Here is a 230,686-nt window from a genome sequence, read left to right as displayed (position 1 = left end):
TGATCACCCCACCACCCGCGACGATCAGCGGCCGCTCGGCGGAGTTGAGCATGCCCAGCGCCTTCTCCGCCTGGGCCCGAGTCGCGGCCGGCCGTAGTACCGGCAGCGGCTCGTACGTGTCGATGTCGAACTCGATCTCCGCCAACTGCACGTCGATCGGCAGGTCGACGAGCACCGGCCCCGGCCGCCCCTCGCGCATCAACCAGAACGCGCGCTGGAACGTCCCCGGCACCTGCGCTGCCTCCATCACTGTCACCGCCCACTTGGCGACAGGGGCCGCGATCGAGGCGATGTCGACCGCCTGGAAGTCTTCCTTGTGCAGCTTGGCCACCGGCGCCTGCCCGGTGATGCACAGGATCGGGATGGAGTCGGCCGAAGCGGAGTACAGGCCGGTGATCATGTCGGTGCCGGCCGGCCCCGACGTACCGATGCAGATGCCGATGTTCCCGAAGGCGGCCCGCGTGTACCCCTCAGCCATGTGCGAGGCAGCCTCGACATGACGCGCCAGGACGTGCTTCACCCCGCCATGCTTCTTCAGAGCGCTGTAGAACGGGTTGATCGCGGCACCGGGCAAACCGAATGCCTGCGTCGCGCCCTCCTTCTCCAGAATCAGTACGGCGGCATCGACCGCGCGCATGCGAGCCATCAGGCCACGCCCTTCCCTGACAGCCGCTCCACGCCACGCAGCAGCGCGGAGTGATCCAGCCCGCCGTCACCGTTAGCCCGAGCCGACGCGACCAACTGAGCCACCAAAGCCCCGAGCGGTACGACGACTCCCGCCTCGCGAGCCGCCGCCGTCACGATGCCCATGTCCTTGTGATGCAGATCGATCCGGAACCCCGGCTGGAAGGAGCGCGACAACATGTTCTCCTTCTTCTGCTGCAGCACCGCCGACCCCGCGAGCCCGCCCCCGAGCACCTCCAGCGCAGCCTTCGTGTCCACGCCGTACGCCTCCAGGAAGACGAGCGCCTCGGACACCGCCTGGATGTTGGCGGCGACGATCAACTGATTGGCAGCCTTGACCGTCTGCCCTGAACCGCTCGGACCGACATGCACAACGGTCTTGCCCACGGCATCGAACAGCGGCTTGGCAAGAGCGAAGTCATCCGCCTCACCGCCGACCATGATCGAGAGCGCGGCATTCCGGGCACCGGCCTCGCCGCCCGACACAGGAGCGTCGAGCATCCGGAACCCCACGGCTCGCGCCTGCTCGGCGAGCTGCTGGGTGACGTCCGGCCGGATGCTGGAGAAGTCGATGATCAGCGTGCCGGTCTCGGCCAGCTGGAAGACGCCCTCCTCGCCGGTCAGCACCTGCTCGACGTCGGGCGAGTCCGGCACCATCACGCAGACCACGTCGGCACCCTTGACCGCGTCGGCCAGCGACTCGGCCGCCCGCCCGCCGGCCTCGACCAGCGCGACAGCCCGCTCGGGGCTCCGATCGAACCCGGCCACCACGTGCCCAGCGTTCGCCAGATGGACAGCCATCGGGTTGCCCATGATGCCGAGCCCGATGAAAGCAATGTTCGTCATCTCTGTCTCCTAAGAAGCTTGGCCGCGGCGCGAGCGCGGCAGCCAGCTGAAGCTGTCGTTGGTGGAAGTGGCCGGCTTGTACTCGAGCGAGACCCACCCGCCATAGCCGTTGGTCTCAAGCGCGGCGAGCTGAGCCGCCAGCGGAAGCGTGCCGGTACCGGGCTCGTTGCGCCCAGGAGCATCCGCGATCTGTACATGCGCGATCCGGTCGGTGTGCTCGGCGATCACCCGATCGACGTCGTCACCGTTGACCGCGAGGTGGTACAGATCCGCAAGCAACCCCAGATTCTGTACTCCGTACGCCGCCCGCACCCGATCGATGACGGCGAGCACGTCGGCGGCCGTCCGCAGCGGATACCGCTCAGCCCCACTGACCGGCTCAACCAGCACCGTCGCGTCGATCCGGCCCGCAGCCCGAGCCGCCAGCGCAAGGTTCTCGACCGCAAGCTCATCCTGCTCAAGAGCGGTATGACTGTCGATGCGATTCCCATAGAGGGCGTTGAACGCCCGGCAGCCGAGCTGTTCTCCGATACCGACCGTGACGTCGATGTTGTCCCGGAACTCCCCCGACCGCTTGGGCCAGGACACCAGCCCGCGATCGCCGCCAGGCATGTCCCCGGCGAAGAAGTTGAGCCCGACCAGCTGCACCCCGGCATCCCGGATCGCCGTCACGAACGCATCGACATCGGCATCGGCCGGTACCGCCTCAGCGAACGGCCACCAGAACTCGACCGCCCCGAACCCCGCCTCCCGAGCGGCCGCCGGGCGCTCCAGCAGCGGCAGCTCGGTGAACAGGATCGAGCAGTTCACGGCATGACGCAGCGTGTGGCTCATGGAGTCCCTCTCTCATTTTCCGCATTGTGGAAATTTGCTTCTGCGATGTGAAATGACCATAGGATGCCGATGACGAGCCCGTCAAGCGCCGGCCGGAAAGCCCGAAGAGGCCTGATCGATGTCCCCACGGGCCTTCTCCTGAAAAAGCACTCCTTTCGCGCGCGCGTGCCCGCGTTGTACGTTCCTCCAAAGACCTGAAGGAGATGCAGATGCTGCTCTCGGAGCTGTTCGAGCCACCGGAACTGCGGCTCCGGCTGCTGCACGCGGCCCGCGGCGCCTACGACCGCCCGATCGGCCGGATCATCACCACCGACCTGCTCGAGCCCGGCACCTACCTCAACGGCGGCGAACTCGTCCTCACCGGCCTCGTCTGGCGCCGCACCCCCAAGGACAGCGAGACCTTCGTAGCGTCGGTGGCCGAGCGAGGCGCGACCACGATCCTCGCCGGCGCGGCACTCCTCGGCGAGGTCCCCGACGACCTGCTCGAGGCATGCCGCCGCCACCAGGTCACGCTCGTCGAGGTCCCCACCGAGATCGCTTTCGCCGACGTCACCGAGTACGTCGCGGCCGCCGGCTCAGCCGGTACCGGCGCCAGGCTCTCTGCCAGCCTCGTCCGCCAGCGCCAACTGCTCTCGGCGATCGCCTCCGGCCGCAGCCTCGACGAGCTGACCGCCCGGATCTCCACCGAGATCGGCCACGACTGCCGCGTCATCACCTCCACCGGCCGGCACGTCGTACCGGGCCCCGGACCGCTCGACGAGGACACGCTCAACGCGATCACCAGGCGCTTCCTGACGGCGGATCGCACGCCCGCGGTCGCCGATGCGGCCGGTACGTCGTACAGCCTGTTCCCCATCGGATCCGGCCTCGGCAACCGCCTCACCGCCTGGCTGCTCGTCGTCGACGGCGACCACACGCAATGGGCTCGCGCCCACGTCGAAGCGGTCCAGGAGCTGTGCGCCATCGCCGCTCTCGACCGGGTACGCCGCGACGAGGGCCGGCTCGCACTACGCCCGCTGGTCGAGGACGCGCTGAGCCTGGTCGAGTCGGGCGGCCCCCAAGCCGAGGTCGCAACTCGCCTGCGCCAGGCGGGCGTACAGGTCGATCGCCCGATGGCCGTCGCCGTGGCCGAGCTCAGGGACGACGGTCCGGTCGAGATCGCGCACTCGCTCATCGAGGACGTCGCTCTCACCGTCGGCCCGGCCGTCGTGGCAGCCGGGCGAGACGGCTTGCTGGTCGCGTTGCTGCCATGGTCTCCCGAGCTTCCTGACCTGCTCCGCAACGCCTTTGGCCGCCTCGATCCCGGGCTGTCGAGGGCGAGGCTCGCGGTTGGTGTCAGCGGCGAGACGACCGTCGACGCGCTGACCGGAGCACTGGAGGAGGCGCGCTTCGCGCAACGGGCGGCCCTGTCCGGGCGTACCAGGGTCTCGCTCGTCACCTCTGACGAGGTCGCCTCGCACGTACTGCTGCTCGCGACCGTGCCCGACGACGTCCGGCGCACCTACGCGCACCGCGTCCTGGGCCCAGTGCTCGAGCACGATCGCCGGACCCGCGCCGATCTGCTCGCCACGCTGACGGAGTTCCTCGCCTGGTCGGGCTCCTGGTCGCGGACCGCCGAGTCCCTGCACCTGCACGTCAACACCGTTCGGTACCGGATCGAACGCGTCGAGCAACTGACCGGTCGCGATCTGTCGAACTTCGAGGACCGGGTCGACGTGTTCCTCGCCCTCAAATCGCTCTGATTGGAGGATCCTCCAAAAGCAGCCGAGTCGAAACCGGGCAAGTTCAGAGGTTTATCGGGTGCAATCGGCCGCCGCCCAGGCCCAAGCTGTCGTGCAGGTCAGATCCGCCGCGACCCCTTGGAAGGTGCCGAAAATGAAGGCAGCAACGCGACCGAGCCGCGCGAACCGTCATCCCGTCGACGAAGTCCTGTCGCCGGGCAAGCTCGCCGTCTACGGCACCCAGCACGTGCTGGCCTTCTACGCCGGCGCGGTGATCGTCCCGATCCTGCTGGCGAACTCGATCGGCCTGACCACGGCGCAGCTCGTGCACCTGATCAACGCCGACCTGTTCACCTGCGGCATCGCCTCGATCATCCAGTCGGTCGGCTTCTGGAAGGTGGGCGTCCGGCTGCCGCTGCTGCAGGGCGTGACCTTCACGGCCGTCTCGCCGATGATCGCGATCGGACTCGCGGCCGGCGGCGGTACGAACGGCCTGCTGGTCATCTACGGCGCGGTCCTGGTCGCCGGGTTGGCCACCTTCTTCATCGCACCGTTCTTCAGCAAGCTGATCCGGTACTTCCCTCCCGTCGTCACCGGCTCCGTGATCACGATCATCGGGCTGGCCCTGCTCCCAGTGGCCGCCGGCGACGCGACGGGCGGCGCGGGACCGACCTCGGACCCGACCAGCGGCAAGAACCTGGCGTACGCACTCGGCACTCTCGCACTGATCGTGCTCATCCAGCGGGTCTTCAAGGGCTTCATGGCCACCGTCGCCGTACTGGTCGGCCTCGTCGTCGGCACTCTGGTCGCCTGGAGCTTCGGTGACGCGCACTTCGGCGCGGTCGGCGACGCTGCCTGGGTCGGCGTCACCCAGCCCTTCTACTTCGGCTGGCCCAAGTTCTCGATCGCCGCGATCATCTCGATGGTCGTCGTCATGCTGATCACCGCGGTGGAGACCACCGGCGACGTGTTCGCGACCGGCGAGATCGTGCAGAAGCGGATCAGCCGCGACGACATCGCCCGGGCCCTGCGCGCCGACGGCCTGGCCACCACCATCGGCGGCGTCTTCAACTCCTTCCCCTATACCTGCTTCGCGGAGAACGTCGGGCTGGTCCGGCTGACCCGGGTGAAGAGCCGCTGGGTGGTCGCCTCGGCCGGCGGCATCATGATCCTGCTCGGCCTGATCCCCAAGGCGGGCGCCATCGTGGCCGGCATCCCGCATCCCGTACTGGGCGGCGCGGCCCTGGCGATGTTCGCCACCGTCGCGGTCGTCGGTTTCCAGACGCTGGCCAAGGTCGACTTCCACGACCACCGCAACGTCGTGATCGTGGCGACCAGCGTCGGGCTGGCGATGTACGTGACCGCGCAGCCGCAGATCTCCCAGGCGGTACCGGGCTGGGCCGAGATCATCTTCGGCAGCGGCATCACGCTCGGCAGCCTGACCGCGATCGGGCTGAACCTGCTCTTCCACCACGTCGGCAAGGACTTCGGCCCCGCGGTGGCCGGTCAGCCGAACCGTACCGGTCTGATCCGGCTGGATCAGGTCAACAAGATGAGCCGCGACGAGTTCGTCCAGACCTTCTCCGGGCTGTTCCAGGGACCGACCTGGATGGTCGAGCGGGCCTGGGAGATGCGGCCGTTCACCGACACCCACGCGTTGCGGCGGTCGTTCCAGGAGGCGCTCTTCTCCGGCTCGCCCGAGGAGCAGCGCGAGCTGATCGGGTCGTACCCGCAGCTCGGCTCGCAGTTCGTCGCCGATGGGTTGAGCGGGGAGGCGTCGCTTCGGGATCAGGCCACTCGCGGTCTGACCTTCTTGCCGGAGCCTGATCGGGACGAGCTGGCGGCGATCACCGCGGAGTACAAGGAGCGCTTCGGCTTCCCGCTCGTCATCTCGGTCAGGGACGCGGAGTCGTTCGACCGGATCGTGGAGCAGGGCCGGGTACGGCTCGGCAACTGCGAGAACCAGGAACACGCCGCCGCGCTGCTGGAGATCGCCAAGATCGCTGGGTACCGGTTCGACGACTTCCTGCAGGACGCGAACCCCATCCACAGTGCAAGGACCCGTTGGAGCCGGCCATGACGACGATCAAGGTGAACGGCCGGGACGCCGGTCTCGACGGCGTACCCGTCCACACCACCGTGCTGGACTGGCTCCGTGACCGCGGGCTGACCGGCGCCAAGGAAGGCTGCGCCGAGGGCGAGTGCGGGGCCTGCTCCGTACTGGTCGCCCGGCCTGGCATCGACAGCCCCACCGAGTGGACCGCCGTCAACGCCTGCCTGCTGCCCGCCGCATCCCTGGACGGCCAGGAGATCATCACCTCTGAAGGTCTGGGTCGGAGCACTGCGTTGCACCCCGTCCAACAGGAGATGGCCGTCCGCGGCGGCTCCCAATGCGGCTTCTGTACTCCGGGCTTCGTGTGCAGCATGGCCGCCGAGTACTACCGCCCCGACCGTACTCCCTCCGCCGACGGCAGCTGCGAGCACGAACACGGCCCCAACGGCTTCGACCTCCACGCGTTGAGCGGCAACCTCTGCCGCTGCACCGGCTACCGCCCCATCCGAGACGCCGCCTACGCCCTCGGTGAGCCCGCCGCCGACGACACCCTCGCAGCCCGCCGCCTATCCCCACCCCCGCCCCCAGTAGCCACCCAAATCACCACCAACGAAGCCGAATTCATCCGCCCAACCACCCTGCCCCAGGTCCTCGAAATCCTCGCCGAATCCCCCGAAGCCCAACTCGTAGCCGGCTCCACCGACACCGGCGTCGAAGTAAACCTCCGAGGCCTCCGCCCCCCACTCGTAGTCGCCATCGACCGCCTACCCGAACTCCGCGAGTTCGACTTCGAGGCGGGCGAGGTGCGGATTGGGGCGGCGTTGACGTTGAGTGAGGTCGAGCGGTTACTTGCTGGGCGGGTGCCGTTGCTGGGGCAGATGTTTCCGCAGTTTGCGTCTCGGTTGATTCGTAACGGGGCGACCATCGGGGGGAACCTCGGGACTGGGTCGCCGATCGGGGATACACCGCCGGCCCTCCTCGCGCTTGACGCGTCGCTCGTCTTGGCGTCGAGCCGGGGTGAGCGCGTCGTGGCCTTGGCCGACTACTTCACGGGGTATCGGCAGACGGTGAAGGCGACGGATGAGTTGATTCGTAGTGTGGTGATTCCGTTGCCGTTGGCATCTATGACGGCGTTTCACAAGATCGCCAAGCGGCGATTCGACGACATCTCGAGCGTGGCTGTCGGGTACGCCGTCGAGGTTGTCGACGGGGTTGTGAGGCAGGTTCGGATCGGGCTTGGTGGGGTGGCTGCTACTCCGTTGCGGGCGCGGGCGACCGAGGACGCGTTGATCGGCCGGCCGTGGACCGAGCGGACCGTCGGTGAAGCGGCTGCAGTACTGGCCGGGGAGGGAACGCCGATGGACGATCACCGGGCCAGTTCGGCGTACCGGTCGGCAATGCTCGGGCAGTCGCTGCTCCGGTTCTTCGCTCAACACCTCGCAGCGGAAGGAGTCAGCGCATGAGCTCGCTGTCGCTTCGTCCCGAGAACTCGATCGTCGGCCTGCCGTTGCCGCATGAGAGCGCGGCGTTGCATGTGACCGGCGAGGCGCTCTACACCGACGACCTGGTGATCCGCACCCACGACGTACTGCACGCGTGGCCGGTTCAGTCGCCGCATGCTCATGCGCGGATCCTCGACCTGCGGGTGAAGCCGGCGTACGACGTACCGGGAGTTGTCCGGGTTCTGACCGCTGAGGATGTGCCCGGGATCAACGACGCCGGGGTCAAGCACGATGAGCCGCTGTTCCCGTCCGAGGCGATGTTCCACGGGCACGCGATCTGCTGGGTGCTCGGCGAGACGCTGGAGGCCGCCCGGCTCGGAGCTTTGGCGGTCGAGGTCGAGTACGAGGAACTGCCTTCGCTGGTGACCGTCCGCGAGGCGATTGCCGCAGGCAACTTCCAGGGCATCGGGCGGCATCTGGAGAGCGGTGATGTCGAGGCCGCGCTGGCGTCGGCTCCGCATGTCTTCGAGGGTGAGTTCGAGTTCGCCGGTCAGGAGCACTTCTACCTGGAGACCAACTCGGCGCTGGCGCTCATCGACGAGGGCGGCCAGATCTTCGTCCAGAGCAGCACGCAGCACCCGTCGGAGACACAGGAGATCGTCGCCCACGTGCTCGGCGTGGCCAACCACGCGGTGACCGTTCAGTGCCTGCGGATGGGCGGCGGCTTCGGTGGCAAGGAAATGCAGCCGCACGGGTTCGCCGCCATCGCGGCACTCGGCGCGACGCTGACCGGCCGCCCGGTACGGCTGCGGCTCAACCGCACCCAGGACGTCACGATGACCGGCAAGCGCCACGGCTTCCACAGCTCATGGCGGGTCGGCTTCGACAACGAGGGTCACCTGGTCGCGCTGGATGCAACCCTGACGGCCGACGGCGGCTGGAGCCTCGATCTGTCCGAGCCGGTGCTCGCCCGCGCGATGTGCCACATCGACAACGGGTACTCGATCCCGAACGTCCGCGTCGACGGCCGGATCGCCAAGACGAACAAGACGTCGCAGACCGCCTTCCGGGGATTCGGCGGGCCGCAAGGCATGCTCGTCCTCGAAGACATCCTCGGCCGGTGCGCGCCGCTGCTCGGGTACGACGCGATGGAGCTGCGGCGGCGAAACTTCTACCACTCAGGCGACAGCACGCCGTACGGGATGCCGGTCCGCCATGCCGAGCGCCTGGAAGCTTGCTGGAGTGAGGTCCTCACGGAGGGCGATATCGAGCGGCGCAAGGTGGAGATCGAGGAGTTCAACGCGACCCACCCGCACCTCAAGCGGGCGATCGCGATGACGCCGGTGAAGTTCGGCATCTCGTTCAACCTGACTGCGTTCAACCAGGCGGGCGCGTTGGTGCACGTCTACAAGGACGGCTCGGTGCTGATCAACCACGGCGGCACGGAGATGGGCCAGGGCCTGCACACCAAGATGCTGCAGGTGGCGGCGACGTCGCTGGGCATCCCGCTGTCGCGGGTACGGCTGGCGCCGACGCGGACCGACAAGGTGCCCAACACCTCGGCGACGGCGGCGAGCTCGGGCGCTGACCTCAACGGGGCCGCGATCAAGAACGCCTGCGAGCAGATCCGTACGCGCCTCGAACAAGTTGCCGGGGGCAAGCTCGGGATCGGCGCGCATGACGTGCGGTTCGTCGACGGTGTCGTCCGCGGGCTGACCTTCGACGGTCCGACGCTGACCTGGGAAGAGGTCGTCAATGCGGCGTACTTCCAGCGGGTGCAGTTGTGGGTGGCCGGCTTCTACCGGACCGAGGGTCTGCACTGGGACGCCAACGCGATGCGGGGGGAGCCGTTCAAGTACTTCGCGTACGGCGTCGCCGCGTCCGAGGTGGAGGTCGACGGCTTCACCGGCGCGTACACGTTGCGACGGGTGGACATCGTCCACGACGTGGGCGACAGCCTCAGCCCGCTGATCGACATCGGGCAGATCGAGGGCGGATTCGTCCAAGGCGCCGGCTGGCTGACGCTGGAGGATCTCCGCTGGGACGAGAGCACCGGCCCGAACCGCGGCCGCCTCGCCACCCAGGCGGCAAGCACCTACAAACTCCCAAGCTTCTCCGAGATGCCCGAGGTCTTCAACGTCCGCCTCCTGGAGAAGGCCCACGAAGACGGCGCAGTCTACGGCTCCAAAGCCGTCGGCGAGCCCCCGCTGATGCTCGCCTTCTCAGTCCGAGAAGCCCTCCGCCAAGCAGCCGCAGCCTTCGGCCCGGCGGGAACGAGTGTGGATCTGGCCTGCCCAGCGACGCCCGAGGCGGTCTATTGGGCGCTGGACAAGGCTCGGCAGGAGCGTGATTGAGATGGAGTGGATGCGGGCTGTTCAAGCTCTGCGGGAGCAGCGGCGGGCGGGCGTACTGGTCACCGTCATCTCCGTTCGTGGGCACTCGCCTCGGGATGCGGGGGCCAAGATGGTCGTCTCCGCGGATGATGTCTGGGCGACTGTTGGTGGCGGCAACCTTGAGGCGGTCGCGGTCGAGCGAGCGCGGGTACTGCTGGCTGAGGGGCGGGGCGAACCCGAAGTACTGGAGTTTTCGTTGTCGGACAAGGCGCCGTTCCAGCAGGCGGTGCAGTGTTGTGGTGGTGAGGTGAAGTTGCTGCTGGAGCCGTTGCCGGTGGTTCCGTCGGTGGCGATCTTCGGGGTCGGTCATGTCGGGCTCGAGCTGGCCCGCATCCTCGCCCGGCACGACCTCGAACTGCATCTGATCGACTCGCGCCCAGACCAGCTCGTACCGTCGCGGCTCGCCGTCCTGGACGACGCCGTGGCAGGCGTGCACGTGCACCACGTACCGGTCCTGCCGGAACTCGTCGTCGGCGAGCTGCCCCCGGGCACGCACGCGCTGGTGATGACGCACGACCACGCCGAGGACGCCGCCCTCTGCGATGCCGCGCTGCGCAACGGGCAGCTGGCGACGATCGGCCTGATCGGATCGAGCGCCAAATGGGCGCGATTCCGCCGCAAGCTCGCCGACGACGGCCTTCCGGCCGAGGCGATCGACTCGATCACCACGCCGATCGGGCTGTCCGACCTGCCCGGCAAGGAGCCGGCCGTGATCGCGGTCAGCGTGGCCGCCTGGCTGCTCCAACTGTTCGTTGCCGAGCGCAACTCCGCGCCGGTTCACCGTGAGGCAGAAGCATGACGCTCTTCAGAGGCACGTTCCTCGACACCCCGGACAACCCGTTCACCGGCGGCTCGTTGCGAGTCGCCACCGACGCCGCGCTGCTCGTCGAAGACGGCCTGATCACCGCCCGCGGGAGCTACGCGGAACTGCGCGACGCCCACCCGGCCGAGCGCGTCGTCGACCTGACCGGCGGGCTCGTACTGCCCGGCTTCGTCGACACGCACGTGCACTTCCCGCAGATCCGCGCGGTCGGCGGCATGGGGATGCCGCTGCTCGAATGGCTCGACCGCTACGCGCTGCCCGAGGAAGCCCGGATGGCCGACGCCGCCTATGCCTCCAGCGTCGCCGACGAGTTCGTCCGCGGCCTCGCGGCAGCCGGTACGACGAGCGCGCTGGTCTTCGGCGCGCACTTCGCCTCCGCCGTCGACACCCTCTTCACCGCCGCCTCCCGAGTCGGCCTGCGGATCACCAGCGGCCTGGTCGTGAGCGACCGCATCATCCGCGCGGATCTGCTCACCACCCCGGAACGCGCCTACACCGAGTCGCTCGCACTGGCCGCCCGCTGGCACGGCGTCGGCCGCAACCGGTACGCCGTGACGCCACGGTTCTCGCTCTCCTGCACCGACGACCTGCTCGCGACCTGCCACACGATCCTGGAGGAGATCCCGGGCGCCCTCTTCACCTCACACCTCAACGAGAACGAGGCGGAGATCGCGACCGTGGCCGAACTCTTCGGCGGCAGCGACTACGTCAGTACGTACGACAAGCACGGCCTGGTCGACCACCGCAGCGTGCTCGCACACAACGTCCACCCGACCGACGTCGAGCTCAAGCTGCTCGGCGACAGCGGGGCGACGGTCGCGCACTGCCCGACGAGCAACGCGGTGCTGGGGAGTGGGCTCTTCCCGCTGACGCGGCACCTCGATCACGGGGTACGGGTCGCGCTCGGGTCGGATGTCGGCGCTGGTACCGGGTTCTCGTTGCTGAAGGAGGGCCTGCAGGCGTACTTCTGCCAGCAACTGATGGGCGACCGCGGCCTGGCTCTCAACTCCGCGCACTTGTTGCACCTGGCAACGACTGCCGGGGCTACGGCGCTGGGACTGGAAGAGGTCGGCGAGCTGAGCGTCGGCAAGCGCTTCGACGCCCAGTTGCTGCGGCCGGCCGACGGCTCGCCGCTGGCGATCGGGCTGGAGCATGCCGAGGACTACGAAGACGCGCTGGCCCGGGCGTTCACGCTCGGTACGCCGGCCGACGTCCGCGCCGTCTGGATCGACGGCCAACTGGTCAACGACGTGGAGGTCGGATGAACCTGCAGGACTTCAACTCCGCTCGCGTCGACGAGTTGCGACCGCTGCTCGCCGCCTGCTGCGACGTCCCGCGCTGGGTCGACCGCATCCTCGCCGACCGCCCGTACGCCGATCTCGCCGCCCTCACCAAGGTCGCGGACGAAGCGTCGCGATCCCTCACCTCCGACGAGGTCGCACAGGCGTTGGCTGCCCACCCCCGAATCGGCGACCGCGCCGAAGGCTCGAGCACCGAAGCAGCCTGGTCCCGCAAGGAACAGTCCGGCGTCGGCGACGACCCCGCTGTCCGCGAGGCGCTAGCGGCCGGCAACCGCGCCTACGAGGAACGCTTCAACCGAGTCTTCCTCATCTGCGCCACCGGCCTGTCAGCCACCGAGCTGCTCACCGCCCTGAACCACCGCCTGACGAACGACGACACCACCGAAGCCTCGGTAGTACAAGAAGAACTCCGCAAAATAGCCAACCTCCGCCTAACAAAGGCGATCACATGACCACCCTCTCCACCCACATCCTCGACACCGCCCTAGGCAAGCCGGCCCAAGGCGTCCCAGTCACCCTGTCCCGCCTGACCGCACGCAACTCCTCCCGGTCCGAGGCGGACCCCGCTCAGCCCACGCCACACGAGCCCGAGGCGGACCCGGCTCAGCCCACCCCGCCCCAGCCCGAGCCGGACCCCGGTCAGCCCACCCCACCCCAGCCCGAGCCGGTGCGGCCCCCCGACACGCCTTCCCTTCCGAGCGCGGACACGACCGCGGACTTGTCCGCGGTCGGAAGTAGCACCACCGACGCCGATGGCCGCATCAGCGCATTCACCTCCGGTGAGCTGGAGCCTGGCACCTACCAACTGCGCTTCGACACGGCTGCCTATGCGGCAGCCACCAAGCAGGACATCTTTTTTCCTGAGGTCGTGGTGACCTTTCTGATTTCCGATGAGCGGCATTACCACGTTCCGTTGCTGCTCAGTCCGTTCGCCTTTTCCACCTATCGAGGGAGCTGATCCGATGGCGATCCACCTGGGAGCCAATCAGTACGGCAAGGCCGAGAGCCGGGTCGTCCGCATCTACCGCGACACGCCCCGGCACCAGATCCGCGACCTCAACGTCTCGTCCGCGTTGCGCGGCCGGTTCGAGAACGCGCACACAACCGGCGACCAGTCCGACGTACTGCCGACCGACAGCCAGAAGAACACCGCCTTCGCGTTCGCCAAGGAGAAGGGCGTCGACTCGATCGAGGAGTTCGCCCTCACCCTCGCCGACCACTTCCTGACCGCCTCGGCCGCGGCCGACGGCGCCCGGGTCGAGATCGAGGAGTACAACTGGGAACGCATCCCCGTCGACGGCGCCGGCCACGACCACTCCTTCGTCCGCAGCGGCGCCGGCATCCGTACTACCGTCGTCAACCTCGACGGCCGCGGCGACGACCGCAAAGCGCACGTCGTCTCGGGCATCCGCGACCTGACGGTCCTGAAGTCGACCGGCTCCGAGTTCCACGGCTTCCTCAAGGACAAGTACACGACGCTGAAGGAGACCGACGACCGCATCCTCGCCACCTCCCTGGTCGCCCGCTGGCGCTACGACCACACGGACGTCGACTGGGACAAGTCGTACGACGAGATCAAGAGCCTGCTGCTGGAGAAGTTCGCGACCATCCACAGCCTCGCGCTGCAACAGACCCTGTACGGGATGGGCGAGGCGGTCCTCGAGCGCCACCCCGAGGTCGCGGAGATCAAGTTCTCGGCCCCCAACAAGCACCACTTCCTGGTCGACCTGAGCCCGTTCGAGGTGGAGAACCCTGGTGAGGTCTTCATCGCGGCGGACCGTCCGTACGGGCTGATCGAGGCATCGGTCGTCCGTGACGACGCAACCGACGCGGGGTCGGCCTGGCACGCCGTACCGGGCTTCTGTTGATCGTCATCGACGGCGCAGCCGTGGTCACCCTCGACCGGGAACGCCGCGAGCTGACCACCGGCCACGTCGTTGCTGACGGCAACCGGATCGTCGCGGTCGGGGCCGGGCCGGCACCGGCGTACGAGGGCGCACGAGTGGTCGACGGACGCGGGTGTCTGGTGACGCCCGGGTTCGTCAACACCCACCAGCACCTGTACCAATGGGTGACGCGTGGACTCGCAGCCGACTCGACTCTCTTCGGCTGGCTCAACACCTTGTATCCCGTCTGGGCAGGTATCGACGAGCAGTCGGTGCATGTGGCAGCCCAGGGCGCGCTGGCCCAACTGGCGCGCACCGGGTGCACGACCGCGTCGGATCATCACTACGTTTTCCCCCGGCGCGGCGGTGATCTCCTGGAAGCGGAGATCACCGCGGCAGCCAAGGTGGGGCTCAGGTTCCACCCCGCGCGCGGCTCGATGGATCTCAGCCAGAAGGACGGCGGGTTGCCGCCCGACTCGGTGGTCGAGGACCGCGAGGAGATCCTGCTCGCGACCGAGGCCGCGATCGACCGCTGGCACGGCTCTTCGCCGGATTCGATGCTGCAGGTGGTCGTCGCGCCTTGCTCGCCGTTCAGTGTGACCGGCGACCTGATGCGGGAGTCGGCCGAACTGGCCCGTCGCAAGGGCGTCCGGCTGCACACGCATCTGGCCGAGACGACCGACGAGGCCGAGTGGTGTGACGAGCGGTTCGGCTGTACGCCGTCGGAGTATGCGGCTGAGTTGGGCTGGACTGGCTCTGATGTGTGGTTCGCGCATGGCATTCATTTCGACGACGCGGAGATCAAGAGGCTGGGGGCAACGGCCACCGGAATCGCGCACTGCCCCAGCTCCAACGCTCGCCTCGGCGCTGGGATCGCCCGCGTCGCCGACCTGCGAGCGGCCGGCTGTCCGGTCGGGCTCGGGGTGGATGGTGCTGCCAGCAACGAAGCGGGCAGTCTGCTGGAGGAGTTGCGCAATGCGCTGCTGTTCGCCCGCGCACGTGGTGGGCCGCAGGCTCTCGACGTACGGACGGCTTTGGAGCTGGCGACGCTGGATGGCGCGCGGATTCTCGGCCGGGAGGACGACATCGGCTCCTTGGAGGTCGGGAAGCTGGCCGACCTCGCCGTCTGGCGACTCGACACTCTCACCCACGCCGGCATCGACGACCCGGTGGCCGCGCTGGTCCTGGGCGCTCCCCCACCACTGGAGCTGCTCCTGGTCAACGGCCGACCCGTCGTAGAGCAGGACACCGTCGTCACCATCGACGAACCGACCCTGGCAGAGCAGGTGGCCAGGACCCAGAAGGCCCTTCTCGCGCGAGCTACCTAGAGCCGCGAGCCACTGAAAGCACTGAGAGGCGAACCTGTGGACGAAGCACTTCTTGCCGAGCTGGACCGACGGCTGGCCGACGCCGACGCCGCGCTGACGACGCTCTACCCGGGCGATCGCGGAGTTCGGCAACCGATCCATACGGTGTACGTGCCTGCCGATCGCTTCACATCCGGCACCGTCGGCGAGTGGGCGGAGCAAGCTCGGGCCGTGCTGGGTGAACATGGCCGGTCGGCGGAGGAACTGGCTACCGTGCTCGACCTGCCTGCCGGTCACGCCGTCGAGGTCTTCGACCGCGTCCACGCCAAGCTGGAGCGAGAGCCGATCGAGGACCTGCGCATCGACTTCGAGGACGGCTACGGGAACCGCCCGGACGAGCAGGAGGACAAGGCCGCTGTCAGTGCGGGCCAGGCATTGGCCGAGCTGATCAACGCCGGGGCGGCGCCGCCGTATCACGGGCTTCGGATCAAGTCGCTCGAAGCGCCCAGCCGCCGGCGCGGGGTCCAGACGCTGACGCTGTTCGTGAGCGAGCTGGCCGAGGCCGGCGCGCTGACCGTCGGGTTCGTGATCACCCTCGCCAAAGTCACCTCGGTCGACCAGATCTCGGCGATGGTTGTCGTGCTGGACGCCGTCGAGCAGACGAACGGGGTGGCTTCGGGTTCGCTGAAGTTCGAGATCCAGGTGGAGACACCGCAGGCGATTCTCGGGTCGGATGGCGCGACGCCGCTGCCCGCGATGATCCGGGCGGGTGCGGGCCGGGTGACTGGTCTGCACTACGGCACCTATGACTACTCGGCCTCGCTGGGCATCGCAGCGGCGTACCAGAGCATGGAGCATCCGGTCGCCGACCATGCGAAGGACGTCATGCAGTTGGCTGCGGCAGGTACCGGCGTCTTCGTCTGCGACGGCTCGACCAATGTGCTGCCCATCGGTTCCCGTGAGCAGGTCCATGCCGCCTGGCGTCTCCACCAGCGCCTGGTCCGCCGATCGTTGGAACGCGGCATCTATCAAGGCTGGGACATGCACCCCGCGCAACTACCCAGCCGCTACGTCGCTACCTACTTGTTCTACCGCGAGGGCCTAGCCACAGCTGCCGCCCGACTTCGCGCCTATGTCGAAGGAGGTGACTCCGGCTACCTGGACGAGCCTGCGACCGCCGCCGCGCTGGCCGGCTTCGTACTGCGTGGCCTGGAGTGCGGCGCGCTCGACACCGCCGAGCTCGACAAGCTGATCGGCGTCGACACGGCCGGCCTGGCGAGGCTCGCCCGCCGCCCGCTCCGCTCCTGAGTCCTCGGCACTTCCGGCATTTGTGGTTAAACTTCCATGATCCGGAAGTACCGAGAGAGCGGAGGCCGCTGTGGCGGACGAGCAGAGCGGAACCCCCGTGGCGGAGCCGGCGGGATCGGCCGTGGCGGAGCCGGCGGGATCGGCCGACGCGCAGCCGGCAGGATCGGCCGACGCGCAGCCGGCGGGATCGGCCGAGGCGCAGCCGGCAGGATCGGCCGACGCGCAGCCGGAGGGCGCCAGCACCAAGAGCCGTACCGGGAGCGTGCAGTCGATCGAGCGTGCTTTCGCCCTGCTCGAGATGATGGCCGACGCGGGTGGCATGGTCCCGCTGTCCCAGCTCGCCACCACCTCCGGTCTCCCGCTGCCCACGATCCACCGCCTGGTCCGCACCCTGGTCGACCTCGGGTACGTCCGGCAGGAGCCGTCCCGTCAGTACGTCCTCGGCCCCCGGCTGATCCGTCTCGGCGAGGCGTCCTCGCACATGCTCAGCGTTTGGGCGCGCCCGCATCTGGCGCAACTGGTCGACCAGGTCGGCGAGTCGGCGAACATGGCGATGCTCGACGGGGATCAGATCGTGTACCTGGCCCAGGTACAGTCCCGCCACTCCATGCGCATGTTCACCGAGGTCGGCCGCCGCGTCCTCCCCCACTGCACAGCCGTCGGCAAAGCCATCCTCTCCAAGCTCCCCGAGCCGGAGGTCCGCGACCTCCTGCACCGCACCGGCATGCCCCAACACACCTCGACCACCATCACCGACCCCGACGAGTTCATCGCCCAACTCCACAAGGCCGATTCAGACGGCTACGCCCTGGACGAAGGCGAACAGGAACAAGGCGTCCGCTGCGTCGCCGTACAGGTCCCCGACGCCCCGTCCCGCCTGGCCCTGTCCCTCTCCGGCCCCGCCGGCCGAATGACCGAAGACCTCCTCCACCAAGCAGTCCCCCTCCTAACCCAAGCCGCCAAGGCCTTCTCCGACGACCTCCGATAAGTACCCCCACGCAGCCTCGCCGCTCGCACCTCCGATAAGTACTCCCACGCTGCCTCGCCGCTCGTTCCTCCGATAAGTACTCCCACGCTGCCTCGCCGCTCGTTCCTCGCTCACCACTCGTCGCTCCCACCCACCCCTGGGTAAGCGCTCTTCCGTCGCGCGAAGGCGAGAGTAGGCACCCACGCTCCTGCGGCCACCGTCTGGCGGAGCGCCGAAGGTCGAGTGCTCCGCCGTCGACTGGAGTTCCCCACCAGGCGTTCGCATCAGGCGTTTCCACCAGGCGTTCCCATCAGACTTTCCGCCCGGGCTTGCACTCCAGCGTCACGCCGTCTGCGACTCCGGAGGTACTCGGGATGCATGAAGGTCTGGAAAATCCCACCGCGGCGGCCCTGACCCCGAACCTGGCTGTGGTTGTGCCGTCGCAAACTCACAGCTTCCGACTGCCATCCAGGATCCCGATCCACTCTGTGACCGTCACAAGAGTCGGCACCCATCACCGCCTACTGAACGGCTGGGAACGCAGCCTCGGAGCAGCAGCTCAGAACGGTGGTTGTTCGCCGCCGGTGACCGTGGGTGCTGGTGGGGGTTTGCGGACAGGGCCGGGCGTTGCGGGTGGGGTGGTGTAGCGATGACCCGTGGGAGTGGTGAGCGTAGTGGAGCCGTCGGGGTGGTTGGTAGCAACCCAACCCCAGCTGGGGGTGTCCTTGATGATGTGGTGCAGTTCGCAGTAGTTGCGCAGGTCGGCCAGCCGGGTAATCCCGGTCTGGGCGAACGGTGCGCCGTGGTCGCGATCGCATTCGCGGGCGGCTCGGTTGCAGTTCACCCAGTCGCAGGTGGGATGGGCCGCAAGCAAGGTCTCCGAGACGAGCATCCCCGGGTCATGGCGCGTTGTCGATGCCTCCAGTACGGCCCCGTTCGCTGGGTCGGTCAGGATGCGTCGCCAGGTGCCGTCAGCGGCGATGCGTCGCGCCATTTCGGCTGGTATCGGGCCGTACCCGGTCAGCTCGCAAGGTTCGTCGTCCATGCCGAGCAGCGTGGTGATGGGAGTAAGGACCTCGATGTGAGGCCGGCGTCGGTGCTGGTCGGGCAGTCGCCGCCCGAGCCAGTCGAGTCCGTTCCACAGCATGAAGCCGAACAGGTCCGCGACCACATCGGCCCGCCGCTGATCGGCCGTTCGACGAGGAACTGGCCGCTGACCCGCCGCACCATCCGCAGTCCCATCATCCGTCGATGCAACGTCCGTCGTCGCTCCGCTGTTGGTGGTGCTCGGCGTGCTGGAATCTGTCGTTGGGCCGGACTTGCCGGCGCGTCGTTTGGCAAGGTCGGCCATCGCCTGGATGACGATCCACATCTGCTGGATCTTGTCGGCACTGTCGACGATCCACAGGCCGGCCATGCCATCGTCCAAGGGAACGATCCGGACCTCACGCTTCTCCTTCGCCTCACGGTGCCGGTCGGCTGCGTTCTTGGCGTTGTACTTGGCGACCTGACGGTTCAACGACCGCTGCAGGTTGGCGTGTGACTGGATCGGTGCCCGCTTCAGCACCGCATCCTCGACGGCCCGGGTCTTCGCGTCATCCAGCTGCTCGGTCGCCTTGCTGATCGAGATCGCCTTCGACAGGCTGATCGCACCGCAACGCAACGCGGAATGCGTGTTGGACAGCACACTGGTCAGCCGCAGGGCAGTGTCGACGTGTTTGCCTACGGTCTGCGGTGACAACTTCAAGGCGCAGGCGATCTCCGCCTCCCACGACCGCTCCGGATCGATCGGACGGCCATGCACGTCGATCTCACCGGCGTCCGGCAGTTCGGCAGCCTGGGCTTTGCGCTGCCGATAGAAAGCGGCCATCGCCGAGATCCGGATCGATTCACTCCACGCGGTCTGCCGCGCGGATGCCTTCATCAGTTCGATCAAAGCGATCGGGGACAACGACTGAGGGCGAACCTGCGCCAGCGCGGCGGCCAACTCGGCGCCGGGCGGAAGGAACACCCAAGCAGGGGCGTTCTCTGCCAGTAGACGTCGCTCGGCCTCATCCTGCTCGAAGCCGGCCCACAGCTGCCACTCAAGTGCGTCGACCGCCGACAGTGGGGGGAGCTCGTCGTAGTAGTCCGCCTCATCGAGAAACCTCGGCCCGGCAGGACTTTCCGGGTCCTCCGGCGCACAGATCACCCCGGACTCCAGCAGCAGGTCGAGTTCGTCCGCGAACGACTGCCCGCCGTACTCCCGATCGACCACGCCACTGTTCATGCAGTCACATTAGAACACCCGTTCGAATGAAGTCAAAACGTCGAATCATGGCTGGTGTCATGTCTCAAGACATAGGTGACAGTTCTGGATCAGGACATCGGTGACACTTCCGGGGCGCTTGGTGGACACTTCGGCACGGCCTGCAGGAGCATGTCCTTCCGGATCTGCCGAACTGGGGACGTTGCCCATCCATCAACGGCGTGTGGCCGCCCGCGTACAAACGAGTTCGCCGCCGAACTGCCCGGACTGCTCAATGATCCGGAAGCCGTGGCGCTCCAGTTCGAGGCGCAGGGCCTCGGCCGTCAGGTGACGGCGGTTCGGGATGTACCAGGAGCTGCCGAATCGGACCGAATCGGTGACCTGGGTTGGTACTGGGGCCCAGACGATGCCGGTCCTCGGGTCATAGTGGTCGTCGTCGTAGACGCGGCCGGGTTCATACATCGCGGTGCTGATCAGATACCGGCCATCAGGTTGGAGCCGACGGTGCACGCCCGCCAGGACGTTGCCGCGGTCGACGTCTGTGACTATGGACTGGAGGCAGAAGATGTCGATCACATAGTCGAAGCGGTCGTCGGCATCCGGCCACTTGCAGATGTCTTGCACGGCGAATCGGATCTCCAGGCCGCGCGCCTCGGCGAACTGGCGGGCTACCGCGATGGCGTCCGGCACAAGGTCAACAGCGTCGACCTGGAAGCCGCACTGAGCAAGGAAGCAGGCGGCCGCGCCTGTGCCGCAGCCGTACTCAAGCACTCGACGACCGTGGGCCTGCTCGCCGGTCGGCAGCACGCGATCCAGGAAATCACGGGCCTGGAAGTCCTCGTATGCCACGCCTGTATCGCCTGTGTGCAGGGCGTTCCATAGGTTCAGGCCTTCGCGACGAAGGCGCTCGTACGCGGCCATATGTTCCGCTTCGTAGTATCGACCGGACATCCAGGCAGTGTATGACCGGACGCCGGCCACCACGCCCTAAGCAGTCGACGCCGCCAAGCGAGCGCGTCCGGTCGGCCCGAGCACATGCCTTGGTTGGCCATCAGTGTCACCGATGTGTTGAGACATCACATCGAATCATGGCTAGCATCTCGCAGGACATCACACGATGGATCACGGCACGCGGGTCAGCCAGTCCTCGGTGCCGAACTTGGTGGTGACCCGGCGTTGGGCCTCGGCGACTGTTTCGGCGTCGATGGCTGCGTCGGTGAGGCCGTAGCGGTTGGCGAAGGTGCCGACCAGGCGGTTGATCACCTCGGTGCGTTCGAGGCCGGTCTGGCTGCGCAGGGGGTCGACTCGTTTGTTGGCGCTCTTGGTGCCCTTGTCGGACATCTTCTCGCGGCCGATCCGCAGTACTTCGAGCATCTTCGCGGCGTCCATGTCGTAGGCCATCGTCACGTGATGCAGCACCGCGCCGCCGGCGAACCGCTTCTGCGCGGCGCCCGCGATCTTGCCGGCCGGCGAGGTGATGTCGTTGATCGGCTGGTACGTCGCAGCGATGCCGAGCTCGTTCAGCGCGCCGACCACCCAGTCGTCGAGGAAGGCGTACGAGTCGACGAAGGACAGCCCGGAAACCAGCGACTCGGGGACGTAGAGCGAGTACGTGATCGTGTTGCCCGGTTCCACGAACATCGCGCCGCCGCCGCTGATCCGGCGTACCACCGTCACGTCGTGTTTGGCCGCGCCGGCCAGATCGACCTCGTTGGCCAGCGACTGGAAGCTCCCGATGATGACCGCGTTGGAGGCCCACTCCCAGATCCGCAACGTCGGCGGCCGCTGACCCGACCCGACCTGCTCGGCCAGTACTTCATCCAGCGCCATCTGCAGCGCCGGCTCCCGCGGTACGTCGTGCACGAACTCCCACGCATGATCCGTCCACGCAGTAGCCCCCGTCAGCGCCCGCCGCACGGCCACCGCAACCGCCTCCGGCGAAAACCCCAGCATCTCGACGCCATCGCCCAGCACCCCACGAACCCGAGCCGCGATCTGAGCCACCGGCATCTCGACCGGCACGCCGGTCAGCGCCCCGTTGATCCGCTCCAGCGCGTCATCCGGCTCCAGGAAGAAGTCCCCGCTGATCCGCCCTCGTCGCACCACCTCGTCGACGACATCCAGATCAGCTACAACCAACTTCCCACCAGGCACCTTGTATTCACCATGCACACCACTACCCAACCACCCAAGCCCGGAGGATGTTCCTCAAGACCCCCACCGCAAGCGATCATCAGCCATGCGCGACCGCCTGCACGCTCTGCCCGTCTGGTTGTTCCTCCTGCTCAACTGGGTGAGCGTGACGGTCCTCCTGTTCATCGCGCTGACGATCCAGTTCGCCGTCCGTCCGGTCGACCTCGATCCGTCGGCGACCTGGAAGCTGCTGATCGCCGCCGTGTCCGGTCTGCTCATCGCCGCTCCCCTGACCTGGTCGCTCAAACAGCGCTGGCGTCTGCAGGACCGGGCGATGGGTGACGCTCCGGTCGACGTTCGCCGCGCGGCCGCCAAGGCAGCGTGGAAGGGTCCGGTCCCCGCTGATCCCGAGGTCCGGGCGGCCGCGCTCCGGCTCGCTGAGGAGCACCTGGCCAAGACGCGCAAAGCACGTGTCCTGGTCTTCGTCGGCGTCGGCCTGGTTCTGATCTCCGCCGTCGCGAGCGCCGTCACCGGATCCCCTTGGCGGCTGCTCTTCGTCGCCCTCTACGTCCCGTTGCTGGTCACCGTGCTCCGTGCCCCCGGTCGCCTTCGCAGACGCATCGCCCAGCTGTCCGAACCGGAGTAGGTGTATCAGCGGGGCGGTGCCGAAGGCTCTCGAAGGGAGGTGATCACACCCCGAGACGAGGGCGGCACAGATGTCGGAACTGAGCGTGGACGTGGAACTGCTGGCCATCGGCGCCGGGCCGTCGAACCTGGGGCTCGCGGTGGCGCTCGAAGAGCTGGCGCCGGAGCTGGCGCGGAGCAGTCTGCTGATCGATCGGAACTCGGAGATCGCATGGCAGCAGGGGATGTTGATGCCGTGGGCCACCAGCCAGGTGTCGTTCCTGAAGGATCTGGTGACGCAGCGGGATCCGACCAGCAAGTTCTCGTTCCTGAACCATCTGTTCGAGACCGGGCGGATGGACGACTTCGTCAACATGAGCACCTTCACGCCGTACCGGGTCGAGTTCACCGAGTACCTGCGCTGGGTCGCCGCGTCGCTGGAGAAGGTGAAGATCGAGCTCGGCCGTGAGGTCATCTCCATGCGGGCCAGGAAGGACGAGACCGGGTCGGTGACAGGCTGGGTCACCACGCTGGCTGACGGCAGCACGATCAACAGCCGGTACCTCGTGTACGGCGGCAGTCGCGAGGCCAACATCCCACCGGTGCTCGCCGATCTGCCGCCCAACCGGGTCGTGCACAGTACGGAGTACCGGCAGCGAGTTGCCCAGTTCGATGGTGAGCTGCCCTACCGCGTCGCCGTCGTCGGCAGCTCACAGAGCGCCGCGGAGATGTTCCGCGCCCTGCGCGACGACCTGCCCGACAGTGACGTCGCCTGGCTGATGCGGTCGATCGGGCTGAGCTCCGACGCGTCCAGCAAGTTCACCAACGAGCTGTACTACCCCGGCTTCGTCGACGAGTTCTACGACGCCCGGCCGGCCGCGCGCGAGCAGATCCTGCAGGAGATGTACCGGACCAACTACTCCGTCGTCACTCCCCCGATGCTCGAGCACCTGTACGCCGACCTCTACCTCGACCGCTTCAACGGCCGCAATGAAAGACGCCTGATCCCTATGGTCGACATCACGGCCGCCCGCGAGACCGGCGACGAGCTGGTACTGGAGTTGACCGACCGCCGCACCGGCGTGGTCACCGAGCTGCACCGCGACGTCGTCTTCCTCGGCACCGGCTTCGACACCCGGATGCCGCGGCTGGTCCGCGAGCTGGCGGGCAGTCTCGACCTCGACCGGATCGACGTCACCCGGCGGTACCAGCTGGAGCTCGGCGTACCGAGTGCCGCGGCCTGCTACCTGCAAGGCGTCAACGAGCAGACCCACGGCATCTCCGACACCCTGCTCAGCGTGCTGGCCCAGCGGGCCGAGGAGATCTGCCGCGACATCATCGCCCACCGCGAGCGGATCCCCGCCGCTGTATCAGGCGAGGAGGCAGCAGCGCTCTAACGGGTGGCAGAACGGCGACCCCGAGGAGATCCCGGATGGCAATGGTCGAACTGGAACGGACCGCACTCGACGACGTGGCCCGGGCCCGGGAGCAGGCCTTCGCCGGCCTGCAGGCAGCGATGCCACCGGCCATCCTGGCCGAGGCGTTGCGGTGCACCGTCAAGCTGCAGGCCGAGCTGCCACACCGCGAGGAGCTGGAGAAGAACCTCGTCATGGTGGCGTTCGGCGGCGGCAAGGACAGCTCGTACACGCTGGCCTTCGTCCGCGCGATGCAGCTGATCCTGTACCGCGTCCACGGCCGGACGTTCCGGATGCGGGTCGCCACCAACCGGCACGCGGGCATGCCGCGACCCGTGATGGAGAACATCGACCGCGAGTACGTGGCCCTGCGGCTGTTCGACGACCCGGACTGCGAGCTGCTGCTGGTCGACGGCGACGAGGTGTCGGAGTTCTACGTCGACTCGCCGCAACGCGAGCATGTGATCCGGCGCAACCGGCTGGACATCCTGATGACCGGCCACCGCACCTTCGCCGACGGCCGGCCGACGTTCTGCAACTCCTGCAACCTCAGCGTCTTCAACGCGTTCGGAGTGGCCGCGGCGTACGGCGACGGCGCCGACATCATCATCACCGGCGACTCGCCGCGCGAGCAGCGCCAGTACACCGCCTGGGTCGGCCGGCTGGCCCGCCAGATCCGGGCGACCGACCCCGGCACGATCCGCGAGCACGCCAGTACCGAGAACGGCTTCGGCAAGGTGCTCGGCCAGCTCGACGACATCGCCGGCGCCTACTTCACCGACATCCTCGGCCCCGACGCGACCACCGCGATCGCCGAGCGGCAGGTCAGCACCGCCGTCCCGGACCGGTTGAAGTTCTTCTCGATCTACGACGAGACCGACTACGCGGCCGGCGACCACTTCGAGCTGCTGACCGGCTTCCTCGGCTTCCAGTTCGACGACCTGGCGTTCAGCTTCACCGAGTCCGACTGCGCGAACCCGGCCCTGATGGCGCATCTGCGCGGGATCAAGGCCGAGCACCTGTTCCAGCGCTCGTACGACGAGGGGATGGCCGAGTACGTCCAGTTCGCCCTCGGCCTGATGCGCAAGAAGGACATCCCGGCCGGCCTGATCGAGACGATGCGGGCCAGGTACGACTCCCCGGACGCGCTGAAGCGGATGCGGCTACTGGCCGAGGAGTACGCGCTGGAGACCTTCGCTCTCACCGAGAGCCACCTGGTCTGCATGACCTATTCCCCCTTCGCCGGGCAGGGCGCCGGGCTCCAACAGTTCATCGAGCGCGAGCACCCCGAGCTGGCCGACCGGGTCGCGGACATGCACAGCCTGCTGGCCGGCGTGACCAACGACGTCGAGCTGGCCGCCGAGCTCGAGCGGATCAGCGGACTCGAACCGAGCCAGTTGCGGGTGCTCTACAGCCGGTCCGTGCAGACCCCCGGCGGCGGCGGCGCCCCGGTGATCGACCTGATCCTGCAGGGCGATCCGCACAAGGCGGTCATCGAGACCAAGCACTCCGAGAACGGTCCGAACACCTTCGAGCAGATTTCGGGACGTTAACCCATGGTCGTACACATCTCCCGGCTGGATCGGGACAATCTCGTGCACGAGTACAGCGTCGACACCCAGCGGCTGATGCCGTGGGCGGTGCTGAACGCGCCGTTCGAGGTCTCGTACGCCGTCTGCCGGGCGAACACGGTCTCCAAGCTGCACACCCACCACGAGCAGGAGATCTTCGTCGCCGTCTCCGGCGAGGTCGAGGTCGAGTGCGGTGGCGAGCGGCAGCCCTTCCGGGCCGGTGACGTCTGCTACTTCACGCCGGGCCAGCTGCACCGGGTGCACAACCACAACGACGAGGACTTCGTCTTCACCAGCATCTGGTGGGACCCGGAGATGTCGCACCGGTTCCTGGCCGAGTACGCGGGCTCGGAGACCGAACGGCTCGCTGCAGAGGCCCGCGAGAAGGAAGCAGAGAACGCGGCGACCGCCGCGGCGATCGAGAACTCAGAGCGCGAAGGAGTCACCGCGTGACCGGCGTACTGCCCAAGGACGACGACCGTCCCGTCCTGGTCCTCGGCCCGAACCCCACCCCCAACGGCGGCATGCATCTCGGCCACATCGCCGGTCCGTACCTGGCCGGTGACGTGTATGCCCGCTACCAGCGAGCCCGCGGCCGCAACGTCATCTTCACCACCGAGACCGACGACAGCCAGACCTACGTGGTCGCATCGGCCGCCCGCGAGGGGATCACGTCGGAGGCGCTCTGCAAGCGCTCGACGGTCCAGATCCAGGAAGCGCTGCAGGCGATCGGTATCTCGTACGACGGCTTCGGCCCGTTCGACTCGATGTACAAGGCAACGGTCCTGCAATACTTCAAGGCGCTGCACGACGCGGGAGTCTTCAAGGTCAAGACGGTCCGGCTGCCGTACCTGGAGCGGACCGGCGAGTTCATGGTCGAGGGCCTGATCGAGGGCGACTGCCCGGTCTGCCTGAGCAGCAGTCGCGGGGGCCTGTGCGAGACCTGTTGCCACCCGAACAACTTCGACCAGTTGCTCAACCCGCACTCCACGATCAACCCCGACGACAAGCTGACCTACCGCGAAGCCACCATCATGGTGCTGCCGCTGGAGGAGTATCGCGACCGGCTGACGAAGTACCACGAATCGCTGGCCACCCACCGCCGCCCGCACGTGCGGCAGATGATCGCCGAGCTGCTGGCGCGCCCGTTGCAGGACGTGCCGATCACGTTCCCGCTCAACTGGGGCATCGACGCGCAGTTCCCCGAGGTACCCGGCCAGGTCCTGAACGCCTGGCTCGAGCTCATCCCGGCCGGCATGTTCACCACGTCGTACGCCGCGAGCAAGCTCGGCCGCGACACCGTGCCCGGTGAGCTGTGGCGCAAGGCGGAGAACCTGCGGATCGTGCACTTCCTCGGCTTCGACAACGCGTACTACTTCTGCCTGCCGCACATCGCGATGCTGATGGCGCACGGCGACAAGTACGTCTGGCCGGAATCGATCATCAACAACGAGTTCTACGAGTTGGAGAGCTCGAAGTTCTCGACCAGCAAGCGGCACGTGCTGACGCCGCAGGAGCTGCTGAAGGAGGTACCGCGGGATGTCGCCCGGTTGTACCTGGCGCTGACGGCCCCGGAGTACCAGCGGTCGACCTTCAGCCGGGCGGGGCTGGACAAGATGGCCGAGGACCGGCTGATCGGTCCCTGGAACCAGTTGGCCGGAACGCTCGCGAAGGCGGTCGCCAACGCCGGCGACGACAGCATCCGGCTGCCGGTCACCCCCGGCGGACGCGGTCGAATCGTCCTGATGCTGGAGCGGTTCGACCTGTTCTACGAGATGCCGACGTTCAACCTGAACCGGGCGGCAGACACCGTCCTGACCCAGCTCGACCGCCTGCGCGGCCGCGCGGCAGCCCTCGACGGCATCGGCCTGGACGAGCAGCCGGAAGCCTGGGGCGACCTGTTCGCCGAGGTCAAAGCCCTGCTGGCGTTGGCTTCCCCACTCCTGATCGACCTTGTCACCGCAGCGGAAGAAGCAGGCGTCTTTGACGGTAATTTGAATGCTCTGTTGGCCAAAGGAGCTTTCGAGGCTGCGGATATCAAACCGTTCGCCCCGCCGCTCCTCTCGGCTGAGCCGGCCGGCGCGCTCGCCGGAGGTGGGTGATCCCGGATGCGGATCACGGTGGTCGGTGGTGGCGTGATCGGGCTGCTCACCGCGATCGAGTGCGTCCGCGCGTCCGGCGCCCACCAGGTGGATCTGGTGGACGCCGGTCCGATCCCGTCACCGCTGGCCACCTCGAACGACCGGCTCCGGGTGACCCGCGCGCTGCACCGGGGCGACCCGGTGCTGACGGCTGCGGCCGCGGGCGCGCATTCCGCCTGGCTGGATGTCGAGCGGCTGCTCGGCACGCGGTTCTATCACCCGACCGGTGCCCTCACGGCGATGCCGGCTGAGCAGGCCAACCTCGAACTGGCCGAGCTCACCGCGGACGGCGCGAAGGCCTGGGCGTTGTCACCGAAGGACCTGGCCAACTGGTATCCGCGCGTCAACTTCCCCCTCGGCAGCGCCGCAGTGCTGGAGGCGACAGCCGGCGTCCTGCTGGCCGACCATGCGTTGGTCGCGATGGCCCGGTGGCTTGCTGAGCATCCCCGGGCGCGGCTGCTCCCCCACCGCCAGGTCGTCGCGGTGTCCGAGGTCGAGGGCGACGGTGTTGTCCGGTTCGCCGACGGCGCGACGCAGTCGTCGGATCGGGTGGTCATCGCGGCCGGGCCGTGGTCGCGCGAACTGCTGGCCGGCTCGGTCGGGCCGGACCTTACGTTGTACCGGCAGAGCGTGCTCTCCTACCGGCCGCCGACCTGTCGCCGGAACTGGGCCGAGATGCCAGTCGTGTTGGGACTCGGGCCGAACCGCGATGCCTGGTTCATGCCGACGGTGGCGCAGTCGGAGGCGCCGATGCGGTTGAGCGCGGCGAGCGCGTGCCGGCCGGTGGACGAGATGACCGACCGCGGTACGCCGGACCAGTGGCGTCATCACCTCATCGACCTCTTCAGCCAGCTGATCGACGGTTTCGACCCGGCCGGCGTGGTCGGCGCCAACGACGGCTATTACCTGGCCGAGCGCACCCAGGGCGGGCCGCTGCTGGCTGCGTACGGATCAAACACTGTCTGGGCCTTTGCCGCGTGCGGCGGGATGTCCTTCAAGTTCGCACCCCAGATCGCCCGGGCCATCGCCGATCGCGCGGTGGGTGACTCGCCCCGCGCGACCGGTCTCGAGTCGATCGACAGGCCGCGACAACTCGCCGCGGTCGGTGAGGAGTTGACGCTGTGAAGCTGCTCGCTCTGGAGGCCGTGCAGAACGCCGGCTACTACCAGTCCCGTTATCACCAGGTCGAGGAGTTCGGCGGCACGCTGTTCGTGCTCAACGGCCTGGGTGAGGAAGGCTATTGGGCCGCCGACCGGTACCGGATAGCCGGCTCCAAGCACATCGACGACATCATCAAGGCGGCCCAGGAATGGCATGCCGTCGAAGGGTTCGACGGCGTGCTCACCTTCTCCGAGTCCGGTGTGCTCACGGTCGCCGCGGTGGCCGAGGCGCTCGGGCTGCCGAGCGTCGGTCTCGACGCGGCCCGGATCAGCCGGAACAAACTGCTGATGCGGCAGGCTCAGGAGCGCGGCGGAGCGCCGGTACCGAAGTACCGGCTGGTGCCTGACGTCGACGCGGCGCTGAAAGCGGCCGAGGAGTTCGGCTATCCGATCATCCTCAAGCCGACTTTGGGTGCCGCCAGCAACTTCGTCTTCAAGGTGGACAGCGCGGACGAGCTGCGGACCCGGTTCCCGCAGGCGCTGGAGGGGATGGCCGGCATGTCGTGGTTCCGGATGGAACCCGACGGGCTCGACCTCGGGCCGTACGGGCTGCTGGTCGAGTCGTTCCTGGACGGCCGGGAGATGCAGATCGAGGCGCTCGCCTGGGATGGGGAGGTCTATCTCGGCTCGATCGTCGACCGGATCACGATCGAGGGCAACACCTTCGACGACGACGCCCATCAGGCGCCGACCACGCTCGACGCGGACCAGCTGGCCGCCGTTCACGAGGTCGTCAGCAAGGCCGCCCGCGCGCAGGGACTGAAGCGGAGCGTGATGCATGCCGAAGTCCGTTTCCACCAAGGCAAACCGCACATGCTCGAGATCGCCGTACGGCCCGGAGGTGGCGGGCTGGACTACTTCGCCCGGCTGAGCACTGGGTACTGCCCGATCCGCGCGACGATGGCGGTCGCGGCCGGGGTGAAGCCCGAGGTCCAGCACTACCACCCGACCGGCGTCCACCTGGCCGGCACCTGCTTGATCAGCGCGCCCGGCCGGATCGAGCAGATCACGGTGCCGCCCGCGGTGGCCGAGTCGGACCGGGTGTTCTTCCTCAAGATCACCGCCAAGCCGGGCGACATCGTGCGGCGCCCTCCGGACGGCAACAACATCCTCGGCTTCCTCTGCACCAGCGGCGCGACGTTCGACGAGGCGATCGCGACGGCGTACGAGTTCGCCGCGCAGATCGACGTACGGCTCGCACTGCCGGCAACGGCCTAAGAGATCCACACGAAAGGTGACCTGATGTCCACAACGTTGACCACGCAGGATTCCGGCCAGCCGTCCGAGGCGGGCCGGCCAGTCAAGGGTGGCATCGTCACCTGGGCCTGCAACCCCGGCTTCCCGCCGGCCGCGATCTTCCCGTTCACGCCGCGGGAGCGGATCGGGATCCGGAACCTGTACGAGTTCCAGATCCTGATGTTCCGGCCGCTGTACTGGCTGGGCAAGGACGGCGCGGCCGGCGTCGACTACGACCGCAGCCTGGCGTATCCGCCGGAGTGGAGCGACGACGGCCTGAGTGTGACCGTCACGCTGAAGGACTGGCAGTGGTCCAACGGCGAGCCGATCTGCGCCGACAACGTGATGTTCTGGGTGAACATGATGGCAGTCAAGGGCGACCGGCTCGGGTACTACGTGCCCGGCTACTTCCCCGACAACCTGTCGTCGTACGAGAAGATCGCCGAGGACAAGGTCCGGTTCACCTTCAACGAGGTCTACTCCAAGACCTGGGTCGAGATGAACCAGCTGACCCTGATCACCCCGATGCCGAAGGCCTGGGACCGGACCGCGGACGGCCCGGCGCGGGCGTCGTTCGACAAGGACGACATCCCGGCCGTCTACGCCTACCTGGTCTCGGAGAACGGCGACTGGACCGAGGAGGCCAACCTGCACCGCGGCGGCTGGGCCGACAGCCCGGTCTGGAGCGTCGTCAGCGGCCCGTGGAAGCTGAAGAGCTACGACCTCGACGGCCTCGTCACCTTCGTCCCGAACGAGAACTACTCCGGCCCGAACAAGCCCCAGCTGGCCGAGTTCCGCCAGGTGCAGAACGACACCGACGAGCTGATGTACCAGCGGTTGCTGGCCGGGCCGGACGCCGAGGACGGCATCCACATCGGCTACCTGCCGCCCGGGATGGAGATCACGGACGGCAGCCCTGACCCGCTGGCGGACAAGTACCGGGTGGTGCCGCAGGACGTCTTCGTACTCCGGTACATGCCCTTCAACTTCGACAACGACTCCGACACCGCGGCGATCTACAAGCACGCGTACGTCCGGCAGGCGCTGCAGATGTGCCTGGACCAGGACCGGATCATCGCCGAGGTCTTCAACGGCAACGCCTACCGGATGGACGGGCCGATCCCGCCCTCGCCGCCGAACCCGCACGTCTCCCCCAAGCAGCGCAACAACCCGATGCCGTTCGATCCAGCGGCGGCCGACGAACTGCTCCGCGCGCACGGCTGGGACACCAGCACGATGCCGGCCGGCTGCGTCCAGCCCGGCGAGGTCGCCGGGTGCGCCGGTGAGGGCATCGAGATCGGCGCCCATCTGTCCTTCACGATCCGGTACGTCGAAGGCAAGGACGCGCTGCTCAAGCTGCTGCAGATCTTCAAGGAGGACGCCGCCAAGGCCGGTATCGAGCTCAAGCTGGAGCCCGTCTACGGCTCGGTGATGGTGGCCGAGGACCACGCGCCGAACCAGCCGGCCAAGCGGCTGTGGGAGATCAACACCTGGAACGGCGGCTGGTCGTTCTACGGTCACCTGACCGGCGAGATGCTGTTCGCCACCGGCGGCGGCAGCAACTTCGGCGACTACTCCGACCCGACCGCCGACAAGCTGATCGACGCGACCGTGCACAGCGACGACCCGGAGGCGATGTACGCCTACCAGGACTACATCGCCGAGCAGGTGCCGACGATCTGGTCGCCGGGCTTCCCGAACCGGATGTTCGAGGTCGCGAAAAACCTGCGCGGGGTGGAGCCCTGCAACCCGTACGGCCTGATCAACCCCGAGGACTGGTACTACGTCGAGGACTGATCCGGAAGCCAACGAAAGCCGCCCCAGCCGAAGCTGGGGCGGCTTTCTCTTTGTCTTCGGTCTAGTGCTTCAGTGCTTCAGCGGGGTGGTTGCCGCCGGCAAGTGGTGCATACCGCGCAGCAGCGTGCTCGGCTCCCACTCCAGGAACTTCGGGTCGGCGGTCATCCGCAGGTCCGGGAAGCGCTCCAGCAACCGGGTCAGCGCGATGTTCGTCTGCATCTTGGCCAGCGGCTGGCCGATGCAGAAGTGCGGGCCGTGACCGAACCCCAGGACGCCCTTCGGCTTGCGGTCCAGGTCCAGCTTGTCCGGGTTCTCGTACTGCTCCTCGTCGCGGTGCGCCGACAGGATCGACAGTGCCATGATGCTGTTCTTCGGCACCACCGTGTCACCGATCTCGATGTCCTCCAGCGAGAACCGGAAGGTGGCCACCCCGACGCCGCCGTCGTAGCGCATCAGCTCGTCGATCGCCTGCGACATGATCCCCAGGTCGCCGCGCAGCCGGGCCATCGCGTCCGGGTTGGTGAGCAGGCTCAGGATCGCGTTCGACAGCGTGTGCTGCGAGGTGATGTGGCCGGCCACGGTGTACAGGAAGATCATCGCGACGAGCTCGTCGTCGGTCAGCCGGTCGCCGTCCGGGTTGCCCTCGATCATCGCGCTGACCATGTCGTCGCCGGGGTTCTTGCGCTTCATCTCGATGATCGACTGGCCGTACTCCTGGACGTTCTTCGACGCCTGCTCGACCACCTCCGGCGGATGCCCCGCGCCGACCAGCTCGACCGCCCACTGCTGGAACCGCTCGCGGTCCTCGAACGGGATGCCGAGCACGTCGCAGATGATCACGATCGGCAGCGGCTGGGCGAACTCGGTCACCAGGTCGACGTCGTCGCGACCCTCGAGCTTGTCCAGGTACTGCCCGACCAGCTCCTCGATCCGGTCGCGGAAGTTCTCCATCCGCTTCAGCGTGAAGGCCTTGCTGACCAGGGCCCGCAGCCGGGTGTGCCGGGGCGCGTCGGTGTTCAGCATGTGCTGGGACAGCTCGTCGTCGAAGCCGACGTCGGGCTTGTCGGTCTCGACGTAGGTGCCGGTGTGCCGGGCGAACATCTCGTTCATCCGGGTCCCGTCCTTGCTCACCCGGGGGTCCTGCAGCAGCGTCCGCACGTCGGCGTACCTGGTGACGAGCCAGACGTCGGCGCCGTGCGGGAAGACCACGTGGTGCACGCGGCCCGCCTTGCGGTACGGCTCGAGAATCTCGTACGGCCTCTGCATGAAGTCGTCCGGGATCCGGTCGAGGTCCCGGTGGATTTCGATGGTCATATTGGTCCGATCCTCCTGCCAGCGGGGCATGACGACGCGGGGGCACACGCGGTCCGCGATGTGTCGCCGTCACCCCACCAGAGGCAGCCCGGAGCGGGCGTTGATACACGTGTTTTAGTTGCCTGCAAACCCTGTCGGAGCGGCGTTTCGCGCGGTAGCGTGCGGGACCAAATGTCCGCAGGCAGACCCGCCCGGACAACTCGCCTGCCCGGAACCAAGGGGTGAAGTAACCGATGAGTGAAGAAGTCGACCGCGATCCGGCACCGGCCGAACAACCCGGCACCGGGCTCGGTGCGATCGCGACCTGGCGGCAGACATCGCTGACGTCCAAGGCGCTGCTGTTCGGCGTGTTCGTCAACCGGCTGGGCGCCTTCCTGCAGATCTTCCTGGTGCTGTTCATGACGCACAAGGGCTTCTCGGCCGGTGAGGCCGGCTTCGCGCTGGGCGTCTACGGCGCCGGCCACGTGCTCGGCTCGTTCGTCGGTGGCTGGCTCACCGACCGGCTGAGCGCGCGAGCCGCGACCTTGATCAGCATGCTCGGCTCGGCGGCGCTGATCGTCTCGATCCTGTACATCAAGCCGTACTGGCTGATCCTGGTCGCGATCCTCGTGGTCAGCACGGTCAGCATGCTGAACCGGCCCGCCGCGCAGGCGATGCTGGCCGAGCTGACCAAGCCCGGCCAGCTCGTCATGACGATGGCGATGTACCGGCTGGCGATCAACCTCGGTACCGCGGTCACGCCGATCGTCGGCGTTGCGCTGGTCTCGGTCTCGTACAACCTGCTGTTCTGGGCCGAGGCGTTCGCCGCGGTGCTCTACAGCGCGATCGCGTGGAAGTTCCTGCCTGGCAAGCCGAGTGCGGCCGAGGCGGCGGAGAAGGCGGCGGCGAAGGCGGCGGAGAAGAAGCAGGGCTACCGGGCTGTGCTGGCCGACTGGCGCTACGACTTCTACTTGGCGGCCGTGTTCCTCGTGACCATCGTCTACTGCCAGTACCTCGCGGTACTTCCGCTGGCGATCGTGGACGACGGCATGAGCCTGTGGTGGTACAGCCTGGTGGTCTCGGCGAACGCGGTCGTTGTCGCGGTGTGCGAAGTACCCGCGACGAAGTACGTGCAGACCTGGCCACTACGAATCACCGCCATCGCCGGCTTCGGCCTGGTAGCGGTCGGCTATGGCATGTACGCGATCGCCCTGATCCCAGCCCTGCTGATCGTCGGCACCATCATCTGGACGGCCTCCGAGATCATCGGAGCCCCCACCACCTTCGCCTACCCCGGCATGGTCGCTCCCCCACACCTGATGGGCCGCTACTCCGGCGCCATGCTCACAGTCTTCGGCCTAGGCAATGCAATCGGCCCCGCAGTAGGCGTGTGGGCCTGGTCCCACCTAGGCCAGTCCTTCTGGCTCTGGGCCGCCGCCGTAGCAGTCCTCTCCGCAGTCTGCGCCCGCATAGGCATGCGTAGACCCGACGGCGAGCCGTCGGAGATCCCCGCCCCCACCCCCACCACAGACCCAAGCACCGAGCCCGCCACCTAACAACAAACTGCTCGGCGGCCCGCTGCGCGGGCCGCCGAGCAGCAAAAGCAGAAGCACGCGCAGAGCGCCGTGCGTGGTGGGCGCTCCCGGCTCGCGCAGCGAGCCGACGAGCGCAGGAACAGCGGGAGCACCCCGAGCGCGATCCGCTCGACAGCTACCAACAACAACCCCGCCGCGGCCCGCAAGGGCCGCGGCGGGGTTGTTGTTGGTGTTACTTGACGGGGAGTGCCGTGCCGGGTTCTACGTCTGAGTCTTCCGGCAGTACGTGCATGCCGGTGCCGACGGAAGCGCCGGCCTTCAGGCGGATTACCTCTAGGTCGGACTCGACGGTGGCGGCTCGGGCGAAGACTCCGCCGAAGCCGTTGACGACGGTGAAGACGCCCCAGTTCACCAACCAGGGAACAGGATCGCCCTCAGGCATCGGGAAGTACTCCACCACCGGCCGGATCCGCCGCTGAACGACCCAGGACCCGCCGACGGCCGACCGCACCCGCTCCTCCCACTCCTCCGCGCTGGTCTCCGCGCGCCAGCCCAGCAGCACCCCATCGCCGCCATGCAGCTGCGTCGGCTTGAGCACCAGGTCGTCCTGGTGCGAGAGCACGTAGTCGATCAGGTCGACCCGGGTACCGTCCTCGAGCGTGACCTGCTCGGCGCGAACCGCCCGGGTCCAGGGCAGGATCCGGTCCAGGCTGGCCAGCGTCTCGGCGTCGAAGTGCTTGCGGTTCGCCTCGTCGGACAGCATCGCCAGCGCGCTCTTGCTGGCGAACATCTCCGAGTCCAGCGGCGTGAAGATCTTCACCTCACCGCGGGCCGCCGCGTCCAGGATCGGCTCGGCCAGTGCCAGCGACTCCGGGTCCTCGAGGTCCTCCAGCATGAACAGCCGCTGGATGATGTCGAGCTTCACGTCCCCCAGCCAGACCCCGCCGTCGCGGACCTCGAGCTGCCCGATGTGACCGAAGACGGTGTCGATCCCCATCTCGGTCAGCCGGCCGGAGAAGTGCTGCATGTACGGCTCGAGCGTCTCGTAGCTGCTCGGCCAGTCGACGGTCGCCATCTTCGGCCGCGACCCGGGCGCGAACCCGCTCTCCACCAGCATGTCGTTGACCTGCTCGCGCATCGTGTCGACGAACGTCAGCCGGTGCTTCTGGGCGAACTCCAGCATCACCGGCTGGTCCAGCAACGCGGTCGCCATGTCGGAGTGGTCGATGCCACCGAGCGCGCTGCCCATGTTGAACTCGAGCAGCTTGAACCCGTCCTCGGACAGGTACAGGTCGCCACGACTCTGCTTGGTGACGGTCGTGCCGCGGCTGCGCAGCACGGCCGAGACCTGCGCCTCGCTCAGTCCGACGGCCCGGCCGAACGCACCGAAGTCACCGCCGTACAGCTTGTCGGGCAGGCTGACCAGGGCGGCGTGCATGGTCAGCATGTCGTGGGCCAGCTGCTCGGTCTCCTCGGCGCCGAGGAACAGCGGGCGGGACAGGTACCGGCCGCCGTAGAAGGACTGCAGACCGACGGACTCGGGCTGGGTGCTGGTGAGTTCGCCGGCCGAGATCCCCCGTCGCTTGACCTCGTCGAGATACAGGGCGGTGAGTTCAGCTCGGCTCAAGCCGGTAACCATATGTCGGACCTCCGAGTGGGCTGGGCGGAGCAGAGCCGCTCCTACTCGCAAGAGACCTCGACCAGCCCGCGGAAATACACCTATGGGGGGAGGTATCTGAAGGTGCCCCCGGCATCCTCTGGTGGGCATGGAAACCACTGCCCGGCAGGCTACAGCCCGCCACTACCTGATGTGCCCGCCGACCCACTTCGATGTCACCTACTCCATCAACCCGTGGATGGATCCCGGCAAGCCGACCGACCAGTCGATCGCCATGGACCAGTGGCAGCGGATCCACGACCAGCTGATCGACCTCGGCCACACCGTCGACGTGATCCCGCCGCTCGAGGGCCTGCCCGACATGGTCTTCGCCGCGAACGGCGCCACCGTGTACGGCGACCGCGCGCTGGTGGCCCGGTTCCGGTTCCCCGAACGGGACGCGGAGTCGGCGGGCTACCTCGACTGGTTCGCCGCCAAAGGACTGAAGATCCGCCAGGCTGCGCTGGAGAACGAGGGCGAGGGCGACTACCTGGCCGCCGGACCGTGGATCCTGGCGGGCAACGGCTTCCGTACCGACCGCCGCAGCCACGTCGAGACCGAGGAGTACTTCGGTCGCCCGGTGATCGGCCTGACCCTGGTGAACGACAAGTTCTACCACCTGGACACGGCGCTGTCGGCGCTCGACGACCGCACGATCATGTACTACCCGGCCGCCTTCACCCCCGGCAGCCAGGGCATCCTGCGCGAGCTCTTCCCGGACGCGATCATCGCGGACGGCGATGACGCCGAGGCATTCGGGCTCAACGCGGTCTCCGACGGCAAGCACGTCCTCATGCCCGAGGGCGCCGCGAACCTGGTCGCCCAACTGCGCGCTGCTGGCTTCGAGTCCTTCGGCATGGACGTCTCCGAACTGCTGCGGGCCGGCGGCGGCGTGAAGTGCTGCATCCTCGAACTGCACAACCAGGTCTAGTAGTGATCGACTACGACGGCAGGAGGTTCCGCGATGTCGCGCACGCCGAGGGCGATGGCCCGTCGGCTGTGTACCGGCAGCGCGGTGACCTCCTGTGGGGCGAGTTCAGCGGCGGCAAGGTCCGGCGTGGGTCGCTGACCGGGGTGTGCCGACCGGACGGCTCGATCGAGTTCACCTACACGATGGCGCTGGCCGACGGGACCGTACTGGCAGGGCACTGCGAGAGCACGCCCGAGATGCTGCCGGACGGCCGGATCCGGCTGCACGAGCGCTGGGAGCGGTACGGACCGCAGGCGGCCAGCGGTGTCTCCCAACTGGACGAGATCGCCTCATCCTGAGCAGGCCCGTGTATCAGGGCCTGACCGACCAATGCTCTGGTTGTCATGGATCATGTCGCCGCCGTCCCGGCCGGCAGAGCCGCCCGGAACGGCGACCTCACCGTGCTGCTGACCAGCGTCTCGTCGGACTCGCACACCTGGAACCTGGTGTTCCTGCAGCTCGTCCTCGAAGAGCTGGGCCACCAGGTGCACAACCTCGGCGCCTGTGTGCCGGACGACCTGCTGATCGCCGAGGCGGAGCGCCTCCGCCCCGACCTGATCGTGGTCAGCACCGTCAACGGGCACGGCTTCCATGACGGGCTGCGGGTGATCACCCAGCTCCGCGACCGGCCGGGCCTGAGCCAGGTACCGGCGGTGATCGGCGGCAAGCTGGGCATCGACGGCCCGGGCTCCGACGGCTCCCGCGCCAAGCTGATGTCCGCGGGGTTCGACGCGGTCTTCGACGACGGGACCGGGCTGACCGCCTTCCAGTCGTTCGTCCGGCAGCTGACCACCGGCGTCGCTTCGTGAGCCTCCCCTCCACCGGCTCGTTCGGTGACTTCGTCGCGGGCGCGCACCAGACCGGCCGGCTCGTCGTGCAGCCCCGGATGGGGGTCAGCGACGCGGCCTCGATGCGCTTCGGGCTGCAGCTCACCAAGGCCGCGGCCGCAACCACGGTCGGTACGATCACGCTCGACAGCTACACCCGGGTGGGCGACCACGACAGCGCCAGCGCGGCGCTGGCGGCCGGCATCGAGCTGAACGGCTACCCGATCGTCGCGCAGGACGTGGCCACCACCCGAGCCGTCCTGGACGGTGTGGTCGGCGCCGACTTCCCGGTTCAGGTCCGGCACGGCTCACCGTTGCCCAAGGCAATCATTCGGTCGCTGGCCGGGGCCGGTCTGCATGCCACCGAGGGCGGGCCGGTCTCGTACTGCCTCCCCTACAGCCGGGTGCCGCTGGCCGAGTCGATCCCGAACTGGGCCGGCAGTTGCGAGTTGCTGGCCCAGGTACGGGAGACCGGCGTCGAGCCGCATCTGGAAAGCTTCGGCGGCTGCATGATGGGCCAGCTCTGCCCGCCCGGCCTGCTCGTCGCGCTGAGCGTGCTCGAGTGCATGTTCTTCCGCCAGCACGGCATTTGCAGCGTCTCGCTGAGCTACGCCCAGCAGACGGATCCGGACCAGGACGCCGAAGCCATCCTGGCGATGCGCCGGCTGGCCGCGCAGTGGTTGCCGGACATCGACTGGCACGTCGTCATCTACACCTACATGGGCGTCTATCCGCGCACGCCCGAGGGCGCCTCGCGGCTGCTCGAAGAGGCCGCGCGGCTGGCGGTCCGTACCTCGTCGGCCCGGCTGATCGTCAAGACCGTTGCCGAGGGCTACCGAATCCCCACTTTCGCCGAGAACGTCGACGCGCTGGAGACCGCCGCGGCCGCCGCGGCGCGCTGCACCAGGATCATCGGCGACATCGACGACACCGGTATCCACGCCGAGGCGAGCGCGTTGATCGACGCCGTGGTCAACCTCGACCCGGACCTCGGTACCGCGCTCGAACTCGCCTTCCGTCGCGGCTACCTCGACGTCCCGTACTGCCTGCACCCGGACAACGCCGGCAAGGCCCGCAGCTATCTCGACGACACCGGCCGGCTGCAGTGGTCGGCGGTCGGCTCGATGCCGATCCGCGACTCGGTCCGGCGGACCGGCGCCGGCAAGCTGACCGCGATGGGACTGCTCGCGACGCTGTCGTACATCGAGCGGAAGTTCGACAGCGCGAGTCTCGAGCAGGAGTACCAGGCCGCGCCCGCGGCCGAGCAGCTGCCGGACTCCAAACCACCGCCCCGTGACGAACTGACAGGGAGCAACCTATGACCGAGACCCGGATCCCACCCGCGCAGGCCGCGGCCGCACTGCCGCCGAGTCCCCGTGAGCACCTGACCTCACCGGTCACCCGGGCAGTGCTCGTGATCCAGAACAAGATGCTGTCCGCGAGCCGCGAGTTCCTCACCGGCCGTGGATTCATGGAACTCCTGCCGCCGATCATCGGACCGGTCACCGACCCCGGCGCCCGTGGCGCCAAGCAGGTCGACGTGGACTACTACGGTCACCGGTACAAGCTGATGACGAGCGCGATCCTCTACAAGCAGGCCGCGCTGACGTCGTTCGACAAGATCTTCTTCATCGCGCCGAACGTCCGGCTGGAGCCGCTGGAGACGACGTCGACCAGCCGGCACCTGGCCGAGTTCCACCAGATCGACTGTGAGATGGCGAACGCCGGGCGCGACGACGCGCTCGAGCTGGCCGAGGGCCTGGTCCGGTACGTCGTCGAGCGGGTGCTCAGCGACCTGCCCAGCGAGCTGCACACGCTTGGCCGCGACGCCGGCGCGCTGGCCGAAGTACTGACCGGGCACTTCGGCCGTCGTACGCACTCGCAGGCCGTTGCCGATCTGCACGCCATCGACCACGACCAAAGCCCGGACGCGGAGATCGACTGGGTCGGTGAGGCCAAGCTGTCGCAGCAGGTGGACCGGCCGTTCTTCGTCACCGACTACCCCAAGGGGTCGCGTGGCTTCTACGACAAGGAGAGCAGGGACCAGCCCGGCATGCTGCGCAACTTCGACCTGATCGCGGCCGAGGGGTACGGCGAGCTGTGCAGCGGTTCTGAGCGCGAGCAGGACTATGCGACCATCGTCGCCCGGATGCGGGAGACGGCCGAGAACCCGGCGAAGTACGCGTGGTACCTGCAGCTGCTCAAGGAAGGCGTTCCGCCGAGCGCGGGCTTCGGGCTGGGACTGGAACGCTTCACCCGCTACGTGGCCGGCCTCGGCTCGGTCTGGCAGGCGAGCGCGTTCCCGAAGGTGCCAGGTATCCCGTCCCCGTGACCGCCTCGCCGTGCCCATGCGCCTCGGTGGCCGGTTTCCGGCGAAGATGTCCCGCATGACGGAAGCAACCACCGAGCCGAGCGGCACGCTCAGCCTGGGCCAGGGCACGGCCTTGTACGTCGGGGCCGTGCTGGCCACCGGTGTGATCGCACTGCCGGCCCTGGCCGCCGAGGTGGCCGGTCCGGCGTCGTTGCTGGCCTGGCTCGGCCTGGCGATCGTCTCCGCTCCCCTGGCGGCGACGTTTGCCGCGCTGGGTGCGCGGTACCCGGACTCCGGTGGCGTTGCGACCTACGCGCGGCTGGCGTTCGGCGACAAGGCAGCCGCTGTGGTCGGCTGGTGCTTCTATTTGTCTGTACCTGTGGGAGGACCGGCCGCTGCGCTGTGGGCCGGTGGCTATGTCGAGGCAGGCATCGGTGGTGGTGAGAAGACAGTACTGATCACCATGCTCGTCCTGATCCTGGCTGTACCGGCCACCAACGCCTTCGGGATCCAGGTGACCGGCCGGGTGCAGATCGCCCTGGCCGCGCTGCTCGCCGTCTTCCTGGTTCTGGCGGTCGCGCTCTCGTTGCCCCACGCGGACCTGGCCAACCTGCAGCCGTTCGCACCGCATGGCTGGAAGGCGATCGGCCCAGCAGCCGCACTGCTCGTCTGGAGCTTCGTCGGCTGGGAAGCGGTCACCCACCTGACCGCCGAGTTCCGTCGGCCGGACCGCGACGTACCGCGGGCCACCGCAATCGCAGTGGTGGTCGTCGGCGTGCTCTACCTCAGCGTCGCCTTCGCCACCATCACAGTGCTCGGCCCCGGCGCGGCAGACACCGATGCGCCGCTGGGCGATCTGCTGGCGATCGGCCTGGGCGGCAACTCCCGCATCCTGGCTGCCTGTGCCGCGCTACTGCTCAGCTTCGGCGCCATGAACGCGTACTACGCGGGCGCGTCCAAACTCGGTGCCGCCCTGGCCCGCGACGGCTCATTGCCCAAGTGGCTGACCCAGGGCAGCGCTGCCGGCGAGATCCCACGCCGCAGCCTCACTCTGCTCGGTGGCATGTCCACAGTGACGGCCTTGATCGTCGTCGCAGCGGGAATCACGCCGTCGTCGCTGGTGCTGCTCACCACTGGCCTGTTCGTGACTGTGTACGCCGTGGGTGTCGCGGCAGCCGTCAAGCTGCTGCCACGGGGCAGCAAGGGTCGCCTTGCTGCCCTCGTCGCACAAGGTGCCGTCGTAGTCCTGCTGCTGATGGCTGGGCCCTACTTGCTCTGGGCCTTGATCGTCACTGTCGCCGCACTGAGCTACCGGTGGCTGACCCGCGCTCAGCGACGTCCGTAGAGAGCACGCATTCCGAGGACGTCGCCGCGGCCGAGCGTGCGCATGTGCCCGGTGCAACGCCGTACGCCGGGGTACATCGTCAGGTTGAGATCCTCGGGGGCGCTGAGGTTGACCAGCCCGTACACGTGGCCCATCTCGTGCGTCAGTACCGATTCCACGTCGTAGCGCCAGCGGTCGTACTCCGGCGGCTGCTCAGGTTTGCACTTGGGGTCGTTGACCGGGTCGTAGGTCCAGTTGTAGTCGGCGCTGTTCATCCTGATGTCGGCCTCGACGGCACGGGTCACGCCGTGCCGGGTTTCGGACCAGGTACAGGTCCACGCCAGGGTCGCCTCCAGGAAGCCGCCGGGCAGGTCTCCTTCGTCGATGACACTGTGGTGATCGCGCTGGCCGCAGGTCGTCGCGCCGTCGGCGTACACGAAGTTGCCTTGTCTGCTGGTGTGTCCGAGCAGGGCGCCGGCCGCCCGGGTCTTTCCGTTCAGGCCGCAGGTGTTGTGCCCGTCGGTGAGGTTCGCCAGCGATCGGCGGACCGCCGCGTCGAAGTCGCGCTGGCGGTTGGTGGCCAGCTTGGTGCCCCACGTCGTACGGAACAACCAGGGCGAGCGCCACTTGTAGTCGCGGAGCACGTACGTGTCCCGGTCGCAGGCACCGGGCTGTCCGGCGAGGTCTGGGAACTGGCTGGCCGGCTCGTGCTTGGCGGGAGCCGGGCCGGTGCTCACCCGCCCCTGCTCGTCGGTGGTCAGGGTGTAGGTGCGGGCGCCGGAGGGGAACAGCAGGTCCATCGTGACGCTGTCCCCTGGCTGCGGGACGGTCAGCGCAACGCCGTCGCCGGCATCGATGAGTCTGCCGACGGCTCCGCAGTCGACTGCGGAGCGCGCGGCGAGGGCGGTGGAGTGCAGGACGCCTTCCGGCAACCGGCAGGGATTCGTGGCGGCGGCAGCGCCGCCGACGGGCAACGTACTGACGCCCATGGTGAAGGCGACCAGCAGAGTGGTCAGACGTGCGGACTTCATGATTTGTGCCCCCCGGCCCATTGAGAGTGAACCGCTTACACACAAAGTGAGGGGGCTGCCCGGCGCGGCTGATACGTATTTTCGCCTCACTGTCACCGCCTCTGTCGGAGCAAGAGACCGCTGCGATCCGATTGAGGTGGCCATCCTGCACGCCGAGACGTTCCCCGAGGCAGCAGTCCGAAGCCGGGCCAAGACCGGTGCTGCCGACGCGTTCCCGCCCGCGGACCAGTACGGGCACGCGTTGTTCGGCGCCGAGACCGGCGGGCCGGAGCCGTCCTGCCCGATCGACCGGCACCGGCTCGTACCACCGGTCTTCGTCCCGCAGCGGTTCGCCAAGCTCGTCGAACTGACCCGCGAACCCGTCTACCGCGACGTCGTGCTCGAGACCACGATCGGCGGATTCCGGTCCATGCTGCCCTTGTACGTCTCGGCGTTTGGCTCGACCGAGGCGGCGAGCATCGCACTCGGCATCTCCGCCAGCCGGCAGGCCGGGCGGCTCGGCATCCCGATGGTCGTCGGCGAGAACGTGATGCCGATGAACAGCTACGGCCGGCTGGAAGAGGATGCCGAACGCTCGCTGCTCGGCCGGATCAGCGCGTACCAGGCCGAGGCGCTCGACGGGTACGGCGGTGTCGTCGTCCAGCAGAGCACCGAGGACGCGGACGCCGAGGTGTGGAACCTGGTCTACAGCGACCCGAACGCCTTGTCGCTGTTGGAGTCAGGCCGACTGGCATTCGAACTCAAGGTCGGTCAGGGCGCGAAGCCGGGCCTGGGCGGGATGACGCTGATGGGCGCCGAGGCGGCCGAGCGGCTGGCCGATGCCTATCTCCTCGACCCTGTCGTCGGCAACGGTCAGGTCCTGCGCAGCAGCAGTCCGGGCAGTTTCACCGCGGAGATCCTGAAGCAGCAGATCCGGCTGATGCGCAACAACTACCCGCGAGCGCGGATCTGGGTGAAGCTCCCGCCCGCCCGAGATGTCGCCGCCGCTGCCCGGGTGGCCTGGGAGGCCGGGGCCGACGCGGTGACGGTCGACGGCGCCGAGGGCGGCACCGGCTGGGCACCGCGCGCTTTCCTCGACCAGGTCGGACTCCCCCTCGGCGAGTGCCTCCGCCGGATCGGCGACGAGCGGGCCGGTCGCGAGCAACCCGGCCTCGAGCTGGCCGGCGCGACCCCGACCTGTCTGCTCGTGTCCGGCCGGATGTGGGAAGGCGCGCGGGTCGCCAAGTCGCTTGCCCTCGGCGCCAACGCGGCCGGCCTGGGCCGGGCCGCGTTGATCGCCGTCGACACCGACCCGGACAACGGCCTGGTCAACCTGGTCGAGTGTCTGGCGCTCGAACTGCAGTTGATCGTGAGCGCCCTCGGCAAATACCACGTGGAGGCACTCGACCGAGAGGACGTCTGGAATCCAGCTGCTGGGTACTAGGCCAGGTGGCGGTTCCGGCGGAGCATGTCGGGGACTTCCCGGCGGGCGTGTGAGACGGTCTGCCGGCTGCGGACGAGGTCCACCAGTTCCGCGGTCGGCTCGACTCCGAGCTCGGTGGCCAGGCTCTTGCGGAAGAACTCCAGCCGCCGGATCGCCTCCACCACGTTGTCCTCGGCCAGGTGCACCTCGATCAGCACCCTGGTCGCGCTCTCCCGCAACGGCTCCAGCCGTACCGCTGCCATCGCCGCCTCGATCGCTTCGGCGTACCGGCCGTCGCAGGTCAGCGCCTGGGCGGTCAGCTCGAGAGCGTGCAACTGCAACTGGCGCAGCCGCTCTCGTCCGAGCAGCACCCAGTCGTCGTACCAGCCCGGGAGCAGCTCCCCCATCGTGGCCAGCGTCGGCAGCAACCCCTGGTCGGCGCCGCACTCGCCGTCGTTGATCACCCGGCGGATGGCGGTGACCAGCGTGCTGACGTCTACATCAAGCGATTCATCCAATCGCAGCGTCTCGTCGCCGGTGACCAGCGGATGCTCGCTCAACTGGCGCAACCGCCACAGAGCAGTCCGCAGGCAGGCCTGCGCCTTCGAGTCGGACACCTCCGGCCAGAGCGTGCCAGCCACCTCCGCACGGCTGGACCGGCCGCGGAGCGCGACGTACGCGACCACCCGCCGCGCGCTCAGCGGAATGGACAGCGTCTGCTGGTCCACCACCGCCCGGAAACCGTCCAGCAGCCGGAGTTTGGGTGCCTCCGGATTTTCTTCGGGTGCGAAATCCGGTCTCGGATCGACTAGACCGGATTCATTCGTCGGATGTCCCCCCACAGGCATGAATTCCCACTTCCTGTGATTACTGGGCGACGCTCCGTTACGGCGAAGACTTTCGCCGGATCCGTCTCCCGATATGGGCATCGGCGACCTCCTCATCAGTGACCCCTGCGTTACCTGCGGTGAAGTCTGAATCCTCAGCTAAATGAGTACAAGGCATTGGCCCGGCAGATATCAGACATTTCCCCGGCAGTTCCCGGACGAACCCCCGAACCGGCGCCGGGACCGGTCCCCGGACAGGTCTCTGTATCACCCGTGGCGCCCGGTCCCCTCTCGTTGGGTAGTGCTCAGCCCGGGAGGCAAACGCGTGGACGACGACAACACCGACGGTGTCGTGCTGCAGTTCGGCAGCGGATTCCAGCCCTACCGCCAGTACCTGCTGGAGGGCGCGGCGAAACGCCGGCCGCTGTGGCTGATCGACGACGAACCGGTCGGCTGGCAACAGCCCTATCTGGCCGGCAGCAGCGTCGTCGTTCCCTTGCAGGGATCCGGTCTGGTCCTCGATCACGACGCCTTGCTCGCTGCCGCCGAGACAGTCGCGAGGACCCATCGCGTGCGCGGCGTCTTCACCTACGACGAACCGTCGGTCATCATCACCGCCTTGGTGGCCGACAGACTCGGCCTCACCGGCCTGACACCCGCCGGCGCCGAAGGATGCCGCAACAAGGTCAAGAGCCGAGAAGCGCTCACTGCTGCCGGGCTGCCACAGCCTCGATTCGCGGTGGTGACGACGGCGGAGGCCGCCGCTACCGCGGCCGCGGAGATCGGGTACCCGGTGGTGGTCAAGCCGCGCGGTATGGCGGCCAGCATCGGCGTCGCCCTGGTGAACGGCCCGGACGACATCGCCGCAGCCTTCGAGCGGGCCGACGACTCCAGCCGGAGCGGACCGGTCGCGTACCACGGTGGCGCCCTGATCGAAGAGCTCGTCGACGGCCCGGAGATCAGCGTCGACGGCGCCGTGGTCGACGGCGCCTACACGCCCTTCTGCATCGCGCACAAGCAGCTCGGACCGCCGCCGTACTTCGAGGAGATCGGCCACATCGTCGACGGCAACGACCCGCTGCTGACCGATCCCGAACTGCGCGAACTGCTCCGGTCCGCCCACGCGGCACTCGGCGTCCCGTACGGGATCACCCACACCGAGATCCGGTTCAGCTCCCGCGGCCCGACGATCATCGAGGTGAACGGGCGACTCGGCGGCGACCTGATCCCGTACCTGGGAAAGCTTGCCACCGGCATCGACCCGGGCGCGGTACTGGTCGATGTCGCCGAAGGCGTTCAGCCCGATCTGGCGATGGATCACCGCATCTGCGTGGGGATCCGCTTCTGCTACCCGCCCGAGGACGCCCGCGTCGTGGAGATCACGGTTCCGGAGCCGGGCGTAGTACCGGGCCTGATCCAGGCACACCCGATGGTGCCCGCCGGAGCGACCGTACGGCTGCCGCCGCGCGCGCACATCGGCCGGCACGCGTACGTCATCTGTACCGCCGACGACCCCGAGACCTGCGCCGACCGGCTGACCGCCGCGGCGGAGCTGGTCGAGCTGAAGTACGAAGCGCTGAACGAGACCGAGTTCTCCGGCCGGCCATGGTGAGCCGAGTCCCGAGCCACAACCACTGGGAGCCCGCATGACAAACCGTGAGGTCGAGTTACTCGCAGTCGGTGGAGGGCCGGCGAACCTGGCCCTGGCCGTCGCGATCGAGGAGCTCGGGATCGACGGCCTGGCAGAGAACTCGCTGGTGATCGAGCGCGGCCACACGGTCGAGTGGCAGCGCGGCCTGCTGCTGCCGTGGACGAAGAGCCAGGTGGCCTTCGCCAAGGACCTGGTGACGCTGCGGAACCCACGCAGCAAGTTCACCTTCCTCAACTACCTGCGCAGCGTCGGCCGGCTCGACGACTTCATCAACATGGGCAGCTTCACGCCGTACCGGGTGGAGATCTCCGGCTACCTCAGCTGGGTGGCGCAGTCGCTGCAGAAGGTGAAGTTCGAGCTCGGCTGCGAGTGCACGTCGATCGCGCCGGTCCGCGACGCCGCCGGAGCGTTGACGGGCTGGCTGACGAAGCTCGCCGACGGCAGCACGATCTCCAGCCGGTACCTCGTGATCGGCGCCGGCCGCGACGCGTACGTGCCACCGGTTCTGGCCGGCCTGCCCGCGGATCGGCTGGTGCACAGTACGCAGTACCGGTACCGGATCGCGGAACTGGCCAAGGACAAGCCACATCGCGTCGCCGTCATCGGCGCGGCGCAGAGCGCGGCCGAGATGTTCCGCGCGCTGCAGAACGATCTGCCGGCCGGCGACCTGAGCTGGGTGATGCGGTCGATCGGGCTGCGCGCGTACGACACCAACAAGTTCATCAACGAGCTGTACTACCCGTCGTTCATCGACAAGGTCTGGGACGCCCGGCCGGAGGGCCGCGAGCAGATCCTGCGCGAGATGCATCTGACGAACTACTCCGGCGTCGAGACCGACCTGCTGCAGGACCTCTACACCGGGATGTACCTGGACAAGCTGCACGGTGTCGACCGGCGCCGCCTGATCACGATGACCGACATCACCGGCGCCCGCGAGGAAGGCGACGAGGTCGTCCTCGAGCTGACCGACCGGCGCAGCGACAAGGTCACCGAGCTGCGGCTCGACTACGTCTTCCTCGGCACCGGCTTCGTCCGCGAGATGCCGGCGATGGTTCGCGATCTCAGCGCGGCGATCGGGCTGGACCAGATCGAGGTCACCCGGAAGTACCGGCTCAAGCTGGACGAGCCGTCGGAGGCCGCCTGCTACCTGCAGGGCGTGAACGAGGCGACGCACGGGATCGCCGATTCGCTGCTCAGCGTGCTCGGCAACCGGGCCGGCGACATCGCCGACGACCTGCTCGCCCGCCGGGCCGGGAAGACCAACGGGACGCGTCGGAGCGTGGCCGAACTGACCGCGGTACCGCTGTCCGCCGACGGCGCGCTGCACAGCTGACCGCTGACACCTACACCTGAACAGAGAGGCCGCCATGTCCGCAACAGACAGTTCCCTGCTGCCCAGACCCAGCCGCGGACTGGCGGTCGCCGGCGGTCTCGTCGGCGGCGCCGTTGTCCTGCTGGGCATCGCGTACGCCGCCGGCTGGCTCGATCCGGACCACCATGCGGCCGCGGCCGGTCCGGTCGCGCCGGCCGCGGTCTCCCCGGCCCAGCTGATGTGGCGGCTGCTGATCGCGGTCGCCGTCGTCTGCGCGCTGGCGACCGTGTTCGGCAAGCTGGCCAAGCTGATCGGCCAGCCACCGGTGGTCGGCGAGATCATCGCGGGGCTGATCCTCGGGCCTTCGGTGATCGGATCACTGGCGCCCGGGCTGTTCACCGCGATCGTGCCGGCCGAAGTACTGCCGAACCTGAATCTGCTCGCCCAGGCCGGGCTGGCGATCTTCATGTTCACCGTCGGCGCCGAGTTCGGCCGGGACAAGCTCGGACGGGATCGAGGGGCGATCGCCGGTGCCAGCCTCGCCATCATGGCTGTACCGTTCGCGCTCGGCGTGATCGCGGCGCTGCCGCTCTACTCGACGCTGGCCGGCCCGTCCGTCGGCCGGCTGCCGTTCGCCATCTTCATCGGTGTCGCCCTGGCCATCACCGCCTTCCCGGTGCTGGCGCGGATCGTGCAGGACTTCGGCCTGGTCGGCACCCGGTTGGGCTCGCTGGCCATGCTGTGCGCGGCGGTGGCCGACGTACTGGCCTGGTGCGCGCTCGCAATCGTGCTCGCCATGATCAAGTCATCCGACCTCACGACGGCCCTGGTCGCTCTCGTCCTGACCATCCTGGTCGGCGCCGGGTGCGTGTTCGTCCTCAAGCCCGTACTGCGCTGGCTCGCTGACCGGTACGCCGCTGCGCTTCCCACCCCGATCCTGGTGCTGGCCGTCCTCACGCTGATCCTCGGCCTGGCCGCGGCGACCGACGCGATCGGTGTCCACGCGATCTTCGGCGGCTTCCTGGCCGGCCTGGTGGTACCGAAGGAGATCCTGCCGGTGAAGCAGGTGTCCGAGCAGATCTGCGGGCTGAACCGGGCGCTGCTGGTGCCGGTCTTCTTCGCCTCGATCGGCCTGAAGACCGACGTCAACGCGGCGATCTCGCATCCGCAGGTGCTCGCGGCCGGCGCGCTGCTGCTGGTCGTCGCGGTGGCCGGGAAGTTCCTCGGTGCCACGCCGGTGGCACGCGCCGGTGGCCTGCCGGTCAGGTCGGCGATCGGGCTCGGCGTCCTGATGAATGCCAGAGGCATCACCGAGATCGTCGTCCTGTCCGCCGGGCTCAGCGCCGGGCTGATCAACCAGGGCGCTTTCACGGTGATGGTGATGATGGCGCTGATCACCACGATGATGGCGCTGCCACTGCTCCGGCTGCTCGGATCGTCACTTCGTGAACCCAGTGCGACCGGGTTATCACCCATTGCTGATGCGTATGCCAACGGTGACGCCAAGAGCGTCGTTCCGTGACGCCGTCACTACGCCTGCGTGACGGGGCCGGTGATCGAATAGTCACCGAAGGCAGCACTGACGACGGCCGCTGGGGGCGCGTGAGGCACAGGTCGCTTCAAAGGTATTGCCGAGTGTGAGGTTTCGATCAGCCCACAGTTCCCTGCGGGCTGCCTGCTGACGTCCGCCAGCGTCGGCAGGACACACCTGTGCCTTTTTGCTCCCGCCGCCGTTCGCTCATTCTGCGTGAATCAGCGAAAGGACGTGGAACGTGTCGACGATCTCGCCACGCAAAACTGAACGGACGCCCGAGGGAAATCGCCACCACACCGATTCCGGACCTTCGTTGGAGGTCCTCCTCGGCCGGGCCCTGGACTCCGATTGGTCGGCGTGGAAGGAGCTGGAGGGCCGCTACGCCCACCTGCTCACCCACGCCGCCCGCGGCGTCGGCCTCAGCCACAGCGACGCAGCGGATGTCGCCCAACTCACCTGGCTTCGCCTGTGGCAGCACGGACGCCAGATTCGCGACCCCGAGTGCCTGCCGGCCTGGCTGGCCGCGACGGCCCGGCGCGAGGGACTGCGACTGGCGATCAGCCGGAAGCGGTACCTGCTGTACGCCGACCCGACCGCGGAGCACAGCGACGGGCAGCGGACCGCGGTCCTCGACGTCTACCCGGTCGACGGGGAGTACGAGCCTTCCACCGAGCAGGCTCTGCGCCGGCTGCCCGGTCGGTACCAGCGGCTGATCCGCCTGCTGATGTCGGACAGCTGCCCGTCGTACACCGAGATCGCGGAGATGCTGAACCTGCCGATCGGCAGCATCGGCCCGATGCGGATGCGAGCCCTGCAGATGCTCCGCCGGACGCCGGAACTGGCAGGTGCGATGGCTCACTGAGCCAGGCGGCGTGGTCGACGTTCTGTGCTGAAGTCATTGCATTCAGTGGCCGGTCGACTGCATCCTTGGGGCGCCCCGATCGATTGTGAGGAGATCGATGAGAATCCGCCCCAGCTCCGCCCTGCTCGCCACGCTGTCTTCCTTCGTCCTGACCGCCGCGGCCGCCGGTGGTGCCATCGCGGCGATCCCGCCCGAAGCACCATCGGCCGCCGGTCCGGCCGCGGCCTCCGGTCCGGCCGTCGCCCCGTCGGCCGCCCTGTTGGCCGCTCCGTTGGCGACCGACACCGACGGCGACTCGTTGCCCGACGCCTGGGAGACGAACGGGTACGACGCCAACGGTGACGGTGTGATCGACGTGAACCTGCCCGCGATGGGCGCGACGGCGAACAAGAAGGACCTGTTCGTCGAGATGGACTACATGAGCGGCCGGCTCGCGACAACGACCGCGTTCGACCGGATCAAGGCGGTCTTCGCCGCGGCGCCGGTCAGCAACCCCGACGGCAGCACCGGCATCCGCATCCACCTGGACGGCGGGCCGGCTGCTGGTACGGCGTACAACCTCGGCGGCGGTAACCAGGTGCCGTACGACAGCAACCTGCAGCCCGCCGAGTCGCAGACCGACGCGATCAAGAACGCCAACTTCGCCCCGGCCCGCAAGGCCGTCTTCCACTACATGCTCTGGGCCGACGACTACGACAACAGCTGCAGCAGCGGCAACGCGTTCGCCATCCCGAACGACACCTTCATCGTCACGATGGGCCCGAAGTGCAACTGGACCGTCACCGAGAACCGCAACGTGGGCACCTTCATCCACGAGCTCGGTCACGACCTCGGTCTGACTCACGGCGGTACCGACCACGTGAACTACAAGCCGAACTACCTCAGCGTGATGAACTACTTCTTCCAGTTCGACGGCGTCCCCCGCACCAGCGGCGCCAACTGGTTCAGCTACTCGAACTTCGCCCCACCCGCCCTGAACGAGAACAGCCTGAAGGAGTCCGTCGGCCTCAACACCGCCGCCGCCTCGACCTGGAAGACCTACTGGAAGTGCCCCAACGGCAGTACCCGCACCTCCGGCGCCGGCAACGCGGCCATCGACTGGAACTGCGACGGCGACACCGCCGACACCGCCGCCACCTCCATCAACGGCGACTCCAGCCGCACCACCCTCACCGCCCAGAACAACTGGTCCAACATCCGCTTCGGCGGCGGCGACGTAGGCGGCGGCAGCCCCCAGTCCAAAACCCCCGCCACCGAACTCCGCGAACTGACCCAACAGGAATACAACACCTTCAAATCCACCACCCGCTGACAACTCCCCACGCCTGCCGCCCCGCTCGCTCCTCGGTCGCTCACTCAGCGCCAGGCTCCCACCCACCCATAACGCCGGCTCCTACGTCGCCGGCTTGAGCGACCGCCCGAGCGCAACCCGTGTGGGTCGAGCCACCCCTCGACCCACACGGCAAGCCCACCCATCTCGGGACAACCCGAAGTCCGCCGACCTGGCTGAGCAACTACCCCGTGCCGGCAACGCCCCGGCCGCCCCGGCCCTCGCCGGCGATCCGGGTATTGCCGCTGCCGCCTCACCGGACCGGGCTGCCGTCATGTGGGCTTCAGCCCCCTCAGGGCACCCGCAGCAGCGCGGCACCCACCGGCTTACCGGTCTTGTCGACGGGGGTGACCGAGGTGATCTTCAGGTCGTGGCCGGGGATGGTCAGGGCGAAGAAGCGGGTGGTGTCCGTCGCTGGGGTGGCGACTGCCGGGGCGATGTAGGTCTTGCCACCGGCCTGCACCTTCACTGCGCGCGCGTCGATCGGCGCCGCGCCGAACAGCATGGTGGCGTCGGCCTTCAGGAAGAGCTGGTTGACCGCGTATCTGCCGGATCGGCCGAAGCAGTAGTGCGGGTACCTGCTGACCGGCCCTTGGTCGGCGACCAGGCAGCCTTGCCTGGAGTAGACCAGGAGGTCCCAGCTCTCGTTCGCGACCCGTCCCTTGGCGATGTAGTACTGCTTGTGGGGCGGGTAGGGGTTGACACCCGGCAGCATGGTGAGGACCTCGTCCGACCACGGTGCCGGCAGCACGCGGTGGTGATCCGTGCTCTCCGGTGGCGTCGTTTGGCTGGGCTTCGAGGGCTGGAGGGTGGGCTTGGAGGGCGAGGAAGCCACGCCCGGCCGATCTGTTGCTGACTGCAACGATCTGACGGCCGGGACGGCGAGTACGGCCGCGGCGGTCGCCGTCGCGCACGCGATCACCGCCAGGCCGGTACGCCGGCGACGCCGCTGCCCGATCGACTGCCGCACCTGCAGCACCGGGTCGGCCGGTTCCGGCCGGTCGTCGGTCAGTACGGCGAACCTGTCCTTCAGTTGATCGGTCATGCGATCCCTCTTCCGGCCGTCGCTGCCAGCTCCTCGGTGGTGAACTCGATGTCCCGGCGAAGCGTCTCGAGCCCGCGCCGGACGTGTTGCTTGACGCTGCCGACCGAGCAGCCGAGCAGTTCGGCGACGCTGCGTTCAGGCAGGTCCTCGAAGTACCGCAGATAGACCGCGGCACGCTGCCGCGGACTCAACCGAGCCATCGCCAACCGAAGCGCGATCCGGTCATCCACCTGCCCTGTCACCGGATCGACGGCCGTCTCCGGCATCTGCTCAGTAGGCCGCTCCCCCGACCACCGCCGCCGCGCCCCGGACAGGAACACGGTCGTCACGATCCGGCGCAGATACCCCTCCGGACTCTCCCCTCGCACCTTCCGCCAGTGAAACCACAGCTTGGTGAACGCCTCTTGCGCGAGATCCTCCGCCTTCTGGTGGTCCAGGGTGAGCGCATAAGCCAGCCGCGCGGTAGCAGTCCAGCGAGCCCGAACAAAAGCGTCGAAATCATCGCCCTGCGGGTCGGTACTTCTCATCGGCATCGCCTCCTCCCCCTAGAACGCCCCACCAACCCTCCCAGGGTGACACCCCACCAGAGTTGGTTGCCGGAGAGATCAGCGCCCGGTGAAGTAGGAAGCAACAACTGATTCGTCGACGTCGTCGAGGTGAGAGGGCGACCACCGGGGGTTGCGGTCCTTGTCGATCAGTTGGGCTCGCACTCCTTCGAGGAAGTCGTGTGAGCCGTGGAATCGCAACGCGAGCCGGTACTCCTGATCCAGCGCCTCCCGCAGCGATGGCAGATCCGCCGCCTCTCGCAGCGCCCGCAGCGTCACCTTCACCGAAGTAGGTGACTTCGAGGCCAGTACTTCGGCAGTAGACCGAGCCGCCGCAACCTCAGAACCCATCAACCGGGCCAGGATCTTCACCACGTCATCGCCCTCGTACGCCGCATCGATCCACTCGCGATCCGCAAGCAACCCAGAAGCCGGAGCCTCCGAAGCCACCGCAGCCAAGGCCTCCGCAGGCGCAATGGAAGCAAGCGAAGTGATCAACGCCGGAAGCCGATCACTCAACACGTACCAATCGGCCAACCCCACAGCGATCGCGTCGCCCGCCCGCACCGACCCAGCGGTCAGCGCCAGATGCGTGCCCAGCTCCCCCGGCGCGCGCGACAACAGATAGGTGCCGCCGACATCGGGAAAGAACCCGATCCCCGTCTCCGGCATCCCGATCTTCGACCGCTCGGTGACGACCCGTACCCCGGCATGCGCCGACAGCCCGATCCCGCCCCCGAGCACGATCCCGTCCATGATCGCAACGAACGGCTTCGGGTACTCCGCGATCGTCGCGTCCAGCCGGTACTCCGCCGCCCAGAACTCCGCCGAGGCCGTACCACCGGCGAGCCCGTCCTGGTAGATCGAGACGATGTCCCCACCCGCGCACAACCCGCGCTCGCCACTACCGGTGAGCACAACGGTCTGTACCGACGGATCGGAAGCCCACGAATCCAGCGCCGCCTGGATCAGCGTCACCATCTCATGGGTCAAGGCATTGATCGCCTTCGGCCGGTTGAGCACGATGTGCCCCGCCCGGCCGGCCCGGCTGATCAGCACAGTGGGCTCGGTCACACAGCCTCCCAGATACTAGGAAGCCCGACTATATCTCCGGCGGATGAGAAGCACGGCGCCGACAACCACCAGGACAAGCAGGAGCAGAACAACCCACGGAATGGTCCAGGCATGCGTGGTGCTCTGGACAGCAGCGAAGGTCGCTGTCGAGCCGGCCGCATCCGTCACCAGCGGGAGCAACTCGACAGCTCCGGTCAGCCGTCCGGCCGGCGTTACGCCTTTGACCGGCACGGACACCTTCCAGCTCTCGCCAGGCAGCAACTGTGGCGAGTCGGCGATGGCACCCGACTGCGATTTCAGCTGACCGAACGGACCCGAGACGGAGGCCGTCTGGCGGGCCGCGGCGATCGTGTTGCCGGTGTTGTGGATCTCGTAGGCGACGGTCGCGTCGCCGTTGCCCGCGTACCGCACCTTCAGATCCTCGACCGACAAGCTCGGTTCGAGTGCTCCGCTGACCCGCAACCGGATCCGGATGGCGAGCCGTCGCTCCACGTCGTTCTGGGTCAGCGAGGTGATGACGCCGCCGAGGTGGTCGCCCGGTCGCGCATCGGCTGGTACGGCGATCTTGAACGGCACCTGTACCGACTTGCCCGGCAAGACCCTTACCTGCTTGCGATCCGCGTGCACCCAGGTACCGAGGTCCTTCGAGTCCGGGCCACGAAGATCCAGCTCACCGCTCGAGGTCGTGAACGCGTCACCCGCGGAGACCGCGAGCTCGAGCGGCGCTTTGCCGCGGTTGACCACAACAAAGGCGTCCTGTACCTGACCACCCGCGGCCACTGTATAGCTGTAGTTCGCGCGGTTGGAGCCATAGCTGTTGGCTGCGGTCTTCACCTGCCAGGGCGCGCTGTCGTCCGCCGCAGCGGTGCCCGCTCCCAGGACAACGGCACCGACAGCGAGCAGCAAGACGCCGGGCAAACGCAACATGTGTCTCTCTCCCAAAGGGTGGAAGGGGTGGGCGCCCCCGAGGAGCGCCCACCCCCGAGGATCAGCTCACCGAGGTGAGGGTGACCTTCTCCTGACCGTCCTGCGTGGTGGTCTTGCTCTCGGTCCAGTTCACGCCGTCGGCCGCCGCGGCGCGGACGCCACGGTCGTTGTACGGGTAGTACCGGACCCGGTCGATCACGGAGCCGACCGGCTGGGCCGGGCTGGCGCCGCTGTTCGGACCGCACCAGGCGACGCGGCCGAGCTCGACCGCGGCGTTCGGAGCGGCACAGGTACCGCTTCGGATCTCCTCGACCGTGAGCTTGTCCTCGCGCACGTCGACCTTCACGTACGTCCGGACGTGCTCCTGGTTCTCGACCGAGTTGGCCCAGTGGTTCTTCGGGTTCAACGGGTCGGGACCGTAGTTCGGGTCCTTGGTCGTGTCGGGTGCCGTCAGGTCGTAGTACTTCGAACCCGACGCCGAGTTCGCCGTCACGTAGATGACGCCGCCCGGACCCTGCTCCACCTTGGTCGCGCCCGGCTGCTCGGCCGGGTTGGCCTTCTTGCCGTTCTTGATCACGTAGCTGCGCGAGTAGCTGTGGTCGTGACCCTGCAGCACCAGGTCGACGCCGAGGTTCGAGAAGGCCGTCGGGAAGTCCAGCCGGCGCAACTGGTTGTCGGTGTCGTTGGCGTGATCGGCCGGCGAGTAGATCGAGTGGTGGTACACGAGCACCGTGTACTTCGCACTCGCGCCCTGCGCCTGGATCACCTTGCTGACGTAGTCGATGTGCGCCGCGTCGGCATTGTTGGCGTAGGCGTTGCTGTTCAGGTCGATGAACAGCACGTCCTTGTACTTGTACCAGTAGTCGCCGCCCGACTCGGACTTGGCGTCACCGCGGTAGAACGGCGCCGAACGGTCGGTGTTCGGAGTCCAGAAGTGCTGCTCGTACGCCTTGCCGCCGACGTCGTGGTTGCCGATGGTGGCCGCCCACGGGTACTGCCGCAGCTTGTCGGAACCCAGGAAGGCGTCCCACTGCGGCTCGTTGTTGGCGCTCTCGACCTGGTCGCCACCGGAGACCAGGAGCTCGGCGCTCGGGTTGGCCGTCAGCGCGACGTTGAGCGTGTCCGCCCAGCCGGCACCGTCGCGCGCGACGTCCCCGGACGACCCGATCTGCGGGTCGCCGAAGAACAGGAAGTCGAAGGCGCCGTTGAACGCGTGCGTCTTGAACGTGTACGCCGGCGACCAGCTCGCGCCGTTGCCGACGTGGTACGTGTACGACGTGTTCTGCCGCAGCCCGTCGAGCGTCGCGTGCCCGTTGAAGCCTCCGTTCACGGTGTTGGCCGCGACGGTGGCCGGGAAGCTGGTGGAGTTCGCCGGGAACTTCCCCTTGACGATCTTCGCCGTCTCGGCGAGCTCGACGACCTGCGCCGCGTCGGTCGTGGCGTACCAGCTCACGACGCGTTGAGCCTCGGAGGAACCGACTCCGAGGATGATTCTGGTGGGCGCCGGGGCGTCGGCGGCCTGCGCCGTGCCCAGGCCGCCACCGAACGCCGCCGAGGCGCCGATGGCTGCCACTGCCGCCCATTTGATGAGCTTCATCGATTGTCCATCCATTGACGGGGATGTTGAAAGTGCGCTCTGAGCGTCTTCCTGGCCGGTGGAATTCAGGTGAACAGGGGTTCACCACTCCACTGCCCGCCACGCAACAGTCGAGGGCGCGTCACATCCCGGTCACTCGCTGTACGAACCAGAACAGCCCGGCCGCCGCGACGCCCGCCGCGATCGTGCCGGTCGCCCAGAGCGCGGCGACCGGCCGGCGGTGCCGCAGCAGGGCGAGCAGCGGGAAGGTGAGCGCGATGAGGCTCAGCTGGACGGCCTCGATGCCGATGTTGAAGACGAGCAACGACCAGAGCAGTTGCCATGACCAGGCCTCGTCGATGCCCAGCGCGCCGGCGAAACCGAGTCCGTGCACGAGCCCGAAACAGAACACGACACCCAGCCGGGTCCAGCCCGCCCGGTCGAGGCTGAGATGGCTGCGGGCGTTCGTCTCGATGTCGGTGGCGGTCCGGCCGCGACGCCAGAGCCGCCACAGGTGCCAGCCCGCGACGACCGCGATCGACAACGCGATGACCGGCTCGACGAAGGACGCGGTCACGTGGACGAGGCCGAGCGCGGCCAGTACGAAGGTCACCGAGTGGGCGATCGTGAAGGTCGTCGCGGCGAGCACGATCTCGCGCAACCGGCGGGATCCGGCGATCAGCGCCAGCAGGAACAGGATGTGGTCGAGCCCGGTCAGCAGGTGCTCGGCACCGAGCCGGAAGAACTCCCAGAACCGTTGCCCTGTTGACTGTTGGGTCGACAGCACCGGGTGCTGGTCGTCGAGGGCGCTGCTGCCCTTCTTCAGGTCGAGGTGGTAGGTGACGATGGTTTTGGTGCCCTTGACGTAGCCCTCGACGTCGGGGAACAGTCCGCTGCGGATCTCGTGGGCGGCGGCTTGCGGGCAGTGGAAGTCGAGGACCAGAGAGACGTACGGGACGCCTTCGCGTTCCTCCAGGGTGAAGTCGCCGTCGCGTTGCGCGGTACAGGCCTGGCCGTCGGCGGCGACCGTGAAGCGTTTGGTCACATAGCTCACGACCGCGTCGGCGTGCTTCGTCAGCGCGGTGGCCTGTTGCGCCGGATCGCCGGATTCGAATGCAGCGGTACCGTCCTTGAAGAGCAGGTCGTCCTTGCCGGCGTCGGCGGCGGAGACGACCAGCAGGTCGTACTCGAGTCCGAGCTGAGCACGCACCTGCTCCCTGGCGGGCGACGTGAGGTCGGCGTACACGGTCGAACTGAAGCCGTGCGCCTGCGCCGCCGGCGCGGTCCCCAGAACTACGACCACGACGGCCGCGGCCATGGCGAGGACCTTCTTGATACCTGACATGGAGCGCACGCTCCACCTGGTGAGTGAACGATCGGCGGCCCGCAGACGAACAAGTGCCGACCACCAGAAGTATCGGCGAACCATGAGGTAGAAAGGGCTGATCCCCTGCTGACGAAGGACGATTCCGTGCGCCTGTTCCAAGCCGTTGGTACGACGGCCGCGATCGCCGTACTGGCCACTGGCTGTGCATCGGCCGACGACTGGTCGCAACCGCGCGCCGTCGCGCCGACCCCGATCGGCGCGCTCGGCGCCGGCTTCGTGCCCAGCGCGAAACCGTCGCCGGAGGCAACGATCACCCCGCGACCCGGTTCGTGGGACGGCGTCCATCCACCGAAGGACTACCGTGTCGTCCTGCTCACCGCCGGTGATGATCCGCAGACGAAGACGCTGGTGACGGCGGTCGAGGAGTGGGCCAAGCAGGAGGACGCCAGCCTGAAGACGGTGAAGGCGTCCGGCAACTACATCGCGCGGATCGGCGAGGCGCTGGACCTTCATCCGGACCTGATCGTCGCCGCCGGCAACAACCTCGTCGACCCGCTGGCGATGGTCACTCCCAACCACTTGGAGCAGCAGTTCCTCGTGGTCGGCGCCGAGCTGGCCGAGCCCACCGGCAACGTCACCGCCGCCGACTGGACCGGCGCTTCGTTCCGCGGCGAAGGCCTGGGTGCCTCCTCCACCTACAACCCCAGCACCTTCACTCCCGCCCGCGCCGCGGCCGCCATCCGGGCCGGTGTCGCCAGCGTCCTGTCCGGGTGGACCGGAATCGTGCTCTGGCTCAGCTAGAGGTGCTTACTGCTTGCCGCTTGACTCCGAAGAGCATCGAGACTCCGGGGAGTACCGACAGGAGCCAGGCCAGTAGGGCGGAGAGCAGGAACGCAGCCGGCATCAGTACGGCGTACTTGGTCGGGATGCCTGCGTTCCAGCCGACGACGTAGTACGCGATGACCAGGATCACCGGTTGGTGGATCAGGAAGAACGGCATCGCGGCCCGCGCGAGTGGTACCGGCAGCGGCCGTTGAAACGCGGGCAGCCGCAGGCCGAATCCCAGCGCGGCGACGAGCCAGCCCCAGACGGCGAAGGTGATCAGCGTGAAGTACCAGACGTACGGCCAGGAGTAGGCCGGGTTCTCCCACCAGGCATCGAGGAAGTCCATGATTCCGGTGATGAGGCCGACGAGGAACGCCCCGAGGCCCAGCGCCAGCCCGTGGACGGCGTTGCGTCGTACGGCCGCGATCAGCCGATCGTCGGACAGCACCAGAAAGCCGACGACGAAGAAGTCGAAGAAGAAGACGAACTCACCCCAGCCGTGGTCGGGACCGGGAGCGGCCTGGAAGAGCAAGTGCACCGGCACGAGCGGCACCGCGAGCAGCAGGATCCTCCCCGGCCGCTCGGAGCGCACGGCGATCCAGTCGACCAGCCGCCGGCCCTGGGGACCTCGCAGCCAGAGGAAGATCGGCAACCCGAGCAGAGCGAACTGCAGCAGGTAGACGAGGAACCAGAGGTGGTACGTGTCGCGCAACCAGAGCGGCGGATCACCACGCAGGTCGCTGAAGAACGTTTTCACGTCCCCCAGGAAAGAGTCATGGGAGCGGCCCTTGTGGTGCTCCTCGATGAAGTACTGCGGTGGAGACAACAGCATGTACGCAACGACCAGCGGTACCAGCAACCGGAGCAGCCGCTCCCGCAGGAAGCCCGTCGCGGTTCGCCATCGCAACGCCAGCCACACGGCCGCCCCCGAGATCATGAAGAAGAACGCCAGCCCCCACAGCCCGAGGAACGCGATCGCGACCGAGATCCCCTCGCTGGTCTGGGCGTTCTTCACATGCCAGTCACCGTCGTCGAACGGCCGCAACGTGTGGAACACGAACACCCCGGCCACGGCCAGCACCCGAAGCCAGTCCAGGAACCACAACCGCCCCTCGTCAACCATCCCGCAAGGATCGTGCCTACCACCCCACCCGCGCCACCTCCCGTAGGATGACGGGCCATGGCGACCAACGCGGAGCGCAGTGCGTCGCGGCGGCGGGAGATCCTGGCGGCGGCATCGGCGATGTTCGCCACCAAGGGGTTTCACAAGTCTTCGCTGCAAGAGGTCGCGGCGGCGGCGGGGATCACGCCGGCCGGGTTGCTGCATCACTTCGGCAGCAAGGACCAGTTGCTGACCGAGTTGCTCGCGCATCGCGACGCGTCGGAGATCGCCGAGGTCAACGATCCCGAGCGGCCGCACGGTACGGCGTTCCTCGAGCACCTCGCGGACACCGCCGATCGCAACAGCGATCGGCGGGGGCTGACCCAGCTGTACGTCGTACTGTCCGCCGACGGGGTGACCGACGAGCACCCGGCGCAGGACTATTTCCGGTCCCGGTACGACGGGTTGCGGTCGATGATTGCCGACGAGATCCGGCTGGCCCAGGCCGCCGGTGACGTGGCGGGCGACCGGGACCCGCAAGAGCTCGCGACGCTGATCATCGCGGTGATGGACGGGCTGCAGATCCAGTGGCTGTACAACCCCGAAGCGGTCGACATGGGCGGCCTCGTCCGCAAGCTGATCGGCGTACTGACTTAGCCCATCGATGGCACGAACTCTTGACGGCAGCGAAAAACCTACCGAACATTCAGTAGGTAAATCCCGGCTCGCCCCACCGAGGAGTTCAGATGAGGCTTCGCGCCGCCCCGCTCGCGTTGTTCGCCCTTCTCCTGCCGCTCGCGCCCGCCTCCGCGGCGCCGACCGATGGCTGGGGTCGCTGCACGCCGGCCCTGGCCGACGGCACTCAGACGATCCAGGTGCGCTTCGGGGATACGGCGTACCCGGTCCGGGTTCATCTGCCACCGACCACGAGAAGGTCGCCGCTGCCGATCGTGCTGAACCTGCACTTCAGCAACGGGAACGCCGACCAGCAGGCGGCGTACTCCGGGCTCGAACCGGTCGGCGACCGGGAAGGCTTCGTCACCGTCGAGCCCAACGGCAACCTCCCCGCGGCGACGCCCAACCCGAATCAGATCTGGTTCTGGAACGTCCCCGGCGTCCCCACCACCGCCGGCGCCTATCCCCCACCGGATGCGCGCGACGACATCGCCTACCTGACCAAGGTCATCGACGAGGTCACTCGTCTCGCCTGTGGCGACTCCACCCGCGTGTACATCGCCGGTCACTCCGGTGGCGCCCGGATGGCATCCGCCTATGCCTGCGCCCGACCGGACAAGATCGCCGCGCTCGCGGCCAGCGCCGGACTCCGCGCCGGCCGCCCGTCACCCATGGACCCGATGTTCCCGGAAGTACAGACCTGTACTCCGAACCGCGCTGTCCCCGTCATCACCTTCCACGGCGACGCCGACACCACGAATCCGTACCAGGGCAGGCCGACCGATCTGCGCTGGGGCTACTCGACCCCCATGGCCGTCCAGTCCTGGGCGCAGCTCGACCACTGCACGACCGGGCCGACCGTCGTCCTGGTCTCCCCACATGTGAACCGCCTGACGTACGACAGGTGCGCCGGCGGCGCCCAGGTGGTTCTCTACAAGGTTGCCGGAGGCACCCATAGCTGGCCCGGCAGCGCTGCCGACTCGGGCGCAACCAAGGAGATCGACGCCTCAAGTCTGATCTGGCAGTTCTTCCAAGCTCATCGACGACTCGTCCCGCCAGTGGGCTCCTGAGTTCACTCCCGGGAGCCGGTCTGAGCCAGGGCCGGCTTTCGGAGCAGTAGGGCGATGGGCAGGATTGTGGTGGTCATGGCGAGCAGGGTGGCTCCGCCGAGCACTGCGGTCCAGCCCAGTGCTGGTACGTACGGTAGGGCACCGCCGGTTACTGCGCGGACGATCGTGGTCAGGGTGACGGCTGCGATTGCTCCGCCGATCACGAGGGCGACTCCGAGGAGAGCTGCTTGCTCGGCGTTGACCATCCGCTTGACCTGGCGGGTCGTGACGCCGGTCAGGCGCAGGACTGCCACCTCGCGGCGGCGGGCCAGGGCTGCCATCACCATGGTGTTCGCGGCGGCCAGGGCGGCGTACCCGATCATCACGCCGATCAGCAGTTTGTTGAGCCAGGCGCTGATCGCGAGGTCCTTCGCGGTCTGCACGGTGAGCTCGCTGACCGGGATGAGGGTTGCGCCGGGGAGCTGTGCCAGTGTGGTGGGTTTGCTTCCCGACGTACGGATCAGTACTTCGTCGGGCGCCTGGCCGAGGGTCGCGCGGTCGAGGACGAAGTCGCCGAAGCCTAGGCCGCGTGAGTAGATCGCGGTGATCTTCAGCTGCTTCGGTGTGCCGTCGGCGAGCCAGATGTCGATGGTGTCGCCGAGCTTCCAGTTCTGCGAGTCGGCCCGGACTTGTGAGACCGCGACAGTGCCGGGAGTCAGTTCGCCTTCCTTGAGCTGGAGATCGGTTGTCTTGAGGGCACTGGTGAGGTCCATCGCCTGGGCTGGAACGACTTCAGCATCCTGGAAGACCTTCACGATGACCGAGGTACGACGTACGCCTGTCGCTGCTTCGACTCCGGGGATCTTGCTCAGGCGCTCCGCTGCATCGTCCGGCAGTCCCTTGGGCGAGACCACGGCGTACTGGGCGAGGGTGCCGGCCTGTACCTGCTGGACGGTCTGCCGTTCGAGGTTGTCCTGGAGGAACCAGACGGAGCCACCGAAGCCGACTGAGAGGACCAGTGCGGTCAGTACGGTCGCCATGCCTCGCGCGTTCGTCGCCAGGTTTCTGGTGGCCAGGTAGCCGCTGTTGCCCCAGACCGCACTCAGTACGGGGCTGAGTAGCCGCGCTGCGGTGCCGTTGATCCAGGGCGCGAGCAGAGCGACCGCGAGTACCAGGAGGTACAGCATGCTGATCGCACCGCCGAGCGCGGCTTGACCGCCGCCCATCACTGCGAAGGCGCTGGACGAGAGGGCTCCGACTAGCGCCGCGAGGCCGAAGCCGAGGCGCACCTTGCCGCTGCGGGTCGGCTCGACCGCTGCGTCGGCCAGTGCCTCGGCGGGACGGATTGCCGAGATCCTCCTTGCGGCGAGGAGAGCTGCGACCACGGCGAGCGCGACGATGAGCAGCGCGGCCGCCGGCGCGGCCAGAACCCCCATAGCCATGGGGAAATCGGCCGGTACGAAGCCCTTGCTGATCAGCTGGTCGCCCATCCATCGGCTTGCCAGCAGTCCGGTGGGGATGCCGATCAGCGAGCCGATGGCGCCGAGGATCGCGGCTTCGCCCATCAGCATCCGGCGGAGTTGCCACGGCGTCGCACCAGTTGCCCTCAGCAACGCCAGCTCACGCCGACGGCCGCGGATCGAGAGGCCGACCGTACCGGCGACCACGAAGACGATGAGCATCACAACGTAGCCACCAAACGCAGCGCCGACCTGGATCAACAGATCGCGGGCCGCCGCAAGGTCAGGCCGCTCGACAGTTCCTTTGTCATCACCGCCGTAAGCCTTCGCCGACTCCACCGCCGCAAGCTTCTCCACCGCCGCCTTGACCGCAGCTCGATCCGCCCCGTTCTCCTCTGTAATCGCGATGACCTCAACCCGGGAGGGCTTGGCCTTGTCTTTGATCGCTGGATCTGCGACTACCTTGGCGACTCCGGGGACCTGGCGGAGCTGGTTGACCAGGCTTGCGGGCATGGTGCCGGGGGCGGGGAGGCGGGTTGTGGTGGTGTAGGTGTCGCCGCCGAATTCCTTGCCGGTGAAGGTGATGTCGCGTTTGGCGACGACGAGGTCAGCAGACCCGTAGAGCTGGGGTTTCGGTTGATAGCGGAGGCCGGACTCGACCAGTGCGCCCGTGCCGGTCATCACCATCACACCGGCGGCCAGGGCGATCAGGGTCGCGAGGACCGTACCCGGGCGATGGCGGAGCAGACGCGCTGCGAGCCCGATCATCGCCGTACCGCCGTGTCAGACATGATGCGACCGTCGGCGAGGACCAGCACGCGATCGGCGTACGAGGCAGCAGGCTGATCATGCGTGACCATGATGATCGTCTGACCACGCTCGTCGACGATCGACCTCAACAAGCCGAGGACATCGGCGGCGGTGTGACTGTCGAGAGCTCCCGTCGGCTCGTCCGCGAAGACCACCGTCGGCCGCATCGCCAGGGCCCGGGCGATGGCGACCCGCTGCTGCTGCCCACCCGACAACTCAGCGGGCCGATGCCGCAGCCGTTCCTTCATGCCGACCCGCTCAACGACCTCGGCCAGCCACTCGCGATCCACCTGTACTCCGGACAGCCGCAGCGGAAGCATGATGTTCTCCTCCACGGTCAAAGCGCCTACCAGATTGAGGTTCTGGAACACGAACCCGATCTCGCTCCTGCGCAACCGAGTGAGCTTGGCCTCCGACAGCCGGGACAACTCCTGGTCGCCGACCCAGACCCGTCCGGACGTCGGCCGGTCCAACCCGGCGGCGGTCTGCAGCAGGGTGCTCTTGCCGGATCCGGAAGGACCCATCACGGCGGTGAACGTGCCGCGGGCGAAGCTGGCGTCGACGTTGTCGAGGGCGGCGACCCGTTGGTCGCCGGCGACGTAGATCCGGGTGAGCTGCTCCACCCGCACAGCCGCCGCCGTACCGTCGGCCGGGACCGCTCGTCGGTGCACTGCGAGTTCAGTTTCGGTGATCACTGAGGTCATACCCGCAACGCTAGGCAGCCCGTAACGTCGGCGACATCCCATCCACTGGCGGTTCGGAGGTAGAGCTGACACCACCTACGTCGACCTCTGGACACGCCGACCCTCAACGTGCTCCTATTTGGCCTGCAAGGATTTCCATCGTTGTAGACCGCCCCCTCGTCGAGATCGGAGTCCGATCGTGCGGATGAGAACAGCCGGTACCGTCCCCCGTGCCCTCGCCGTCGTCCTGGCCGCGTGTGTCGTGGCCGCAGGATTGATCGCGCGACCCGCCGTCGCCAGCAACAACACCGGCAACAACGCCGTCGACAGCACCGTCAGCAATGCCGTCAGCAGTGCCGCGCGGCAGACCGTCGTCGCCGGCGACGCCCGCTTTCAAGTGCTCTCCCCCACGCTGATCCGGACGGAGTATGCCGGCGACGGCCAGTTCCAGGACTCCCCAACCTTCAACGCCGTAGGTCGCAGCAACTTCGCCCCAGTCCCTTTCACCTCATCGGTGTCAGGCGGTGTGCTCACCATCCGCACAAGCGCGGCAACGCTGACCTACAAGCTCGCCTCGGGCCCGTTCGACGCAAGCAACCTGACTCTCCGGATCAACGCGGGAAACGCAGTGGGCGCCTCGGTTGTCGCGGCGCCTTGGCGGCGGTTGAGCTGTGCTGTTGGGGCGTTGTGTGAGGGTGAGGATCTGATCGCCGACGGCCTTGGGGTCGCCAGCGATCATCGGGGGTACACCGGTGCGGGATTCCTTGCTGGGTTTGAGACCACGGGGGCACAGGCGACAGCGGATGTGGTTGTCCCCGAGGCGGGGAGCTACACCTTGAGCGCCCGCTATGCCAACGGGACCGGTGGTGACGGGCGGCACGAGACGCGGACGCTCAGCGTGTCGGTCGACGGTGGGCCGGCCCAGGCCGTGTCGTTCGCTCCGACCGATGGCTGGGACTCCTGGAGTCTGGCGTCCGCGCCGCTCGCCCTCGGTGCCGGGCACCACGTCCTGCGGGTCATCCGGACCGCGACCGACTCGGGCAACCTCAACGTCGACAGCTTCGCGGTGCTCAGGGCCGGTGCGCCCTATCCGCCAGCGAGCGCCCGCGCGTACGGCGACTGCGCCTTCGGGGTCAGCTGCGAAGCCGAAGGCGGTCTCCCATCCGGGTCAGCGGTCGTGGCGAGCGACCACCCCGGGTATGCCGGACGCGGGTTCATCGCCGAGCTCAACACCGGCTCGACCCTCACCCAGCGAGTCGTCAGCGTTCCGGCGGATGGCACCTACCAATTGCACCTCCGCTATGCCAACGGCACCGGCGGCGACGGCCGGCACGAGACCCGGACCGCCACCATCACGACCGGCGGCGTGACCCGCACGATCTCCCTCCCAATGACGACCGATTGGAATGCCTGGGGCACCGCGTCGATCCCGGTCGAGCTCAAAGCAGGCACGAACGAGGTCGTCCTCGGCTGCCCGGAGCCGACCAGCTGCCACATCAACCTCGACACCGTCGCGGTCGCACCCACCGGTGTACCCGCTCCGCAACCGCACCTCGCGCTCGGTGGATACCGGCGCGGCCTCGACGGCGTCAACGGCGACAACGGTTCACCAACCATCACCGAAGGGTTGCTGCACCGAGACGGCTGGTACCTCCTCGACGACACGACCTCGGCGCTCTACGACGCGCCTGCTCGCCGGGTCACGCAGCGGCCGGCCCATGGCAGCGCGGCGTACCAGGATGGTTATGTCTTCGGGTTCGGCCATGACTACAAGGCCGGACTCGGGGACCTCAAGACCCTGACCGGACCGGCCGAGCTGCTGCCGCGCTGGGCGTACGGCGTCTGGTACTCGGAGTACTTCGACCGCACCGCGGCCGACTACCGCGACACCATCCTGCCCGCCTTCCGCGCCAATGGCGTCCCGCTCGACGTGCTGGTCACCGACACCGACTTCAAGGCGCCGGACACCTGGAACGGCTGGCAGTTCGACACCACGAAGTTCCCCGATCCTGCCGGGTTCTTCGCCTGGTCGAAGTCACAAGGCCTGCACAACAACCTCAACATCCATCCGAGCATCATGGGCAACGACCCACAGTTCGCTCAGGCGCAAGCCACCGCCAAGGGCAAGCTGACCAAGTCCGGCTGCGGCACCGACTGCTATGTCTTCGACTGGGGCGACCCGGATCAGCTCAAGGCCTATCTCGACCTGCACGCCGGCATGATGCAGCAGGGCAACGACTTCTGGTGGCTCGACTGGTGCTGCGACAGCTCCCGCTCCAGCCTGCCCGGCGTCACCCCGGACGCCTGGATCAACCAGCAGTACGCCGACCTGGCCGCGCCCGCGATCGGTCGCGGGTTCGTGATCTCGCGGGCCTACGGATCCTTGCAAGCCGGTGGCTACGGCGGTCCGACGGCGTTGGCGACCGGTCCGTGGGCGGACAAGCGCAGCACCTTGCACTTCACCGGCGACACCTCGTCGACCTGGGGCACGCTGCGGATGGAGGTCGGGGCGACCCCGGCTGAGTCGGTGGCGACCGGTATGTCGGCGATCAGCCACGACATCGGCGGCCACAACGACGGCAACGGGCTGCCGGGCAGCGAGCTCTACACCGTCGGCGGTCAACAACACAGGACGACGAAGCTGCCCGACGACATGTATGCACGGTGGGTTCAGCTCGGCACGTTCCAGCCGATCGACCGGCTGCACAGCAACCACAGTGACCGGTTGCCGTGGCAGTACGGGACAGCGGCGGCTGAGTCGGCGAAGCGGTTCCTCAACCTGCGGGAGAACCTGGTGCCTTACACCTACACGCTTGCCCGGGAGGCGGCGACTACCGGCGTACCGGTGGTTCGGCCGGCCTATTTGGAGTATCCGGAGGAAGCGGCGGCCTACGCTACGGCCGGCAGCGAGTACTTGTACGGGCCGGACGTACTGGTGGCTCCGGTGACGACGCCAGGGACGCAGACCAGTACCAGTGTGTGGTTCCCGCCAGGCCAGTGGACGGACTACTTCACCGGCAAGACCTACGCCGGTGGAACGACCCAGGCGGTCACCACTGATCTCGGGACCATGCCGGTGTTCGTGAAGTCCGGCGGAATCGTGACGACCCGCACGGAAAACGTGACCAACGACGTCCAGAACCCCTTGGACAAGGTGACGGCAACCATCGCGACCGGCGCCTCGGGCACGTTCTCCCTCTACGAGGACGATGGTTCGACCACCGATCAGGCGCTGAGCGCGACGACCGAGCTCACCTACCAGGAGACTCCAGGCCGGCATGAACTGACGATCGAGCCCACCCACGGCCGGTATCCCGGCCAGGTGACCGAACGGGAATGGACGGTAAAGCTGCTCGGCGTGCCCACGGCGCCGCCCCGGATCAGCCTCAACGGCCACCGCCTCGACACCCAGAACTGGTCTTGGGACGGCACCACCCGAACCCTCACCGTCAAAGCACCCTCTCAACGAATCAGGACACCACTGAGGATCTCGTACTGAAAGCAACCGGATGGGCGGGTCGCAGTTGGCCTCGACATCGCGAGGACGGGCTGGCCTCGCCCTGTGCGCGGGTAGGCTCCGGTGATGCTTCGCCCTGGTTGGGTGGGTGGCACCGGAGCCGGTGGAGTACGGGAGATGGGGGACGTCTTGGCGAAATCTCGCGTGCGTCTGGGGATTCTCGGGCCGTTGCGGGTGCAGGTGGATGGCGAGACGGTGGCGGCGAAGCGGCCGGCTGTTCGCAATCTGCTGGGCGCCTTGCTGCTGCATACCGGCGAAGCTCCCAGTGCCGCGCGGGTGACGGAGCTCGGCTGGGGGCCGGCCGGCTGCTCAAGCGGGTCGTTGCACACGACCGTGTCGCGGCTCAGGGACTGGCTCAAGGAAGAGTGCGGCCCGGCGGCGACCGTCAGCTGGGACGGGAACGGGTACCGGCTCGAGCTCCCGGACTCGGACGATGACTTCGCGGAGTACCAGCAGCTCGTCCTGGCGCCGCGAGCGAACGACCCGACCGAGCGCGCCGCCGAGCTGCATCGTGCGCTCGAGCTGTGGCGTGGGCCGCTCTTCGTCGACGGCCCGGAGTGGATCCGCACCGACCCGCTGGTACGCCGATGGGAGGAGTCGCGGATCAGCCTGGCGCTCGAACTCGCCGACGCGGCGCTGGCGGCCGGCAAGCCCGAGTTCGCCCTCGATCAGCTGGAACAACTGGCCTCCGAGCTGCCGTACGACGAGCGAGTCCACGCCCGGCTGCTGACCATCCTGCTCGCCTGCGGCCGACGAGCCGAGGCCCTGCGCCGGTACGACGAAGTCCGCCGTCGACTGTCCGAGGAGCTCGGAGTCAGCCCCAGCGCGGCCCTCACGGAAGTCCACGCCGAGTTGCTCCGTGAGCCGCGCTCGGCCAGGGCGCCGTTCCACGACCCGCCGAAGTCCGGCCAGCTGGTGATCGGCAGTCACGAAGCGATCGTCGCCCTGCCCGAGGTCCGCGCGCTGCTCGCCGGGATGCGGCTCCACCACCCGGACCTCACCATCAAGGTTCGCCACCTCGACTTCGTCGAACAGGTGACCGCGCTGCCGCAGGGCCAGGTCGATGTCATCGTCGCCTACCTCCCCGTTCCACCTGGCGTCCCGGTCCAGGCCATCGGCACCGGAACCCGTGCTGTTGCCGTCAGCAACACCCACGAGCTGGCGACCCGCGACCAGCTCCGGATCGCGGACCTCAAGGGGCACAAGGTGGTTAGCCTGTCCCCCAGCGTCCACCAGGAGTACCGCGACTTCTGGGCCGTCGATCCGCGCCCCGACGGCAGCCGTGTCGACTTCACCGACGACGAGGTCACCAACCTCGAAGAGCTCTTCTCGGCCGTTGCCCTGGGCCCCAACATCACCGTCGTCCCGGCCGCTTGCCGCGACTTCTACCCGCGCCCTGACATCGCCTACATCGACGTCGTGGACATGGCGCCCATCACCGTCGCCCTGGCCTGGCTCCCAGGTCCCTTCCGCCCAGCCCTCGATGCCCTGATCACCGAAGCCGCCCGCCTCCGACCGATCGGGACGTAGCCGGCGGACGCGCCGAGAACCTGGTACGCGAGGTGGCCCGCAAGGCCGCAGGCCGCGGCCGCAACCGCCAGCACTGCGCCGGCCACGAGCACCCGCCCGGCTGGCGAATGCCACGTCGCTGGTCGGCACGTTCTGTCCGCCCATGACGACGACGGCGCTGTAAAGCGGCTAGGTCGCGGTCCGGGGACGGCGCCACTCGTGGCGGGCGGCCAGGCCGAAGCAGAGTGCGGCGACGCTGAGCACCACCACGATCGCCCACTCCACGGCGCCGTTCCCGCCGTCCGGGTCCCAGCCGGTGAGGAGTTCGATCCATTCGCGGCTGATCAGCGTGACCACCGCCAGCACCAGCGCCGCGACCGAGAAGCCGGACTGCAGCCAGAAGCGAGTACGTACCGCGGGCAACGAAGACATCTGGCAGATCTCCTTCGACGAAGACAAGGACGAGGAGCAAGAGGACGAAGACGGGCTGGGGGTCGCGGGCGGGGGTCGGGGACGGGGTCGGGGTCGGGGGCGTGGTCGGGGACGGGGTCGGGGGTCGGGGACGGGGACGGGGACGGGGTCGGGGACGGGGTCGGGGGTCGGGGGTCGGGGACGGGGATCGGGGACGGGGATCGGGGACGAGCGCGGACAGGTTTACGCGACTGCCTCGGGTGGGTCGGACAGGCCGAGGATGTTCAGCAGTACTGCGACCATGCCGGCGGCCGTGGTGGTGCCCTCGGCGAGCAGGTTCACCACCGAACCCTGACCGTTTCCACGGACGATCACCGCCCCGCGGACGACCCCGTTGGCATTCGGATCGAAGCGAACCGTCACCGACGTCGCATCCCCAGGCGCGATCACCAGCGGCAACGCCGGCAACCCCGGCAGCGAGAATCGGTTGCTCCCGGCAACATCAAGCTGCACGGTGTCGACGGTCAGCGGCGCACTGCCCAGATTGCGGATCTCCAGCGGCAGGTCCCCCGGCGCCCCGGTCCGTACCAGACCGAACTCCAGGAACGCCCGGACGCTCAACCGCGGCCGCCCAGCAGCGATCCCGAATCCCGTTGCCCGCACCGTGATCGCACCGTGCTCGGGATCATCGGAGCGAACGATCAACTCCGTCCCGCGATCCCCCGCCGCCCCCGGCGTGAACGAGACCTCCACGGCCCGATGCTCACCGCTCGCGAGCGCTAGCGGGAAGTTCAGCGGCCCGGCAGGCACGGCCTGCACCGCGAAATCGCCGGCCACACCGAAGATCTCGGACACCGTCACCCCGGCACTGCCGATGCTGTGCAGGACGATCCGCCGCCGGGTCGTCGTCGCAACCTGCTGTTCACCGAAGCCCAGATCGGCCTCGACCAGAAGACTCGGCCCAGCCGGTACTTCGAACTCCCACGCGCTACGTCCATACGTACCGACTCGAATCACCTGCGGCCGGACCGCGGGATCGACTGTGTTGTCCAGTTCCAACGCCTGGCACGACACGTTCGGAAGATTCGGCCCGACCCGTTCCCAGACCGAGCCGGCGCCAAGGCGCAAGACGCCGATGTCGGAGGCAACCAACAACCTCGAAGGCCCGCCGGTCACCCGCTCCCAGCCCAGACCCATCACCGGAATGTCGGGCAGATTGCCCAGCGGCGCGTTGAAGACTCCACCGACCTCCTGCCACGGCGCGACCCCGCCAACGGTGATCCCGCCGGCCGTGGTCAGGAACACGTGCCGCGTACGCCGCTCCGTCGCCGTCTCGCTGTATCCGGCAACCACCACAGCCACCGTCGTCCCAGCCGCGACGGCTGGATCCGAACGGATCGCGGCGATCGGTCCCCGGGCGCCGATGTTGTTGACGTAGTTGTTCGCTGCCCCCAGGAACGAGTTGCCACCGTTGTTGCTGAAGCGCACGGTCCCCGCCCTGAACGGCACCCTGCTCCCGGCGATGCCGACCCAGAGTTGGTTGGCCGCCGGCGCATGCAGCGCGGAGATCGGATCATTGAAGGTGGCCACGCTGACAAAAGTGATGCCACCGTTCGTACTGCGGAACAACTGGTTGTCGAACGAGACGAAGACCGTTGTAGAGACCGCGCCCGCCACCGGCACCAAGGCAACTCGCTGCCGGTTCGTACCGCCCAGAGGCAACCCGCGACCGATCGTCTGCCCGCTGGCTCGCGGCACCGCCCCGGACACGCCGTTTCCAGCAACTCCGACCAACTCGAAGCTGTTCGCATCCAGCACCCGGATCGCCTGCCCAGCAACGTTGGCGGCCAGGTTGCCGGTCACTCCGGTGACCGTCACGTTGTCCCCGGAGACGAAGCCATGCCCTTGCGCCGTAACCACGATCGGGTTCGTGTTCTCGGCCCGGAACACCGGAACCGTGCCGGCCACCGCCGGTCCCCGCAGCCGGCCGGTTCCCGCCACGTACGCAGGCTGGGCCGACCCGTCCGAGCCGTTCAGCGACAGCCGGGTCGGCGAGACCACCGTCACCACCCAGCTCGGGGTGGCGACGGAGTTGTTCGCGGCGACGTTTCCGGCGACACCGTCGATCCGCACCTTCTGCCCGGTCGCGCAGCCGTGCGGGACGGCCGTCTCGATCTCGATCGGCGCCGCGAGCGTGGCCGCCGTGACGTTCAGCTCGGCCAGGTACCGGTCGCCGGCCACCTGCGGACCGGCGCCGAACGCCGCCACCACGGTCCCGTTCTTCCCGTTCAGGGTGAACTCGCGCGGGTTCAGCACGGTGACCACGTTGCCGCCGTTGGCGATCCCGCCGCCACCGGTGACGTTGGAGATGAACACGCCGTCGCCGGTCCGGAACGAGTGCCCCGAGGTGACCACCCGGACCGGATTCTCGTTGTGGATCGAGACGATCTGGTGCCGGGCGGGGATCGGGAAACCGCTGTCGAGGAACGTCCGGCCGCCGTTGGTCGACCGGATGAAACGGCCGCCGTCGAAGCCGTAGACGATGTCGGGGTTGAACGAGTCCACCGCGACGTCCCCGCCGTCACCGTCGATGCCGGCGGTCCAGGCGCCGATCGCGTCGCCGCGCCGGTGCCCCGCCGTACCGGTGTCCTGCATGCCGGCGAAGACGACTTCGTTGGTACCAGCCCCGCGGCCGATGTCCATTCCGCGCAGCAGCGAGGTGGCGAGGCCTTCGTTGAGCTGGTCGAACGTCATCGTGCCACCGATTCCGTTGACCGCGCCGACGCTGCCGGTCCGGTTGATCCCGCCGTCCGTGCCCAGGTACACGGGAGTGGGCGACACCGGCGTGACCCCGGACCAGTCCCAACGGGTCGGTGGTGCGAAGACGAGTTCGTGGTGATCCCAGTGCGCGAGCGTCGTGCTCGGCGAGCTGCCGAAGCCGGCGATCGCATCCATTCCGCCCCGGGTGGCCGGCGTGACCGCTGGGAAGGTGCCGCCGCCGTCGGTCGAGCGCCACAGCTGCTGGAACCCTGCATAGACGACCTGCGGATGCTGCGGATCGACCCCGAGCGTCAGGTTGTAGACGATGTTCGCCAGGCCGTCGGCAGCGGCGCGCGCGTTCAACGCCGGACGCGGCGCCCAGGTCGCGCCGAAGTCGTCGCTGCGGAACAGCCCGACGAAGGTGCTGGAGCCGATGAACTCGCTGTCCTGTACGGAGGCGTACAAGGTTCGCGTCCGCGGCAGCAGCGACTGCGCGAACACGACTCGGCCGAAACCCAGTCCGGGGGCCACACCGCCCCCATGCGCGAGCAGGTTGTCGGACTGCATCAGCTCGCCGGTCGAGGTGATGGTCAGCCGGAAGAGCCCGCGATCGGGGTTGGTCGAGGCGGTGCGGAAGGTCCGGCCGCCACTGGCGAAGTACACCGTGTTGAACGCGTCCGCCGGTCCGATGACGGTCGCGCCCACTCCCCCGTACGCCGCATTGAGCGCAAGACCCGCGATCCGGAAGTGATCGTTGTCGACCCTGATCGCGCGACCGGAGTTGTTGGGCGCGTTGATGCCCGGCAACCCCAAAACAGTGACCAGATCGCCGTCAAACCCATGGCCGACGACGGTGAGGTTGATCCCTCCCCCGCCGTTCGCCGCCGCGGTGATCGGAGCGGCGGGCGCGTGCTGCGGCCCGTCGACGATGCCGGTCGCGGCGACATACGCGCCGTTGCCGCGGGAGCCGACCAAGGAGAACGTGTCCGGCGTGAGCACCCGGATCGACCAGGACCGGTTGGCCGCGGTGTTGCCCTGTACGCCGCTTACAGCAACGATGTCGCCCGTGATGAAGCCGTGCGCTGCCGACGTGATCACGATCGGGTTGGGCGCGGCCGGATTGCTCGCGCCCGTCACCGGCTTCGTCGACGGATGGGACGGACCCCAGGCGAACCCGCTCGTGGCACCGCCACCGGCGCCGTGGGACGTGCGCAGGGTGAACTTGTCGTCGTCGACCCGGTCGATCAGCCAACTGCCGTTGGCCTGCTGATTCGGCGCGACCCCACCGACGATCACCCGATCGCCGGTGGCGAACCCGTGCCGCACCGCCGTCACCTCGATCGGATCGGCGTTGCTCGCCCCGGTCACCCGAGTGGTCCGGTACCAGCCCTGGTCGACCTCCAACGCGGAGATCACGCCGAGCCGGATCGGCCTGCCGTCGTCGTACGCCGGATGGTTGGCCCCGAAGTTCCGGCCACCGTCGGCCGAGTAGTACAGCCCGGCCTGCGACGCGACGAGCAGCGTGCCACCGGTCGGGCAGACCATCCGGATGATGCCCCGGTCACTCAGGAACGGTGGCTGTCGAGCGTCAAACAGCGTCGCGCCGGCCCCGCCGTACGCCGCGTTCATGGTGGCGCCGGGGATCCGCAGGGTGTTGGCGTCGATCCGGGTCGAGTCGCCCTCGCCGACCGCTCCGACCACCCCCGGAAGCCCTACGGCGGCGACGCGATCCCCGGTCGAGTAGCCGTGACCCGCGACCGTCACCCGGACCCCGCCGCCGTTGTTGACCGCGGCGGTGATCGCTTGCGGCGGCCGGCCCGCCGGCGACGTGAGCCGCGACCAGGTGACCCCGCCGTCGACCGACTTGAACAGGCCGGCTGACTTCGGCAGGCCGCCGGCGCCTTCGAACAGGTTGCCCGTACCGACGTACAGGATGTTCGGGTCGACCGGATCCAAGGCGATCGCACCGATGGCCATCGCCGACAGCTGGTCGGTGAGCGGCGACCAGCTCACGCCGTCGTCCCGCGACTTCCAGACTCCGCCGTTGCCGGTGGCGATGTAGATGACCTTGTCGGGGCCCGGTCGCGGATCGATCGCGATGTCGACGACCTCGCCGCTGTCCGGCCCGGTACCGAGGAAGATCTGCTCGTTCCCGACCAGCAGCGGCGCCGGGCCGACCTGCTTCCACCGGCCCGGTCCGGCGTAGTTCAGCGCGCCGACGTCACGGACCGCGTACCGCCAGCGCCGGTTGTCGATCCGCCCGCGCCGGTCGGACTGCAGCGCTTGCAGGGCTTCCGGTTTGCGTTCGGACTCGCCTTCGTTGGCGTCGTTCTCGAACCGTGGCTCGCTCACGATTCCTCCTCGGGGGTGAGCTTGAGCCAGCCCTCCTGCCCCTCGGACGGGTCCGGCGGGATCCGCGCGTCCGAGGTCGAGTTCACGATCGGGTCCTCGGCCCAGGTGGTGGCGTCGGCTCGGTGGTTCCAGGTCCAGGTACCGCGGATGTCGGCCGCGATCGGCATCCTGATCAGCTTCGGATCGACGAGTACCGGGCCGAACCGGAACACCGGTGCCAGCCGGGACAGGCCGGGCGCGACCCAGGAACGCCGCATGCCGATCTCCTTGCGGGGCAGGAAACCGGTGGTCGCGTGGACGACACTGTGTGGCTCCATCAGCAACGTCAGCCAGACGTCTTGCTGCGGTTGGACCCACAGCACCCCGCTCGTGTCGACGTACGGATGGTCGACCGGCGTCGACCCCGGCTGAGCGATGACGCCGAGGTCAGTTGCGAAGTCGGTGTAGTAGTCGGACGTACTGGAGGCCTGACCGTTGAAGCCCTGGTGTGGCCCGACCGGCCGGGCGAAGTCGGCGGCGGCCGGGTCGGAGACGTGCAGGGTGCGGTAGTCGTCTCCGACGAAGTACCCGAGCAGACCGTCCTGCCAGTGCGCGAGCGCCCCGACCCGGACCGGGACGCGGATGCCACGGACCAGGTCCGGCGCGACCGGCTCGTCGACCTCGACCCGGATCAGCGCCCGGAGGACGGCGATCGGATGGCCGACCAGCAACGCGAGATGCTCCTCACCGATGTGGCCGAACGGATCGACGGACCACAGCGACGAGTCGACGATCCGCAGCAGCGACGAGAGGGCCGTATCCACCGCCGGGGCATCCGGCGTCGCGTCGACCACGCCCCAGTCGAGCAGTCCCTGGGCGATCCCGGCGAGATGCCGGTTGCCGATGGTGCCGGACGGCGCGGAGCCGAGGTTGGTCGGCTGGCCCGGCGAGTCCTCCCAGACGATCCCGGCGCCCACCCCGGTACCTGCCTCGACATCGAGCCGCCCGCCGTCGAAGCGGACCGCGCCCAAGCCGACGCCGTCGGCAGCGTGGAACTGGAGATCGCCGTCGAGGTGATTGGGCAGTACGAACCCGCACACTGGGCTGGTCGCATCGTTCGCCTCAACCACATCGTCGGTGGCCGAGACGAACCGGAACCACAGCCGGCTCGGAGCAGTGAACCGTGGCGCCAGCTCGACCAGGTCCGGCCGATCCGCGACGGTCAGCGGCTCGGTCCGCATGATCAGCTCGGGTTTGGCGGGCTCGGTGGCACTGGACCCGGCCAGATCGAGCACCTGACCGAAGCAGTCGACCAGCCGGAGCCGCTTGACCTTCAGGAACCCCGACCGCACTGGCCAGAAGTCAGCGGGCACCACCCCGTCGGCAGGCTTCGCGACGCCGTCGGCCACGAACCCTGATCGCAGGATCGAGTTGAACCGGTCCATCGCCCCGACCAGGACGTCCATCTTCTCCAGCTCATCGGCGATGTGGTCCAGATCTGCGTCGTCCGCTGCCCGCTGCGTCTGCAGCGAGGCCATCGTGCTGATCTGGCTCACCATCTCCAGAGCCGCCTGCGAGTGGAAGGCATGCGTGGTCTTCGGCGTCAGCGAGATCGAGCCCGCACTCTGCTGCGCCTGCTCCAGCACATCCCGGACGGTCGACGCGGCGACCTGAGCCGCACCGCCACCGAGGAGGGCACGGCCCCGCAACGTCCGTACACCGCTCTGAGTCCCGTCCGGCAGGCTGTCCGGCACCGCGTCGAAGTCGATCTCCTCCAACTGCCAGTCGGCGAACTCGGGCGAGCTGTAGAGCTCCACTTCCCAGTCCAGATGCAGTGGCACCCAAGGAATCCTGGGCAACGCGACAGCCATTGCCGCCGGCAACGTTCCGGCGAATCCGCTCAACGAGAGCAGCGGTCCAATGTCCCGCCGGTCATCGCGCGCGACCTGCCAGACGGTTTGCTCGACGGCGAACACCTCGGCCGCCTGATCCAGCGCCGCCGCGTCGAATCTGGCGTTACCGCCGAACCGGGACCGCACGGCTACCGGTGCGCTGCCGGGGTCGAGCAGCGCCAGCTCGCGAACGAGGTCGTCGCATTCGACCGGCACGCCGCCATGGTCGACCCTCCGATCGAGAAGATCCTCGCCACGGACCGCCGCGCCCGGCAAGTTGACCAACCGCCGCGGCGCGAGGCCGGTCACCGTGTGCCCGCTGAGCCGGCAGACCAGCTTCTGCGTCTCGGCGTACATGCCGTCGAAGCCGTGCTTGAACGCGCGGCCGCCACCCTCAATCAGGAACACCGGGTCGGCCGGCACGAAGAACCGCGGCAGCGCTCGCTTGGCATCGATCGTCTGGGTTACCGGCTCGGCATTGGGCGCCGACGGAACCCTGACGGTGACCTCCTCGACGGACTTGATCGCCTGCAGCACCTTGTCCATCGCGCCGATCCCGAGCTTGGGCGAGCCGTGAGCAATCGGAGTCGTCCCGGTGCTGGCGACCAGCACGCCGTCGAAATGCGTCTTGCTCAGCAACTTGCCGGGTCTGCGACCGCCACCCGATCTGCCACGGAAGACGCCGGGATCGGTCTTCGACGGATCCGGTACCACCGAACTCGGCTGGACGGATGCGGTCTGCGTCACCGGCTCCGTGACCACCCCACCAGGCAGCCCGGCGAACCCGCTGGCATGCAACCGGCTGTCGATCCGGGCAGCGCTGTCGGGCATGTCCAATTCGTCCGTACCACCGAGCAGTACCGCCTCGAGGATCCGGGCCTCGTCCGCGTTGCCCTGGTTGGCCGCCAGCCGCGCAGCCAGCGCTTCGGTCAGTGTGTTCCCGATGGTGACCGTGACCGCGTTGGCGTCCGGCGGACCACCGACCACGCCACCGAGCAGGCCTTCCGGAGCAACCGGCAAGCCTGCGTCGGGCCAGCCCAGTCCGACGACCGCGCCGTGGTAGAGGGTCAGCTGCGGCCACGACACTGCTTGCGCCAGCCACTTGCCAAGCGCTGGGATCCCCGCGCTGGTCAGCTGTGTGGAGGTCTCACCGAAGGCGCCGTCGGCCACGATCTTCTTGCCGACGGCCGGGTCGGACTGAACCGCGAACCGGCTCTCCCGCGCCACCAGTCCCACGGTGCCGGCCGCCTTGACCCGGTTCTGCGCGTAGACGAACGCCGTCTCGATGTCGGCCGGGTTGACCTCCCAGCCGAGCCCGTCCAGCCGGGTCTCGAACTGGGTCGGCGACCTCAGGTTCTCGCCGATCGGATCGTCGACCATCCGGCTGTGCCAGCCACACACCAGATAGGCCAGCGGCCCCCGGACATCGCCTTGCTTTCCGAGCCCGCCCAGCTGGCTCAGGTCGTCGTAGAAGCCGAGTCGGCCCTCGACGTTGTCGAAGTACGCCGACCAAGCGGTGTCGCCGTGTCCGAGAGCGGTCAGCGGCTCCTGCCCAGGCACAGTGGTGGACTCCGGGTCGACCGGCTCGGTCCACTCGTCGAGCGGTACGACGGTCGGCGTCTCGTCACCCGCTTCGATCACCCAGCCGCTGACGGCACGCCGCGTCCCTTCCTTGCCCGACGACAGTCGGATCACCAGCCAGCGGTCCGGTACGGCGGGAAAAGCCACGTCGCCGCTGGCCGCAGTACCGCTGCCCCGGGTGAGCGCATCGGGCAAGGCCCAGTGCAGGTAGACGCCCGGCTTCCGCGGTTCGCGTTCGGCGAACGGCTCGGCCAGCAACTCGTACGCGAGTCTGTCGCTCCCGGTCTCCGGCACCTCCATCGCGACCTTGGCCCAGGTCCCTTCCTCCTTGCGGACCACCAGCGCGTCCAGCTGGATGGGTACCAGTACCCGCGGCGTGCGCGGCACCTTCGGGTTCCAGCTGGCGATCATGCCCGGCGTCATGCCATGCGCCAGCGACAGCGAGATCAGCTTCGGATCGATGGCCATCACAACACCCCCAGGACCGTCTTCACGCTGCTCAGCACGAGCGGCTGCTGCACCGTGAAGGTGACGTTCACGAACGCGAGATCGTGGCCCGGTACGCCGGTGTCGGCGAAGTCCTCGGTACCTTCGAAGTGCTGCCGCCACGGCGGATCGAGCACCGAGATCGCGAACGACCCCGAGCCCTCCTGGACCACCGACGTCGGGTTGGCCGCATGCGCGCCGATCAACGCCTCTCGCAGCGCGGCGACCCGGATCACGTCCGAGTGCCGCTTCCGGGTCGGCACCGTCACCTGGACGGCCCGCCCGTTCTTCACGATCTGCTGGCCGTGCCCGTCCCGCAACGGCACCTTGAGCTGCGACCCGACGTGCCGCACCCCGAACTGCACCCCGTGGTGCGGCTCTTCGAGGATCACCATCTTCGGCTCGGTCTCGAACAGCGCGATCATCAGGGACGGCGCCAGCAACTCGAGCCGGAGCAGCTTCAGCTGGTGCCCGACAGCGTTGGCCGAGGACGTCTCGAACGGCTCGGCGATGGTGACGTCGTAGCCGCGGACGTCCATGTGCGGCCACTGCTTGACCGCGCTGGACCGCAGCAGGAAGCCGGTGATCAGCTTGGCCCCTCGCTGGTCGGCGTCGCTGACGGCTTTGGCGTCGTAGAAGTCCTTGCCCCGCTGGAGACTCCGGACCATCCGCTCGCTCTGGTCGAGCAGTTGGTGCAGGGCGCTGCCGCGCGCTTGGTAGTGCGCCTCTTCGCGCGACCCGATCTGGCCGACCGCGAGCCCGCCGTCGACCAGCCGGTCGGTCCAGGAGCGGTCGACGTAGAAGAACCGGATCGACTCCGGCGGCAGCATCCGGTCGTCTGGGATCAGGTACTCGAACGGCACCCCGACCAGCAACCGGAGATGAGCCAGGAACGACTCCATGTACGGCGGAAGGTCGCCGTCGGGTTGCAGGACCGACGTCTGCGCCGGGTCCTTGAGCCGGGTGAACAACGCCTCGCGGGCGGTGGTGGCCGGAAGTCTCATTGAACGCCTCCAGGCTCCTGCAGGTTGGCGAACGCCCGCTGCCGCAGCTCGGCCAGCGCCGCCAGCCCCGCTTGGTCGGACAGCACTTGATCGAGGTTGGTGGTCGGGGCTGCCCTGCCGCCGTCGACCAGGACCGACTGGGTGAGCGCGACATCGGCGCCGAGCAGCCGTACGGCGTCGTCAATCGTTTTCAGCGCGAACGCCTTGGCCACTCGTTCGGGTTGCAGCAGCGGGCTGGCCAGCAGCGCGTCGACGCCGAACGGATCGGTCGGTGGCGCGATGCCCTTGGTCACCTTCTCCAGTACGTCGACCGAGTACCGCAACGCGACCGGATCCAGCGGGTTCTCGATCAGGCTCAGCCGCATCGCCACCCGCAGCAGATCGATCGCGGACTGCCGGGCGCTGGATCGGAACGACCCGCGGCGCCAGCGCATCAGCTCCTGCGCGAGCCGGGCATCTGCCGCGGCCAGCAGACGACCGACTTCGAAGGCGGCGGCGTACGAAATGTTCTCCGCGCCGGTCTCCGCGACGACCCGGCGTGCCTGGTCGGCGCTGTGGTACGGCCCGAGCGCGTCGCGGGTGAGCGGTTGCGCTACGAGCGGGCCGCGGTACCAGCTTTGCTCGGGTGCTCCGAGCCGGTCGGTGACGTCGATCTTGATGTGCCCGGTGTCGGTGACCTCGAGCTTGGTGGCCGGCTCGACGTCGCCGATCATGCCGACGTCCAGCCCCTGCATCAACTGGCGGAAGGTGCCATCGCCTTCACAGGTGAAGGTCCAGCTGTACAGGAGTACCAGCTGCGCCTTGGGATACAGCACCGCGGTGATGCCGGCATTGACGTTGGCGTTGACGCTGACACCGGCGGTGGCCGTGACGCTCCCGATGGCCGTGGCATTCCCGGTGGCCGTGATGTTCGCGGTGCCGGCGAAGGTGTTGCCGACCACCAGTTCCTGGGCGGGGAACTTCGCGAACTTGTCGGCCTCGGACGCGATCACGCTGGTTCCGAGCGAACTCTTGCTCAAGGCAAAGGTTTCGGAGATCTCGGCGACGGCGGCGTTCTGGAAGATGTCGGAGCCGGTGTCGGCGTAGTCGGTGACCGGGAGCAGGTCGGTCCGCTCCTCGACCGAGACCAGGCAGCACACGTAGTCCGCGCCCGACCGCGGCACCCGGTTGCTCATCACGACGGCGAAGTAGCCGTCCGAGTCCCCCGCCGCCAGCTCGCGATCATCGACGTTGACCTGGCGCACATGGGTGAGCAGTTGCAGCTCCTCGGGCATCGGCAGGATCTCTTTGAGGAACTGCTGGTCGGCCTCGACGGCATCGCAGCGGATACCGCTGGGCTGGCCGAGCCGGACGAACACGTCATGCGGGACCACGTCGGTCAGGGCGAGGTTGCGCCGGATCGTGCACTCGGACTGCTCGAACATGACGAGTGCCAGGAACGGGTACGGCGTCTCGTCGGCTCCCACCGTGTAGGCGTCGCCGAGCGGTCGTTCCCAGGGCAGCGTGCGACGGCCGAGGGCGACATGTGGCAGCGCGGAGTCGAAGGGGCCATGACCGTTGCGGGGCGGGAAGACCCCGGCGACCTCGTTCGGCGCCAGGGCGAACCGCGGGCCCTCGACGTCGAAGAAGAAGTCCTGGCCGGGCAGCGGTTGCCCGGTACCGTCGATGGCGACCTCGGTCCCCACCCGCATCCGGTACTCGCCGGCGGTCAGTGGCGGCCGGATGTAGTCGAAGAGGATCATCTCGCCGACGCGCGGATCAACCATTGCTCAACCTCACAGAGACGCTCCCGTCCACGGTCAGTTGCTCGGGCCCGACCACCTCGGTCAAGGTCGAGCCGTTGAGAGTCGTCGCCCAGTTGGCCGCCGTCCCGGTGCCACCGACTACTCCGGACAAGACGATCGGTTGCGTCGCGCCTGGTGGCGTGAGCAGTCCGACGGTGACGGAGACGCGATCGGTGTCGCCGGCATCGGAGCGGCGGCGTACGTCGTACAGGAAGAGGGTTCGGCTGCCGGCCGTGACTTGGATCGGCGGGCCGGCAACTCGCACCTGCTCGGTGTTCAGGATCACCGACTCGGGGCCGAGCCGGGTGGCGTCGGGGTTGTCGATCAGTACGCCGATCACGGAGACGACCGGTCCGAAGTCGGTCTGGACGACCTCCTGCGCCAGCAACGCGCGCGAGACGGTGATCATCCCGGTCGCGGCCGCGTGCCCACGGATGGCGGCCCCGATCGGCTTCGACAACGAGACGACGGCTCCCCTGGCCAGCAAGGTCGTCGGCCCCACCTGAACCAACTCCGCCCCAAGCTGCCACCCGAGAACCGGCAGCGCGCTCGAGGTCGCCACGGCGGCTGTGATGGCACTCGTTCCGCGAACAGGCGTGCCGTCCGCGTTCTTGGCCAGACCGGCGCCCAGCCGGCCGAGAGCGGTGACCGCGACCATCGCGCAGCCGCTGGCGACCTTGAACTGCAACTGGTCCTCTGCTGCCTCCTGGTCGACCAGCACAGTGCCCGCTGTGCTCAACTCGGTGACCCGGACGGCGGAGTTGCCGGCGATGTCGAGGTACCAGTCCTGCGCCGGCGGTACCTCCCACACCTGGGTGGCGCCGGCGCGGACGGTCACGCCTTCTTTGCGGACCTGCTCGGCGAGTACGGCCATCGAGGCCGCGACTGCGCGACCGGTCGGTGCGCCGAGGTCCGGTGTGCGGAGGGTGCGGGCGGAGCGAGCGGCGCGGGTCGGTTGGGGGGTGCCGGCGAGGTTCTTGGTGAGCAACGCGAAGCCGGGTGCGTCGTACGAGGTGATCAAGTCGTTGCGCACATCGACCACGGGCAGCTCGGCCGCGCCGAGACGTGTGAGCGGAATGGTGCTTCGGGCAACTGTTTGCTGGCCGGCCACGACTGCTTGGCGCTGCACCATCGACCGAAGCCGCGGCCTGGCCAGGAAGACCGGCTTCACGTCGCCTACCCGGATCGGTGGCGGAGCAAGGCCGGCGCCCTGGTCTTCCAACGTGAATCCCTCGGACAGCGCCGACAGCGTCGGCGGCGCGGACCGCCGCGTGACCAGCACGTTCAGCGCCACCGGTCCATAGCCGTTCTGCCGCAGGCCGCTGTCCTTGCGGAGGTCCTGGAACTCGACGGCACCGCCCGCGGCCACGGAACCGACGATCGTGCCCAAGCCGGTGAGCAGCGTCCCCGTGTTCACCCCGTTGGCGACCTGTGCCAGCTCCAGCCAGGCCGCGCCGGCCTGGAGTACCGCGGTGATGTGACCCGGGTTCCGCCGGGCGAAGGGCAGCGGCCGGAAGTTGCTGGCATCGACCAGCTTGCCGATCGGAATGACGTCGCTCGCGTTCTGCAGCCCGGCGACACCTTCCAGAACGATGCCGGTCAACGCAGGCAGTGTGTTGGAGGCGGCGGGCGGCTTCAGGTCCGGGAAGTAGTGGTATGTCGCTTCGGAGAACTGCCCGATGATCGGCGTCAGCCGGAACAGCCGCTCGTCGATCTCCAGCGAGTCGTCGGCCGGGTTCTGGCTGCGCGGGATCAGATCGACGAAGCTCGAAGAGTTCTCCGGCTTCTTCGCCAGCACGACCCGGTGCAGCGCCGTGATCTTGTCGGAGCTCTTGTACATCGGGGCCAGGTCGAAGTCGTAGGTCGCGGCCAGATCGGCGTACCGGCCGAAGATGACGGCGGGCATCTGGTTCTCGGCGACGTCGTTGTTCAGTTGGAGGGCGAAGCCGCGAGCAGCCATCCGGGTCTCGGTCCGGAACGACCATTCGGCCGCCAACCGCCACGGCTGTTCCGCGGTACCGGGTGCCACGGCCGCGCCGGCCGGCTCGGCGGGCAGCAAACCGGTCGACACCTGTGCGCTGACCGACGCGCTGTTCGGATCGCCGGAACGTACGTAGGTGTTGACGAATTCGTCCCAGTGCTTGGCCGGCGGCAGCGCTTGGGCGTCGTCGCCGAACGGCACGGTCACCGAGGTGACGCCGAGATCGGCGGTCACCGTACCGTGGAACGGCGGCCCTTCCAGATGCAGCTTGGCGCCGACGGAGACGCTGATCTCGATCGTGCAGCAGGCGAAGAAGCAGATCCGGATCCGCAGCCGGGCGCCGACCGAGATCCCGACGTCGACGATGTAGTGGAACGGGTCCCACGAGATCAGGATGTCGGTGTAGGCGCTGAACCAGACCTGGATCCAGTCCGGTCCGTAGGTGGCCTCCATCCGGACCCCGGTCATCACCGCGGTGTTGGTCAGCGCGAAGTACGACTCGCCCTTGATGTGCACGACGCCGAGGAAGTCCCAGCGGAAGCCGACCCGTGGCACCACCGGGTACTCCGGCAGCGGTTTGAAGGCCGGGTGGTAGCCGCCGACGGTGAGCAGGAACTGCGACTTGCGGAACCACATGAAGAACGCGAAACCGCCGGTCAGCTGGCAGTCCGGGGTGATCAGCCAGGAGTTGTCGGTGAGCTGGGCCTGGACCGAGAACAGGCCTTCCGAGGTGGAGAAGCGGGCCTTCAGCGCGAGCTCGATGCTGACGATGGCGAACTCGTCGGACGGCAACGCCATCCGGGCGACGCCGATCAGGCCGATGTCCACGCCGGAGTCCAGCGCCACGTAGAGCACGGCGGTGATGTTGACGAGCTCGAACGACGTACCGCGGATGCCCGCTGCCAGCCACAGCGCACCGCGGGCGGGAGGCGTCTGCTGGCGGAACTCGAACAGCGCCTGCATCGGGTTGTTGGCCAGCGCCTCGGGCCGGTCGAGCGCCTTGACCAGCATGAAGTTCGGGATCTGGTTCATGTCCTCCGGCACGATCAGCCGGCGGTTGTAGCCGAGGCCGATGGCGAGGCCGGTCAGGTTGATCAGCGGGGGCAGGCCGATCGGTACGAACACGCCGCCGTAGATCGCGAACGAGGTGTACTCGTCGGCGCCGCTGCCGACCACGCTGTACGAGCCGATCACGACCGCGCCGATGGTGCCGATCTTGATCAGCAGCATCCCGTCGTACTCGATCGGCGGCCCGTCGAACTTCACCAACCCACCGGCGATCGAGATGGCCGGGCCGCTGTAGCCGATGGCCAGCCCCTTCAGGTCCAGCGACCACTGGGTCGGGTCGGTCACGTGGGCATAGGGAATGGTGACGGTGAGGTCGTCGACCTCGGCGCTGAGCCCGGCGATCGTGACGCCGCCGTCGATCGCCAGCGAGATGGCGGTGTTGGTCACGCCGAGGCCGATCTCGGCGATGTAGATCGGGCCGAAGCCGGCATGGATCGGGATCCAGAAGATGCCGGCCTGCCCGCCGACCAGGACCCGGAGCGGGCCGCCGGCGTTCTCCGGGTGGTCCCAGTACCAGACGTCGAGGTCGGCGCTCGGATTGACCGATTGGCTGTCGCCGCTGGTACCACCGGACGACAACAAGTTGGAGGCGACCGGGTTGGACCCGCCGCCGGCGTCGAGCGCGGCACCGATGGGCAGGCCGAAGCCGCCCAGTTCGAGGCCTGCCCCGCCGTGCAGGATCTGGAAGCCGGCAGCCGTTTCGAGATCGAGGAAGAGCAGCGCCCGGACCGATCCCAACCGGAGGAAGCTCTCCGCCACCAGCGCCGTGCCGTCGCCCTTGGCCAGGCCGATGCCGACCCCGTGCAGGCGCAACCCGAAGTCGAAGTCGACCGAATCGCCGCCGATGTCGACGAGCAGAATCTCGAGGCCTTCCGCCGCGGCCGCTCCCCAGGCCGAGGGCGCGCCGAAGAGGATCTGCAACTCAAGCTCACCGAGACCGATCGCCTGGTAGCCGGTCAGACCGAGGCCCACTCGACCGGAGTGCCCGACCAGACTGAGGTTCAGTGTTCCGATCGGAAGGTCCAACTGGCCGGCCGCGCCCGCGACGAATCCGGCGAGCATCTCGAAGACGTTCGGCAGCGTCTCGACCACTTCACCGCTCGCCAGGATGCCGGCGTCGGTCAGCGCGGTCTCCTGCGTGGGTCCGTCGGTCCAGAGTTTGCGAGTCAGTACATCCGTTAGCGCGCTCACCGCGACCCGGATCACGAGTGGCAAAGCGGCGCCGACGAGGATCGTCTCGGCGGCCGCTGGGCTTGTCGTCAGCGCGAAGTCGGGCGCGAGCTGGACCACCAGCGGGCCGTCGAGGCTTCCGCTGCTGAGCGGCAGGAACCGTACCCGGAAGCTCAGTGGCGGGCCGCTGACGACGTCGATCGCCAGCCGGGGCACGACGGTGACGCCGAGGTCGCTGAGATCGAGTCCGATCGAGCTGCCGACGGTCACACCGGTGTCGTCGACAAGGACGTTCGCGGTCAGCGCCAGCGGCGCATCGGCCGGTACGAGATCAACGAGCGCGACTGCGACCGTCGGGCCGTTGTCGCTCCATCCCGCACTGATCTGGATCCTGCCGCTGCCGGCCGTCAACTCATGGGTCCACCGAACCAGCCCGTTGACGCTCTGCAGGGACAGAGCCGGGATCAGGTTGAGCAGGTCGGCGACCGCGGCGGCGATCCCGGCGCGACGCGTGCTGTCTATGCTGGTGAACCATGCGCCGTCGAGCATCGCGGTGAATTCGGCGGTATGAGCGGAGAAGTGACCGGCCGCGTCGTACACGCCCAGATGCGTGGCCGCTTGCAGGGTGTGGACGAGCCACGGGTCGCGCGGCTCGGGGAAACTGGTGAGCGCCTCGTCGAGGACAGCGGGGAGCAAGGCTCCGGCGGCGCCACGGAGAGCACCCAGACCGCTGAAGGTCGGCAGCAAGGTGATCGGGGGGACGCCTTGGGGCGTGACCACCAGCGTCACCCCATCGGGGCCGACGCCGAACGTGATGGCGACGTGTGGCCAGGATCCGCTGAGCGGCGTACTGATGGTGACCGTGCCGCCTGGCGCGACATGGCGGGTGGCGTCGATGTCGAGGGTGAGGCCGACGGCCAGTACGCCCTCGATCGGTGTCGTCGTACCGATCGCGATCCGGGCTGACTGCGGGGCCGCCCCTGGCCCAGCGGTGACCGTGACGCCCGCCGGCAACTGGAGGCCGAGGCCGGTGGGCAGACCGATGGCACTGTTCAGGGTGGTGAGCAGACCGGAGAGCTTGGCCGGGTCGAGACCGCCATCGAGTGCGCCGAGAGCACCGGCCAGGAACTCACCTGGCGTCTGGAGCAACTGCAGAAGCTGACCGATCTTCAAGCCAGGCACGAGTTCGGCGAGGACGTTGCCTAGTACTCCGCTCACCAGTACCTGAGGCAGCGCAGTGTCGAGCTTGGCAGCGAGGTCGCCGATCAACGGGGTTGGGAGGAGGGTGAGGTCGGTGACGAAGGGGGCGGCGTCGAGCTGGATCGTTCCGTCGACGGTTCGGTAGGTCAGGGCTACCGGGCCGAGGTGGACGACCAGCTCGGCGGTGGGCTGGAACGCGGGCAGCAGGAGATCGATGTCGGCGCTGACGCTGATCAACGGTGGCTCGACCACACCGAGGGCAGTGCCCGTCTCAATCCCGGTACGCCAGGTGCCATCGGCCTGGCGTCGGATGAACAGCGCGTACGGTGAACCCGGTGGCGCCCAGACGTACGCCAGTTCCTGCGTACTGACCGGGGTGAACGAGAGGTCGCCGACCAGCCCGGCCCAACCGTCCGGCCGTGCCAATGCTGCCGGTATCCGCGCTCGGAGGTAGCCGACGGGGTCGGTCCGCAGCGCCGCGAAGCCGTCGCCGGACAGGCCGGTGATCCCCTGCGCGTCGGTACTGACCAAGTCGAGTGCGCCGAGGGCTGCCGCGAGGGTGGAGACCGGGAGACTCGCACTGTCGGTGCTCGCCAGCGCGGCGTCGAAGGCCGCGCCGATCAGACTGGCCGTGCGCGGATCGGTCAGGTCTGCGGTCGGTACCGTCACACCACGCCAGGCTGCCTGATCCAGCCGCGCGTCCAAGATCGCCTGGATGCCAGCGCCGCCGGTGCCGGATCCGGTTGCGGTCAGGCTGATGAGTAGGCGGCGGAGGCGGCCGTCTACGGCGCTCGGTCCCGCTTGCCCGACGATCCAACCGCCGCTGCGGAACAGGTCCAGCTCGACCCTGAGTAACTGTGCCGGTCGCGGCGCCGCCGGCGGTGAATCGCCGAGCGGGATCTGACCGAGGCCGAAACGCACCCGCGCCTCGGCCTGCGGCGAACCGGCGGGCGGGTTTCCGATCGACAGCGGCATCGCCATTCCGTAGGCCAGGTGACTCGGGGCTGGCCTTGCCTGACCGCTGAGTTGTTGAAGGTAGGCGCTCAGTCCGGTCTGCAAGAAGGTGAAGACGTCGTCGGAACAGACGCCGGCGATCGTCATCACCGGGATGTCGCCCAGGTCGTACGGCGCGGTCAGGGTGAAGGAGGACGCTGGATACGGATCGGGCGTGGCCAGCGCGCCGGGCGCGATCGGTGGCTCGTAGCCCTCCAGACCTTGTTTCAGATGATCGAGCGCGTCGCGCAGCGGCGACGCCTGGAGTCCGGCTCGAACGCTGGTGGCCAGCCGGATCGCATCGCCGACAGCGGGGTCGGCGAGGAAGGCGAGTGGGGTGCCGAGGTGCGGCGTACCGACGGTGATGACGCCTTGCACCCTGGTCGGGTGGTCCGCGGCGAAGCGTCGCGCGGCCAGGCCCGCGTACGAATGCGCGACCACAATCACCGGTCCGGGGTGGAGAACCTCAAGCCGGTCAGCGATGTGGGCGATCTGATCGGCGAGGTAGGCGACATCGCCTCGGCGATCGTCGGCCAGGTCGGCCGTGTAATAGTCGGCGACCGCGGTCACGCTGTCCAGCGCAATCGTGCGCGGGTCGATGCCGGCCGTCCGGAGGGCGAAGTGCGCGTTGGGATCAGTGGGACCTTGCAGAGCCGGGGCGGCCAGCAGGTCGGCCCAGCTCCCGGCGTTGCCGAAGGCCGGTCCGATCAGCAGGACCGTTCGCGGGCCGGCGCCGTGCAGGGCCTCGACCTGGTTCAGGATGGCGGCGATCGCGTCCGGGTGCCGCGGGAGTTCGAGGTGGGCCGCGTCGACCTCGGCGCCTTGGACCCAGCCGAAGATGTCGGGGCTTTGCGCGTCGCGCGGTACGACGCCATCGCCGGCGTTGAGTTGGACCTGCAGCGATCGGAGTTGAGCGGCGATGTCTCGTACGGTCAGGCCTTTGACCAGGGAACTGATCGAGGGGTCGAACCAACCGAGCTGAACGAACACCTCGGCCAGGCCGGCGAAGTCGGTCGCCGCATCGACGCGGTTGCGCATGCCGGTCAGCCAGTCGATCGGCGGTCCTGCTGGTTCGAGCCAAAGTTCCAGGTCCGGTCCGATGTCGTCGCCGTCGGCATCCTTGGTCCCGCCCGGCCACGGCACTCGCCACGGGTCGCCGAACGTCCCGCCGCCGATCAGGAACGACGGCAACTGCGGATCGAGCTCCGTCGACAGCCCACCAACAAGCTCGTCGAAAGCGCCGGTGCCCAGCGATGCGAGGTACTGCAACAGCAGAGCGGCACTGAGCTCGCCGTCGGCGCCGACGTGAGTCACCAACCGGCCGAGCCAACTGCGGACGGCACCCAATGGGTCCTGGAAGAGCAGACCAGGTTGGGCCGGATCGACCAGACTCGGGATCTCGGCGTCCAAGCCGGGAAGGCGGTGATGAAGTCCGAGCAACGCAGTCGCCAGGTCTGCCTGCGGACCGGCGATGCTTGCGAGCATCGAGAGCAGCAGGCGGAAGACGTTCTCCAGGTCGGTGACGGTCAGCCCGAGCGCCGCGGCCGTCGCCGGCAGGTTGGTCAGATCGAAGGGCGCGGCGGGCGGAAGCTGTACGGCGGCGAGCGTGATGCTCTCTCCGTCGGCGGTGAGCGTCAGGCCATGGGCGTGAATGTCCCAACCGAAAGGCTGTCCCGGCTGCCAGCCCGCGGCCAGCGTGAGGTCGTCGAGGCTGATCGCGATCGGGCCGGCGGCGGCATCGAGCGCCGGACTGAGCACAAGCGACAACCGCTGCGCGCCGATGAACGAGACAGTTGCCGAGCCGGTCGTCGGCAGATCGAACGTCAGTACTTCGCTGGTCAACGCCAGCGTCGAGCCGGCCGGCTCAGCGGCCAGCCGCAGTCCGATCCGCAACTGCTCGGTGGTCGGTGTGTCCGGATGGGGTTGGTGCCAGGCGGCCAACTGCAGGGTGGCGCCGTCCGCGATCGCGATCTCGACGGTCCAGGGCTGTGCGGCGGTGCCTGATCCGGAGACGGCGTCGGGCAGGCCGATCACCTGGGCGATCTCGCGCAGGATCAGGTTCCATCGGTCGGCATCGCCGAGCACGGCTCGGTGGTAGTTCTCGATCGCTCGGGCGGGGTCGACGACCAGCTTGGCCAGGTCAAGTTGGTGCGGCCACGCGGCGACTGGATTGCCGGGGTTCGCTGGGTCCTCAGGCGGTACGAGGCCTGCGATCGCTGCTAGCCGGCGACCGACGTCGGTGCCCAGCGCAGAGTTGATGGCGGCGACGACGGCATTGGCGGCGGCCGCTTCCACGCTGTCGACATTCGTCAGGTCCAGTACCGGGTACGGCGTACCGGCGAGCCGGTTGTCGAGGAGTTGGAGGACGGGCTTGAGGGTGGAACCGTCCCAGCCGATCCCGGCCTCGACGGTGCCGACGCGGACTTGGGGGTTGTCGACGAGAGGGGTGTTCGATGCGCCGGTCAGTCGGAACAATGCTCGCGCTTCGGGGAGTACGCGCGCGTGGCTCGTGCCGGACAGCGGTACGTCTGCGATCACGCAGCTTGCGTCGGCGCTGACCGTCGGACCGACGTTGGCACTCACTTCGACGCCGAACCCGAAGCGGGCGAAACCGTCGGCTGCCGGGTCGCCTGCGCGGGCGACTGTTCCGTACAGCTCACCGAGGCCGGCGAGGTCGAGCAGGCTGATGCGCCACGGGTGGACCAGGGTGCCGGTACCGGAGAAGGCGGACGTCGTACCGAGGAGTCCGGCGAGATGCTCGAGCCACTCCCCTGCGGGCAAGGCTGCCAGCCAGTTCTGTACGGCGGCCGGGCCGTCGGCCAGCTCGGCGAAGGGGAACGCCGGGATGCCGCTGCCGTCGGCCAGCCCGAACAGGCCGAGGAGGTGGTCCGCCAGCATGGTCAGCGTCGGGTCCGGGCCGACCTCCGCGAGCACGACCTTCAGCAGGGCGGCGAGCAGATCCGGCGCCTCCCGGCCGAGCTCGTCGACGTCGAGAACCTTGTCGATCGGTGGTTCGCCGTTGAGGCTGAGGCCTTCGAGCACGATCTCGAGGCCGAAGCTCGGATGAGTCGGGTCCGGCACGATGCTGCACCGGGCGACGATGGCGGCCAGCCCGATCGGTTGGGCCGGCGGGGTGAAGGCGGTCTCGATCCGGACCTCGGCGGTGATCGGGTGGGCGGCCGTGCCGATCACCAGGTCGAGCGTCGAACCACCCGAAAGGATGTCCGCCTGGACCCGCAGCCGGCCGGGTACAGGTGAGGTACTGCTGTGGAACTCGCCGCCGACACCGAGGAGCAGGCTCGAGCCGGTGTCGTTCAGCGTCAGGTAGAGGTTGCCACCGGTGAGGTCGCCCAGGAGTGGATGCCATTTCTCTGCGGCCGGGCGACCGGGCTGCTGGACCGGTACCAGCGCCAGGTCGCAGAACCGCGCAAGTGCGGCCCGTTGGTCGGCGTTCTGGACGATCCCCTGCAGCCGGGTGAGCGGCGCCGAAAACCACCCGACATCCAGGTCGCCACTGCCATCGACAAGCCCGATCGCCTGCGCCAGCAACCCGAGCTCATCCGACCCCCCGAGATCGAAACTCATCCCTCATCCCCCTCCGGTACTTCGGTCGGCCGCGCGCGATGGTGCTGCTCGGCCAACTCCCGCACCGAAACCTCTTGCCGCGCCCCGAACAGGAATCGATCCGGCCCGATCTCGACAGAGGCCGGCGCCAGCCCATGGCTGTCCGCATGACTCACCAGCAGCCGAACCAGCGCCGCCCAGATCACGTCGCGAAACAACGTCCCCCACCGCGCCGCGATCGCCGGATGCCCCAACGCCCCTTCGTCGGTGGCGGCAACCAGCGACGCCGGATCCTGACGCCCACCGAACACGAACCGCACGATCAACGGCGCAACGCCGAACTCCGCCGACTCCGTATCAACGGCCACCACGATCGTGTTCTGCAATGCCCGCAACTGCAGCTTCCCCACATGCAGCACGATCTGCGACCCGCGATCACTCCAGACCACCGCGGACGCGCCCGCATTGCGCGACCCCGTCAACGCGTTCTGAAGCGCCGCCGTCACCACATCCACGCGCAGCTCATCACGCCGCGCATCAGCCCCCGCCGCGAAAACATCGCTCATCGCCGGCCCATCCGTCGAATTCCCGGCACCCCGAAAACGACCGCCGGCCCCGCAACACGACGGCCCTGCCCCCTCGCGAACTACTCCCCTGCCCCGAGATTCCCCTACCCCCGAGAGTCCTCCCTCCACCCCACCCCGTCAATCCGCCGGCCCCACCGAAATCGGCCAGGAGCGGAAAAAAGCAAGTCGGATCATCCATGTCAGCGAGCCAAAGTCTCATTTTCGCCGGAGCCGCGCGTCCGTACTGTCGGACTGCCGGCGCACCCATTGGTCGCCTGCCGCCTCACTGACCGAGGGGAAAGACATGCAGATCTCCCACAAAACAAGGCGTTTGACGAAACGGGTGCTGGCGCTGGCTGCCGCGCTGTCGCTCTGTCTGCCGTTGCTCACCGCGAGCCCCGCACTCGCTCTCGTCACTCACACGCTGACCTCGCCGGACGGGCTGACCAACATCACCGTCACCGACCAGGCCGGCGGCGGGCTGACGTACAGCGTCGTGTCGGGCAGCACGAGCATCTTCGGTGACTCGCCGCTCGGCATCACGACCAGCACCGTCGACTTCACGTCAGGACTCACGTACACCGGCGAATCTCGTTCGATCATCAACGAGACCTATTCGCTGCCCGCGGGGACCAAGCCGAGCTACCTCAACGACGGCCGGCAGCTGACGCTGACCTACACGAAGAGCGGCGCGACGATGCAGCTGGTCGTTCGCGCGTACAACGACGGCATCGCCTTCCGGTATGTGCTTCCGGGCAGTGGCGCCATCTCGATCACCGGCGAGACGACCGGGTTCCGGCTGCCGGCCACGACTGGTGGGTGGGCGGCACCGTGGAACTCCAACTACGAGCAGGACTACATCTACCGCAACGCGGCGGGGCTCAACTCGGGCGTCGATCTGACCATGCCGGCGCTGGCCTCGATCAACAACAACGCCTACTTCACGTTGATCAGCGAAGCCAACGGCTACAACTCGAACGCGAGCTACGCACCCGGCATGCTCGAGGGCGACGGTCTCGGCACCGGGCTGCTGAAGCTGTCCCGCACGCCCGACCAAGGTTTCCCGATGTCGAGCACCTATCCGTTCCAGACCCCGTGGCGGGTGGCGGTCATCGCGCCGAACCTCGACGTCCTCTACAACTCCGACCTCGTGCAGAACCTCAACCCGCCGGCCGCGACCACGCCGACCTGGGTAAAGCCGGGGCGTGCCGCCTGGTCCTGGTACTCCGACGAGGACAGCGCCTCCGATCTCACCAAGCAGAAGCAGATGGTCGACTTCGCGGCCGAGATGGGCTTCGAGTACGTCACGGTCGACTGCTGCTACACCCCGGCCGTCGACCTGCCCGCGATCTCCGCGTACGCCGCCCAGAAGGGCGTCAAGGTCTTCGCCTGGGTAACAGCCGACGCCGGCCAGACACCCGCGCAGGCGACCCAGTTGGTTGCCGACCACAAGGCCTACGGAGTGGCTGGTCTCAAGGTCGACTTCTTCCTGAGCGACTCGCAGGCGGTACAGAAGTGGTACCAGTCGATCGGCGACGCCGCCGGCGCGAACCAGATGATGCTCGACCTCCACGGCAGCACGAAACCCGGCGGCGAGAACCGTACCTGGCCCTGGGTCCTGACGTCCGAGGCAGTGGCCGGCACCGAGCACTACAAGTACCCGCCGCCCACGACAGCGGCCGCCGACGTCACGTATCCGTTCACGCGCGGCCCGATCGGCCCGATGGACTACACGCCGGCGATCATCTCGCAGAACGCCTCGGTCCTGACGCAGGGCCACACGCTCGCGCAAGCGATCGTCTACAACACCGGCATGATCAACTACGCCGACTCAGCGGCGGCGTACGAGCAGTGGCCTGGGCGTCACCTGATGCGGGCCATCCCGACCACGTGGGACCAGACGAAGGTCGTCGAAGGCTTCCCGGGTGACCACATCACACTCGCCCGGCGGTCCGGGTCCGACTGGTTCGTTGCCGGTATGACCTCGCCGGCTCGTACGGCGACCGTGCCGTTGTCGTTCCTCGGAGCGGGCACCTACACGGCAACCATCTTCTCCGACAACGCGTCCGGCCGGGTCCAGGTCAGCACGCAGTCGGTGACCAGTGCAACGACCCTGTCGCTGCCGATGATCGCGACCGGCGGTGTGGCGGTACAGATCTCGCAGACGCCGCTCGCCCAGATCGGCAGTGCCGACACCCGGTACGAAGCGGAGTCGGCAACCAATACCCGGGCCGGGTCTGCCTCGGTCGACGCCTGCAAGGGGTGCTCGACGGGGTCGAAGGTCGGCAACGTCGGGTCGGGCGGCTCGGTGCAGTTCAACGGCGTCACGGCATCGACGGCCGGTACGCACCGGATGACGTTCACCTACACCTCGGCCGATCCGCGATCGGTGCGGATCACGGTGAACGGCACGGTACTGAGCACCGAGAGCCTGCCCGATTCGGGCGGCTGGGAGTTCGTCAACAAGTGGTCGGTCGACGTCCCGCTCGTCGCGGGCTCGAACACGATCAAGTTCGACAACCCGAGCGCGTTCGCCCCGGACATCGACGCGCTGACCATCGAGCGGGCGACCGAGGCCGAAGCGGCAGGCAACACGCTCGCCGGCGGCGCGGCAACGGCCGCCTGCGCCGGCTGCTCGGGCGGCACATTCGTGAAGTCGCTCAGCGGTAGCGGCACGCTCGACGTCAACGGCGTGACGGCGTCGTCCGCGGGCAACCACACCGTGCGGCTCGACTACGCGAGCGCGACCGCGCAGACCGTCCAGATTCAGGTCAACGGCGGCACGGCCGTCACCGTCACACTGCCCGCGACCGGGTCCGCGACGGCCATGGCGACCAAGACGCTCGGCCTGACCCTCACCACGGGCTCGAACGTCATCAGGGTGAAGAGCGCCTCCTCGGCGGCGGTCGGCATCGACCGGCTCAGCGTCGTGCGCTGATCCGTCGAATCGTCCATGTCTTAGCGCCGAACAACCATGTTCGCGGGTGCCGCCGGTCACTAGGGTGGCGCTCGTGATCAACAAGCTGAGTGGGGAAATGATCGTCGGCAACGGTACCGTCACGGCGGCGCTGGCAGTCGGCGGATCATCCATCAGCCTGACACTGACGCGATCGGGGCAACCACTCGCAGTAGTTGCTCTAGGCATCAGCGTCGACGGCGCCGACCTCGGCTCGGGGTCGGCGCTCGTCGGTACAGCGGAGTTCCCGGTGGTCGAGGAGTGGTTCGCTGTCGCCGGCAAGGCACGCGGCGATCACCTCGCCGACCACCGGGAGCTGCGGGTCGACCTGCATCACCCGGAGACCGAGCGCGATTGGACGATCCGCATCCGGGTCAGTCCGGACGGAGTCGCCGTACGATATGCGATCCCCGATCTGCAGGGCCTCGCCAACGTCACGTCGGACCACACCAGCGTCGAGCTCGACCTGTTCACCCGAGCCTGGGTCCTCGACTACCAGACCTGGTACGAAACACCGCGGGTCGGTGTCAGCCTCTCGGACCTCGCCCCCGGCGCGTACGGGCTCCCGTTCCTCGCCCGGTCGGGCGACGACTACCTGCTGGTGACGGAGTCCGGTATCGACGGGCGGTACTCCGGCGCCCACGCGGCGATCTCGGGTACGACGCTCGGCTTCGAGATCGCCGACTCCGATGTCGAGGTCGCCCGCGGCGACGTCACCCCGTGGCGGGTGTTCATCATCGGCTCGCTCGCGGACGTCGTGGAGTCCCTGTTCGTCGACGAGCTGGCTTCCCCGGTACGACCGGAGCTCGCCGCCGCTGACTGGATCAGGCCCGGCCGTGCCGCCTGGTCGTGGTGGTCCGACTTCTACTCCGGCGCGCAGCTCGAGCAGCAGAAGCGATTCGTGGACGCCGCGGCCGAACTGTCCTGGGAGCACCTGCTGATCGACTGCGGCTGGGAGGAGACCTGGGTCCCCCAGGTCGTCGCTTATGCGAGCCGCCGCGGCATCCAGGTGCACCTGTGGACCGTGTGGCACGACCTCGACGGGCCGGACAAGCTCGGCAGGCTGGCGCTGTGGCGGTCGTGGGGTGTGGCCGGCATCAAGGTCGACTTCATGGAGTCGGAGTCGAAGGACCGGTACCGCTGGTACGACTCCGTGCTGCAGGAGACCGCGCGCCTGGGGTTGATGGTGAACTTCCACGGCTCGGTGATTCCGCGTGGCTGGGCCCGGACCTGGCCGCAGGTGGTCGGGTACGAGGCCGTTCGCGGTTCGGAGTACTACGTGTTCTACAACGACACTCCGTTGACGGCTGAGCACAATGTCATCCTGCCGTTCACCCGGAACGTCGTCGGGGCGATGGACTACACGCCGGTGGCGTTCTCGGCCGCCGATCGGGTCACCAGCGATGGTCACGAGCTGGCGCTGAGCGTGGTGTTCGAGTGTGGGATCACGCACTTCGCCGATGATGTCGCCGCCTATGCCGAGCGACCGCTCGCCGCTCGTTTCCTCGCCGAGCTGGCGCCGGTGTGGGACGAGACCGTGCTGCTTGCGGGCACGCCTGACACCGAGGCTGTGATCGCGCGCCGGTACGGCGATCGCTGGTTCATCGGCTGCATCGCCGCCGGCGGCCGGCGCGTGGTGTCTGTCGATCTGGACCGGCTTGGCCTGACGCATCCGGTCGCCTGGATCGTCGAGGACACCGCCGGGCTCAGCGAGCGTACGGTGTCAGGTCATTCTTTTGAGGTATCGCTCGCTGACAACGGCGGCTTCGTGGCGATCGTCTCCGATGGCGAGCTCTTCCGATCGACTCCTCGCGCCGTGGTCGACGCACCAGCCGTCGAGCCCGCGCTCGCCGTCCTCGGCGATGACAACACCGCCGTCGTCACCACTGATGGCCGGGTGCGAGTGCCGCCTGGCTGGAGTGCCGAGCCGGCCGGCGACGGGCGCTGGCGGATCCAGGCTCCGAGCGACATGGCACCGGGCACTCAGGGCGTTGTCACCGTCGAGTCCACCTCGATGCCTCCGGCAATCGCCCATACCCGGGTGGTTGCTCCGCTCGTGGCCGGCGTACACCGCGTCTCGGCCCTGCCCATGCTGGCTTTTCGGAACGAAAGCGGCCCGGTCGAGCGCGACCTGAGCAACGGCGGCGGCAATCCGGCCGACGGATCGCCGATGCTGATCGCCGGAGCGCACTTCGCCGACGGCCTCGGGGTGTCGACGCCGTCGGCGGTCGACCTGTACTTCGGCGGGCACGCCGGCCGGTTCACCGCCAGCGTCGGGATCGACGACGAGACCCCGCAGACGCGCACCGTCGCCGTGGTGAGCGGCGACGGCCGGGAGCTGAGTTCCGTCGTACTGGAAGCGGGAAACACCGCCGTGGACCTCGACGTCGAGGTCTCCGGCGTTCGCGTTGTCACCTTGTCCACCCGAGAGGTCGCCGCCGGCGACCCTCCAGCCCACGTGGACTGGGCCTCGGCCCGCTTCATCGTGACGAAAGGAAACAGATGAACAGGAAGTCGTTGCTGTCGATCGCGGTCCTGGCGGCGCTGCTCGCCGGTTGTTCGAGCGGCGGCGGTGAGAAGTCGTCGAGCTCCGACGGGCCGGTGACCATCACCTACGGGATCTGGGCCGGCACCCAGACGCCTGCCATGCAAGAGATCGCCGCTGCCTTCACCAAGAAGAATCCGAACATCACGGTGAAGATCCAGGAGCGGCCGTACCCCGAGTTCTGGTCCACTCTGCAGACCGGCGCCGCGGGCGGGACCGCGCCGGATGCCTTCTGGATGCTTGCCCAGCAGATCAGGCCGTACGCGGCAGGAAACCAGCTGCTCGACATCACGGACACCGTCAAGCAGGAGAACGTTGACCTTGGCAACTACCCCAAGGCAGTGCTCGACCTGTACGACCAGGGCGACGGCAAGCTCTACGGTCTGCCGAAGGACGTCGACACGAACGCCGTCTGGTACAACAAGGCTCTGTTCGACAAGGCCGGCGTCGCCTATCCCAAGGCGGACTGGACCTGGGCCGACTTCCGCGAGACGGCGAAGAAGCTGACCGACCCGGCCGGCGGGACCTGGGGTGTGGCCGCGCCGCTCGACTACCAGGGCGGGTACTACAACTCGATCTTCCAGGCCGGCGGCAAGGTGATCTCCGACGACGGCAAGACCGCTGCCATCGACAGCCCCGAAGCCCAGGCGGGCATCAAGTTCTGGACCGACCTGCAAGCCGACAAGTCGTCACCGACGCTGCAGCAACTGTCCGACACCGAGGGCGAGACGATGTTCGAGCAGGGCAAGGTCGCGATGTACGTCTCGGGCGCCTACTGGGCACTCAAGCTCTATGACAACAAGGCGATCCGGGCCAAGGTCGACGTCGCGCCGCTGCCGACGGGCGTGAAGCAGGCCACCGTGACCAGCGGGATCGAGAACGTCGGATACGCCGGCACCAAGCACCCTGAGGAGACGAAGAAGTTCCTGCTCTTCGCCAGTGGCGAGGAGGCGGCGAACATCCAGGCGAAGTCGGGTGCGGTGCTGCCTGCGTACAAGGGCACTGAGAAGACCTGGATGAGCGCGATGCCCGAGTTCAAGAACCTGCAGACGTTCATCGACGCCAAGGCGTACTCGGTACCGCTGCCCGTGCAGGGCAACGCTGCTGAGTGGCAGGGGCTGCAGGCGAAGTACCTGACGCCCGCGTGGGACGGGAAGATGTCGGTCGCCGAAGCGACCGCGCAGTACGCCGACGCCATCGACAAAGTACTGGCCGAGAACGGATGAGAAAGCGTATTGACTGGGCGGCCTTCGCCATGATCGCTCCGGCGTTCATCGGCCTGGCCGCCCTGTACCTCTGGCCGTTCGCCGCGACCTTCCTGAAGAGCTTCCGGAAGGTCCCGGTCTTCGGTCCGAGCCAGTTCAACGGCGTCGACAACTACCACAAGCTGCTCTCCGACGCCGATTTCTGGAGCGCGCTCGGCAACTCGGCGAAGTACACCGTCATCGTGTTGCTGGGCATTCCGCTGGCGGTCGTCTTCGCGGCCCTGATCCAGCAGGTGTCCCGCGGCCGGGGAATCTACCGGGTGCTGTTCTTCCTGCCGGTGGTGACGCTGCCGGTCGCGGTGGGAATGGTCTGGCGCTTCATTCTGAACGGCGATTTCGGGCTGCTGAACTACGTGTTGTCGCTGGTCGGCATCCCGGGCGAGTACTGGGTTGCCGATGACCGGTTCGCCGTTTACGCGTTCGCCGTGGTCGGGATCTGGATGGGTCTCGGCGTGAACCTGATCATCCTCGGCGCCGGACTGCAGAACATTCCGGCGGACCTCTACGAAGCGTCGGCGCTCGACGGCGCGAACCGGGTCCGGCAGTTCTTCTCCATCACGCTGCCGCTGCTCAGTCCGAGCATCTTCTTCGTGACCATTCTGACGACGATCTCGGCGCTGCAGATGTTCGACCTGGTCTTCATCATGCTGGGCAGCATCAACAACACCGCGCTGAGTGGCTCGAAGACCATCGTGTACCTGTTCTACGAGGCGGCCTTCGTGCAGTTCAAGCAGGGCTATGCCGCGGCGATCGCGATCGTGCTGCTGGTGATCATCATGATCGTGACCGCGATTCAGTTCAGTCTCCAGAAGAAGTGGGTCGTCTATGACTAGCCGTCGCGGACAGTGGCGTCTGCACGTCGTCCTGATCACCGCCGTCGTTCTCATGGTCGTTCCGTTCGTCTGGGAGATCCTGACCTCTTTCAAGACCAGCAACGAGGTCGCCTCGCTGCCGCCGACGCTGTTCCCGTCGACTCCGACGGACAAGGGCTATCGCAGCTTCTTCCACGTCACGCCGTTCTGGGCGCAGTTCTCCGTCTCGGTGATCTCGCTGGTCCTGCGCGTCGTCGGCCAGGTGTTCGTGGCCGCCCTGGCCGGGTACGCCTTCGCGCGGCTGAACTTCCCCGGGCGCAGGACCCTGTTCGCGTGTTTCATGCTGATGCTGATGGTTCCCAGTCAGCTGTTCCTGCTCGGCCAGTTCGACATCATGAAGGGGCTGGGGCTGCTCGACACGGTGCCGGCGCTGGCCATCCCCGGCATCTTCTCGGCCTTCGGGACCTTCCTGATGCGGCAGGCCTTCCTGACGATGCCGAAGGACTACGAGGAGGCGGCGCGGCTCGACGGCGCGGGCACCTTCCGGACCTTCTGGAGCGTGATGCTGCCGATGGCCAGGTCGATGATCGCCGCCCTCGCCGTCCTGACCTCGCTCTACTCGTGGAACGACCTGCTCTGGCCGCTGATCGTCGCCCCGGCCGGTGACGCCAGGCCACTACCGGTCGGGCTCGCCAGCTTGCAGGGGCAGTTCGGCACCGACTACCCCACGCTGATGGCCGGTGCGCTGATCTGCACCCTGCCGTTGGTGGTCGTCTTCATCGTGTTGCAGCGGCAGTTCTTCGCCGGTATCGCCAGCAGCGGCCTGAAGGGGTGACGAGTCAGACCGCGTCGCGCCGGCGGAACTGGGTCGGGCTCATTCCGTGGAACCGGCTGAACTGACGCGAGAAGTAGAGCGGATCGGAGTACCCGAGCTCGTCGGCGATACTGGCGACCGTCGCCGGCGAGCCGTCGAGCAACTGGCGCGCGCGGGCCATCCGGAGACTCTGGTGATGGGCCAGTACGCCCCCGCCGGTGACCTTGCGGAAGAGCGCGCTCAAATGCGACGGCGAGACCCCGACCAGCTTCGCCAGCTCCGGTACCCGCACGCTGCTGTCCAGCCGATCAGCCAGGTAACTCATCGCCCGCTGCAGCGGGTCCCCTTCCACAGGCATCACGCGGTCGACATTGATCTGGGTCAACAACTTCCAGGCCGCGCCCGCAGTACCGATCAACCAGGCCGGCGACTGTCCCCGCTCCAGACTCGAGACGATCTCGTCCAGCAACGCCACCGCCCGCTCCATCCGCCGAATCGGCACCAGCGGCCGCGCAGGCGACACCTCGAGCGTCTCGACCAACTCCGCGACGTCACTGCCCGACAGATGACACCACCAGATCGACCAAGGACTGTTCTCGTCCGACCCATAGATATGCGGCACCCCCCGCGGAATGATCAACGCCGTCTGCGACCCGATCCGATGGGTCGCATCCCCCACCCGAGCCCATCCCGTCCCCGCCGCACAGACGATCACGATCGTCTCGTCGATCCCCCGCGGCCGCTCCATCCGATGCCCCCGGGCCATCGGAAAATACCCCGCCACCGTCACCAGCAGCCGCCGGGTCACCGGCCGCCCCAAAGCCCCCGCAACCAGCGGCCGAGGCACCACGACAATCCGCTCGTTCCGAAAACCTTCCTGAATGGGCATGCCCACATCATGCACGGCAACCGCGCTTGTGGCGTCGGTCCGACTGTTGCCGGGCAAACCTGGGTACCGGCGAAGACCTACGCCTCGAAGGACGGAGACCTTCATGACTGAGCAGTTCCCTCTCGCCGGGGTTGTCCTGGATGCCGCGGAGCCGCGCGTGCTGGCCGACTTCTACCAGCGTGTCCTCGGGTGGAAGGTTGCCCACGGCGACGACAACTGGATCTCCTTGCAAGGGCCGGACGGCAGCAGCAAGCTCTCCATCCAGCGCGAACCGAACCACCAACGGCCCTCCTGGCCCAGCAAGTCCGACCAGCAGCAGATGCAGCTCCATCTCGACTTCCAGGTCACCGACCTCGAGGCCGCCCAGCAGCAAGCGGTCGAGGCCGGCGCGACCTTGATGGACTGGCAGCCGCAGAAGGAAGGCGTCCGGATCCTCGCCGACCCGGCCGGCCACATCTTCTGCCTCTTCCTGCCCGGGTTCTAGCGGTTAACGCACCCCTGCCCTGGGCACCGGAGGCGGGTCAGGTGTTCGTCGAGAATGGGAGTGACCGTCATGTCGATCATCGACCGCTTCAAGCGCCGGCGTACTGAGGGTGGCTCCGATGGCGCATCATGAAGCGTCGGCAACGGTGGATGTCGCGCCGAACATCCTCTTCGACTACCTCTCCGACCTCGAGCAGCTCCCGAACTACCTGCCCCGGCTGACCGGCGTACACCCGACCGCGCCGGCGCCCGCTGAGGCACGGGGTATGGAAGCCCGCCAGCCCAACCAGCCGGTGCACCACGAGGTCGAGGTCACGGCCGTCGAGCCGCCCGGCCACACCGTACGCAGCGAAGCCTGGATCGACGTCGTCGAGGAGAACCGCACCCTTCGCTGGGGCGCCCCCGGCGACACCGGCTACCACGGCGAACTCGAGGTCGAATTCGTTGCCGACGGCACCTCCCGCCTCACCGTCCGGCTGGATACCGACCATCCCGACGACCCAGCCGTCGACCAGGAACTCGGCCACGCACTCGACGCCATCAAGACCTCACTCGAACAGACCACACCAGGTGAGTCGCCCAACGAGGGAGAAACCCGATGAGTACCAACCCACTCAACCCCATCCCGCCACTGCCGGACCCCGACGATCCTGACCGTCCCGAAGACGACCCGGACCTCAATCCGTACCCGGAGCCCGAAACCGACCCCGACGAGGACCCCAACGAGCAACTCCCCCGCACCTGAAACCGCCCAGATCACCCCACCGAGATCACCCCACCGAGCCCAGCCAATCGCGAGCCAGCGGCCCTGCCTCCGGGCGGGGTCGGTGGGTGGAAGGCTGGGTGGGGAGTTACGACGCGGGGATGGCGTTGTCGATGAGGATGGTGGCGATGGTGGCCGCGGTGGGGAAGGATTCGGTGTTGAGGACCCGGGTCCGGGCTGAGGCGCCGTCGATGAGCAGAGCGAGTTGTTCGCCGAGTTGTTCGGGGTTGGTGGCGCCGGCTTCGCGGGCGGTTTCGGTGAGCCTGGCGGCGATGGCGACCTTGTAGTCGCGCGCGTACTGCGACGCGGGGTGCTCGGGGTCGTGGAGCTCGACGGCCGCCGCGATGTACGGGCACAGGGGCATGGACGCGGGGATGTCGAAGGCGGCGAGCAGCCGCTCGCGAGGTGTCAGGTCGGTGCGGTCGAACACCCCGGGCATGATGTCGGGATCGAAGCGGCGCAGGTACTCGGCGACGAGCTCGTCCTTGCTCGGGAAGTGCTGGTAGGCAGTGCGCTTGGACACCTGGGCCACGGCACAGAGCTGGTCCATACCGGTCTGGTTGATGCCCTGCTCGCGGAACAACTGCTGCGACGCGCTGAGGATGCGCTCGCGTGCGCCCCGGCCGCGTCGCCGGCCCAGCGGGCCCTTCTCCGACTCCGTCATGCCTCCAGTATAGGCCGATCGGTACCGATCGGTGTACTTAGCTTGCATCCGGACCCAGCCATCGCCTACGTTAAGTACACAGGTTGGTGTATGTAAGCGCCAGACTGCCTCAGAACACCCCTCAATTCGACGGAGTAATCGTGGGAAAGCTCGATGGCAAGACAGCGGTGATCACCGGCGCGTCCACCGGCCTGGCACTGGCCGGCGCCAAGTTGTTCGTGGCGGAAGGAGCGCACGTCTTCATCCAGGCCCGGCGACAGGTTGCGCTGGACGAGGCCGTCAAGCTGATCGGCCGCAACGTCACCGCCGTCCAGGGTGACGCGGCCGACCTGGACGACCTGGACCGCCTGTTCGACACGGTCAAGCGGGAGAAGGGCTCGATCGACGTCCTGTGGGCCAGCGCCGGGATGGGCGAACCCGGCGTCCTCGGCGACATCACCGTGGAACAGTTCGAACGCACCTTCTCGCTCAACGTCCGCGGCACCCTGTTCACCGTGCAGAAGGCTCTGCCGCTGATCAACGACAACGGCTCGATCCTGATGACCGGATCCAACGCCTCCCTCGGCGCCTACCCCGGCTGGAGCCTGTACGCGGGCAGCAAAGCCGTCCAGCAGGCCTGGGCCCGGGTCTGGCTCAACGAACTGCGCGACCGCAAGATCCGGGTCAACGTCCTGACCCCGGGCCAGGTCGCCACCGCCAAACAGGAAGAACTCTTCGACGAGGCGACCAAGGCCGCCTTCGAGTCCCTCATCCCGCGCGGAGAGATGGGCCGGCCCGAAGAGATCGCGACCGTCGCCCTGTTCCTGGCCTCCGACGACTCCAGCTACGTCAACGGCCTGGAACTGGTCGCCGACGGCGGCACCACCGCGCTCTGATCGGCACGCTGGCGGTGGCGGGCGGCAACACCGTCGAGGTCATGGGACGCGATCAGTCCAAGGCCGATGACCTGGCCAAGACGCTGGGCGGCGGCACGACGGCCGGCAAGTGGACCGCCGTCCCGGCCGGGGACATCGTCATCACGGCACTCCTGTACGACGGTGTCGTGCCGGTCGTCGCGGAGTACGGACAAGCCCTTGCGGGCAAGGTCATCGTCGACATCAGCAACCCCTTCAACGCCACTTTCGACGGATTGGCCCACAGCGAGCCGACCTCGATGGACTTCGCCCTCGGCGTCAGCGAGTTCACCGGCTGACACCGAGGGCGAGGTCGAGCTCGTCAGGCAGGGGTGAGGTCGATGGCGAGGCAGTTCGCGACGTCGGCCGGGCGAGTGTCCGGGAGCCGGACCACCAGTACGCCGTGAGCCTGCTCGAACGGAACGGCGCCGTGGCCGAGCAGCCGGACAGCGGACACCACCTCGTGATCGGCCAGGCTCCGGATGACGGCGCGTCCGTCGTCCGGCCACGCCAACTGGAAGGCGTAGAGGGTGTCGCCCTTGCGGGTGAAGCGGAAGTCGGTACTGCTCCACTTCACCCGCTCCTCGGTGAACCCGCGAATGACCACCCCCGACGGCCCCTCGCCGAAGACGCGGTACGGCCTGGTGCCGTAGATGCCTTCGCCGCACACCCGCGTCCAGGCGCCCAGGTCGTCGAGCAACTGCGAGCATTCGTCATCGAGTGAGCCGTCCGGCAATTGCGGCACGTTCAGCAGCAGGTTGCCGTTCTTCGAGACGATGTCGACCAGCAACTCGATCACGTGTCCGGACGTCTTGTAGACATCGCGGACGTTGTAGAACCAATCGCCGACCGACGTGTCGGTCTGCCAGGGCTCGGCGTGGATGCCGGGCGTCTGGCTCCGTTCGATGTCCATCACGCCGACCCGGCTCACCTCGGGCCGGCGATCCTTCTGCTGGTAGACGGCACGGTTCGCCCCATGGACCTGGGCACTCGTGTTGTACAACTGAGCAACCGCCCGCAGGCCGGGCGTGTACCCGACGTCGCCGAACGGCAGCGGCCCATCAGAGTACAGGAGGTCAGGCTGGTAGCGATCGATCATCTCGGTCACCGCCTCGAGCCAGTAGGCATGCCAGCCCAGATCCTCGCTGTACCAGGGATCCTGGACCTCCGTGTCCTCCGCCGGGAGATACGCGCTGTTGTCGAGGTAGAGGCCCCGGTACGCCGGATCGCTGCCGTCGTACGGCACACCGGCGTACCGGCCGTGTTTGTCGCTGCCCTTGTTGACCGCCGACCAGGTGAGCGTCGCGCCGAGATGCTCGGTGATCCCGAACGGCAACCCTCGCTGGTCCGCGGCAGCCTTCCACAGCGCCACGATGTCCTTGCCGGGACCCATCTTGACCGAGTTCCACGGGTTCAGCGCCGAGTCGTAGTTGAAGAAGTGGTCGTGATGCACGGCCTGCGCGACGAAGTACCGGGCACCCGCGGCGACGAAGCGATCCATCAGGGCATCGGGATCGAACCGCTCGGCCTTCCACAGCTGGACGATGTCCTTGTAGCCGAACTTGGACGGATGCCCGTACGTCCGCAGGTGATACCGGTACTGGTCAGATCCCTCCCGGTACATGTTGCGCGCGTACCAGTCGCCGTACCGGGGCACCGACTGCGCGCCCCAGTGCGACCAGATTCCGAGCTTCGCGTCCCGGAACCACTCCGGGCACTCGAATCTCCCCAGCGACTCGAACGTCGGCTCGAACTCGTGCATCAGCGGATCCTCTTTCCTGGTGTTACTTCGGGACCTTGTCGTAGGCGGTCTGCTGGATCTCCAGGTAGCGCTTCAGGCCGAGGCCCTCGAGGCCCTTGACGTAGGCGTCCCAGTCGGTCTCGATGTTCTTCGAGCCGGTGACGAACTGGAGCGCGTTCTGCTGGATGTAGTTCTCGAGGTTGGTCTGCAGTGTCGCGACCTCGCTCGCCAGGGACGGGTCGATCCACACCTTCCAGAACGGGTAGATCTGCGCCTTGTCCTCGTGGCCGGCGTACAACTTCGTTGCGTCGAACAGCTTGCGTTCGTACCCTGCCTGCGAGTTGGCGTCGGTGCTGATCGCCTCGGAGTTGCGGTACTTCGCGGTGTTGTTGTACTGCGCCAGCGGACCCCAGCCGCTGTTGCGCGGTGTCGACCCGGGCTTCAGCGGAATCTGCCTGAAGCTCGGCTTCAGCGACTTGTCGAGCGCCACATCGCCGGGACCGGGCTTGACCCAGGCCTTGCCCTCAGTGCCGAACTGTCCGTTGTTCTGTCCCTCATCGGTGAAGATGTAGTCGAGCATCTTGATCGCCTGGATCTGCTTTTCCGGTGTGGCCTTCGACGTCAGTACGAACGTGGCGCCGGGAATGCTCGGGAAGACGTAGCTGGCGTAGTTCGCGCCACTCGGCCCGGTCAGCGGCGGTACCGCGTCGTACTGCTTGTCCCGCCCGTCCGCCGCACCGATGGTGACGAAGATGCCCGAGTGCATGACGGTGCCCGCGCCGAGGATGACCGAGCCGCTGTGGTTGCCCTGCTGCTGCATCGCATCCGGGTTCTGCGTGAAGGCGCCTTTGTCGATCAGGCCTTCCTTGTAGAGCGAGTTGATGTACCGCAGGCCTTCGCGCCAGCCGTCCTTGTTCGCCTGGACGTCGACCTTGCCGTTGTTCAGAACCAGTGTGGTGTTGTTGCCGCCGCTGTTGTTCTGCCCTTGCGGGTCGTAGATGAAGGCGTCCATCAAGTACGGGATGAGGCTGTCGCGGACGTTCGCGCTGAGCGCGATCTCGTCGGCCTTGCCGTTGCCGTTCGGGTCCTGGGTCTTGAACGCCTGGAGCACCTTGCGCAGGTCCTCGGTGGTCTTCGGCTGCTCGAGGCCCAGCTTCTTCAGCCACGCCGAGTTCATCCACAGCTTGTCCGGGTACGAACAGTGGAAGCAGTCGACCCACTGCGGCATCCCGTAGATCTTGCCGTCCGGCGCGGTCGCCATCGCCTTCCACTCGGGCGTGGAGTCCAGCGCCTTCTTGATGTTCGGCGCGTACTGGTCGATCAGCTGGTTCAGCGGTACGACGACACCCTGTTTGCCGAGCTTGATCAGCTCCGCCGGGGTGAACTGGTCGACCCACGGGATCAGCAGGTACAGATCGGGGTAGTCGCCGCTGGCCAGCGAGATCTGCCGCTTCTCCTTCGACGGACCGCCGTCGAACGTCGTGGTCTGCCACTTGATGGTGAGGTTGAACTTCTGCTTCATCAGCTTGGTGAAGTCGTTCGTGGCGAGGTTCGTGTCGGCCGACTGCGGCGCGAAGACGTTCAGCGTGACGTCGGGATTTCCGCTGATCGTCGGCAGCGGCTTGCCCTGCTCGGTGTTCGAGCCGCCACCGGAACAGGCCGCAAGCGTGAGTGCCAGGAGACTGATGCCGGCGATCGCGGCACGCCCCCTCTTTCTGAACTGTACAGACATGAGGTCCCTCACAGGGTCGAGGTGATGCGGAGGATCAGCCCTTCACGGCGCCGATCAGGATTCCCTTGGTGAAGTAGCGGGCGACGAACGGATAGATCAGCAGCACCGGCACGCTCGCCACCACGATCAGCGAGTACTTGAGCAGATCGGCCAGTTGCTGGCGCTGGATGACCACGGAGGCATCGACAGCCCCACCGCCGGTCGTGTTCAGGATCAGGATGTTGCGCAGCACCAGCTGCAGCGGGAACAGATCCGGGTTCTTCAGGTAGATCAGCGCGTCGAAGTACGAGTTCCACTGCATGATCGCGTACATCAGCGCGACCACCGCGATCATCGGTTTGGCCAGTGGGATCACCACCGACCAGAGGAACCGCAGGTCGCCACAGCCGTCGAGTTGCGACGCCTCGACCAACTCCTCCGGGATCGCCGTACGGAAGTAGGTGCGGGCGATGATGACCTGCCACACGCCGATCGCCTGCGGGATGATCAACGCCCACCTGGTATCCAGCAGACCGACCGACTGGACCACCAGGTACGTCGGGATCAGGCCGCCGGTGAACAGCATCGTGAACAAGATCAACGTCATCACGACATTGCGGCCGACCAGCGTGCGGCGCGACAACGGGTAGGCGATCGCGATCGTCATGGTGACGCTGACGATCGTCCCTGCCACGGTGTAGAACAGCGAGTTCAGATAGCCCTGGACGACCTGCGGGTTGGCGAACACCGCGTGGTACCCGCGGAGTGAGAAGTCCACCGGCCAGAACAGCACCCGGCCGGACGTCACCGCCTCCGGGCTGCTGAACGAACTCGCCACGATGTACAGCAGCGGCAGCAGCACGACCGCCAGCAGCACCACCAGCAACAGATAGACACAGAAGAGGAAGATGCGGTCCGTCCGCGGCTCCCGGATCCTGCGGGCCCGCGCGGCACGGCGCTCGAGCCTCTTGTCAGGCAACGTTCTCGCTTCAGTCTGAGCGCTCATGACCACAGTCCGTTCCCGGTGATCCGTTTGGCGATCGCGTTGACTCCGAACAGCAGCACCAGGTTGATCACCGAGTTGAACAGCCCGATCGCGGTCGCCATGCTGAAGTCCGCGTTCAGCAGACCCGTCTTGTACACGTAGGTGGCGATGATCTCGGACTTGCTCAGGTTGAGCGGGTTCTGCAGCAGGAACGCCTTCTCGAAGCCGATCGCCATGATGTTGCCGACGGCAAGGACCAGGATGATCACCGCGGTCGGCATGATGCCCGGCAGATCCACGTGCCGGATCCGCTGCAACCTGCTGGCACCGTCGATCTTGGCCGACTCGTGCTGCGCCGGGTCGATGCCGGACAACGCGGCCAGGTAGATCACCGCGGAGTACCCGGTCGTCTGCCAGACGTCGGACCACACGTAGATGTGCCGGAAGTAGTCCGGATTGCCGAGGAAGTCGACCGCCGGCACCCCGAAGAATCCCAGGCCCTCGTTGACGATGCCCAGCCGCGGCGACAGCACCAGGATCGTCATCGAGACGACGACCACCGTGGAGATGAAGTACGGCGCGTACGTCACCATCTGCACCGTCCGCTTGAAGAAGCCGGTACGGATCTCGTTCAGCGCCAGGGCCAGGATGATCGCGAGCGGGAAGCTCGCCGCCACTGTGTAGACCGAGAGCACGAAGGTGTTCTTCACCAGGTTCCAGAACACCGGGTTGTGGAAGAACAGCTCGAAGTTCTGCCAGCCGATCCACGGGCTTCCCCAGATGCCCTGGGTCACGTTGTAGTCCTTGAAGGCGAGCACGGCGTTCGACATCGGGATGTACTTGAAGACCGCGAACCAGATCAGCGGGACGACCATCAGCAGGTACAGCGTCCAGTGCCGCCGCAGGCTGCGTCGCATACCGGCGACGGTGGTCCGTTCACGCCGGCGGCGTCGTCTCTGCCGCGGCGGCGCTTCGCCGATGGGTGGCGGGATGGTGGTGGGGATTGCTGCTGCCATCGGGGGCCTCCTCCTCCCTGGGCGTCCTCAGCTCAAGCTGAGACGGTGGGCTGTGCCGGCGCTCAGCCGGACGGTGATCCGTTCGTCGCCGGATCGGATGACACGCTCCTGCTCCCGATCCGCGGTCAGCGTCACGTCGACTCCGTCCGTTGACCAGGCAAGGTCGACCGAGACGCCGCCGCGCGCACGCAGACCGGTCACCCGCCCGGTCGGCCAGTCGACCGGCAGCGCGGGCAGGATCTCGATCTCGCTGGTGTGGCTCTGCAGCAGCATCTCCGCGATGCCGGCCGTCGCACCGAAGTTGCCATCGATCTGGAACGGCGGGTGCGCGCAGAACAGGTTCGGATACACGCCCGCGCCGCTGCCCACGTAGTCCGTCGAAGTGTCGTCGGCCGGCGTCAGGAACGCGCGCACCAGTCGCTGCGCCGCTGCCGCGTCCCGGAGTCGCGCCCGCAGGTTGATTTTCCAGGCCAGCGACCATCCGGTGGCCCGATCGCCCCGCAGGTCAAGCGTTCGCGCGGCCGCGGCGGCGAGGGCCGGCGTACCGTCCGGGGTGATCGCGTCGCCGGGATGCAGCCCGATCAGATGGGACATGTGCCGGTGGTGCGGGTCCTCCTCCGGCAGGTCCGCGGCCCACTCCTGTAGTTGCCCACGGTCACCGATCGACGGCTCCGGGATCCGCTTGCGGGCCAGCACGAGCCGGTCCACGAGCGGATCGATCACCCCGAGCAGTCCGGCGGTCTGCGCGCACCGGTCGAACAGGTCCGCGATCAGCGACAGGTCCATCGTCGACGAGATGGTGACCGAGGCGGGCTCGCCGTCGGCGGCCAGGTAGTCGTTCTCGGGCGAGGTCGATGGCGAGGTTCCGAGACTGCCGTCCGGCATTTCCACCAGCCAGTCGAGGCAGAACTCCGCTGCGCCTCGTAGTACGGGCCAGGTCCGGCCGAGGAAGTCCAGGTCGCCTGTGAACGCGTAGTGCTCCCAGAGGTGGCGAACCAGCCACGCTCCCGCCATCGGCCAGTTCGACCAGCGCGGGTCGCCCTCGACGGGAAGCGTCCAGCACCACGCGTCGGCGTTGTGGTGCGCCGTCCAGCCTGCACAACCGTACCGTTCCTCCGCCGTCTGCTGTCCCGCTTCGGCGAGGTGCTCGAGGTAGTCGAGCAGCGGCTGGTGGCACTCCGGCAGCGAGGTCGTCTCGGCGGGCCAGTAGTTCATCTCGGTGTTGATGTTGATCGTGAAGTTGCTGCTCCACGGCGGCCGCAGGATGTCGTTCCAGATGCCCTGCAAGGTGGTCGGCAGGCCGCCGGGGCGAGAGCTCGCGATCATCAGATAGCGGCCGTAGTTGAACACCAGCGCAGCCAGGGCAGGGTCGTCGCCGTGCTCGGCCAAGCGCACGTCGGTCGGCAGGACGGCGGCGTCGGCCGGACCGGTCAGCTCGAGCGAGGCGCGACGGAACAGTCTCTGATGGTCCTCGGTGTGCTCGACCATGAGTTCGCGGTACTCGCGGGCCAGTGCGGTCGTCACCAGGGCGTCCGCGGTCGCCCAGCATTCCTCCGCTGTCCGCGTCGGCACGGTCGACGGGCCGTCGTACCCGGTCGCTGTTGAGAGGATCAGCGTCAGCTCGGTTGCAGCCGTCACGCTGAGGCCGGTTTCGTCACCGCGCACCTCGCCATCGGTGCGTGCACGCAGCGCGATAGCTGCGGCCATCCCGCGGTCGGCGCCCTCGGAGTACCGGATGGGTTCCGGTACGTCGCGGTGCGGCGGGGCGACATCGGCCGGTGCCTGAAGCAGGAGCCCGATGCCGTCTCCGTCGACGTGCGGCCGGGAGCGCAATTGGGAGGTGAGCCGAGCGGTCAGGCCGAGCGCGCCCGGCTTCGACACGGTGATCCGCACGACGAGCACCCCGGCCGGCGCGCTCACGAACACCTCCTGCCGGACCGCCACTCCCCCGGCCTCGTACTCCGTCAGTGCGGTCGCGAGGTCGAGCTCAAGCCTTCTCCCGTACTTCGCCACGTGAAGGGGGGTGGCGCCGTCGACCGTGAGGTCGAGCAGCAGATCACCGAGTGGCATGAACGCCTGCGAGTAGCCGGAGTGAAAGCCCTTGGCCAGTTCGTGCGCGCGCCGGATGTCACCAGCAGCCAGCGCCGCCCGAACTGCCTGAACGGCCTCCGCACCGATCGCGCCGACCGGTTCCGAGAGCAGCCGTGCCGTCTCCGGACCGCCCGACCAGCAGGTCTCGTCGTTCAGGCCGATCCGATCGCTGCCGACGCCACCGAAGGCCATCGCGCCGATCCGCCCGTTGCCGAGCGGCAGAGCTTCCAGCCAGCTGTTCGCGGGATGGTCGTAGTACAGCCGGTGGGTGCCGGCCTGGTCCGGGCGGATCAGGTTGCTCATCCGAGAAACCCTTCGTCGACAGTGGATTAATCCCATGTTTTGCCCGGATCGTAGCGCCGAGCGCGCTCATGATCCATACTGTGGCTCAAAGAATCTGACGAAACATCCCATCTATTGTTTCGCTTGAGGGGGTCTCATGCCACGCATCACGTCCGTGCAGGTCACCGACGTCCGCTTCCCCACCTCGCTGACCCAGGACGGCTCGGACGCGATGAACAAGGACGGCGACTACTCGGCCGCCTACGTCGTCCTGCACACCGACGACGAGTTCCTGCGCGGCCACGGGTTCACGTTCACCATCGGCCGCGGCAACGACCTGTGCGTCGCCGCCGCCCAGCAGCGTGGGATCCCCTTGGTCGGACGCGACGTCGACGAACTCTGCGCCGACCTCGGCGCCATCTACCGCGAGTTGCAGTCCGACAGCCAGTTGCGCTGGCTCGGTCCGGACAAGGGCGTCATCCATCTCGCGCTCGCCGCCGTCATGAACGCCGTCTGGGACCTTGCGGCCCGGCGAGCCGGGTTACCGCTGTGGCAACTGCTCGCCGAGATGTCGCCCGAAGAGCTGGTCGCCGCCGCGGACCTGCGGTATCTGTCCGACGTCTTCAGCCCCGATCAGGCGATCGCGCTGCTGGCCTCGCGAGAAGGGGGCCGAAAGCAACGAATTGAGGAGATCGCGGCCACCGGCTACCCGTGCTACACCACCTCGGCGGGGTGGCTCGGGTACTCCGACGCCAAGCTGCGCAGGCTCTGTGAGGAAGCAGTTGCCGCCGGCTACCACCACGTCAAGCTGAAGGTCGGCGCCAACCTCGACGACGACATCCGGCGCTGCGGCATCGCCCGGGAGGTGATCGGACCCGAGGGCAAGCTGATGATCGACGCGAACCAGGTCTGGGACGTTCCCCAGGCGATCGACTGGGTGCTCGCCCTGGCCCAGTTCGATCCGCTCTGGATCGAGGAACCGACCAGCCCGGACGACATCCTCGGCCACGCGGCGATCCGGAAGGCGGTCGCGCCGATCGGGGTCGCCACCGGCGAGCACGGGATGAACCGGGTGCTGTTCAAACAACTGATGCAGGCCGAGGCGATCGACTACTGCCAGCTCGACGCGGCCCGGCTGGGCAGCATCAACGAGATCCTCGCGGTCTACCTGCTGGCCGCCTGGTTCGACGTACCGGTCTGTCCGCACGCCGGCGGCGTCGGGCTGTGCGAACTCGTTCAGCACCTGGCGATCTTCGACTACGTCGCGGTCGCGGGGTCGCTCGAGGGACGGGTGACGGAGTACGTCGACCACCTGCACGAGCACTTCGTCGACCCCTGCGTCGTCCGCGACGGTGCTTACGTCCTGCCGACGGCGGCCGGATACAGTGCCGAGATGCACGCTGACTCGGTCGACACCTACACGTACCCGACCGGTACGTACTGGGCGGGGCGGTCCGTCACGGAACCGGTGCGATGACGTCTCAGACCGACGTCGTCGTCCAAGGCATCCGAGACCTGATCGTCGAGGGCAGTCTCCGGCCGGGCGATCGGTTGCCGGTGGAGAAGGACCTCGCTGAAGCGCTCGGCGTATCCAGGAACCCCCTGCGAGAAGGGGTTCGCGCACTGTCGGCGATGGGTGTGCTGGAGACCCGTCGAGGCGACGGCACCTATGTCACCACGCTGGACTCCTCGTTGCTGCTGGCGCCGATGGGATTCGTCGTCGACCTGCACGATCACAGCGGCGCCCATCATCTGCATGCCGTCCGCCGGATCCTGGAGACCGAAGCGGCCGCCCTGGCGGCCCGGACGATCGGCCCGGACGAACTGGCCGCCGCCGACCAGATCCTCGGCCGGATCGAGGCCGAGCTCAGGAACGGCGAACCTGACCACGAGGCGATCATCGACGGCGACATCGCCTTCCACCTGGTCGTCGCCAAAGCCGCCGGCAACCCGGTCCTGGCGGCGCTGATCGAGGCGCTCGGCGGCCGGACGAGCCGGGATCGGCTGTGGCGCTCGATCAGTCAGCACGGCGCGGACGAGGCCACCCACACCGAGCATCGCTCCATCCTGGCCGCCCTGACAGCGCACGATTCCGACCGCGCCCGCACCTACATGTCCGCCCACCTCTTCGCCGTCGAGGACTACCTCCAGCACCGCCCGCCCAGCGAGGATCCGCTTCCCGAGCGATGACGCGGGTGTCGGCTCAGGAGCCGTCATCCGCCGGGAAGCGGGCCGCGGATGACAGAATTCAGCCCAGGCGATGATCGGAGAGAACGTGGTGAAGGGTTCGGAGGTCGAGCACGAGCCGGTGGCGTCGTCGCCGGCCCGGCGGCACCCGAGTCTGGCCGATGTCGCGGCACTCGCAGGGGTGTCGCACATGACGGTCTCGCGGGTGATCAACGACAGCGAGCTCGTCCGGCCGGCGACGCGCGACCGGGTGCTGACCGCGATCGAGAGCCTCGGGTACCGGCCGAACACCGCCGCCAGAGCCCTGGTCACCGGGCGCACGGGCACGCTCGGCGTGGTGACCCTGGACTCCACCCTGTACGGACCGGCGAGCACCCTCTACGGCGTGGAGCGGGCGGCGCGGGATGCCGGTTTCGCGATCACCGTGGCGAGCATCAGCCGGCCGGGCGGGCAGGCCGTCGCCGAGGCGGTCGAGTCGCTGCAACGCCAGGCGGTCGAGGGCATCGTCGTGATCGCACCCCACGTCTCGACGACCAAGGCGCTGGAGTTCGCGCCGCACGGCGTACCGCTCGTGGCTGTCGGCGGCGCGGCACCGCCGGTACCGACCGTCTCAGTCGATCAGTACGACGGCGCCCGCCTCGCGACCGAGCACCTGCTGTCACTCGGCAACAAGACGGTCTGGCATGTCGGCGGACCGGTGGACTGGCTCGAGGCGGCCGAGCGCGAGCGCGGCTGGCGGGAAACCCTCAAGGCCCACGGCGTCCGCCGGCCCCGGTTGACCCGGGGCGACTGGAGCCCGCGCTCGGGGTACGAGGCGGGTAAGTCTCTGGCCAAGGAATCCAGCCTGGGCGCCGTGTTCGTCGCCAACGACCAGATGGCGCTCGGCCTGCTGCGGGCGTTCGCCGAGGCCGGGATCTCGGTGCCGGGCGATGTCCAGGTGGTCGGCTTCGACGACATCCCGGAGGCCGAGTTCTTCAACCCGCCGCTGACCACCGTGCGGCAGGACTTCGACGAGGTCGGGCGCCGGACCTTCTACCTGCTGTCCGAGCAGATGAGCGGCGGACAGCCGAACAGTGAGCGGATCCCGGCCACCTTGATCGTGCGGCAGAGCTCCGGCGCTGCCTGACCGCGCTCAGCTCTGCCTTCTGGTCAGCAGGCGCTGGACCACCACGAAGATCAGCAGCAGCGCTCCGATGGAGATCTTCGTCCACCAGGAACTCAGGGTGCCGTCGAACGAGATGAAGGTCTGGATCGTACCGAGCAACAGCACCCCGACCATCGTCCCGAGCACCAGCCCGCGGCCGCCGGTCAGCAGCGTGCCGCCGATCACCACCGCCGCGATCGCGTCAAGCTCCATACCGACGGCATGCAGGCTGTACCCCGACAAGGTGTACGCCGCGAAGAGCAGCCCGGCCAGCGCCGAGCAGAGGCCGCTGATCGTGTACACACCGACCTTGACCAGCGCGACTCGCAACCCCATCAGATGCGCCGAGCTCTCGCTGCCACCGACCGCGTAGACCGTGCGACCGAACCGGGTCAGGTGCAGCACCCACGCGCCGATCGCGAAGACCACCAGCGCCACCACCACGCTCGGCGTGACGTGGTAGCCGCCCGGCAACGGCACCGACCCCTGGGCGAATCTGGTCAGACCGGGATCGCGGATCGGAATCGACTCGACACTGATCAGATAGCAGAGCCCACGGGCCAGGAACATCCCGGCCAGCGTCGCGATGAACGGCTGCACGTCGAAGTAGTGGATCACCAGCCCCATCAACGTCCCGAGCAGAGTCCCGGACACCAGGACGGCGACGACGGTGGCCGCGACCGGCCAGCCCGCCTCCAGTGTCGACGCCGCGATCATCGTGGACAGGGCGACCACCGAGCCGACGCTCAGATCGATGCCGCCGGCAAGGATCACGAACGTCATCCCGACCCCCAGCACCAGCAGGAAGGCGTTGTCGACGAACAGGTTCAGGATCACCTGGGGGTCCGCGAACCCCTCGTAGCGCAGGGATCCGGCGCCGAAGATGCCGATCAGCAGTGCGATCGCCGCCGCGACCGGCAGGTACCGGCGCGGCGGACTGTACCGGCGGATCCGGGCCGACATCGCCGGCGACAGGGTCGACGCGCTCATGCTGATTCCGTCCGTACGGTGGGAGTGGCCCGGCGAGGCCGGCGGCTGTGCAACGCGGCCCGGGCCTTCGGTGACTGCAACAGGCAGACCACGATCACGACGACCGCCTTGAAGAGGTAGTTGGCCTCGGCCGGGATCCCGATGGTCGGGATCGTGGTGGCCAAGGTCTGGATGAACATCGCGCCGATCAGCGTCCCGGTCAGCGAGAACTTCCCGCCGGCCAGCGAGGTGCCGCCGATCACCACGGCCAGGATCGCGTCCAGCTCGATCCACAGGCCGGCGTTGTTCGCGTCGGCCGCGCTCGTGTTCGACGCGATCATCAGCCCGGCGATACCGGCACAGAAGGCGCTGAAGACGTAGACGGTCCAGGTGATCGTCCGGGCGTGGATCCCGGCCAGCCGGCTGGCTTCCGGGTTGATGCCGACCGACTCGATCAGCAGGCCCAACGCGGTACGGCGGGCCAGTACCGCGGTCAGCGCGAACACCGCGAGCGCGATCAGGATCGCCACCGGCAGCGTCGCCACGAAGCCCGCGCCGATCACCTTGAACCCCGGGCTGACGACCGTGGTGATCTGGCCGTCCGTGATCAGCATGGCCAGTCCGCGGCCGGCCGTCATCAGCACCAGGGTGGCGATGATCGGCTGGATCCCGATCACCGAAACCAGGAAGCCGTTCCACAGCCCGAGCAGCACGCAGACGCCGACCGCCATCGCAACGGCGGTGAGCAGTGTCGAGGTCGCCGCCTGCTGCGACGAGCCCGCGATGTACACACAGGCGACGGCGCCCGCGATCGCGGCCACGGCACCCACCGAGAGGTCGATCCCCCGGGTGGCGATCACCAGCGTCATCCCCAGCGCCACCAGCAGTACCGGGGCACCGTTGCGGAGGATGTCGATCAGGCTGCCGTACAGATGACCGTCCTGGATCCGTACCGACAGGAACGACGGGGTCACCACGGTGTTCAAGGCCAGCAGCAGTACCAGGGCCAGGGTCGGCCAGAACAGTGGCCGGCGGACGAGGTCACGCATCGGAGTTCCCTTCGGCTGTCGTCGTACCGCCGGCCGCGATCAGTTCGAGGATCCCGGCCACCGTGACGGTGTCGTCGTTGGGCCGGTCCGCGATCTTCGCCCGGTCCCGCATCACCAGCACCCGGTGGCTGAGCCGGAGTACCTCCTCGAGCTCGGCAGAGATGAAGACGACCGACAGACCGTCGGCGGCCAGCTTCGCGACGAGTTGCTGGATCTGGGTCTTGGCGCCGATGTCGATCCCGCGCGTCGGCTCGTCCAGGATCAGCAGCTCCGGCTCGGTGATGAGCCAGCGGGCCAGCAGGACCTTCTGCTGGTTGCCACCGGACAGGTTGCGCATCAGCGCCGTTGGATCGGGCGGCCGGATGTCCAACGCCTTGATGTACTCCGCGACCAGCCGCTCGCGGGTCCGGACCGGTACCGGCCGGAGCCAGCCCCGAGCGGCCTGCAGCGTGAGCAGCATGTTGTCCGCGACGGTCAGGTCCTCCACCACGCCTTCCGCGCGACGGTCCTCACTGGAGAACGCGATCTTGGCGCCGATGGCGTTCCGCGGTGTGCGGAACTTTCGCCGCGTACCACGCACGTCGATCGAGCCGGTGTCCGCGGTGTCGGCGCCGAAGAGCAGCCGGGCGAGTTCGGTTCGTCCCGACCCCAGCAGGCCGGCGATGCCGATCACCTGACCGTCGTAGATCTCCAGGTCGACGGCTTGCAGACTGCCGCGCCGCCCCAGACCCAGTACCTTCACCAGCGGTACCCGGTCTTCCGGCACATCGGCCGACGCGTGCTGTTCGAGCTTCTCCAGCGTCTCCAGCTCGCGACCGATCATGGCCTCGACCAGGTCGAACTGACTGACGCTCCCGGTCGGGTACTCCCCCACCAGCTTGCCGTTGCGCAGTACGGTCATCCGGTCGGAGATCTCGAACACCTGGTCCAGGAAGTGCGAGACGAACAGGATCGCCACGCCCTGGTCGCGCAGCGTCCGCATCACCGTGAACAGCTTGGCCACCTCGTCCGCGTCGAGGCTCGAGGTGGGCTCGTCGAGGATCAGCACCCGAGCGTCGAGGTCGAGCGCCCGCCCGATCGCGACCAGTTGCTGGATCGCGATCGGGTGGTCGCCCAGCGTCGAGCCCGGATCGATCGCCAGGCCGAGCCGGCCCAGGATCGAGCCGGCCCGGGCCCGCATCGCCTTGCCGTCGATCCGGCCGAACCGGCGTGGTTCCCGGCCGAGCAGCATGTTCTCGGCGACCGTCAGGTTCGTGCACAGGTTGACCTCCTGGTACACGGTGCTGATCCCGGCGGCCTGGGAGTCGGCCGGTGAGCTGAACAGATGCTCCTCACCGGCCATCAGCACCGTGCCCTCGTCGATCGCGTAGACGCCGGTGAGCGCCTTGATCAGGGTCGACTTGCCTGCCCCGTTCTCACCCATCAGGGCGTGAATCTCACCGGGGAGCAGCCGGAAGTCGACGGCCTGGAGCGCTTTGACACCGGGAAAGCCGATGCTGATCCCGCGCATCTCGACCACCGGCGGGGTGAGCGCCGTCGATGGGGCGGGAGTGATCGCCTGGGTCATCGCGGGATCAGTACTGCCGGCTGGACAGCGCCGTCTTGGCGGCTGCCTGGTCGAAGACCGTCTCCTCGGTCAGTACCCGCTCCGGCACCGCCTCGCCGGCCACGACCTTCTTCGCCAGACCCATCAGTTGCGGGCCGAGCAGCGGGTTGCACTCGACGATGTAGTTGATCTTGCCGTCCGCCAGCGCGGTCATGCCGTCCTTGACCGCGTCGATGGTGATGATCTGGACGTCCTTGCCGGGCTTGAGACCGGCCGCCTCGATCGCCTCGATCGCGCCCAGGCCCATGTCGTCGTTGTGCGCGAAGACGACGTCGATGTCCTTCTGCGACTTCAGGAACGACTCCATCACCTTCTTGCCGCCGTCCCGGGTGAAGTCACCGGTCTGCGAGGCCGCGATGGCGATCTTCGGATTGGCCTTCATCGCCTCCTCGAACCCCTCCTTGCGGTCGATGGCCGGCGCGGCGCCGGTCGTACCCTGCAGCTCCACGACCTTGATCGAACCGTCGTGGTTGACGTCCGCGGCGTCGCCCTGCTTCACCAGCCACTCGCCGGCCTTCTTGCCCTCGACCACGAAGTCGGAGCCGAGGAAGCTCTTGTAGAGCGAGGTGTCCTTGGAGTCGACCGCGCGGTCGGTCAGGATGACCGGGATGTTGGCGCGCTTGGCCTCCATCAGCACGGTGTCCCAGCCGGTCTCGACCACCGGGCTGAAGGCGATCACGTCCACCTTCTGCTGGATGAACGACCTGATCGACTTGATCTGGTTCTCCTGCTTCTGCTGGGCGTCGGAGAACTTCAGCTCGATCCCGGCGGTCTTGGCCGCCTCCTGGACCGACTTCGTGTTCGCCGTCCGCCAGCCGCTCTCGGCACCCACCTGGGCGAAGCCCATGGTGATGCTGTCACCGCTCGCCGCCTTCGACTCGGGTTTGTCGTCCCCGCAACCCGCCAGGCCCCCGACGAGCACCAGTCCCGTCGCCACGGCCATCAGTCTCTTCATCACGGCAGTTCCTCCATCCAGCGCTGTTTGCGCTGAATGTTAGCGCTAACTTTCCTGCCGTCAACAGCTCCCGACGCCGAATTGTTAGCGCAAACAGCAAGTTGCCCGGGTACCGGGCGATCCCTGACCGACCGGGACCTACGACCTCAGCAGCACCTGGACCTGGTCCCTGATCTGCTGGACGACCTCGTCGACCGGGAGAGCGATGTTGATCGTCGCCGCCATGCTGACGAACATGATCGCGGAGACGATGTGCGCGAGCGTGGCGGCGTCACCGGCGCCGAACCGCTCGCGCTGGAGCACCTCGGCGATCGCCGATTCGGTCTGCACGGTCAGAGCCAGGGCATCGCGGTGATGGGGCTCCTCGGGATCGCCGAAGACGATCTCCCGCAGGTAGGTGCGCCCGTTGTCGATCTGCTTGCGGTTGCACTCCACGACCGGACGGACGATGGCCAGCACCGCGTCGAGCACGTCGGTGGTACCGGCCGCCGCGGACCTGCCTTCTTCGAGCGCCTCGGCGTAGGTGGAGTTCTGTACCAGCAGCAGGAGCTCGCCCTTGGTCTTGGCGTACAGGAACAGCGTGCCCGCGCCGATGTCGGCCTTGTCGGCGATTTCCTGGGTGGTCACCTCGTCGACGCCGCGCTCGGCGAACAGCTCCCGGGCGGCGGCGGTGATCCGGTCGCGCTTCTCCTGCTTGTTCCGCTCACGCCGGCCGACCGGTTGGGAGGACAGTGACATCCGCTCATTCTTCCACGGCAGTTCGGCAAGGCCTGATCGTCAACGGCAGAGGAAGGCGACTGCGACCGGCGCGAACTTGTCGTGGAACTGGAAGATGCCGCCGTGGCCGGAGTCGGGATAGATAACCAGCTCGGAGCCCTTGATGCGGCGATGCAGGTCCTCGGAGAGGATCGACGGCACCATCCGGTCGTTGTCACCGTTGGCGATCAGGGTGGGCTGGGTGATCACCGACAGGTCGGCGGGGGCCGAGCGGCCCCACTTCTTGATCGCCTTCAGCTGGGTCTGCAGAGTCTTGACCTTGACCGCCGTGTCGCGGTCGGCGGTGCGTTCCTTGAGCCGATCGACGAACGCACGAGCGGCCGGCTTGCCGGTGGCGTTGCGGTTGAAGAACAGGAACTCCTTCGGGTCCGACCGGGTCAGGGTCGCCCGCAGGATGTCGTAGTACGTCGTACCGGCGACCTTGTCCATGTCCTTGCCACCGGCCGGGCCGGTGCCGGTGAGGACGAGCTTGCGAACCAGGCCAGGATGCTTGAGCACGAGAGCCTGGGCAACCACGCCGCCGAGGGAGAAGGCGAAGATGTCGACCTGGCCGAAGCCGAGGGCCTTGATGAAGGTCACGGCATCCTCGGCCATCGCCTCGACACTGTCGGGAACGATGCCGGTGGAGGCGCCGACGCCCCGATTATCGAAGGTGATCACGTGGTGCTCCGCGGCGATGGGATCGATGATCCGCGGGTCCCAGTTGTCGAGGTTCGCGGCGAGGTGGACCAAGAAGATGACGGGGACTCCGCCCTTGGGTCCCAGCTCGCGGTAGGCGTAGCTGACTCCCCCGGCCTGGACCGTGCGGGTGGGTGCGTCCTGGTACGCCGTGATGATGCCGTCGTGCGGATGACTGTTCGTGCTCATGATGCTCTCCTGTTGCTGTTGTGGTTGCTGCTGATGACGGTCTTGCCGCGGGCGCCGCCGTTCTCCAGCGACTCCATCGCCTGCACGGTCTGCTCGAAGTCGAAGACCCGTCCGACCACGGGACGCAGTACGCCGCTGTCGACGAGGTCAGTGATCTGCCGAAGCTGGCTACCGCTGGCCCGCATGAAGAGGAACTCGTACTGCACCCCGAGCCGACGGGCCCGGCGACGCACACCACTGCTGAGGGCCGTCATCGCCAACCGGAGCAGCAGCTTCGAGCCGAGCTCGCGGGCGAACGCCGGGTCGGGTGGCCCGGCGATCCCGATCACTTTGCCGCCAGGGCGCAGTACCCGCAGCGACTTCTCGAGGTTCTCGCCACCCAGGCTGTCCAGCACCAGGTCGTACCCGTCGAGGAGCTGTTCGAAGTCCTGATCGCGGTAGTCGATGACGACGTCCGCCCCAAGTTCACGCACGAAGTCGGCATTGCGGGCGCTGACCGTGGTGGCGACCGTGGCGCCGAGGTGCTTGGCCAGCTGGATCGCGATCGTCCCGACCCCGCCGGCACCGGCATGGACGAGAACCCGTTGACCTGGCCGGAGGTTGCCTCGCTCAACAAGTGCCTGCCAGGCGGTCAAGGCCACCAGCGGCAGCGAGGCCGCTTCCTCGAAGCCGACCGTCGCCGGCTTGAGCGCCAGGTCGGCCTCGGCGATCGCGATGCGCTCCGCGAAGGTTCCGATCCGGTCCTTGCCGGGCCGGGCGTAGACCTCGTCGCCGACGGCGAACTCCCGTACCTGCGCGCCGACGCCGATCACGGTTCCGGCGACGTCGTTCCCGAGGATCTGCGGCAGCCGGTACGGGAGGATCCGGCGGAACTCGCCGGCCCGGATCTTCTCGTCCAACTGGTTCAGGCCGGCAGCCCGGACCTGCACCAGCACGTCGCGCTCCCCGACCACCGGTTCGGGCACTTCTGCCTGCCGTACCGGGCCCTTGTACCGACTGACGACGAACGCCCGCATGACGAATTCCTCCACTGACAGATCATTCCCTGAGTTGACTCAAGAATGAGTGTACTCAGTATTAATGTCAAGGCGGGACGTTCACGGAGTGCGGCCGAGGTCTTGCCCTTGGTTATTCTGAGGGTTAACTTAACCCCCACTCGAACCCGCCCGGCCCGCCCTGGACCGACCTCGCGGCGCGGTTCACGAGGTAGGAGGGACGCCCACGATGGCGATCGACAGCAAACGGCTCACCCGGCGCGGCTTTCTCGGCGCCGGGCTCGCGGCCGGCGTGATCACGCTCACCGCCTGCGGCTCGGACAGCGACAAGGCGTCCGGAAGCTCCACCGCCGCCGACCTGGTGATGACGGTGTGGGGCGGGGAGAACGACAAGACGACGTACCAGCAGCGGATCGACCTGCTGGTCAAGAAGTACCCGGAACTGAAGGTGAAACTGCAGCTGATCCCGAACGACGGGTACGCGCAGAAGGTGCAGACGATGATTGCCGGTGGCAAGGGCCCGGACATCATGCAGGTGGCCGAGAGCGTCAACGTCTACTCGAGCAAGAACCAGATCCAGCCACTGGACGAGCTGGCCAAGAAGGCCGGTCTCGACCTGGAGAAGCGGTTCGGCTCGATCGGCAAGCTGTACTCGTACCAGGACAAGGTCTACGCGATCCCGGACCGCTCCGGCGCGATGATCGTGTACTACAACAAGGGGTTGTTCGATGCCAAGGGCATCAAAGCCCCGACCGCCGACTGGACCTGGGACGAAACCCTGGCGGCGTTCAAGGAGCTGACCGTTCCCGGCAAGCAGTGGGGCTACTCCGGCGGCGGCTGGTGGGCGCAGTGGTGGAGCTTCGTCTACCAGAACGGCGGCAAGATCATCGACGACGCCGGCAAGCCGTCGGTGGCCACCGACGAGGTCATCGACGCGCTGCAGTGGACCGGCGACCTGGTCTTCAAGCATGGGGTCGTACCGACCAAGAAGCAGTACGCCGACATGGGCGCGGACGTCGGCGGCGACGGCGCGTTCGCGAATGGCAAGGTGGCGGTCAACACCACCGGGTTCTGGGGCATCAGCGGCCTGACCAAGAGCAAGGTCGAGTGGGACATCGCGCCGCTGTGGCGGGGCAAGGACCAGGCGGTCACCGCGTTCGGCAGCGGGCTGGCCATCTCCCGGACGGCGAAGAACCCCGACGCCGCCTTCAAGGCGATCGACTTCCTCACCTCGGCCGAGGCGCAGCAGAAGATCATCGCCACCGGACAGGACGTGCCGGCCAGCCTCGAGGTGCAGAAGAGCGACGCGTTCCTCAAGCCGGCCTGGATGACCAAGCCGGTGAACATGGACGTCTTCGCCGAGTCCAGCGCGTTCGTCTACCGGGCGCCCTTCATCCCCGCCTGGAACGAGATGCAGAAGGCGTTCGACGACGGGCTGGCCGACTTCTGGCTGGGCAAGAAGGACGCCCGGACCTCGCTGACCGCGATCCAGCAGCGGCTCGAGTCCATCATCAAGCCCGCGGGTTAGGCGATGTCGAGGCTCCGGCGCCGGGAGGCGCTGTGGTTCTACCTGTTCGCCTCGCCATGGGTGATCGGCTTCGTCGTGTTCCTGCTCGGGCCGATGATCGCGTCGATCTACTTCTCGCTGACCGACTGGGACTCCTTCACCCCGCCCAAGTGGGTCGGGCTGGACAACTACGTCCGGCTGCTGACCGACGATCCGGTCTTCTGGAAGGCGTTGTGGAACACCTTCTACTACGCGGCGATCTCGGTCCCGCTCGGCCTGGTGCTCGGGCTGTGGCTGGCGAACCTGCTGAACAAGGGCATCCGGCTGCGCAAGCTGTTCCGGACGCTGATCTACCTGCCCACCCTGGTACCGCTGGTGGCCACCGCGATGATCTTCAAGATGGTGCTCGCCCCGTCCGGTCCGCTGAACGACGTGCTGGGGATGTTCGGCATCCCCGGACCGTCGTGGCTGTTGGAGGCGGTCTGGGTGAAGCCCGCGCTGATCCTGCTGTCGGTCTGGGGCGCCGGCGCCGCGACCGTACTGTTGCTGGCGGCAATGAAAGGCATTCCCCGTGAGCTCTACGAGGCCGCCGAGGTGGACGGCGCGAGCCCGGTCCGGCAGTTCTGGAGCATCACCGTCCCGCAGTTGACCCCGATCATCTTCTTCAACCTGATCATGGGCCTGATCGGGGCGTTCCAGGTGTTCTCCCAGGTGTACATCCTGACCAAGCCCGTCGGCGGGCCGGACAACGCCAGCCAGATGATGGTGCCGCTGCTGTTCAACGAGGCGTTCTCCTACTACCACCTGGGCTATGCGTCGGCGATCTCCTGGCTGCTGTTCGCGGTGATCCTGGTGTTCACCCTGATCGCCTTCCGCAGCGCCCGGCGCTGGGTGTTCTACGAGACCGAGGTGAAGTGATGGCCACCGCAGTTTCCACCGCCGCGACCACGCGGCGGGTGCGCAGTACCGAACGGACCGTCGGGGCCAAGCGGTCGACGCCGTTCAGTTACGCGACCCTGATCATCGTCTCGGCGGTGCTCTGCGTGCCGCTGGTCTTCGTCGTGTCGATCGCGCTGGCCAGCGACCAGACCGTCAACGCGAACACCTTCACGATCATCCCGCGCGAGTTCCACTGGGAGAACTTCACCCGGGTGTTCGGCACCGAACTGCCGATGCAGCGGTTCCTGCTGAACTCGGTGATCATCTCCGCCGGCGCGGTGGCCGGCCAGGTGCTGTCCAGCGGGCTGGTCGGCTACGCGTTCGCCCGGCTGCGCGCGCCCGGCAAGAACGCGCTGTTCATCGTCGTCATCGCGACCATGATGATCCCAGCGCAGATCACGATGATCCCGCAGTTCATCCTGTTCAAGGACCTCGGCTGGGTGAACACCTACCTGCCGCTGATCGTGCCGAACTTCTTCTCCAACGCCTTCAACGTCTTCCTGGTCCGGCAGTTCGTCTCGCGGCTGCCGAGCGAGATCGACGAGGCCGCGATGGTGGACGGGCTCGGCTTCTTCGGCATCTATCGCCGGATCATGCTGCCGATGCTCAGCCCGGTGCTGATCGCGATCGCGATCTTCACCCTGACGGCGACCTGGGGCGACTTCATGGGCCCGCTGATCTACCTGAACGACGAGTCCAAGATGCCGCTGGCGCTCGGCGTGCAGTACATCACCAGTACGTCGCAGGCGCTGCAGGCGCCACCGTGGAACCTGGTGATGGTCGGCTCGATCCTGCTGACGCTGCCGATGATCCTGGTCTACTACCTCGGCCAGCGGTACCTGTACGAGATGGACATCAGCGGCGGAAGCGCGGGGGTCAAGTGACCATTGTCAGTACCGGTGTCGAACTGGACGCCCTGGGCATCCGGATCGACGGCCGGCCGAAGCTGCTGCTCTGCGCGTCGCTGTTCTACTTCCGGCTGCCGCGCGAGCAGTGGCGGGCCCGCCTCGAACAGGTCCGTGCGTCGGGCTACACCTGTGTCGACGTCTACCTGCCTTGGAATTATCACGAGCTCTCCCCCGGCCGCTGGTCGTTCGACGGCCGGCGTGACGTGGCCGCCTTCCTGGATCTGGCGCACGAGGTCGGCCTGTCCGTCATCGCGCGGCCCGGGCCGTACATCTGTTCGGAGTGGGACGGCGGCGCGCTGCCGGCCTGGCTGGGTCTCGATCCCGAGGTACGAGTCCGTCAGAACGAGCCCCGGTACCTCGCCCAGGTGGCGGGCTGGTTCGACCAGGCGCTCCCGATCATCGCCGAGCGCCAGCATCCGGCCGGCCCGGTCATCATGGTCCAGCTGGAGAACGAGCTGGACTTCTTCGACTGCGCGGACCGTACCGGCTATCTGACCGCCCTGCGCGACCAGGCGATCGATCATGGCATCACCGTGCCGTTGATCGCCTGCGCCGGGCAGGGCGACATCGCCGGCGCCACCGGCGACGTCTCCGGCATTGTTGCCGCATGCAACTTCTATCCCGACGACAGCTCACCGCACATCGAGGAGGAGGTACGGCGCTACGCCGAGCTGCTCGCCGATCGCGATCTGCCGTTGCTCGTCACCGAGACCAACCGCCGACACCGGACGCTGAGGCGGCTGCTGGCGAGTGGTGCGTCGTTGATCGCGCCCTACCTGCAGGCGTCCGGCTGGAACTTCGGCTACACCCCGTCGACCGGCAACTGGGGCGACCCGGGCAACTTCATGAGCCACGACTACGACTTCGGCGGCTACGTCTCACCGACCGGTGCCGAACGGCCGGAGTACGCCGAGGCGAAGGTGCTCGCGCAGGTGCTGACCGCGCTGGGATCGCGGCTGGCGCTGGCCACTTCGACCGTGCCCCGATCGGAGGTGACGACCGACTTTCCCACCAGCTCGTCGTTGTCGGCCCTCAACCTGCACGGTGGTGGCCAGTTGATCGCCGTACCGAACCTCGGCGACTCCCTCGGTCGGGCAGTCGTCGGCGGAGTCTCCGTCGCGGTCGCGGCGGACTCCTGCCCGCTGATGCTGGTCGATCTGCCCTGGCAGGGAAGGCTTTTGACGCTCGCCTCAGCGGACCTGGTTGCGATGACCGACTCCGTACTTGTGTTCTCCTCGGCCGTGCCGGTGACCGTCGTGCTTGGCCGGACGCAGGTCGAGATCGCCCCGGGCGCCGGGCCTCAGGTCGTCGACGGGATCACTCTCGTCGTACTGACTCCGGAGGAGGCCGCTCGACTTGAGTCCGTAGGTCCGGACGGTACGGTCGAGCTGGCCGGCGTACCCCATGAGGCCGTTGCCGAGTCGACCGAAGTGCGGGCCGTCCGGCGGCGAACAGGGACGGCTCGCTCCAAAGCGGCCGGCACTCATCGACTGCCACCGTCGCTGGAATCGCTGGGCGCCTATCGGGGTCGCGGGACGTACTCCGCGACGGCGGACCTGACCAGCGTCGACGAACTCCTGCTGGTCGGTGCGTCCGATCTCGTGGACCTGACGATCGGCGGCCGGGTCCAGCCGACCATCGCGGGTTTCGGCGCGGCCCAGCGTCTCGACGTACGGACCGTGCAAGGAGTGGCCGACCTCGAGGCGACGGTCGAGATCTGGGGGCACGCCAACTTCGACGACCCGCGTCTGCCGGCGCTCCGTCTCGGCGCGCTGCGGGGCCTCGGCCGGCTGTGGAAAGTACGAGGTGTTCAAGACCTCGCCGCCTCATGGAGGGTCGAGGGTCATTGGGCGGGTGAGCCGGCGCCGCTGCGGTCGCTCGGCGGCTGGAGCAGCACGCGCGTCGGAGTACCGATCACCTATTCACGCCGGCTCGCGCTGACGACCACGTCTGCCCTTCACCTGGTCGGCGTCGATCAGCCGGTGACGGTACGCGTCGACGGAGGTGAACCGGTCACCGTCCATCGGGAGAACCCGTGGGTGATGCTGCCCGCGGCCTTCGTCAGCGAGGTCTCGGTCACGCTGCCTCATCACCCCAGTGGTGCCGGGCTGCACGCGGAGCTGCTCAGCCTCGCGCCGGTGACGGACTGGACCTGCTCGGTCCAGAACGACGAACTGCTGACCGACTTCGCCATCCACGAGGCCGAGACCACGGACACCGAACTGCCGCTGACCCTCGAACCGGGTCAGGAGCTCTGGCTCGACATCGACCTGCCTGCCAGCGACCAAGAGCAGCTGCTGAGGCTCGACGGTACGCAGGTACGGGTGACCGCCTGGGCCGGTGGCGAATGCCTCGGCCGGGTGTGGGCCGGTGACCGGCCCAGGTTCTCGGGTGGCGACCCGGACGTCTTGTGGCTGCCCGCGGGATGGTCCGGCCTCACCTTGCTGGTGCGCGGCCTCGCGGGATCCGGTATTCCGGTACTCCGTACGCTTCGGCTAGGGACATCCACCAGCAGAGGGGGACGCAGTGCCGAGGCAGACGTCACGTGATCTTCGCAACGAGAGCCGGTTCGAGGTTCTGCACGCCTTGTTCGAGCTGGGTCCGTCCACCCGGCAGGAGATCGCCCGGCACACCGGACTCAGTACTGCGACCGTCGCCACCCTCGTCACCGAGTTCCTGTCCGAGGGCGTGCTGCGCATCGCGACGGTGGAGCGCCGGACCGTCGGCCGTCCGTACGAGCGGCTGGCGATCGATCCGGATCGCGGCCGCATCGTCGGTATCGACGTCGCCGAGACGTATGTGGCGGCGACCGTCTTCGACATCGCCCTCAACCCGGTCAGCCACGGCGAGGTGACGCTGGACGAGCACGAGAACAGTCAGGCGTATGTCGTGGACGGCATCGTCCGGGCGCTGGACTCGGCCATCGGTACCGGTGACCGCAGCCGGATCCTCGGGGCCGGGGTCAGCATGCCCGGCCAGGTCAGCCCGGCAGCCGGCGTCTCGGTCTTCGCCCCGAACTGGGACTGGCACGACGTCGAGATCGAGGAACTGCTCGCGCAGAGCCTGCGGATCCCGGTGAACGTCGACAACCCGCTGAAGGCGGTCACGCTGTCCGAGATGTGGTTCGGCGTCGGGCGGGTGACCGAGAGCATGGCCGTGGTCAACCTCGGCACCGGCGTCGGCGCGGGGATCGCCATCGACGGCGCCCTGATCCGCGGCGCGAACAACAACGCAGGCGAGTGGGGTCACACCCTGCTCAAACTGGACGGCCGGCGGTGCCGCTGCGGCCGTCGCGGCTGCGTCGAGGCGTACCTCGGCGTGCACGGCATCGAGACCTCGCTCGCGGAGATCGACCCGGGGCATCCCGCGCTGCGCCAGCCGCTGCAACGTGGCTTCGTCGAGGCGGTGGCCGACGGTCTCGCCACCGGTGACCCGGTCCTGGCCCAGCTGGCCGAGCGGACGTCCCACTATCTGGCGGCCGCTCTCGGCGACCTCGTCAATTTGCTAGACATTCCCTACATCACTCTGACCGGCTGGACCTCGGCGGCGCTGGCGGAGTGGCTCGTACCGGCTGTCCGCGCCGAGCTCCCGGATCACGTCCTGCCGGGTTCGCTGCCCAACCTCACCGTCGAGGCATCCCGCGTTCCCGGCAACCCGGTCGCGCTCGGGATGGCCGCCTTCGCGCTGGAACACTTCCTCGGTCAACTCGGCCTGGCCAGCCCGGCCAGTACGCCGATCGCCCGCCGCCGGCCCCGCTCGAACTCCTAGGAGAATCATCTTGCCCACCGAATCGCGGATCGTGATCGACCTCGACGTTCCCGGCCCGACCATCAGCCGGCATCTCTACGGGCACTTCGCCGAGCATCTCGGCCGGTGTGTGTACGACGGCTTCTACGTCGGCGAATCGTCCAGCCTGCCCAACGAGGGCGGCATCCGGCTCGACGTGGTCGAGGCGTTGCGGGCGCTGAACATCCCCAACCTGCGCTGGCCCGGCGGCTGCTTCGCCGACGAGTACCACTGGATGAACGGCATCGGCCCGCTGGCCGACCGGCCCGGGATGGTCAACACCAACTGGGGCAACGTGGTGGAGAACAACCACTTCGGCACCCACGAGTTCCTGGCGCTGTGCGAGTTGCTCGGCGCCGAGCCGTACGTGAACGGCAACGTCGGCAGTGGCACCGTCCGGGAGATGAGCGAGTGGGTCGAGTACCTGACCCGCGACGGCGACAGCCCGATGGTCCGGCTCCGCAAGGCCAACGGACGCGACGCCCCATGGAAGGTGCCGTACTGGGGCATCGGCAACGAGGCCTGGGGCTGCGGCGGCAACCTGAGCGCCGAGGCGTACGTCGAGCTGGCACGCCGGTACGCGACCTTCTGCAAGGACCACGACGGCAACAAGCTGTACCGGATCGCCGCCGGCGCCTCCGACCACGACCTCGCCTGGACCGAAGCCCTGATGAAGGCGATCAGCACCCTGGGCGGCGAACCGCGGAACCTCTTCCAGGCGGTCTCGGTGCACTACTACACCGTGCCCGGCACCTGGGAGCACAAGGGCAGCGCGACCGACTTCGGCCTCGACGACTACTACCGGACCATGATCAAGGCGCAGGACATCGACCGCGTGCTCACCGGCCACTCGACCGTGATGGACGCCTACGACCCGCAGCGCAAGATCGGCCTGGTCCTCGACGAGTGGGGCACCTGGTGGGACGTCGAGCCGGGCACCAACCCGGGATTCCTGTACCAGCAGAACGCCCTGCGCGACGCGCTGGTGGCCAGCCTGCACTTCGACGTCTTCCACCGGCACGCGGAGCGGCTGGTGATGGCCAACATCGCCCAGACCGTGAACGTCCTCCAGGCGATGGTGCTGACCGACGACACCGGCGGTCTGGTGCTGACGCCGACGTACCACGTCTTCGAGATGAACAAGGGCCATCACGACGCGACCTCGGTACCCGTCCATCTGGTCGACCGGCAGGCGCCGTACGAGCTCGACGGTAAGAGCCTCGAGCTGCTCTCTGCCTCGGCCAGCGTGAAGGACGGTCACGCCCTCGTGTCGATCACCAATCTCGATCCGGCCGCGTCCGCCGAGGTCGTCCTGGACCTGCGGGGCGCGACGATCCGCGACCATCGCGGACGGTTGCTCTCGGCCTCCGAACTGCAGGCGCACAACACGACGGACGACCCGCAGGCCGTCGTACCGACCGCGCTGACCGGCATCGCGACGGACGATCGAGGGCTGCGGCTGACGCTGCCCCCGCACTCCTTCGCCACCGTCGAACTGGACCTCTGACCTGCCTGGCGAGATCGTGACTGTTGCCGTCCGGCCGAAAATGTTAGCGTTCACATGTGGAGCAGAACGTGAGCGCTGACAGCGCACCGGACCCGGCCCGGCGGTACGTCGTCGGCATCGACTTCGGCACTCTGTCCGGCCGGGCGGTCGTGGTCGCGGCCGACGACGGCGAGGAGCTGGGCAGCGCGGTCCATGAGTACTCGCACGGAGTGATCGAGACCTCGCTGCCCGGATCCGGCGTCCGGCTGGGCCCGAACTGGGCCCTTCAGTCGCCGGCCGACTGGGTCGACGTACTTCGCCAGGCGGTGCCGAAGGCGCTGGCCGTCTCCGGGGTCGACCCGGCCAGTGTCATCGGCATCGGTACCGACTTCACCGCCTGTACCGTGCTGCCGACCCTCGCCGACGGCACCCCGTTGTGCGAGCTCGGCGAGCTGGCCGACCGTCCGCACGCCTGGCCGAAACTGTGGAAGCACCACGCCGCTCAGCCACAGGCGGACTTGATCAACAAGCTCGCCGCGGACCGCGGCGAGCCATGGCTCAACCGGTACGGCGGCAAGATCTCGTCGGAGTGGGAGTTCGCGAAGGGCCTTCAGCTCCTGCAGGAGGACCCGGAGCTCTACGCGCGGACCGAGCGCTGGATCGAGGCCGCCGACTGGATCATCTGGCAGCTGACCGGCATTGAGTCCCGCAACGTCTGCACGGCCGGTTACAAAGGAATCCGGACCGAGGAAGGCTATCCGTCCCGGGAGTACCTGGCGGCCCTCGACCCGGCCTTCGCTGACTTCACGGACAAGCTGGCGGACCAGTTGCTCGCCTTGGGCGCACCGGCTGGACGGCTGAGCCCGCAGGCCGCGGAGTGGACCGGTCTGCCGGTCGGCATAGCGGTTGCGGCTGGCAACGTTGACGCTCACGTGACCGCCGCGGCGGCCGACGCCACCCGCCCTGGGCAGATGGTCGCGATCATGGGGACATCGACATGCCACGTGATGTCCTCCGACCGGCTCGCCGAGGTCCCCGGCATGTGCGGCGTGGTCGACGGCGGCATCATCGACGGGCTCTGGGGCTACGAGGCCGGCCAGTCGGCGGTCGGCGACATCTTCGGCTGGTTCGTGGACAACTGCGTTCCCCCGGCGTACGTCGCCGAGGCTGAACGGCAAAGCATGTCGGTGCATGCCTACCTGACCGGGCTCGCGGCCCAGCAGCAGGTAGGCGCGCATGGCCTGATCGCGCTCGACTGGCACAACGGCAACCGGTCCGTTCTGGTCGACCACAATCTGTCGGCCGTCCTGGTCGGCCAGACTCTCGCAACCCGTCCGGAGGACGGCTACCGCGCCCTGATCGAGGCCACCGCGTTCGGCACCCGCCGGATCGTCGAGGCGTTCGAGCAGCAGGGCGTCGCCGTCGAGGAGTTCATCGTCGCGGGCGGCCTGCTGAAGAACGAACTGCTGATGCAGATCTACTCGGACGTGCTTCGCCGCCCGATCTCGGTCGTCGCGTCCGGCCAGGGCCCCGCACTCGGCTCGGCCATCCACGCGGCCGTTGCCGCCGGCACGTATCCGGACGTGCCGGCGGCAGCCTCGGCGATGGGCCGGCGGACCGAGTCCGCCTACCTGCCCGACGCTGCCCGGGCCGATCGCTATGACCTGCTGTACGCCGAGTACCGGGAACTCCATGACTGGTTCGCGGGCGAGGCGTACGGCGGTACCGGAGTACTGCATCGTTTGCACGCACTCAAGAACGAGGTGATCGGGTGACCGCGTCAGTGGCCGTCGCCGAACTGCGGGCCACGGTGTCCGCTCTGCACGCGGAGCTGGTTAGGTACGGGCTCGTCGCGTGGACCGCGGGCAACATCTCCGGGCGGGTGCCCGGCGAGGACCTGTTCGTCATCAAGCCGAGCGGGATCTCGTACGACGACCTGACCCCTGACTCCGTCGTCGTGTGCGATCTGGACGGCAACCTGGTCGACGGTGAACTGTCTCCGTCGAGCGACACCGCCGCCCACGCCTACGTGTACCGGGCCAGGCCGGACGTCGGCGGCGTGGTGCACACCCATTCGCCGTACGCGACCGCCTGGGCCGCGCGCAACGAGGCGATCCCCTGCGTGCTGACCGCGATGGCCGACGAGTTCGGCGGCGAGATCCCGGTCGGGCCGTTCGCGTTGATCGGGGACGACTCGATCGGCCGGGGCATCGTCGAGACGCTGGCCGGCTCGCGCTCACCCGCGGTGCTGATGCGCAACCACGGCGTCTTCACCATCGGCAAGGACTCCCGGGCAGCGGTCAAGGCCGCGGTGATGTGCGAGGACGTGGCCCGCACCGTCCATCTCGCCCGGACCGGCGGGGATCCGATGCCCATCGACCCCGAGCACGTCGACAGCCTCTACCGCCGCTATCAGACCGTCTACGGTCAGCGCTGATCTCTGGAGCCCACCATGCAAACCACTCAACGGCCCCGGATCTGGTTCCTCACCGGAAGCCAGGGCCTCTACGGGCTCGAAACCCTCAACCAGGTCGCCGTCCAGTCCCAGCAACTGGTCGCGGCGCTGAACGACTCGGACGAGCTCCAGGCGGAGGTGGTCTGGTACCCGGTCGTCACCGATGCCGACGCCATCCGGCACACCTTCCTGAAGGCCAACGCCGCCGACGACTGCATCGGCGTGATCGCCTGGATGCACACGTTCTCCCCGGCCAAGATGTGGATCGGCGGCCTGGAAGCTCTCCAGTTGCCGCTGCTGCACCTGCACACCCAGGCGAATGTCGCGCTCCCCTGGGCCGAGCTGGACATGGACTTCATGAACCTGAACCAGGCTGCCCACGGCGACCGCGAGTTCGGCTACATCCAGACCCGGCTCGGTATCCCGCGAACCACCGTCGCCGGTCATGTCAGCGATCCGGCCGTCACCGCGCGGATCGGAGCCTGGGCCCGCGCCGCGGCCGGCCTGTCGGCCTTGCGCTCGATGAAGCTCGCACGCTTCGGCGACAACATGCGCGACGTCGCAGTAACCGAAGGCGACAAGGTGGAGGCCCAACGCCGGTTCGGGGTCTCGGTCAACACCTACGCGGTCAACGACCTCGTCACGGCGGTGGACGCGGTACCGGATGGCGATATCGACGATCTCGTCAAGGAGTACGACGACACCTATCGGATCGTGCCCGAACTGCGCGCCGGTGGCGACCGGCACGACTCGCTGCGCTACGCCGCCCGGTTGGAGGCCGGCCTTCGCGCCTTCCTCGAAGCCGGTGGCTTCACCGCCTTCACCACGAACTTCGAAGACCTCGGTGGACTGCGTCAGCTTCCGGGCCTGGCCGTCCAGCGTCTGATGGCCGACGGCTACGGCTTCGGCGGCGAGGGCGACTGGAAGACGTCGGTACTGCTTCGCACCCTCAAGGTCATCAGCGCGGGCCGTCCAGGAGGCACGTCCTTCATGGAGGACTACACGTACCACCTGGTACCTGGGGAAGAGCGGATCCTCGGCGCCCACATGCTCGAGGTCTGCCCCTCGATCGCAGCCGATACGCCGGCGGTGGAGATCCACCCACTCGGCATCGGCGGCCGCGAGGACCCGGTCCGGATGGTCTTCGACGCCGCGCCCGGGCCGGCCGTGGTGGTCGGCCTCGCCGACCTCGGCGACCGGTTCCGGCTGGTCGCGAACGAGATCGACGTCGTCGCTCCCGACCAGCCACTCCCCCGGCTACCCGTCGCCCGCGCCGTCTGGAAGCCCCGCCCGGACTTCCGTACGTCGGCGGAGTCCTGGCTGACCGCCGGCGCCCCGCACCACACCGTGCTGTCGGCCGCTGTCGGCTCCGACGAACTCCACGACCTGGCCACCATGCTCCGGACCGAGCTGCTCACCATCGACGACTCGACCGAGATCCGCCAGTTCCAGAAGGAGATCCGCTGGAACCAGGCGTACCACCGCCTGGCCCTCGGTCTCTAACTAGTTGCCTGAAGCACCAACGCGGTGTCGACGAACTGCTCGAACCGGACGATCAGCCCGGCCCTGACCACGAAGTGATGCGCCACCCGGGCGTTCAGGGTCTTGCCGGTCGCCAGGTTGTTCGCGGTGTAGCGGGCCAGCACCACGACGTTCTCACCGTCGACGACGTAGGTGTCGTCGTGAGCTGTCCAGTCCTCCCACTCCTTGCCGAGCTGCTCCATCACGTTGGTGGTGACGCCGAGCGGGGTCCGGTAGGTGCCGGCCAGCGGGAAGCCGGCCATCTCCGTCCACTCGACGTCAGGGGCGAGGGTGGCGCGGAGTGCTTCGAGGTCACCGGCGGCGGAGGCGAGGTACTGGCGGCGGACGACGTCGGCCGGAGCGCTTCCGGCCGCGTCGATCAGCCCCATTGCAGTTCGCCCTTGGCGACCTTGGTGCCGAGGTCCGCGGCGATGACGAGGCCGGCGTCGGGGTAGGCCGCGAGCAGTTTCTCCTTGGCCTGGGCGGCGTCGACCGCCGCGGCGACGGTCTCCTCGAAGAGGTTGAGGTAGGCGCGGGTGTGGTGGATCGCCGACAGGTCGGTCGGCGATCCCGGCGTACGGTGTCCGGCGGCCACGAAGGTGGGCTGAAGCGCCTCGAGGGTGTCGAGGGCGGTCAGCCAGGCCGCGCGGTCGGCCGTCGTCGGGCTGTCGGCGGTCCAGACGTGGAGTCCGTCGAACAGCAGGATCCCGCCGAGCAGGGCGCGCTGCTGCGGCTCGAACAGGTACCAGCCACGATCGCCGAGGCTGTCACCCGCGTGCCGCAGCTCCAGCGTCCGGCCGTCGAGCTCGACCCCGCCGGTGAACTCGGTGAGCTCGATCAGCCGGGTCGGCAGGTTGGCGCCCAGGTGTGCCCAGGCGGCGAGCTTGGCCTGGTAGCCCGCGGTGATGTGTTCGATCACGTCGGCCGGCGCGACGAAGGCCGCCTCGGGGAACGCGTCGGCGATGACTTCGGCGCCGAAGTAGAAGTCCGGGTCGCCGCCGGTCACGACGACCGTGCGCAGGGTCTTGCCCGCATCCAGTACCGCGGCGACGATCCGGTGGCCGTCCGCGCGGGTGAAGGCGGCGTCGACGACGATCGCGTCGGTCTCGCCGGTGACGAGGACGGAGGTCTTGTTCAGCGAGGAGTCCGCGAAGTCGAGAACGGTGTAGGTCAGGTCGGACATTGTCAGGTTTCCTTCGGTGGAGGAGTCGGTACTGTGATATTAGGACTCATCGCCGTACGATCCCTTGTGTGACTGCGTCATCTCCTGGTGAAAACCGGACATCCACGATCCGGAAGGTCGATTACGCGCCGCCGGCCGGGCACTCTGCGGGGGCCGAGGTCGCCGACCTGGCCACGCTGCTGCGACGAGCCGGGCCGGCGGAGTTCCAGGCGCCACAACGACTCGGGTTCGAGCTGGTCCTGCAGATCCGCTCAGGCCGGACCAGCCACGAGGTCGACTTCACCAGCTACTCGCTCGGCCCGGGCGACGTGTTCTGGATCCATGCCGGGCAGGTGCACCGGTGGGGAGACATCTCGGCCATCGACGGGCCGGTTCTGATGCTCCCGCCCGACCTGTACGACGAAGCGACCGCGCACCTGTTCCGGCGACTCGGCATCAGCCATCTCAATCACTGGCCAGGCGCGGCGTCGCCCGGCAGCCTGCTCTGGGAGTCGTTCAGCACGACAGCCGAGATCGACCAGCGACTCCGTTCGGCGCCGGCGCTCGAGGCCGAAGCGCGAGACCAGGCACTCACGCACGCGGTACTGGCGACCCTGCTCGTGCTGGCCGGCAGCAATCCGGCCGGCCGCGGCCCGATCCGCCCACGCAACGAGGTCTTCAGCTGGTTCGAGGAAGAGATCGAGAAGTCGTTCCAGCGTGAACGCACCGTGGCCGGCTACGCCCGGCGGCTCGGCTACTCCGAGCGGACCCTCAACCGGCTCGCCCGGGCCCACGCCGGAACGACGGCCAAAGAGCTGATCGACCGCCGGGTCGTGCTCGAGGCCAAGCGCCGGCTGATCCACGAAACCGTGCCGATCGTCGAGATCGCCGACCGGCTCGGCTTCGAGGACGCCGCCAACTTCTCCAAGTTCTTCTCGCACCGCACCGGCACTACCCCGAGCGCCTTCCGTACGGCGAGCCGCCCCGGCTAGCCCGTGCGGGCGACCATCAGCCAGCTGACCTGGATGTCGGGCGACCTGGTCGGTGCGATGGTGACGGAGATCTTGCCGTCGGCACCGACCGTGATACCTCCGTACGCCGCCGCCTCGTTCGTACCGGTGAACAGGCGTTGCTGGTCGACTACGGCGCCGTTGATGGTCACCTGCGCCGCCCGGTTGGCCCACGGCCAAGGGTCGAAGTACCCGGCGTGCACGGTGTACGTCCCCGGTTCCAGGCCGCCGAAGGTGTAGACCAGCGGCTCGTGGTTCTTGGCGTAGCGCAAGGTGCTGTAGAGGTCGCCGTTCGCAGTACCGGATGGTGCGCTGGCGCCCGTGTATCCCCAGGTGGTTCCGGTGACGGGATCGGTGCCCAACGGTTGTTCCGCGCTGGAGTTGAGCAGCGAGGCGTTCTTGGCCAGGACCTGCCAGTCGGCGGTGGGGATACCGCCGGCGTTGACCGCGTACCGCAGGTCGCGCGGCACCACGACGATCGATCGGGTGAAGGTCCGCCCGTCCGCCAGCGTCCCCCGGAGGCTGGCCGGTCCTGGCCGCGCGACACTCGCCGCGTCCCAGGTCACGGCAACCTGCGTCGACCGCGAGCCCGCTTTCACCGTCACCTCGGCCGGCAGGGTGCTCGTGTCGCCGAGCCAGGTGTGGTCCGGCAGTTGAGTCTCGACACTCCACCGCTGGTAGGGCGCCAGGTCGTCAAGGGTCCACTCCTGGTCGGGGCCGATGGACAGACCGCCGCTTTCACCCAGGGACATCGGCATCCACACGTACGGCGCATTGGCGAGATCGCTCGGCGTCCAGCGGTCGGCCATGAAGATGAACTTGTTGTTCTCCTGGTCGTAGGGGATCACGTTGGTGCTCTGCGAGCCGAACGTCGTCGCCGCGCCCGGTCCGCTGATCGGGCTGCCTTGGTCGGTGAACTGGCCGAGGATGTTGTCCGACGTCGCGTATCTGGCCGGGTTCGGGTCCCAGCCGGTCGCGCCCGAGGTGAGCAGGTAGTACCGGCCCTCGGACTTGAACATCGCCGGCGCTTCCCGCTGGTTGCAGGCCAGCGTGCGGACGAAGTCCTTGCCCTGCACGGCGTTTTCGGGCCGTGCGGAGAGATAGGTGTAGTCGCGGTCGAGCTTGGAGATGTACATCGATCTGTTCTCCTCGGAGGAGTAGATGATGTACGCCGAGCCGTCGTCGTCCACGAACAGGTTCATGTCCCGCGCCATCCCGCCGGCCGGGTCGAACGACGAGCCGGTGCCGCACCACGGCACGGAGTCGCTCGGCACGTGGTTCAGCCGGTACGAGTCGATCCAGCGGAACGGTCCCATCGGCGAGTCCGCGATCGCCACGCCGGCCTCGGCCCGCGCGTACGTCGAGGTGCTGGTCGGTGACGAAGGCCCGTCGGAGTGCACCCACATGACCCATTTGCGAGTGGCCTTGTCGTAGATCACCTTCGGCCGCTCGAGGATCGACGGCCTTGCCCAGCCGTCCGCGCGCACGCTGTTGGTCGACAGATCACGCCAGACGTTCTCCTTCTGCGCCGGGGTGTAGTGCTTGTAAACCTTGGCGAAGTACGGGTCGCTCTCGAACTGGCCGGGCGAGCTCATCGCCCGCAAGGCGAGCCCGCGGTCCTTCCAGTTGTAGAGGTCGTACGACGAGTACACGTGCACGCCGGGGCTGTCGTAGTACCCGTTGCTGCGGTCCTCGCCGTACCAGTACCAGACCCGCTTCCCGCCACCATCGGTCGAGGCGATGATCTGTCCGCCGTGGGCTTGGATCACCTGGCCGTTGTTGTCGAGCCATTGAGCACCCGGGCGAAACGACGTGTACCTCTCGGTGTGGGCGGCCTGTGCAGCGACCGTCGCCGGAGCCAGCAGGGTGAGCGCGGTGGTCACGACAGCAAGGGTTCTGAGCAGCTTCATCGGATTCTCCTCATCGGGCGGACGGATTCCGGATTCGAGCGAGCTGAGCGCTGGTATTCGTGTGCACGACCCACAGGGCACACCCCGGTACGGTCGCCAGGCCGGCCACCGGCACCTGGCTGACGATGATCAGTCCGGCCGTCAGGACACCGAGTGAGAGCAAGCTGAGCGGCCAGGCGCGGACTCCGGTGTAGACAGCCAGCCGCAGCAGGGCTCGCAAACCCAGCGCGGGCTCGGTGCCGGCCAGCACCAAGGCGACGAGGCCTGCGTTGAGTACCAGCACGAGGAGCACCGCCAGCAGGGGTGCGACGACCGGCAACGCACTGGCCAGCACCCTGAGGTCGGCCAGCAGAACTCCAGCCAGCCCTGCCGTCAGCGAGGCGACGACAAGCGAGCGTCGACCGGTGATGCGCACCAAGCGGATCAGGGCGGTCACCGGAGGACGGGCGTCGTCAATGGCGAAGTATCCGAACGCCGCGGCCGCTGCCGGGCCGAGCGGGAGGGCGAGCAGACCGAAGAAGAGCGGGTAGCGCCAAGGCGTGGCGACGGTGCCGAGGGCAAGCATCAGCGGCGTCCCGGCGACAGCCAGCACGACGTTGACCGCCAGCACCCGATGAACGAACGACCAGAGCAGGTCCCAGGCGTCCGCCCGGACGTTCACCCGCGACAGCGGCGAGGCCATCACTTCATCCCGCTCGTGGCGATGCCCTGCACGAAGTACTTCTGGCCGAGCAGGAAGATCACCAGGATCGGCAGCACGGACAGTACCGAGCCGGTCATGATCATCGCGTACTCCGCGTCGTACAGGCCGACGAACGAACGCAACCCCAGCTGGATCGTCCACAGGTTGTTGTCGGTCAGGTAGATGAACGGACCCATGTAGTCGTTCCAGGTGTTGACGAAGGTGAGCAGCGCGAGGCTCGCCAGCGCCGGCTTCGACAACGGCAGGATGATCCGGGCCCAGATGCCGTACTCGCTCAGCCCGTCCAGCCGGGCAGCCTCGCTCAGCTCGTCAGGGATGGTCAGGTAGTACTGGCGCATCAGGAACACCCCGAAAGCACTGAACGCCTGCAGCAGGATCAGCGACAGGTGCGTGTTGACCAGACCGGCCTTCTGCATGATCACGTACTGCGGAACCATGTACGCCTGCCAGGGCACCGCGATCGTCGCGATGTACGCGAGGAACAACGCGTCCCGGCCGGGGAACCGCACCTTGGCGAACCCGTATGCCGCGAAGCTGCCCGTCAGCACCTGCAAGGCGGTGATCGTGACGCTGAGGAACACCGAGTTGCGCAGGTAGGTGAGCAGCGGGATCCGGCCCCAGATCGCGCTGAAGTTGCCCCAGTGGAACTCGGCGGGGATCCAGCGCACCGGCACGCTGAAGACGTCCGCGTCGGCCTTCAGCGACGACGAGACCATCCACGCAAAGGGCACCAGGACGGCGACCGAGAGCACTCCCAGCAGCAGGTACGCCGACGTACGGCGTACCCGGGTCATCGCTCGCTCCTTCGCTGCAACCGGAACTGGCCCAGGGTGATCGTCAGGACGATGACGAACAGGACCATCGACACCGCCGAGGAGTAGCCGAACCGGCCCTGGACGATGCCCTCGCGGTAGATCACCTGGGACAGCACCAGCGTCGCGCGGCCCGGACCGCCCTCGGTCATCACCTGGATCAGGTCGAACACCTTGAAGCTGGAGATGGTCAGCATGATCAGCACGAAGAAGGTGGTCGGCCGCAGCCCCGGCACGGTGATGTGCCGGAACCGCTGCCAGCCGCTCGCTCCGTCCACCTGGGCGGCCTCGTACAACTCCGCCGGGATCGTCTGCAGGCCGGCGAGGTACAGAATCATGTAGTACCCGAGGTCACGCCAGACACTGGCCACGATCACCGCGGGCATCGCCCACGTGGTCGACGTGGTCCAGCCCGGCGGGTGGTCGATGCCGATGGCCCGCAAGAACTGGTTCACCGGGCCCGATTCCGGGCTGAGCAACATGTTCCAGACGACGGCGACCGCGACCAGTGAGGTGATGTACGGGAAGAACAGCGCGGTCCGGAAGAACCGCGCTCCCTTCAGCTTCTGGTTCAGCAGTACCGCGAAGCCGAGCGCGGCGCACAGCGTCAGCGGCACGTGGCCGACGGCGTAGTACGCGGTGTTCTTCAGCGCGGTCCAGAAGGTGTCGTTGTGGATCATCCGCTCGAAGTTGTCCAGGCCGACCCAGCGCGGGGTGCTGTAGGAATCCCAGTCGAGGAAGGACAACGCGAGCGAGGCGATCACCGGCACCAGCGTGAGCGCGGCGAAGCCGATGAAGTTCGGCAGGATGAAGCTCCAGCCGACCCAGGTCCGGCTGCGGCGCCGGGCCAGCGGCGGCGCGGGCACCGGGCGCCGGACCTCCGGCGGCGCGGACACGGTGGCGGTCATCGGTCAGCGGACCTCGTTCTTGACCCGCTTGGCCATCTCGGCCAGACCGTCGTCGAGCGACTTCTGCCCGGTCATGATCAACTCGTGCTCCTCGGTCAGGATCTGGTCGACGTCGGAGGACTTGTCGCCGACCGGCATCTCGAGCACGACGGTGTCGGGCTTGAACGCCTTCTTCGCCACCGCGTCACCGGGCACGCCCGGCAGGGCGAAGTACGTGTCGAGGATCTGCTGGCTCTGCAGCGACGGCGTGACGCCCGCCTTGGCGACCGCGGTGGCGCCGGCTTCGCTCGAGGCCCACTCGACGAACTTCTTCGCCGCGTCGGCGTGCTTGGAGTTCTTGTTCACCGCGAAGGCCGTCGGCGAGCCGAAGGTGGTCACCTTGCCGTCCGCGGCGCGCTGCGGCAGCGGCGCCATTCCCCAGTCCACCTTGGTCTTGCCCGACTTCGTGTCGGCCAGCAGCGTCGAGGCGTACCAGGTGCCCATCGGCATCAGCACGGCCTTGCCGGTGGAGAACATCGTGTTGTAGGTGACCTTCTGACTCCTGGCGGTTGCCCAGGGCAACAGCGCGCCGTCCTTCTGCAGATCCAGCGTCATCGTGTACTGGTCCTTGAAGAAGCCGTAGTCGCCACCGAGCAGGTCACCACCGGTCTGCGCCGCCGCGGTCGCCTCGACGACCGAACGCCAGGTGTGCTGGTAAGCGCCGTACACCTTGGCCGGGCCATCGCCCTTGGTCAGGCTCTTCGCCAGCGCGGCGTAGTCGGCCCAGGTCAGGTTCTGCAGCTTCGACTCCGGCACACCGGCCTGCTTGAGCAGCGTCTTGTTGTAGTAGAGCACCCAGAAGTCCTGCCGGTACGGCAGCGCGAAGTACTTGCTGTCGAGTTCGTAGGACTTCAGCCCCGAGTACTTCGCTGGGTCCAGCGCCTTGGCCTGGTCGGTCAGCGGCAGCAACTGCCCGCGGGTGCCGAACCGGGCGTAGTCGATGACGTTCTTCATCGTCAGCACGTCGGTCGAGTCGCCGCCGGCCAGCATCGTGGTGACCTTCTCGGCGTAGTCGTCGGCCAGGATGTCGACCGGCTCCACCTTGATCTGCGGGTTGGCCTGCTGGAAGCCGTCGATGATCGCCTTGAACTCCGGCGTGGTCGCGTAGTTCCAGAGCGCGACCTTGATGGTCTGCGGCCCGTCGGCGGTCTGGCCGCTCGAACTGCCGCCGCAGCCGGCCAGCAGGCCCAGCGCGGCCGCACCGGCCAGGATGGTCACGAGGTGTCGCTTCACGGGCGTTCTCCTTGTACTTCGTACTGCGTGGGTGGCGGTCAGGCGGTGAGCGGGAAGATGTCGGCCGTGATCCGGTGCTGGAGCGGTTCGCCGGCCAGCCACCGGGTGAGCTCGGCCAGCGTGTGATCGGTGAGCCGATGGATCTCGGTGCCGAGGGACCCTGCGATGTGCGGGGTGACCATGACGTTGTGGGTCGAGCGCAGCGGCGAATCGGGCTGCAATGGCTCCGGATCGGTGACGTCGAGGATCGCGAACAGCCGTCCGGTCCGGCACTCTTCAGCGAGGGCGGCGGAATCGATCAGGCTGCCGCGCGCGGTGTTGATCACGGTGGCGCGGTCAGGCAGGCAAGCCAGTTCTCGGGCGCCGATCATCTGGTACGTGCTCGGCAGGGCCGGCGCATGCAACGAGAGCACGTCGACTCGGGGCAGCAGTTCGTCAAGGCTGACCAGCTGCGCGCCGGCTGCTTCTACCTCGGCTGGGTCCGCGTGCGGATCGGCCACCAGTACGGACGGGCCGTCGAGGACTCGGAGCAGATCGACGACCCGCCGGCCGATCCGGGAGAAGCCGACCACACCGATCGTGCGACGGAAGTTCGACAGGTCGCCGAAGCCTTGCAGTTGGCCCCAGCCCCGGTAGGCCGTCGCGGCGTCCGCGGCGAGGAACGGCGCCTTCTTCCCGGCCAGGATGATCGCGGCGAGCGTGTACTCGGCGACCGGGATCGCGTTGGCGTCGGCCGCGCTGGTGAGCACGATGTCGCGAGACCACAGCACCCCGTCGGCCAGTGAACGGACGCTTCCCGCCGCGTGGAAGACGGCCTTGAGCCGCGGCGCGGCGGCGAGCCGGTCGGCCGTCAGCCGCGGCACGCCCCAGGAGCTGACGATCAGGTCGGCCGTCGCGAGCCGGGCCCGGGCCTGCGCGGAGTCGAGCTCGTCGGTCCAGATCGGATCGGGCAGCGCCACCAGCGAGCGGAGCCGATCGAGCCGGGGCCGATCGAAGTGGGCGTCGAACGACTCGCGGTTCATCACGAGCAGCGCCTCACTGCGGTAAGCGGTTACCGTTGCGGTCATGTGAACATGAGATGACGCAGGCGTTCAGATCATCTACGGCTCGACCGTGATCATTCACAAACATTCAGACTCGAACAACAGAGGTGTGGCGGATGCCGGACGACCGGCTGTTCGGCCTGCAGCGGCACGAACGGGTGATGGCCGAGCTGCGCCGCGAAGGCGCCGTCCGGGTCAAGGACCTGGCCGAACTGCTCGGCGTCAGCGAGTTGACCGTCCGCCGCGACATCGCCGCGCTCGCGGCGCAGAACCTGCTCACCAAGGTCCACGGCGGCGCGACGTTGCCGACCGAGCTGGCCCCACCGGCGCGGCGACGCGGGCCGGCCGCGCCCCGGTTCACCATCGGGATGGTGGTCCCCTCGCTCGACTACTACTGGCCGCCGATCGTCTCCGGGGCGCGATCAACCGCCGCCGCGCTGGGCGTGGCGATCCAGTTGCGTGGGTCGAGCTATGACTGGGCCGAGGATCGTCGGCAGATCAGCCGGCTGATCGAGGCCCAGCAGGTGCAGGGACTGCTGCTGGCTCCCAATCTGGAGGGAAACGACATCGGCGAGATGATCGACTGGATCGGCAGGTTGCCGGTGCCGGTGATCCTGGTCGAACGCCAACCGCCACGGTGGACGCGTACCAAGCAGCAACTCGAGTGGGTCCGCAGCGACCACGCGCTCGGCGTCGAACTCGCCGTCCGGCACCTACACGACCAGGGACACCGCCACCTGGGCCTGCTGCTGTCCAAGGGCAGCCCCACCTCGGCCCATCTGGCCGCCGGCTGGGACCTGGTCTGCACCGACCTCGACATCCCGGCCGGCCTGGTCATCCGGGAGTCCGTGAACATGGACCAGCCCGCGCACCGCGACATCATCGCCCAGGTCCTCGACCGCTGCCGTACCGCCGGAACGACGGCCCTCGTCGTCCACTCCGACCCCGACGCGATGGCGGTCGCGCAGTACTGCGCCGAGCAGGGCATCGCGATCCCGGACCAGCTGGCCATCGTCGCCTACGACGACGAGATCGCCCACCTGGCCGAGCCAGCCCTGACGGCGATCCGCCCACCGAAGTCGATGGTCGGCCGGACCGCGGTCGAGCAGATGGTCGCCCGCCTCACCGAAGGCCGCCGCCGGCCGCCCCAACGCGTGCTGATCGTGCCCGAACTGGTCATCCGCGACTCATCGATGCCGCACTAGCCGAACGACAAGATCTCCTCGCTACCATCCGACCAGCCGACCCGAATGCTGCCTCCGTCCACCGCAACGTTCGGAACAGGCTCGGGCTGACCGCCGGACAGCGAAACGACGGCAACGAACACCTGCCCCGCTACGGCGGCCGCGCGCACCAGCGGAATCGCGGTGTGCTTACCCAGCGCCTCGACCTCGCCGGACCGACGGACGTCGACCCCATCAAACCCGATCCGTCCTTCGACAGAGGACAGCAAGCCAGCGGCACGGACCTCGGCCCCGGCGTCAAGCGTGGCGGACGGCGGGGTGGTTGAGGTCAGTGGCCAGCCTGAGAGCTCGAGTAGGTAGCTGGGTTCGACGGCGGCGTCTGGATCGATGCGTGCGGCCCGTACCTCGTGGCTTCCGCGCATCGCGGACACCATGGCGACCGTCGGCCCCGCGACCACCGCTCCTCCGCGGCCCGATCCGTGCTCCGGGCCGGCGTCGTCGGTCGTCCGCACCCAGTGCGTCGACGCGATCGAAGCACCGGTCCCGACCGTCGTGAAGCCGTTGCGGTGCGAGTGGCCGAGCTCGGGGTGCACGATGCTGACGGTGTTCTCGAGCGGTTGCGCCCAGTACGCCGTACTCAGCGGTGGCATCGTGTGGGTCGAGTACCCCAGCCGGGCGTACAGCGGCGAGTCGGCGCGTTCGTCGCCGGGGACCGAGTGGTCGGTGCCGTGGTTGACGACGCGCACGATCCCGTCGGCCCGGGTACCGCTGACCAGCCAGCCAGGCTCCGCGAGTTCGCGGGTGAAGTCGGATCGTTCGACCGGCAAGGGCTCCTCGGCCGCCGTCCAGACCGGATGGCTCGCCGGCAGCATCAGCCCGAGCATGCCTTTGACCGCCCAGTACGGTGATCCCGGGCCGGAGTACGACTGGGCGATCGCCGGCCATTCGCCGTGCCACCCGAGGGTGAGCAGACCTTGCCGATCAGGGACGCCGTGATCGAGGAAGTACTTGAGCATCCCGGACGTCGTCCGGCGCAGCAGGCCCGGCGCGAGATCCGTGGCACCAGTGATCGCACCGATCCAGAACGGCGCGGCAGCGGCGAAGCGATAGGTCAGGCTGCGGCCCTGGATCAGCGGTGCGCCGTTACCGCCCACCAGGTGGACCGCCGAATCCAGGAAGTCCCTCAGCCGCTCTCGCCACGCGGTCATCAGCGCGGGATCACACAACCCGGGATCCATCGATGCCCACAGCAACGGATAAACATGCAGCGCCCAGCCGTTGTAATGGTCGAACGCGCGCTCCGGACCGTCGGCGTACCAGCCGTGCCCGCGACACAGCGACTCGTGCACCGCGAGGCCGCTGTCGATGTCTTCGCGCGACCACGGCCCGCCGACGGACTTGAGGAAGGTCTCCACCACGATCTGGAACCAGACCCAGTTGATCGGTGGATACTTCTCGCCGACCACGGTCGCCAGCCAGCCGACGATCTGCTCGCGATCGCGGTCGTCCAGCCGGTCCCACAACCAAGGCCTGCTCAGATGCAGCCCGAGCGCGATCGAGCAGGCCTCGACCTTGGCCTGCCCGAGCTGGTCCGGGCGCGGCCAGGCGTGGGCCGATCCGGGATCGGTCCCGGCCCGAAGGCCCTCGGCGTACCAGCCGGCGAGATCGTGTGGGTCCTTGCCGTCTTCACCTTTCAGCCGGATCGCCGCCAGCAGGAACGATCGGGCGAAGGCCTCCAAGGAGTCGCTGTCGGGTCCGTACGCGCTCTGCTGTCCAGGAAGGTCGATCCGGGCGTGCTCGGGCGATGCCCAGCCACGCAGTGAGATCAGCAGGTGGTCGGCGACCGCGGCCCAGGAGTCGCGGGTCAGGCCGGTGAAGCGGGCGTCGGTCATCAACGAGGTCCTCGGATCAGGGTGAGTTCGAAACGATTGTTGCCCACTGCAAGGATCAGGCGATGGACGGCTGGGCCCCAGACCCGCTGGAGCAGTTCGTCGTCAACGGCGCGCGTCTCCAGCCGTCCGGCGCCGAGCCCGGCATCCCAGTGCAGCTCGGCGACGCTGCCACCAAGGGTCTCGATCACGAGGCGGCCGGCCTCGTGGGCAAGCGGCTGCCCGGCGATCACGAAGTGTTCGGCGATCTCGGTCCCCTCCGCCCAGGTGTCGACGACCTGGATGGTCTGACCGATCCGATCCAGGGTCACCGTCCGTCGCAGATTCCCGCTGGGATAGGCGTCCGACAGGTCGAGTTCGGCGCGATCGACATCGGCGCCACTGTGCACGGCAAAGCTTGTCGCCCGCCACTGCGGACCTGCTTGCTGCTCCAGACCGTCGACGATCGGGACGTTGTGCCACTCGCCGCGGACCACCCACTGCTCGTACCGGCGATCGGAGAACGAGATCGCCGTGTATGTCGGTTGGCCCAAGTCCACCAGCACCGGCGTCGCGTCCAGTGCGGCGACGAACGAGCCGACATCGTTGTGATTGTGGTTCTCGTCGTTGTGCCCGCCCTTCACGGCCAGCGTCCAGCCCGCCGTGGAACCGCCGTCCTGCCGGGCGACCAGCAACTGCACGTCGGGCAGCCAACTCGATCGCGGCAACGGCAGCGGTACGGCCGTCGCCTGCCACCAGTCGTCGTCGGCAAGTGCGACCAGTGCCCGCCCCAGACCGGCCACGGCCGCCGGCTGATCACGGTGCGCGGCCGCCTGGGCCATGACGCCCTTGTCACTGATCCGGCGACCCCAGCGGTGCAACACGTCCCACGGCTGGTCGGGTGCAGGCCTGGCCGATCCGTCGGCGACATTGACGAACCAGCCGTCGCCCAGCGTCATCCGCTGGGGATACCGGGCGAGTTCCTCCAGCGGCGTGCACCGCCAGGGATCGAAGGCGCCGAGAGTGATCCGGTCGAGGAGCTCCAGCGCGCCGGCCAGTCGGGCCGGCCCGTTCCACCAGTACGCGTAGCCCTCATCGCACCCGCCATCGGCCGGGAGCGCCCGGAGGTAGCGATCGAGACCGTCGACGACGAGGTCGACCACCTGCGCGCGGCGTACCGGATCGGTCTCCAGGAACAGCGCCGCGACCAGTACGTGCCCGTGGATCCACGGGTTCCAGTTGTGCAGGTGACCGTCGAGGCCGAGCCAGTGCCAGCGGCGGTCCTCGACGAACGGCCGCAGTACCCGCCGCTCGGCCTCCTCCCGCAAGCGCCGGCGAAGACCCGGCGTACGGGCATCCAGCGCCGGGCCGAGCACGAGATCGGCCCAGGCCAGGATCTCCACGGTCTCGGCCGCACCCAGATCGAGGTACGGCGTACCGGGATCGGCCACGACCTCTCCGCGCGCTGTCGCAAACGACTCGTGAGCCGCCCAGCACCAGGTCGTCTGCTCACACAGCAGCAACAGTCCGTCGGCGGCCTCGTCGACATCCTGCTGGTCTCCCGTCAAGACTGCCGCGAGCACCGCCGTACTGGTTCGCTGCCGCAACTCCCCCGCCGGACCTTCGTACGCCGTCCGCACGCCGTCACGCCAGTACCGGGCGAAGTCCGACAGCAGCAGCCGGGGCCACGGCCGGGAACGGTCCGCCGCGGCGCGGTCCAGCACGGCTGCTGAGGCGGCCGTGGGACGCGATTCCCAGACTCTGCGCTGCCTGAGGTCCGGGACACCGGCACGATCCCGTGCCGAGTCGAGAGCCGACCTCTGGACCGCCGGATCCAGGGCACGCCAACGCTGGGCAAGGGTCATCCGGCCATGCTGCCATGCGCCTCCGCAGACCCACCAGGTAGCGATCACATTCGTACACATCCGTACCGACCCGGAACCCCTCCGCGATCAGCGGCGGGGGTGGTTCCGGAGTGGGGCGACGCTGCTCAGGGTCGGCTTGACCTTCGCGATCGTGCCGTCCTGGGCGAAGTACAGGTGGTCGATCGTGGTCTCGCGATGGGTGCCGTCACCGCCGGGCATGCCGAAGCGGTGGTAGGCGATGTACCAGTCGTCCGTGCCCGGCACCTGGATGATCGACTGATGGCCGGTCGCGAGAATGCCCTGGGCGGGATCCTTCTCGAGGATGACGCCACGGTAGGTCCACGGTCCGTTGACGCTCGTCGCCGTCGCGTAGCCCACCCGGTAGTCGGGCGAACCGGTGTCGTCGATCGAGTACGTCAGGTAGTACGTTCCCTTGCGGTAGTTGACGAAGGACCCCTCGCGGAATCCGGTCAGACCGCTGATCGGCTTCAGCGTCTCCGGCTTGATGGCCAGCATGTCGTCGCCCAGCTCGGCGTACACCGGCGAACCGTTGCCCCAGAAGAGGTAGTACCGGCCGGTCGAGGGATCGCGGAACGCGGCCGGGTCGATCGCCTGGCCGGACGTGACCGCCTCGTTGTTGAGGATCATCGCGGCCGGCTGCGCGACGAACGGGCCCTCGGGGCTGCTCGCGACGGCGACGCCGATCGTCTTGCGGTTGTACGCCGGGTTGTGCCCGGAGAAGTAGAAGTAGTACTTGCCGTGGCGTTCGATGATCGTGGGCGCCCAGGCGTTGCCGCTGGCCCAGGGCACGTTGCCGTTCGCGCCGTCTAGGGTCAGGAACGGTTTGGCCGACCGCTGCCAGTCCACCAGGTTCTTCGACTTCCAGACGTAGAAGTCCTTGCCGCCCCAGCCCGCCGTTCCGTCCGTCGTGACATAGAGGTAGTACGTGTCGCCGAAGCGGGCGATGTTCGGATCCGCGTTGTACCCCGGCAACACCGGCGAGCGCATCTCGACAGCCTTGACCGTCCACATCCGTTTGGTTCCGTCCTGAGCGGTCACGGTGTAGGTCCTGGGCCTCGAAAGGTTGACCCGCCCGGCCGGCGAGACCTTCGACGTGGAGACGACCTTCAGGACCGGCGTCAGCTTCTTCAGGTTGGTGCCGGGGGCAACCGGCAGGGTCACGGTCGACGACGCATCGTCGATGATCGCCGGCACCTTGAGGCCCGGCAGCTCGACGCCGAGGACCGCTCGCGGGTCGGCGTCCTGATCGCTGACTTCGCCGGCCGACAGAGCCCTGTTGTAGAGCCGGAAGTCGCGCACCTTGCCTTTGAGGTACTTGTCGGAGGTGTACGTCGAGCGCCCGATGTAATTGGCCGTCGTCCGGCCACCGCCGATGTCGCCTGGATCGATCGTGACACCGGTCTTCCGGCCGACCTGGACGCCGTCGAGGTAGATCGTCGCGATGCCGTCGGGAGTGAGGGTGTAGGTGAGGGCCTTCCAGGCACCGCGCGGTACGGCGGCTGCCGACGCCGCCGTCTGCTCGGTCGACCAGTTGCCTGAGGCAATCGAAGTACGGTAGTTGTCGCCGGTGGTGAACAGGTAGCCGTTGCCGATGTCGGCCGCGGTGTTGCCGAGCCCCCAGATGAAGTACGGCGTCTGCTGGCCGGGGTCGATCCAGACGTCGGCCGAGACGGTGATCGCGTCGAGACCGGCCATCAGGTTGTCCGGCAGCTTCACGTGACCGTTGGTGCCGCCGAGGGTGAGGGCGTTGTCTGCCCAGGTCGCATCTCCCGAAACCACGCCGTCATACCCATGGCCTGTCACGTCGTTCGGCGTACCGTTCAACGGATAGTGCGCCACCAGGCCGTTCGCGTCCGCCTTCACCGGGGGCGGAAGTACCAGACCGTCGCGCAACCGGTCGAGCTCGGCCTGGGTCACGGGGAGCACCGTGCCATGGCGCGGGCTGGCCGGCAGCGAGTACGCGGCCGGCACCTGCCAGTTCGGCGCCTCGAGATCATTCGTGCCGAGCGGGATGTAGCCACGGCCGCCGTACTCGTCGACGAAGAGGTTGTACTTGGCGCCGGAGGTGTCGCCGGGGTTGGACTTGAAGACGGTCGGTCCTTCGACTGCCGACGTACCGGCGTCCCGGCCGATGCACGAGTCCTGCATCGCCCACGCCGGGTTGCCGGGCAGGTCGACGGCGGTCAGCGACGCGGACTTCTCCTGGATGATGTCCGAGCAGCCGGTGCCGCCGCCACCCTCGTCCTTGGTGAAGCGGTAGTACGCGCCGTTCTCCTTGATCACCGTCGAGTCGATCCGGGACTCGCCCCGGTCCTGCCAGATCGCCGGCGCGCTGAAGGTCCGGAAGTCCTGAGTCGTTGCGTAGAGCATCCGGTTGTAGGTCGAACCGGTGTGGCCCGGATCGTCGGCGGCGTACAGCTTCGACGCCCAGAACACGACGTACGACTGGAGTTCGTCGTCCCAGTAGGCCTCGGGGGCCCAGGTGTTGCCGGCCGTCTCCGGCGACACCAGAACATGGCGCTGCTCCGACCAGGTCACCAGGTCGGTCGACTCCCAGACCTCCAGATAACGGCTGCCCTGGCGTTGCGCGGCGTCCCAGTCACCGTTGCGGCCGATCGACAGGTCGGTCGCGATCAGGAAGAACCGGTCGCCTTCGTGCGAACGGATCAGGAACGGATCGCGCAGCCCGAGAGTGCCCTTGGCCGACTCGAGCACAGGCTGACCGTTGTTGAGCTCGTCCCACTTGAGCGCGTTGTTGCCCCGGCTGGCGGCGAAGTAGATCTTCTCCCCCGCGATCGAGTTGCCGGTGAAGTAGCTGAACACATAACCGGCGTACGGCGCGGTCGCGTTCGCCTGGCCGGTCTTGACCTCGGCAACCGCTGTGTCCGGCACGAGCTGCCCGCCCAGCACGGCAAGAAGCGCCGTGCCGACCACCAGGAACGAACGCATGCTGATCCGCATCGCAACCTCACCAGGATTGTTAACGTTAACAGTTCCGGTAGTGTGACCAGGCCGACACGGTCCGGTCAAGAGGTCGTCGGGGCGCTCGCAAAGGGAGGATGGGCCTGTGGACCAGGAATTCTTCGGGATGTTGACGGCCGCCGGTGAGGAACAAGTCGCTGAACTGCTGCGTACGGAGCCGACTGCAGGCGACCCCCGGCGGGTTGCCCGGAACCTCCGGCGCTTGGTTGCCGGATACGTCGCAGAGCAGTCGTCGTACCACCGCGATCCGGCGGTTCTGGAGCCGTTGCGCCTACTGTCCGACCTACTCGATCGGCAGCAGCACGAGGACGGGACGTACGACGTCGGCAACCTGCACTCACCGCCCGACACGGCGTTCCTGATCCAGGATCTGTGTGTGGTGTGGAAGCTCCTCGACGCCGACGACCAGCCGGCGACGGCGCCGATCCGAGCGACTGTCCACCGGATCCTGCGGAAGGCAGGCCCGGCGCTTGCGAGCGGTGGCGTGCACACGCCGAACCATCGCTGGGAGGTGTCGGCCGCGCTGGCGAGGATCAACCACATCGACCCCGACCAGCGCTACGTCGATCGGATCGACGCCTGGCTGGCCGAGGGAATCGACGCCGGGGCGGACGGGATCTACAGCGAGCGGAGCTCGACGTACGCGGCCGAAGTGACGAATCCGTCCCTGCTGACGATCGCCTGGCTGCAGGACCGGCCCGAGCTGATCGAGTACGTCCGGCGCAATCTGGAAGCGACGCTGTACCTGCTGGAGCCGAACGGCGAGGTCGACGTGGTCGCATCCCGCCGGCAGGACCAGTGGGCGATTCGTGACATCTGGTGGTACCTGCTGCAGTATCGCGAGCTGGCACTGCTGGACGGCGACGGCAGGTTCGCTGCCGTTGCTCAGGGCATCGAGCGTCGTGGCGTGGGCGAGTTGGGCGACTTCCTGGCCGAGGTGCTCGAACGCCCTGAGCTGGCCACCCAACTGCCGCCGGCGACCGAGCTGCCGACGGACTTCGTCAAGGAGTTCCCGTCCCAGGCGTCGGTACGGATCCGGCGCGGGAGCCGCACGGCCACGATCTTCGGCGGAACCGATTTTCACGACCTGCCGGTGATCGCCTCCGGCCTCTCCACGAACCCGACGTTCTTCAAGGTTCGCCAGGGCGACGCGATCCTGGACTCGGTCCGGCTCGCGCCACAGTTCTTCGGCACCGGCCACTTCCACAGCGAGTACCTGCGGCGTACCTCACCGGCCGTTCTCGAGCTCGGCGCCGAGATCAAGGTCCCGTACTACCAACCGTTGCCGTCGCAGCACCTGGCCGTTGACGGCCGTTACCCCCTGACGCCCGACGGACGGTTCTATGCGGCGATGGACTTCGGCCACCGGCCCAGGGACTATCGAGAGCTTCGGACGACGATCACGGTGGCCGAGGTCGCGAACGGATTCGACCTGACGTTCGAGCTGACCGGATCCGCGGCGCCGTACGCGATCGAGCTCTGTTTCCGGCCCGGCGGCGCGCTGTCGGGCGTCGAGGCGATCGATGACAGCGGCAATCATCAGCTGGTCTCCGGTACCGGCGCTTATGCAGTGGGCGACGACCGGATCGAGTTCGGCCCCGGTTCGGGCGCGGCGCGGGTCGCGATGGATCCTGGCGAGCGGTACCGCTCGCACAACGGCTCGCTGGTCCCCGCCGGGCTGCGCGTGTACCTGACCGGCCAAGCTCCCGGCCGCCACGTCCTCGAGCTACGGATGACGTAACGGTCGGGACAAAGTCTTGACATTAGCGATGTTATCGTAAACATTGTGGTCCTCGGTAAGCGCTTGCCTCCCTTTCCGGACGTCGCCGACGTAGACCACAAGGAGCAACACGATGACCAGTTCTCTTCGGCGGTGGCGGTGGCTGGCTGTGCTGGCGGCGGGCACAACGGCGCTGGCCGGGTGTGGTTCCGGCTCCGGTGACTCCGGCTCGGGCGGTGCCAGAAGATCACCTTCTGGCTGTCGACCGCCGCCCAGATCCAGGGGTACACCGACCTGGCCAAGGAGTTCCAGGCCAAGGAAGGCATCACCGTCGAGGTCGTGAACCAGCCGTACGACGGGTACCAGGACAAGCTGCGGCAGTCGGCCCAGGCCAACTCCCTGCCGGACGTCGCCAGCGTGCCCTCGCTCGACACCCTGTGGCTGAACCAGCTGCAGGATCTGAGTTCGACCGCGAACAACGAGACGAACAAGATCCGCAAGGACCTGGTCACCGAGCAAGACGGCAAGGTGCTCGCCATCCCGTCCGACCTGACCGCGGCCGGGCTGTTCATCAACAAGACCCTGTTCACGAAGGCCGGCGTCACCGTACCGGCCGATCCGGCGAAGACCTGGACCTGGGACGAGTTCCTCGCCGCCGCATCCAAGGTCCGGACCGCGACCGGCGCCAAGTACGACCTCGTCTACGACAACTCGGCCGCGCGGATCCGGGCCTTCATCTACAACAACGGCGGCAAGGGCTTCCAGCTCGGTGACGACGGCAAGTACCAGACGCCCGACGACGCGACCGTCGCCGCACTGACCAAGTTCAAGGCGATGAACGACAACGTGGTGATGCCGAAGTCGGTCTGGACCTCGGGTGCCGACCCGAACGCGCTGTTCAAGAGCGGTCAGGTGGTCGCGTACTTCTCCGGTGTCTGGCAGGTGCCCGACTTCGCCGACGGCATCACCGGTTTCGACTGGGCCAGTGCGCCGACGCCGGGTCCGGTGCATGCGACCGACATCAACCTCGGCGGCAAGGTCGTTGCCTTCAACAACAAAGACACCGCGGCGGCCGCGAAGAAGTGGGTCGACTTCCTCTTCCAGCGCGACAACTACACCAAGCTGGCCGGGTCCAACGGCTATCTGCCGGTCGAGTCCGGTCTGACGCTGAAGTATCCGTTCAAGTCCCCGGCCGCGCTGGCCGCCTTCGCGCTCTACACCAAGGAGATCGAGCTCGCCGATCCGATCTCCGCCTCCGGCCAGGCCGCCGGCACGAAGCTGCTGCTCGAGGGCAAGGCCGCCGCGGACGACCCGACCAAGGCCGAGCTGGCGAAGTTCATCAACGGCGAGCAGGACGTCCAGAAGACGGTCGGCAACATCGTCAACGGCCTGAACTCGGTGGGCTGACGCCGGTGCAGGCAGTTTGGCCACGCCGCCGCCTGAACCGCTACACCGGGGCGCCCCTGGCGCTCATCTCGATCAACCTGCTGCTGTTCGTCACGTTCTTCGTCTGGCCGGCGGTGACTGGCCTGCTGTACTCGTTCACGAGCTACACCGGGGTCGGCACCGCGCCGTACGTCGGACTGGACAACTACCAGCGGCTGCTGCAGGACGACGCGTTCTACGCGGCGCTCACCCGGACGCTGGTGTTCACGGCGGGCGTCGTACCGCTGACGCTCGTGCTCTCGCTGACCACGGCGGTGCTGCTCGTCACGAACTACACCAAGGGCAAGTCCGTCGCGCGGATCATCTTCTTCCTGCCGTGGCTGATCTCGCCGATCATCGCCGGCGTGATCTGGCGCTGGATGTTCGGCGAGAACTTCGGCCTGGTCAACTACGTCATCAGCTCGCTCGGCGGCAGCGAGGTGCCCTGGCAGTCCAACGCGAACCTGTCGATGCTCGTCGTCGTGTTCGCGGCGGCCTGGGGCGGCACCGCGTTCAACATGCTGCTGTTCGTCGCCGCGCTCAAGAACGTGCCGACGGCGTACTACGAGGCGGCGTCGCTCGACGGCGCCGGCTCGTGGGCCAAGTTCCGTCACATCACGGTGCCCGCGATCGCCCCCACCACGTTCATCGTGGTGCTGCTGAGCGTGCTGGGCTCGATGAAGGAGTACGCGCTGATCCAGGCGATCAACGCGGGCGGTCCGGGAACGGCGAACAACCTGCTCGTCCAGTACATCTACACCAAGGGCTTCCAGCGGGCCCAGATCGGCTACGCGAGCGCCGCGTCGTTCGTGCTGATGCTGATCTTGATGGTGATCGCGCTCGTACAGCTCGCCCTGAACCGGCGGAAGGACTCCTGAGATGGCCACCACCACCGGAGAACTCCCCAAGAAGATCTGGGCGACCGCGGTCATGTGGCTGATGGTCGCCGTCTACGGCCTGCCCGTGCTGTGGTTCCTGCTCAGCTCGTTCAAGCCGGCCGGCGAGCTGTTCTCCTATCCGCTGACGATCTTCCCCAGGCATCCGACGATCAAGGGCTTCACCCAGGCCTGGACGAGCTTCGACGTCGCGCGGTACTTCGTCAACACCCTGATCGTCGCCGTGTCGGCGACGCTGCTCACCATCGTCGCGAGCGCGGCCTGCGGCTACGCGCTGGCGAAGTACCGGAACTGGTGGGTGAAGGCGTTCACGCTCTGCATCCTGGCCACCACGATGCTGCCGGGCGAGGTCATCCTCGCGCCGCTGTTCCTGGTCGTCCGCGATCTCGGCCTGTACAACAGCCTGGCGGCCGTGGTCGTACCGTCGGTGATCACGGCGACCGGCACCTTCATGTTCCGGCAGTTCTTCCTCACCGTGCCGAACGACCTGCTGGAAGCGGCCCGGATCGACGGTTCCGGCGAGCTGTCCACCCTGTTCCGGATCATGCTGCCACTGTCGCGGCCGATCATGCTGACGCTGGCGATCTTCTCGTTCCAGTGGCGCTGGAACGACTACATCTGGCCGCTGGTCGTGCTGAACGACCCGGGCAAGTACACCTTGCAGATCGGCGTCGCGACCATCGTCGGCGCGGAGAACGTGAACTGGTCGGTTCTGCTGGGCGCCTCGGTGCTCTCGATGATCCCGCTGGTCGCGCTGTACCTGGTCTTCCAGAAGTACGTCATGAGCGCCGACATCGACGCCGGCCTCAAGGACTAGCGAGGCCCACGGCAGATTGCGGTGGCCGGCAGTGGGTACCGGCCACCGATGAGTTCAGCTGACGTCGCCGCCGGCCTGGTGGCCGGGCGCTACCGCCTCGGCGACACCCTGGGACGCGGCGGCATGGGTGAGGTCCACCGTGCGACGGATCTGGTCCTTGGTCGTGAGGTCGCGATCAAGCTCCTGCTTCCCTCGCGCGGAAGTCTGGCGGTCGTCGAGCGGTTCCGGCGAGAGGCGCGGGCGGCGGCGATGCTCTCCGACCCGCACGTGGTCGCCAGCTACGACTTCGGCCCGCACGGCGACGGCTACTTCCTCGCGATGGAGCTGGTCGAGGGACGTACCTTCACCACGGAGCTGCGGACCAACGGACCGCTCGAGCCCGACCGGGCCTTGCAGTTGGTCCGGCAAGCCGCCGCCGGCCTGGCCGCGGCCCACCAGAACGGCCTGGTCCACCGCGACATCAAACCGGGCAACCTGCTGATCACCGACGACGGCCTGGTGAAGATCGCCGACTTCGGGATCGTCCGGATCCTCGGCGACACGACGACAACACTGACCGCGACCGGGCAGATCGTCGGCACCAGTCAGTACCTGGCCCCCGAGCGCGCGCTGGGCGAACCCGCCGGAGCCGCCTCCGACGTCTACGCGCTCGGCTGCGTGCTCTATCAACTGGTGACCGGCCACCCGCCGTTCGTGGCCGAAGATCCCGCCTCGATCATGTACCAGCACGTCCAGACCATGCCCACCCCGCCGAGCGAACTGCGCCCCCAGCTCGCCGGTGAGTTCGAGGCATTGCTGCTCTGGCTGCTCGCCAAGGATCCCGCCGACCGTCCCACCGCCGCGCAAGTGGCAGCCGGAGCTACTCCACCGGCGCTCCCCCGAACAGAGGTCCAACCTGTCCAGGATTTCCGTGGCCACGGCCCGTCGCGCAACGTTCTGATCAGCGCCGCCGCCGTCCTGACGATCGCTGTCGCCTCCACACTCGGCATCCTGCTGGACAGCAACTCCGTCAAGCTGCCGGCCACCACCGAGCTCCGGCCTACGGTGGCTCCGAGTACCGAAAAACCGCCGACTGCGGTACCGAAAACGACGGCAAGTCCCAGCCTTGCCAAGCCACCGTCGACCACCCCGAGAACCACCAAGACCACGAGCGTCGCGGCGCCCGTCACCTCCACGGAGAAGGCCGGCAAGGCGAAACAGCCCAAACCCGGCAAACACAAAGGCAAGAAGAGCTCCTCAAAGGACTGATTGCCACTCGATGTCAAAAGCTGCAACCCGGGCGTGACAGGAGCCGACCGGGGCACTGGTGACTGCATGCGCACCTGGCTCACTGGCATTCTCACTGGCCTTCTGTACGGCGTGCTGTTCGCACTGGCCACGCGGTATCTGATCACGCATCACTGGACCTCCGCGCTGATCGCCGGCGCGGCGACGGGCATCCCGTTCGGCATCGTCATGACAGTGGTGCAGCGACGAACGAAGGCGCTCTTCGCCTCGCTGCCCGGCGACCTGACCCGGCAGCAACGCGGCCGTGCCGTGCGAGCATCTCGCCGCGGACCGGTTCCCGCCGATCCTGCTGTCCGGGCGGCCGCGCTGGAGTTCGCTCGCCGCCAGCTGGAGCGATACCAGACCCGCTGGATGCGTGTACTTCTCGTCGTCCTGCCGATCCTCTTCGTCCTGACCGCAGTGTCCAACCTGCTGGGTGACGACCGGAGCTGGTGGAGAGCAGTCCCGCAACTCGCCGCCGCCGTCGCCTTCACCGTGATGGCCTTCGAACCACGCCGCCTCCGCCGGCGGATCGCTCTTCTGACGTTTCCGGGCGGGTACCGGCCGCGCAGAGTCTCACCAGGTGGGTGTGACCCGGAGAAGGAGGAGTTGGCATGAGCGCCGATGTCGTCGATCTGATCATGCAGGACCACCGTGAGGTCGAGCGGCTGTTCGACGAGCTGAAGGACAACCCGGAGAAGCGCAAAGGCCTGGTACCTGTGCTGACGACCCTGCTGTCGGCGCACAGCCGCGCCGAGGAGTCCGCCGTCTACCCGGTGGCCGCCGCCGAGGCCGACGAAGCCGATGACGTCGCGCACAGCCAGGAAGAGCATGTCGAGGCCGACCAGCTGCTGGCCAAGCTCGCCGCGACCGACCCCGATTCGGCCGACTTCGAGAAGGTCCTGCAGAACCTGGTCGACGCGGTCACGCACCATGTCGAGGAAGAGGAGACCAAGGTCCTCCCCGGCATGCGCGCCAACCTCAGCCAGGAACGCCTGCTCGAACTGGGCGAGGATTTCGCGGCCAGCCGCAAGGAACACCTCGGCGACCAGCCCGACGACATCACCCGCGACGAACTGTTGCAGCAGGCCCGCAACGCCGACGTCTCCGGTGTCTCCTCACTCGGCAAGGAAGAGCTGAAGAAGAAGCTCCAGCAAGAGGCCGGCGAATAGGCCCCGCGGTGAGCGCCTCGGACAGTGTCCCCGTCCCGGCCGGGCACGAGCGTCCTGACGGAGTCGACGACCTGACGGTCGCGGCGGTGGGCAAACTGACCGAGGCGCTCGAAACCGTGATCCAGGCGCGCGGGCAGCTGTACGCCTTCCACCAGACGACCGGAAGCGCCGACCTCCAGCTGGACGAGGCCGTCGACCTGCTGAACAAGGCCGGCCACCATGACCTGGCACAGCGGATCGAGACCGAACTGGTCGGCCGCAACGTGATCCCAGGCCACTGGACCTTCAAGCTGGTCGAGGAGTACGACGCCACCTACTACGACCTCTTCACGGAGCTGGAGAAGGCAGTCAGAGACCAGCTTGTGGACGGGCGTCGCCACCTCAAGGAGGCCGAGATGAAGCAACGCCGGGTCACCCCCGGCGAACCAGGCCACGAGATCTGACCGTCCCAGCGGGAAGTAGGTTGCGTGAGCAAGACCGACGCGGTTGTCATCGGCGCCGGCCCCAACGGGCTGGTGGCGGCCAACTTGCTGGCCGATGCCGGCTGGACCGTTGTGCTGCTGGAGGCGAACGACGCGATCGGTGGCGCGGTCCGCAGTTCCCGTGAGGTCGACGCCGCCTTCGTGCACGACACGTTCAGCTCGTTCTACCCGCTGGCGACCGTCTCGCCGACGATCAAGGCGCTGCGCCTCGAGGAGTACGGGCTGGAGTGGTCCGACGCGCCGTCGCCGGTCGGCAATCCCCTGCGCGGCGGCGGTTGGGGACTGGTACATCCCGAACCCACCGACACCGCGGCCGCGCTGGATCAGCTCTCCCCAGGCGACGGTCAGGCCTGGCTCGACCTGTACTCCGACTGGCGACGCGTCGGACCGGCGATCACGGACGCACTCCTCAATCCGTTCCCGCCGGTCCGGGCAGGGGCCGAACTGCTCCGGCATCTCCTGGGCCCGCGCGGACTGGAACGGCTGCGACTTCTGATCGGCCCTGTCCGGACCGTCGGCGACAGAAGGTTCACCGGCGAGGCCGCAAAGTTGCTTCTGGCCACCAATTCCCAGCACGCCGACATCGCCCCGACCGCACCGGGTTCGGGGTTCATGGGCTGGCTGCTGGTGATGATCGCCCAGCAATATGGCTATCCGGTACCACGTGGAGGCGCCGGCCGTCTCTCCCAGGCACTGGCCGACCGGTTCACCTCTCGCGGCGGTACCGTCGTCTGCGACGCCCGAGTCGACCAGATCATCATCCGCGACGGCCGCGCGGTCGGCGCTCGGACGGCCGACGGTACGGAGTACCGCGCCAGTCGCGCAGTACTGGCCGACGTCTCCGCGCCTGCCCTCTACGGCCACCTGATCCCGCGCGAGGACCTCCCCGTCCGCGTGCTGCAGCGGTTGCGCTTCTTCAAGTGGGATCCCGGCACCATCAAGGTCGACTGGGCGCTCGACACACCGATCCCGTGGCGCGACGCACCGGCGCTTGCCGCGGGCACCGTTCACATCGCTGACTCCGTCGACGACCTGCGTCGGTGGTCCAAGCAACTGTCCGCCGACTGGATCCCTGACCGGCCGTTTCTGCTGATGGGCCAGATGACGACGGCCGATCCCAGCCGCTCCCCCGCAGGTACCGAGTCAGCCTGGGCCTACACCCACGTCCCGCAGCGCACCCGTGGCGACGCCGGCGGCAAACTCACGGGCACGTGGGACGAACGCGAGGCCGAACTGATGGCCGAGCGGATCGAGGCCCGGATCGAGGAGTACGCCCCAGGGTTCACCGACCGGATCGCCGCTCGCCGGATCCTCGGCCCGCGAGAACTCGAACGACGCAACGCGAACCTGGTCGGCGGCGCCGTCAACGGCGGCACGTCCGGCCTGAGGCAAGAGCTCTTCCTCCGCCCGATGCCCGGTCTCGGTCGCAGCGAGACGGCGATCAAGTCTCTGTACCTCGCCTCGGCCTCAGCGCATCCAGGCGGCGGCGTCCACGGCGCCTGCGGTTCCAACGCCGCGCGCGCCGCCCTCCTCCACGCCGGCTAACGACGCCTGAGCTTCCAGCCCACCGCGGCGACGGCGACCGCAGTACCGGCCAGTGGGCGAAGCCAGTGACGCCCCCAGCGGCCGTACTCGCTGTTCCCGGCCGGCCTGGGCTGCAGCACATTTCCCGCCTGAGGCTCGACCTCATCGCGAGAGAGCACACCGACCTTCATCAGCGGGGTGACCAGCGCATCGAACACGCCCGGCAGCCAATGGAACCCGAACAGCGTCAACCGGTTCGCCATGCCGACGGACGCCGATCGGGCCGGCCGGTCAGCCAACCGCACGATCCGCCGGGCAACTCTCTCCGGCGGATCGACCGGCGGCGGTGGACGGCCGGCCCTGCCCGCATAGTTCCCTGCCTGCGAATAGACCGGCGTGTTCACCGACCCCGGCCACACCAGTGCCACTTCGATCCCCGGCTCCGATCGGGTCTCGATCTGCAAGGACCGGGTCAGGCCGTGAACGGCCCACTTGCTGGTGACGTAGCAACTCAGGTACGGCGTCGCGATCTTGCCCAGCAAGGAACCGACCACGATCAAGGTCCCGTGGCCTTGCCGACGGAAGACCCGCAGTGCTGATCGCCCGACGTTCGCCGTGCCCTGCACGTTGACCGTGACCACCCGGTCGAAGATCTCGCCGGGAACGTCCTCGAACCGCCCGTACGCAAGAACCGCCGCCGCATGAACGACGACATCAACCCGGCCGAACCGATGCACCGCGGCTTCCATCAGCGCCTCGACCTCATCGGCGTGTGAGACGTCCGTCGGTACGACGAGAACGTCACCGCCATCGGCCGTGCAGATGCCCTCAGCGACTTCGAGCCCGGCCGCTGACCGCGCCGCAATGACCAGGCGGGCCCCCTGGCCGGCGAACGCGCGCGCGGTCGCCAGCCCGATTCCGCTGGAAGCCCCGGTCACCACGACCACCCGGGTCATGGCTTCAGCAGTACCTTCACCGCACCGTCCTGCTTCTTCTGGAACATCTCGTACGCCGCCGGCCCCTCGGACAGCGGCACCCGGTGGGTCGCGAACCCGTCCACGCCCAGTGGATCGTCGTCGGTCAGCAAGGGCAAGATGTCGTCCACCCAGTGGCGCACGTTGCCCTGGCCCATCCGCAGCTGGATCTGCTTGTCGAACATCGTCAGCATCGGCAACGGATCCGCCGCCCCGCCATACACGCCGCTCAGCGAGATCGTGCCGCCGCGGCGCACCAGGTCGATCGCCAGGTAGTACGCCGCCAGCCGGTCGACCCCGACCGTCTCCATCATCTTCTCGGCGACCGCACTCGGCATCAGCCCGACGAGCTTGTGCGCGAACTGCGCCTTCGGCGACCCGTGCGCTTCCATGCCGACCGCATCGATCACCGAATCCGGCCCGCGGCCGTCGGTCAGGTCACGCACCTGATCGGCCACGTGGTCGGAGTACTCGAGAGTCTCCACGCCGCGGGCCTGGGCCCGGCCGAGCCGCTCGGGCACCAGGTCGATGCCGATCACGCGGTAGCCGCGATGAATACCGATCCTCGCGGCCATGTCGCCGATCGGCCCCAGCCCGATCACAGCCAGGGTGCCGCCGTCAGGTACACCGGCGTACTCGACCGCTTGCCAGGCCGTCGGCAACACATCCGACAAGAACACGAACCGATCATCAGCTGGCCCCGGCGGGACCACGATCGGTCCGTACTGCGCCTGCGGCACCCGCAAGTACTCCGCCTGCCCACCCGGCACCTGCCCGTACAGCTTCGTATAGCCGAACAGCGCGGCACCCATCCCCTGGTCGCGCACCTGGGTCGTTTCGCACTGCGACTGCAGCCCGCGATCACACATGAAACAGTGACCGCACGCGATCCCGAACGGGATCACCACCCGATCCCCCACCTTCAGGTTCGGTACCTCCGATCCGGTCTCGACCACGACACCCATCGGCTCGTGGCCGAGCACGTCACCGGCCGTCAGGAACGGCGCCATCACCTCGTACAGATGCAGATCCGAACCGCAGATCCCGGTCGACGTCACCTCGATGATCGCGTCGGTAGGCTCCTTGATCACCGGATCCGGCACCTCGGAGTACTCGATCTTCCGCTTACCCTGCCAAGTCAATGCCTTCATACGCTGGCGGTACCCGCGAAACCCGCTCCGAACCAGCCACACTCCGCTGCACAAGTTTCACGACGAATTGCTCGGGGGCCTGCCGTACGGTGGCTGGTTTGCCGGCTCGAGGGTGATTCCTGCCTCGGCCGCCTTCTGCTCCACCGCGATCTCGGGGCGGCCGAGCCTGATACCGATCACGCAAGGCGGAATGTTGCACCGGGCCAGCTCTTCGAGCCGATTGAGCTCGGCGGTGGTCCACGGCTCGGCCGCGTTGCTGACGGATTGTGGCAACTGCATCGTCCTCACTTCTCTCCCTGTGCCTCTACCGGCCCCAGTGCCCACTCGGGCCCGGTCGAAAAGCCGGTATCGATGCATAACGCGGGGTACCGGCCGGTCGACGAACCTTGGAGGTAGCGATGCCTGGCAAGTCAGCCAACGTGAAGAACGAGAAGCAGTACGAGGCGCTCAAGGACAAGGGAATGTCGAAGGAGCGCGCCGCGAAGATCGCCAATTCGCCGGACTCGAGCAAGCACGGCGGCGAGCAGAGCGGCAAGGGCGGCAACAGCAACCAGGGCGGCACCACCGCCCAGAAGAAGAAGGCCGGCCGCAAGGGCGGTAAAGCGGCAGCCAAGAGCAGCTGAACGACCTGCATGGTGGCGGGTACCGGCGCGATATGACATCGGTGTGGACGGCGACAGCGCAGGTGCCCCGCTTCGACCCCTTGGCCGGTGACGCGACGGCTGATGTCGTGGTGGTCGGTGGCGGGTGGATCGGGCTGACGACGGCGCTGCTGCTTGCGCGGGACGGGGCGCAGGTCGTCGTGGTGGAGGCGCAGCGGGTCGGATCCCGCACGAGCGGCAGCACCACGGGCAAGGTCACGTCCCAGCATGGGGCTTGCTACGCCTCGCTGGTCGACCGGCATGGCGTGGACAAAGCCCGCCAGTACGCGGCTGTCAACCAGGCAGCCGTGGAACAGGTCGCCGCGCTGGTCGATGCCGAGGGCATCGACTGTGAGCTGCTCAGGACGCCGGCCTTCGTCTACTCCACCGAGTCCACCGAGACCCTGGAGAACGAGGCGAAAGCAGCCACTTCTCTGGGGCTTCCCGCCAGCCTTGTCGACGGCAAGGAGGTGGGTGTACCAGCGGTCGCGGCCGTCCGGTTCGACGATCAGCTACAGCTTCATCCGGCTCGCTATCTGTCCGGCCTGGCGACGGCGGTAGAGCGCGCCGGTGGACAGATTTTCGAGCACACCCGTGCAGTCAAGCTCGAGGAGAAGGACGGCGCGGTACAGGTCCGGACCGAGGCGGGCGGCGTGATCACGGCGTACCAGGCGGTGCTCGCCACACTCCTCCCCATCGGCATGACCGGCGCGTACTTCGCCAAAACCCGGCCCAGGCAGTCGCACGGTATCGCCGTCCGCCTTCCGGTCGAGGCACCCGTCGGCATGGCGATCTCGATCGACTCCCCCACCAGGTCGACCCGGCCCTGGCCGGGTGGTGGACCGACCGGCTTGATAGTCGTCGGCGGTGACCACGAAGTCGGATCGACCGACGACACCGCCGCGATCTACCGATCCTTGACCGACTGGGTGAACTCGACCTGGAACGCCGCGATCGAACCGGAGTACCGGTGGTCAGCCCATGACTACCGGACTCCCGACCTGCTGCCGTATGTCGGCAAAGCACCGGGGACCGAGAACATCTTCGTTGCCACCGGCATGAACAAATGGGGTCTCAGCAACGGAACTGTTGCCGCCGGCATCATCAACGACCTGATCGCCGGCCGGAGCCATCCGGCTGCCGGCCTGTACAGCGCCGGCCGGATCGGAGACACCCGCGCGGTCGCCAAGCTCGTCGCCGACAACCTCAAGGTCGGGAAGGACTTCACCGTCGGCCATGCCGCCCGGATCCTCCACCACGACGGCAAAGCCAACCCCGTCTGCACCCACCTCGGCTGCCCCTTGACGTGGAACACCGCCGACACCAGCTGGGACTGCAACTGCCACGGCTCCCGCTTCGACGCCGACGGCAACGTCCTCGACGGCCCCGCCACCACCCCGCTGAAGCCAACCAAGTGAGCATCTCGGCTACACTGTGTGTTCACTCGGGTACAGAGACGTTGCCCCCTCGGAGAACCGTCGTGGGAGCGGGGTCCCTGAATGGTCAAGAACGTGTGTGTGGTGCTCCTGCTGGCCGGCTTGCTGGGGACAGCGGGCTGCGCCGATGTTCCGGCGGACACGCCGAAGGCCGAGCAGGTCGTGGAGCACCCGATGGCCGCGACGGTGACTCCGTCAGCCACTCCTGTTCCACAGCAACAGCCACCGCAACAGCCACAGCCACAGCCTGCGCAACTGCCGCGCGGTGGTCGGCAGATCTTCCCCGCACATCAACTCGTCGCCTTCGTCGGAGCTCCGGGGTCACCGGCGCTGGGCCCGCTCGACTCGCAACTCGACGAACGAGCGCAACGCCTGGAACGGCTCGCGGCATCGTACCGGGACGGCCGGAAGCTGCTGCCTGTGCTCGAATTGATCGTGGTGACGGCCCAGGGCGCGCCGGGTCGCGACGCCAGGTACCGGTCCCGGATCGACCCCGAGCAGATCGACCGGTATCTCGCGATCGCACGCAAGTACAAGATGCTCTTGATGCTGGACATCCAGCCGGGCCGGGCGAAACCGCTCGCCGAGGCCCGGCGGCTCGAACGATGGCTGAAGCTGCCTGACGTCGGCCTGGCCGTGGACCCGGAGTGGGAGGTCGGAGCCGGGCAAGTGCCAGGTCGCGTCTTCGGCCGTACGTCCGGCGCGGAACTCAACAGCATCGGCGCCTACCTGTCCGCGCTGGTCACCAAGTACCGGCTGCCGGAGAAGCTGTTCGTCTTCCACCAACTCAGCAAGCCGATCGTTCGCGACCAGGCATCCCTGCGCACCCACACGGGAGTCGCGATGGTGAAGTCGGTCGACGGCATCGGCACGCGCGCCCAGAAGCTCGCCACCTACCGCGGCCTGACGACCAAACTCCCGCCAGGCATCCACAGCGGCTTCAAGCTCTTCTACACCGAAGACACCCGGCACGGCGCCCTGATGACGCCGGCACAGGTCCTCGCAGTACGACCGCGGCCGGAACTGGTGATCTACGAATGACGGCCCTCAGCCGCCGCAGCTTCCTGGCGATGGCCGCGTCGACGACGATGCTGGCCGGTTGCGCCGACACCGCCGCGGACACCGCACCAGTCGTCAGCACCCCGTCCCCCGCTCCCCCGCCCACCAATCCCGCACCGCCCACACCACGCCGTACGCCGAAGCCGCCCCCGGCCGCCGTTCACGCCAACAAGCTCGGGCTGATTCCGGTCCTGATGCACCACCGCCTCGTCACGGGCCACGCCGGGACCTACGACATGACCCCGGCGTACTTCCGCGCCGAACTCGCCCGCCTCCATCGCGAGAACTACCACCCGGTCCGCGCCATCGACCTCGTCCGCCGGGACCTGGCCGCTGTGCCGGCAGGCAAAACACCCGTCGTCCTCACCTTCGACGACAGCACCCCCGGCCAGGTCACGTTCGACGCCAAGGGACGGGTCACCCCCGACTGCGCGCTCGGAATCCTTCAGTCCTTCCACGCCGCCCATCCGGACTTCCCGGCCGTCGCGACGTTCTACCTCAACAGAAATCCGTTCGGACTCACCGGCGCCGCCGTCGCGTCCGCCCTCGTCCGGCTGAACGCACTCGGCTGCGAACTCGGCAACCACACCTGGAGCCACCCGAATCTCCACACCCTGACCCGCGCCCAGGCCGAGGCCGAGATCGGCAAGCTCGCCGCCCTGATCCACCAGGCGATCCCGGGGACACCGGCCAGCACGATCGCCCTGCCGCTGGGCGTCCACCCGCGCGACTCGTCCGTCCTCGCGGTGGGACCGGCAGTACGGCGTACCGGAATCTCGGTGTCCTGCTGGTCGGAGCCAACCCATGCCACTCACCGTTCCACCCCGACTTCGACCCGATGGCAATCCCTCGCATCCGCTGCAGCTCCCACGACGGCGAACTCGAACTCACCTACTGGCTCGACCAACTCGCAGCCCATCCCCAGCAGAAGTATGTTGCCGCCGGCCCGTAGTCATCCGAGGCGCCGTAGCGCTGTCTCGACGGCGACCTCGACCCGGGCGGTCATGCCGGGCACGTCGATGGGACGACGCCCAGCGACCTGATCGCGGATCCACTTCTGCGCGCTGTCGTCGTAGTGGAGCAGGGCATACAGGTCCCACCACGGATCGAGGGCCACCCCGGCGATCGACTCGTACAGCGACCGGAGCTGCTCCGCCCACTCCGGCGAGTAGAGCGCCGCCAGGTACCGCCGGCAGTGCCCGACGTCGATTGCTCGCGACCCCCGATGGATGCCGTTCCAGTCCGTCAGTCCGGTAATCCTCCCGCGGGACCAGAGCAGGTTGACCGGCAGGAGATCACAGTGCAGAAAGACAGCAGTGTCCTCGGGCGGCGGCTCCGCCATGGCACCGAACGCCGCCTTCCACACCGACGGCTTCTGTGCGCCGGCCGGCACTCGAAACCCGTCCAGAGGCGCGATCCAGGAATCCGTCCACGGTCTGAAGGTCTTCGCGGGGAGATCGAGGGTATGCAGCAAGACGGCGATCTCCGCGATCCTCGTCAGCCACGACCCACGATCTGCCGGGCTGAGGTCGACATGCCCCGGCAACCGCGTCATCAGCAACGACGGCGCGCCACCGGTCGAAGTACCAGCGACATCGGCAGCCAGGACGCGCGGAACCGGGAGCCCACTGCCCGCCACCACACCAAGGTTGGCGATCTCCTGCTCCATGGGCTCGTGCAGCCCAAGCCCGCCCGGGTACTGCCGTAGTACGGCGAACGTTCGCACTCCTCGTCGCTCCACAGTCACCCGATGCACGGCCGAGCACACGCCACCGGTCATTCGGCGATAACCGACGACGCGACTCCCCCGGCCCATCGATACCGCAACCCAGTCAAGACTCTCCACGGACGGCCGGCGCTGCCTGAACCCGCCATCCCTCCAGTCGCCATCCGCCATGAGCCCGACCCTATTCGCTGGGCGCCTGGCCTGCGCGGGAATAAAGGTGCGTCGGTGACTGTCTACGGGGGTGAGAGTTCAGTCGGCTGGCGAGGGCGGATGTGATGAGCGAACCGATCGCGGGCACCTACGCGCAGGAGGCGTTCGGCTACCAGCCGTCGCTGTTCTCCACGGCGTACCAGCTGACACGCAACTCCGCGGACGCCGAAGACCTGGTCCAGGAGACCTACCTCAGGGCGCACAAGAACTGCGACAGCTTCCGCGGGACGCACCTGCGGAGCTGGCTCAGCCGCATCCTCACCAACACGTTCATCAACGCCTATCACTCACGCAAGCTGCGCCCGGAGGTTCTGGGTCTCGAAGGCTACGACCGGCCGGCCGAGCCGAACGGGATCGGGCGCGACCCGGCCGAAGCACTGCTGGAGCACCTTCCTGACGAGGCACTCAAGGCGGCTCTGTCCTCCCTGCCCGCGCCGTTCCTTCGCGTGATCGTGCTCGCCGACGTCGAGGGCTACTCGTACAAGGAGATCGCCGAGATCACCGGAGTCCCCATCGGCACCGTCATGAGCAGACTGAGCCGCGGCCGGCAAGGCCTCCGCAAGCACCTCCTGGCCTACAACATCGAGGCCCCTGTCCTTTCCGGCTGAGACCCCAGTCCGTTCAAGGGCGCGGGAATAACTCCGGGCTGCTGCCTGTCAGAAGGCCGGCGTCACCGTCCACGGCATGTCCGACCACACCGTCGCGGACGCCGCCGGCATCGACCCGGAGCTGATGGTCGCGGGCATTCCTCGTGGTCGCGCCGGCCTGCCGTCCGACATCGCCGCAGCGGTCGGCTTCCTGGTCTCCGACCAAGCCGAGTGGATCACCGGCGTGAACCTGACCGTCGACGGCGGCATGGACCCGACCGTCTGACCCCTGCAAATGCGTGGCACGCGGGTCGACAGACCAGCGCACCACGCATTTCAGGTTCAGTGCACGCCGAGGGCGGCGCCCACTTCGGCCAGGCGGTCGGTGTAGACCTTGGCCATTCGGCCGTCCTTGCTCGGGCCGACGTTCAGCAGGTACTGGTAGCCGTGGTCGCGCTGATAGGTCTCCTCGGCAACGATGTCGGCCGTGCTGCGCGGCTCCACCGACTGGTCGGTGTTGAACCAGTCCCAGTTGCTCACGCTGATCATGTCGGACATCTGCACCGGGTCGGTGATACCGGCCGGCGGGCGCCCGTCCTCGTACTCGAGCATGTCCGACGTCGCCAGGGTGTCGTTCTTGTCGTTGTTCACGATCACCGTGCCCGGCGAGACGTTCCGGACGAAGTCGCGGACCTGGTCGTACGGGATCTTCCCGTACCCCGGCGCGAACGTCCACGCGTCGAACCAGATCTGGTCGATCGCCCCGTACTGCGTCAGCAGCTCACGCAGCTGGTTGATCACCAGCTCGGTCGACTCACCATTGGAGCGGTCCCAGATCGAGTAGTAGAGGCCCACATTGAGGCCGGCCGCGCGGAACGAGTCGGCGTACTTCCGTACCACGTCACCCTGATAGGGGCTGGAGGCAACGTCATAGGTGTTCGACGCGGTGTCCCAGAGCGCGAAGCCGTCGTGGTGCTTCGTGGTGAGCACTCCGTACTTCATCCCGGCACTCTTCGCGGCGGCCGCCCACTGGTCGGTGTCGAGGTTGGTGGGGTTGAAGACCGTCGGCGGCGTGTTCGGGGTCGCCCACTGCTCGTTCGTGTACGTGGCGATTCCGTAGTGGATGAACATGCCGAACTGGTTCTCGCGAACGTGCGCCGCGACGTCCGGCTGGGTCAGCAACTGGTCGCCCAAGATCTGCACCTCGGCCAGCGTCAGGTAGCCGGACAGGGCGGACTGGACCCGGACGTAGCGCGCGGTCGTGTTGAGCTGGATCAGCCGATCCTTGTCGATGTTCCGCACCCGGACCGCCGCGACACCACGCTGGCGCAGGGCCTGCTGCAGGTTCGCGTTGATCGGCTGGCTCGACGTCAGCACGTAGAAGTCCCTCAGCCGGTCGGCGCAGCAGTCGGTGCGGTTGAACACCCGGACCGACGTCAGCCGCTTCGCCGCGCCCAGATCGGCTTGCCACCAAGGATTCGCCTCGCTCGCGGTGTTGCTCAGCGACTTCCCGTTCCAAGCGCCGTTGGTGTCGCCGTCCTGAGCCCGGGTCGGCACTCCCCCGTCGGCGACGCTCGACTGTGTCGTCCGCGCTCCGAGCGCCAGGTTGCGGTACTTCGATACCGGTACCTGCGCCCGTCGGCGTACCTCCACCTCGGCAAGCGCAAGCGGATTGTGGCCGACCAGCTGGATCCGAACGTACCGGCCGTCCCGCCCGACACCCAGCTCGATCTTGTTCGCCACCAGGCCGACATGAATCGCTGTCACACCGGACTGCGAGCGCGACGCCTCGAGCGAGTCCGAGGTGAACGGAGTGTTCGAGACCAGTACGTAGAAGTCCGCGAGCCGGGCGACGCAGCAGTCCGTGCGGTTGTAGATCGTGATGCTGCCGATGCTTTGCCGGCTCTCGAGATCGACCTGCCACCAGGCCTCGTCCTGCTCAGCCGTATGCGACAGCGATCCGTTCCAGAACCCGCCGTCGCGATTGCCGTCCACCGCACGCGCAGCCGGCGCGGCGGTCTCGTACTCCGTACTCTGACTGGCCGTGCGGCCCAGGGCGAGGTCGGCATCATCCGAGCCGCTCACCACTTTCGCCACCTCAGCCGCAGGACTGGCCTGGACCTGTGGAGCGGCCAGGCCGAGCCAACTCACCGTGAGCGCAATACCAGCTACCACTGCCATCGAGCGGCGGCGGCGGGCAAGAGGAAGTCTCAACACGCCGGATCTCCTGTCTGTGCGTCGGGCGGGACAGCAGGAGGCTAGATCAATAATTCCGAAAACAAAAGATCCTATAGGATATAGATCTGTCTGGCCCTACGTCGCTGCGACGCCGTGCAGGAGCAGGTCGATGAGGCGGGTGGCCAACTGGCGTTGGTTTTCCGCGCCGGCGATCAGGCTGATGCCGCCGAGCGCCATCAACACGTCCTTCGGATCAATGCCGGTACGAAGCGCGCCGCTGGCAGCCCCCGCGTCGAGCAGGGTCGCGATCGCCGTCGCCAGCAGATCGCGGGTATGCAGGCGATCCTCCTCGGACAGCAGGACCACTCGCAGTACGTCGGCCATCCCCTCCTTCGCCGCCATGAAGTCGATGAACTTCTCCATCCAGGCGGTGAGCGCGGCCTCCGGCGGGAGCTTCTCGAGCAATTCATCGGCGGCCGCACACAGGTGCGCGACCTCGTTGCGATAGACCGCCTCGACCAGCGCCTCCCGACTGGGGAAACGGCGGTACAACGTGCCGATCCCGACCCCCGCCTCCTGCGCGATCGCCTTCAAGGACGCCTGCGTCCCCTCCCGGGCGAACGCCTCCGCGGCAACCACCAGAAGACGCTCGTGATTGCTCCGGGCATCCGCCCGAAGTGGCCGATCAGCCATCGACTCTCCTCGATTCGTTCCGATTGTGACTGGCATCTCCTTGATAACCGGAGCCGGGTCCGCTTACTCTCGAAGTATACGGAGCCGGGTCCGCTTATCAGCTTAGCTGCCGCCCGGCCGTTCATCCAGGAGGACTGATCACCATGACAGAGCTGTTCACCACACCCTTCGGGGCCACTTCGACGGCAGCCGACGTCGTCGCCGGAGTCGACCTGACCGGTCGCCGAGCGATCGTGACCGGCGGCTCGTCCGGGCTCGGGGTCGAGACCGCGCGCGCTCTCGCCGCCGCCGGTGCGGCCGTCACCTTGGCCGTACGCGACGTCGCTGCCGGGAAGCAGGTCGCCGACGACCTGATCGCGAGCACCGGAAACGAGCAGATTCTCGTCGCACCGCTGGACCTGGCAGACCAGTCGTCAGTGGCCGCCTTCGTCTCAGCCTGGTCCGGGCAACTGCACATCCTGGTCAACAACGCCGGCATCATGGCGACCCCGCTGCTGCGGAACGCCCAGGGCTGGGAGATGCAGCTCGCGACCAACCACCTCGGCCACTTCGCCCTCGCAGTCGGCCTGCACAGCGCCCTGGCCGCGGCCGGCGACGCGCGGATCGTCGCGGTGAGCTCGGTCGGTCACATCAACGGCGACGTCGACTTCGACGACCTCAACTTCGACCGACGCCCGTACGATCCGTGGCTGGCCTACGGACAGTCCAAGACGGCCAACATCCTGTTCGCCGTCGAGGCCGCGAAGCGGTGGGCGAGCGACGGAATCACGGCGAACGCCCTCAACCCGGGCCGGATCACCAGTACGAACCTGGGCCGGCACATCGGCGACATCGCGGCCGCGCCGGCGTCGTTCGAACCAACCAGCACCGACGTGTCGTGGAAGACCATCGAACAGGGCGCCGCGACCTCCGTCCTGCTCGCCGCGTCACCGCTGCTGGCGGGCGTCACCGGCCGGTACTTCGAAGACTGCCAAGAGGCCGGCCCGAACCAGCCCGGCGTACGCCGCGGCGTTGCCGCTTACGCGCTCGATCCTGAAGCCGCAACCCGTCTATGGCAGGTCTCCACCGACCTGATCAACCCCACGACCCACTGAGGCGGTGCCGTCATGAACCCCGAATTCGCGGACACCACCGCCCTGATCACCGGCGGCGGCACCGGCATCGGCCGGGCGACAGCGCTGGCCCTCGCCGCCAACGGCTGCACAGTCACCGTCGCCGGCCGTACCGAGACAACGCTCGCCGAGACGGTCGAGCAGATCGAGGCGGCCGGCGGCAAAGCCCGCTACGCGGTCACCGACGTCTCCGACGAGACCGCGGTCCAGAGCGCCGTACGGGTAGCGATCGGCGACTCCGGCCGGCTCGACTTCGGCGTCAACAGCGCGGGCATCAGCGGCGGGGACAACCTCAGACCCTTCGCCGAGTACTCGACCGAGACGTTCGACCAGATGATGTCGGTCGACCTGCGCGGCACCTTCCTGGCGATGAAGTACGAGCTGGAACAGATGACCGCGCAGGGCTTCGGTGCCATCGTCAACATCGCGTCCGGCGCGTCGCTGGTCGGCGTACCGGGCTTCGCCGGATACGTAGCCGCCAAGCACGGGGTGGCCGGCCTGACCAAGGTCGCCGCCCTCGACTACGGCCCTCAGCAGATCCGGGTCAACGCGATCGCCGCGGGCCTGGTTGAGACTCCGCTGATCGCCGAGGGACGGTCGCCCGAGATCATGGCCGCCCGGATCGCAGCACATCCACTAGGGCGCATCGCCCGGCCGGACGAGATCTCGGACGCCGTCCTTTACCTGCTGTCGTCCCGATCCAGCTTCGTCACGGGCGTGACCATGCCGGTGGACGGCGGCTATGTCGCCAGATGAGGTCACCACGATGAGTACTTCGTTCAGCTACGACCATGTCGGCCTGTCCGTCGCCGACCTCGACGCCCAGCGCGACTTCTACACAACGGCCTTCGCCCTGCGGGAACAGAGCTACGCCGAAGTACCGCAGCCGCGGACCCGCATCGCCTTCCTCCGATCCGCCACCGGACTAGGCATCGAGCTCGTCGAGCGTGCCGGATCCACGGAGCACCACGCCGGCAACGCGTTCGAGGGGGCCGGACTACAGAGCTACTTCCATCTCGCGCTCGCCGTGACCAACCTCGACGACGCCATCGCGACCGCCGTCGCAGCGGGCGCCGAAGCGATCTCCGCGCCCGCGGACGCCCAACGCCCAGGGATCCGCTTCGCCTATCTCCAAGACCCCGAAGGCAACCTGATTGAGCTCGTCCAAGCGAACTAGGATCACAGTTGAGGGCAACAATCAAGGGTGTCGGAGGACAGTTGTGCTGGTACGTACATCGACACTCGACAGCGTGCCGCGGTCGGAACTGACGTTCAACACCTACCGGGAGACCGGTGCCGGGCCGCTGACGATCGGCGATGTGACCTTCACCCGGGAACTGCGGCTCGACAGCGAAGACATCGGGCCCGCGTTCTACGTTCAGCTGCCGCTGACCGGCCGGTACGAGTCGCGACACCGCGGTGTCGACACGATCGTGAGCCGGCACTCGTCCGCGGTGTACGTTCCCGAGGGCGGCCGGTTCGCCGGTCGGTGGCCGGCCGGGTACCGGGCGCTGTGCGTGCGGGTCGAGCAGTCGGCTGTCGAGACGGCCCTCGCCGGGCTGGCCGGCGATCATACTGGCCACCGAGTTGCCTTCAGCCCGGTGATGGATACCCAGCATGGATACGGTCGCAGCTGGGCCGAACTGTTGTTCTTCATCCATCGGCAACTCGCCCTGCCGCGCGGGTTGATGGGTCATGCGCTGACCGCGGCGCCGCTGATGGACAGCGTGCTCAGCGGTTTCGTCCTGGCGGCAGGCGGCGCGAACATCGGATCGCTCGTTGGGCAGGTGGCCGCCGCCCGGCCGGCCGCGGTTCGCACAGCCATCGAACTCATGGAGGCAGACCCGCAGGCGCCGCTCACGGTCTCCTTGCTGGCCGCGCGGTGCGGTGTCGGTTCGCGGACACTGCAGAAGGGATTCCAGCAGCATCTGCAGATGTCACCGATGGAGTACCTGCGCGATGTCCGGCTGCGCTGCGCGCACGAGGAACTGCGGGCCGCCGATCCGTACGCCGAATCCGTCGCCACCGTGGCGCGCCGCTGGGGCTTCAACCATCTTGGCCGGTTCGCTGCCGCGCACGAGGCGAAGTACGGCGAGAAGCCACTGCGTACGCTTCGCGGCTAGCCGGGTTCGTGTTCTGTCTCTTTGCAACGGATGCCTGATTCTCCCCACTAGCGTTCGATCAGACTGCCTTCGAACGAAAAGATACGGGGAACCACCCATGCCCAGCGAAGCTCTGGCCGACGTCCGCGACATGTACATGGCGCACACCATGTTCACCCGCGAGTTCGGCCTCGCGCCGGACCTGATCACCGGTGTCGCCGCCGGGGACACCGCACGCGCGGCGATCGTTGCCGATCACATCGAGCTCATCGACGCCGTCCTGCATCACCATCACAGCGCCGAGGACGACCATCTCTGGCACCGCCTCCTCGAGCGGGCCGGCACCGACGCCGCCGACATCGTCTCCACGATGGAGGCCCAGCACCACGACATCGACGTACTGCTGACAGCGATGCGGGATCAACTCAAGCCGTGGCGAGACTGTGCCGACCCGGCTGAGGGCTCAGCGATCGCCGGCACGATCGGTACCTTGAACAAGCACCTCACCGAGCACCTGGCCGTCGAGGAGAAGTACGCGCTTCCCTTGATCGAGAAGCACATCACCGCCGCCGAATGGGGCCAGATGGTAGCGAGCGGCGCCGCCGACGTACCACCCGAGCAGATGCCCTTGATGTTCGGACTGATGGCCTACGAGGCCGACCCCGGCACCCTCCGCGACATCATCGCGACCTTGCCCCCGGAGGTCAGCGCGGTCATCGGCGACCTGGCCGCTCAGGCCTTCGCCGACTACGCGGTACGCGTGCACGGGACTCCGACTCCGAAGTACGGAAGCGCTCAACCGATCCTCGACTGAATCGATCGCGGGACCGGCACCCGGCAGGCACTGTTCCCACAGTGCCTGCCGGGTTTTGTCATCCGGGAATACGAACGGCGATCTGCCTGTCAACGGGGCATGACCAACAGCACAAGAGAGAAGAAGACCATGCTCGGCACCGTTCAGACCCTGGAACTCGACGGCCTCAAGGTCCACATCTACACTCCCCCGGACGAGTCGCTGCTGGTGAACTCGACCGTCCTCGAGCTCGCCGACCGCCTCATCGTCGTCGACGGCCAGATCTTCCAGAAGTTCGCCGCCGAGGTCGGCGACCTGATCGACACGCTGGGCAAGCCGATCGACCGGTTCATCCTGACGCACAACCACCCCGACCACTACTCCGGCTTCCAGCACCTGACCGAGCGCTTCCCCGGCGTACAGCTCGCCGCACTCCCCTCGGTGCGCAAGTACCTGGTCAAGATGGGCCAGCAGGTCCTCGACGTCCGTCGCAGCCTGTTCGGCGACGAGATCGCCGCTCGCCTGGCCGTGCCGGACGCGGTCATCGTGCCGGGCGAACTGGTGATCAGCGCGGTGCGTTTCCTCTTCCAGGAGTTCAGCGACGCCGAGTCCGAGTACACCTTGACGATCACCCTGCCCGACCACGGTGTGGCGCTGGTTGCCGACCTGCTGGGTTCGGAGCACAACCACCTGTTCACCGTTCAGCCCAACTTCGACGGCTGGCTGGCGGTACTGGACAAGATCCGGCTCGACGTTGCGAAGTACGGCATCAAGACGCTGATCGTGGGCCACGGCGCACCGATCGGCCCCGAGTCGCTGCCGGCGAACGTCGCGTATCTCGAAGCAGCCAAGGCAGCCTTCGCCTCGTCGGCCAAGGCCGAGGACTTCGTCGCCGCGGTAAAGGCAAGTCTGCCCGACCGCTCCCCCGACCTGTGGGTGAACTGGTCCAGCCAGATGCTCTACGGCCACGTCGCGCCGTAGTTCCGGGGCCATCCACCGACCAATCGTCGCTGTTAGCAAGAGATGGAAGAGCGCATGCTGAGTTTCGAGATCGCCCGGCGGCTGGCCGAAGCAGTACTCGACGAGGGTCAACGCCGCAGATCCTCCGCCCTGACCGTCGGCGTCCTGGACGCCGGCGGCCATCAGCTCGTGCTCTACCGCCAGGACGGCTCTGGATTCATCCGCAACCAGATCGCCATCGGCAAGGCCTGGGGCGCGCTGAGCCTCGGCTTCAGCTCACGCGGCATCGCCACCATCGCCGAGCGAGTACCAGCCTTCTACACCTCGCTGACCGTCGCCGCCGAGGGCCGGATGTTCCCGGCCCCCGGCGGCGTACTCCTCCGCGCCGACACCAACACCATCATCGGCGCCGTCGGCGTCAGCGGCGACAACTCAGACACAGACGAAGCCTGCGCCATCATCGCCGCCCACACTGTCGGCCTGGTCCCAGACCCCCTCCAACCATCGACCTAACCACCGATGTCGGCGGGCTCGTCCTGACCGGCCCCGCCGGGACCCGCGCGGATGGCGAGGTGCCGACCTTCGTCTTCGAGGCATCAGCGTAGAGGCGAGAATACGGTCATGAGAGTCCTGCTTCGGGTCAGGCCGGGTTCGTCCCGGACCGTGGTCGGCGGCCGGTACGAGGGTCCGGCCGGGCCGGCCCTGGTGGTCGCGGTGTCGGCTCGTGCGGTGGAGGGCCAGGCAACGAAGGCAGTCCTGCAAGCGGTCGCGGCGGCGTTCGGCGTACGAAGCTCCGCCGTAACCCTGGTGCGTGGCGCGACCAGCCGCGACAAACTGGTCGACATCCATGCCGATCAGACCGAGATCCAAGCAAGGCTCGAAGAACTGCTCAGGTAGACCCCTCAGCCGACTGACGATCCAGCCCTGCTCGACAAGACCGTCCGCTGTCAGCAGGGTCTCACTGGGTGCTCGCCTGGATCGAGCCAGCGATCTCCGGCACCAGCTCCTGATAGGCCGCACGTGTCAGATGCATGCCGTCGGCGTCGAACGCTGCGGGACCTAACCTGTCGACCACCGCACGCACGTCCAGTGCGATGCCTCCGCGCGCCGTGACGAGCTCGGCCAATACCTCGGCGTAGACCCTGATCAGGGCGTTCACCTCAGCGGTGTCGAACGGCTCCGGAGTACGGGCCAGGCCCGGCGGCACGAAGGCGACCCAGCGACCACCGCGATCCAGCTCTCGCGACACGTTCTCGCGGAAGAGCGCCGGGGAGCTGGCGAAAGCAGGATGGTTGTCGCTGCTTCCGATCGACACCACGATCGCGTCGTAGTCCGACAGTGTCCGGTCGCCGACCTGGTCCCGAAGAGATCCGGACCAGGCGCCTCCGACGGCTCGGCATTCGACAGGGGCGCCAAACGCCGGCGGTACGAGATCCGGGAGCCCGTGATAAAGCCGAGCGAGGTTGCTGTCGCCCAGAAGTAGAACCGTCACACGCTCATCCTCCCCCAGCACCCGACAAGCAGAGACGGCCGACCTTAGGCCAGTCGAATGTGCCAGCCGACGCGCGCGCACTGTCATCACCTGTAACCACTCTCGGCGACCTGGCACTCGCCGGCAGCCCCGGATCGAGGAGAGATGACCAGGAACTACTCGCGCTTGGGACGGGGGTGACGGTGGCCTGATCAGCTAGCCGGGCAACAGGTCGATGTCGGCCGGGGCAAGGTCGCTGCGATGCCGGACCAGACGCAGTGGGTGGCGGTAGTGGCCGGCCTGCAGGGCGGCGTCTGCGGTGACCTCGACCACGACTGCTGGGCGGACCTTCACGATCGGGGTCTTGCTGCCGCGGCCCCAGTGGGTGCTGATCTCGTCCGGCCAGGGATGCCGGGCTCCGGCCGGTTTCAGCAGCTTCCCGATTGTCGCGGACTGTGTATCGGTCAACTTCGCCGTTCGACCGACCATTTCCAATACCTTGCCGCGGTACCGGCCCACGACCAGCACCTCGGGGCGCTGCAGTGATCCGGTCACGGCACCGACGATCGCTTCGACGGTGTCGCGGGTTTTCCATTTCACCCACTCCCGGCGGCCGGGTTGGTACCGGCTGGTCGCGCCCTTGACCACGAGGCCCTCGACTCCGGACGCCTTGAAGGCCTCCAGCCACTCGCGCGCCTCGGCGATGTCGCTGGTTACCGGGGACAGCTGCAGTGGAGGCCGCCACGCTTGTGCGAGTGCTTCCAGCCGGTTACGGCGGGCCGTCCAGCGCATCGGCCGGACGTCGACGTTGCCGACCGCGAGCACGTCGAACACGACCAGCGAGGCCGGCTGTGTTGGTGCCAGACGGCGCCGCACCGTCGCGGCGGTGTTCACCATCCGCGCCTGCAGCGCGTCGAAGTCCATTCGCTCCCCGGTCCACACCACCAGCTCGCCGTCGAGTGTGCAGTCGGTATGGACCTGGTCGGCGAGGGCTGCCTGAATGTCGGGAAACCTGGTGGTGAAGTCCTTGCCGTTACGCGACCACAACCTCACCTCACCGGCCCGGCAGACCGCGCCGACCCGGAAACCGTCCCACTTCAGTTCGAACCTGGATCCACCCGGCATCCCGTGCGGCCCGGGCAGTTGTTCTTCTGCCCGGGCCAGTTCCAGCCCGACCGGCCCGATCAGTTCAGGCGCTAATCTGCCCATGCCGCCAGTGTTGCCCTAGGCAAAGGTCGGCGCCATCCCGGACGAGTCGCAATCAGTTCACATCGGCCTGCTGTGGGTGAGTCCTCACCCCTGCTGTTGTCTGCGAGCGGGAGTCCTTCGGAGTGCGGGATGGGTAGCGGGTGGGTGTCAGGCGTTGTCGTGGGCGAGGCTGGTGGACAGCTCGCGGTGGGCTTGGGCCTGGGCGAGGAGGTCGTTGGCCTTTTGTTCGAAGACGGCTACCGCGTCGGCGCCTGCGGCGAAGCGCATCGGGGGCTGTTCAAGGGCAGCGAGCTCGACGAGGGCGTCGGCGAGTTTGGCGGGGTCACCGCCCTGGGTGCCGTTCATGCCCTGCCAGGCCTGGATGGTCTGCTCCGTGCGTTCGGCGTAGTCCGCGATCGAGGGTTCGGCATACTGCGTGGACTGTGGGCTGAGGAGTTCGGTGCGGAAGAACCCGGGCTCGACCAGCATGGTTTTGACCCCGAACGGTGCGATCTCGGGAGCCAGCGCCTCCATGAACCCCTCGACGCCGAACTTCGACGCCGCGTATGCCGTCGTGAACTCCACTGGGGAGGCGATACCGGCGGTCGAGGAGATGGTGACAACCAGGCCGGAGCGCTGTGCGCGCATCAGGGGCAGGGCGGCGCGGGTGATGTTGACCGGGCCGAACAGGGTGGTGTCGACCTGGGACCGGAACGCCTCGGGCGCCATCTCCTCGAAGAACCCGGCCTGGAAGTTCCCGGCGTTATTGATGAGTACGTCGAGTCGGCCGAACCGCTCGACGGTCGCGGCGACGGCGGCCTGCGCGGCGCGTGGGTCGGTGACGTCGAGGTCGACGGTGAGCAGGTCGTCATGCTCACCGAGCGCCAAGGTGGCCGTCTCGGCGTTGCGGGCGGTCGCTGCCACCGCGTGGCCGGCGGCCAGGGCCGCCTTGGCGATGTCTACACCGAGGCCCCGTCCGGCGCCGGTGATGAACCAAACCTTCTGCTCGCTCATGGTGATGCTGTTCCTTCATCTGGTGCTGGGTATTGGATGGGGTTTCTGCCTGTAGGTCCACCGCCTCGTGACCGGTGGCATCTACTACGCAACCAGCTGCGTCGCGAAGGTGGGAGTCCCTGCGAGAGGGGTACCAGCAGGGTCCCCCAAACCGCCGGAACTGCTCGTAGAGTCGAGATATGAGCACGGGCAATGACGATCGCGACGTGCGAGGAGACGTCCGCGCCCAGATCCGCGAGTTCCTCACGACCCGCCGTGCACGGATCAGTCCCGAGCAGGCCGGGCTGCCGGTGTACGGCGGAGACCGCCGCCGGGTGCCGGGGCTGCGCCGCTCTGAGGTTGCGAGCCTGGCCGGGATCTCCCCGGAGTACATGACCAAGCTCGAGCGCGGCAATGCCACCGGCGTCTCTGACAGCGTGATTGACGGCCTGGTACACGCCCTGCAGCTCGATGATGCCGAAAGGGCGCACCTGGAAGACCTGCTCCGCACTGCAGGCAGCACCCGGCCGCCCCGGCGCCGCCCCACCCGTCAGCGGGTCCGGCCCACCATCCAGCGCATCCTCGACTCCATGAGCGGAGCACCGGCCTTCGTGCTCAACGGCCGGCTCGACATCCTGGCCGCCAACCACCTAGGGGCAGCGCTGTACTCACCGATCTACGCGGACCCCGCTCGACCGGCCAACACCGCCAGGTTCGTCTTCCTCGACCCGCACGCCACCGAATTCTTCCGCGACTACGACAAGGCCGCCAACGACACCGTCGCCCTGCTGCGCGCCGAAGCAGGGCGCGACCCCTACGACCGCGACCTCTCCGACCTGATCGGTCAGCTGTCCACCCGCAGCGACGAGTTCCGGCAGCGCTGGGCCGCGCACAACGTCCGAATCCACACCAGCGGCACCAAACTTCTCCACCACCCCGCCGTCGGCGACCTCGACCTCGCCTTCGAGTCCCTCCCCCTGCCCGCAGACCCCAGCCAGAGCCTGCTCACCTACACCGCCGAACCCGGATCGCCCACCCAGGACGCCCTCAACCTGCTGGCCAGCTGGTCCGCCACCACGGACAACCTCGAGCCACTCCACCCCGTGAAGGATTGAGATCGCCGCAAAATCTATGGTGGCGGGATTAGACATGGTGGGTTGGCGTGTGTAGTGTTCCTCGTGTTGACAGAGAAGAACAGCGAAGCTGACGTGGACAGCTAACGTCCTGTCCAAGACTGTGATTGTGAAGTAGGTGAGACAGCGGACTCCGCCGGGCCGATCAGTGAAGGGGCTCGGGTTTCCCGCCAAGGGCAGAGCCATTGGAGCCAGCGGTCGAGAAGGGTTCCAGGCTTGCGGATGGAAGTAGTAGTTCGCAGTAGTTGTGTTTGTCGTGGAAGTAGTTGCTTCGAGAGAGAAGGGAAGGGATTACACCGTCGGATCGCCCGCCAGTGCCAGTACTTCGCCAGGCGGGTGCCGTAGTTCCATCAGATAGATGGTGACAATCCAACAACCCCTTGGGCCCCGGTGCTTCGGCACCGGGGCCCTTCGGCATGGAGGTTCGATGAGCCCAGTTGCACACACGGAGACCCTGATGAGTTCACCCCCGGCCGGCCCAGCCAGTTTCGACGACGACGACTACCCCGCCTTTACGATGGGCCGGGCCGCGGAGATGCTCGGCACCACACCGGGGTTCCTGCGGAGCCTCGACGAGGCGAAACTGATCACGCCGCAACGCTCGGACGGCGGCCACCGCCGCTACTCCCGCTACCAGTTGCGCCTTGCCGCGCGGGCACGTGAGCTCGTCGACCAGGGCACCGCACTGGAGGCGGCCTGCCGGATCATCATCTTGGAAGATCAGCTCGCTGAAGCCTTGCGCATCAACGAGAAGCGCCAGCAGCCCTAGCGTCCGCGTTGCTGGCCGGTTCGGGGCATGATGGGTGGGTTGGCCCCAGGGACAGCGGGCCCCTCGACACCCTCGGGAGCGTTGGTGACTACTTCTGATTCCGATGCGTCGCTGGATGCTGACGCCTTCGCCCGGTTGGCTGTCGAGCTGCATGATGCTGACGGCGTCGACGACACCATCGAAGCGGTGGTGCAGTTCGCGCTCCACGCCGAAAACTGCACGTACGCCGGCGTCGTGCTCGCGACAGCCGGCGGGCGGGCCGAGATCGGCGCCGTGACCGATCCGGTCGTCGAAGCGATCTACACCGCACAGCTCAACACCGGCGACGGGCCGGTCCTGGCAGCTTTGGCTTCGGGACTCACCGTCTACGTCGCCGACGTCGGCAAGGACGACCGCTGGCCGCACTGGCAAAGCGAGGTCGCCGCGGCGAAGATCCGTAGCGTGCTGCATGTGCCGATGAAAGCCGGCGACCAGGTCATCGGCGTGTTGTCGCTCTACACCCTGCACCCCGACGCGTTCACTGCCGATGACGAGGCGATCGCCCACATCCTGGCCCGGCATGCCTCGGTCGCGGTCGCGACCGCCCGGCAAGAAGAAACGATGGCCAGGGCGGTGGATGCCCGCAAGCTGGTCGGGCAGGCGATGGGGATATTGATGGAGCGCTTCGACCTCGACAGCGACCAGGCATTCGCGGTGCTTCGGCGCTACTCCCAAGACACCAACACCAAGCTGCGTGACGTCGCCCAGCACCTCATCGACACCCGCAAACTACCCTCCTGACGCCGGAACGCCCTGCTGCCCGAGCAGCCTGGGATGTTCAGGTTCCCGCCCGCTGATGGCGAGCCTTGAACGGCTACGCCGACGAGCCGACGGCACTACCCACGCTCGACGGCCTTGGCGAGTTCGAGGTCGACTTGGGCCGTCACACCTGCGTCGTCACCTTGGTTGCGTTGGGGTCAGGGTTCTGCCATCCGCTGGTGAGGGTCAGTTCGTCGGCGCGGTGGCACGCCACGTGATGGGCCGGCGAGATCTCTCGCCAGACAGGTGCTTCGACCCGGCAGCGGTCGATCGCGTAGGGGCAGCGGGGATGGAAGTAGCAGCCGCTCGGTGGTGCGGACGGGCTGGCGACCTCGCCGCGCAGAACAATGCGCTCGCGGTGCCGGTTTGGTTCGGGGATGGGGGCTGCCGACAGCAGAGCCTCTGTGTAGGGGTGCCGCGGCCGGCTGAAGAGTTCGTCGGTCGGTGCTTGTTCGACCAGCTGACCGACGTACATCACCGCAACGCGATGGGCGAGGTGTTCGACGACCGCCAGGTCGTGAGCGATGAACAGATACGAGAGGCCGAGCCGCGCCTGGAGGTCTTTCAGGAGGTTGAGGATCTGGGCCTGGATCGACACGTCGAGCGCGGAGACGGCCTCGTCGCAGACGATCAGCTTCGGATCGCAGACCAGTGAGCGGGCGATGCCGATCCGTTGCCGCTGGCCACCACTGAAGGCGTGCGGATAACGGTGCAGGTGCCGGCTGCTCAGGCCGACGAGCTCGAGTGTTTCCAGGACGCGCTTCCGCGCATCAGCACCACGGGCGAGACGGTTGTGGACGAGTGGCTCCAGGACGATTTCCTCCACTGTCATCCGGGGATCCAAAGAGGAGTACGGATCCTGGAAGATCATGTGGAAGTTGCGCCGCGCCGTCCTGAGCTGGTCGCCCTCGGCGGCGGTCAGGTCCAGCCAGTCGTCGCCGTCACCGCGGAGTGTGACCCGGCCGCTGGTGGGCTCGATCGCGCGGACGGTCATTCGGCCCAAGGTGGTCTTTCCGGACCCGGACTCCCCTACCAGCGCGAGCGTTTCTGCCTTGTCGACGTGGAGGCTGACCCGATCGACTGCCCGGACCACCGCGGAGTTTCGGCGCCACAGACCTTTCCGGATCGGGAAGAACTTGGTCAGCTCCTCGACGGCGAGCACCCGCCGGTCATCGGTTTCGTCAGACATCTGCCCAGTCATCCTTCGGCTCCTGCTGCTCGTCGTAAAGGAAGCACCGTACGAAATGGCCTTCTTCGACCTCTGTCAACGCCGGAACCGCGCCGTCGCAGATGCCTTCCAGCGCACTGGGGCAGCGGGAAACGAACCCGCACTGCGGCGGCAGTCCGATCGGTGTGGGCACCGACCCCTCGATGACGTCCAGCCGGTCGACACGCTTGCCCGGCCGCGGGACCGACCTGAGCAGCTTCTGGGTGTATGGGTGAAGAGGTTTCTCGAAGAGCTGCTCGGTACTGGCGCTCTCGACCACCCGCCCCAGGTACATGACGTAGACGCGATCGACGTACTCGGCCACGACCCCGAGGTTGTGCGTGATGTAGATCGCCGACATCTCCTCCTGCTCCTGAAGGTCCTTCAGCAGCTCCAGGATCTGCGCCTGGATCGTGACGTCCAGGGCCGTGGTCGGTTCGTCGGCGACGACGATCCGCGGCTTGCAGCCCAGAGCCATGGCGATCATCGCGCGCTGCCGCATACCGCCGGACAGTTGGTGCGGGTACTCGTCGTAGCGCTGCTCCGGACTGGAGATCCCCACTCTGGCGAGCAGTTCGAGCGCTCGGTCGCGGATCTGCGCCGGCTTGAGATCGGTGTGCAGGCCGATCATCTCGCTGATCTGGAAGCCGATGGTGTGTACCGGCGAGAAGCTGGTCATCGGCTCCTGGAAGATCATCGAGATCTCGTTGCCCCGGATCGAGCGGAGCTCGGCGGAGTCCGGCTCGAGGGCGAACACGTCGGTGACCCCGCCGTCCTTGCGGCTGAGCACCGCCGTGCCCTGGACGACCTCGCCCGGCGCGACGATGAGACGCAGGAGCGAATGCGCCATCGTGCTCTTCCCGCAACCGGACTCGCCGATCACCCCGACGATCTCGCGTTTACCGACGGTCAGACTGACCCCGTCGACGGCCTTGATCACACCTTCGTCGGTGAAGAAGTACGTCTTGAGATCCTTGAGCTCGAGCAGGTTCATAGGTCGTTCCCGTCAGTTGGGTGGCGGTCCCACGCTTTCGCGAAGAACGGCCGGGCATTCGATCTCATGGACGGTGCCGGCCCGGCCGTTGGCGGGCGCTCCTTCGAGGAGGTACTGGGCAGCCGCGTAGCCCATCTCGTAGTGCGGCAGCTGAATCGTCGTCAGTGGCGGACTGGCGTAGGCGGCTAGTTCGAGTTGGTTGTCGTAGCCGACCAGCGACACGTCCCGCGGGATGGAAAGGCCCAGCTCCATGATCGCGTAGTAGGCGCCGACGGCCATCCGATCGCTGCTGCAGAACAACGCGGTAGGTGGTTCGTCGCTGGTCAGCAGCTCGCGGGCGTGCCGGTGACCACTGTCCGACTGGTAGGTGCCGTTCCGGACGAGCTTGGTCTCGTAGGTGACTCCAGCCTCACGCAAGGCCTGGCGATATCCCTTGAGCCTTTCCTTGGCTGCATAGGTCGTGCTGAGACCGTTGATGAAGCCGATTCGGCGATGGCCGGCCTCGAGCAGGATCTTGGTGGCCGTACGGCCGCCCTCCTTCTCGGCCGGTATGACGGAAATGTAGTCGGTGCCCGGGGCGTAGCAGTTGAGCAGAATCGCCTGCGTCCGCTCCAGGCTTCGCGGCGGCGTCACCTCGCGGGTGTACATCGCGCCGAAGATGATGCCGTCGACCTGACGGCCGAGCACCATCTCGATCGATGCCTGCTCCATCGAGGGATCCCCGCCGGTGTTGAGCACGGTGAGGAGATGGTTGCGTTTCCACGCGTACTCCTGGGCGCCACGGATCGTGTCACCGGCGAACGGCGTCGTGGCGATCTCGTCGGTGATGAAACCCAGCGTCTCGGACCTCTGCGTGCGCAACCCGCGCGCCGCGTGGTTCGGCTGATAGCCGAGCGTTCTGATCGCCTCGGTCACCCGATCACGGGTCGGCGCGGAGATGCTGGTGGCCCGCGGATCGTCGTTGAGCACCATCGAAACCGTGGTCGGCGACACCCCGGCCAGCTTGGCCACCTGCGCCATCGTCGGCCGCGGGGTCCTCTGTGCCACCATGCCACCTCTCCTCGGATCCGATTTAGTAAAAGGATTCAGTGGCAGACCGCCAGTGTCAAGCGATGAGCGGCACTTTGTGTCATCCAGATGACTCAGGCATGTCCGGCTCTTGACGAGCTATCCAAGCCACTGTATCAATTTACTAAATCGTAACACCTAACGGCCCTGGCGCTGATCCTCGAGGAGTTGCATCGCAGATGAACCGAAAGCTGAGGCGCCTGATCGCGCCGGGTGTGGTCGTGGCGCTCGTACTCGCCTTCGTGGTGGTACGGCAGTCCTCGGGCGACGACGAACCGGCCCGTACCAGCGCGGCAGGAGAAGGAGCGAAGTCGGCCCGGGGGTTCCTCGAGCCGCCGGCGCTGGCGGCGAAGGTTGCCGCCGGCAAGCTGCCGCCGATCGACCAGCGATTGCCGGAAAAGCCCTTCACCGTCGGCGAAGGAACGCTCCTGCAGAAGGAGCAGATGGACTGGCAGGACGGCAGGTACGGCGGGACGCTGAAGGGATCCGCCACGTTCCCGACCGGCTGGGTGAACATCGCCGGTGGCGCGACCATCCTGAGGTCGCCGAGTCAGTCGACCGGAGTCAGCGCCCCGAACATCGTCAGCGACTTCTCCCACAGCGACGACTACAAGACGTTCAAGTTCACCATCCGCAAAGGGCTGCGCTGGTCGGACGGCGTCCCGCTCACCACCGATGACGTGCGGTTCGCCTTCGAGGACATGTACCAGGACAAGGAAGTGCAGCTGCCCTGGCCGACCGAGCTCTTCACGCAGGGCGACGCCAAGCTCGGGCCGGCCAAGCTCAAGGTCGTCGACAAGTACAGCTTCGAGCTCAAGTTCTCCAAGCCCTACGGCTACTTCATCGCCGACCTCAACTCCTGGATCCCCTACTACAACATCCTGTTCAAGCCGGCCCACTACCTGAAGCAGTTCCACAAGAAGTACGCCAAGCCGGCCGAGCTGGCAGCGCTGGTGAAGAAGAACCGGCGGGCCAACTGGGTGCAGCTCATCACCTACAAGGACGTGGCTCACTGGGACGTCGGTGCTCCCCAGGCGCTCGGCCTGCCGACACTGAACGCGTGGGTGCTGACCCAGTCGACGGAGAACCGCAGCGTCTACGACCGCAACCCGTACTTCTGGCACGTCGACAGGTCCGGCCACCAGCTCCCGTACGTCGATCAGGTCGTCATCGACCGGGTGGTCGACGCCGACGCCCTGACCAACGCTGTCCTGGCGGGGCAGGTGTCGCTCGCTTCGGGTGGCGAGGTGAGCCTGAACAAGATGCCGGTCTACAAACAGAACGCCGCGCGCTCGAAGTTCCGGGTCTTCACCACGAAGTCGTTCAACAACCCGCTGCTGATGTTCCTCAACCAGGACTACCAGTACCAGAACCCGGCCAGCGCCTGGCAGAAGCTGATGAGCGATCCAGCTCACCGGTTCAGCAAGGCGGTCGCGGCCGCGGTCGACACCGAGGGCATCAGCAAGTCCGTGTACTTCGGGCTGTACCAGAAACTGGGGCCCGAATGGCAGGGCCACGACCCCGGGCTGGCCAAGCAGCTGCTCGACGAGGTGGGGATGAATCGTACCGACGGTAAGGGGTTCCGGCTCGGCCCCGACGGCAGGCCGTTCGTCTTCCGGCTGACCCACGCGGCAGGATCGCCGGACTTCGACCCGGTCGCGGAACTGCTGAAGGAACAACTGCAGCAGGTCGGTATCAAGGTCGAGATCGAACGAGTCGAGGGCACCTTGTTCGACCAGTGGAAGGCCGCCAACCAGATTATGGCGTCGATGGCCTGGAACGACGGGCCGGCCTGGGCGTCGGGCATCTCCGAGGATTATCTGCCGACCAGCAAGGGGCCGTGGTCACCCGCGACCTGGACGTACTTCACCTCCAACGGCAAGGAGGGACGCAAGCCGCCGGCGAACATGCAGAAGTTCTACGAACTGGCGACCGCGCGCAAGGCGTTCCCGCCGGAGTCGCCCGAGGGCAAGAAACTGTACGACGAACTGATGACGTGGCTGCGTGAGAACTACGCCTTCATTCCGACCGCCGGCGTGCGGGTCACCCCCAACATCGTCGACACGCGACTGCGGAACGTGCCGAAGGAAGGCGCGCCGTACGAGCTGGACACCTACATCAACGCCGAGGCCATGTGGTTCGCCGATGAGTGAGCCGGCTCGACCCGGAAGGGAGGCACTCTGATGGCTCGGTTCGTGCTCCGCCGACTGCTGACGCTGATCCCGTTCCTGTTCCTGATCTCGATCGTGTCGTTCGCCGTGATCCAGCTTCCCCCGGGCGACTTCGTCGACACCTACGTCCGCAACCTCGAGGTCCAGGGCGGCACGGTCAACCAGGGACAGCGGGCCGCGATCGAAGCCCAGTACGGCCTGGAGAAGCCCATGTACGTCCAGTACGGCATCTGGATCGACCATGTCGCCCACGGCGACTTCGGAAACTCGTTCCTCTACGACCGCCCGGTCGGCGACATCCTGAAGGAGCGGGTGCCGCGGACCGTCGGCATCGCCTTGGCCGCGATGTTGCTGACCTGGCTGATCGCGGTCCCGATAGGCATCTACTCCGCACTGCGGCAGTACTCGATCTGGGATCACCTGTTCACCTTCATCAGCTTCGTCGGGCTGGCCGTTCCCGGATTCCTGCTCGCCCTCGTGCTGATGTACGTGGTCTACGAGAAGACCGGGTGGCTGGTGACCGGCATGTTCTCGCCGGAGTACCGGGCCGCGCCGTGGTCGGTGGCGAAGTTCGTCGACATGCTCAAGAACCTGTGGCTGCCGCTGCTGGTCCTGTCCGTGACGAGTGCGGCCGGAGTGATCCGGGTCCTGCGTGCGTCACTGCTGGACGAGGTCAAGAAGCAGTACGTCACCACGGCCCGCTCGAAGGGCATGCCGGAATGGAAGCTCGTCCTGCGCTACCCGGTGCGGATCGCCATCAACCCGCTGATCTCCACGATCGGGTGGATGCTGCCGGCCCTGGTCGGCGGTGAGGTCGTCGTCTCGAAGGTCCTCAACATCCCGACGACGGGCCCGGTGCTGCTGGAGGCGATCCTCGCCCAGGACATGTACCTCACCGGCGCGCTGGTGATGATCCTGAGCACCCTCACAGTCATCGGGACACTGGCCTCCGATGTTCTGCTGGCCGTGGTCGATCCCCGCATCAGGTACGAGTGAGGTGCAACTGATGACCGAGACAGCAACTCACGAACCGCAGACCAAGGATCGGCACTACGTCAACCGCCGGGGCGCCGAACTGCTCAAGGAGCAGAAATCGGCGCGCGGCCGGCGTCAACGGCGGACCGAGGAACGGCTGAGGGAAGCCTCGCAGGCGCGGCTGGTGCGCGCCAGATTCACCAAGCACCGCCTCGCCACCGCGAGCCTGATCCTGCTCGTGGCCATGTACGCCATCGCCGTGTTCGCCGACTTCGTCGCACCGTACGACAAGCTCCAGCGATTCGAGGACGCGCAGTACACCGCGCCCACCCGGGTGCACCTGATGGACCAGCAGGGCAACTGGCACCGGCCCTTCATCTACGAGACCCGGAACGAGCTGAACCCGGACACGTTCCAGTACGAGCAACGGGTCCCCGACGGCGCGCAGCGGTATCCGATCAAGCTGCTCGTGAAGACGAAGCCGTACAAGCTCGTCGGCGTCGTTCCACTGGAGCACCGGCTGTTCGGCACCGAGGGGCGCCCGGTGTTCCTGCTGGGCAGCGACCACCTCGGCCGGGACCTGTTCTCGCGGCTGATCCACGCATCCCGGGTGTCCCTGCTGATCGGTCTCGGTGGTGTAGCGCTCAGCTTCGTGCTCGGCGTCACGCTCGGCGGAATCTCGGGCTACTTCGGCGGCCTGACCGACTCGGTGATCCAGCGCCTGATCGACTTCCTGATCAGCATCCCGTTGATCCCGTTGTGGATGGCGTTGTCCGCGGCGATCCCGCAGGGCTGGTCAGGCATCCAGACCTACTTCGCAATCACCTTGATCCTCTCCCTGGTGGGCTGGACCGGACTGGCGCGGGTGGTCCGCGGCAAGGTGATGTCGCTGCGCGACGAGGACTATGTCACGGCCGCCAGAATCTCCTCCGCGGGGCACTTGTCCATCATCCGCAGACACCTGCTGCCCGGGGTGACCAGCTTCCTCGTCGTGCACATCACCCTCGCGATCCCGGGGATGATCCTCGGCGAGACCACGCTGAGCTTCCTCGGCCTGGGCATCAGCGCCCCGGACGTCAGCTGGGGAACCCTGCTGCAACAGGCCCAGGACGTCACCGTCGTCGCGAACTACCCCTGGCTCCTCGCACCGGCCGCCTTCCTCGTCCTGGCCGTCGTCTTGTTCAACTTCGTCGGCGACGGACTCCGCGACGCCGCCGACCCCTACTCACGCTGATGTTCTCGAAAGGTTGGGAGTCCTCCATGCGGATCTTCTACAAACCCGCCCCCGGTGTCGTCGGCGACTGCATCCCCTTCTACGCGGACGGTCGCTACCACGTGTTCTACCTCAGGGACTACCGCGACAGGGACTCGTACGGCATCGGCAGCCCGTGGCACCACGTCTCGACCGACGACTTCGTCACCTTCGTCGATCACGGCGAAGCACTGTCGAAGGAGACCATCGACGACCAGGACGTCACCGTCGCCACCGGATCGGTCATCACCGACGACGCCGGGCTGCACCACATCTTCTACACCGGGATCAATCCGTACTTCCGTGACGACGCCCACCGCGAGCAGGCCATCCTCCACGCCACCAGCAAGGACCTGATCAGCTGGACCAAGGTGGCCGGCGAGGTCTCGTACGCCGACGAGATGCGCTACGAACGCCATGACTGGCGCGACCCGTTCATCTACAAGGACCCCGGCACCGGCCGCTACAACATGCTGGTCGCTGCCCGCACGGCGCACGGTCCCGTCAGTCGCCGCGGTTGCACAGCGCTCCTCACCAGCGACGACCTTTCGAACTGGAGCGTCGAGGAGCCGTTCTACGCCCCGGCCCGGTACCACGGTCATGAGTGTCCTGACCTGTTCCGGATGGGTGACTGGTACTACCTGGTGTTCTCCGAATACACCACCCGAACGGCCACTCGCTACGTCATGAGCCGCTCCCTGCAAGGGCCATGGCTCACTCCGGCCGACAACCTGTTCGACAACCGGGCCTTCTACGCCGCGAAATCCGCCGGGGACGAGCAGGGCCGCAGGTACCTGTTCGGCTGGAATCCCAGCAAGGTCGGCGACGCGGACGGTGGTGACTGGCAGTGGGGCGGCAGCCTCACGGTTCACGAGATCGTGCAGAACGACGACGGAACCCTCGGCGTCCGGATGCCCTCGACCCTGGCTTCCGCGTTCGGGCAGCCAAGCCGGCAAGGACTTCAGCTGAGTGACTCCAGCTGGGTCGCCACGCCGGAGGGATACCGGGCGGACTCCCCGCACGCCTACACCGAGGCCTACGGCGAAGCGATGCCGGCGAGCTGCCTGATCGAAGGCGAACTCACCTTCACCGAAAACACCGGCACAGCGGGTGTCCTGCTGCGAGTCGATGCCACCGGCGACACCGGCTACTTCCTGCGCTTCAACCCTGACCGGCAGGCTGTGCAGTTCGGCAAGATCGGCGGCTACCGCAACTGGTACGTCGACCACATGCCCGAACTCGACCGGCCGCTCCCCATCCAGTCAGGTGTGCCGATCCGCTATCGCATCGTTGCCGACGGCACAGCCTTCGTTGCCTACGTCAACGATCAGGTCGCGCTCAGCGGACGGCTTTACGCTCCATACCCCGGACGGGTCGGCTTGTACGCGGACGGCGCCACCGTCACCGCCAGCACCCCGACCGTCCGGCAAGGAGCGCGATGACGGACGAGAGTAAGCTCCCGACGGTTGCCGACCTCGGCGAGCTGGCCTGGCGAGATCCGCACCGGCCGCGGTTCCACTTCGTGTCGCCCGGTGGCTGGCTCAACGATCCCAACGGCCTCACCCAGTGGGGCGGCACGTACCACCTCTTCTACCAGTACAACCCGGACTCGGCACGGCACGAGCGCATCCACTGGGGCCACGCGGTGAGCATGGATCTCGTGCACTGGAGTGACGAGCCGATCGCCCTGACTCCAGAGGACGGGCCCGATGCAGACGGCTGCTGGTCCGGCGTACTGGTGAATGATCGCGGCGTACCGACCATGATCTACTCCGGCCGCCGCGACGGTACAGAACGAGCCTGCCTGGCCACTGGTGATCCTTCGCTACGCAACTGGCGCAAAGAACCCGGCAACCCAGTGATTCCCGAACCGCCGGACGACCTCGACCTGGTCGCCTACCGCGACCACAGCGTCTGGCACGAAGGCGGCCAGTGGCACCAGCTCATCGGCGCCGGCATCTCCGGGCGCGGAGGTGCGGCATTGCACTACACCTCCCCCGACCTGCGTTCCTGGCAGTACGAGGGCCCTCTGCACACCGCTGACGGCGACAGGCCGGGCACGCTGTGGACCGGAACCATGTGGGAATGCGTCGACCTGTTCGCACTCGGCGAGCGTCACGTCCTACTTTTCTCCGTCTGGGACGACGGAACGACGCACTATCCGGCGTACTACGTGGGCGACTACGCCGACGGCAAATTCGTCGCCACGTCACTGCACCAGCTCGACTACGGCCTGCGCCACTTCTACGCTCCTCAGTCGATGACCGACTCCGACGGCCGCCGGATTGCCTTCGGCTGGATCCAGGAAGGCCGAACGGACCTCGCCACCCAGCGGGCCGGCTGGTCCGGCGCGATGTCGCTGCCGCGACAGCTGACCATCGGCCGCGACGGCCAGCTCGTCCAGGAACCTGTCGCGGAGATCGCGGCGCTACGACGCGACCACGTGGCAGTACGGCCGCAGACGCTCGAGCCCGGAGTCGCCATCGAGCTGTCCGAGGTGATCGGCGACCAACTGGACATCGAAGCCCGGCTCGTCATCCCGGACGGCGCGTACGCCGAGATCGCCCTCCGCTGTTCACCGGACGGCACCGAACGTACTGTCATCTCCATCGACCGAGCAGGGACCGGCGAACTGCGACTCGACCGCGCCAACAGCAGTCTGGATCCTGACGTCGACCGGACGCCACTGGCCGGAGCACTGCCGATCCCGGCCGACGGAAGCGTCGAACTCCGGATCATCGTCGACCATTCGGTGCTGGAGATCTTCGCCAACGGCCGGGCCCTCACCGCGCGGATCTATCCCACCCGCCCCGATGCCACCGGCGTCTCGCTGCGCGTTTCGGACGGCGCTGTCCGGCTTGAGCAGCTTGACGCCTGGACCATGGCCGACATCTGGACCGGCCCGCGCCCGTTGCGGCCCTGACAAGGAGACAACAACTTGTACGAGTTCGCACCCACCATTCGGCCGGGAGTGGTCAGCCGCTCGATCACCGCCGAGAACCCGACCGGCGCCAAAGGCGCCGGCGGCCGGGCAGCCTCACAACTCGGCGCCGGCCGGAAGGGCCGGCCGTGTCTGACCCTGCCCGCAGGTGAGACCACCGAGCTCGCCCACATCGAGGGCAGCGGCCGGATCACCCACCTCTGGTTCACCCTGCCCGACCATACCGACGCCGTCGGGTTCGTTCTCCGCGATCTCGTCCTCCGCGCCTACTGGGACGGCGAGGACACCCCGTCGGTCGAAGTACCGATCGGCGACTTCTTCTGCTGTGGCGCGGGAACCCGGGCGCTGATCACCTCGGCGCCGATCACCGTCGCGCCGACCGGCGGCATGAACTGCTACTTCCCGATGCCGTTCGGGACCGCCGCGCGGATCACGATCACCAACGAACACCCGGTGGAAGTCGGAGGATTCTTCTTCCAGATCGACTACCAGCTCGGCGAGTCCCTACCCACCGACACCGGTCGGTTCCATGCCCAATGGCGCAGGCAGAACCCCACCGAACCGGGCATCGACTACACCATCCTGGACGGCGTCCGCGGCCGTGGAGCCTACGTCGGTACCTTCCTCAGCATCACCGCCCTCGAGCGCTACTGGTGGGGCGAGGGCGAAGTGAAGTTCTATCTCGACGGCGACGACGAGTATCCGACGATCTGCGGAACCGGGACCGAAGACTACGCAGGCGGTGCCTGGGCCTTCCAGGACCAGCTCAGCTCGACCGTCGAGCCCGATGTGCTCACTTTCAGCGCGCCCTTCTCCGGGTACCCGCAGTACGCCACCCGCGATACGTCGAAACAGGCGGTGTACACGACCGCCATGGCGCCCGTGCACGGCATGTACCGGTGGCACCTGCCAGACCCGATCCACTTCGAGCAAGACCTGCGCGTCACCGTCCAGCAGATCGGACAAGTCGGCCCGGACCTGTTCGAGCGCAGCGACGACGTCTCCTCGGTCGCCTACTGGTACCAGCTCGAGCCGCACGCGCCGTTCCCCCAATTCCCTAGCAGAAACGAGCGGAGACCCCGATGACCCATCCCCGAATCTCTCGCCGCGGCGTGGTGGCAAGCGCCGGCGGCCTCGCGTTGGGCGGCGCGGCAGCAGTGTTCTTCAGCCCGCCCGCAGACGCTTCGACCGGGCCGGCCGGCGCACCAGGCAAGGCTCGTAGGCCGACCTACCGGCCGACATACCACTTCAGCGTGCCTGACAACTGGAAGAACGACCCGCAGCGGCCGATCTATGTCAATGGTGAGTATCTGTACTACTACCTTTACAACGCCGACTACCTCAACGGCGGGCCAGGCACCGCGTGGCGGCTGGCGACGACGCGCGACCATGTGCGCTTCCGCGACCGCGGCATCGCGATCCCGAAGAGCAGCGACGGCAACGGCGACTGTTGGTCGGGCAGTGTCGTCGTCGATGAACATGGCAGGGCCGGCTACGGAGACGGAGCGATCATCGCGCTGGTCACGCAGGCGCCGAAGGGCGTGCAGGCGCAGTACCTGTGGTACTCGACAGACGGCGGACGCAAATTCCAGGCTGGTCCGACGGACCCGGTATTGCCGAATCCTGGTGTCCGTGACTTCCGCGACCCGAAGATCATCTGGGATGCCGACCGCTCGCACTGGGTCCTCGCCAACGCCGAGGGACAACGCATCGGCTTCTACGTCTCCCTCGACCTGCACTCATGGCAGTTCGCCGGCGAGTACCGGCGTACGGACATCGGGCTACTGGAGTGTCCCGACCTGTTCACGATGACCGCGGACGACGGAACGCAACACTGGGTGCTGGGCGTCAGCGCGAACGGCAAGGCCCGAGGTCTGCCCGCGACCTACGCGTACTGGATCGGGGCATTCGACGGCGCATCTTTCGTACCCGACGCCGACGCACCGCAGTGGCTCGACTGCGGCTTCGACTTCTACGGCGCCGTCACCTACCCGCACCATGACGCGAACGGGAACGAGAATCCAGCACTCCGGCACGCCATCGGCTGGGCCAACTTCTGGGACTACCCACACAACACTCCCTCACTCGTGACCGACGGCTACAACGGCGACGACATGATCACGCGAGACGTCCGGCTGCTGCGAACCGGCACGGGCTACGCGCTAGCCTCGTCGCCCACCGCGGCACTGCACGACTATGTGACTCGCACGCACCGGATCGGCGACGTACGCCTCTCCGGTGTTCGCGACCTGGACGTGCGCGCCACCGCCTACGAACTGTCGTGCGAGCTCGAGTGGAATCCAACGTCGCCGCCGTCCAACATCGGCTTCGAACTACGCCGCGCACCACACGGCGGCGGCCGCCACGTCGCAGTCGGCGCCTACCTGAACGGCCCCTTCGCCTACGTCAACCGCCGCCCGACCGTGAACCCGACCGGCGGCGAATCGCAGTCGCCGATCGACCCCACGACCGGACGACTGGCCATCCGCATACTCGTCGACCGCTCGAGCGTCGAGTACTTCATCGACGACGGCCGCGACGTTCACTCCCACCGCGTCTTCCCCCTCCCAGCCGACGACCACATCCGCCTGTTCGTCAACGACGGCGAAGCAACCTTCCGCGCCCTCACCATCCGCGAACTGAACGTCGACACGCCCAGCTGACCCCGAACACATCGCGGCGAACGGCAGTACTGCAGCGGACTGGGCCAACGCCGACCGGTCGCACCCAGGACGGTCATCACACGCGACAGCACCAACGAGCCGGCTCCGCGGCGTACTGTGGAAATATCCGGGACCGACGACACTCCGCTCCTGAGGTGCCAGCCACACCCGGCGCCTGTGCAGGGAGAAGACCCATGTCCGGACTACGTCGCACTCGCAGCAGCACCTCGAGACACCGCGCCCCCGCCGAACGGGCCACCGCAACCCCACCCGGCCTACCACCGGAGCCGGACGACCAAAGAGACGTTGTGGACATCCCACCGTCACCCGCGGATCCTGCCGTCGTGACACCGAGCGCCTCTACGACACAGGTACCGAGAACCCGCGCCGGGGCAGCCTGGGTCGGCATCTGCGCCGCAGCCCTCGCTGCGGTCGTCCTGATCGTCTTCATGCTGCAAAACACCCGCACCGTCCAGATCAGCTTCCTCTGGATGGACGGCTCACTACCGCTGGCCATGGCACTGCTGATAGCGGGCGTCGGCGTCGGCATCGTGACCATGCTGATCGGAACCGCACGACTCACCCAGCTACGACGGCTCGCCCGACGCCGCCGGCAGCCGGCCACCCATGCCGGCCCACCATCATCAGAACCGGGCAACACGGCAACCACCGACTGAAACCAGCCGCCGTGGGGAACCAACACACCACGTTCAAGCCGGGCGAGGGGCCTGACGCAGCCAACTCGTCGTACGGCCTCGCGCGATCAACGGAGTTGCCGAGCTAGCAAGTCGCGTTTGCATGGATGGGTCTGCCTTGTCCGAACGAGGGAAAGCGGTTTGTGAATTCGCTGGACGCTTTGAGGAGGTCGCGAGCGTAGCCGGGTGCGTTTGAAGCGGATGCGTCGACGTCGAGCTCGAGGATCGTGCGGATGTCGGCGGGTCCTTCGATCAGGGACGCCTCTACCCGGATCCCGTCGTGGTGGATGTCGTCGACGAGTGCGCGTGTCAGCGCGCGGAAGGGCATCAGAACCGTTGATGCGCCGATCCGTTTGACCTCGTCGCGCCAGTTGCTGTCGGTGTCCGGAACATGAAGGCCGACGCCTCGCGGCAGGCCGGTGCTTGCGCTGACGAAGTCGGCCAATGACAGGGAGCTGAAGCTTGTCACGATGCATCGTGCTTGATCGCTTTCGGAGCGCCGGCTCAACAGGTCGGCAAGAGGCTGTGCCGCGGCCAGCGCTTTGATTTCGATCCTTAGCAGGGCGGTCGTCGAGTCGAGCACCTCGTCCAGTGTCGGGATGCGCTGGTCCTGGCCTAGGTTGACGCTTCGGATCTGTTCGAGTGTCAGGTTTTCGATGGGCGTCCGCAGATGGGGTGTCGAGGTCGCGGCGGTGCGTTCGACGGTGCGGTCATGGAGGACAACGAGGGCGCCGTCTCGAGTGAGCTGGACGTCGAGTTCGTTCTCGTCGACGCCGACGGCTTCCGCGCTGGCGAAAGACAGCAGAGTGTTCTCTGGCGCCGCAGCCATGTTTCCGCGGTGCCCAGCGAGGACGAATGTCCGTGGTGTGGTCACGTGTCTCCTAGATCGGGGTTTGGTTCAGGTGGTGTTGGGCGCGTTCGGCGGTTCTGGACGTTCATCGGTGGATCAGATGTGGTGTGATCGCGTCAGCGAGCAGCGGGGGCGCGGCTAGGAGGAGCGGTGTCCGGGGCGAGTCCTTCCCGCCTTGAACATGGGCGCCGGCGCGCGTGGCGATGAGTGCTGCTGCCGCGTAGTCCCAGACGGGAAGGTCCCACAGGAAGCAGGCATTGAGTCGCCCGTCGGCGACTGCGCAGATCTCCAAAGATGCGGCACCGTTGAGCCGGAAGTCGCGAATCCTGGGGGCGAGCCGAGCCATCGCGGCAACGACACGATCGCGCTTGCTGTGGTCGTAGCCGAAGCCGGTGGCGACCAGGGCGTCGGCGAGGGTGACTTGGTCATCGACGCGCAGTTCGCGTCCGTTGAGGACAGCTGGCTGATCTGCGGTCGCGGTGTATTCAGCGTTGAGCTCGGGGGCGAAGACGCAGCCGGCCAAGGTACGACGCCGGCCGTCAGGCTCGCGGGTCGTCGCGGCGATCGACACCGCGTAGTAGGGCGATCCGAACAGGTAGTTCACGGTTCCGTCGATGGGGTCGACGATCCAGGAGATTCCTGACGTGCCACGTGTCGGTTCGCCCTCTTCGCCGAGAAAGCCATCGTCCGGGCGGGCGGCTGCCAGGTCCCTGCGGATCAGTGATTCGACCGCGGTGTCTGCCTGGGTGACGATGTCCAGTCGATTCGATTTCGTCGACGCGATGCTGATTCCATCAGCGCGCATCTTGGCGGCCAGCTCGCCGCCCCGTTTGGCGCTGCTTCGAGCGATGTTCAGTAGTTGTTGGGTTTCTAGGTTCGTCAAGTCGGATACCGCCTCGGATAGTCAGTCTTGTTCGGGCCGGGATTGGCGATGCGGGCCTTGTGTTTGCCGATGTGGGCAGGGCGAATCGACGCAGCACGGCGTAGAGGTGTAGTCCGCGTTCGGCCGTCACCCGCCAGAACGCGTCACGAACGGTCTAGTGTGCGGGCGCCGGTCCCGTTGTGCGGCTTACGAGCAGGTCACCGGGAACGAATACTTCGCGGCTCTCGAGTTCGTCGCCCTGGATCAGCTTGTGCACGAGATCGACTGCTGCGGTCGCCAAGCCAGCTGTCGGAACGCGGAAGGTGGTCAGCCCGAGGGCCTCGTGGTCGAGGGGCGGGAGCCCGTCGAAGCCGGCGACCGACAGATCGCCAGGAACCGACAGCCCGAGATTCGCGGCCGCGGCGAGCACATCAAGTGCGATGAAGTCGTTGTTGCACAGCACCGCGGTCACCGACTCCTGGTGCAGCCCGGAGAGCACGTCCATCAGGTTGGTATCCGGTTCGACAATGACGAGGCGGTGGCGAATACCTCGGGCTTCGAGGTGGCTGCGCATCCTTTCGATCCGGACCCACTGGGTGGGAGATTGCTCCGGCGGGACTGCGGTCAAGGCAACGGAGGTATGTCCGAGCGCGGTGACGTGCTCAATGAGCACTACCCCGTCGTCGGGGTCCGGAGCGACGAACGGCACGTCGGGGTTGGATGCTTGGCCCATCTGCCCGACGAGAACCAGCGGAACCTGGCTTGCGATACGCCGTATCGTCAGCGGGTCGACAACCGGTGAGGCAACAACGATCCCGGCTGCCCGAAGACCGGCGAGAACCATCAGCGACCGGTAGTTGGCTTCGTCGGCCTGATCGAACGAGGACACAGTCAACACCTCGTACCCGCGTGTCCCCGCTTCGCCGGTGAACCCTTTGGCGAGATGGCCATAGAACGGGTATTCCGAGTTCCGCAGGAACAGACCCAGCATTGCCGTTGACGGCGCCGACAGGCTGCGAGCGATCTGGTTCGGGACAAAGTCGAGCTGCTGGACCGCCTGCCGCACCTTTTCGAGGTTCTTCCGGCTGACTCCAGGCTGTCCTAGCAGCGCACGAGACGCCGTCGACTTCGACACGCCGGCCAACAGCGCAACATCACGGATCGTGCTCGCTCTTCGGCTGTCGTCCTGAGGGTCGCCGTCCACCAAAACGCCGTCTGGGGAGTCTGCGTCGGCGCTGCTGGGCACGGGACTCATGCTACCGGCCCTCGCGAGGTGTACTTCACGCCGACCTTCGCCTGCGAGGTGCGGACTTTTGCCATCTTCTGTTCAGTCCCTTCTGTGAGGTTCGTCCACCAGGCGCCGGTCACTTCAGACCGCTTCGCGCAACGCTGGCGATGAATCGCTTCTGGAGGACGAGGAAGACGACGACCATCGGCAGTGCGGCGAGTACACCGGCGGACATCAAGACGTTGTAGTCAGTGGTGTACGAGCCGCGGAGCAGAGCAATTCCTGGTCCCAGGGTCAGCTTGTCGATCGACCTGTTGACCACGATCGGCCACAGCAGTTCCTTCCACTCGGACAGGACAGTCAAGATCGCGAGTGTGATGAGGCCGCCGCGGGCGATCGGCACAACGATCGTGCTCAGGATGCGCAGGTGTGATGCGCCATCCATCCGAGCCGCCTCGACCAACTCCCGCGGGATGCCGCGAAAGAACTGATACAGCAGGAACACCCCGAACACGTCGAAGATCGACGGCAGGAACAAGGCCACCAGGGTGTCGGTGAGGCCGCACGCGGAGATGATCGCGAAGTTCGGGACGACAAAGATGTCGCCGGGGACCATGATCAGGGCCAGAACGGTGACCAGGATGACCCGCGCTCCCGGAACCTTGATGACGGCGAGCGCATACGCGGCGAGGGTGCAGATGACCAGCGTTCCGATCACCCGTCCAACCGACGCGACGACGGTATTCCCAAAGAGCGTCAGATACGGGATCCGGTCGAACACCCCGCGGGCCCCGTCGAGGGTCGCTGGATCGGGTATCGGCTTCGGTGGGACCAGGAGGGTCTGGCCCGGCGTCATCAAACCTGTGGCGGCCATCCAGGCGAACGGCGCGAGAATCAGAAGACCGACGGCGGCAACGACGGCGACGGTCCACCAGCGGACGCGATGTCGGTGCAGCATCAGCCGTCCTCCCCGTAGTGAACGAAACGACGTTGCAGACGGAACAAGACGATCGATACGGCCAGGATCAGCACGAAGAGCAGGGAGGAGACGGCCGAGGCATAGCCACGGTCACCGACGTTGAGGAACGCCAGTTGGTAGTAGTAGTAGACGGCCGTGAGCCCGTAATTCACTGAAGCTGACTGCTCTGGCGGCAACAAGATGTAGGCCACGTCGAACAGCTTCAGTGTGCCGATCGTCGTGGTGAGGATGACGAAGAACAGCGACGGGCTGAGAAGCGGCAAAGTGAGCGAGAAGAACTGGCGCGCCGGCCCAGCACCGTCGATGGTGGCCGCCTCGTAGATGTCGGACGAGATTTCCTGCATGCCGGCATAGAGGATGATCGTCGGGACGCTGAAGGACAAGAAGACGACGATCACCGTGATGACGACAGTGACACCGGCCGGGGATCCGAACCAGCTGACCGGCGAGCCACCGGCGGCCTGGATGATGGCGTTGATGAGACCGTACCGGGTCTGGAACAGCCACCCGAACAACAAGATGGCTGCCGTCGGGAGGCACACTGCCGGCAGGAACACGATGGCTCGGAACGCTGACTGCCCGCGGAACCTGTACTGCATCAGCGTGGCGCACAGCAGTGACACCACGACCACACCAGGCACGACGAACGCGGCAAACTTGAACGTGTTGCCCAACGCGATCCACAGTTGGCTGTCGGAGAGCAACCGTTGGTAGTTGGCGAGCCCGGTGAACCTCGCCGTTCCGAAGGCACCGGCCTTGTTGAACGACAGCCACACGTTGTAGCCGAAGCCGTAGAAGCGGAAGACCAGTAGTCCAGCAAAAAGGGGAAGCAGGAACAGGAAGCCGATCCGGGCGTCCCGCCGGCCGGGTGCATGCCGCACTGTGGGGCGACGCAGGCCCTCCTTGACGCCCTCGGGGCGCCGAAGCGTGAGGCTGGTCATTGCTTCAGTGACCTCGTGAGGATGGCGTCGGCCTTGCTCGCCGCCTCCGACGCGGAAATCGACCCGGCGTAGTACGGCCCGGCCACCGTGCTCTCGATCTCCGGCATGACCGCGCGGATCTTCGGGAACTCGGTGGTGGTGCGCAGGTAGTTCTGCTCGAGCGTCACATCGAACGCTTTCTGCATCCCGTCGATCTTGCTGTTCGCCTTGTAGTACGCCTCCTTGACACCAGCAGACACGTTGGCGGGGAAGGACGCGCCACCTTCGGCTTGCAGCTGGGCACCCTCATCGGAGGTGAGGTACTTGATGAGTTTCCACGCCGCGTCCTTCTGCTTGGAGTTGGCGTTCATGACGTAGGACAGCCCGTTGGTATCGGTCGCTCGCGACCCGTTGACCGAGGGTTGCGGGACCATCTGGAACGTCCCGCTCGCGACGTTGGCCTGCGCGAGCAAGGACAGCTCCCAGGACGGAACCTTCGCCATCGCAATGCTGCCCGACAGCAAGGACTGCGTCCCCTTGAAGTCGGCAGAGTCCTTGACCGGCGGGATGAGCTTCTTGTCCTGCAGGTCCTTGATCATCTCGAACGCCTTGATGCCCTGCGGTGAGGACACGGTGCCGGCGCCGTCCTTGACGACGGTGCCCCCGAGGGCGTGGATGAGGCTGCCCACTCCACGGTTGAAGTCGTAGTTGTAATACAGAGGCACGTCGGCGGACGAAGTCTGCTTCGCTTTGATCTCCCCCGCGATCCGGAGCATGTCCTCCCACGTCCACCCAGCGGTGGGAAGGTCAGTCACGCCGAGCTTCTTGAACACGGCCGCGTTGTAGACGACCGACCAGACGTCCTGATCCTTGGGGATCCCGTACTGCTTGCCGTCGAACTTGTACAAGTTGACGAGCTTCTCCGGGTAGGCGCCCATGGACACCTTGTCCTTCTCGATGTACTGATCCAGCGGCTCCAGGGCGCCGCCTTCGACGTAGACAGGGGCCCGCGAGCTCTGCCACATCACATCCGGGCCCTCGCCGGCACCAAGCGAGGCATCAAGCTTCGTGTAGTACTGATCCTCCGGCACCTGCTCCAGCGAAACCTTGACGTCCGGATTGGTGGCCAGGAAACCGTCGACGGCCTTCTGCACACCTGCCTTCTGGGCCGGATCCCAGATCATCAGGCTCACTGTGGCCGAGCCACCACCTGACGACCCCGCGGAACCCGACGAGCAACCGGCGAGGGCCGCGGCGACAGTCACCATGACCGCGGCCAGTACAAGGGGCCCGCGCGGGCCTTTGAAATGGTGCATCTTCATGCCTTCCGAGGAGATATGGTTCGTAGCGGGCCAAACTGGGACCGGTCCCGGGACCGGTCCCAGTGCGGGACGCTACCACCACCAGGACGATCCGAGAAGAGGGAGCTATGCGAAATTCATCCTCGCTTCACCCCACCCACACCGTGGTTGTCGAACGGCAGTGCAGTCGTCGCACCGCGGCCTCGGGCGGTACATCGAGGCGAAACCCGCGGAGGGGTTGAGCATGGGTTGGGCCTGGACTGGAACGACGACGACCGAGCTTCAACTGTTAGGCCTGGCCTTCGTGCTGTGCGCGATCATCGGCCTTGAACGCCTGTACCACCAGAAGGCCGCAGGCTTGCGTACCCACACGCTCGTCGGAATGGCCTCCGCGGTCTTCACCCTCATCTCCGCCTACGGATTCGCAGGCGTAGTCGGGTCCGACGTCGTCGTCGACCCGTCACGCATCGCCGCGCAAATTGTCTCGGGTATCGGCTTCCTTGGAGCCGGCGTGATCTTCATGCGCCGCGACATCGTCCGCGGCCTGACCACGGCCGCGACGATCTGGGTATCCGCAGCCATCGGCATGGCGTGCGCCGCCGGGATGCCAGTCATCGCCACAGCGCTGACCGGCCTGCACCTCGTGACGATCTTCGGACTCGCGCCACTCGGGCGGGTACTCCCGACAACGGACCGGCGACAAGTCCTTGCTGTCCGGTACCACGAAGGCGACGGTGTGCTACGCACCGTACTCGCGACAGCTACCGACATGGGATTCAATGCCGCGATCGTCTCAACATCGCTGACGCAAGGACCTCACGGCGACCGCATCGTCACGGTCAATTGCCGGTTCCGCGGCAAGGTTTCATTGCGCGAACTCGTGACCGAACTGACGGCCATCCCCGGCGTGGTCGGCATCCAAACCCGACCTGACGAGATCGCCGACGAAGACTAGCCGCCTCAACGCGACCCACACTCCGTGGCGGGGCTGGTACGGCTTGACCACGCCCGGACGGCTCGACTTCGAGCAGGACACGCTGGAGGCTCTAACACCACCAGATGAGCGCTGCCAGCAGCGACCGGCACTATCTGTCTTACGATGCCCTGCTCGCCCATCTTGAACCGAACGACCTCGCGGATCAGTCCACAATTTTGCGGGTCGACGCCGCCCCTTCGATAACGCAGAGACACCCTCGTCAGGCGTTGCGTCCGAGCAGCCCCGATCCAGCTGTACCGACTAGTCGGTGAAATAGTCGTCGTTCATGCGCGGATCGAGTTCGAAGGCCGCCAGGTGGATCCGCATGCCGGATGATTGCTGCCGGAGGTCCTCAGCGCGTTCTGTCGCCAGGTTCGATCGCTCGACCTGCCCGGCATCGAGGTAGAACGAGAGTCGCTCAACCTCCCGCCGAGCTTTCGAGATGGCCTCGAAGTTCAGTGGTTCCCCGTCGACCGCTGCTTCGAAATCGCGAACCGCTTCCTCCACCGCGGCTGCGGCCACCCGCGGCGCGAGCTCCGGCTCGATGTCAATCATGCCGTCCTCCGAAACGATGACGATTACGCACGGAAGGCTCGTCGTTCGCGAATAGCGAATCGCGGAGTTGTATCGCGCTCCTCGACCTGCGTCGCCCACCCCGGCGGCATAGCCGTCCAGGATCACACCCACGGCATGGCAGGTGCCATCAGGCGCCAGCAGGAGCGACCCATCGATCGCAGTGAGCGAATGAAACACCTCAGGCTCAAGCACTTGGGGCACGATGGCCACCGCCTGCGGCGCGAGGCGCGCCACCTCTTCCTCTGCGGATTCCGTGATCACCAACATCGTCCCATGAGCGGCCTTGGAGGCGATCAGCGCAACCTTCCAGAGGCGGGCTGCGTCGTCCTGACTGATTGTGGCGAACACACGCCGCACCGTGTCAACGAACCGTTCTTCTGAAATTCGCGGCCGCGGGACGACCGGTTTTCCGTGTTCGACCCTCATCAATCCGACCCCGCTATGTTCGAGCTCCCAGGCTCCGCGAGCGACTACAGCGATCCGGAAAGCATTCTCAGAAGTTTGGTCGTAGCCTTCTTTCAACCTGCCAAGCGCATACACCTCTTCTCCATCGCACAGAAGATCCAGACCTGGGGCGGTGATCTCCAACAGTTTGCGAAACTGCCGCTCAGCGGTAATATTTACTGGAGTCTGTAAACTTACGACGGTCGAGATATTCGCGTGGCGCCTGTCAACCAGACAGATCCCTCCCGCACCGGCGCGCCCCTCGTAGGGCATCGTCACCAATTCGCCCAACGCGTCGTACAAACTGTGCGCCAAGAAATTCCCCGTCATTGTGGCTACGGAATAGACCAGCGATCGCGCAGCGGCAAGGACGGCGTCTCGATCAGAAGCGTCACTGAGACTCGAGATACCTTGCGGAGCCTCCCCGGACGCCATGCACCGTGTCGCAAGGCGAAGAACGTTCTGGATGACTCCGAACGGAAGTGAGACTGTCATCGGCATATTGGTATGGGTGGACGTTGTCAACCGCGGCAGGGACTCGAATTCTTTCTTGTCGACTGAAAGCACTGGATGGACCTCGTGCTCCTCGATGCGCTGCGAGTAGCCAACAAAAAACACTCGATCACTGCCACCAGGAGCCATCGACAGCGCCGCTCCCAAGGCATCAGCCCGACTTCGGTCTCTGTATCCCGCATGACGGATCTCATTCAATTGGGGATCCGAATGGAACATTCGAAATTCCTGGCTGGCCACATAATTCGCCTGGCCGTCCGCAACCACAGTTGTAAGATGCTCGGGCTGTACATCCCCGGTCTCAGGCTCGACACAAATCGGCAGTCGTTGGGATTCCTCAGTCGCACGAAATCCGACGAGCATCGCGACCGGTTTCAGGTCAACACCGATTCTCTTGAGAGCGTACTGCGCCGTATGCTCCAGCGATAGCCGGAAGTGATGCTGGTATCCCCACATGAACTGATAGATCGTACGCACCCGATGGAGGATAGTCTTCCGGCTCGGTCGCGCGCACTGCTTCGGCTCTGTCTTAACGATGCGTGCGGCCGCCAGATACCGCCTGCCTCCAGGAGACAACCCATGCCGGCATCATCCGACCTCACGGCCTGGTCGACGATCGCGACAGTCGCACTCGGATCCTCCGTCGTGGGCACGATGGTGGGTAAGGTGCTCGACCGATCCAACTCGCGGACCGACGCCGTTCGATCCGGGTACGCCGACGCAGCGAAGGCACTCAATGCCTGGGGTCAGTTCCCGCTGCGAATCCGCCGACGTGTCGATGACGAGCCGGCAACACTTGCGCGCTTGGAGGCGCTGGGCGCGGAGATCCAGGAGTCGCTCGCTTATGCCACCGCCTGGGTTGCGGCGGACAGTGTCGAACTGGGACATGTCTTCAACCATCTTGTCCAGTCGCTGCGAGCTGAGGTGACGGTACATGCCAGGCAGGCCTGGGCGGCTGGTCCGGTAACTACCGGCGGAGCGATGAACATCGCAGGTCAGCCCCGGGCCAATGAGGAACCATCGGGTGTTCCTCCCGCCGAGTGGGTCGCAGTTCAGCTGTTCGCATCGGTGATTCACTACAGGGTCGGATGGCGGCGCTATATGTGGAGCCGGCCACTGCTACGACGCCGTCTTGGTCGGCTGTCCATACCTGAACTGGTTGAGGAAGCCTTCAAATCGAGGTCTGCTCGGCTCCTGCACCAAGCCGTTCCCGACTCATCCGACCCCGACTTGGCCAGCTAGGCATCCGGCATCATGACGAGATGACGCGCGTGTCCTTCGACACGAAGGCTACAGCTCGCGGCGTTCTCGTCGGTCCCGCTGGTGACGCTGGAGGCTCATCCGTTGCCGAAGCTGCGCGATCGCGCAGCGGGCCTGCCGCTCGACGCTGTGAGTCCTCTCGCGCTGGAGCTCTCGCGCCTCGTGGCAGCGAATGCGAAGAACGTGCCTGCGGTCGCGCGGGTCGCTGATTCCGGTGAGGTCCTTTACCGGATGATGGTGCCGGCGAAGGTTGCCGCGCAGCTCGGCAAGGGCCGGCGCCGCCGCCGGAACTGTCGCTGCCGGAGGTGCGATCACTGTCGCAGCGCCGCTGGTTCTGATGGCGATCGCGGTCGGCGCAACCGCGTATGCCGACCAGCAGCGCCGGAACGCGATCGAGCACATCGCCGACTTGCTGGAGAAGCTGCATGACGACAGGCTGGAGCAGGAGCGCGGTGAGCTCGACGGCTGCCGCGACGCCATCGACAAGGCCTCCGCGCTGCTGCTGGATCGGGGAAAGGTCGGAGCATCGCTCGGCCTCGACTCAGCTGTTCATGCGATCAGCACGGCAACGGAGAAGGCCGCCCGGCGGGTGCAGAAGTGGGAAGACGCCCTCGGCTCAATCGTCGACAACCGCATCGAAGTCGCCGATCTGGAGACTGCTTTTCCCGGTATCAGTAAGGAGGGCGGCGAGTTCCGCACCCATATCGAGCTGGCGCCCTCGCCATCGCGCTGAAGCGTCGCGTAGTCGTCTTGCAGGGAGTGGAGGCTGGTCAGAGCGACCCCGACAACCCGTTCGAAAACTTTGTCCGCAGCCTCCGCGTCGACCATCAGCGGATCGACGAGTTGGAAGCCCGCATCGACAACGTGCTCCAACGACTCTCGGCCCTTGAGTTGCGACCGCCGCAGGGCCTGATCGACAGGGTGATGACTCGAGGGCAGGTTGATGGCCTCCTTGAGACGTCCTATCGGCTCAGAGCCCTTGGTGATGGAGTAGCCGCCGCAGCCTCGACCGCAGAGGTCGTCATCGAGATCGAGAAGCACAGCGACGGGACGCTCCTGGTGCTTCCGGCCCGCGCAACCTAACCGCGACGGAGGGCTCCGTTGTAGTCAGATCGACGAACTTGGCTAATGACAAGAGGCTGCGTCGATTTCACTACGAGTGACCTTCTGCCCTGCCGGGTGCCTGCGTTCGCGTGTATGGTTCCGGACGCAGCACCCGAGATCCAAGGGGGGACGCAGGGTGGGCTTACTCGACCGTTTGCGGAAGTCGGTTCCGCAGGCACCAATCGGGCAGGGGCAGGCGGGCTCGCTACCGACGTCGCCGCCTGCCGTTCACTGGCTGACGCGGCATGCGCACTGGGTTGGTCCGGGGGCGCAGACAAGTATCGGGCGTGTGCAGTTGCCGGGTGGGATGTTGTACGTCGGCCAGGGGCTGACTGCGCCGGCCGGCATGTTCGAACCGGCTCTTATCAACCCGAGCCTTAAGCTGAATCACAGCCGGCCGGACTTCGCGGGTACCTCGATGGGGTACTGGCCCTCGTACCACGAGATAGCTCCGGAGGCGCGAGCCGCCTACCTGCATTGGCTGGCCACTGGTCGCAACCATCCGAGCGCGTACATCGGCTACGTATTCCTGTACTACTACGGCATCGAACGACGTGTACTCGTGGACATCGCGAACGATCCGACGTTGGCCTGGGAACTGCCGCAGCTACGTGGCGAGGTGCAGCGGCTGCTCTCGATCTACGGTGCCAACGACTCGTTCAATCGCTACGCGACCAGATTCCTCGGTCTGCTCGATGTGCTGACACCCACCGAATCACAGGCCTTGCCGCCACTCACCCGCGAGGACCGGTGGCAGCCGCCGCCATCGCTGCTGGTTCAGCTCGGCACATTTGCGTCCAGCGGCCAGCCGATCCCCGGTGACTGGGCATTGGCCTGGGCCTGGTATCACCCCGACGTCTCGCTGCGAACCGCAGCCACCCGCTGCACGGACGAGTTCGTCACGCTGTTCAAAGCGAGATACGCGGCGAAGTACAAGGCAGGTCTCGTGGTCAGGCCTGGGCAAACGACCGTCGGCCTCGAGTACTACGCCGCGAGCCAGGGCATCCCCTCCGCGACGCTGACCACCAACATTCCCAATGTCTTCGACGACCTCGGCGCCCGCCGGCAACTGGCATCCCTGGCTCACGCGGCAATGGACGATCTCGAGCCGTACAGCCGGTACCTCGGCCGCAACCCGGAAGGTCGCGGCACCGTCGCAGCGGCCGCGCTTTTGCCGCGTGAGCTGTTGGGTCAACCCTCAGGGGAGGTTGGCCGGCTGCGCAGTTGGGCGACCGATCTGGCCGACACCCGCCGGGTTGTCAGCGGCGACGTACTCCTAGCCCGCTGGCCGATCAAGTCGCCCGAACGGATGGCCAAGCAGGAGGCTGTCGCTTTGGCCCAACTCCTGGCCCAGTTCGACCTGGCCATCGAGCCCGACATACGCCTCGGCGGACCGGCGATCACACCTGCAACACCTGTCGTACTGTTCCACGCCACAGACGACCCACCGAACACGGCGACAGCAAGCTATGCGGCCGCCACCACGCTCCTACATCTGGCCACCGCTGTGTCGGCGGCCGACGGGACGATCAGTGAGGCCGAACAGACTCATCTCGTCTCTCACCTGAAATCGTCACTCCAGCTGACGGCAGGCGAGCGCACGCGGCTCGAGGCTCACCTCTTGTGGCTGACCGCCAGCGACATCAAGCTCACCGGTCTCAAGCGGCGGATCGAAGCTCTCAACAGACCGCAACGGGAGGCGCTCGCCGAGCTCCTGGTCAGCGTTGCGGCGGCAGACGGCGTCATCTCACCCGACGAGGTCGCCAGCCTGACGAAGATCTTCCGCCTCCTTTCCTTCGATCCGTCAGAGGTCCACAGTCGCCTCCACGCTCACCTTTCGGGCGGTACCTCCCATCGTCCGGAGCCCGCGACCGGCCCGGTCACGGTTCGCCCTGCCGGCGTACCCGATGCGGGCTATCCGATCCAGGAACCCGAAGCGGTGGAGGCCCGTCACCGGCGCACCTCAGGTTCAGATCAAGGCATCACGCTGGACCTTGCAGCGATCGAAGCCAAGTTCGCGGAGACCGCCGAGGTTTCCGCATTGCTGACCGATATATTCAGCGAAGATCAACCGGAGACCATCACGCCCAAGGCGACGACACCAGTTGACCTCGTACCATCTGACGCCCCGTCAATTGCCGGACTCGACGCCATCCACTCCACAATCCTGCGAAGGCTTGCAAGCCGCGATGCGTGGACTCGGGGCGAGTTCGAGGAAGTCGCAGCCCAGTACGGCGTAATGCCCGACGGCGCGCTCGACACCCTCAACGAAGCAGCGCTGGACGCCACCGACGAGCCATTCGTCGAAGACGACGGCAACGACACACTCACCATCAACGACTTCGCTCGGCAGGAGCTCCTCGCATGACCATCAACACCACGGCCAACACCGAGCGCATCCGCCCACGCGACCGCGACGCCATCATCAACTCGCTGCGCGCGGGCGTCGTACCGAAGATCGGACAGCACCACATCCAGGTGGGCCGCGCAGGCGAACTGACCGCGCTGCTTGCCGACATCGACCGAATCGCCGACGACGGCTCGGCCGCTCGCTTCGTCATCGGAGAGTACGGCTCGGGCAAGACATTCTTTCTGCAGCTCGTACGATCCGTTGCCTTGCAGAAGAAGCTGGTGACCGTTCATGCCGACCTCTCCCCCGACCGGCGCCTGCACGCCACCGGCGGCCAGGCCCGCAGCCTGTACAGCGAGTTGATGCGCAACATGGCCACCCGCGCCAAGCCCGACGGCGGAGCCATGGGCAGCGTGGTCGAGCGCTTTGTCACCAGTGCCCTCAGCGAAGCGAGGGAGACCGGTCGTTCGCCGGAAGCCGTGATCCGCGCCGGCCTCGGCCAGTTGACCGAGTTGACCGGCGGGTATGACTTCGCCGATGTCGTCGCGAAGTACTGGCAAGGGCATGACACCGGCAACGAACAGCTCAAGTCGGACGCGGTCCGCTGGCTGCGCGGAGAGTTCACCACCCGTACCGACGCCCGCGCGGCGCTCGGCGTACGGACGATCATCGACGACGCCAACTTCTACGATCAGCTGAAGCTCCTGGCCCGCTTCGTCCGGCTGGCAGGCTTCGACGGACTGCTCGTCGGCCTCGACGAGATGGTCAACCTGTATAAGCTGGCCAACAGCCAGGCCCGCAACTCCAACTACGAACAGATCCTGCGGATTCTCAATGACGCCCTGCAAGGGTCTGCGGCCGGGATCGGGTTCTTGTTCGGCGGAACACCGGACTTCCTCACCGACAGCCGCCGCGGTCTCTACTCGTACACCGCCCTGCAGTCGCGCCTCAGCGAGAACACCTTCGCGACCAACGGCCGAACCGATCTCACCGGGCCAGTCATCAGGCTGGCTTCGCTCACCCCGGAGGACTTGTACGTCCTGCTCAGCAAGCTGGTCCACGTACACGCCTCCGGCAACAACGAGGCCTACCTCCTTCCGGCCGAAGGCCTGCACGCGTTCATGAACCACTGCTCGTCTAAAATCGGCGACGCCTACTTCCGTACACCACGCAACACCATCCGCAGCTTCCTCGACCTGCTCGCGATCCTCGAACAGAACCCAGATCAGCGATGGGAGCACATCATCGGCTCACTGCCGGTGGCAGCCGAGTCCAACCCTGACCTCGAACCCCTTCCGGACGAGGCCGGGTCCCCTCCGAGCGCGGCACGCGACGACGACGAGCTGACGAACTTCAGGCTGTGACCACAGCCTCCGCAGATCCGGGCAACGCCTTCGATCGACTGCACCCAGGCGTTCAACGATGGATCTACGAGCAACGCTGGGACCGGCTCAGGTCGGTCCAGGCACACTCCGTCGGGCCGATCCTCGACGGCCAGGACGTTGTCATCGCCGCGGCGACCGCGAGCGGCAAGACTGAAGCCGCTTGGCTTCCGATCTGTTCCAGACTCGCGGACCAGGAGATCAAGAAGCAGCCAGGCATCAAGGCGCTCTACCTCGGACCGTTGAAGGCCTTGATCAACGACCAGCACCTACGCCTGGAGCCACTCGGGGAACGCATCGATGTCCCCGTGCATCCATGGCACGGAGACGTCGCCGGCGGTCGCAAACGCACTCTGATGAAGAACCCGGACGGCATCCTGCTCATCACTCCGGAGTCGCTCGAAGCGATGTTCGTCAGGGAAGGACACCGGCTCCCCGCCGTGTTCGCCGGCCTGCAGTACTTCGTAGTCGACGAACTGCACGACTTCATCGGTACCGAACGCGGCGCCCAACTCCAGTCATTGATGCACCGGCTCGAACTCGCCATCCGCCGAAGAGTTCCCCGCATCGGCCTGTCAGCGACGCTGTCCGACCTCGCAGTCGCCGCCGACTTTCTCCGACCGGGGCACGGACAGCTCGCATCCATCATCGACAACCCAGGCGGCGACATCGCCGAGATCAAACTGCAATTGCGTGGCTATGTGAAGACCGATCCCAAGGCCGCAACCGTGGAGGTCAGCCCTGACGACGAAGCGCCGATACACGCCAACGACGCTAGGTCGATCGCTGAACACCTCTACGCGACACTCCGCGGCAAAGACAACCTGGTATTCGCCAACAAGAGATCAGCTGTCGAAGCCTACGTAGACATCCTCCATGGCATGTCCGAAGACCGCTCGGTGCCCAACGAGTTCTTCCCTCACCACGGCAACCTGTCCAAGGAGTACCGCGAAGACGTCGAGCGCCGCCTGCGCGCACTCGATACGCCCACCACTGCCGTCTGCACCTCGACCCTCGAGATGGGGATCGACATCGGCAGTACAGATGCCGTCGCCCAAATCGGCGCTCCCTACAGCGTCGCCGCGCTGCGCCAGCGACTCGGCCGATCCGGCCGACGCGATCAACCCGCAATACTGCGCATCTACGTTTCCGAAGGCGAACTGACTGAGCGGACCCCGCCGGCCGACCAACTCCGCGCGCAGCTGGTCCAGAGCATCGCCATGGTCGAGCTCATGCTGAAAGACCGCTGGTTCGAGCCGCCCAACACAAGCGCCTTACACCTCTCGACCTTGACTCAGCAGATTCTCTCCATGATCGCCCAGCACGGAGGAGCAACAGCCCAGCAGCTCTACACAACCCTGTGCGGCACCGGACCGTTCTCGCGCGTCGACAAGGCAACGTTTGTCGATCTGCTCAGCGACCTCGGCACGAGCGAGCTTCTCACCCAGTCAAGCGACGGGCTGCTGCTGCACGGCGAGCGTGGCGACCAACTCGTCAACCACTACAGCTTCTACACCGCATTCCAGACCGCCGACGAGTACCGCCTCGTCACCCGCGGCCGAACCCTCGGCTCCATCCCTGTCGACTATCCCGTACTGGTCGGAGGCCTGCTGATCTTCGCCGGCCGCCGCTGGCAGGTAGTCGACGTCGACAGCCGATCCCGCATCATCGAACTGACACGCTCCAGCGGTGGCCGCCCTCCGATGTTCTCCGGTGGCGGCGGCGAAGTCGCCGACCTCGTGCGGCAGCGAATGCGCTCCATCTACGAGTCCTCCGACGTACCCGTCTATCTCAACAACGAAGCCCAAGGGCTTCTCGACCAGGCGCGCGCATCCTATCGGCGGCTCGGCCTCGATCAGCACCCGATCGTGGCCTGGGGCAACGACACACTCGTCTTCTGCTGGCGTGGAGATCGAATCCTCAACACCCTCGCCGTCGCCCTGAACAATGCCGGCCTCAGAGTCAGCCTCGACGGCGTCGCCCTGCAGATCAACGACAGCACCGCCGAAGACGCCCTGACGGTACTCCGCAACCTCGCCGCCAAATCCGAGCCGGACCCAGAGATTCTTGCCGCGAGCGTGGGCAACAAGCACAGAGACAAGTACGACGAATACCTCTCCGACCACCTCCTGGCCAAGGCCTACGCTGCCCACAGCCTCGATGTACCGGGAGCTTGGTCGACTCTTCGCGACCTGTCCACCGCCGAGTTCGGGATCGAATCAATCCTGCTCGACGATCATCCGTCGCCCGCTGCCCCGACCTACCCTCGCCTCGGCGAAACTCCGTTCGCCGTGATCGACCTCGAGACCACCGGCTTCGCCGGCCACCTCGACGACCGCGTAATCGAGATCGCCATCGTCCACACCGACCCACATGGCCACATCACCGGCCAATGGAGCACCCTCGTAAACCCCGGCCGCGGCGCCGGCCCAACCCAAATCCACGGACTGCACTCCGACGATCTAGCGAACGCACCTTACTTCGCGGAACTCACTGACTGGCTGACAGGCCTCCTCGCCGCACGCGTAGTCGTAGCGCACAACGCGGCGTACGACCTGACCTTCCTAACCACCGAGTACGAACGCGCCGACGTCGAGCCACCCGACTGGGCAACCCTCTGCACCCTCGAACTAAATCGCCGCCTGGGAGCGACCGACTCACTCGCCTTGGGGTCCTGCTGCGCCGCCCACGGCATCACCCTCAACGCCGGCCACACCGCGCTCGGCGATGCCACCGCCACAGCTCACCTTCTCCAAGCTTGCCTTTCCCACGCATCCAGCCTCGGCATGCTTGACTTCCCATCCCTCGGCTCCGAAAAGCCGCTACCCCTCGCCGACCAACTACCGACACCAGCGACGCCACGGCTACTCCCCCGCAGGATCTATTGACGGGACATCGTCGCTGCAACTCATCCCGGTGGCCACCAACGGACGCAAACCATGTCAGCGGCGCTGAACGGTCGCTCAGCACATGCCCTAGATCAAGGCTCCAATAACCTCAAGATCGGCACTCATGCCAAGCGCCGTCGCCCTCGCGGACAGGAGCATTCCTTCGAGGCGGTGGAGGCGCAGGAGGTCGTCACTCGTCTTACCGTCCGCAGCCTCGTCTTTGAGCCTTCGCAACGTCGTCCCACTGACATGCGGCTGAACGATGACGATCTGGGTCAGGTGGGACGCGTCCCGGAGATCAAGGGCATCGACAAACTCATTGAACCACCCCGGGTTTGATGCACACCTCCTTCGTTGGGAAGGTGGCATCTATGCCGAGCAAGTACGACGAGCAGACCAGGGTCAAGGCGGTCCGTCTGGTGACCGAGCACGTTCAGGATTACGACTCTGAGTGGGCTGCGATCACGGCGGTGGCGGGACGGTTCAATCAGCCCGCCACGGTCGGCGCGCTGCCGGTCACCGTGGCCGGGACTTGTGGCCACGACGTCGCCTATCTGTCTGGACTGGCGATGCGCCGGATCGCCGATCTGTACCCGGGCAACGCCAAGACCGATGCCCGGGACGCGTTCATCATCGCCGACGCCGCCCGGACCCTGCCGCACGTGCATGCTGCGCCGGATCAACGCCGGCGCCGAAGCGCTGGCCGAGCTGGACGTGCTCGTCGGCTACGACGACGATCTGGCCTCCGAAGCCACACGGCTCAGTAACCGCATCCGCGGCCTACTCACCGGGATCCACCCCGCGCTGGAGCGAGTACTAGGCCCAAGGCCGCACACCCGCAGTACTGGAGATCCTCATCGGCTGCGGAGGACCGACCGGAATCCGCTCGGCCAGCCGCCGGAAACTGACCGCGATCGCGACCAAGCACGCACCCAGGATGGGAGCCAAACTGGTCGATGACATCGTCCGCGCGCTCGACGGGCAAACCGTCGTCGTCCCAGGCACCAATGCCGCCGACACCGTCCTACCCAGGCTGGCCGAGAGCCTCAAAACCGTGCTGGCCCAGCGAAAGACCGTCGCAGCCGAGGTCGAGGAGATCCTTGATGCGCACCCTCTTGCCCAGGTCCTGATCGCGATGCCCGGCATCGGCATCAGGACCGCAGCCCGCCTCCTCCTCGAGATCGGCGACGCCTCCGCCTTCAAAACCTCCGGCCACCTCGCCGCCTACGCCGGCATCGCACCCGTCACCCACCACTCCGGCTCCAGCATCCGCGGCGAACACCCCGCCCGCAGCGGCAACCGCAAACTCAAACGCGCAGAGGGAAAGAGCCACAACGCCGCCCTCATCTGCCTGGCCCGACGCCGCTGCGACGTCCTGTTCGCCATGCTCCGCACCAACACCCACTACCAACCACCCACGCTCCGCGCCGCTTGACCAACCCCATAGGGACACCCCCCACCGATGGCTTCCGCGTCAATGTTCCGACGTCGGCCCACTCACCCCATCGTGCGGCTGTCGTGTGGAACTCAGCCGAGACTGTCTCGCCGGACAGCGTCGCGCATGGTGGACAGTGCTTTGGCTCTTCCCGTTGAGCGGCAGATCTGGGGAAAGCGAGCAACTCACCGACCTGGACGATCAAGGACGCTCACCGGGGTGGTAGTTGCTGATGGTCGACGGGACATCAGCGGCCGTCGGTGCGGACCAGATCGGCGTCGGCGCCAGCTGTCAGCGAGTCCCATGCTGGTCGCTCCGGGCGGCAGACCAGCCTATGGCGACAAAGGGCAGGTCAAAGGACGTGCGTACAGACGGCCGCCTACGTGACCACTGCTCTTGTCGGTCTGTCGTGTTCGCGGGCGAGTAGTCGCCTCGTTGTCAGCGCGAGCACGGACACCAGCAGCGCGGCTACGGTGAGGACCACGATGTACGAAGTGTGTAGCCCCGCTCCGATCAACAGGCCTCCGACAACAGGACCGCAGACCTGGGCCGTGTAGCGGAAGAAGGTGAAGGTCGCATTGTATGAGCCGATCCGGTTCGCAGGCGCGATGTCGGCGACCAAAGGCCCCAGGGTGGGAGAGAGCATTGCCTCGCCGATGCCGAATAGCGCATACGTCGTGATGATGAGGGCGCCTGCCGCCGTACGGTCGTTGGACGCTGGGGTCGCGAGTCCAGCAAGCAGCCATGCCACGAACCACAGCAACCCCACGAGCGCGATGACGCTGCTTCTCCGGCGGCCGTGGGTGAGCTTGAGAATGACGAACTGGGACAGGACGATCAGCACGGTGTTCGCCGTGAGAGCGAGCCCCAGGGTCTTCGTCGACAGACCCACGCTCTCGACTGCATAAGCGGGGAGACCCGACTCGAATTGGCCATAGCACACGAAGAATAGGACGAAACCCAGGACACAGATCAGCAACATCCGCCGGTCACGCAGGACGTGTCCCTCCCGCGTGAACTCTTGGACGACGCGAGCAGATGTGTGGGGACTGTCGTCCAGCGCTCTCCGCGCATCGGCAGGTTCCAGCTCGCTTCCAGGCAGCCTGATGGAGACCGTAATGGCGCCGAGAACAAGGAACATAGCCGCCTCGCCCAAGAAGAGCAGTAGAAAGCTGGAGGGACTACTCGGGTCGGCAACGAAGCCACCGACTAGGCCACCCATCCCCATGCCGAGGTTGTTCAGGAAGAACTGGACGGCGAAGGCGCGGGATCGGGTGGCGGTCGTCGTGCAGTGGACGATCAGTGTGGCCAGTGCGGGAGACACGATTGCCATAGAGGCACCCAGCAGGGATGCCGAGATGAACATCGGGATTTCCGCGCTGGACAGCCCTAGTCCGGCGGCCCCAGCGGCCGCTCCCACCGCCCCGCCTACGGCAACAGGTATGGGGCCTTTGCGATCAACTACCCTCCCGGCGAACGGCAGCGCGAAGAGTGCGGCAACGGCTAGCGTGGACATGACCGCTCCCGCGACGGCGGGGCCAAGTCCCCGTACCTCCGAGACATAGATAAAGAGGAAGATTATGGTGAAGCCGTGACCGAAGGCGCTCAGTGAGTTCCCAACCTGTACGCGCAACAGCGCACTGTTCCCCATGTCGATCAAGACGGCTGCTCCGGCCTGCCAGGGGCGCTGTCCGAGATTCGGTATAGCCGGTCCTGCAGTTCCTCGATCCGCAGGTAGTCCTTCTCCACCTGCTGCCATTCGTCTCCGGCCAGATAGGCGCGGAATGGGATGACGGTTTGGTCCACTGTCGGGGTGATAGTGCTGCCTGGCCTGAGCAGCGGCGTGAGGAGCTGGAGGGAAGGCAGGTTCTCGATCTCCTGAACCGTCGCCGGCTCAAGTCCTTCAACGTGACCGGTGCGCGCTGAGTGCGCGCTGAAGAGTATGGCCTCCTGGTGCTTGCGATAGCGGCCGTCGGCGTACGTTGCTATGAAGCGCTCCGGGTCCGCATAGGCCAGCGCGGTGAGTTGGGCTTGGTCGTGGCCGAGGCAGCGTTGATGGAAGTCAACATGGAGGTGACCGTCCATACGGGCACCGATTTCGACGAGTGCAGGGCCTTGGGACGTCATCATTACCTCGGCGTGCCCAGGTCCGTGGGTGATGCCCAGCGCGTCGAGGACGTCACGTGTGTAGGCGTCGAGGCGTGCGACCAGTTCTGTGTCGGGATCGATCAGGACATCACGCCCGTAGATCTTCTTGTTGGGGCCAAGGAAGATCTTGTCCATACGCCACACACCGCAGACGTAGTGGCGGCCGTCACGGCTGACCGTGTCGACGATGTATTCGTCACCCTCCAAGAAGGACTGGGCCAGTACGTGGGTGTTGACTGCGTCGAAGATCGTACTGCTGGACAGGACGTCCTTGGCCGCCTGGGCGACATCGTCATCGTTGTGGCAGATGGAGACGCCGTCAGTGGAGGCTGAGGTCAACGGCTTGACCACGACGGGGTAGTCATCACGCGCTCGGGCCCACGCAACGACCTTGTCGACGGAGTCGGCCAGGACCTGATCGGCGCACCGCAGTCCGGCCTCACGTAGCCGCTCGATCATCAGGTATTTGTTTCTGCGGGCAGCAGAAAGGGCGCTTCCGTTGGTAGGCAGACCAAGCAGTTCGCTGAGCCGGTCGGCCGCAGGGACGCCGGGTTCAATTCCTGGTACCACGGCTATGAGTCGATGCTGCCGTAGTCGAGCGGCGACGTCCTCTTCGTCTGTCCAGGGGACGTTGGCTCGATAGGGGCCAAGGTCCGGCGGTGTGAGCCGCTTCATCCAGGAGGGTGTGCTCTGAACATGCACCACGTCTATGCCGTGTGCGGCGAATGCCGTTGGGAGGTACTTACCCATGGCGTAGCCGTCGACCACCACGGCTACTTGGCGCGACATGTCAACAATGTTCATATCTGTGTGCTCGCTGCTGGTCATGTGGGTAGTTTCCGGGTCGGAGTGACAGGGCGGTGGAGTGCTGGATTCGTCCGCAGGGCCGGCAGGGTCCGTGCGAGTAGTTCGGCTTGAAGAGCACGGAAGTTGACGTCGCGTGGGAAGAGGGGGTCGGCGGTGCTGGACAGGTACCACGTCAGGTGCACGGCTAGGCGTCCCGCAAGGAGAGGGGCAACAGCTTCCTCCTGCTCGGCCGACAGAGTTCGCAGCTCACGGTAGGCGGCGAGCGCTGAAGCAAGGAATTCTCCTTTGTCGCCGTGGGGTTGGTCGCGCAGAAGGTCCGAGATCAGGACGGCGAAATCGTAGGCGGGTTGTCCCCAACCGCATCCCTCGAAGTCGATGAAGGCGAATTCACCTGATGCGACCAGGACGTTCGCGCGCCGTGGGTCGCTGTGTATCAGACTCGCGCGGTGCCCGCTGAGCACCAGAGAGTCCAGGACCGCTCCCGCCGTCGAGCGTGCCCTTCGCAGCAAAGCGCGCTCGACGGGAGTCGCGATCGTGTCGGCGAGGTCAGGGTCGGCTCCCACGACGCGGCCGTCCATCCCTGCCGCATCCCAGCGCGGCCGCGCAGCGCGCAATTGTCGTGAATCGAGTGCAGCGAGAGCCTCGTGCACTCTGGCGAGTTCCCGCCCGAGCCGGTCGGGCGCTGCGCGGAACACTTCGGTCGTGGGGATCTCACCCTCGATCCAGTTACACAGGAGTGCTGTACGGGGCTTGCCGTTCCGTACCGCGCGCGTGGTGTGCACTGTGGTCCCGGTCTGGTCCGGCACGGGGACGGGAGCGGCCACCCCATGGTCGTGCAAGTGCGACAGGATGAGGCTCTCAGCAGCCACCCGGTCCGTTGTTCCGATGCCGGCCCTGTACAGCCTGAGGCTGTACGAGCGACGCTGCCCACGGCGCAGACCGTCCACGCGGAAGGTGACATTGTGCGCGTGAGCCAGACAGGTCAACTCGGGCCCGTCAATGCCAAAGTCGATCGCCAACTCAGCCCCAACCCGGGTAAGTTCATCGATGGTCTCGGCTCCCAGATCACGATCGGTTGCCGGAGATACCGAAGAGCATCCCTGTGTACCCCCACGCCTCCGCATCAGATTTGTGCCAGCCAGCCGCCGTCAGCCACCAGACACTGGCCGGTGACGAACGATGCCTGCTCGGACAAGAGCCATGCCGCTGCCTGGGCGATCTCCGCCGCAGTCCCAAGGCGGGCCAGGGGAACCTTTTGCTCCGCCGCCCGCTCGCGACTGAGCATGACGTCGTCGGGTTCGTTGCGCACACTCATGCCTGGCGAAAGCCCATTCACCCTGATCCCCAGGGGTGCGCCTTCCAACGCGGCGGCCTTTACCAGTCCGATAACCGCATGCTTTGCGGCGACATACGCGCTCATTCCCGCAGCGGCGTCGTGTCCAAGTACGCCGGATGTGCAAACGATTGAGCCACCACCGTTTTCACTCATCCACCGCATCTGGTGCTTAAGGCAAAGCATAACGCTGGTGAGATTCACCTCAACCACACGGTGCCAATCCTGCACCTTGAGGCCGCTGAGCGGGCCACTCACCCCGAGAGTTCCGCCGGCATTGTTCAATGCCGCGTCGAGGCGACCAAAGGTTTCCGTCACCTGGGACACCAAAGCTGCCACGTCACCCTCACGTGTGAGGTCCGCCGGAAAATACCTGCTCGTTGCAGGTAGGTTCGCCATCGCCTTGGCCACCGTCGGATGGTCGGCGGGCTGACGTCCGGTAACCGCGACCAGGAAGCCCAGTCGCGCCATCGACTGGGCTGCCTCGGTTCCTATCGCACTGGTGAATCCTGTGATCAATGCAACCCGGTCAGTCATGGTTGTTCTCCTGTCTAACCGCGCTAACGAGGTGCGGGAATTCTCGGGTCAGTTGTTGATGAACGGCCGCCGCTACTCCGTGCAGGGCGGCGAATTTGTGTGTTTGGGTGCATCCACGCGACCGCTTGACCTCTTCTTGATGGGTCACGTGATCAATAGTGTGGTATCCGTTTGAGTAGGCCCACTTGATGAGTTCGTAGTAGACGGTGCTGAAGTAGAGGGGAAAGTTCTCCGGCACGGTGGGGTGCTTGCCCCAAGTCCGAACGAAGAGGCAGCCTCGCCAATCGAGGAAGGTGATCGATCCGTGCACCGCCCCCTCCGGCGATAGCGCCAGTAAGACCTTCATACCCCGCGGCAACCACTCGAGGTAGCGAAGGTGGCGGTACGCGAGTTCTGCGGTGGCGGTGACACCGTCGTACTTCTCGTTGAGACTCGATTCCAGCGGTGCGATTGTGTGAGCCAGTTCCTCGTTTAGCTCTCGTACCTCGAAGGTATAGCCCGCCGCCGCCACTTTCCTCATATCTGTTCTCACATACCTGCGCCCGCGCTTGTCCAGCCCTTGCACATAGGCTTCGAAGCCCTCGGGCGGCAAGCGAAGTATGGAATGTACGGCGCTGGGAAAGCCGACATACCCGGCGGCATCCAGAGCATCTAGCAACGGAGTATCCGCGCTGTCGACGGCGAGGAACGCGGTGGCGGCAGCGTTGGACTCTCCTGCTTGCTCCGTCAGGCTGCCCAGAAGTGCGTCGAGAACCTCGCGGCGCTCGGCAGGAGACAGGTCGGCGCGGACAGGCACTTTGGATGTGCCCAGATGCCGACCTCCGCACGTCAGAACTGGGAGCAGTGGGTCGTTCGCCCCGACGAGCGACGAACTGGGGGCGTGCTCGGCCAAGAGCACATCAACGCGAAAGAACGGTGAGGATTTCGCATCAAGAGGATGGGTGGTCACTCCCCCGACCAACTCCCCACCGCGCCACACCGTGGGGTACGACGCGGCGGCCCCCTCCCCTTGCTCAATCGCCCTCAGCCACTCGGTGGAGAGGTAGTAGTCGCCGGGTTGCAGCAGGTCGTCCCACCCCGCCTCGGCGAGTTCGGCCGCCGAAGTGAGAACCCTGACACCGTCATTCACGCGTCACACCTTCCAATCGGCGCGGATGGATCATCGAGTCCAGTGCACCCCGCACCTTGGCCGGGGGGACGTCGATCACCAATTCGGGGCCTTCTGGCCCGTCGAGAACGAAACTGAGTCCCCGGCCCGACGCCTTCTTGTCCCGTCCCATGAGCAGGAGCAGTCGATCGGGACTGACGCCGGAAGGGAGATCACAGTCAAGCCCGTAGTGGCTAACGACCTCACGGTGCTCGGCCACCCGGTCTGCGGGAATCCGCCCGAGGAGCCCTGCCAACTCACCGGCAAAGACTGTACCGACAGCTACGGCCTCACCGTGACGCAAGGCGAAATCACTCGCGATCTCCAGGGCGTGCCCCAGAGTGTGGCCGTAGTTCAGCAGATGCCGAGGGCCGGTGTCTCGCTCGTCCTTGGCCACGACGGCAGCTTTGAGGCGGACGCCGGCTGCAATCTGGGCTTCCAACGGCAGCCTTCGGAGGTCCCCTGCCCCGATGAAGTGACACCGTGCGATTTCTCCGTAGCCGCTGAGCAACTCCCGCTTGGGTAGGGAGCGGAGAAAGTCTGTGTCACACAGGACCGCCGCGGGCTGCCAGTAGGCGCCGACCAGATTCTTGCCCTCTGGCAAATTGACCGCAGTCTTGCCCCCCACGCTCGCGTCGACCTGTGCCAAGAGGGACGTGGGTAGATGGACCACAGCCAGGCCGCGGTGGTAGAGGGAGGCAGCAAGACCAACCGTGTCGGACACGCTTCCGCCCCCGCATGACACCACCAAGTCTCCCCGGTGGAGGCCGTGCCGGGCGAATGCCCGGCACAGGTCTTCCACTGTGGAGAGAGTTTTCCAATGCTCGCCTTCCTCTACTTCGATGACTTTCGTTTCCGCGCCGAGCGGAGGCAGCATGGACGGCCGACGCGCGGTGACGATCGCGATCCGACCCGGTGATAGCCGGGCCACCACGTCGGGCAGCATGCGTCGCACCCCGGCACCGATGACGACGTCATAGGACTGAGTCCCCAGCGCGACGGGGACGCGGATGGGGTCGCTCACTCCACCACCGTCGTCCGGTAGAGCAGTCTGAGGTGCTGCCAGTGGTGCCGGTACCAAGACTTGGACTGGGTAGCGTGCGCCACCAAGTCCCCCGGTCTAGCCTTCGAGGCCGGCGCCTGAGGTACTTCGGTTGTGGATGACATGGTGTCGCACTCCTGTGGTGTTCAGCTGTCGACGTCGGCCGTGGACTCTGGGTAGTCGGCGGAGATCCCAAGATCCTGGGCCTTGGCTGCCACCGGGTAGAAGTAGACGAGTTTGACGTCTTCAGCCGTCTCGTTGCGGAGCGAGTGCAGGGCGCCGGCCGGGGCCAGCACGGCGTCACCCGGGGCAGCACGGCACACCTCGTCGCCGGTCATGCAGGTGGGGTGACCGGCGACGACGTAGAACGCTTCTTCCACGTCGTGACGGTGGGGCGGCACATAGGCGCCTGGGTGCAGCACCAGCTCGCCCATGGAGACGGGGCTCGAAGTGGTGCCCTCATCGAGAAGCATGCGCTTCTCGGTGAGCGGAAACCGGCCGGGACCTGGGGGACGCTCGTCCTGAGTGACGATGGGCATATCCGTTCCTCTTCTCATTCGCAGTGTTCGGGTTGGTAGAAGCAGTCAGCGCGCGACCCTCGGTGCCTGGCGGGCCGCGCGAATCGGTGCGATAACCTCCGCGCCGATCAGACGCGGGTGATCCAAGTCCTCCACATCGAGGAATTGGAGGTAGACGCGATGTAGCCCGATCGCGCCGAGGACCTCGAGCCGGGTGAGTACGGCCACCGGAGAGCCCTGAGCGAGCACGCCGCGCCCAGCGCCGGCATAGGGCTCCATACGACGCTCGCGCACGGATGTCTCCGCCTCCGTGGCACCGCAGCAGACGGTCAACACGGTGGATATGCGCAGGTCGAGCGGATCACGCCCGACGGCCGTACACGCGGCGCTGACCTTCGCGATCCGATCTACCAGTACATTCAGATCGGCAAAGGGGATGTTGAACTCGTCCGCGTATCGCGCGGCGATGGCTGGGGATCTGCGCGGCCCGCGCCCTCCTACGATGAGTGGCGGTCCGCCAGGCTGCACTGGAATTGGAAGCGCGGGGCAGTTCTTAAGACGGTAGTGGGCACCGTGATAGCTGAAGCTTCCCGTTTCGCTGGATCGCCAGAGACCACGCAGTATCTCCAACTGTTCGGTGAATCGGGCAAACCGGTCGGCGACCGAAGGAAACGGGATCCCATGTGTGTGATGCTCGGCCTCATACCACCCTGCGCCAAGTCCAACCTCCAAACGCCCACCACTCATCTGGTCCAGTTGCGCCGCAGCCACGGCCAAGGGGCCAGGTAGCCGAAAGGTGGCCGAGCTCATCAGGGTGCCCAGTCGCAGTCTCGATGTGTCCCGGCTAAGTGCGCTCAGTGTCAACCAGGCGTCGGACGGGCCCATGCCAGCAGGGATTTCGCCCTCAGCAAGGTAGTGATCAGAGAGGAACAGCCCATCGAAACCCGCTTCTTCGACTGCGTGCGCGAAGCGCAGGATCTTGTCGTAGCCTGCGCCCTGCTGCGGTTCGACGAACGCGCACACGGAGATGGGCATGCTCATTCAGTCCTCAGTCTGCTGGGCGAGAAAGAACCGCCCGTCGAGGTAAAGGCCGTCAAGACCCAGGGAGAAGAACGCGTCGATTGCGTCAGCTGGGGTTTCCACCACCGGCTCGCCCCGGCGGTTGAACGAGGTGTTGAGCAGTACTGGAACTCCGGTAAGCCTCTTGAACTCCCGCAACAGGCGCACCAGGAAAGGGTCGGTATTGTCATCGACGACCTGTACGCGTGCGCCACCGTCCACGTGGACAACCGCAGGAGCCTCGCGGAGGCAGCGTTCCGTCCCGTGAGCGATCTTCAGCATGAAGTGGTCGCGGGTGGCCTCCGGGTGGAACCAGTCCGAGAAGTCCTCGGCCAGAACCATGGGGGCCAACGGACGGAAGGGCTCGCGGAGTTTTATGTGCCGGTTGATCCGCTCCTTCATTTCGACGGTGCGTGGGTCGGCCAGGATGCTGCGGCCCCCCAACGCCCTCGGACCGATCTCGGATGATCCATTGAAAACACCGATCGCGCTGCCGCCGGCCAGACGAGCCGCAAGTCCCTCGGGGGAGGAGATCATGGGGTCCAGAGCGAGTCGTGGGTAGACGGCGTTGACGGCGGTGGTGATCTCGATCTCGGAGTAGCGCCGGCCTGGGCGGCCGATGGCCGGGTTGAGCGGGGCTCCGTTAAGCGTGAGAGCCAAGGACCCTTCTCCGTGCTCCTGCCGGTCCAGCCACAGCGCTCCGAAAGCGTGGCCCACATCCGTGGCGTGCGGAGCGACCAGCAGACTCTTCCCGGCCGGCAACCGTTCAGCGAGGACACCGTTGGCGACGGTGTTCAAGCCACAGCCACCCGCCACGGCGAAAACGTCGTAGTCGTTCGGGTCGTACAGCTCGGAGCAGCGCACCAAGGTCTCGTTGAGCAACTCCTGCACGCTCGCAGCCAGGTCGGCCTTCGCTTGGAAGCCGCCGCCGCCGCGTTCCACGAACTCACGGAGGGCGCCCTCCAGGTCTCCCGAAAAGAAGTCGACCTGGAAGATGTCCTCGAACGTGCTGCCGAGCGTGACGTATTTCTTCAGCAGAGGCAGGGCGGTCGGCTGCCCATGGCCCGCGAGCCCCATTGTCTTGCCCACGTCGTCGGGCTCAAACCCGAGAACAACGGTGACGAGCTCGTAGAGCAAGCCGATGGAATTGGTGACACCGTTCCCGTATTCGACGTGTTCGAGCAACCCCTCGCCATGAGTGCCGCCCAGGTAGGTGAGCTGGTCGTCCTGGGCCTGGAAGAAGGAGAAAGTCTCCCTCTTCACCCGCGGTACGGGCGACCCCGGATCCTGACGCGACGAGGTGACCGACCCCATTCCGTCGTAGACGAAAACTGCCGCTCGTACGCCCGGGTCGAGCATCATGTGGACGGATGCAGCGTGCGAGATGTGGTGCGGGTAGAGGGTGAGTCGGTGGCCGGAGTAGATGTCGCGAACCTTGTAGGGCAGAAGATCGCTGGAGACGATGCGAGAGACGTCGGCGAGGGTGATGTCCTCAGCTCGGAGGCAGTAGTCCACCGCACCCGCAAGAGGATTCTGGAACCACAGGGCGCGTCCGTGCTTCACCCTGCTGATGCGTTCGCTTTCGATGGCGACTTTGATGTCATCGCCGTACATGAGTGCGGCGGAGAACTCGTGGGAGGAGCCACCGAGGCCGAGCACCCATTCCGGAGTCTGGTTCACAGCTGGTCCTTTGTGTTGGTGTCGTGTGATCGGTAGTAGTGATCGAGCTTGCGCATCGCGTCAACGATGTCGCGGATGCCGGATCTGCCGTCGAGCAACAGACGGTGGTGTAGCCACACCGAGCTGCGCGCCGCGTCCTCTGCGACGGGGCAGACGGCCAAGGCGGTCGCCGTGCCCGCGAAGGCGGCCGCTTGATGGAAGGGCTTGTACATGCGACTCGCGGGGACACCCTCGGCGGTCAGGGCTTGTGCGTACTCGTCAGTCGTGATTCGGGCCAGGACGGCCTCCGAGAGACGGATGACCACCATGTACCAAGGCATGCTTGTCACCCGGGCATCGATGCGTGTGACAGTGCCCAGGCCAGCCGATTCCAGCTCCTCAGCAAGGAACAGCGCAGCAACCTCTCGACGCGCCTTGAGATCCTTGAGGTCTGCCGTCTGCGCGAGCACCAGTGCTGAGCTGAACTCGGAAATGCGGCCGTTTGTAGCACCGCCGATGTGCTCGTATGCCGCACTTCCGCGTGCCCTGCCGCAGTTCGCTAAGCGCCGGACACGTTCGGCTAGTTCATTGTCGTCTCTGACAAGGATGGCACCGCCCTCGCCGCCAGAAAGAAGCTTCGCTGCCTGGAAGCTCAAGGTCGCCACGTCACCATATGAGCCGACTGGGCGTTGGTTCCACTGGGCGCCAACGGCCTGCGCCGCATCCTCCACGACGTACAGCCCGTGCACAGAGGCCAGTGCTGTGACCGCGTCGAGATCGGCGGGCTGTCCGGCGAGGTGAACAGGAACGATCGCCTTGGTCCTGTCCGTGATGCAATGTCGTGCCGCTTCCACGTCCAAGCAGAGCGTGTCCGGCAACACATCGACGGGCACTGGGCTGGCCCCGACCGCCGCCACTGCGGAAGCGGTTGAAAAGAAGGTAAGAGCCGGTACCAGGACATCGTCACCGGGGCCTACGCCGAGGGCCCGGAAAGCGATCTCTAGCGCCACTGTGCCGTTGGCCACGGCGACGCTGGCGCCGACACCATGGTACGAGGTGAGCCACTCCTCCAGCCGCTCCGCCGAGCCGCCGCCAGACTGCCACCAATGACCACTGCGCAGAACCTTGAGTACCGCCTGCTCCGATCGATCATCAGGTCGAGGCCATGCAGGGTAAGGCTGGGTTCGTAGGGGTTGGCCGCCTCGAATGGCCAATTGGGCTGGCGCTGTTCTAGTCATATGGGCCTTCCCTGTTCCAAGATCCCCTCAGCCCTCTCCAACAGATGTATGGACTTCCGTGTCGGCTCCATGTCAGTGATCCAGGTCGTGTTCCCCCGCACAGCCCCGATCAGGTGATCGAACTGCGCCGAGTACTCAGTGTGTTGACGATCTTGCGGTACGTACGAAGGCGTCCAGGGGCCGCCGTCATGGCTCATGCTCAGCGCGGGCGTCTCGACCGTCTGACGGTGGGGGCTCCACCCGAACACCGTCTGAAGCATGAGGGCGCCCGCTTCCCCTACGACGAGCAGCCGGCACATGTCATGCGGCAGACCTGAGTCCCACGACGCCTCGATACGGCACAGTGTGCCGTCGGTTCCCTGCGCGGTGAGCAGGACCGTGTCGTAAGCCGGCGGCGTTACGTCGACACAGGCACTTCCGTACCAAGAGGCGACCAACGGGGCGCCCGCCGGGCGCAGCCGCGTGGCCTGGGCGGTCACCGCCGATTCCGTCGGGTCCCACTCAGTCATCCACAACGCTAGGTCCGCAAGGTGTGAACCCAGGTCCCACAAAACCCCCTGGCTGAGCGGGCCAGGACGCGCCGGAACTCCTCTGGAACGCAGCCAGGAGAAGGTGAGCATGCGGGGCGCTCCGATGGAACCCTCCCTGATGCGTTGCGCCATGTACTGAACGTCGGCTCGGTACCGGTTCGTCATGCAGCAGAACATGCCGACGCCGTTCCGGCGGGCAAGCCCCATGAGTTCCGCAACCTCACCACTTGTCATGGCTAGGGGCTTCTCGCAGATGACATGCTTTTGAGCCAGCAGGCAGATTCGTATGAGTTCAGCGTGTGTGGGGCCGGGCGTACATACGCACACCACGTCAACGTCTGGTATTAGCGCTTCGAGCGATGCGTAGGTTGTGGTGCCCCAATCACGGGCAACCACGTCAGTGTCCGGCAGAGGGTCCACGATGCCGACCAGTCGGATGCCGCGGCGGTCCGCGAAGTAGGGGAGCTGCGCCTTCCGGGCGATCCATCCCGCGCCCACGATGCCCACCCTGAGCGTCTGTTCACTCAACGGGTACCCTCCCCAGCGATATGGCCATGGTCTCCGTGCCGTAGCCGCACCTGCACCCTCACGCGATGGCTTCTAGCAAGTACGGCAGCAGTTCACTGGGATGCTGGAGGAAACCATCTGGTTCAGCGGCTTTTAGTTCCTCAACGCGGCCCATTCCCCATGTGCACGCGACGGTCCTGGCTCCCGCGGACCGGCCAGACTGTATGTCGAACGCTGAGTCGCCGACGACCACGGAGTCACTCGGGTCGTACCCCAAGGTTCCGCAGAGCAACAGCACGCCATCGGGCGCCGGCTTCGGGGTGAAGCCGTCGGACCCGGCGGCCACCGCTCCAAAGATCCGATCAATGGAAAAGTATGTCAATATCTCGTGCGTGCGCTCCCTGTCTTTTCCGGTGAGAATAGCAAGAGTGATTCCTCGCCGATGCAGTTCTTTGCAGGCATCCAGCGCTTCCGGCACAGCATCAATATCAGCGATTCTGCGTTGTGCTGCCGCCTTGAAGACCGGTGCCATCTGTTGCGGCAATCCTAATCGCCTCAGGATATTGGGAAAGGAATCGCCCAATAGGTCATAAAAGTCGTCCAGAGGAGGCTCACCGTTGCCTCCTACTACAGCTATGAACGCTTCCCTGAAGGACTCTTCCATGACGTTCCGTGAATCGATCAGCGTCCCGTCGAGGTCGAATATAATCAAAGGAGGCATCAAGGCTCCCGCCAGTAGCAGCCACGGCTAGGTCCAATGAACCCAGCAACGCAGATTCGTGAGGTCGCGACGACAATCGCGCATCGCAACCAGTACCAGCGAACTCTTCGGTGAGCTCGCGGAGAAGGAAGTCGGCAAATTCCGGGACATGCCCGAGGAGGCCGCCGGTCAGAACCACACCGTCAAGTCCGGAGGCAGTAACGAAATCCGCGACGACCGTACTGAGGTATCCGCGCCTAGCGCCTGCCAGGAGTTCCTCGAGCGTGGAACGATCTCGCCGCTCTCCGAGGACTACCGCTTGAAGGCAACCTTGTCGCCCACAGGGGCACGGAGTGGTGACTCCAGGCACCCGCAGATGCCCGAACGTGCGGGCACCACCCGATCGGCTACCGCGTGGCAGACCGTCGACCACGGCCACGCCGCCGAGGCCGGTGCCGAAGGTCAGGCAAAGGTAACTGTCGAGCCCTTCGCCGGCCCTGCGTCTTTCGCCGAGGGCAGCGCAGATCCCATCATCGAGCACCAGCGTGATGCATGGATCAGCCCACGGCATTCCTTCAAATAGCTGACAGCCAACCCAGGTAGGCCGCCTCGGCCACGATTCCACGACTCCCTCCTTGTTGAGCGAGCCTGGAAATGAGATACCCAGAGGAACTGTCGG

General features: G+C 67.1%; 187 protein-coding genes and 1 pseudogene (2 of these 188 only partly in view). 105 read left to right on the top strand and 83 right to left on the bottom strand.

The annotated features are described in order from the left end of the window. The 3 genes in view from gcl to ACIA12_RS02520 are tightly spaced (at most 9 nt apart) and all read right to left on the bottom strand, a layout consistent with a single transcriptional unit that may run on beyond the window. A protein-coding gene (gene gcl / locus ACIA12_RS02530) for a glyoxylate carboligase (protein ID WP_396365028.1) crosses the window boundary here: on the bottom strand, positions 1 to 646 show its start. Its footprint begins 1,130 nt before the window's first position; 646 of the gene's 1,776 nt are visible here — the first part of the coding sequence; the start codon lies at positions 644 to 646; its stop codon lies off the left edge, out of view. Further along, positions 646 to 1,530 (bottom strand): 2-hydroxy-3-oxopropionate reductase, encoded by an 885-nt coding sequence (locus ACIA12_RS02525; protein WP_396365027.1) that lies wholly within the window; start codon positions 1,528 to 1,530, stop codon positions 646 to 648. Before ACIA12_RS02525 ends, gcl begins: the two co-directional genes overlap by 1 nt. A gap of 9 nt (positions 1,531 to 1,539) precedes the next feature. After that, positions 1,540 to 2,364: a hydroxypyruvate isomerase family protein gene (locus ACIA12_RS02520; RefSeq protein ID WP_396365026.1), complete on the bottom strand. Its 825-nt coding sequence runs from the start codon at positions 2,362 to 2,364 to the stop codon at positions 1,540 to 1,542. Between the two features lie 209 nt (positions 2,365 to 2,573). Here ACIA12_RS02520 and ACIA12_RS02515 point away from each other — a divergent pair, with 209 nt between their 5' ends. The 12 genes from ACIA12_RS02515 (at position 2,574) to ACIA12_RS02460 (ending at position 17,586) form a co-directional block, all read left to right on the top strand. Then, positions 2,574 to 4,106 carry a PucR family transcriptional regulator gene (locus tag ACIA12_RS02515; protein ID WP_396365025.1) on the top strand — a complete coding sequence of 511 codons (1,533 nt, stop codon included), beginning with the start codon at positions 2,574 to 2,576 and terminating at the stop codon, positions 4,104 to 4,106. A gap of 133 nt (positions 4,107 to 4,239) precedes the next feature. Next, positions 4,240 to 6,165, top strand: a complete 1,926-nt coding sequence (gene uraD / locus ACIA12_RS02510) for a 2-oxo-4-hydroxy-4-carboxy-5-ureidoimidazoline decarboxylase (RefSeq protein WP_396365024.1) — start codon at positions 4,240 to 4,242, stop codon at positions 6,163 to 6,165. Next, positions 6,162 to 7,601 (top strand): xanthine dehydrogenase small subunit, encoded by a 1,440-nt coding sequence (locus ACIA12_RS02505; RefSeq protein WP_396365023.1) that lies wholly within the window; start codon positions 6,162 to 6,164, stop codon positions 7,599 to 7,601. The genes uraD (ACIA12_RS02510) and ACIA12_RS02505 overlap by 4 nt, the downstream gene beginning before the upstream one ends. Then, entirely contained in the window at positions 7,598 to 9,934 is a 2,337-nt protein-coding gene (gene xdhB, locus ACIA12_RS02500) for a xanthine dehydrogenase molybdopterin binding subunit (RefSeq protein ID WP_396365022.1), read from the top strand. The genes ACIA12_RS02505 and xdhB overlap by 4 nt, the downstream gene beginning before the upstream one ends. A gap of 10 nt (positions 9,935 to 9,944) precedes the next feature. Beyond that, positions 9,945 to 10,772 carry a xanthine dehydrogenase accessory protein XdhC gene (gene xdhC, locus ACIA12_RS02495; RefSeq protein WP_396365021.1) on the top strand — a complete coding sequence of 276 codons (828 nt, stop codon included), beginning with the start codon at positions 9,945 to 9,947 and terminating at the stop codon, positions 10,770 to 10,772. Next, the gene (gene guaD / locus ACIA12_RS02490) at positions 10,769 to 12,061 is read left to right on the top strand and encodes a guanine deaminase (protein WP_396365020.1); all 1,293 of its coding nucleotides are present in this window, start codon (positions 10,769 to 10,771) and stop codon (positions 12,059 to 12,061) included. The genes xdhC and guaD overlap by 4 nt, the downstream gene beginning before the upstream one ends. Continuing rightward, positions 12,058 to 12,549, top strand: a complete 492-nt coding sequence (uraD, locus tag ACIA12_RS02485) for a 2-oxo-4-hydroxy-4-carboxy-5-ureidoimidazoline decarboxylase (protein WP_396365019.1) — start codon at positions 12,058 to 12,060, stop codon at positions 12,547 to 12,549. The genes guaD and uraD (ACIA12_RS02485) overlap by 4 nt, the downstream gene beginning before the upstream one ends. After that, positions 12,546 to 13,055: a hydroxyisourate hydrolase gene (gene uraH, locus ACIA12_RS02480; protein WP_396365018.1), complete on the top strand. Its 510-nt coding sequence runs from the start codon at positions 12,546 to 12,548 to the stop codon at positions 13,053 to 13,055. The genes uraD (ACIA12_RS02485) and uraH overlap by 4 nt, the downstream gene beginning before the upstream one ends. Before the next feature lie 4 nt (positions 13,056 to 13,059). Beyond that, entirely contained in the window at positions 13,060 to 13,965 is a 906-nt protein-coding gene (gene pucL / locus ACIA12_RS02475; RefSeq protein WP_396365017.1) for a factor-independent urate hydroxylase, read from the top strand. Then, on the top strand, positions 13,962 to 15,311 hold the full coding sequence (locus ACIA12_RS02470) for an 8-oxoguanine deaminase (protein WP_396365016.1): 1,350 nt from the start codon (positions 13,962 to 13,964) through the stop codon (positions 15,309 to 15,311). The genes pucL and ACIA12_RS02470 overlap by 4 nt, the downstream gene beginning before the upstream one ends. Positions 15,312 to 15,347: 36 nt before the next feature. Next, complete coding sequence (locus ACIA12_RS02465) at positions 15,348 to 16,598, top strand: DUF6986 family protein (protein WP_396365015.1); 1,251 nt, start codon at positions 15,348 to 15,350, stop codon at positions 16,596 to 16,598. A 70-nt stretch (positions 16,599 to 16,668) separates the two neighbouring features. After that, complete coding sequence (locus tag ACIA12_RS02460; RefSeq protein WP_396365014.1) at positions 16,669 to 17,586, top strand: IclR family transcriptional regulator; 918 nt, start codon at positions 16,669 to 16,671, stop codon at positions 17,584 to 17,586. Between the two features lie 538 nt (positions 17,587 to 18,124). Here the strand turns inward: ACIA12_RS02460 and ACIA12_RS02455 are convergent. The 3 genes from ACIA12_RS02455 to ACIA12_RS02445 form a co-directional block, all read right to left on the bottom strand. Next, positions 18,125 to 19,834 (bottom strand): DUF222 domain-containing protein, encoded by a 1,710-nt coding sequence (locus ACIA12_RS02455; RefSeq protein WP_396365013.1) that lies wholly within the window; start codon positions 19,832 to 19,834, stop codon positions 18,125 to 18,127. 192 nt (positions 19,835 to 20,026) lie between these two features. Next, positions 20,027 to 20,764, bottom strand: a complete 738-nt coding sequence (locus ACIA12_RS02450) for a class I SAM-dependent methyltransferase (protein WP_396365012.1) — start codon at positions 20,762 to 20,764, stop codon at positions 20,027 to 20,029. Positions 20,765 to 20,935: 171 nt separating this feature from the next. Further along, a complete protein-coding gene (locus ACIA12_RS02445; RefSeq protein ID WP_396365011.1) occupies positions 20,936 to 21,952 on the bottom strand; it encodes a biotin/lipoate A/B protein ligase family protein in 1,017 nt (338 codons plus the stop codon). A 100-nt stretch (positions 21,953 to 22,052) separates the two neighbouring features. Between ACIA12_RS02445 and ACIA12_RS02440 the strand changes: the two genes are divergently transcribed. From ACIA12_RS02440 to ACIA12_RS02405, 8 genes are all read left to right on the top strand, one after another. Further along, entirely contained in the window at positions 22,053 to 22,592 is a 540-nt protein-coding gene (locus ACIA12_RS02440; RefSeq protein ID WP_396365010.1) for a hypothetical protein, read from the top strand. 70 nt (positions 22,593 to 22,662) lie between these two features. After that, positions 22,663 to 23,967 (top strand): SidA/IucD/PvdA family monooxygenase, encoded by a 1,305-nt coding sequence (locus ACIA12_RS02435; RefSeq protein ID WP_396365009.1) that lies wholly within the window; start codon positions 22,663 to 22,665, stop codon positions 23,965 to 23,967. Between the two features lie 35 nt (positions 23,968 to 24,002). After that, complete coding sequence (locus tag ACIA12_RS02430; protein WP_396365008.1) at positions 24,003 to 25,538, top strand: PqqD family protein; 1,536 nt, start codon at positions 24,003 to 24,005, stop codon at positions 25,536 to 25,538. A 3-nt stretch (positions 25,539 to 25,541) separates the two neighbouring features. Next, positions 25,542 to 26,009 (top strand): cupin domain-containing protein, encoded by a 468-nt coding sequence (locus tag ACIA12_RS02425; RefSeq protein ID WP_396365007.1) that lies wholly within the window; start codon positions 25,542 to 25,544, stop codon positions 26,007 to 26,009. After that, a complete protein-coding gene (locus ACIA12_RS02420; RefSeq protein ID WP_396365006.1) occupies positions 26,006 to 27,658 on the top strand; it encodes a class I tRNA ligase family protein in 1,653 nt (550 codons plus the stop codon). The genes ACIA12_RS02425 and ACIA12_RS02420 overlap by 4 nt, the downstream gene beginning before the upstream one ends. Positions 27,659 to 27,664: 6 nt before the next feature. Beyond that, positions 27,665 to 28,822, top strand: coding sequence for an NAD(P)/FAD-dependent oxidoreductase (locus ACIA12_RS02415; protein ID WP_396365005.1), 1,158 nt, complete (start codon positions 27,665 to 27,667; stop codon positions 28,820 to 28,822). Next, positions 28,819 to 30,075, top strand: coding sequence for an ATP-grasp domain-containing protein (locus tag ACIA12_RS02410; RefSeq protein ID WP_396365004.1), 1,257 nt, complete (start codon positions 28,819 to 28,821; stop codon positions 30,073 to 30,075). The genes ACIA12_RS02415 and ACIA12_RS02410 overlap by 4 nt, the downstream gene beginning before the upstream one ends. A 24-nt stretch (positions 30,076 to 30,099) precedes the next feature. Next, a complete protein-coding gene (locus ACIA12_RS02405) occupies positions 30,100 to 31,890 on the top strand; it encodes an ABC transporter substrate-binding protein (RefSeq protein WP_396365003.1) in 1,791 nt (596 codons plus the stop codon). Positions 31,891 to 31,959: 69 nt separating this feature from the next. Here the strand turns inward: ACIA12_RS02405 and ACIA12_RS02400 are convergent, their stop codons facing one another. Further along, a complete protein-coding gene (locus ACIA12_RS02400) occupies positions 31,960 to 33,204 on the bottom strand; it encodes a cytochrome P450 (RefSeq protein WP_396365002.1) in 1,245 nt (414 codons plus the stop codon). A 233-nt stretch (positions 33,205 to 33,437) separates the two neighbouring features. Here ACIA12_RS02400 and ACIA12_RS02395 point away from each other — a divergent pair, with 233 nt between their 5' ends. After that, complete coding sequence (locus ACIA12_RS02395; protein WP_396365001.1) at positions 33,438 to 34,739, top strand: MFS transporter; 1,302 nt, start codon at positions 33,438 to 33,440, stop codon at positions 34,737 to 34,739. A gap of 211 nt (positions 34,740 to 34,950) precedes the next feature. Here ACIA12_RS02395 and ACIA12_RS02390 read toward each other — a convergent pair whose 3' ends face one another. After that, positions 34,951 to 36,345, bottom strand: coding sequence for a hypothetical protein (locus tag ACIA12_RS02390; RefSeq protein WP_396365000.1), 1,395 nt, complete (start codon positions 36,343 to 36,345; stop codon positions 34,951 to 34,953). Between the two features lie 139 nt (positions 36,346 to 36,484). Between ACIA12_RS02390 and ddaH the strand changes: the two genes are divergently transcribed. Genes ddaH through ACIA12_RS02360 form a run of 6 tightly spaced genes read left to right on the top strand, consistent with a single transcriptional unit; the run spans position 36,485 to position 41,828 of the window. Next, complete coding sequence (gene ddaH / locus ACIA12_RS02385; RefSeq protein WP_396364999.1) at positions 36,485 to 37,306, top strand: dimethylargininase; 822 nt, start codon at positions 36,485 to 36,487, stop codon at positions 37,304 to 37,306. Positions 37,307 to 37,308: 2 nt separating this feature from the next. Then, positions 37,309 to 37,644 carry a hypothetical protein gene (locus ACIA12_RS02380; protein WP_396364998.1) on the top strand — a complete coding sequence of 112 codons (336 nt, stop codon included), beginning with the start codon at positions 37,309 to 37,311 and terminating at the stop codon, positions 37,642 to 37,644. A 45-nt stretch (positions 37,645 to 37,689) separates the two neighbouring features. Then, positions 37,690 to 38,154 carry a cobalamin B12-binding domain-containing protein gene (locus ACIA12_RS02375; RefSeq protein ID WP_396364997.1) on the top strand — a complete coding sequence of 155 codons (465 nt, stop codon included), beginning with the start codon at positions 37,690 to 37,692 and terminating at the stop codon, positions 38,152 to 38,154. Continuing rightward, positions 38,151 to 39,494: a methylaspartate mutase gene (locus tag ACIA12_RS02370; protein WP_396364996.1), complete on the top strand. Its 1,344-nt coding sequence runs from the start codon at positions 38,151 to 38,153 to the stop codon at positions 39,492 to 39,494. Before ACIA12_RS02375 ends, ACIA12_RS02370 begins: the two co-directional genes overlap by 4 nt. Further along, positions 39,491 to 40,504, top strand: coding sequence for an asparagine synthetase A (locus ACIA12_RS02365; protein WP_396364995.1), 1,014 nt, complete (start codon positions 39,491 to 39,493; stop codon positions 40,502 to 40,504). The genes ACIA12_RS02370 and ACIA12_RS02365 overlap by 4 nt, the downstream gene beginning before the upstream one ends. Before the next feature lie 55 nt (positions 40,505 to 40,559). Continuing rightward, on the top strand, positions 40,560 to 41,828 hold the full coding sequence (locus ACIA12_RS02360) for an amino acid permease (protein ID WP_396364994.1): 1,269 nt from the start codon (positions 40,560 to 40,562) through the stop codon (positions 41,826 to 41,828). Here the strand turns inward: ACIA12_RS02360 and ACIA12_RS02355 are convergent. Then, positions 41,813 to 42,838 carry a hypothetical protein gene (locus ACIA12_RS02355; RefSeq protein WP_396364993.1) on the bottom strand — a complete coding sequence of 342 codons (1,026 nt, stop codon included), beginning with the start codon at positions 42,836 to 42,838 and terminating at the stop codon, positions 41,813 to 41,815. The genes ACIA12_RS02360 and ACIA12_RS02355 overlap by 16 nt on opposite strands. A 136-nt stretch (positions 42,839 to 42,974) precedes the next feature. Between ACIA12_RS02355 and ACIA12_RS02350 the strand changes: the two genes are divergently transcribed. After that, positions 42,975 to 44,261: a glutamate synthase-related protein gene (locus tag ACIA12_RS02350; RefSeq protein ID WP_396364992.1), complete on the top strand. Its 1,287-nt coding sequence runs from the start codon at positions 42,975 to 42,977 to the stop codon at positions 44,259 to 44,261. On the opposite strand, the gene ACIA12_RS02345 is transcribed toward ACIA12_RS02350, so the two are convergent. Continuing rightward, entirely contained in the window at positions 44,258 to 44,971 is a 714-nt protein-coding gene (locus ACIA12_RS02345; protein ID WP_396364991.1) for a BTAD domain-containing putative transcriptional regulator, read from the bottom strand. The two genes, ACIA12_RS02350 and ACIA12_RS02345, sit on opposite strands and share 4 nt — an antisense overlap. Positions 44,972 to 45,392: 421 nt before the next feature. Here ACIA12_RS02345 and ACIA12_RS02340 point away from each other — a divergent pair, with 421 nt between their 5' ends. The 5 genes from ACIA12_RS02340 to ACIA12_RS02320 all read left to right on the top strand — a co-directional run bounded on the left by ACIA12_RS02340 (position 45,393) and on the right by ACIA12_RS02320 (position 51,738). Continuing rightward, entirely contained in the window at positions 45,393 to 46,679 is a 1,287-nt protein-coding gene (locus ACIA12_RS02340) for an ATP-grasp domain-containing protein (RefSeq protein ID WP_396364990.1), read from the top strand. A 34-nt stretch (positions 46,680 to 46,713) separates the two neighbouring features. After that, positions 46,714 to 48,051 (top strand): SidA/IucD/PvdA family monooxygenase, encoded by a 1,338-nt coding sequence (locus ACIA12_RS02335; protein WP_396364989.1) that lies wholly within the window; start codon positions 46,714 to 46,716, stop codon positions 48,049 to 48,051. A gap of 34 nt (positions 48,052 to 48,085) precedes the next feature. After that, a complete protein-coding gene (locus tag ACIA12_RS02330) occupies positions 48,086 to 49,552 on the top strand; it encodes a cation:proton antiporter (RefSeq protein WP_396364988.1) in 1,467 nt (488 codons plus the stop codon). A gap of 250 nt (positions 49,553 to 49,802) precedes the next feature. Beyond that, positions 49,803 to 50,426: a sigma-70 family RNA polymerase sigma factor gene (locus tag ACIA12_RS02325; protein ID WP_343966197.1), complete on the top strand. Its 624-nt coding sequence runs from the start codon at positions 49,803 to 49,805 to the stop codon at positions 50,424 to 50,426. A 97-nt stretch (positions 50,427 to 50,523) separates the two neighbouring features. Beyond that, positions 50,524 to 51,738 carry a hypothetical protein gene (locus ACIA12_RS02320; protein ID WP_396364987.1) on the top strand — a complete coding sequence of 405 codons (1,215 nt, stop codon included), beginning with the start codon at positions 50,524 to 50,526 and terminating at the stop codon, positions 51,736 to 51,738. Positions 51,739 to 52,048: 310 nt separating this feature from the next. On the opposite strand, the gene ACIA12_RS02315 is transcribed toward ACIA12_RS02320, so the two are convergent. The 6 genes from ACIA12_RS02315 to ACIA12_RS02290 form a co-directional block, all read right to left on the bottom strand. Further along, positions 52,049 to 52,801 (bottom strand): hypothetical protein, encoded by a 753-nt coding sequence (locus ACIA12_RS02315; protein WP_396364986.1) that lies wholly within the window; start codon positions 52,799 to 52,801, stop codon positions 52,049 to 52,051. After that, positions 52,798 to 53,328: a SigE family RNA polymerase sigma factor gene (locus ACIA12_RS02310; RefSeq protein ID WP_396364985.1), complete on the bottom strand. Its 531-nt coding sequence runs from the start codon at positions 53,326 to 53,328 to the stop codon at positions 52,798 to 52,800. Before ACIA12_RS02310 ends, ACIA12_RS02315 begins: the two co-directional genes overlap by 4 nt. A gap of 78 nt (positions 53,329 to 53,406) precedes the next feature. Continuing rightward, entirely contained in the window at positions 53,407 to 54,420 is a 1,014-nt protein-coding gene (locus ACIA12_RS02305) for an enoyl-CoA hydratase/isomerase family protein (RefSeq protein ID WP_396364984.1), read from the bottom strand. Positions 54,421 to 54,435: 15 nt separating this feature from the next. Continuing rightward, positions 54,436 to 55,347 (bottom strand): WxL protein peptidoglycan domain-containing protein, encoded by a 912-nt coding sequence (locus ACIA12_RS02300; protein ID WP_396364983.1) that lies wholly within the window; start codon positions 55,345 to 55,347, stop codon positions 54,436 to 54,438. A gap of 61 nt (positions 55,348 to 55,408) precedes the next feature. Further along, a complete protein-coding gene (locus ACIA12_RS02295) occupies positions 55,409 to 56,944 on the bottom strand; it encodes a fibronectin type III domain-containing protein (protein ID WP_396364982.1) in 1,536 nt (511 codons plus the stop codon). 121 nt (positions 56,945 to 57,065) lie between these two features. Continuing rightward, positions 57,066 to 58,268 carry a HupE/UreJ family protein gene (locus ACIA12_RS02290; RefSeq protein WP_396364981.1) on the bottom strand — a complete coding sequence of 401 codons (1,203 nt, stop codon included), beginning with the start codon at positions 58,266 to 58,268 and terminating at the stop codon, positions 57,066 to 57,068. Between the two features lie 126 nt (positions 58,269 to 58,394). On the opposite strand from ACIA12_RS02290, the gene ACIA12_RS02285 reads away from it, so the two are divergent. Next, positions 58,395 to 59,051, top strand: coding sequence for a hypothetical protein (locus tag ACIA12_RS02285; RefSeq protein ID WP_396364980.1), 657 nt, complete (start codon positions 58,395 to 58,397; stop codon positions 59,049 to 59,051). Here ACIA12_RS02285 and ACIA12_RS02280 read toward each other — a convergent pair. After that, positions 59,044 to 60,198: an acyltransferase gene (locus ACIA12_RS02280; RefSeq protein ID WP_396364979.1), complete on the bottom strand. Its 1,155-nt coding sequence runs from the start codon at positions 60,196 to 60,198 to the stop codon at positions 59,044 to 59,046. The two genes, ACIA12_RS02285 and ACIA12_RS02280, sit on opposite strands and share 8 nt — an antisense overlap. 57 nt (positions 60,199 to 60,255) lie before the next feature. On the opposite strand from ACIA12_RS02280, the gene ACIA12_RS02275 reads away from it, so the two are divergent. Both ACIA12_RS02275 and ACIA12_RS02270 read left to right on the top strand, forming a co-directional pair. After that, positions 60,256 to 60,834, top strand: coding sequence for a TetR/AcrR family transcriptional regulator (locus tag ACIA12_RS02275; protein ID WP_396364978.1), 579 nt, complete (start codon positions 60,256 to 60,258; stop codon positions 60,832 to 60,834). An 89-nt stretch (positions 60,835 to 60,923) separates the two neighbouring features. Further along, on the top strand, positions 60,924 to 61,922 hold the full coding sequence (locus ACIA12_RS02270; protein WP_396364977.1) for an alpha/beta hydrolase family esterase: 999 nt from the start codon (positions 60,924 to 60,926) through the stop codon (positions 61,920 to 61,922). Between the two features lie 2 nt (positions 61,923 to 61,924). On the opposite strand, the gene ACIA12_RS02265 is transcribed toward ACIA12_RS02270, so the two are convergent. Beyond that, positions 61,925 to 64,129 carry an FtsX-like permease family protein gene (locus tag ACIA12_RS02265; protein WP_396364976.1) on the bottom strand — a complete coding sequence of 735 codons (2,205 nt, stop codon included), beginning with the start codon at positions 64,127 to 64,129 and terminating at the stop codon, positions 61,925 to 61,927. Next, complete coding sequence (locus ACIA12_RS02260; protein ID WP_396364975.1) at positions 64,126 to 64,875, bottom strand: ABC transporter ATP-binding protein; 750 nt, start codon at positions 64,873 to 64,875, stop codon at positions 64,126 to 64,128. Before ACIA12_RS02260 ends, ACIA12_RS02265 begins: the two co-directional genes overlap by 4 nt. Positions 64,876 to 65,059: 184 nt before the next feature. On the opposite strand from ACIA12_RS02260, the gene ACIA12_RS02255 reads away from it, so the two are divergent. Together ACIA12_RS02255 and ACIA12_RS02250 are read left to right on the top strand one after the other, a co-directional pair. Then, positions 65,060 to 68,353 carry a TIM-barrel domain-containing protein gene (locus tag ACIA12_RS02255; RefSeq protein ID WP_396364974.1) on the top strand — a complete coding sequence of 1,098 codons (3,294 nt, stop codon included), beginning with the start codon at positions 65,060 to 65,062 and terminating at the stop codon, positions 68,351 to 68,353. A gap of 84 nt (positions 68,354 to 68,437) precedes the next feature. Next, positions 68,438 to 69,901, top strand: coding sequence for a BTAD domain-containing putative transcriptional regulator (locus ACIA12_RS02250; protein WP_396364973.1), 1,464 nt, complete (start codon positions 68,438 to 68,440; stop codon positions 69,899 to 69,901). Between the two features lie 168 nt (positions 69,902 to 70,069). Here ACIA12_RS02250 and ACIA12_RS02245 read toward each other — a convergent pair whose 3' ends face one another. From ACIA12_RS02245 to ACIA12_RS02215, 7 genes are all read right to left on the bottom strand, one after another. Then, the gene (locus ACIA12_RS02245) at positions 70,070 to 70,312 is read right to left on the bottom strand and encodes a hypothetical protein (RefSeq protein ID WP_396364972.1); all 243 of its coding nucleotides are present in this window, start codon (positions 70,310 to 70,312) and stop codon (positions 70,070 to 70,072) included. A gap of 222 nt (positions 70,313 to 70,534) precedes the next feature. Then, positions 70,535 to 75,403, bottom strand: a complete 4,869-nt coding sequence (locus tag ACIA12_RS02240) for a choice-of-anchor D domain-containing protein (RefSeq protein WP_396364971.1) — start codon at positions 75,401 to 75,403, stop codon at positions 70,535 to 70,537. Beyond that, positions 75,400 to 79,323 carry a hypothetical protein gene (locus tag ACIA12_RS02235; RefSeq protein WP_396364970.1) on the bottom strand — a complete coding sequence of 1,308 codons (3,924 nt, stop codon included), beginning with the start codon at positions 79,321 to 79,323 and terminating at the stop codon, positions 75,400 to 75,402. Before ACIA12_RS02235 ends, ACIA12_RS02240 begins: the two co-directional genes overlap by 4 nt. Next, positions 79,323 to 80,345, bottom strand: a complete 1,023-nt coding sequence (locus tag ACIA12_RS02230) for a hypothetical protein (protein ID WP_396364969.1) — start codon at positions 80,343 to 80,345, stop codon at positions 79,323 to 79,325. The genes ACIA12_RS02235 and ACIA12_RS02230 overlap by 1 nt, the downstream gene beginning before the upstream one ends. Next, on the bottom strand, positions 80,342 to 82,111 hold the full coding sequence (locus tag ACIA12_RS02225) for a hypothetical protein (RefSeq protein WP_396364968.1): 1,770 nt from the start codon (positions 82,109 to 82,111) through the stop codon (positions 80,342 to 80,344). Before ACIA12_RS02225 ends, ACIA12_RS02230 begins: the two co-directional genes overlap by 4 nt. Beyond that, entirely contained in the window at positions 82,104 to 92,126 is a 10,023-nt protein-coding gene (locus ACIA12_RS02220) for an alpha/beta fold hydrolase (RefSeq protein WP_396364967.1), read from the bottom strand. Before ACIA12_RS02220 ends, ACIA12_RS02225 begins: the two co-directional genes overlap by 8 nt. After that, positions 92,123 to 92,671, bottom strand: a complete 549-nt coding sequence (locus ACIA12_RS02215) for a hypothetical protein (protein ID WP_396364966.1) — start codon at positions 92,669 to 92,671, stop codon at positions 92,123 to 92,125. Before ACIA12_RS02215 ends, ACIA12_RS02220 begins: the two co-directional genes overlap by 4 nt. A 331-nt stretch (positions 92,672 to 93,002) precedes the next feature. Between ACIA12_RS02215 and ACIA12_RS02210 the strand changes: the two genes are divergently transcribed. The 5 genes from ACIA12_RS02210 to ACIA12_RS02190 all read left to right on the top strand — a co-directional run bounded on the left by ACIA12_RS02210 (position 93,003) and on the right by ACIA12_RS02190 (position 101,084). Continuing rightward, positions 93,003 to 95,609: a glycoside hydrolase family 97 catalytic domain-containing protein gene (locus ACIA12_RS02210; RefSeq protein ID WP_396364965.1), complete on the top strand. Its 2,607-nt coding sequence runs from the start codon at positions 93,003 to 93,005 to the stop codon at positions 95,607 to 95,609. Positions 95,610 to 95,682: 73 nt separating this feature from the next. Continuing rightward, a complete protein-coding gene (locus tag ACIA12_RS02205) occupies positions 95,683 to 98,133 on the top strand; it encodes a glycoside hydrolase family 97 catalytic domain-containing protein (protein ID WP_396364964.1) in 2,451 nt (816 codons plus the stop codon). Then, positions 98,130 to 99,398 (top strand): ABC transporter substrate-binding protein, encoded by a 1,269-nt coding sequence (locus ACIA12_RS02200; RefSeq protein ID WP_396364963.1) that lies wholly within the window; start codon positions 98,130 to 98,132, stop codon positions 99,396 to 99,398. The genes ACIA12_RS02205 and ACIA12_RS02200 overlap by 4 nt, the downstream gene beginning before the upstream one ends. Further along, entirely contained in the window at positions 99,395 to 100,270 is an 876-nt protein-coding gene (locus tag ACIA12_RS02195; RefSeq protein ID WP_396364962.1) for a carbohydrate ABC transporter permease, read from the top strand. The genes ACIA12_RS02200 and ACIA12_RS02195 overlap by 4 nt, the downstream gene beginning before the upstream one ends. After that, on the top strand, positions 100,263 to 101,084 hold the full coding sequence (locus ACIA12_RS02190; protein WP_396364961.1) for a carbohydrate ABC transporter permease: 822 nt from the start codon (positions 100,263 to 100,265) through the stop codon (positions 101,082 to 101,084). The genes ACIA12_RS02195 and ACIA12_RS02190 overlap by 8 nt, the downstream gene beginning before the upstream one ends. Positions 101,085 to 101,088: 4 nt before the next feature. On the opposite strand, the gene ACIA12_RS02185 is transcribed toward ACIA12_RS02190, so the two are convergent. Next, on the bottom strand, positions 101,089 to 101,952 hold the full coding sequence (locus ACIA12_RS02185) for a helix-turn-helix domain-containing protein (RefSeq protein WP_396364960.1): 864 nt from the start codon (positions 101,950 to 101,952) through the stop codon (positions 101,089 to 101,091). Between the two features lie 103 nt (positions 101,953 to 102,055). Here ACIA12_RS02185 and ACIA12_RS02180 point away from each other — a divergent pair, with 103 nt between their 5' ends. The 3 genes from ACIA12_RS02180 (at position 102,056) to ACIA12_RS02170 (ending at position 103,180) form a co-directional block, all read left to right on the top strand. Continuing rightward, on the top strand, positions 102,056 to 102,436 hold the full coding sequence (locus tag ACIA12_RS02180; RefSeq protein ID WP_396364959.1) for a VOC family protein: 381 nt from the start codon (positions 102,056 to 102,058) through the stop codon (positions 102,434 to 102,436). A 118-nt stretch (positions 102,437 to 102,554) separates the two neighbouring features. Beyond that, positions 102,555 to 103,037 (top strand): SRPBCC family protein, encoded by a 483-nt coding sequence (locus tag ACIA12_RS02175; RefSeq protein ID WP_396364958.1) that lies wholly within the window; start codon positions 102,555 to 102,557, stop codon positions 103,035 to 103,037. After that, positions 103,034 to 103,180, top strand: a complete 147-nt coding sequence (locus ACIA12_RS02170; protein ID WP_396364957.1) for a hypothetical protein — start codon at positions 103,034 to 103,036, stop codon at positions 103,178 to 103,180. The genes ACIA12_RS02175 and ACIA12_RS02170 overlap by 4 nt, the downstream gene beginning before the upstream one ends. A gap of 106 nt (positions 103,181 to 103,286) precedes the next feature. Here the strand turns inward: ACIA12_RS02170 and ACIA12_RS02165 are convergent, their stop codons facing one another. Further along, positions 103,287 to 103,862 (bottom strand): TetR/AcrR family transcriptional regulator, encoded by a 576-nt coding sequence (locus ACIA12_RS02165; RefSeq protein WP_396364956.1) that lies wholly within the window; start codon positions 103,860 to 103,862, stop codon positions 103,287 to 103,289. A gap of 140 nt (positions 103,863 to 104,002) precedes the next feature. Here ACIA12_RS02165 and ACIA12_RS02160 point away from each other — a divergent pair, with 140 nt between their 5' ends. Together ACIA12_RS02160 and ACIA12_RS02155 are read left to right on the top strand one after the other, a co-directional pair. After that, on the top strand, positions 104,003 to 104,737 hold the full coding sequence (locus ACIA12_RS02160; protein WP_396364955.1) for an SDR family NAD(P)-dependent oxidoreductase: 735 nt from the start codon (positions 104,003 to 104,005) through the stop codon (positions 104,735 to 104,737). 41 nt (positions 104,738 to 104,778) lie between these two features. Continuing rightward, positions 104,779 to 105,054: an NAD(P)-binding domain-containing protein gene (locus ACIA12_RS02155; RefSeq protein WP_396364954.1), complete on the top strand. Its 276-nt coding sequence runs from the start codon at positions 104,779 to 104,781 to the stop codon at positions 105,052 to 105,054. Between the two features lie 23 nt (positions 105,055 to 105,077). Here the strand turns inward: ACIA12_RS02155 and ACIA12_RS02150 are convergent, their stop codons facing one another. The 5 genes from ACIA12_RS02150 to ACIA12_RS02130 are packed head-to-tail and all read right to left on the bottom strand — an operon-like array spanning position 105,078 to position 112,602. Beyond that, positions 105,078 to 106,517 carry an alpha-L-fucosidase gene (locus ACIA12_RS02150; RefSeq protein ID WP_396364953.1) on the bottom strand — a complete coding sequence of 480 codons (1,440 nt, stop codon included), beginning with the start codon at positions 106,515 to 106,517 and terminating at the stop codon, positions 105,078 to 105,080. Positions 106,518 to 106,539: 22 nt separating this feature from the next. Continuing rightward, on the bottom strand, positions 106,540 to 108,228 hold the full coding sequence (locus ACIA12_RS02145) for an ABC transporter substrate-binding protein (protein ID WP_396364952.1): 1,689 nt from the start codon (positions 108,226 to 108,228) through the stop codon (positions 106,540 to 106,542). A 34-nt stretch (positions 108,229 to 108,262) separates the two neighbouring features. Next, on the bottom strand, positions 108,263 to 109,213 hold the full coding sequence (locus ACIA12_RS02140) for a carbohydrate ABC transporter permease (RefSeq protein WP_396364951.1): 951 nt from the start codon (positions 109,211 to 109,213) through the stop codon (positions 108,263 to 108,265). After that, entirely contained in the window at positions 109,210 to 110,208 is a 999-nt protein-coding gene (locus ACIA12_RS02135) for an ABC transporter permease (RefSeq protein ID WP_396364950.1), read from the bottom strand. Before ACIA12_RS02135 ends, ACIA12_RS02140 begins: the two co-directional genes overlap by 4 nt. A 27-nt stretch (positions 110,209 to 110,235) precedes the next feature. Continuing rightward, positions 110,236 to 112,602, bottom strand: a complete 2,367-nt coding sequence (locus ACIA12_RS02130; RefSeq protein WP_396364949.1) for a glycosyl hydrolase family 95 catalytic domain-containing protein — start codon at positions 112,600 to 112,602, stop codon at positions 110,236 to 110,238. Positions 112,603 to 112,738: 136 nt separating this feature from the next. Between ACIA12_RS02130 and ACIA12_RS02125 the strand changes: the two genes are divergently transcribed. The 3 genes from ACIA12_RS02125 to ACIA12_RS02115 all read left to right on the top strand — a co-directional run bounded on the left by ACIA12_RS02125 (position 112,739) and on the right by ACIA12_RS02115 (position 115,894). Then, positions 112,739 to 114,058, top strand: a complete 1,320-nt coding sequence (locus ACIA12_RS02125) for an L-fuconate dehydratase (protein WP_396364948.1) — start codon at positions 112,739 to 112,741, stop codon at positions 114,056 to 114,058. After that, positions 114,055 to 114,771: a FadR/GntR family transcriptional regulator gene (locus ACIA12_RS02120; protein WP_396364947.1), complete on the top strand. Its 717-nt coding sequence runs from the start codon at positions 114,055 to 114,057 to the stop codon at positions 114,769 to 114,771. Before ACIA12_RS02125 ends, ACIA12_RS02120 begins: the two co-directional genes overlap by 4 nt. A 70-nt stretch (positions 114,772 to 114,841) precedes the next feature. Next, a complete protein-coding gene (locus ACIA12_RS02115; protein ID WP_396364946.1) occupies positions 114,842 to 115,894 on the top strand; it encodes a LacI family DNA-binding transcriptional regulator in 1,053 nt (350 codons plus the stop codon). Between the two features lie 6 nt (positions 115,895 to 115,900). Here ACIA12_RS02115 and yjfF read toward each other — a convergent pair whose 3' ends face one another. From yjfF to ACIA12_RS02080, 7 genes are all read right to left on the bottom strand, one after another. Further along, positions 115,901 to 116,902 carry a galactofuranose ABC transporter, permease protein YjfF gene (gene yjfF / locus ACIA12_RS02110; protein ID WP_396364945.1) on the bottom strand — a complete coding sequence of 334 codons (1,002 nt, stop codon included), beginning with the start codon at positions 116,900 to 116,902 and terminating at the stop codon, positions 115,901 to 115,903. Beyond that, entirely contained in the window at positions 116,899 to 117,930 is a 1,032-nt protein-coding gene (locus ACIA12_RS02105) for an ABC transporter permease (protein WP_396364944.1), read from the bottom strand. Before ACIA12_RS02105 ends, yjfF begins: the two co-directional genes overlap by 4 nt. Next, complete coding sequence (locus ACIA12_RS02100; protein ID WP_396364943.1) at positions 117,923 to 119,497, bottom strand: sugar ABC transporter ATP-binding protein; 1,575 nt, start codon at positions 119,495 to 119,497, stop codon at positions 117,923 to 117,925. Before ACIA12_RS02100 ends, ACIA12_RS02105 begins: the two co-directional genes overlap by 8 nt. Positions 119,498 to 119,504: 7 nt before the next feature. Next, positions 119,505 to 120,491, bottom strand: a complete 987-nt coding sequence (locus ACIA12_RS02095) for an ABC transporter substrate-binding protein (protein ID WP_396364942.1) — start codon at positions 120,489 to 120,491, stop codon at positions 119,505 to 119,507. Between the two features lie 138 nt (positions 120,492 to 120,629). Further along, entirely contained in the window at positions 120,630 to 121,229 is a 600-nt protein-coding gene (locus tag ACIA12_RS02090) for a TetR/AcrR family transcriptional regulator (RefSeq protein WP_396364941.1), read from the bottom strand. Positions 121,230 to 121,268: 39 nt separating this feature from the next. Next, a complete protein-coding gene (locus tag ACIA12_RS02085; protein WP_396364940.1) occupies positions 121,269 to 122,135 on the bottom strand; it encodes an alpha/beta fold hydrolase in 867 nt (288 codons plus the stop codon). After that, on the bottom strand, positions 122,132 to 123,166 hold the full coding sequence (locus tag ACIA12_RS02080; RefSeq protein ID WP_396364939.1) for an NADP-dependent oxidoreductase: 1,035 nt from the start codon (positions 123,164 to 123,166) through the stop codon (positions 122,132 to 122,134). Before ACIA12_RS02080 ends, ACIA12_RS02085 begins: the two co-directional genes overlap by 4 nt. A gap of 193 nt (positions 123,167 to 123,359) precedes the next feature. Between ACIA12_RS02080 and ACIA12_RS02075 the strand changes: the two genes are divergently transcribed. The 9 genes from ACIA12_RS02075 (at position 123,360) to araA (ending at position 135,714) form a co-directional block, all read left to right on the top strand. Beyond that, positions 123,360 to 124,658: an extracellular solute-binding protein gene (locus tag ACIA12_RS02075; RefSeq protein ID WP_396364938.1), complete on the top strand. Its 1,299-nt coding sequence runs from the start codon at positions 123,360 to 123,362 to the stop codon at positions 124,656 to 124,658. A 3-nt stretch (positions 124,659 to 124,661) separates the two neighbouring features. After that, positions 124,662 to 125,555 (top strand): carbohydrate ABC transporter permease, encoded by an 894-nt coding sequence (locus ACIA12_RS02070; protein WP_396364937.1) that lies wholly within the window; start codon positions 124,662 to 124,664, stop codon positions 125,553 to 125,555. Continuing rightward, positions 125,555 to 126,460 carry a carbohydrate ABC transporter permease gene (locus tag ACIA12_RS02065; RefSeq protein ID WP_396364936.1) on the top strand — a complete coding sequence of 302 codons (906 nt, stop codon included), beginning with the start codon at positions 125,555 to 125,557 and terminating at the stop codon, positions 126,458 to 126,460. The genes ACIA12_RS02070 and ACIA12_RS02065 overlap by 1 nt, the downstream gene beginning before the upstream one ends. After that, a complete protein-coding gene (locus ACIA12_RS02060; RefSeq protein WP_396364935.1) occupies positions 126,457 to 129,033 on the top strand; it encodes a beta-galactosidase in 2,577 nt (858 codons plus the stop codon). Before ACIA12_RS02065 ends, ACIA12_RS02060 begins: the two co-directional genes overlap by 4 nt. Continuing rightward, positions 129,011 to 130,252 carry an ROK family protein gene (locus ACIA12_RS02055; RefSeq protein WP_396364934.1) on the top strand — a complete coding sequence of 414 codons (1,242 nt, stop codon included), beginning with the start codon at positions 129,011 to 129,013 and terminating at the stop codon, positions 130,250 to 130,252. Before ACIA12_RS02060 ends, ACIA12_RS02055 begins: the two co-directional genes overlap by 23 nt. Positions 130,253 to 130,262: 10 nt before the next feature. Beyond that, entirely contained in the window at positions 130,263 to 131,777 is a 1,515-nt protein-coding gene (locus ACIA12_RS02050; protein WP_396364933.1) for an alpha-N-arabinofuranosidase, read from the top strand. A 68-nt stretch (positions 131,778 to 131,845) separates the two neighbouring features. Continuing rightward, the gene (gene araB, locus ACIA12_RS02045; RefSeq protein WP_396364932.1) at positions 131,846 to 133,531 is read left to right on the top strand and encodes a ribulokinase; all 1,686 of its coding nucleotides are present in this window, start codon (positions 131,846 to 131,848) and stop codon (positions 133,529 to 133,531) included. Further along, positions 133,528 to 134,193: an L-ribulose-5-phosphate 4-epimerase gene (locus tag ACIA12_RS02040; RefSeq protein WP_396364931.1), complete on the top strand. Its 666-nt coding sequence runs from the start codon at positions 133,528 to 133,530 to the stop codon at positions 134,191 to 134,193. Before araB ends, ACIA12_RS02040 begins: the two co-directional genes overlap by 4 nt. Before the next feature lie 15 nt (positions 134,194 to 134,208). Then, entirely contained in the window at positions 134,209 to 135,714 is a 1,506-nt protein-coding gene (gene araA / locus ACIA12_RS02035; RefSeq protein WP_396364930.1) for an L-arabinose isomerase, read from the top strand. Here the strand turns inward: araA and ACIA12_RS02030 are convergent. Continuing rightward, a complete protein-coding gene (locus tag ACIA12_RS02030; RefSeq protein ID WP_396364929.1) occupies positions 135,711 to 136,121 on the bottom strand; it encodes a nuclear transport factor 2 family protein in 411 nt (136 codons plus the stop codon). The genes araA and ACIA12_RS02030 overlap by 4 nt on opposite strands. Further along, positions 136,112 to 136,915 carry an MBL fold metallo-hydrolase gene (locus ACIA12_RS02025; RefSeq protein ID WP_396364928.1) on the bottom strand — a complete coding sequence of 268 codons (804 nt, stop codon included), beginning with the start codon at positions 136,913 to 136,915 and terminating at the stop codon, positions 136,112 to 136,114. Before ACIA12_RS02025 ends, ACIA12_RS02030 begins: the two co-directional genes overlap by 10 nt. Before the next feature lie 68 nt (positions 136,916 to 136,983). Here ACIA12_RS02025 and ACIA12_RS02020 point away from each other — a divergent pair, with 68 nt between their 5' ends. Further along, positions 136,984 to 137,886, top strand: coding sequence for a helix-turn-helix domain-containing protein (locus tag ACIA12_RS02020; RefSeq protein WP_396364927.1), 903 nt, complete (start codon positions 136,984 to 136,986; stop codon positions 137,884 to 137,886). On the opposite strand, the gene ACIA12_RS02015 is transcribed toward ACIA12_RS02020, so the two are convergent. Genes ACIA12_RS02015 through ACIA12_RS01990 form a run of 6 tightly spaced genes read right to left on the bottom strand, consistent with a single transcriptional unit; the run spans position 137,883 to position 144,576 of the window. Continuing rightward, complete coding sequence (locus ACIA12_RS02015) at positions 137,883 to 139,814, bottom strand: glycoside hydrolase family 43 protein (RefSeq protein WP_396364926.1); 1,932 nt, start codon at positions 139,812 to 139,814, stop codon at positions 137,883 to 137,885. The two genes, ACIA12_RS02020 and ACIA12_RS02015, sit on opposite strands and share 4 nt — an antisense overlap. Positions 139,815 to 139,824: 10 nt before the next feature. Then, complete coding sequence (locus tag ACIA12_RS02010) at positions 139,825 to 140,496, bottom strand: hypothetical protein (RefSeq protein ID WP_396364925.1); 672 nt, start codon at positions 140,494 to 140,496, stop codon at positions 139,825 to 139,827. Then, positions 140,496 to 141,311: a carbohydrate ABC transporter permease gene (locus ACIA12_RS02005; RefSeq protein WP_396364924.1), complete on the bottom strand. Its 816-nt coding sequence runs from the start codon at positions 141,309 to 141,311 to the stop codon at positions 140,496 to 140,498. The genes ACIA12_RS02010 and ACIA12_RS02005 overlap by 1 nt, the downstream gene beginning before the upstream one ends. Beyond that, entirely contained in the window at positions 141,308 to 142,237 is a 930-nt protein-coding gene (locus tag ACIA12_RS02000; RefSeq protein WP_396364923.1) for a carbohydrate ABC transporter permease, read from the bottom strand. The genes ACIA12_RS02005 and ACIA12_RS02000 overlap by 4 nt, the downstream gene beginning before the upstream one ends. A gap of 3 nt (positions 142,238 to 142,240) precedes the next feature. Next, complete coding sequence (locus tag ACIA12_RS01995) at positions 142,241 to 143,509, bottom strand: ABC transporter substrate-binding protein (protein WP_396364922.1); 1,269 nt, start codon at positions 143,507 to 143,509, stop codon at positions 142,241 to 142,243. Between the two features lie 38 nt (positions 143,510 to 143,547). Then, entirely contained in the window at positions 143,548 to 144,576 is a 1,029-nt protein-coding gene (locus ACIA12_RS01990) for a hydroxyacid dehydrogenase (RefSeq protein ID WP_396364921.1), read from the bottom strand. Between the two features lie 92 nt (positions 144,577 to 144,668). Between ACIA12_RS01990 and ACIA12_RS01985 the strand changes: the two genes are divergently transcribed. Further along, positions 144,669 to 145,757, top strand: coding sequence for a LacI family DNA-binding transcriptional regulator (locus ACIA12_RS01985; RefSeq protein WP_396364920.1), 1,089 nt, complete (start codon positions 144,669 to 144,671; stop codon positions 145,755 to 145,757). Here ACIA12_RS01985 and ACIA12_RS01980 read toward each other — a convergent pair. The 3 genes from ACIA12_RS01980 to ACIA12_RS01970 form a co-directional block, all read right to left on the bottom strand. Next, positions 145,754 to 147,628, bottom strand: a complete 1,875-nt coding sequence (locus ACIA12_RS01980; RefSeq protein ID WP_396364919.1) for a DUF2264 domain-containing protein — start codon at positions 147,626 to 147,628, stop codon at positions 145,754 to 145,756. The genes ACIA12_RS01985 and ACIA12_RS01980 overlap by 4 nt on opposite strands. Further along, positions 147,628 to 149,469 (bottom strand): heparinase II/III family protein, encoded by a 1,842-nt coding sequence (locus ACIA12_RS01975; RefSeq protein WP_396364918.1) that lies wholly within the window; start codon positions 149,467 to 149,469, stop codon positions 147,628 to 147,630. Before ACIA12_RS01975 ends, ACIA12_RS01980 begins: the two co-directional genes overlap by 1 nt. Before the next feature lie 87 nt (positions 149,470 to 149,556). Continuing rightward, positions 149,557 to 152,451 carry a family 43 glycosylhydrolase gene (locus ACIA12_RS01970; protein ID WP_396364917.1) on the bottom strand — a complete coding sequence of 965 codons (2,895 nt, stop codon included), beginning with the start codon at positions 152,449 to 152,451 and terminating at the stop codon, positions 149,557 to 149,559. A gap of 106 nt (positions 152,452 to 152,557) precedes the next feature. Here ACIA12_RS01970 and ACIA12_RS01965 point away from each other — a divergent pair, with 106 nt between their 5' ends. From ACIA12_RS01965 to ACIA12_RS01925, 9 genes are all read left to right on the top strand, one after another. Beyond that, positions 152,558 to 154,213: a hypothetical protein gene (locus tag ACIA12_RS01965; RefSeq protein WP_396364916.1), complete on the top strand. Its 1,656-nt coding sequence runs from the start codon at positions 152,558 to 152,560 to the stop codon at positions 154,211 to 154,213. Positions 154,214 to 154,438: 225 nt separating this feature from the next. Beyond that, complete coding sequence (locus ACIA12_RS01960) at positions 154,439 to 155,599, top strand: ABC transporter substrate-binding protein (protein WP_396366020.1); 1,161 nt, start codon at positions 154,439 to 154,441, stop codon at positions 155,597 to 155,599. Positions 155,600 to 155,604: 5 nt separating this feature from the next. After that, complete coding sequence (locus ACIA12_RS01955; RefSeq protein WP_396364915.1) at positions 155,605 to 156,495, top strand: carbohydrate ABC transporter permease; 891 nt, start codon at positions 155,605 to 155,607, stop codon at positions 156,493 to 156,495. A 1-nt stretch (position 156,496) separates the two neighbouring features. Continuing rightward, a complete protein-coding gene (locus tag ACIA12_RS01950; protein ID WP_396364914.1) occupies positions 156,497 to 157,330 on the top strand; it encodes a carbohydrate ABC transporter permease in 834 nt (277 codons plus the stop codon). A gap of 48 nt (positions 157,331 to 157,378) precedes the next feature. Beyond that, positions 157,379 to 158,578: a serine/threonine-protein kinase gene (locus ACIA12_RS01945; protein WP_396364913.1), complete on the top strand. Its 1,200-nt coding sequence runs from the start codon at positions 157,379 to 157,381 to the stop codon at positions 158,576 to 158,578. Positions 158,579 to 158,644: 66 nt separating this feature from the next. Further along, entirely contained in the window at positions 158,645 to 159,214 is a 570-nt protein-coding gene (locus ACIA12_RS01940) for a hypothetical protein (RefSeq protein WP_396364912.1), read from the top strand. Then, entirely contained in the window at positions 159,211 to 159,768 is a 558-nt protein-coding gene (locus ACIA12_RS01935; RefSeq protein WP_396364911.1) for a hemerythrin domain-containing protein, read from the top strand. The genes ACIA12_RS01940 and ACIA12_RS01935 overlap by 4 nt, the downstream gene beginning before the upstream one ends. 8 nt (positions 159,769 to 159,776) lie before the next feature. Next, positions 159,777 to 160,211, top strand: coding sequence for a hypothetical protein (locus tag ACIA12_RS01930; protein WP_396364910.1), 435 nt, complete (start codon positions 159,777 to 159,779; stop codon positions 160,209 to 160,211). A gap of 24 nt (positions 160,212 to 160,235) precedes the next feature. Next, positions 160,236 to 161,795, top strand: coding sequence for a phytoene desaturase family protein (locus tag ACIA12_RS01925; protein WP_396364909.1), 1,560 nt, complete (start codon positions 160,236 to 160,238; stop codon positions 161,793 to 161,795). Here the strand turns inward: ACIA12_RS01925 and ACIA12_RS01920 are convergent. The 3 genes from ACIA12_RS01920 to ACIA12_RS01910 are packed head-to-tail and all read right to left on the bottom strand — an operon-like array spanning position 161,792 to position 164,178. Then, complete coding sequence (locus tag ACIA12_RS01920) at positions 161,792 to 162,730, bottom strand: SDR family NAD(P)-dependent oxidoreductase (protein ID WP_396364908.1); 939 nt, start codon at positions 162,728 to 162,730, stop codon at positions 161,792 to 161,794. The genes ACIA12_RS01925 and ACIA12_RS01920 overlap by 4 nt on opposite strands. Continuing rightward, complete coding sequence (locus tag ACIA12_RS01915; protein WP_396364907.1) at positions 162,727 to 163,899, bottom strand: alcohol dehydrogenase catalytic domain-containing protein; 1,173 nt, start codon at positions 163,897 to 163,899, stop codon at positions 162,727 to 162,729. Before ACIA12_RS01915 ends, ACIA12_RS01920 begins: the two co-directional genes overlap by 4 nt. Before the next feature lie 57 nt (positions 163,900 to 163,956). Beyond that, on the bottom strand, positions 163,957 to 164,178 hold the full coding sequence (locus ACIA12_RS01910) for a hypothetical protein (RefSeq protein ID WP_396364906.1): 222 nt from the start codon (positions 164,176 to 164,178) through the stop codon (positions 163,957 to 163,959). Positions 164,179 to 164,297: 119 nt separating this feature from the next. Between ACIA12_RS01910 and ACIA12_RS01905 the strand changes: the two genes are divergently transcribed. The 4 genes from ACIA12_RS01905 (at position 164,298) to ACIA12_RS01890 (ending at position 168,078) form a co-directional block, all read left to right on the top strand. Then, positions 164,298 to 164,522, top strand: coding sequence for a hypothetical protein (locus tag ACIA12_RS01905; RefSeq protein ID WP_396364905.1), 225 nt, complete (start codon positions 164,298 to 164,300; stop codon positions 164,520 to 164,522). A gap of 32 nt (positions 164,523 to 164,554) precedes the next feature. Further along, a complete protein-coding gene (locus ACIA12_RS01900; protein WP_396364904.1) occupies positions 164,555 to 165,958 on the top strand; it encodes an FAD-dependent oxidoreductase in 1,404 nt (467 codons plus the stop codon). An 81-nt stretch (positions 165,959 to 166,039) separates the two neighbouring features. Further along, a complete protein-coding gene (locus tag ACIA12_RS01895; protein WP_396364903.1) occupies positions 166,040 to 167,017 on the top strand; it encodes a hypothetical protein in 978 nt (325 codons plus the stop codon). Next, positions 167,014 to 168,078, top strand: coding sequence for a polysaccharide deacetylase family protein (locus ACIA12_RS01890; RefSeq protein ID WP_396364902.1), 1,065 nt, complete (start codon positions 167,014 to 167,016; stop codon positions 168,076 to 168,078). Before ACIA12_RS01895 ends, ACIA12_RS01890 begins: the two co-directional genes overlap by 4 nt. On the opposite strand, the gene ACIA12_RS01885 is transcribed toward ACIA12_RS01890, so the two are convergent. Then, positions 167,988 to 168,815: a phosphotransferase family protein gene (locus tag ACIA12_RS01885; RefSeq protein ID WP_396364901.1), complete on the bottom strand. Its 828-nt coding sequence runs from the start codon at positions 168,813 to 168,815 to the stop codon at positions 167,988 to 167,990. The two genes, ACIA12_RS01890 and ACIA12_RS01885, sit on opposite strands and share 91 nt — an antisense overlap. Positions 168,816 to 169,036: 221 nt before the next feature. Here ACIA12_RS01885 and ACIA12_RS01880 point away from each other — a divergent pair, with 221 nt between their 5' ends. Continuing rightward, positions 169,037 to 169,579 (top strand): sigma-70 family RNA polymerase sigma factor, encoded by a 543-nt coding sequence (locus ACIA12_RS01880; RefSeq protein WP_396364900.1) that lies wholly within the window; start codon positions 169,037 to 169,039, stop codon positions 169,577 to 169,579. Positions 169,580 to 169,655: 76 nt separating this feature from the next. Further along, complete coding sequence (locus ACIA12_RS01875; RefSeq protein WP_396364899.1) at positions 169,656 to 169,844, top strand: SDR family oxidoreductase; 189 nt, start codon at positions 169,656 to 169,658, stop codon at positions 169,842 to 169,844. 56 nt (positions 169,845 to 169,900) lie between these two features. Here ACIA12_RS01875 and ACIA12_RS01870 read toward each other — a convergent pair whose 3' ends face one another. Further along, entirely contained in the window at positions 169,901 to 171,775 is a 1,875-nt protein-coding gene (locus ACIA12_RS01870; protein ID WP_396364898.1) for an alpha-L-fucosidase, read from the bottom strand. A gap of 96 nt (positions 171,776 to 171,871) precedes the next feature. Continuing rightward, positions 171,872 to 172,429, bottom strand: coding sequence for a TetR/AcrR family transcriptional regulator (locus ACIA12_RS01865; RefSeq protein ID WP_396364897.1), 558 nt, complete (start codon positions 172,427 to 172,429; stop codon positions 171,872 to 171,874). Between the two features lie 143 nt (positions 172,430 to 172,572). On the opposite strand from ACIA12_RS01865, the gene ACIA12_RS01860 reads away from it, so the two are divergent. The 8 genes from ACIA12_RS01860 to ACIA12_RS01825 all read left to right on the top strand — a co-directional run bounded on the left by ACIA12_RS01860 (position 172,573) and on the right by ACIA12_RS01825 (position 178,293). Beyond that, positions 172,573 to 173,523: an SDR family NAD(P)-dependent oxidoreductase gene (locus tag ACIA12_RS01860; protein WP_396364896.1), complete on the top strand. Its 951-nt coding sequence runs from the start codon at positions 172,573 to 172,575 to the stop codon at positions 173,521 to 173,523. A gap of 12 nt (positions 173,524 to 173,535) precedes the next feature. Continuing rightward, positions 173,536 to 174,297 carry an SDR family NAD(P)-dependent oxidoreductase gene (locus tag ACIA12_RS01855; protein ID WP_396364895.1) on the top strand — a complete coding sequence of 254 codons (762 nt, stop codon included), beginning with the start codon at positions 173,536 to 173,538 and terminating at the stop codon, positions 174,295 to 174,297. A 10-nt stretch (positions 174,298 to 174,307) separates the two neighbouring features. Beyond that, entirely contained in the window at positions 174,308 to 174,718 is a 411-nt protein-coding gene (locus ACIA12_RS01850; protein WP_396364894.1) for a VOC family protein, read from the top strand. Between the two features lie 73 nt (positions 174,719 to 174,791). Then, positions 174,792 to 175,664, top strand: coding sequence for an AraC family transcriptional regulator (locus ACIA12_RS01845; RefSeq protein WP_396364893.1), 873 nt, complete (start codon positions 174,792 to 174,794; stop codon positions 175,662 to 175,664). 97 nt (positions 175,665 to 175,761) lie between these two features. Continuing rightward, positions 175,762 to 176,457: a hemerythrin domain-containing protein gene (locus ACIA12_RS01840; protein WP_396364892.1), complete on the top strand. Its 696-nt coding sequence runs from the start codon at positions 175,762 to 175,764 to the stop codon at positions 176,455 to 176,457. Between the two features lie 99 nt (positions 176,458 to 176,556). Beyond that, positions 176,557 to 177,417, top strand: coding sequence for an MBL fold metallo-hydrolase (locus ACIA12_RS01835; RefSeq protein WP_396364891.1), 861 nt, complete (start codon positions 176,557 to 176,559; stop codon positions 177,415 to 177,417). A gap of 54 nt (positions 177,418 to 177,471) precedes the next feature. Continuing rightward, a complete protein-coding gene (locus ACIA12_RS01830) occupies positions 177,472 to 177,909 on the top strand; it encodes a heme-binding protein (RefSeq protein ID WP_396364890.1) in 438 nt (145 codons plus the stop codon). Positions 177,910 to 178,017: 108 nt separating this feature from the next. Further along, the gene (locus tag ACIA12_RS01825) at positions 178,018 to 178,293 is read left to right on the top strand and encodes a DUF167 domain-containing protein (RefSeq protein WP_396364889.1); all 276 of its coding nucleotides are present in this window, start codon (positions 178,018 to 178,020) and stop codon (positions 178,291 to 178,293) included. Positions 178,294 to 178,354: 61 nt separating this feature from the next. On the opposite strand, the gene ACIA12_RS01820 is transcribed toward ACIA12_RS01825, so the two are convergent. The 3 genes from ACIA12_RS01820 to ACIA12_RS01810 form a co-directional block, all read right to left on the bottom strand. After that, positions 178,355 to 178,888 (bottom strand): SGNH/GDSL hydrolase family protein, encoded by a 534-nt coding sequence (locus tag ACIA12_RS01820; protein ID WP_396364888.1) that lies wholly within the window; start codon positions 178,886 to 178,888, stop codon positions 178,355 to 178,357. A gap of 195 nt (positions 178,889 to 179,083) precedes the next feature. Beyond that, the gene (locus ACIA12_RS01815; RefSeq protein WP_396364887.1) at positions 179,084 to 180,076 is read right to left on the bottom strand and encodes an ATP-dependent DNA ligase; all 993 of its coding nucleotides are present in this window, start codon (positions 180,074 to 180,076) and stop codon (positions 179,084 to 179,086) included. A gap of 147 nt (positions 180,077 to 180,223) precedes the next feature. Beyond that, positions 180,224 to 181,069 (bottom strand): SDR family NAD(P)-dependent oxidoreductase, encoded by an 846-nt coding sequence (locus tag ACIA12_RS01810; protein ID WP_396364886.1) that lies wholly within the window; start codon positions 181,067 to 181,069, stop codon positions 180,224 to 180,226. Between the two features lie 179 nt (positions 181,070 to 181,248). Between ACIA12_RS01810 and ACIA12_RS01805 the strand changes: the two genes are divergently transcribed. The 3 genes from ACIA12_RS01805 to ACIA12_RS01795 all read left to right on the top strand — a co-directional run bounded on the left by ACIA12_RS01805 (position 181,249) and on the right by ACIA12_RS01795 (position 183,730). Further along, positions 181,249 to 182,163 (top strand): helix-turn-helix transcriptional regulator, encoded by a 915-nt coding sequence (locus ACIA12_RS01805; RefSeq protein ID WP_396364885.1) that lies wholly within the window; start codon positions 181,249 to 181,251, stop codon positions 182,161 to 182,163. Positions 182,164 to 182,638: 475 nt separating this feature from the next. Continuing rightward, entirely contained in the window at positions 182,639 to 182,950 is a 312-nt protein-coding gene (locus tag ACIA12_RS01800) for a MerR family transcriptional regulator (RefSeq protein ID WP_396364884.1), read from the top strand. A gap of 84 nt (positions 182,951 to 183,034) precedes the next feature. Continuing rightward, positions 183,035 to 183,730 carry a GAF and ANTAR domain-containing protein gene (locus tag ACIA12_RS01795; RefSeq protein WP_396364883.1) on the top strand — a complete coding sequence of 232 codons (696 nt, stop codon included), beginning with the start codon at positions 183,035 to 183,037 and terminating at the stop codon, positions 183,728 to 183,730. Between the two features lie 142 nt (positions 183,731 to 183,872). Here ACIA12_RS01795 and ACIA12_RS01790 read toward each other — a convergent pair whose 3' ends face one another. The 3 genes from ACIA12_RS01790 to ACIA12_RS01780 are packed head-to-tail and all read right to left on the bottom strand — an operon-like array spanning position 183,873 to position 186,999. Continuing rightward, a complete protein-coding gene (locus ACIA12_RS01790; RefSeq protein WP_396364882.1) occupies positions 183,873 to 184,937 on the bottom strand; it encodes an ABC transporter ATP-binding protein in 1,065 nt (354 codons plus the stop codon). Beyond that, a complete protein-coding gene (locus ACIA12_RS01785; RefSeq protein WP_396364881.1) occupies positions 184,930 to 185,949 on the bottom strand; it encodes an ABC transporter ATP-binding protein in 1,020 nt (339 codons plus the stop codon). The genes ACIA12_RS01790 and ACIA12_RS01785 overlap by 8 nt, the downstream gene beginning before the upstream one ends. A gap of 12 nt (positions 185,950 to 185,961) precedes the next feature. After that, positions 185,962 to 186,999: a LacI family DNA-binding transcriptional regulator gene (locus ACIA12_RS01780; protein WP_396364880.1), complete on the bottom strand. Its 1,038-nt coding sequence runs from the start codon at positions 186,997 to 186,999 to the stop codon at positions 185,962 to 185,964. A gap of 197 nt (positions 187,000 to 187,196) precedes the next feature. Here ACIA12_RS01780 and ACIA12_RS01775 point away from each other — a divergent pair, with 197 nt between their 5' ends. The 8 genes from ACIA12_RS01775 (at position 187,197) to ACIA12_RS01740 (ending at position 197,696) form a co-directional block, all read left to right on the top strand. Next, positions 187,197 to 189,170: an ABC transporter substrate-binding protein gene (locus tag ACIA12_RS01775; RefSeq protein ID WP_396364879.1), complete on the top strand. Its 1,974-nt coding sequence runs from the start codon at positions 187,197 to 187,199 to the stop codon at positions 189,168 to 189,170. A 30-nt stretch (positions 189,171 to 189,200) separates the two neighbouring features. Beyond that, entirely contained in the window at positions 189,201 to 190,184 is a 984-nt protein-coding gene (locus tag ACIA12_RS01770; RefSeq protein WP_396364878.1) for an ABC transporter permease, read from the top strand. 10 nt (positions 190,185 to 190,194) lie between these two features. Further along, a complete protein-coding gene (locus ACIA12_RS01765; protein WP_396364877.1) occupies positions 190,195 to 191,397 on the top strand; it encodes an ABC transporter permease in 1,203 nt (400 codons plus the stop codon). Positions 191,398 to 191,423: 26 nt separating this feature from the next. Continuing rightward, the gene (locus tag ACIA12_RS01760; protein ID WP_396364876.1) at positions 191,424 to 192,857 is read left to right on the top strand and encodes a hypothetical protein; all 1,434 of its coding nucleotides are present in this window, start codon (positions 191,424 to 191,426) and stop codon (positions 192,855 to 192,857) included. Then, positions 192,854 to 194,338, top strand: coding sequence for a glycoside hydrolase family 32 protein (locus ACIA12_RS01755; RefSeq protein WP_396364875.1), 1,485 nt, complete (start codon positions 192,854 to 192,856; stop codon positions 194,336 to 194,338). The genes ACIA12_RS01760 and ACIA12_RS01755 overlap by 4 nt, the downstream gene beginning before the upstream one ends. Positions 194,339 to 194,353: 15 nt before the next feature. Then, complete coding sequence (locus tag ACIA12_RS01750; RefSeq protein WP_396364874.1) at positions 194,354 to 195,442, top strand: glycoside hydrolase family 172 protein; 1,089 nt, start codon at positions 194,354 to 194,356, stop codon at positions 195,440 to 195,442. Further along, positions 195,439 to 197,019, top strand: coding sequence for a glycoside hydrolase family 32 protein (locus ACIA12_RS01745; RefSeq protein ID WP_396364873.1), 1,581 nt, complete (start codon positions 195,439 to 195,441; stop codon positions 197,017 to 197,019). Before ACIA12_RS01750 ends, ACIA12_RS01745 begins: the two co-directional genes overlap by 4 nt. A gap of 308 nt (positions 197,020 to 197,327) precedes the next feature. Continuing rightward, complete coding sequence (locus ACIA12_RS01740; protein ID WP_396364872.1) at positions 197,328 to 197,696, top strand: lipopolysaccharide assembly protein LapA domain-containing protein; 369 nt, start codon at positions 197,328 to 197,330, stop codon at positions 197,694 to 197,696. Between the two features lie 103 nt (positions 197,697 to 197,799). On the opposite strand, the gene ACIA12_RS01735 is transcribed toward ACIA12_RS01740, so the two are convergent. The 6 genes from ACIA12_RS01735 to ACIA12_RS01710 all read right to left on the bottom strand — a co-directional run bounded on the left by ACIA12_RS01735 (position 197,800) and on the right by ACIA12_RS01710 (position 203,737). Beyond that, entirely contained in the window at positions 197,800 to 198,588 is a 789-nt protein-coding gene (locus tag ACIA12_RS01735; protein WP_396364871.1) for a glycerophosphodiester phosphodiesterase, read from the bottom strand. A 61-nt stretch (positions 198,589 to 198,649) separates the two neighbouring features. Further along, a complete protein-coding gene (locus tag ACIA12_RS01730) occupies positions 198,650 to 199,447 on the bottom strand; it encodes an inositol monophosphatase family protein (RefSeq protein WP_396364870.1) in 798 nt (265 codons plus the stop codon). Between the two features lie 154 nt (positions 199,448 to 199,601). After that, the gene (locus tag ACIA12_RS01725; RefSeq protein ID WP_396364869.1) at positions 199,602 to 200,672 is read right to left on the bottom strand and encodes a LacI family DNA-binding transcriptional regulator; all 1,071 of its coding nucleotides are present in this window, start codon (positions 200,670 to 200,672) and stop codon (positions 199,602 to 199,604) included. A 118-nt stretch (positions 200,673 to 200,790) separates the two neighbouring features. Then, a complete protein-coding gene (locus ACIA12_RS01720; RefSeq protein ID WP_396364868.1) occupies positions 200,791 to 201,612 on the bottom strand; it encodes a carbohydrate ABC transporter permease in 822 nt (273 codons plus the stop codon). After that, on the bottom strand, positions 201,612 to 202,574 hold the full coding sequence (locus tag ACIA12_RS01715; RefSeq protein WP_396364867.1) for a carbohydrate ABC transporter permease: 963 nt from the start codon (positions 202,572 to 202,574) through the stop codon (positions 201,612 to 201,614). Before ACIA12_RS01715 ends, ACIA12_RS01720 begins: the two co-directional genes overlap by 1 nt. Next, a complete protein-coding gene (locus ACIA12_RS01710; protein ID WP_396364866.1) occupies positions 202,571 to 203,737 on the bottom strand; it encodes an ABC transporter substrate-binding protein in 1,167 nt (388 codons plus the stop codon). Before ACIA12_RS01710 ends, ACIA12_RS01715 begins: the two co-directional genes overlap by 4 nt. A gap of 361 nt (positions 203,738 to 204,098) precedes the next feature. On the opposite strand from ACIA12_RS01710, the gene ACIA12_RS01705 reads away from it, so the two are divergent. Then, a complete protein-coding gene (locus ACIA12_RS01705) occupies positions 204,099 to 204,809 on the top strand; it encodes an MgtC/SapB family protein (protein WP_396364865.1) in 711 nt (236 codons plus the stop codon). 282 nt (positions 204,810 to 205,091) lie between these two features. Here the strand turns inward: ACIA12_RS01705 and ACIA12_RS01700 are convergent, their stop codons facing one another. Beyond that, positions 205,092 to 206,840 (bottom strand): DNA integrity scanning protein DisA nucleotide-binding domain protein, encoded by a 1,749-nt coding sequence (locus tag ACIA12_RS01700; RefSeq protein ID WP_396364864.1) that lies wholly within the window; start codon positions 206,838 to 206,840, stop codon positions 205,092 to 205,094. A gap of 102 nt (positions 206,841 to 206,942) precedes the next feature. On the opposite strand from ACIA12_RS01700, the gene ACIA12_RS01695 reads away from it, so the two are divergent. The 8 genes and pseudogenes from ACIA12_RS01695 (at position 206,943) to ACIA12_RS01660 (ending at position 216,782) form a co-directional block, all read left to right on the top strand. Then, positions 206,943 to 207,605 (top strand): hypothetical protein, encoded by a 663-nt coding sequence (locus ACIA12_RS01695; protein ID WP_396364863.1) that lies wholly within the window; start codon positions 206,943 to 206,945, stop codon positions 207,603 to 207,605. Positions 207,606 to 207,960: 355 nt separating this feature from the next. Next, complete coding sequence (locus ACIA12_RS01690; RefSeq protein ID WP_396364862.1) at positions 207,961 to 208,356, top strand: hypothetical protein; 396 nt, start codon at positions 207,961 to 207,963, stop codon at positions 208,354 to 208,356. A 17-nt stretch (positions 208,357 to 208,373) separates the two neighbouring features. After that, positions 208,374 to 208,706 carry a hypothetical protein gene (locus tag ACIA12_RS01685; protein ID WP_396364861.1) on the top strand — a complete coding sequence of 111 codons (333 nt, stop codon included), beginning with the start codon at positions 208,374 to 208,376 and terminating at the stop codon, positions 208,704 to 208,706. A 76-nt stretch (positions 208,707 to 208,782) separates the two neighbouring features. Next, positions 208,783 to 211,095, top strand: a complete 2,313-nt coding sequence (locus ACIA12_RS01680; RefSeq protein ID WP_396364860.1) for a TerB N-terminal domain-containing protein — start codon at positions 208,783 to 208,785, stop codon at positions 211,093 to 211,095. Continuing rightward, a complete protein-coding gene (locus ACIA12_RS01675; protein ID WP_396364859.1) occupies positions 211,092 to 212,441 on the top strand; it encodes an ATP-binding protein in 1,350 nt (449 codons plus the stop codon). Before ACIA12_RS01680 ends, ACIA12_RS01675 begins: the two co-directional genes overlap by 4 nt. Beyond that, positions 212,438 to 215,347 carry a DEAD/DEAH box helicase gene (locus tag ACIA12_RS01670; protein WP_396364858.1) on the top strand — a complete coding sequence of 970 codons (2,910 nt, stop codon included), beginning with the start codon at positions 212,438 to 212,440 and terminating at the stop codon, positions 215,345 to 215,347. The genes ACIA12_RS01675 and ACIA12_RS01670 overlap by 4 nt, the downstream gene beginning before the upstream one ends. A 51-nt stretch (positions 215,348 to 215,398) precedes the next feature. Further along, the gene (locus ACIA12_RS01665) at positions 215,399 to 215,686 is read left to right on the top strand and encodes a hypothetical protein (protein WP_396364857.1); all 288 of its coding nucleotides are present in this window, start codon (positions 215,399 to 215,401) and stop codon (positions 215,684 to 215,686) included. A gap of 32 nt (positions 215,687 to 215,718) precedes the next feature. Beyond that, positions 215,719 to 216,782 (top strand): annotated as a pseudogene (locus ACIA12_RS01660) (IS110 family transposase). Between the two features lie 379 nt (positions 216,783 to 217,161). On the opposite strand, the gene ACIA12_RS01655 reads toward ACIA12_RS01660, so the two are convergent. From ACIA12_RS01655 to ACIA12_RS01595, 13 genes are all read right to left on the bottom strand, one after another. After that, entirely contained in the window at positions 217,162 to 218,433 is a 1,272-nt protein-coding gene (locus ACIA12_RS01655) for an MFS transporter (protein ID WP_396366019.1), read from the bottom strand. Between the two features lie 5 nt (positions 218,434 to 218,438). Then, positions 218,439 to 219,758: an ATP-grasp domain-containing protein gene (locus ACIA12_RS01650; protein ID WP_396364856.1), complete on the bottom strand. Its 1,320-nt coding sequence runs from the start codon at positions 219,756 to 219,758 to the stop codon at positions 218,439 to 218,441. After that, positions 219,755 to 220,861, bottom strand: a complete 1,107-nt coding sequence (locus tag ACIA12_RS01645) for a phosphotransferase enzyme family protein (protein ID WP_396364855.1) — start codon at positions 220,859 to 220,861, stop codon at positions 219,755 to 219,757. Before ACIA12_RS01645 ends, ACIA12_RS01650 begins: the two co-directional genes overlap by 4 nt. Beyond that, positions 220,861 to 221,607, bottom strand: a complete 747-nt coding sequence (locus ACIA12_RS01640) for an SDR family NAD(P)-dependent oxidoreductase (protein ID WP_396364854.1) — start codon at positions 221,605 to 221,607, stop codon at positions 220,861 to 220,863. Before ACIA12_RS01640 ends, ACIA12_RS01645 begins: the two co-directional genes overlap by 1 nt. Further along, entirely contained in the window at positions 221,600 to 222,736 is a 1,137-nt protein-coding gene (locus ACIA12_RS01635; RefSeq protein ID WP_396364853.1) for a peptidogalycan biosysnthesis protein, read from the bottom strand. The genes ACIA12_RS01640 and ACIA12_RS01635 overlap by 8 nt, the downstream gene beginning before the upstream one ends. Beyond that, positions 222,729 to 223,778: a 3-dehydroquinate synthase family protein gene (locus tag ACIA12_RS01630; RefSeq protein WP_396364852.1), complete on the bottom strand. Its 1,050-nt coding sequence runs from the start codon at positions 223,776 to 223,778 to the stop codon at positions 222,729 to 222,731. The genes ACIA12_RS01635 and ACIA12_RS01630 overlap by 8 nt, the downstream gene beginning before the upstream one ends. A gap of 164 nt (positions 223,779 to 223,942) precedes the next feature. Next, positions 223,943 to 224,335, bottom strand: coding sequence for a cupin domain-containing protein (locus tag ACIA12_RS01625; protein WP_396364851.1), 393 nt, complete (start codon positions 224,333 to 224,335; stop codon positions 223,943 to 223,945). A 45-nt stretch (positions 224,336 to 224,380) separates the two neighbouring features. Beyond that, positions 224,381 to 225,349, bottom strand: a complete 969-nt coding sequence (locus ACIA12_RS01620; RefSeq protein ID WP_396364850.1) for a TIGR03560 family F420-dependent LLM class oxidoreductase — start codon at positions 225,347 to 225,349, stop codon at positions 224,381 to 224,383. Between the two features lie 6 nt (positions 225,350 to 225,355). Beyond that, positions 225,356 to 227,032 (bottom strand): carbamoyltransferase C-terminal domain-containing protein, encoded by a 1,677-nt coding sequence (locus ACIA12_RS01615; protein ID WP_396364849.1) that lies wholly within the window; start codon positions 227,030 to 227,032, stop codon positions 225,356 to 225,358. Positions 227,033 to 227,049: 17 nt separating this feature from the next. Continuing rightward, entirely contained in the window at positions 227,050 to 228,270 is a 1,221-nt protein-coding gene (locus ACIA12_RS01610; protein ID WP_396364848.1) for a DegT/DnrJ/EryC1/StrS family aminotransferase, read from the bottom strand. Next, positions 228,267 to 229,328, bottom strand: a complete 1,062-nt coding sequence (locus ACIA12_RS01605; protein ID WP_396364847.1) for a Gfo/Idh/MocA family protein — start codon at positions 229,326 to 229,328, stop codon at positions 228,267 to 228,269. Before ACIA12_RS01605 ends, ACIA12_RS01610 begins: the two co-directional genes overlap by 4 nt. Positions 229,329 to 229,386: 58 nt before the next feature. Further along, entirely contained in the window at positions 229,387 to 230,028 is a 642-nt protein-coding gene (locus ACIA12_RS01600; protein WP_396364846.1) for an HAD family hydrolase, read from the bottom strand. Beyond that, positions 229,919 to 230,686, bottom strand: partial view of an ROK family protein gene (locus tag ACIA12_RS01595; RefSeq protein ID WP_396366018.1) — the 3' portion only. Its footprint extends 150 nt past the window's final position; only the last 768 of its 918 coding nucleotides appear in the window; the start codon falls outside the window, past its right edge; the stop codon is at positions 229,919 to 229,921. Before ACIA12_RS01595 ends, ACIA12_RS01600 begins: the two co-directional genes overlap by 110 nt.

The organism is Kribbella sp. NPDC051620, from assembly GCF_044453825.1.
Lineage (GTDB): Bacteria > Actinomycetota > Actinomycetes > Propionibacteriales > Kribbellaceae > Kribbella.
The sequence above is the reverse complement of the archived record's forward strand: the minus strand, read 5'-3'. Positions and strand labels throughout refer to the sequence as shown.

Coding starts and splice junctions, on each gene's coding strand:
- ACIA12_RS02525 (WP_396365027.1), bottom strand. CDS start 1,530: ATGACGAACATTGCTTTCATCGGGCTCGGCATCATGGGCAACCCGATG.
- ACIA12_RS02520 (WP_396365026.1), bottom strand. CDS start 2,364: ATGAGCCACACGCTGCGTCATGCCGTGAACTGCTCGATCCTGTTCACC.
- ACIA12_RS02515 (WP_396365025.1), top strand. CDS start 2,574: ATGCTGCTCTCGGAGCTGTTCGAGCCACCGGAACTGCGGCTCCGGCTG.
- uraD (WP_396365024.1), top strand. CDS start 4,240: ATGAAGGCAGCAACGCGACCGAGCCGCGCGAACCGTCATCCCGTCGAC.
- ACIA12_RS02505 (WP_396365023.1), top strand. CDS start 6,162: ATGACGACGATCAAGGTGAACGGCCGGGACGCCGGTCTCGACGGCGTA.
- xdhB (WP_396365022.1), top strand. CDS start 7,598: ATGAGCTCGCTGTCGCTTCGTCCCGAGAACTCGATCGTCGGCCTGCCG.
- xdhC (WP_396365021.1), top strand. CDS start 9,945: ATGCGGGCTGTTCAAGCTCTGCGGGAGCAGCGGCGGGCGGGCGTACTG.
- guaD (WP_396365020.1), top strand. CDS start 10,769: ATGACGCTCTTCAGAGGCACGTTCCTCGACACCCCGGACAACCCGTTC.
- uraD (WP_396365019.1), top strand. CDS start 12,058: ATGAACCTGCAGGACTTCAACTCCGCTCGCGTCGACGAGTTGCGACCG.
- uraH (WP_396365018.1), top strand. CDS start 12,546: ATGACCACCCTCTCCACCCACATCCTCGACACCGCCCTAGGCAAGCCG.
- pucL (WP_396365017.1), top strand. CDS start 13,060: ATGGCGATCCACCTGGGAGCCAATCAGTACGGCAAGGCCGAGAGCCGG.
- ACIA12_RS02455 (WP_396365013.1), bottom strand. CDS start 19,834: ATGAACAGTGGCGTGGTCGATCGGGAGTACGGCGGGCAGTCGTTCGCG.
- ACIA12_RS02450 (WP_396365012.1), bottom strand. CDS start 20,764: ATGTCCGGTCGATACTACGAAGCGGAACATATGGCCGCGTACGAGCGC.
- ACIA12_RS02440 (WP_396365010.1), top strand. CDS start 22,053: ATGCGCGACCGCCTGCACGCTCTGCCCGTCTGGTTGTTCCTCCTGCTC.
- ACIA12_RS02435 (WP_396365009.1), top strand. CDS start 22,663: ATGTCGGAACTGAGCGTGGACGTGGAACTGCTGGCCATCGGCGCCGGG.
- ACIA12_RS02430 (WP_396365008.1), top strand. CDS start 24,003: ATGGCAATGGTCGAACTGGAACGGACCGCACTCGACGACGTGGCCCGG.
- ACIA12_RS02425 (WP_396365007.1), top strand. CDS start 25,542: ATGGTCGTACACATCTCCCGGCTGGATCGGGACAATCTCGTGCACGAG.
- ACIA12_RS02415 (WP_396365005.1), top strand. CDS start 27,665: ATGCGGATCACGGTGGTCGGTGGTGGCGTGATCGGGCTGCTCACCGCG.
- ACIA12_RS02405 (WP_396365003.1), top strand. CDS start 30,100: ATGTCCACAACGTTGACCACGCAGGATTCCGGCCAGCCGTCCGAGGCG.
- ACIA12_RS02400 (WP_396365002.1), bottom strand. CDS start 33,204: ATGACCATCGAAATCCACCGGGACCTCGACCGGATCCCGGACGACTTC.
- ACIA12_RS02395 (WP_396365001.1), top strand. CDS start 33,438: ATGAGTGAAGAAGTCGACCGCGATCCGGCACCGGCCGAACAACCCGGC.
- ddaH (WP_396364999.1), top strand. CDS start 36,485: ATGGAAACCACTGCCCGGCAGGCTACAGCCCGCCACTACCTGATGTGC.
- ACIA12_RS02375 (WP_396364997.1), top strand. CDS start 37,690: ATGGATCATGTCGCCGCCGTCCCGGCCGGCAGAGCCGCCCGGAACGGC.
- ACIA12_RS02365 (WP_396364995.1), top strand. CDS start 39,491: ATGACCGAGACCCGGATCCCACCCGCGCAGGCCGCGGCCGCACTGCCG.
- ACIA12_RS02360 (WP_396364994.1), top strand. CDS start 40,560: ATGACGGAAGCAACCACCGAGCCGAGCGGCACGCTCAGCCTGGGCCAG.
- ACIA12_RS02355 (WP_396364993.1), bottom strand. CDS start 42,838: ATGAAGTCCGCACGTCTGACCACTCTGCTGGTCGCCTTCACCATGGGC.
- ACIA12_RS02335 (WP_396364989.1), top strand. CDS start 46,714: ATGACAAACCGTGAGGTCGAGTTACTCGCAGTCGGTGGAGGGCCGGCG.
- ACIA12_RS02330 (WP_396364988.1), top strand. CDS start 48,086: ATGTCCGCAACAGACAGTTCCCTGCTGCCCAGACCCAGCCGCGGACTG.
- ACIA12_RS02320 (WP_396364987.1), top strand. CDS start 50,524: ATGAGAATCCGCCCCAGCTCCGCCCTGCTCGCCACGCTGTCTTCCTTC.
- ACIA12_RS02315 (WP_396364986.1), bottom strand. CDS start 52,801: ATGACCGATCAACTGAAGGACAGGTTCGCCGTACTGACCGACGACCGG.
- ACIA12_RS02310 (WP_396364985.1), bottom strand. CDS start 53,328: ATGAGAAGTACCGACCCGCAGGGCGATGATTTCGACGCTTTTGTTCGG.
- ACIA12_RS02300 (WP_396364983.1), bottom strand. CDS start 55,347: ATGTTGCGTTTGCCCGGCGTCTTGCTGCTCGCTGTCGGTGCCGTTGTC.
- ACIA12_RS02295 (WP_396364982.1), bottom strand. CDS start 56,944: ATGAAGCTCATCAAATGGGCGGCAGTGGCAGCCATCGGCGCCTCGGCG.
- ACIA12_RS02290 (WP_396364981.1), bottom strand. CDS start 58,268: ATGTCAGGTATCAAGAAGGTCCTCGCCATGGCCGCGGCCGTCGTGGTC.
- ACIA12_RS02280 (WP_396364979.1), bottom strand. CDS start 60,198: ATGGTTGACGAGGGGCGGTTGTGGTTCCTGGACTGGCTTCGGGTGCTG.
- ACIA12_RS02275 (WP_396364978.1), top strand. CDS start 60,256: ATGGCGACCAACGCGGAGCGCAGTGCGTCGCGGCGGCGGGAGATCCTG.
- ACIA12_RS02270 (WP_396364977.1), top strand. CDS start 60,924: ATGAGGCTTCGCGCCGCCCCGCTCGCGTTGTTCGCCCTTCTCCTGCCG.
- ACIA12_RS02265 (WP_396364976.1), bottom strand. CDS start 64,129: ATGATCGGGCTCGCAGCGCGTCTGCTCCGCCATCGCCCGGGTACGGTC.
- ACIA12_RS02260 (WP_396364975.1), bottom strand. CDS start 64,875: ATGACCTCAGTGATCACCGAAACTGAACTCGCAGTGCACCGACGAGCG.
- ACIA12_RS02255 (WP_396364974.1), top strand. CDS start 65,060: ATGAGAACAGCCGGTACCGTCCCCCGTGCCCTCGCCGTCGTCCTGGCC.
- ACIA12_RS02250 (WP_396364973.1), top strand. CDS start 68,438: ATGCTTCGCCCTGGTTGGGTGGGTGGCACCGGAGCCGGTGGAGTACGG.
- ACIA12_RS02245 (WP_396364972.1), bottom strand. CDS start 70,312: ATGTCTTCGTTGCCCGCGGTACGTACTCGCTTCTGGCTGCAGTCCGGC.
- ACIA12_RS02235 (WP_396364970.1), bottom strand. CDS start 79,323: ATGGCCATCGATCCGAAGCTGATCTCGCTGTCGCTGGCGCATGGCATG.
- ACIA12_RS02230 (WP_396364969.1), bottom strand. CDS start 80,345: ATGAGACTTCCGGCCACCACCGCCCGCGAGGCGTTGTTCACCCGGCTC.
- ACIA12_RS02225 (WP_396364968.1), bottom strand. CDS start 82,111: ATGGTTGATCCGCGCGTCGGCGAGATGATCCTCTTCGACTACATCCGG.
- ACIA12_RS02220 (WP_396364967.1), bottom strand. CDS start 92,126: ATGAGTTTCGATCTCGGGGGGTCGGATGAGCTCGGGTTGCTGGCGCAG.
- ACIA12_RS02215 (WP_396364966.1), bottom strand. CDS start 92,671: ATGAGCGATGTTTTCGCGGCGGGGGCTGATGCGCGGCGTGATGAGCTG.
- ACIA12_RS02200 (WP_396364963.1), top strand. CDS start 98,130: ATGAACAGGAAGTCGTTGCTGTCGATCGCGGTCCTGGCGGCGCTGCTC.
- ACIA12_RS02195 (WP_396364962.1), top strand. CDS start 99,395: ATGAGAAAGCGTATTGACTGGGCGGCCTTCGCCATGATCGCTCCGGCG.
- ACIA12_RS02190 (WP_396364961.1), top strand. CDS start 100,263: ATGACTAGCCGTCGCGGACAGTGGCGTCTGCACGTCGTCCTGATCACC.
- ACIA12_RS02185 (WP_396364960.1), bottom strand. CDS start 101,952: ATGCCCATTCAGGAAGGTTTTCGGAACGAGCGGATTGTCGTGGTGCCT.
- ACIA12_RS02180 (WP_396364959.1), top strand. CDS start 102,056: ATGACTGAGCAGTTCCCTCTCGCCGGGGTTGTCCTGGATGCCGCGGAG.
- ACIA12_RS02175 (WP_396364958.1), top strand. CDS start 102,555: ATGGCGCATCATGAAGCGTCGGCAACGGTGGATGTCGCGCCGAACATC.
- ACIA12_RS02170 (WP_396364957.1), top strand. CDS start 103,034: ATGAGTACCAACCCACTCAACCCCATCCCGCCACTGCCGGACCCCGAC.
- ACIA12_RS02165 (WP_396364956.1), bottom strand. CDS start 103,862: ATGACGGAGTCGGAGAAGGGCCCGCTGGGCCGGCGACGCGGCCGGGGC.
- ACIA12_RS02155 (WP_396364954.1), top strand. CDS start 104,779: ATGGGACGCGATCAGTCCAAGGCCGATGACCTGGCCAAGACGCTGGGC.
- ACIA12_RS02150 (WP_396364953.1), bottom strand. CDS start 106,517: ATGCACGAGTTCGAGCCGACGTTCGAGTCGCTGGGGAGATTCGAGTGC.
- ACIA12_RS02145 (WP_396364952.1), bottom strand. CDS start 108,228: ATGTCTGTACAGTTCAGAAAGAGGGGGCGTGCCGCGATCGCCGGCATC.
- ACIA12_RS02140 (WP_396364951.1), bottom strand. CDS start 109,213: ATGAGCGCTCAGACTGAAGCGAGAACGTTGCCTGACAAGAGGCTCGAG.
- ACIA12_RS02135 (WP_396364950.1), bottom strand. CDS start 110,208: ATGGCAGCAGCAATCCCCACCACCATCCCGCCACCCATCGGCGAAGCG.
- ACIA12_RS02130 (WP_396364949.1), bottom strand. CDS start 112,602: ATGAGCAACCTGATCCGCCCGGACCAGGCCGGCACCCACCGGCTGTAC.
- ACIA12_RS02125 (WP_396364948.1), top strand. CDS start 112,739: ATGCCACGCATCACGTCCGTGCAGGTCACCGACGTCCGCTTCCCCACC.
- ACIA12_RS02120 (WP_396364947.1), top strand. CDS start 114,055: ATGACGTCTCAGACCGACGTCGTCGTCCAAGGCATCCGAGACCTGATC.
- ACIA12_RS02115 (WP_396364946.1), top strand. CDS start 114,842: ATGATCGGAGAGAACGTGGTGAAGGGTTCGGAGGTCGAGCACGAGCCG.
- yjfF (WP_396364945.1), bottom strand. CDS start 116,902: ATGAGCGCGTCGACCCTGTCGCCGGCGATGTCGGCCCGGATCCGCCGG.
- ACIA12_RS02105 (WP_396364944.1), bottom strand. CDS start 117,930: ATGCGTGACCTCGTCCGCCGGCCACTGTTCTGGCCGACCCTGGCCCTG.
- ACIA12_RS02100 (WP_396364943.1), bottom strand. CDS start 119,497: ATGACCCAGGCGATCACTCCCGCCCCATCGACGGCGCTCACCCCGCCG.
- ACIA12_RS02095 (WP_396364942.1), bottom strand. CDS start 120,491: ATGAAGAGACTGATGGCCGTGGCGACGGGACTGGTGCTCGTCGGGGGC.
- ACIA12_RS02090 (WP_396364941.1), bottom strand. CDS start 121,229: ATGTCACTGTCCTCCCAACCGGTCGGCCGGCGTGAGCGGAACAAGCAG.
- ACIA12_RS02085 (WP_396364940.1), bottom strand. CDS start 122,135: ATGAGCACGAACAGTCATCCGCACGACGGCATCATCACGGCGTACCAG.
- ACIA12_RS02075 (WP_396364938.1), top strand. CDS start 123,360: ATGGCGATCGACAGCAAACGGCTCACCCGGCGCGGCTTTCTCGGCGCC.
- ACIA12_RS02070 (WP_396364937.1), top strand. CDS start 124,662: ATGTCGAGGCTCCGGCGCCGGGAGGCGCTGTGGTTCTACCTGTTCGCC.
- ACIA12_RS02065 (WP_396364936.1), top strand. CDS start 125,555: ATGGCCACCGCAGTTTCCACCGCCGCGACCACGCGGCGGGTGCGCAGT.
- araA (WP_396364930.1), top strand. CDS start 134,209: ATGCAAACCACTCAACGGCCCCGGATCTGGTTCCTCACCGGAAGCCAG.
- ACIA12_RS02030 (WP_396364929.1), bottom strand. CDS start 136,121: ATGGGGCTGATCGACGCGGCCGGAAGCGCTCCGGCCGACGTCGTCCGC.
- ACIA12_RS02025 (WP_396364928.1), bottom strand. CDS start 136,915: ATGTCCGACCTGACCTACACCGTTCTCGACTTCGCGGACTCCTCGCTG.
- ACIA12_RS02015 (WP_396364926.1), bottom strand. CDS start 139,814: ATGAAGCTGCTCAGAACCCTTGCTGTCGTGACCACCGCGCTCACCCTG.
- ACIA12_RS02010 (WP_396364925.1), bottom strand. CDS start 140,496: ATGGCCTCGCCGCTGTCGCGGGTGAACGTCCGGGCGGACGCCTGGGAC.
- ACIA12_RS02005 (WP_396364924.1), bottom strand. CDS start 141,311: ATGACCCGGGTACGCCGTACGTCGGCGTACCTGCTGCTGGGAGTGCTC.
- ACIA12_RS02000 (WP_396364923.1), bottom strand. CDS start 142,237: ATGACCGCCACCGTGTCCGCGCCGCCGGAGGTCCGGCGCCCGGTGCCC.
- ACIA12_RS01990 (WP_396364921.1), bottom strand. CDS start 144,576: ATGACCGCAACGGTAACCGCTTACCGCAGTGAGGCGCTGCTCGTGATG.
- ACIA12_RS01985 (WP_396364920.1), top strand. CDS start 144,669: ATGCCGGACGACCGGCTGTTCGGCCTGCAGCGGCACGAACGGGTGATG.
- ACIA12_RS01980 (WP_396364919.1), bottom strand. CDS start 147,628: ATGACCGACGCCCGCTTCACCGGCCTGACCCGCGACTCCTGGGCCGCG.
- ACIA12_RS01975 (WP_396364918.1), bottom strand. CDS start 149,469: ATGACCCTTGCCCAGCGTTGGCGTGCCCTGGATCCGGCGGTCCAGAGG.
- ACIA12_RS01970 (WP_396364917.1), bottom strand. CDS start 152,451: ATGCGGATCAGCATGCGTTCGTTCCTGGTGGTCGGCACGGCGCTTCTT.
- ACIA12_RS01950 (WP_396364914.1), top strand. CDS start 156,497: ATGGCCACCACCACCGGAGAACTCCCCAAGAAGATCTGGGCGACCGCG.
- ACIA12_RS01945 (WP_396364913.1), top strand. CDS start 157,379: ATGAGTTCAGCTGACGTCGCCGCCGGCCTGGTGGCCGGGCGCTACCGC.
- ACIA12_RS01940 (WP_396364912.1), top strand. CDS start 158,645: ATGCGCACCTGGCTCACTGGCATTCTCACTGGCCTTCTGTACGGCGTG.
- ACIA12_RS01935 (WP_396364911.1), top strand. CDS start 159,211: ATGAGCGCCGATGTCGTCGATCTGATCATGCAGGACCACCGTGAGGTC.
- ACIA12_RS01920 (WP_396364908.1), bottom strand. CDS start 162,730: ATGACCCGGGTGGTCGTGGTGACCGGGGCTTCCAGCGGAATCGGGCTG.
- ACIA12_RS01915 (WP_396364907.1), bottom strand. CDS start 163,899: ATGAAGGCATTGACTTGGCAGGGTAAGCGGAAGATCGAGTACTCCGAG.
- ACIA12_RS01910 (WP_396364906.1), bottom strand. CDS start 164,178: ATGCAGTTGCCACAATCCGTCAGCAACGCGGCCGAGCCGTGGACCACC.
- ACIA12_RS01905 (WP_396364905.1), top strand. CDS start 164,298: ATGCCTGGCAAGTCAGCCAACGTGAAGAACGAGAAGCAGTACGAGGCG.
- ACIA12_RS01900 (WP_396364904.1), top strand. CDS start 164,555: ATGACATCGGTGTGGACGGCGACAGCGCAGGTGCCCCGCTTCGACCCC.
- ACIA12_RS01895 (WP_396364903.1), top strand. CDS start 166,040: ATGGTCAAGAACGTGTGTGTGGTGCTCCTGCTGGCCGGCTTGCTGGGG.
- ACIA12_RS01890 (WP_396364902.1), top strand. CDS start 167,014: ATGACGGCCCTCAGCCGCCGCAGCTTCCTGGCGATGGCCGCGTCGACG.
- ACIA12_RS01885 (WP_396364901.1), bottom strand. CDS start 168,815: ATGACCGGTGGCGTGTGCTCGGCCGTGCATCGGGTGACTGTGGAGCGA.
- ACIA12_RS01880 (WP_396364900.1), top strand. CDS start 169,037: ATGAGCGAACCGATCGCGGGCACCTACGCGCAGGAGGCGTTCGGCTAC.
- ACIA12_RS01875 (WP_396364899.1), top strand. CDS start 169,656: ATGTCCGACCACACCGTCGCGGACGCCGCCGGCATCGACCCGGAGCTG.
- ACIA12_RS01865 (WP_396364897.1), bottom strand. CDS start 172,429: ATGGCTGATCGGCCACTTCGGGCGGATGCCCGGAGCAATCACGAGCGT.
- ACIA12_RS01860 (WP_396364896.1), top strand. CDS start 172,573: ATGACAGAGCTGTTCACCACACCCTTCGGGGCCACTTCGACGGCAGCC.
- ACIA12_RS01855 (WP_396364895.1), top strand. CDS start 173,536: ATGAACCCCGAATTCGCGGACACCACCGCCCTGATCACCGGCGGCGGC.
- ACIA12_RS01850 (WP_396364894.1), top strand. CDS start 174,308: ATGAGTACTTCGTTCAGCTACGACCATGTCGGCCTGTCCGTCGCCGAC.
- ACIA12_RS01840 (WP_396364892.1), top strand. CDS start 175,762: ATGCCCAGCGAAGCTCTGGCCGACGTCCGCGACATGTACATGGCGCAC.
- ACIA12_RS01835 (WP_396364891.1), top strand. CDS start 176,557: ATGACCAACAGCACAAGAGAGAAGAAGACCATGCTCGGCACCGTTCAG.
- ACIA12_RS01830 (WP_396364890.1), top strand. CDS start 177,472: ATGCTGAGTTTCGAGATCGCCCGGCGGCTGGCCGAAGCAGTACTCGAC.
- ACIA12_RS01825 (WP_396364889.1), top strand. CDS start 178,018: ATGAGAGTCCTGCTTCGGGTCAGGCCGGGTTCGTCCCGGACCGTGGTC.
- ACIA12_RS01815 (WP_396364887.1), bottom strand. CDS start 180,076: ATGGGCAGATTAGCGCCTGAACTGATCGGGCCGGTCGGGCTGGAACTG.
- ACIA12_RS01810 (WP_396364886.1), bottom strand. CDS start 181,069: ATGAGCGAGCAGAAGGTTTGGTTCATCACCGGCGCCGGACGGGGCCTC.
- ACIA12_RS01805 (WP_396364885.1), top strand. CDS start 181,249: ATGAGCACGGGCAATGACGATCGCGACGTGCGAGGAGACGTCCGCGCC.
- ACIA12_RS01800 (WP_396364884.1), top strand. CDS start 182,639: ATGAGTTCACCCCCGGCCGGCCCAGCCAGTTTCGACGACGACGACTAC.
- ACIA12_RS01790 (WP_396364882.1), bottom strand. CDS start 184,937: ATGTCTGACGAAACCGATGACCGGCGGGTGCTCGCCGTCGAGGAGCTG.
- ACIA12_RS01785 (WP_396364881.1), bottom strand. CDS start 185,949: ATGAACCTGCTCGAGCTCAAGGATCTCAAGACGTACTTCTTCACCGAC.
- ACIA12_RS01780 (WP_396364880.1), bottom strand. CDS start 186,999: ATGGTGGCACAGAGGACCCCGCGGCCGACGATGGCGCAGGTGGCCAAG.
- ACIA12_RS01775 (WP_396364879.1), top strand. CDS start 187,197: ATGAACCGAAAGCTGAGGCGCCTGATCGCGCCGGGTGTGGTCGTGGCG.
- ACIA12_RS01770 (WP_396364878.1), top strand. CDS start 189,201: ATGGCTCGGTTCGTGCTCCGCCGACTGCTGACGCTGATCCCGTTCCTG.
- ACIA12_RS01765 (WP_396364877.1), top strand. CDS start 190,195: ATGACCGAGACAGCAACTCACGAACCGCAGACCAAGGATCGGCACTAC.
- ACIA12_RS01760 (WP_396364876.1), top strand. CDS start 191,424: ATGCGGATCTTCTACAAACCCGCCCCCGGTGTCGTCGGCGACTGCATC.
- ACIA12_RS01755 (WP_396364875.1), top strand. CDS start 192,854: ATGACGGACGAGAGTAAGCTCCCGACGGTTGCCGACCTCGGCGAGCTG.
- ACIA12_RS01745 (WP_396364873.1), top strand. CDS start 195,439: ATGACCCATCCCCGAATCTCTCGCCGCGGCGTGGTGGCAAGCGCCGGC.
- ACIA12_RS01720 (WP_396364868.1), bottom strand. CDS start 201,612: ATGCTGCACCGACATCGCGTCCGCTGGTGGACCGTCGCCGTCGTTGCC.
- ACIA12_RS01715 (WP_396364867.1), bottom strand. CDS start 202,574: ATGACCAGCCTCACGCTTCGGCGCCCCGAGGGCGTCAAGGAGGGCCTG.
- ACIA12_RS01710 (WP_396364866.1), bottom strand. CDS start 203,737: ATGATCTGGGATCCGGCCCAGAAGGCAGGTGTGCAGAAGGCCGTCGAC.
- ACIA12_RS01705 (WP_396364865.1), top strand. CDS start 204,099: ATGGGTTGGGCCTGGACTGGAACGACGACGACCGAGCTTCAACTGTTA.
- ACIA12_RS01695 (WP_396364863.1), top strand. CDS start 206,943: ATGCCGGCATCATCCGACCTCACGGCCTGGTCGACGATCGCGACAGTC.
- ACIA12_RS01690 (WP_396364862.1), top strand. CDS start 207,961: ATGGCGATCGCGGTCGGCGCAACCGCGTATGCCGACCAGCAGCGCCGG.
- ACIA12_RS01675 (WP_396364859.1), top strand. CDS start 211,092: ATGACCATCAACACCACGGCCAACACCGAGCGCATCCGCCCACGCGAC.
- ACIA12_RS01665 (WP_396364857.1), top strand. CDS start 215,399: ATGTCAGCGGCGCTGAACGGTCGCTCAGCACATGCCCTAGATCAAGGC.
- ACIA12_RS01655 (WP_396366019.1), bottom strand. CDS start 218,433: ATGGGGAACAGTGCGCTGTTGCGCGTACAGGTTGGGAACTCACTGAGC.
- ACIA12_RS01650 (WP_396364856.1), bottom strand. CDS start 219,758: ATGACCAGCAGCGAGCACACAGATATGAACATTGTTGACATGTCGCGC.
- ACIA12_RS01645 (WP_396364855.1), bottom strand. CDS start 220,861: ATGCGGAGGCGTGGGGGTACACAGGGATGCTCTTCGGTATCTCCGGCA.
- ACIA12_RS01640 (WP_396364854.1), bottom strand. CDS start 221,607: ATGACTGACCGGGTTGCATTGATCACAGGATTCACCAGTGCGATAGGA.
- ACIA12_RS01625 (WP_396364851.1), bottom strand. CDS start 224,335: ATGCCCATCGTCACTCAGGACGAGCGTCCCCCAGGTCCCGGCCGGTTT.
- ACIA12_RS01620 (WP_396364850.1), bottom strand. CDS start 225,349: ATGCCCATCTCCGTGTGCGCGTTCGTCGAACCGCAGCAGGGCGCAGGC.
- ACIA12_RS01610 (WP_396364848.1), bottom strand. CDS start 228,270: ATGACTAGAACAGCGCCAGCCCAATTGGCCATTCGAGGCGGCCAACCC.
- ACIA12_RS01600 (WP_396364846.1), bottom strand. CDS start 230,028: ATGCCTCCTTTGATTATATTCGACCTCGACGGGACGCTGATCGATTCA.